The 230686-nt window shown below is 71.6% G+C and carries 197 protein-coding genes, 3 tRNA genes, 4 pseudogenes and 2 riboswitches (1 of these 206 cut by a window edge); of the genes and pseudogenes, 119 read left to right on the forward strand and 85 right to left on the reverse strand.

From position 1 onward, the window contains the following. On the reverse strand, nt 1-690 hold a 690-nt coding region (locus ACZ5GT_RS00005; RefSeq protein ID WP_469011764.1), incomplete at its 3' end, for a maltotransferase domain-containing protein. Nucleotides 691-981: 291 nt separating this feature from the next. On the opposite strand from ACZ5GT_RS00005, the gene ACZ5GT_RS00010 reads away from it, so the two are divergent. Beyond that, nucleotides 982-3600: a glycosyltransferase family 1 protein gene (locus ACZ5GT_RS00010; protein ID WP_469011766.1), complete on the forward strand. Its 2619-nt coding sequence runs from the start codon at nt 982-984 to the stop codon at nt 3598-3600. 283 nt (nt 3601-3883) lie between these two features. On the opposite strand, the gene ACZ5GT_RS00015 is transcribed toward ACZ5GT_RS00010, so the two are convergent. Beyond that, the gene (locus ACZ5GT_RS00015) at nt 3884-4411 is read right to left on the reverse strand and encodes a DUF1990 domain-containing protein (protein ID WP_469011767.1); all 528 of its coding nucleotides are present in this window, start codon (nt 4409-4411) and stop codon (nt 3884-3886) included. Between the two features lie 78 nt (nt 4412-4489). After that, on the reverse strand, nt 4490-6151 hold the full coding sequence (locus ACZ5GT_RS00020; RefSeq protein WP_469011769.1) for a M4 family metallopeptidase: 1662 nt from the start codon (nt 6149-6151) through the stop codon (nt 4490-4492). Between the two features lie 528 nt (nt 6152-6679). Between ACZ5GT_RS00020 and ACZ5GT_RS00025 the strand changes: the two genes are divergently transcribed. Continuing rightward, nucleotides 6680-9478, forward strand: coding sequence for an ATP-binding SpoIIE family protein phosphatase (locus ACZ5GT_RS00025; RefSeq protein ID WP_469012384.1), 2799 nt, complete (start codon nt 6680-6682; stop codon nt 9476-9478). Between the two features lie 54 nt (nt 9479-9532). On the opposite strand, the gene ACZ5GT_RS00030 is transcribed toward ACZ5GT_RS00025, so the two are convergent. The 3 genes from ACZ5GT_RS00030 to glgX all read right to left on the reverse strand — a co-directional run bounded on the left by ACZ5GT_RS00030 (nt 9533) and on the right by glgX (nt 15605). After that, nucleotides 9533-11395: an ABC transporter ATP-binding protein gene (locus ACZ5GT_RS00030; protein WP_469011771.1), complete on the reverse strand. Its 1863-nt coding sequence runs from the start codon at nt 11393-11395 to the stop codon at nt 9533-9535. Next, nucleotides 11392-13242, reverse strand: coding sequence for an ABC transporter ATP-binding protein (locus ACZ5GT_RS00035; RefSeq protein ID WP_469011774.1), 1851 nt, complete (start codon nt 13240-13242; stop codon nt 11392-11394). Before ACZ5GT_RS00035 ends, ACZ5GT_RS00030 begins: the two co-directional genes overlap by 4 nt. A 119-nt stretch (nt 13243-13361) precedes the next feature. Next, entirely contained in the window at nt 13362-15605 is a 2244-nt protein-coding gene (gene glgX, locus ACZ5GT_RS00040) for a glycogen debranching protein GlgX (RefSeq protein WP_469011778.1), read from the reverse strand. Between the two features lie 198 nt (nt 15606-15803). Here glgX and ACZ5GT_RS00045 point away from each other — a divergent pair, with 198 nt between their 5' ends. The 6 genes from ACZ5GT_RS00045 (at nt 15804) to ACZ5GT_RS00070 (ending at nt 22284) form a co-directional block, all read left to right on the forward strand. After that, on the forward strand, nt 15804-17021 hold the full coding sequence (locus ACZ5GT_RS00045) for a L,D-transpeptidase (RefSeq protein WP_469011780.1): 1218 nt from the start codon (nt 15804-15806) through the stop codon (nt 17019-17021). 165 nt (nt 17022-17186) lie between these two features. Further along, a complete protein-coding gene (locus tag ACZ5GT_RS00050) occupies nt 17187-18443 on the forward strand; it encodes a L,D-transpeptidase (protein WP_469011781.1) in 1257 nt (418 codons plus the stop codon). Between the two features lie 196 nt (nt 18444-18639). Further along, complete coding sequence (locus ACZ5GT_RS00055; RefSeq protein WP_469011784.1) at nt 18640-19407, forward strand: enoyl-CoA hydratase/isomerase family protein; 768 nt, start codon at nt 18640-18642, stop codon at nt 19405-19407. Nucleotides 19408-19680: 273 nt separating this feature from the next. Beyond that, nucleotides 19681-20184: an ATP-binding protein gene (locus ACZ5GT_RS00060; RefSeq protein ID WP_469011788.1), complete on the forward strand. Its 504-nt coding sequence runs from the start codon at nt 19681-19683 to the stop codon at nt 20182-20184. A 76-nt stretch (nt 20185-20260) separates the two neighbouring features. After that, nucleotides 20261-21037 carry a polysaccharide deacetylase family protein gene (locus ACZ5GT_RS00065; protein ID WP_469011789.1) on the forward strand — a complete coding sequence of 259 codons (777 nt, stop codon included), beginning with the start codon at nt 20261-20263 and terminating at the stop codon, nt 21035-21037. After that, a complete protein-coding gene (locus ACZ5GT_RS00070; protein ID WP_469011792.1) occupies nt 21037-22284 on the forward strand; it encodes a YVTN family beta-propeller repeat protein in 1248 nt (415 codons plus the stop codon). Before ACZ5GT_RS00065 ends, ACZ5GT_RS00070 begins: the two co-directional genes overlap by 1 nt. 63 nt (nt 22285-22347) lie before the next feature. Here the strand turns inward: ACZ5GT_RS00070 and ACZ5GT_RS00075 are convergent, their stop codons facing one another. Continuing rightward, a complete protein-coding gene (locus tag ACZ5GT_RS00075; RefSeq protein WP_469011794.1) occupies nt 22348-22980 on the reverse strand; it encodes a GNAT family N-acetyltransferase in 633 nt (210 codons plus the stop codon). Nucleotides 22981-23152: 172 nt separating this feature from the next. On the opposite strand from ACZ5GT_RS00075, the gene ACZ5GT_RS00080 reads away from it, so the two are divergent. Both ACZ5GT_RS00080 and ACZ5GT_RS00085 read left to right on the forward strand, forming a co-directional pair. Further along, the gene (locus ACZ5GT_RS00080; RefSeq protein WP_351892628.1) at nt 23153-23365 is read left to right on the forward strand and encodes an EF-hand domain-containing protein; all 213 of its coding nucleotides are present in this window, start codon (nt 23153-23155) and stop codon (nt 23363-23365) included. 95 nt (nt 23366-23460) lie between these two features. Beyond that, the gene (locus tag ACZ5GT_RS00085; protein ID WP_469011797.1) at nt 23461-24195 is read left to right on the forward strand and encodes an NADPH-dependent F420 reductase; all 735 of its coding nucleotides are present in this window, start codon (nt 23461-23463) and stop codon (nt 24193-24195) included. 39 nt (nt 24196-24234) lie between these two features. On the opposite strand, the gene ACZ5GT_RS00090 is transcribed toward ACZ5GT_RS00085, so the two are convergent. The 6 genes from ACZ5GT_RS00090 to gcvT form a co-directional block, all read right to left on the reverse strand. Further along, entirely contained in the window at nt 24235-24792 is a 558-nt protein-coding gene (locus ACZ5GT_RS00090; RefSeq protein ID WP_469011800.1) for a glycoside hydrolase family 25 protein, read from the reverse strand. Nucleotides 24793-24933: 141 nt separating this feature from the next. Beyond that, entirely contained in the window at nt 24934-26442 is a 1509-nt protein-coding gene (locus tag ACZ5GT_RS00095) for a hypothetical protein (protein ID WP_469011803.1), read from the reverse strand. Between the two features lie 208 nt (nt 26443-26650). Further along, complete coding sequence (locus ACZ5GT_RS00100) at nt 26651-28018, reverse strand: L-serine ammonia-lyase (RefSeq protein ID WP_469011806.1); 1368 nt, start codon at nt 28016-28018, stop codon at nt 26651-26653. A gap of 118 nt (nt 28019-28136) precedes the next feature. After that, the gene (gene glyA / locus ACZ5GT_RS00105) at nt 28137-29402 is read right to left on the reverse strand and encodes a serine hydroxymethyltransferase (protein WP_469011808.1); all 1266 of its coding nucleotides are present in this window, start codon (nt 29400-29402) and stop codon (nt 28137-28139) included. 15 nt (nt 29403-29417) lie between these two features. Next, nucleotides 29418-29795, reverse strand: coding sequence for a glycine cleavage system protein GcvH (gene gcvH, locus ACZ5GT_RS00110; protein ID WP_469011810.1), 378 nt, complete (start codon nt 29793-29795; stop codon nt 29418-29420). A 110-nt stretch (nt 29796-29905) separates the two neighbouring features. Next, complete coding sequence (gene gcvT, locus ACZ5GT_RS00115; protein WP_469011812.1) at nt 29906-31024, reverse strand: glycine cleavage system aminomethyltransferase GcvT; 1119 nt, start codon at nt 31022-31024, stop codon at nt 29906-29908. Between the two features lie 70 nt (nt 31025-31094). After that, nucleotides 31095-31206: riboswitch (glycine riboswitch) on the reverse strand. After that, nucleotides 31207-31339, reverse strand: a riboswitch (glycine riboswitch). 177 nt (nt 31340-31516) lie between these two features. Between gcvT and ACZ5GT_RS00120 the strand changes: the two genes are divergently transcribed. The 10 genes from ACZ5GT_RS00120 to ACZ5GT_RS00165 all read left to right on the forward strand — a co-directional run bounded on the left by ACZ5GT_RS00120 (nt 31517) and on the right by ACZ5GT_RS00165 (nt 42526). After that, a complete protein-coding gene (locus ACZ5GT_RS00120) occupies nt 31517-32185 on the forward strand; it encodes an AAA family ATPase (protein ID WP_469011814.1) in 669 nt (222 codons plus the stop codon). Between the two features lie 165 nt (nt 32186-32350). Further along, nucleotides 32351-33148 (forward strand): enhanced serine sensitivity protein SseB, encoded by a 798-nt coding sequence (locus tag ACZ5GT_RS00125; RefSeq protein WP_469011817.1) that lies wholly within the window; start codon nt 32351-32353, stop codon nt 33146-33148. 151 nt (nt 33149-33299) lie between these two features. Next, on the forward strand, nt 33300-34094 hold the full coding sequence (locus ACZ5GT_RS00130) for an enhanced serine sensitivity protein SseB C-terminal domain-containing protein (protein WP_469011820.1): 795 nt from the start codon (nt 33300-33302) through the stop codon (nt 34092-34094). A 307-nt stretch (nt 34095-34401) separates the two neighbouring features. Further along, a complete protein-coding gene (locus ACZ5GT_RS00135) occupies nt 34402-35409 on the forward strand; it encodes an ABC transporter permease (protein WP_469011822.1) in 1008 nt (335 codons plus the stop codon). Nucleotides 35410-35479: 70 nt separating this feature from the next. Continuing rightward, nucleotides 35480-37279 (forward strand): ABC transporter substrate-binding protein, encoded by a 1800-nt coding sequence (locus ACZ5GT_RS00140; protein WP_469011826.1) that lies wholly within the window; start codon nt 35480-35482, stop codon nt 37277-37279. A gap of 142 nt (nt 37280-37421) precedes the next feature. Further along, nucleotides 37422-38420: an ABC transporter permease gene (locus ACZ5GT_RS00145; RefSeq protein ID WP_469011827.1), complete on the forward strand. Its 999-nt coding sequence runs from the start codon at nt 37422-37424 to the stop codon at nt 38418-38420. Further along, nucleotides 38417-39514 carry an ABC transporter ATP-binding protein gene (locus ACZ5GT_RS00150; protein ID WP_469011830.1) on the forward strand — a complete coding sequence of 366 codons (1098 nt, stop codon included), beginning with the start codon at nt 38417-38419 and terminating at the stop codon, nt 39512-39514. The genes ACZ5GT_RS00145 and ACZ5GT_RS00150 overlap by 4 nt, the downstream gene beginning before the upstream one ends. A gap of 14 nt (nt 39515-39528) precedes the next feature. After that, the gene (locus tag ACZ5GT_RS00155; protein WP_469011833.1) at nt 39529-40848 is read left to right on the forward strand and encodes an ABC transporter ATP-binding protein; all 1320 of its coding nucleotides are present in this window, start codon (nt 39529-39531) and stop codon (nt 40846-40848) included. A gap of 92 nt (nt 40849-40940) precedes the next feature. Then, nucleotides 40941-41612, forward strand: coding sequence for a trimeric intracellular cation channel family protein (locus tag ACZ5GT_RS00160; RefSeq protein WP_469011836.1), 672 nt, complete (start codon nt 40941-40943; stop codon nt 41610-41612). A gap of 53 nt (nt 41613-41665) precedes the next feature. Then, entirely contained in the window at nt 41666-42526 is an 861-nt protein-coding gene (locus ACZ5GT_RS00165) for a thioesterase family protein (protein WP_469011838.1), read from the forward strand. Here ACZ5GT_RS00165 and ACZ5GT_RS00170 read toward each other — a convergent pair. Further along, entirely contained in the window at nt 42513-43097 is a 585-nt protein-coding gene (locus tag ACZ5GT_RS00170; RefSeq protein ID WP_469011840.1) for a TIGR03086 family metal-binding protein, read from the reverse strand. The genes ACZ5GT_RS00165 and ACZ5GT_RS00170 overlap by 14 nt on opposite strands. A 132-nt stretch (nt 43098-43229) precedes the next feature. Between ACZ5GT_RS00170 and ACZ5GT_RS00175 the strand changes: the two genes are divergently transcribed. The 9 genes and pseudogenes from ACZ5GT_RS00175 (at nt 43230) to trxA (ending at nt 52996) form a co-directional block, all read left to right on the forward strand. Continuing rightward, nucleotides 43230-44207 (forward strand): helix-turn-helix transcriptional regulator, encoded by a 978-nt coding sequence (locus ACZ5GT_RS00175; RefSeq protein ID WP_469011842.1) that lies wholly within the window; start codon nt 43230-43232, stop codon nt 44205-44207. Nucleotides 44208-44349: 142 nt separating this feature from the next. Beyond that, entirely contained in the window at nt 44350-44715 is a 366-nt protein-coding gene (locus tag ACZ5GT_RS00180) for a hypothetical protein (RefSeq protein WP_469011844.1), read from the forward strand. Between the two features lie 223 nt (nt 44716-44938). Then, a pseudogene (locus ACZ5GT_RS00185) lies at nt 44939-45613 on the forward strand (DUF6049 family protein); the annotation flags it as partial. 44 nt (nt 45614-45657) lie between these two features. Beyond that, nucleotides 45658-47922 (forward strand): murein biosynthesis integral membrane protein MurJ, encoded by a 2265-nt coding sequence (gene murJ / locus ACZ5GT_RS00190; protein WP_469011846.1) that lies wholly within the window; start codon nt 45658-45660, stop codon nt 47920-47922. A 138-nt stretch (nt 47923-48060) separates the two neighbouring features. Further along, the gene (locus ACZ5GT_RS00195) at nt 48061-49782 is read left to right on the forward strand and encodes a protein kinase family protein (RefSeq protein ID WP_469011847.1); all 1722 of its coding nucleotides are present in this window, start codon (nt 48061-48063) and stop codon (nt 49780-49782) included. A 27-nt stretch (nt 49783-49809) separates the two neighbouring features. Further along, nucleotides 49810-50556, forward strand: coding sequence for an RNA polymerase sigma factor SigM (gene sigM, locus ACZ5GT_RS00200; RefSeq protein WP_469011849.1), 747 nt, complete (start codon nt 49810-49812; stop codon nt 50554-50556). Continuing rightward, nucleotides 50553-51494 carry an anti-sigma factor family protein gene (locus ACZ5GT_RS00205; protein ID WP_469011851.1) on the forward strand — a complete coding sequence of 314 codons (942 nt, stop codon included), beginning with the start codon at nt 50553-50555 and terminating at the stop codon, nt 51492-51494. Before sigM ends, ACZ5GT_RS00205 begins: the two co-directional genes overlap by 4 nt. Nucleotides 51495-51653: 159 nt before the next feature. Then, nucleotides 51654-52622, forward strand: coding sequence for a thioredoxin-disulfide reductase (gene trxB / locus ACZ5GT_RS00210; protein ID WP_469011854.1), 969 nt, complete (start codon nt 51654-51656; stop codon nt 52620-52622). Between the two features lie 41 nt (nt 52623-52663). Next, nucleotides 52664-52996 (forward strand): thioredoxin, encoded by a 333-nt coding sequence (trxA, locus tag ACZ5GT_RS00215; RefSeq protein WP_360753887.1) that lies wholly within the window; start codon nt 52664-52666, stop codon nt 52994-52996. A 99-nt stretch (nt 52997-53095) separates the two neighbouring features. On the opposite strand, the gene ACZ5GT_RS00220 is transcribed toward trxA, so the two are convergent. The 9 genes from ACZ5GT_RS00220 to rpmH form a co-directional block, all read right to left on the reverse strand. Further along, on the reverse strand, nt 53096-53713 hold the full coding sequence (locus ACZ5GT_RS00220) for a GNAT family N-acetyltransferase (RefSeq protein ID WP_469011855.1): 618 nt from the start codon (nt 53711-53713) through the stop codon (nt 53096-53098). Between the two features lie 206 nt (nt 53714-53919). Beyond that, the gene (locus ACZ5GT_RS00225; RefSeq protein ID WP_469011856.1) at nt 53920-55017 is read right to left on the reverse strand and encodes a ParB/RepB/Spo0J family partition protein; all 1098 of its coding nucleotides are present in this window, start codon (nt 55015-55017) and stop codon (nt 53920-53922) included. Continuing rightward, nucleotides 55014-56087, reverse strand: a complete 1074-nt coding sequence (locus tag ACZ5GT_RS00230; RefSeq protein ID WP_324790245.1) for a ParA family protein — start codon at nt 56085-56087, stop codon at nt 55014-55016. The genes ACZ5GT_RS00225 and ACZ5GT_RS00230 overlap by 4 nt, the downstream gene beginning before the upstream one ends. Before the next feature lie 301 nt (nt 56088-56388). Next, nucleotides 56389-57105, reverse strand: a complete 717-nt coding sequence (gene rsmG / locus ACZ5GT_RS00235; RefSeq protein ID WP_351886043.1) for a 16S rRNA (guanine(527)-N(7))-methyltransferase RsmG — start codon at nt 57103-57105, stop codon at nt 56389-56391. Between the two features lie 117 nt (nt 57106-57222). Continuing rightward, nucleotides 57223-57735 (reverse strand): Jag family protein, encoded by a 513-nt coding sequence (locus ACZ5GT_RS00240; protein ID WP_360753896.1) that lies wholly within the window; start codon nt 57733-57735, stop codon nt 57223-57225. A gap of 15 nt (nt 57736-57750) precedes the next feature. After that, the gene (gene yidC, locus ACZ5GT_RS00245) at nt 57751-59037 is read right to left on the reverse strand and encodes a membrane protein insertase YidC (RefSeq protein WP_469011859.1); all 1287 of its coding nucleotides are present in this window, start codon (nt 59035-59037) and stop codon (nt 57751-57753) included. A 3-nt stretch (nt 59038-59040) separates the two neighbouring features. Next, a complete protein-coding gene (gene yidD / locus ACZ5GT_RS00250) occupies nt 59041-59418 on the reverse strand; it encodes a membrane protein insertion efficiency factor YidD (protein WP_360753901.1) in 378 nt (125 codons plus the stop codon). After that, the gene (gene rnpA, locus ACZ5GT_RS00255) at nt 59415-59786 is read right to left on the reverse strand and encodes a ribonuclease P protein component (RefSeq protein WP_469011862.1); all 372 of its coding nucleotides are present in this window, start codon (nt 59784-59786) and stop codon (nt 59415-59417) included. Before rnpA ends, yidD begins: the two co-directional genes overlap by 4 nt. 21 nt (nt 59787-59807) lie before the next feature. Further along, nucleotides 59808-59945 carry a 50S ribosomal protein L34 gene (rpmH, locus tag ACZ5GT_RS00260; RefSeq protein ID WP_003956500.1) on the reverse strand — a complete coding sequence of 46 codons (138 nt, stop codon included), beginning with the start codon at nt 59943-59945 and terminating at the stop codon, nt 59808-59810. Nucleotides 59946-60347: 402 nt separating this feature from the next. Here rpmH and dnaA point away from each other — a divergent pair, with 402 nt between their 5' ends. From dnaA to ACZ5GT_RS00305, 9 genes are all read left to right on the forward strand, one after another. Beyond that, nucleotides 60348-62255: a chromosomal replication initiator protein DnaA gene (gene dnaA, locus ACZ5GT_RS00265; RefSeq protein ID WP_469011864.1), complete on the forward strand. Its 1908-nt coding sequence runs from the start codon at nt 60348-60350 to the stop codon at nt 62253-62255. Between the two features lie 1060 nt (nt 62256-63315). Further along, the gene (gene dnaN / locus ACZ5GT_RS00270) at nt 63316-64446 is read left to right on the forward strand and encodes a DNA polymerase III subunit beta (protein WP_351886362.1); all 1131 of its coding nucleotides are present in this window, start codon (nt 63316-63318) and stop codon (nt 64444-64446) included. 147 nt (nt 64447-64593) lie between these two features. Then, nucleotides 64594-65469, forward strand: a complete 876-nt coding sequence (gene gnd, locus ACZ5GT_RS00275) for a phosphogluconate dehydrogenase (NAD(+)-dependent, decarboxylating) (protein ID WP_469011867.1) — start codon at nt 64594-64596, stop codon at nt 65467-65469. Nucleotides 65470-65613: 144 nt separating this feature from the next. After that, nucleotides 65614-66735 carry a DNA replication/repair protein RecF gene (recF, locus tag ACZ5GT_RS00280; RefSeq protein ID WP_469011869.1) on the forward strand — a complete coding sequence of 374 codons (1122 nt, stop codon included), beginning with the start codon at nt 65614-65616 and terminating at the stop codon, nt 66733-66735. Beyond that, nucleotides 66732-67280 carry a DciA family protein gene (locus ACZ5GT_RS00285; protein ID WP_469011872.1) on the forward strand — a complete coding sequence of 183 codons (549 nt, stop codon included), beginning with the start codon at nt 66732-66734 and terminating at the stop codon, nt 67278-67280. The genes recF and ACZ5GT_RS00285 overlap by 4 nt, the downstream gene beginning before the upstream one ends. 415 nt (nt 67281-67695) lie before the next feature. Then, complete coding sequence (gyrB, locus tag ACZ5GT_RS00290; RefSeq protein ID WP_469012394.1) at nt 67696-69756, forward strand: DNA topoisomerase (ATP-hydrolyzing) subunit B; 2061 nt, start codon at nt 67696-67698, stop codon at nt 69754-69756. A 42-nt stretch (nt 69757-69798) separates the two neighbouring features. Next, on the forward strand, nt 69799-72393 hold the full coding sequence (gene gyrA, locus ACZ5GT_RS00295) for a DNA gyrase subunit A (RefSeq protein WP_469011874.1): 2595 nt from the start codon (nt 69799-69801) through the stop codon (nt 72391-72393). Nucleotides 72394-72411: 18 nt separating this feature from the next. Continuing rightward, nucleotides 72412-73188 carry a DUF3566 domain-containing protein gene (locus ACZ5GT_RS00300; RefSeq protein WP_469011876.1) on the forward strand — a complete coding sequence of 259 codons (777 nt, stop codon included), beginning with the start codon at nt 72412-72414 and terminating at the stop codon, nt 73186-73188. Between the two features lie 89 nt (nt 73189-73277). Then, nucleotides 73278-73351: transfer RNA gene (locus ACZ5GT_RS00305), tRNA-Ile, on the forward strand. Nucleotides 73352-73413: 62 nt separating this feature from the next. Here ACZ5GT_RS00305 and ACZ5GT_RS00310 read toward each other — a convergent pair. Then, nucleotides 73414-73848, reverse strand: a complete 435-nt coding sequence (locus ACZ5GT_RS00310; protein WP_469011878.1) for a DUF6344 domain-containing protein — start codon at nt 73846-73848, stop codon at nt 73414-73416. A 328-nt stretch (nt 73849-74176) separates the two neighbouring features. Here ACZ5GT_RS00310 and ACZ5GT_RS00315 point away from each other — a divergent pair, with 328 nt between their 5' ends. Continuing rightward, nucleotides 74177-74305 (forward strand): DLW-39 family protein, encoded by a 129-nt coding sequence (locus ACZ5GT_RS00315; protein ID WP_003999697.1) that lies wholly within the window; start codon nt 74177-74179, stop codon nt 74303-74305. Nucleotides 74306-74546: 241 nt separating this feature from the next. After that, nucleotides 74547-75830, forward strand: coding sequence for a hypothetical protein (locus ACZ5GT_RS00320; protein WP_469011880.1), 1284 nt, complete (start codon nt 74547-74549; stop codon nt 75828-75830). A gap of 51 nt (nt 75831-75881) precedes the next feature. Here ACZ5GT_RS00320 and ACZ5GT_RS00325 read toward each other — a convergent pair whose 3' ends face one another. Continuing rightward, on the reverse strand, nt 75882-77477 hold the full coding sequence (locus ACZ5GT_RS00325) for a serine/threonine-protein kinase (RefSeq protein ID WP_469011882.1): 1596 nt from the start codon (nt 77475-77477) through the stop codon (nt 75882-75884). A gap of 193 nt (nt 77478-77670) precedes the next feature. Further along, nucleotides 77671-78219 carry a helix-turn-helix domain-containing protein gene (locus ACZ5GT_RS00330; protein ID WP_469011884.1) on the reverse strand — a complete coding sequence of 183 codons (549 nt, stop codon included), beginning with the start codon at nt 78217-78219 and terminating at the stop codon, nt 77671-77673. A gap of 183 nt (nt 78220-78402) precedes the next feature. On the opposite strand from ACZ5GT_RS00330, the gene ACZ5GT_RS00335 reads away from it, so the two are divergent. After that, nucleotides 78403-78475, forward strand: a tRNA-Ala gene (locus tag ACZ5GT_RS00335). A 56-nt stretch (nt 78476-78531) separates the two neighbouring features. Here the strand turns inward: ACZ5GT_RS00335 and ACZ5GT_RS00340 are convergent. Then, the gene (locus ACZ5GT_RS00340; RefSeq protein WP_469011887.1) at nt 78532-79263 is read right to left on the reverse strand and encodes a 4'-phosphopantetheinyl transferase family protein; all 732 of its coding nucleotides are present in this window, start codon (nt 79261-79263) and stop codon (nt 78532-78534) included. Between the two features lie 52 nt (nt 79264-79315). Beyond that, nucleotides 79316-80098, reverse strand: a complete 783-nt coding sequence (locus ACZ5GT_RS00345; RefSeq protein ID WP_469011891.1) for an SDR family oxidoreductase — start codon at nt 80096-80098, stop codon at nt 79316-79318. Nucleotides 80099-80461: 363 nt separating this feature from the next. On the opposite strand from ACZ5GT_RS00345, the gene ACZ5GT_RS00350 reads away from it, so the two are divergent. The 10 genes from ACZ5GT_RS00350 to ACZ5GT_RS00395 all read left to right on the forward strand — a co-directional run bounded on the left by ACZ5GT_RS00350 (nt 80462) and on the right by ACZ5GT_RS00395 (nt 92028). After that, the gene (locus tag ACZ5GT_RS00350) at nt 80462-81289 is read left to right on the forward strand and encodes an alpha/beta fold hydrolase (protein ID WP_469011895.1); all 828 of its coding nucleotides are present in this window, start codon (nt 80462-80464) and stop codon (nt 81287-81289) included. 150 nt (nt 81290-81439) lie between these two features. Beyond that, a complete protein-coding gene (locus ACZ5GT_RS00355) occupies nt 81440-82342 on the forward strand; it encodes an alpha/beta fold hydrolase (protein ID WP_469011897.1) in 903 nt (300 codons plus the stop codon). 27 nt (nt 82343-82369) lie between these two features. Continuing rightward, nucleotides 82370-83518 (forward strand): SDR family oxidoreductase, encoded by a 1149-nt coding sequence (locus ACZ5GT_RS00360; RefSeq protein ID WP_469011898.1) that lies wholly within the window; start codon nt 82370-82372, stop codon nt 83516-83518. A gap of 41 nt (nt 83519-83559) precedes the next feature. Continuing rightward, on the forward strand, nt 83560-83832 hold the full coding sequence (locus ACZ5GT_RS00365) for an acyl carrier protein (RefSeq protein ID WP_469011899.1): 273 nt from the start codon (nt 83560-83562) through the stop codon (nt 83830-83832). Next, entirely contained in the window at nt 83832-85400 is a 1569-nt protein-coding gene (locus ACZ5GT_RS00370; RefSeq protein ID WP_469011901.1) for an AMP-binding protein, read from the forward strand. Before ACZ5GT_RS00365 ends, ACZ5GT_RS00370 begins: the two co-directional genes overlap by 1 nt. Next, the gene (locus ACZ5GT_RS00375; RefSeq protein WP_469011904.1) at nt 85372-86322 is read left to right on the forward strand and encodes a transglutaminase-like domain-containing protein; all 951 of its coding nucleotides are present in this window, start codon (nt 85372-85374) and stop codon (nt 86320-86322) included. The genes ACZ5GT_RS00370 and ACZ5GT_RS00375 overlap by 29 nt, the downstream gene beginning before the upstream one ends. A 68-nt stretch (nt 86323-86390) precedes the next feature. Next, the gene (locus ACZ5GT_RS00380; RefSeq protein WP_469011907.1) at nt 86391-88637 is read left to right on the forward strand and encodes an MMPL family transporter; all 2247 of its coding nucleotides are present in this window, start codon (nt 86391-86393) and stop codon (nt 88635-88637) included. A 111-nt stretch (nt 88638-88748) separates the two neighbouring features. Further along, nucleotides 88749-88994, forward strand: a complete 246-nt coding sequence (locus ACZ5GT_RS00385; RefSeq protein ID WP_469011909.1) for an acyl carrier protein — start codon at nt 88749-88751, stop codon at nt 88992-88994. Then, entirely contained in the window at nt 88994-90484 is a 1491-nt protein-coding gene (locus tag ACZ5GT_RS00390) for a class I adenylate-forming enzyme family protein (RefSeq protein WP_469011911.1), read from the forward strand. Before ACZ5GT_RS00385 ends, ACZ5GT_RS00390 begins: the two co-directional genes overlap by 1 nt. Further along, nucleotides 90481-92028 (forward strand): FAD-dependent monooxygenase, encoded by a 1548-nt coding sequence (locus ACZ5GT_RS00395; protein WP_469011914.1) that lies wholly within the window; start codon nt 90481-90483, stop codon nt 92026-92028. The genes ACZ5GT_RS00390 and ACZ5GT_RS00395 overlap by 4 nt, the downstream gene beginning before the upstream one ends. Nucleotides 92029-92361: 333 nt before the next feature. Here ACZ5GT_RS00395 and ACZ5GT_RS00400 read toward each other — a convergent pair whose 3' ends face one another. Beyond that, nucleotides 92362-92979, reverse strand: coding sequence for a ScbR family autoregulator-binding transcription factor (locus ACZ5GT_RS00400; protein WP_469012398.1), 618 nt, complete (start codon nt 92977-92979; stop codon nt 92362-92364). Nucleotides 92980-93239: 260 nt separating this feature from the next. On the opposite strand from ACZ5GT_RS00400, the gene ACZ5GT_RS00405 reads away from it, so the two are divergent. Continuing rightward, nucleotides 93240-94406, forward strand: coding sequence for an IS701 family transposase (locus tag ACZ5GT_RS00405; protein ID WP_469011916.1), 1167 nt, complete (start codon nt 93240-93242; stop codon nt 94404-94406). Between the two features lie 89 nt (nt 94407-94495). Here ACZ5GT_RS00405 and ACZ5GT_RS00410 read toward each other — a convergent pair whose 3' ends face one another. After that, complete coding sequence (locus tag ACZ5GT_RS00410) at nt 94496-95215, reverse strand: ScbR family autoregulator-binding transcription factor (RefSeq protein WP_469011920.1); 720 nt, start codon at nt 95213-95215, stop codon at nt 94496-94498. 235 nt (nt 95216-95450) lie between these two features. On the opposite strand from ACZ5GT_RS00410, the gene ACZ5GT_RS00415 reads away from it, so the two are divergent. The 8 genes from ACZ5GT_RS00415 (at nt 95451) to ACZ5GT_RS00450 (ending at nt 104722) form a co-directional block, all read left to right on the forward strand. Then, nucleotides 95451-96446, forward strand: a complete 996-nt coding sequence (locus ACZ5GT_RS00415) for a ScbA/BarX family gamma-butyrolactone biosynthesis protein (protein WP_469012402.1) — start codon at nt 95451-95453, stop codon at nt 96444-96446. Beyond that, nucleotides 96443-97393, forward strand: a complete 951-nt coding sequence (locus ACZ5GT_RS00420; protein WP_469011922.1) for an NAD-dependent epimerase/dehydratase family protein — start codon at nt 96443-96445, stop codon at nt 97391-97393. Before ACZ5GT_RS00415 ends, ACZ5GT_RS00420 begins: the two co-directional genes overlap by 4 nt. 189 nt (nt 97394-97582) lie before the next feature. After that, entirely contained in the window at nt 97583-98560 is a 978-nt protein-coding gene (locus ACZ5GT_RS00425; RefSeq protein ID WP_469011924.1) for an NADPH:quinone reductase, read from the forward strand. Between the two features lie 56 nt (nt 98561-98616). After that, nucleotides 98617-99348, forward strand: a complete 732-nt coding sequence (locus ACZ5GT_RS00430) for an SRPBCC family protein (protein WP_469011925.1) — start codon at nt 98617-98619, stop codon at nt 99346-99348. A 73-nt stretch (nt 99349-99421) separates the two neighbouring features. Then, nucleotides 99422-101011 (forward strand): class I adenylate-forming enzyme family protein, encoded by a 1590-nt coding sequence (locus ACZ5GT_RS00435; protein WP_469011927.1) that lies wholly within the window; start codon nt 99422-99424, stop codon nt 101009-101011. Next, nucleotides 101008-103041, forward strand: a complete 2034-nt coding sequence (locus tag ACZ5GT_RS00440; protein ID WP_469011931.1) for an FAD/NAD(P)-binding protein — start codon at nt 101008-101010, stop codon at nt 103039-103041. The genes ACZ5GT_RS00435 and ACZ5GT_RS00440 overlap by 4 nt, the downstream gene beginning before the upstream one ends. Next, the gene (locus tag ACZ5GT_RS00445) at nt 103038-103313 is read left to right on the forward strand and encodes a hypothetical protein (RefSeq protein WP_469011933.1); all 276 of its coding nucleotides are present in this window, start codon (nt 103038-103040) and stop codon (nt 103311-103313) included. Before ACZ5GT_RS00440 ends, ACZ5GT_RS00445 begins: the two co-directional genes overlap by 4 nt. Then, nucleotides 103310-104722 (forward strand): nitrosuccinate lyase, encoded by a 1413-nt coding sequence (locus ACZ5GT_RS00450; RefSeq protein ID WP_469011936.1) that lies wholly within the window; start codon nt 103310-103312, stop codon nt 104720-104722. The genes ACZ5GT_RS00445 and ACZ5GT_RS00450 overlap by 4 nt, the downstream gene beginning before the upstream one ends. 448 nt (nt 104723-105170) lie before the next feature. Here the strand turns inward: ACZ5GT_RS00450 and ACZ5GT_RS00455 are convergent, their stop codons facing one another. The 4 genes from ACZ5GT_RS00455 to ACZ5GT_RS00470 form a co-directional block, all read right to left on the reverse strand. Then, nucleotides 105171-107093 carry an anthranilate synthase family protein gene (locus ACZ5GT_RS00455; RefSeq protein WP_469012407.1) on the reverse strand — a complete coding sequence of 641 codons (1923 nt, stop codon included), beginning with the start codon at nt 107091-107093 and terminating at the stop codon, nt 105171-105173. Nucleotides 107094-107098: 5 nt separating this feature from the next. Next, entirely contained in the window at nt 107099-107722 is a 624-nt protein-coding gene (locus ACZ5GT_RS00460; RefSeq protein ID WP_469011940.1) for an isochorismatase family protein, read from the reverse strand. An 88-nt stretch (nt 107723-107810) separates the two neighbouring features. Beyond that, nucleotides 107811-108581, reverse strand: coding sequence for a 2,3-dihydro-2,3-dihydroxybenzoate dehydrogenase (locus ACZ5GT_RS00465; RefSeq protein WP_469011944.1), 771 nt, complete (start codon nt 108579-108581; stop codon nt 107811-107813). Nucleotides 108582-108614: 33 nt separating this feature from the next. Beyond that, nucleotides 108615-109802 (reverse strand): 3-deoxy-7-phosphoheptulonate synthase, encoded by a 1188-nt coding sequence (locus ACZ5GT_RS00470; protein WP_469011946.1) that lies wholly within the window; start codon nt 109800-109802, stop codon nt 108615-108617. 441 nt (nt 109803-110243) lie between these two features. Here ACZ5GT_RS00470 and ACZ5GT_RS00475 point away from each other — a divergent pair, with 441 nt between their 5' ends. Next, nucleotides 110244-110915: a restriction endonuclease gene (locus ACZ5GT_RS00475; RefSeq protein ID WP_469011948.1), complete on the forward strand. Its 672-nt coding sequence runs from the start codon at nt 110244-110246 to the stop codon at nt 110913-110915. A gap of 115 nt (nt 110916-111030) precedes the next feature. Here ACZ5GT_RS00475 and ACZ5GT_RS00480 read toward each other — a convergent pair whose 3' ends face one another. Then, nucleotides 111031-111732 (reverse strand): DUF5324 family protein, encoded by a 702-nt coding sequence (locus tag ACZ5GT_RS00480; protein WP_469011950.1) that lies wholly within the window; start codon nt 111730-111732, stop codon nt 111031-111033. A 385-nt stretch (nt 111733-112117) separates the two neighbouring features. Between ACZ5GT_RS00480 and ACZ5GT_RS00485 the strand changes: the two genes are divergently transcribed. Next, nucleotides 112118-112651 carry a peptidylprolyl isomerase gene (locus ACZ5GT_RS00485; RefSeq protein ID WP_469011952.1) on the forward strand — a complete coding sequence of 178 codons (534 nt, stop codon included), beginning with the start codon at nt 112118-112120 and terminating at the stop codon, nt 112649-112651. 220 nt (nt 112652-112871) lie between these two features. Beyond that, complete coding sequence (locus ACZ5GT_RS00490) at nt 112872-113759, forward strand: rhomboid family intramembrane serine protease (protein WP_469011954.1); 888 nt, start codon at nt 112872-112874, stop codon at nt 113757-113759. 316 nt (nt 113760-114075) lie between these two features. Here the strand turns inward: ACZ5GT_RS00490 and crgA are convergent, their stop codons facing one another. Beyond that, nucleotides 114076-114330 carry a cell division protein CrgA gene (gene crgA / locus ACZ5GT_RS00495; protein WP_469011956.1) on the reverse strand — a complete coding sequence of 85 codons (255 nt, stop codon included), beginning with the start codon at nt 114328-114330 and terminating at the stop codon, nt 114076-114078. Nucleotides 114331-114470: 140 nt separating this feature from the next. Here crgA and ACZ5GT_RS00500 point away from each other — a divergent pair, with 140 nt between their 5' ends. The 6 genes from ACZ5GT_RS00500 to ACZ5GT_RS00525 are packed head-to-tail and all read left to right on the forward strand — an operon-like array spanning nt 114471 to nt 118650. Beyond that, nucleotides 114471-115250 (forward strand): DUF881 domain-containing protein, encoded by a 780-nt coding sequence (locus ACZ5GT_RS00500; RefSeq protein WP_469011958.1) that lies wholly within the window; start codon nt 114471-114473, stop codon nt 115248-115250. Nucleotides 115251-115273: 23 nt separating this feature from the next. Further along, on the forward strand, nt 115274-115969 hold the full coding sequence (locus tag ACZ5GT_RS00505; protein ID WP_469011961.1) for a class E sortase: 696 nt from the start codon (nt 115274-115276) through the stop codon (nt 115967-115969). Nucleotides 115970-115988: 19 nt separating this feature from the next. Then, a complete protein-coding gene (locus tag ACZ5GT_RS00510; RefSeq protein ID WP_469012409.1) occupies nt 115989-116186 on the forward strand; it encodes a hypothetical protein in 198 nt (65 codons plus the stop codon). After that, complete coding sequence (locus tag ACZ5GT_RS00515) at nt 116183-116821, forward strand: aminodeoxychorismate/anthranilate synthase component II (protein ID WP_469011964.1); 639 nt, start codon at nt 116183-116185, stop codon at nt 116819-116821. The genes ACZ5GT_RS00510 and ACZ5GT_RS00515 overlap by 4 nt, the downstream gene beginning before the upstream one ends. Beyond that, nucleotides 116818-117882 (forward strand): class E sortase, encoded by a 1065-nt coding sequence (locus ACZ5GT_RS00520; RefSeq protein WP_469011965.1) that lies wholly within the window; start codon nt 116818-116820, stop codon nt 117880-117882. Before ACZ5GT_RS00515 ends, ACZ5GT_RS00520 begins: the two co-directional genes overlap by 4 nt. A 15-nt stretch (nt 117883-117897) precedes the next feature. Further along, nucleotides 117898-118650 (forward strand): class E sortase, encoded by a 753-nt coding sequence (locus ACZ5GT_RS00525; RefSeq protein WP_469011967.1) that lies wholly within the window; start codon nt 117898-117900, stop codon nt 118648-118650. A 96-nt stretch (nt 118651-118746) separates the two neighbouring features. On the opposite strand, the gene pknB is transcribed toward ACZ5GT_RS00525, so the two are convergent. The 6 genes from pknB to ACZ5GT_RS00555 all read right to left on the reverse strand — a co-directional run bounded on the left by pknB (nt 118747) and on the right by ACZ5GT_RS00555 (nt 126919). Next, nucleotides 118747-120768: a Stk1 family PASTA domain-containing Ser/Thr kinase gene (gene pknB, locus ACZ5GT_RS00530; RefSeq protein WP_469011969.1), complete on the reverse strand. Its 2022-nt coding sequence runs from the start codon at nt 120766-120768 to the stop codon at nt 118747-118749. A gap of 170 nt (nt 120769-120938) precedes the next feature. Continuing rightward, nucleotides 120939-122423: a peptidoglycan D,D-transpeptidase FtsI family protein gene (locus tag ACZ5GT_RS00535; RefSeq protein ID WP_469011972.1), complete on the reverse strand. Its 1485-nt coding sequence runs from the start codon at nt 122421-122423 to the stop codon at nt 120939-120941. Beyond that, entirely contained in the window at nt 122420-123856 is a 1437-nt protein-coding gene (locus ACZ5GT_RS00540) for an FtsW/RodA/SpoVE family cell cycle protein (protein ID WP_469011974.1), read from the reverse strand. Before ACZ5GT_RS00540 ends, ACZ5GT_RS00535 begins: the two co-directional genes overlap by 4 nt. Before the next feature lie 27 nt (nt 123857-123883). After that, a complete protein-coding gene (locus tag ACZ5GT_RS00545; protein WP_469012412.1) occupies nt 123884-125443 on the reverse strand; it encodes a Stp1/IreP family PP2C-type Ser/Thr phosphatase in 1560 nt (519 codons plus the stop codon). 98 nt (nt 125444-125541) lie between these two features. Beyond that, on the reverse strand, nt 125542-126054 hold the full coding sequence (locus ACZ5GT_RS00550) for an FHA domain-containing protein FhaB/FipA (RefSeq protein WP_360755040.1): 513 nt from the start codon (nt 126052-126054) through the stop codon (nt 125542-125544). Nucleotides 126055-126064: 10 nt separating this feature from the next. Then, complete coding sequence (locus tag ACZ5GT_RS00555; RefSeq protein ID WP_469011976.1) at nt 126065-126919, reverse strand: FhaA domain-containing protein; 855 nt, start codon at nt 126917-126919, stop codon at nt 126065-126067. Nucleotides 126920-127407: 488 nt separating this feature from the next. Between ACZ5GT_RS00555 and ACZ5GT_RS00560 the strand changes: the two genes are divergently transcribed. The 5 genes from ACZ5GT_RS00560 (at nt 127408) to ACZ5GT_RS00580 (ending at nt 136893) form a co-directional block, all read left to right on the forward strand. Then, nucleotides 127408-127491 (forward strand) — tRNA-Leu (locus ACZ5GT_RS00560). Between the two features lie 276 nt (nt 127492-127767). Beyond that, nucleotides 127768-129066 carry an ArsB/NhaD family transporter gene (locus tag ACZ5GT_RS00565; protein WP_469012415.1) on the forward strand — a complete coding sequence of 433 codons (1299 nt, stop codon included), beginning with the start codon at nt 127768-127770 and terminating at the stop codon, nt 129064-129066. Nucleotides 129067-129221: 155 nt separating this feature from the next. Then, nucleotides 129222-129563 carry a hypothetical protein gene (locus ACZ5GT_RS00570; protein ID WP_469011978.1) on the forward strand — a complete coding sequence of 114 codons (342 nt, stop codon included), beginning with the start codon at nt 129222-129224 and terminating at the stop codon, nt 129561-129563. Nucleotides 129564-129700: 137 nt separating this feature from the next. Then, complete coding sequence (locus tag ACZ5GT_RS00575) at nt 129701-131734, forward strand: SPFH domain-containing protein (protein WP_469011980.1); 2034 nt, start codon at nt 129701-129703, stop codon at nt 131732-131734. A gap of 80 nt (nt 131735-131814) precedes the next feature. Continuing rightward, nucleotides 131815-136893, forward strand: coding sequence for a DNA repair ATPase (locus ACZ5GT_RS00580; RefSeq protein ID WP_469011982.1), 5079 nt, complete (start codon nt 131815-131817; stop codon nt 136891-136893). Between the two features lie 30 nt (nt 136894-136923). Here the strand turns inward: ACZ5GT_RS00580 and ACZ5GT_RS00585 are convergent, their stop codons facing one another. The 3 genes from ACZ5GT_RS00585 to ACZ5GT_RS00595 form a co-directional block, all read right to left on the reverse strand. Further along, complete coding sequence (locus ACZ5GT_RS00585; protein ID WP_469011985.1) at nt 136924-137418, reverse strand: CBS domain-containing protein; 495 nt, start codon at nt 137416-137418, stop codon at nt 136924-136926. A gap of 31 nt (nt 137419-137449) precedes the next feature. Then, nucleotides 137450-137983, reverse strand: coding sequence for a TerD family protein (locus ACZ5GT_RS00590; protein ID WP_469011986.1), 534 nt, complete (start codon nt 137981-137983; stop codon nt 137450-137452). Between the two features lie 82 nt (nt 137984-138065). Then, nucleotides 138066-139058, reverse strand: a complete 993-nt coding sequence (locus ACZ5GT_RS00595; RefSeq protein WP_469012420.1) for a PP2C family protein-serine/threonine phosphatase — start codon at nt 139056-139058, stop codon at nt 138066-138068. 343 nt (nt 139059-139401) lie between these two features. Here ACZ5GT_RS00595 and ACZ5GT_RS00600 point away from each other — a divergent pair, with 343 nt between their 5' ends. The 3 genes from ACZ5GT_RS00600 to ACZ5GT_RS00610 all read left to right on the forward strand — a co-directional run bounded on the left by ACZ5GT_RS00600 (nt 139402) and on the right by ACZ5GT_RS00610 (nt 142417). Then, nucleotides 139402-140958, forward strand: coding sequence for a DUF2252 domain-containing protein (locus tag ACZ5GT_RS00600; protein ID WP_469011989.1), 1557 nt, complete (start codon nt 139402-139404; stop codon nt 140956-140958). A gap of 147 nt (nt 140959-141105) precedes the next feature. Further along, nucleotides 141106-141945: a hypothetical protein gene (locus tag ACZ5GT_RS00605; protein ID WP_469011990.1), complete on the forward strand. Its 840-nt coding sequence runs from the start codon at nt 141106-141108 to the stop codon at nt 141943-141945. A gap of 142 nt (nt 141946-142087) precedes the next feature. Further along, nucleotides 142088-142417, forward strand: coding sequence for a rhodanese-like domain-containing protein (locus tag ACZ5GT_RS00610; protein WP_469012426.1), 330 nt, complete (start codon nt 142088-142090; stop codon nt 142415-142417). Between the two features lie 14 nt (nt 142418-142431). Here the strand turns inward: ACZ5GT_RS00610 and ACZ5GT_RS00615 are convergent, their stop codons facing one another. From ACZ5GT_RS00615 to paaA, 6 genes are all read right to left on the reverse strand, one after another. Further along, nucleotides 142432-143568, reverse strand: a complete 1137-nt coding sequence (locus ACZ5GT_RS00615) for an acyl-CoA dehydrogenase family protein (protein ID WP_469011992.1) — start codon at nt 143566-143568, stop codon at nt 142432-142434. A gap of 104 nt (nt 143569-143672) precedes the next feature. Then, entirely contained in the window at nt 143673-144728 is a 1056-nt protein-coding gene (locus tag ACZ5GT_RS00620; protein WP_469011994.1) for a 2Fe-2S iron-sulfur cluster-binding protein, read from the reverse strand. Beyond that, nucleotides 144728-145255: a 1,2-phenylacetyl-CoA epoxidase subunit PaaD gene (gene paaD / locus ACZ5GT_RS00625; protein WP_469011995.1), complete on the reverse strand. Its 528-nt coding sequence runs from the start codon at nt 145253-145255 to the stop codon at nt 144728-144730. Before paaD ends, ACZ5GT_RS00620 begins: the two co-directional genes overlap by 1 nt. Continuing rightward, nucleotides 145249-146004: a 1,2-phenylacetyl-CoA epoxidase subunit PaaC gene (gene paaC, locus ACZ5GT_RS00630; RefSeq protein WP_469011997.1), complete on the reverse strand. Its 756-nt coding sequence runs from the start codon at nt 146002-146004 to the stop codon at nt 145249-145251. Before paaC ends, paaD begins: the two co-directional genes overlap by 7 nt. Next, complete coding sequence (gene paaB, locus ACZ5GT_RS00635; protein ID WP_469011998.1) at nt 146001-146288, reverse strand: 1,2-phenylacetyl-CoA epoxidase subunit PaaB; 288 nt, start codon at nt 146286-146288, stop codon at nt 146001-146003. Before paaB ends, paaC begins: the two co-directional genes overlap by 4 nt. Further along, nucleotides 146285-147280: a 1,2-phenylacetyl-CoA epoxidase subunit PaaA gene (gene paaA / locus ACZ5GT_RS00640; RefSeq protein ID WP_469011999.1), complete on the reverse strand. Its 996-nt coding sequence runs from the start codon at nt 147278-147280 to the stop codon at nt 146285-146287. The genes paaB and paaA overlap by 4 nt, the downstream gene beginning before the upstream one ends. A gap of 750 nt (nt 147281-148030) precedes the next feature. Here paaA and ACZ5GT_RS00645 point away from each other — a divergent pair. From ACZ5GT_RS00645 to ACZ5GT_RS00655, 3 genes are all read left to right on the forward strand, one after another. Continuing rightward, nucleotides 148031-148825: a DUF5819 family protein gene (locus ACZ5GT_RS00645; protein ID WP_469012001.1), complete on the forward strand. Its 795-nt coding sequence runs from the start codon at nt 148031-148033 to the stop codon at nt 148823-148825. Beyond that, the gene (locus ACZ5GT_RS00650) at nt 148822-150126 is read left to right on the forward strand and encodes an HTTM domain-containing protein (RefSeq protein ID WP_469012002.1); all 1305 of its coding nucleotides are present in this window, start codon (nt 148822-148824) and stop codon (nt 150124-150126) included. Before ACZ5GT_RS00645 ends, ACZ5GT_RS00650 begins: the two co-directional genes overlap by 4 nt. A 172-nt stretch (nt 150127-150298) precedes the next feature. Then, nucleotides 150299-151063: a TrmH family RNA methyltransferase gene (locus tag ACZ5GT_RS00655; protein ID WP_469012003.1), complete on the forward strand. Its 765-nt coding sequence runs from the start codon at nt 150299-150301 to the stop codon at nt 151061-151063. A 218-nt stretch (nt 151064-151281) separates the two neighbouring features. Here the strand turns inward: ACZ5GT_RS00655 and paaN are convergent, their stop codons facing one another. Next, on the reverse strand, nt 151282-152973 hold the full coding sequence (paaN, locus tag ACZ5GT_RS00660) for a phenylacetic acid degradation protein PaaN (protein ID WP_469012004.1): 1692 nt from the start codon (nt 152971-152973) through the stop codon (nt 151282-151284). A gap of 160 nt (nt 152974-153133) precedes the next feature. Here paaN and ACZ5GT_RS00665 point away from each other — a divergent pair, with 160 nt between their 5' ends. Continuing rightward, a complete protein-coding gene (locus ACZ5GT_RS00665; protein WP_469012006.1) occupies nt 153134-154651 on the forward strand; it encodes a 3-hydroxyacyl-CoA dehydrogenase in 1518 nt (505 codons plus the stop codon). After that, nucleotides 154648-155238, forward strand: a complete 591-nt coding sequence (locus ACZ5GT_RS00670) for a TetR/AcrR family transcriptional regulator (RefSeq protein WP_360755075.1) — start codon at nt 154648-154650, stop codon at nt 155236-155238. Before ACZ5GT_RS00665 ends, ACZ5GT_RS00670 begins: the two co-directional genes overlap by 4 nt. 1 nt (nt 155239) lies before the next feature. Here ACZ5GT_RS00670 and ACZ5GT_RS00675 read toward each other — a convergent pair whose 3' ends face one another. Continuing rightward, a complete protein-coding gene (locus tag ACZ5GT_RS00675; RefSeq protein WP_469012430.1) occupies nt 155240-155758 on the reverse strand; it encodes an Lrp/AsnC family transcriptional regulator in 519 nt (172 codons plus the stop codon). Nucleotides 155759-155945: 187 nt separating this feature from the next. Here ACZ5GT_RS00675 and pdhA (ACZ5GT_RS00680) point away from each other — a divergent pair, with 187 nt between their 5' ends. The 7 genes from pdhA (ACZ5GT_RS00680) to ACZ5GT_RS00710 all read left to right on the forward strand — a co-directional run bounded on the left by pdhA (ACZ5GT_RS00680) (nt 155946) and on the right by ACZ5GT_RS00710 (nt 164291). Beyond that, nucleotides 155946-157082 (forward strand): pyruvate dehydrogenase (acetyl-transferring) E1 component subunit alpha, encoded by a 1137-nt coding sequence (gene pdhA, locus ACZ5GT_RS00680; RefSeq protein WP_469012011.1) that lies wholly within the window; start codon nt 155946-155948, stop codon nt 157080-157082. After that, nucleotides 157079-158083, forward strand: coding sequence for an alpha-ketoacid dehydrogenase subunit beta (locus tag ACZ5GT_RS00685; RefSeq protein ID WP_469012013.1), 1005 nt, complete (start codon nt 157079-157081; stop codon nt 158081-158083). The genes pdhA (ACZ5GT_RS00680) and ACZ5GT_RS00685 overlap by 4 nt, the downstream gene beginning before the upstream one ends. Further along, nucleotides 158083-159561: a dihydrolipoamide acetyltransferase family protein gene (locus ACZ5GT_RS00690; RefSeq protein WP_469012015.1), complete on the forward strand. Its 1479-nt coding sequence runs from the start codon at nt 158083-158085 to the stop codon at nt 159559-159561. The genes ACZ5GT_RS00685 and ACZ5GT_RS00690 overlap by 1 nt, the downstream gene beginning before the upstream one ends. Nucleotides 159562-159730: 169 nt before the next feature. After that, nucleotides 159731-160678 (forward strand): NTP transferase domain-containing protein, encoded by a 948-nt coding sequence (locus ACZ5GT_RS00695; RefSeq protein WP_469012432.1) that lies wholly within the window; start codon nt 159731-159733, stop codon nt 160676-160678. Then, nucleotides 160675-162132, forward strand: a complete 1458-nt coding sequence (locus ACZ5GT_RS00700) for a molybdopterin molybdotransferase MoeA (protein ID WP_469012017.1) — start codon at nt 160675-160677, stop codon at nt 162130-162132. The genes ACZ5GT_RS00695 and ACZ5GT_RS00700 overlap by 4 nt, the downstream gene beginning before the upstream one ends. Next, nucleotides 162120-163226 carry a potassium channel family protein gene (locus ACZ5GT_RS00705; protein ID WP_469012019.1) on the forward strand — a complete coding sequence of 369 codons (1107 nt, stop codon included), beginning with the start codon at nt 162120-162122 and terminating at the stop codon, nt 163224-163226. Before ACZ5GT_RS00700 ends, ACZ5GT_RS00705 begins: the two co-directional genes overlap by 13 nt. 84 nt (nt 163227-163310) lie before the next feature. Beyond that, entirely contained in the window at nt 163311-164291 is a 981-nt protein-coding gene (locus ACZ5GT_RS00710; protein ID WP_469012022.1) for an NAD(P)H-quinone oxidoreductase, read from the forward strand. Nucleotides 164292-164419: 128 nt separating this feature from the next. Here the strand turns inward: ACZ5GT_RS00710 and ACZ5GT_RS00715 are convergent, their stop codons facing one another. Beyond that, the gene (locus ACZ5GT_RS00715) at nt 164420-165136 is read right to left on the reverse strand and encodes a hypothetical protein (RefSeq protein WP_469012025.1); all 717 of its coding nucleotides are present in this window, start codon (nt 165134-165136) and stop codon (nt 164420-164422) included. A 205-nt stretch (nt 165137-165341) separates the two neighbouring features. On the opposite strand from ACZ5GT_RS00715, the gene ACZ5GT_RS00720 reads away from it, so the two are divergent. After that, nucleotides 165342-165884: a bacterial proteasome activator family protein gene (locus ACZ5GT_RS00720; protein WP_324790019.1), complete on the forward strand. Its 543-nt coding sequence runs from the start codon at nt 165342-165344 to the stop codon at nt 165882-165884. A gap of 127 nt (nt 165885-166011) precedes the next feature. Here ACZ5GT_RS00720 and ACZ5GT_RS00725 read toward each other — a convergent pair whose 3' ends face one another. Beyond that, nucleotides 166012-167634 (reverse strand): protein kinase domain-containing protein, encoded by a 1623-nt coding sequence (locus tag ACZ5GT_RS00725; protein WP_469012028.1) that lies wholly within the window; start codon nt 167632-167634, stop codon nt 166012-166014. 334 nt (nt 167635-167968) lie between these two features. Here ACZ5GT_RS00725 and ACZ5GT_RS00730 point away from each other — a divergent pair, with 334 nt between their 5' ends. Then, nucleotides 167969-169522 (forward strand): protein kinase domain-containing protein, encoded by a 1554-nt coding sequence (locus ACZ5GT_RS00730; protein WP_469012030.1) that lies wholly within the window; start codon nt 167969-167971, stop codon nt 169520-169522. A gap of 121 nt (nt 169523-169643) precedes the next feature. Here the strand turns inward: ACZ5GT_RS00730 and ACZ5GT_RS00735 are convergent, their stop codons facing one another. After that, nucleotides 169644-170648 carry a phosphotransferase gene (locus ACZ5GT_RS00735; protein WP_469012435.1) on the reverse strand — a complete coding sequence of 335 codons (1005 nt, stop codon included), beginning with the start codon at nt 170646-170648 and terminating at the stop codon, nt 169644-169646. Nucleotides 170649-171155: 507 nt separating this feature from the next. Here ACZ5GT_RS00735 and pdhA (ACZ5GT_RS00740) point away from each other — a divergent pair. The 3 genes from pdhA (ACZ5GT_RS00740) to ACZ5GT_RS00750 are packed head-to-tail and all read left to right on the forward strand — an operon-like array spanning nt 171156 to nt 174757. Then, complete coding sequence (gene pdhA / locus ACZ5GT_RS00740) at nt 171156-172358, forward strand: pyruvate dehydrogenase (acetyl-transferring) E1 component subunit alpha (protein ID WP_469012033.1); 1203 nt, start codon at nt 171156-171158, stop codon at nt 172356-172358. Nucleotide 172359: 1 nt separating this feature from the next. After that, nucleotides 172360-173340, forward strand: coding sequence for an alpha-ketoacid dehydrogenase subunit beta (locus ACZ5GT_RS00745; protein ID WP_469012035.1), 981 nt, complete (start codon nt 172360-172362; stop codon nt 173338-173340). A gap of 10 nt (nt 173341-173350) precedes the next feature. Further along, complete coding sequence (locus ACZ5GT_RS00750; RefSeq protein WP_469012037.1) at nt 173351-174757, forward strand: dihydrolipoamide acetyltransferase family protein; 1407 nt, start codon at nt 173351-173353, stop codon at nt 174755-174757. A 102-nt stretch (nt 174758-174859) separates the two neighbouring features. On the opposite strand, the gene ACZ5GT_RS00755 is transcribed toward ACZ5GT_RS00750, so the two are convergent. After that, the gene (locus tag ACZ5GT_RS00755; RefSeq protein ID WP_469012439.1) at nt 174860-175837 is read right to left on the reverse strand and encodes a BRO-N domain-containing protein; all 978 of its coding nucleotides are present in this window, start codon (nt 175835-175837) and stop codon (nt 174860-174862) included. A 160-nt stretch (nt 175838-175997) separates the two neighbouring features. Here ACZ5GT_RS00755 and ACZ5GT_RS00760 point away from each other — a divergent pair. Further along, a pseudogene (locus tag ACZ5GT_RS00760) lies at nt 175998-176204 on the forward strand (2-oxo acid dehydrogenase subunit E2); the annotation flags it as partial. Between the two features lie 126 nt (nt 176205-176330). Here ACZ5GT_RS00760 and ACZ5GT_RS00765 read toward each other — a convergent pair. The 3 genes from ACZ5GT_RS00765 to ACZ5GT_RS00775 all read right to left on the reverse strand — a co-directional run bounded on the left by ACZ5GT_RS00765 (nt 176331) and on the right by ACZ5GT_RS00775 (nt 177434). Next, nucleotides 176331-176585, reverse strand: coding sequence for a type II toxin-antitoxin system RelE family toxin (locus tag ACZ5GT_RS00765; RefSeq protein WP_469012040.1), 255 nt, complete (start codon nt 176583-176585; stop codon nt 176331-176333). Next, the gene (locus ACZ5GT_RS00770) at nt 176582-176929 is read right to left on the reverse strand and encodes a hypothetical protein (RefSeq protein WP_469012043.1); all 348 of its coding nucleotides are present in this window, start codon (nt 176927-176929) and stop codon (nt 176582-176584) included. Before ACZ5GT_RS00770 ends, ACZ5GT_RS00765 begins: the two co-directional genes overlap by 4 nt. Nucleotides 176930-176993: 64 nt before the next feature. Further along, entirely contained in the window at nt 176994-177434 is a 441-nt protein-coding gene (locus ACZ5GT_RS00775; protein WP_398283775.1) for an ATP-binding protein, read from the reverse strand. Nucleotides 177435-177662: 228 nt separating this feature from the next. Here ACZ5GT_RS00775 and ACZ5GT_RS00780 point away from each other — a divergent pair, with 228 nt between their 5' ends. Further along, nucleotides 177663-178544: a helix-turn-helix domain-containing protein gene (locus ACZ5GT_RS00780; protein WP_469012047.1), complete on the forward strand. Its 882-nt coding sequence runs from the start codon at nt 177663-177665 to the stop codon at nt 178542-178544. 4 nt (nt 178545-178548) lie between these two features. After that, nucleotides 178549-178740, forward strand: coding sequence for a DUF397 domain-containing protein (locus tag ACZ5GT_RS00785; protein WP_469012050.1), 192 nt, complete (start codon nt 178549-178551; stop codon nt 178738-178740). Nucleotides 178741-178789: 49 nt separating this feature from the next. On the opposite strand, the gene ACZ5GT_RS00790 is transcribed toward ACZ5GT_RS00785, so the two are convergent. Then, nucleotides 178790-179692 (reverse strand): D-alanyl-D-alanine carboxypeptidase family protein, encoded by a 903-nt coding sequence (locus tag ACZ5GT_RS00790; protein WP_469012051.1) that lies wholly within the window; start codon nt 179690-179692, stop codon nt 178790-178792. Nucleotides 179693-179934: 242 nt separating this feature from the next. On the opposite strand from ACZ5GT_RS00790, the gene ACZ5GT_RS00795 reads away from it, so the two are divergent. Beyond that, a complete protein-coding gene (locus ACZ5GT_RS00795) occupies nt 179935-180597 on the forward strand; it encodes a GntR family transcriptional regulator (RefSeq protein ID WP_469012053.1) in 663 nt (220 codons plus the stop codon). Then, nucleotides 180594-181889, forward strand: coding sequence for an MFS transporter (locus ACZ5GT_RS00800; protein ID WP_469012056.1), 1296 nt, complete (start codon nt 180594-180596; stop codon nt 181887-181889). Before ACZ5GT_RS00795 ends, ACZ5GT_RS00800 begins: the two co-directional genes overlap by 4 nt. Nucleotides 181890-182064: 175 nt before the next feature. Here the strand turns inward: ACZ5GT_RS00800 and ACZ5GT_RS00805 are convergent, their stop codons facing one another. Next, on the reverse strand, nt 182065-182889 hold the full coding sequence (locus ACZ5GT_RS00805; RefSeq protein ID WP_469012059.1) for a maleylpyruvate isomerase family mycothiol-dependent enzyme: 825 nt from the start codon (nt 182887-182889) through the stop codon (nt 182065-182067). Nucleotides 182890-183109: 220 nt separating this feature from the next. On the opposite strand from ACZ5GT_RS00805, the gene ACZ5GT_RS00810 reads away from it, so the two are divergent. Beyond that, nucleotides 183110-183916, forward strand: a complete 807-nt coding sequence (locus ACZ5GT_RS00810; RefSeq protein ID WP_469012062.1) for a carbon-nitrogen family hydrolase — start codon at nt 183110-183112, stop codon at nt 183914-183916. Nucleotides 183917-183962: 46 nt separating this feature from the next. Here ACZ5GT_RS00810 and ACZ5GT_RS00815 read toward each other — a convergent pair whose 3' ends face one another. The 4 genes from ACZ5GT_RS00815 to ACZ5GT_RS00830 all read right to left on the reverse strand — a co-directional run bounded on the left by ACZ5GT_RS00815 (nt 183963) and on the right by ACZ5GT_RS00830 (nt 188297). Beyond that, a complete protein-coding gene (locus tag ACZ5GT_RS00815; protein WP_469012064.1) occupies nt 183963-184469 on the reverse strand; it encodes an LURP-one-related/scramblase family protein in 507 nt (168 codons plus the stop codon). A 149-nt stretch (nt 184470-184618) separates the two neighbouring features. Beyond that, nucleotides 184619-184870 carry a DUF6458 family protein gene (locus ACZ5GT_RS00820; RefSeq protein ID WP_469012067.1) on the reverse strand — a complete coding sequence of 84 codons (252 nt, stop codon included), beginning with the start codon at nt 184868-184870 and terminating at the stop codon, nt 184619-184621. A 146-nt stretch (nt 184871-185016) separates the two neighbouring features. Further along, nucleotides 185017-186315 (reverse strand): M18 family aminopeptidase, encoded by a 1299-nt coding sequence (locus tag ACZ5GT_RS00825; protein WP_469012069.1) that lies wholly within the window; start codon nt 186313-186315, stop codon nt 185017-185019. A 155-nt stretch (nt 186316-186470) separates the two neighbouring features. Then, the gene (locus tag ACZ5GT_RS00830) at nt 186471-188297 is read right to left on the reverse strand and encodes an acyl-CoA dehydrogenase (protein WP_469012073.1); all 1827 of its coding nucleotides are present in this window, start codon (nt 188295-188297) and stop codon (nt 186471-186473) included. Nucleotides 188298-188439: 142 nt separating this feature from the next. Here ACZ5GT_RS00830 and ACZ5GT_RS00835 point away from each other — a divergent pair, with 142 nt between their 5' ends. Beyond that, the gene (locus ACZ5GT_RS00835) at nt 188440-188904 is read left to right on the forward strand and encodes an SseB family protein (protein WP_469012075.1); all 465 of its coding nucleotides are present in this window, start codon (nt 188440-188442) and stop codon (nt 188902-188904) included. A gap of 202 nt (nt 188905-189106) precedes the next feature. Further along, complete coding sequence (locus ACZ5GT_RS00840) at nt 189107-190078, forward strand: pirin family protein (protein WP_469012077.1); 972 nt, start codon at nt 189107-189109, stop codon at nt 190076-190078. 195 nt (nt 190079-190273) lie between these two features. Here ACZ5GT_RS00840 and ACZ5GT_RS00845 read toward each other — a convergent pair whose 3' ends face one another. The 3 genes from ACZ5GT_RS00845 to ACZ5GT_RS00855 form a co-directional block, all read right to left on the reverse strand. Next, nucleotides 190274-190429 (reverse strand): DUF6131 family protein, encoded by a 156-nt coding sequence (locus ACZ5GT_RS00845; RefSeq protein WP_360749560.1) that lies wholly within the window; start codon nt 190427-190429, stop codon nt 190274-190276. A 280-nt stretch (nt 190430-190709) separates the two neighbouring features. After that, on the reverse strand, nt 190710-190877 hold the full coding sequence (locus ACZ5GT_RS00850; RefSeq protein WP_469012080.1) for a hypothetical protein: 168 nt from the start codon (nt 190875-190877) through the stop codon (nt 190710-190712). Between the two features lie 76 nt (nt 190878-190953). Beyond that, nucleotides 190954-191439 carry an Asp23/Gls24 family envelope stress response protein gene (locus tag ACZ5GT_RS00855; protein WP_469012442.1) on the reverse strand — a complete coding sequence of 162 codons (486 nt, stop codon included), beginning with the start codon at nt 191437-191439 and terminating at the stop codon, nt 190954-190956. Nucleotides 191440-191592: 153 nt separating this feature from the next. Here ACZ5GT_RS00855 and ACZ5GT_RS00860 point away from each other — a divergent pair, with 153 nt between their 5' ends. Further along, nucleotides 191593-192183 (forward strand): RNA polymerase sigma factor, encoded by a 591-nt coding sequence (locus tag ACZ5GT_RS00860; protein ID WP_469012082.1) that lies wholly within the window; start codon nt 191593-191595, stop codon nt 192181-192183. A gap of 277 nt (nt 192184-192460) precedes the next feature. After that, nucleotides 192461-193516 (forward strand): AI-2E family transporter, encoded by a 1056-nt coding sequence (locus ACZ5GT_RS00865; protein ID WP_469012084.1) that lies wholly within the window; start codon nt 192461-192463, stop codon nt 193514-193516. Here ACZ5GT_RS00865 and ACZ5GT_RS00870 read toward each other — a convergent pair. Continuing rightward, complete coding sequence (locus ACZ5GT_RS00870) at nt 193477-195624, reverse strand: SpoIIE family protein phosphatase (RefSeq protein WP_469012086.1); 2148 nt, start codon at nt 195622-195624, stop codon at nt 193477-193479. The two genes, ACZ5GT_RS00865 and ACZ5GT_RS00870, sit on opposite strands and share 40 nt — an antisense overlap. A gap of 146 nt (nt 195625-195770) precedes the next feature. Here ACZ5GT_RS00870 and aspS point away from each other — a divergent pair, with 146 nt between their 5' ends. Next, nucleotides 195771-197534, forward strand: coding sequence for an aspartate--tRNA ligase (gene aspS / locus ACZ5GT_RS00875; protein WP_469012088.1), 1764 nt, complete (start codon nt 195771-195773; stop codon nt 197532-197534). A 132-nt stretch (nt 197535-197666) separates the two neighbouring features. On the opposite strand, the gene ACZ5GT_RS00880 is transcribed toward aspS, so the two are convergent. Continuing rightward, a complete protein-coding gene (locus ACZ5GT_RS00880; protein WP_469012090.1) occupies nt 197667-198086 on the reverse strand; it encodes an arsenate reductase ArsC in 420 nt (139 codons plus the stop codon). Between the two features lie 98 nt (nt 198087-198184). On the opposite strand from ACZ5GT_RS00880, the gene ACZ5GT_RS00885 reads away from it, so the two are divergent. After that, nucleotides 198185-198493 (forward strand): ArsR/SmtB family transcription factor, encoded by a 309-nt coding sequence (locus ACZ5GT_RS00885; RefSeq protein WP_469012092.1) that lies wholly within the window; start codon nt 198185-198187, stop codon nt 198491-198493. An 8-nt stretch (nt 198494-198501) separates the two neighbouring features. After that, the gene (gene arsB / locus ACZ5GT_RS00890) at nt 198502-199605 is read left to right on the forward strand and encodes an ACR3 family arsenite efflux transporter (protein ID WP_469012094.1); all 1104 of its coding nucleotides are present in this window, start codon (nt 198502-198504) and stop codon (nt 199603-199605) included. On the opposite strand, the gene ACZ5GT_RS00895 is transcribed toward arsB, so the two are convergent. After that, nucleotides 199565-199966, reverse strand: coding sequence for an ArsR/SmtB family transcription factor (locus tag ACZ5GT_RS00895; RefSeq protein WP_469012096.1), 402 nt, complete (start codon nt 199964-199966; stop codon nt 199565-199567). The genes arsB and ACZ5GT_RS00895 overlap by 41 nt on opposite strands. 157 nt (nt 199967-200123) lie before the next feature. Here ACZ5GT_RS00895 and ACZ5GT_RS00900 point away from each other — a divergent pair, with 157 nt between their 5' ends. Further along, on the forward strand, nt 200124-201515 hold the full coding sequence (locus tag ACZ5GT_RS00900; RefSeq protein WP_469012098.1) for an NAD(P)-binding domain-containing protein: 1392 nt from the start codon (nt 200124-200126) through the stop codon (nt 201513-201515). Between the two features lie 594 nt (nt 201516-202109). Here the strand turns inward: ACZ5GT_RS00900 and ACZ5GT_RS00905 are convergent. Continuing rightward, entirely contained in the window at nt 202110-202853 is a 744-nt protein-coding gene (locus ACZ5GT_RS00905; protein WP_469012445.1) for a hypothetical protein, read from the reverse strand. Between the two features lie 263 nt (nt 202854-203116). Here ACZ5GT_RS00905 and ACZ5GT_RS00910 point away from each other — a divergent pair, with 263 nt between their 5' ends. The 3 genes and pseudogenes from ACZ5GT_RS00910 to ACZ5GT_RS00920 all read left to right on the forward strand — a co-directional run bounded on the left by ACZ5GT_RS00910 (nt 203117) and on the right by ACZ5GT_RS00920 (nt 206059). Continuing rightward, nucleotides 203117-204472 (forward strand): pectate lyase family protein, encoded by a 1356-nt coding sequence (locus tag ACZ5GT_RS00910; RefSeq protein ID WP_469012102.1) that lies wholly within the window; start codon nt 203117-203119, stop codon nt 204470-204472. Between the two features lie 91 nt (nt 204473-204563). After that, nucleotides 204564-204704 (forward strand): annotated as a pseudogene (locus ACZ5GT_RS00915) (IS630 family transposase); the annotation flags it as partial. A gap of 716 nt (nt 204705-205420) precedes the next feature. Beyond that, nucleotides 205421-206059: a hypothetical protein gene (locus ACZ5GT_RS00920; RefSeq protein ID WP_469012104.1), complete on the forward strand. Its 639-nt coding sequence runs from the start codon at nt 205421-205423 to the stop codon at nt 206057-206059. A gap of 63 nt (nt 206060-206122) precedes the next feature. On the opposite strand, the gene ACZ5GT_RS00925 is transcribed toward ACZ5GT_RS00920, so the two are convergent. From ACZ5GT_RS00925 to ACZ5GT_RS00945, 5 genes are all read right to left on the reverse strand, one after another. Continuing rightward, nucleotides 206123-209809, reverse strand: a complete 3687-nt coding sequence (locus ACZ5GT_RS00925) for a BTAD domain-containing putative transcriptional regulator (RefSeq protein WP_469012109.1) — start codon at nt 209807-209809, stop codon at nt 206123-206125. A gap of 324 nt (nt 209810-210133) precedes the next feature. Further along, nucleotides 210134-210301 carry a hypothetical protein gene (locus tag ACZ5GT_RS00930; RefSeq protein WP_469012112.1) on the reverse strand — a complete coding sequence of 56 codons (168 nt, stop codon included), beginning with the start codon at nt 210299-210301 and terminating at the stop codon, nt 210134-210136. A gap of 65 nt (nt 210302-210366) precedes the next feature. After that, on the reverse strand, nt 210367-210657 hold the full coding sequence (locus ACZ5GT_RS00935) for a hypothetical protein (RefSeq protein ID WP_469012114.1): 291 nt from the start codon (nt 210655-210657) through the stop codon (nt 210367-210369). Nucleotides 210658-211247: 590 nt separating this feature from the next. Then, on the reverse strand, nt 211248-212099 hold the full coding sequence (locus tag ACZ5GT_RS00940; RefSeq protein ID WP_469012116.1) for a helix-turn-helix domain-containing protein: 852 nt from the start codon (nt 212097-212099) through the stop codon (nt 211248-211250). A gap of 12 nt (nt 212100-212111) precedes the next feature. Then, on the reverse strand, nt 212112-212864 hold the full coding sequence (locus ACZ5GT_RS00945) for a DUF6879 family protein (RefSeq protein ID WP_469012117.1): 753 nt from the start codon (nt 212862-212864) through the stop codon (nt 212112-212114). Nucleotides 212865-213418: 554 nt separating this feature from the next. Between ACZ5GT_RS00945 and ACZ5GT_RS00950 the strand changes: the two genes are divergently transcribed. The 4 genes from ACZ5GT_RS00950 to ACZ5GT_RS00965 all read left to right on the forward strand — a co-directional run bounded on the left by ACZ5GT_RS00950 (nt 213419) and on the right by ACZ5GT_RS00965 (nt 216257). Further along, nucleotides 213419-214543 (forward strand): radical SAM protein, encoded by a 1125-nt coding sequence (locus ACZ5GT_RS00950; RefSeq protein WP_469012120.1) that lies wholly within the window; start codon nt 213419-213421, stop codon nt 214541-214543. Then, on the forward strand, nt 214540-214704 hold the full coding sequence (locus ACZ5GT_RS00955) for a hypothetical protein (RefSeq protein ID WP_398278543.1): 165 nt from the start codon (nt 214540-214542) through the stop codon (nt 214702-214704). Before ACZ5GT_RS00950 ends, ACZ5GT_RS00955 begins: the two co-directional genes overlap by 4 nt. An 87-nt stretch (nt 214705-214791) precedes the next feature. After that, a complete protein-coding gene (locus tag ACZ5GT_RS00960) occupies nt 214792-215661 on the forward strand; it encodes a GNAT family N-acetyltransferase (RefSeq protein ID WP_469012125.1) in 870 nt (289 codons plus the stop codon). A gap of 119 nt (nt 215662-215780) precedes the next feature. Continuing rightward, nucleotides 215781-216257 carry a hypothetical protein gene (locus ACZ5GT_RS00965; RefSeq protein ID WP_398278548.1) on the forward strand — a complete coding sequence of 159 codons (477 nt, stop codon included), beginning with the start codon at nt 215781-215783 and terminating at the stop codon, nt 216255-216257. An 81-nt stretch (nt 216258-216338) separates the two neighbouring features. Here ACZ5GT_RS00965 and ACZ5GT_RS00970 read toward each other — a convergent pair whose 3' ends face one another. The 3 genes from ACZ5GT_RS00970 to ACZ5GT_RS00980 all read right to left on the reverse strand — a co-directional run bounded on the left by ACZ5GT_RS00970 (nt 216339) and on the right by ACZ5GT_RS00980 (nt 218376). Continuing rightward, complete coding sequence (locus tag ACZ5GT_RS00970; RefSeq protein ID WP_469012127.1) at nt 216339-216644, reverse strand: helix-turn-helix domain-containing protein; 306 nt, start codon at nt 216642-216644, stop codon at nt 216339-216341. After that, nucleotides 216641-216985, reverse strand: coding sequence for a hypothetical protein (locus tag ACZ5GT_RS00975; RefSeq protein WP_469012130.1), 345 nt, complete (start codon nt 216983-216985; stop codon nt 216641-216643). The genes ACZ5GT_RS00970 and ACZ5GT_RS00975 overlap by 4 nt, the downstream gene beginning before the upstream one ends. A 467-nt stretch (nt 216986-217452) precedes the next feature. Continuing rightward, nucleotides 217453-218376, reverse strand: coding sequence for a helix-turn-helix domain-containing protein (locus ACZ5GT_RS00980; RefSeq protein ID WP_469012133.1), 924 nt, complete (start codon nt 218374-218376; stop codon nt 217453-217455). A 423-nt stretch (nt 218377-218799) separates the two neighbouring features. On the opposite strand from ACZ5GT_RS00980, the gene ACZ5GT_RS00985 reads away from it, so the two are divergent. Together ACZ5GT_RS00985 and ACZ5GT_RS00990 are read left to right on the forward strand one after the other, a co-directional pair. Continuing rightward, entirely contained in the window at nt 218800-219675 is an 876-nt protein-coding gene (locus ACZ5GT_RS00985; RefSeq protein ID WP_469012135.1) for a helix-turn-helix domain-containing protein, read from the forward strand. Next, a pseudogene (locus ACZ5GT_RS00990) lies at nt 219672-219872 on the forward strand (DUF397 domain-containing protein); the annotation flags it as partial. The gene ACZ5GT_RS00985 and the pseudogene ACZ5GT_RS00990, both read left to right, overlap by 4 nt. Nucleotides 219873-219887: 15 nt before the next feature. Here ACZ5GT_RS00990 and ACZ5GT_RS00995 read toward each other — a convergent pair. The 4 genes from ACZ5GT_RS00995 to ACZ5GT_RS01010 form a co-directional block, all read right to left on the reverse strand. Then, on the reverse strand, nt 219888-220316 hold the full coding sequence (locus tag ACZ5GT_RS00995) for a hypothetical protein (protein ID WP_469012468.1): 429 nt from the start codon (nt 220314-220316) through the stop codon (nt 219888-219890). Beyond that, nucleotides 220313-221236, reverse strand: coding sequence for a hypothetical protein (locus tag ACZ5GT_RS01000; RefSeq protein WP_469012138.1), 924 nt, complete (start codon nt 221234-221236; stop codon nt 220313-220315). Before ACZ5GT_RS01000 ends, ACZ5GT_RS00995 begins: the two co-directional genes overlap by 4 nt. A 178-nt stretch (nt 221237-221414) precedes the next feature. Next, complete coding sequence (metG, locus tag ACZ5GT_RS01005; RefSeq protein WP_469012140.1) at nt 221415-223130, reverse strand: methionine--tRNA ligase; 1716 nt, start codon at nt 223128-223130, stop codon at nt 221415-221417. A gap of 120 nt (nt 223131-223250) precedes the next feature. Beyond that, entirely contained in the window at nt 223251-225251 is a 2001-nt protein-coding gene (locus tag ACZ5GT_RS01010; protein ID WP_469012143.1) for a VWA domain-containing protein, read from the reverse strand. Nucleotides 225252-225485: 234 nt separating this feature from the next. Here ACZ5GT_RS01010 and ACZ5GT_RS01015 point away from each other — a divergent pair, with 234 nt between their 5' ends. Together ACZ5GT_RS01015 and ACZ5GT_RS01020 are read left to right on the forward strand one after the other, a co-directional pair. Beyond that, on the forward strand, nt 225486-227582 hold the full coding sequence (locus ACZ5GT_RS01015; RefSeq protein WP_469012146.1) for a PhoX family protein: 2097 nt from the start codon (nt 225486-225488) through the stop codon (nt 227580-227582). 274 nt (nt 227583-227856) lie between these two features. Beyond that, nucleotides 227857-230686, forward strand: the 5' portion of a protein-coding gene (locus ACZ5GT_RS01020) for an FG-GAP-like repeat-containing protein (RefSeq protein ID WP_469012149.1). 449 nt of this gene lie beyond the right edge of the window; 2830 of the gene's 3279 nt are visible here — the first part of the coding sequence; it begins with the start codon at nt 227857-227859; its stop codon lies beyond the right edge, outside the window.

Here is a 230686-nt window from a genome sequence, read left to right on the forward strand (position 1 = left end):
CAGGGGCAGTGGTTCGGAGGCGGTGACCAGTTCCCGCAGCGGATGCCGGGCCAGCACCGCGTCCACCTCCGGCGTCAACGCCGCCGCCAGCCGGGACGCGGGCGGGCGGCCCTCGTCGCGCAGGGCGTCGACGGCGGCGAGGAGCACCTCGCGGCCGGCCTCGCCGCCGCCCTCGCCCTCTGGCACGCCGGCGGCCGCGCGCTCGTACAGTCGCGCGCCCTCCTCCAGGACCAGTTCGGTGTCCATCCCGGCCGGGATCTTGATCTGGGCGTGATGGCGCCAGGTGGTGACCGGGTCCCCCCAGGCCTCCACGTGGTAGCTCCAGTGGCCCGGGGCGCCGGGGGTGACGGTGGCGCCCCAGCGGTCGGTGCCGGGCGCCAGCTCCCGCATCGGCGTCCACGGGCCCGGACGGCCCTCCGGATCGGTCAGGACGACGTTCGCGGCGACCGCGTCGTGCCCCTCGCGGAACACGGTCGCCGAGATCTCGAACGACTCGCCGGTCACGGCCTTGGCGGGCCTGCGCCCGTGCTGGACGATCGGGCGGACGTCGAGGAGGGGGATGCGCCCGACACCGGAGGCGGCCCGGGCGGAGGGTGGCTCCACGGCCGGCTGCCCGGCGGCGGGCGGGCGTACAGGGGCTGTGTCGGCGCTGTGCTTCGGGGGTGGAGACGAGTGGTGCGTGGCGGGCATGACCGCTCCTGTCCGCGTCAACGTTGGTGGGCGGATGACTGTGGGGAGGTGGGTCCTGCGTGTTGTCCCTGTGGTGATCCAGGGGCGTACCGGAGGAGCCTTCCCACCCTATGCGAGTGGGCAATCCGGCACTTTGTTAACTACTCCCGCGTATGCCCGCGCACGGAGAGGGTTCACCTTGACGCCGGGTGTGCCGTGGTTACGAAGCCGCTCTCCCGGATACCGTCGGGATTGACGACGGGACGCACACCGGTGTGTGTCCCCCCTCCGCACGCCTGACCGAGGTGGCCAGTGAAGGCGATCCGTCGATTCACCGTCCGACCCGTCCTGCCCGAACCCCTTCTGCCGCTCAGCGATCTGGCGCGGAACCTGCGCTGGTCCTGGCACGCGGAGACACGTGAACTCTTCCAGTCGGTCGATCCCGAGAGCTGGGCCGCCTCGGGCGCCGATCCGGTGCGGCTGCTGGGGAGCGTGCCGCCCGCGCGGCTCGCGGAGCTGGCCCAGGACCGCCGCTTCCTGCGCCGGCTGACCGCCGTCACCGACGACCTCCACGACTACCTGACCGGCGACCGCTGGTACCAGTCCCAGCCCGGCGGACTTCCCGCCGCCGTGGCCTACTTCTCGCCCGAGTTCGGCGTCACCGCGGCCCTGCCCCAGTACTCCGGCGGCCTCGGCATCCTGGCCGGCGACCACCTGAAGGCGGCCAGCGACCTCGGTGCGCCGCTCATCGGCGTCGGCCTGCTCTACCGGCACGGCTACTTCCGCCAGAGCCTGTCCCGGGACGGCTGGCAGCAGGAGCAGTACCCGGTCCTCGACCCCAACGAGCTGCCCGTCGTCCAGCTCAGGGACACCGACGGCGCCCCGGCCCAGGTCGGCCTCGCGCTGCCCGGCGGCAAGCGGCTGCACGCTCGGATCTGGCTGGCCCAGGTGGGCCGGGTGCCGCTGCTGATGCTGGACTCGGACGTCGAGGAGAACGACCCCGGGGAGCGCGGCGTCACCGACCGGCTCTACGGCGGCGGCAGCGAGCACCGGCTGCTGCAGGAGATGCTGCTCGGCATAGGAGGGGTGCGGGCGGTGCGCGCGTACTGCCGGATCACCGGCCACCCCGAGCCGGAGGTCTTCCACACCAACGAGGGCCACGCCGGGTTCCTCGGCCTGGAGCGCATTGCGGAACTGTGTGCCGGGGGGCTGGACTTCGACTCGGCGCTGGAGGCGGTGCGGGCGGGCACCGTCTTCACCACGCACACCCCGGTCCCGGCCGGCATCGACCGCTTCGACCGGGAACTCGTCGCCCGCCACTTCGCGCCCGACGCCGAGCTGCCGCGCATCGACGTGGACCGCATCCTCGCCCTCGGCACGGAGACCTACCCCGGCGGCGAGCCCAACCTGTTCAACATGGCCGTGATGGGCCTGCGCCTGGGCCAGCGCGCCAACGGGGTGTCCCTGCTGCACGGCCAGGTCAGCCGGGAGATGTTCGCCGGCCTGTGGCCGGGGTTCGACCCCGAGGACGTGCCGATCACCTCGGTGACCAACGGCGTCCACGCCCCCACCTGGGTCGCCCCGGAGGTCTTCCGGCTCGGAGCCCGGCAGATCGGCGCCCAGCGCGCCGAGGACGCGCTGACCGTCGGCGGCTCGGACCGCTGGGACTCGGTCGCGGACATCCCCGACCAGGACGTGTGGGAGCTGCGCCGCAGCCTGCGCGAGCAACTGGTGGAGGAGGTGCGCGAGCGGCTGCGCGCCTCCTGGCGGCAGCGCGGCGCGGGCACGGCCGAGCTGGGCTGGATCGACGGGGTGCTCGACCCGGACGTCCTGACCATCGGTTTCGCGCGCCGGGTCCCCTCGTACAAGCGTCTGACGCTGATGCTCCGGGACCGCGACCGGCTGATGGGACTCCTGCTGCACCCCGAGCGGCCGATCCAGATCGTGGTCGCGGGCAAGGCGCACCCGGCGGACGACGGCGGCAAGCGGCTGGTGCAGGAACTGGTCCGGTTCGCCGACGACCCGCGGGTGCGCCACCGCATCGTCTTCCTGCCCGACTACGGCATGGCGATGGCGCAGAAGCTGTACCCCGGCTGCGACGTCTGGCTGAACAACCCGCTGCGCCCCCTGGAGGCCTGCGGCACCTCCGGCATGAAGGCCGCCCTCAACGGCTGCCTCAACCTCTCGGTCCTGGACGGCTGGTGGGACGAGTGGTACCAGCCCGACTTCGGCTGGGCGATCCCGACCGCCGACGGCGTCGCCATGGACGCCGACCGGCGCGACGGCATAGAGGCCGCCGCGCTGTACGACCTGCTGGAGCAGCGGGTCGCGCCGCGTTTCTACGAGCGCGGTCAGAACGGTCTGCCCGACCGCTGGATCGAGATGGTCCGCCAGACCCTCACGCTGCTCGGCCCGAAGGTGCTGGCCGGCCGGATGGTGCGGGAGTACGTCGAGCGCCTCTACACCCCGGCCGCCCACGCCCACCGCGCGATGACCCCGGACGCCGCGCGCGAGCTGGCCGCCTGGAAGGCGCGGGTGCGGGGCGCCTGGCACGGGGTGGCGGTGGACCACGTCGAGGCGTCGGCCGCCACGGCCACCGCGCAGCTCGGCACCACGCTCGGGCTGCGGGTCCGGGTGCGCCTCGGCGAGCTCTCCCCGGACGACGTCGAGGTCCAGGCCGTCTCCGGCCGGGTCGACTCCCAGGACCGCATCACCGACGCCGCCTCGGTGCCCCTGAAACCGGCGGGCAGCCAGGACCCGGAGGGCCGCTGGATCTACGAGGGCCCGCTCTCCCTGGACCGCACCGGCCCGTACGGCTACACCGTCCGCATCCTGCCCACCCACCGCCTGCTGGCCTCCGCCGCCGAACTGGGCCTGCTGGCGGTGCCGTCGGAGGATACGGTGACCGGGGCGGGGGTGCTGTTCCGCTGACCGCGCACGGGCGGGCGATCTTCGCCCGCCCCGTCGCCGTCGTCTGGTCGCTCCGCAAGAACGGCGAGCTGGGTCTCAGCGAGCGGGACGACATCTGGCGTCCGCGGCGGCTCGAGCTCATGACACAGCCCTACCGTCGGCAGACCCACGTCATGGACTCGGACTGAGCCGCCGGTGACATTCCGCTTGCATGCCGGCGGCCTGTCCGGCCGAAACCTCGGCGGCCCTTCGGGACCAGTACGCGCGGGCGATGCCCGGGTGACCGCCGGCCCCCGCGAGGCGGTCACTGCTCCGAGGTGCCCGCGCTCAGCTTCCGCAGGACCTTGCCGCAACGGTGGGCGTAGGCGTGCTGCAGGCCCCGGGTCGCCGGGCCGCCGGCCTTGGCGTACCACTTGGCCGGGCGGCTGAAGGCGGTGACCGTCAGCCAGACCGTGCCGTCGCCGGTGCGGTCCACCACGAAGGACTCCTCGCCGCACTCCGGATGCCCGGCCAGCGTGCCGTAGGCCCAGCCGGCGCGGCGGGGCTCCTCGACCGTCCACGCCACGCGGCAGGGCGCCCTGATGACGCCGGCGAGGGTGACGGTGACGTCCACGCCGGGCGCGGCCCGGTCGGCGGCGGCGTCGATGCCCACGCCCATCGAGCGGTGCAGCTCCCAGGTCAGCAGCGCCTGTGCCGCCCGGCGGAAGACCTCCTCGCCCTCACCGAGGCGGGTGCGCACCCGCAGGTGGTGGAAGCCCGGGGGGCAGAAGCCGTCGCGCCGGGTCGCGCCGACGTCGTCGTAGGTGAAGTCCTTGGGATCCGCTGCAGACACAGCACCCAAGAGTAGGGCGGTACCCGGGGGCGTCCGCCGCCCGGGTACCGCCCGTCGATCACCCTGGAACCGCTGGGACTAGCTGACGTTGACCGCGGACCAGGCCGCCGCCACCGCGTTGTACTCGGCGCTGCCGGAGCCGTACAGGGCGGACGCGGCGCTCAGCGTCGCCGTGCGGGCGCCGGAGTACTTCGTCGTCGACGTCATGTACGTCGTCAGCGCCTTGTACCAGATCTGCAGCGCCTTGGCGCGGCCGATGCCGGTGACCGTGGAGCCGCTGTACGTCGGCGAGTTGTAGGTCACGCCGTTGATGGTCTTCGAACCGCTGCCCTCCGACAGGAGGTAGAAGAAGTGGTTCGCGACGCCGGACGAGTAGTGGACGTCCTTGCTGCCGACGGTGGAGGACCAGTAGTCCGACGAGGCGCCGTCCTTGCTGGGCTTGTCCATGTAGCGCAGCGGGGAGCCGTCCCCGTTGATGTCGATCTCCTCGCCGATGAGGTAGTCGCCGACGTCGTTGGAGTTGGCGGCGTAGAACTCCACGCCGGTGCCGAAGATGTCGGAGGTGGCCTCGTTCAGACCGCCGGACTCGCCGCTGTAGTTGAGGCCCGCGGTGTTGGAGGTGACACCGTGGCTCATCTCGTGGCCGGCCACGTCCAGCGAGGTCAGCGGGTGGGTGTTGCCCGAGCCGTCGCCGTAGGTCATGCAGAAGCAGCTGTCGTCCCAGAACGCGTTGACGTACGCGTTGCCGTAGTGGACGCGGGAGTAGGCGGCCACGCCGTTGTTCTTGATGCCGCTGCGGCCGAAGGTGTTCTTGTAGAAGTCCCAGGTGACCTGGGCGCCGTAGGCGGCGTCGGCGGCGGCGGTCTGGTCGGTGGTGGAGCTGGAGGCGGCGCCGGTGCCCCAGACGTCGTCCGCGTCGGTGAACAGGGTGCCCGTGCTGGTGGTGCTGGAGTGGGCCTTGTTGTAGACCTTGTGGCCACCGCGCGTGGTGTCGTACAGCTGGTACGTCGAGCCCGACAGCGTGGTGTTGAGGGTGACGTTGCCCGAGTAGAGGGTCTTGCCGGTGCCGGTCTCGATGCCCTGGTACTCGTACAGCTTCTTGCCGGTGGCGGCGTCGGTGATGACGTGCAGCTCGTTCGGGGTGCCGTCGTCCTGCAGGCCACCGACGACCGTCTCGTACGCCAGGGTCGGCTTGCCGTCGGCGGCCCAGATGACCTTGCGCGCGGAGTCGGCGGCGGTCTTCGCGGAGCCGGCCGCCTTCGCGACGGTCAGCGCCTGCTTCTCGGCCTTGGCCACGGTGATCTGCGGCTTGACGGAGGCCACCTTGATGGCCGCCTTGACGGCCTTGGTGACGCTCTTCGTGGCGCCGGTGGCCGACTGGTGGACCACCAGGTCGCCGCCGAGGACCGGCAGGCCGGCGTAGGTGCGCTCGTAGCGGGTGTGGACCGCGCCGTCGGCGTCCTTCACGACGTCCTTGACGACCAGCTTCTCCTTGGCGCCGAGGCCTATGCGCTGCGCGGTGTCGGGCGCGGCCTTCTGCTGCTGCTTGATGAGGGAGGTGCGCGCGGCCGCGGAGAGCTGGACGGGGGCGGCGGCGAGCGGGGCCTTGGCCGTGGACCCCGCCGGGGTCTGGGCGGCGGCCGTACCGGTGGTCAGACCGGTGGTGAGCAGGGCTCCGGCGGCGACGGCGGTCGCGATGGCAAGGGTAGAACGCTTGTGACGCGCGTAGAGGGAGGTCACACAAGCTCCTTGGAGTGGGGGAGTCGGCACGGGGTGGGGCGCCCGGCCGAGTTGTCGTGAAGTTGTGCGGCGTTGTGAGAGAGGGTGACATCAAGGGCGCGTACATGTCAGGACCCCCAAGTGATGTTGGCCGAAAAGCTTCGGCGCGATGAATGTTGCGGGGACGTGAACGGGCTCCATGGCGCCCGGCCGCTGCCGCTGGAGACGGCTGTCGAGGGGTCGGCCGCGGGTTCGTCGCCCGGGATGGATGTGTCGCGATTTTCGTCAGGGACGCGTCAGGAACTTGGCCGGAAACCGTTCGTTGTCCGGATGTTCATGTTCGCTATACGGACTTTTGGGGTGGGTGTGCGAAGGTGCCGGACCCCCGCCGTGCGCGTCACGCCCGACCCGTCACCCCGGAGCCGGTCCCTCGCGGAGACGCCTGAGGGGGAGTGGAGACCTCTGAGGGGGATATGTCTTGCTTTTCCTTATTCATGGCAGAGACTGAGGTGTATGGAGGGGGCCGGCGAAGGATGTGCGCAAGTGTCGATGAAGTGGGACGACGCCGTCGCCCTCGGCAGGGCTTACGAGCAACTGCGGGCGGGCGAGCCCGTGGGGCCGTCCGTGCGCGATCCGGTCCTGGCCGCCTGGCGCAGGTGCCGCTCCCAGGGCCTTGCCGAGAGGCACCGGGGGGATCTTCCCTACCAGCGGGATCTGGGCGACGCGCAGAACCTCGCGGAGGCCGCCCGGCCCGTGCTCGAGGCTCTGGAGACTCGGCTGTCGGGCCTCCGGACGACCGTGTTCCTCGGTGACGAACGCGCCCGGTTGCTCGACCGGAGGGCAGGCCGGCACGCGCTGCTCGGGCGTCTCGACGCGATGCAGCTCGCGCCGGGCTTCAGCGTCCCCGAGGACGTGCTCGGGAACAACGGCATCGGCACCGTCCTGGTGACGCGGCGGCCCGTCTTCATCTGCGGTCGCGAGCACTACGGCGACGACCTGACGGGGCTGGTCTGCGCGGGCGCACCGGTGCGCGACCCGCTGAGCGGACACGTCGTCGGCGCACTCGACCTGACCAGCGCGCGGGCCGACACCCACCCCGCCATGCTCACCTCGGCACTCGAGGCGGCCCGTGCCATCGAACAGCGGCTGCTGGAGCAGGTCTCGTCCCGCGAGCGGGCCCTGCTCCAGGCGTTCCGGTCCGCCCATCCGCCCGGGAACGGTGGTCCGGGCGGCATGCCCACCGTCCCCGACGAGTTGCTCGACCGCCACGACCGGCTCCTCCTCCAGGCGGCCGCGACCGAGTTGATCTCCTCCGGCCGCACCGGCCTGGTGGAGGTGCGGCTGCCCCACGGACGCACGGCCGTCCTGCGCAGCCGGCCGGTGACGACTCCTTCCGGCGTCACGGGAATCGCCGTCGAGGCGGCTCTTCCCTCCGGTCTCCGGCAGGACCTCGCCGTGCTGACGGCCGAGGGCGGTACTCCCCCGGTTCTCACGCCCCCGCCCGTGCACCACGCCGCGACGCGCCCGGCGCCGCGGCGGCTCCTGCCCCGCCCGCTGTCTCCCGCCCCGGAGCCCCAGCCCCGGCCGGGCGCCGAGCAGGGCGACCGCCGGGGCGATGAATGGCTGGTCGCCGTCGGTGAGCCGTTGATGGGCCGGCTGGCCCTGCAGGCCCGGCAGCGCCTGGGGCTGCTGTACGACGCCTCCGCATGCGTCGGCACCACGCTCGACGTGGTTCGGACCGCCGAGGAGCTGACCGAGGTGGCCGTCCCCCGGTTCGCCGACTTCGCCGCCGTCGACGTGCCGGAAGCCGTGCCGGCCGGTGAGGAACCGGTCCGGGTGGACGGTGCGCTGCGCCGCGTCGCGCTCACCGGCGTGCGCGAGGACTCCCCGCTCCATGCGGCCGGTGACCTGATCGCCTATGCGCCGTCCACACCCCAGAACAGAGCCCTGGCGACCGAGCGGGCGGCCCTGGAACCGGAGCTCGCGACGGCCCATGGCTGGCACCTCCAGGATCCGGCGCGGGGCGAGCGGATCCTGGAGGCCGGCATCCACTCGCTCATCACCGTGCCGATGCGGGCCCGGGGCGTGCTGCTGGGAGTGGTCAGCTTCTACCGCTCCCGGCTCCAGGAGCCGTTCTCCGAGGACGACCTGCTGCTCGCCGAGGAACTGGTCGGCCGCGCCGCGCTGAGCATCGACAACGCCCGCCGTTTCACCCGCGAGCACAGGGTGGCGCTGGCGCTCCAGCGCAGTCTGCTGCCGCGCGGCCTCCCCGCGCAGCAAGCGGTCGACGTGTCCCACCGCTACCTGCCGGCGCGTTCGGGGGCCGGAGGCGACTGGTTCGACGTGATCCCGTTGTCCGGCGCACGGGTGGCGCTGGTGGTCGGGGACGTGGTCGGCCACGGACTGCACGCCGCCGCCACCATGGGCAGGCTGCGCACCGCGGTCCACAACTTCTCCGCCCTCGATCTCCCCGCCGAGGAGGTCCTCGCCCATCTCGACGACCTCGTCGCCCGGCTGGACGCCGACCGGGAGCAGGCGGAGACCGGCGACGCGGACATCACCGGCGCGAGCTGTCTCTACGCCGTCTACGACCCCGTCGCGGGCCGCTGCACCGTGGCCCGGGCCGGTCATCCGCCGCCCGCGCTGGTACGGCCCGACGGCACCGTCGAGTATCCGGACCTGCCCGGTGGGCCGCCGCTGGGCGTGAGCGGCCATCCCTTCGAGACCGCCGAGCTGGAGATCCCCGAGGGCAGCCTGCTCGTGCTCTACACCGACGGGCTGATCGAACACCTCGGCCACCGGGACGTCGGCCTCGGGATGGACAGACTGCGCGGCGTGCTCGCCCGGTCCGGGGGAACGCCCGAGCACGCCTGCCGGACGCTGGACTCCCTGTTGCCCCGGCTTCCGGATCAACCCGCCGACGACGTCGCGTTCCTCGTCGCCCGTACCCGGACGCTGGACGACGAGCACGTCGCCACCTGGGAGCTGGCCGCCGACCCGGCCGAGGTCCCGCGGGTCCGCGCGGAGGTCACCGAGCAGCTGGCCCGATGGGGCCTCGACGAGCTGCTCTTCTCCACCGAACTCACGGTCAGCGAGCTGTTGACCAACGCGCTCCGGCACGGCAGCGAACCCATCGCGCTGCGTCTGCTGCGCGACCGCACGCTGATCTGCGAGGTCTCCGACGGCAGCAGCACCTCTCCGCACCCGCGCCGGGCGGCGGCCACCGATGAGGGCGGCCGCGGGCTGTTCCTGGTCGCCCAGCTCGTCCAGCGGTGGGGCACCCGGTACACAGCGCGGGGAAAGGTCATCTGGACGGAGCAGCCGCTGGCGCCCGCCCGAGCGGTATGAGCACCCCTGGCGGCGGCAGCCCTGGTGGTCACCGGACACACCAGGTCCGGCCCGTCACGCCAGGCTGTCCCGCCAGGCCCGGTGCAGGTCCGCGAACCGGCCCGTGCCCGCGATGAGTTCGTCCGGGGTGCCGTCCTCGACGATGCGGCCGTGCTCCATCACCAGCACCCGGTCCGCGATCTCCACGGTCGACAGCCGGTGCGCGATGACCACCGCCGTACGGCCCTGGAGCACCGTCGACATCGCGCGCTGCACCGCCCGTTCGCCCGGGATGTCGAGCGAGCTGGTCGCCTCGTCGAGGATGAGCACGGCCGGGTCGGCGAGCAACGCCCGTGCGAAGGAGACGAGTTGACGCTGTCCGGCGGAGATGCGGCCGCCCCGCTTGCGGACGTCCGTGTCGTAGCCGTCGGGCAGCGCCTCGATGAAGTCGTGCGCGCCGATCGCCTTCGCGGCCCGCTCGATCTGCTCGCGGCTCGCGTCCGGACGCCCGATGGCGATGTTCTCGGCGACCGTGCCGGAGAACAGGAACGCCTCCTGCGTCACCATCACCACCCCGCGCCGCAGTTCCGGCACGGCCAGGTCGCGCAGGTCCACGCCGTCCAGCAGGACCCGCCCGCCGGACGGGTCGTAGAACCGGGCGAGCAGCTTGGCCAGCGTCGACTTGCCCGCGCCGGTCGAGCCGACCACCGCGACCGTCTGCCCGGCCGGGACGGTGAGGTCGAAGCGGGGCAGCACCTCCCCGCCGGTGCGGTAGCCGAAGCGCACGCCGTCGAACACCACCTCCCGGCCCGGGTGTTCGCCCGCGAGCGGCGGCAGCTGCACGGGAGCCGACGGCTCCGGCACGGTCGGCGTCTGCGCGAGCAGCCCGGCGATCTTCTCCAGGGAGGCCGCCGCCGACTGCCAGGAGTTGAGGAACATGCCCAGCCGGTCGATGGGGTCGTACAGCCGCCGCAGGTACAGCACCGCCGCCGCCAGCACACCGAGGTCCAGCGAGCCGCCCGCCACCCGGTAGGCGCCCCACAGCACGATCAGCGCGACGGCCGTGTTGGCGATCAGCCGGGAGCCGACGACATAGCGGGCCATCTCCAGCAGCGCGTCGCCGTTGGTGCGTTCGTGGCGCCGGTTGAGCACCCGGAAGGCGGCGTCGTTGGCGGCCTCCCGGCGGAAGGCCCGCACCGGCCGGATGCCGTTCATGGTCTCGACGAACTTCACGATGACGGACGCGATGGCGGTGGAGCGCACCCGGTACACCTCGCCCGCCCGCCGCCGGTAGGTCCGCACGAGCAGGTACAGCGGCAGGAACGACGCCACCGCCACGGCTCCCAGCCCCATGTCCAGCCACAGCAGCATCGCCGAGATGTAGACCGACGACAGCACGATCATGACCAGTTCCTGCAGGCCCTCGTCGAGCAGTTCGCGCAGCGACTCCACGTCCGTGGTGGACCGGGAGATCAGCCGGCCCGAGGTGTAGCGCTCGTGGAAGTCGACGCTGAGCGCCTGCGCGTGCCGGAAGATCCGCCCGCGCAGGTCGAGCAGCACGTCCTGGTTGACGCGGGCGGAGGCGTTGATGAACGCGTACTGCAGGACCCCGGAGGCGACCGCGCACAGCAGGTAGCCCACGCCCACCGCGACCAGCGGACCGCGGTCGTCGCCGCGCAGCGCCGGTACGGCCCGGTCGATGGCGTACGCCACCAGCAGCGGGCCCGCCTGGACGGCCGCCTGCTGGAGCAGCAGCAGAAGCGTGGTGACGGCGACACGGGCCCGCAGCGGGGCGAGCAGGGAGCGCAGGAGCGCGGCGGTGGCGCCCGGGGGAGTGGGCAGGGTGTCGCGGTCGAAGGGGTCGCCGGCGGCGGCGCCCGGCAGCGGGCCGTCCGGTTCGTCGTCCGCCGTCGCGACGGTCGTGGTGGGGGCCGTCATCGCTCGTCCTCCGCTTCCCCGGTGCCGGACATGAGGTGGGCGTACTCGGCGTTCGTGCGCAGCAGTTCCTGGTGGGTGCCGACGGCGGCGATCCGGCCGCCGGACAGCAGCGCGACCCGGTCGGCGAGCAGCACGGTGGACGGGCGGTGCGCCACGATCAGGGCGGTGGTGTCCGCCAGGACGTCCCGCAGCGCGGCCTCGACCAGCGCCTCGGTGTGCACGTCCAGGGCGGACAGCGGATCGTCCAGGACCAGGAACCGGGGCCTGCCGACGACCGCCCGGGCCAGCGCCAGCCGCTGCCGCTGCCCGCCGGACAGGCTCAGGCCCTGCTCGCCGACCTGGGTCCCGGTGCCCTGCGGGAGCGCGTGCGCGAAGTCGGCCTGGGCGACGGACAGCGCCCGCTCCAGCTCGGCCTCGCCGGCCGCGTCACCGGCCCCCATCAGCACGTTCTCCGCCACGCTCGCGGAGAACAGGGTGGGCTCCTCGAAGGCCACGGCGACCAGGGAGCGCAGCCGCTCACGGGGCATCGCGGCGATGTCCACGCCGTCGAGGGTGATCCGGCCCTCCGTCACCTCGTGCAGCCGGGGCACGAGCGCGGTGAGCGTGGTCTTCCCGCTGCCGGTGGCCCCGACCAGCGCCATCGACTCGCCGGGACGGATGTGCAGGTCGACCCGGTCCAGGACGGGCGGGGAGCCGTCGGGCGCGTCGGGGTAGCGGAACCGCACGCCGTCGAAGCGCAGTCCGCTGTCGTCCGGGCGGGCCGCGCCGCCGCCGTCGGGGCGGAGGGCCGCGGCGACGGCGTCCGACCGGGCCGCGCCGCCGCCACGGGGGCTGACGGCCGCGACGGCGTCCGACTCCGGTTCGGCGTCCCGCACCTCGAAGTACCGCTCCGTGGCGGTGGCCGCCTCCTGGCTCATCGCCAGCAGGAAGCCGATGGAGTCCACCGGCCACCGCAGGGCGAGCGCCGTGGACAGGAAGGCGACCAGCGTGCCCGCGGACAGGCCGCCGTCGGCCACCTGCACGCACCCCAGCACCAGGGCCGCCCCGATCGCCACCTCCGGCAGCGTCACGATGACGCCCCAGATGGTGGCGAGCAGCCGGGCCTTGCGCAGCTCCGTCCCGCGCAGCGTGCGCGACAGCTCCCGGAACGCCCGCGCCTGGCTGCGGTGGCGCCCGAACCCCTTGACGATCCGGATGCCGAGCACGCTCTCCTCGACGACCGTCGTCAGATCGCCGACCTGGTCCTGCGCGAGCCGCGCCGCGTCCGAGTACCGCTTCTCGAAGATCACGCAGGTGACGACGACGGGCACCGCCGGCCCCAGGATCACCAGGCCCAGCGTCCAGTCCTGCAGCAGCATGATGGTCACGCCGACGACGATCGTCACCCCGTTGACCAGCAGGAACGTCAGCGGAAAGGCGAGGAACATGCGCAGCAGCATCAGGTCGGTGGTGCCCCGCGACAGCAACTGCCCGGACGGCCACCGGTCGTGGAAGGCCACCGGCAGCCGTTGCAGGTGCCGGTACAGGTCCGCCCGCATCTCCGCCTCGACGTGCGACAGCGGCCGCGCCACCAGCCAGCGCCGCATCCCGAACAGCAGCGCCTCCGCCACCCCGAGCAGCAGCACGTACAGCGCGCCGAGCCACACCCCGGCCGGATCCCGGTCGGCGACCGGCCCGTCCACCAGCCATTTCAGCACCAGCGGGATCACCAGCCCGGTGCAGGAGGCGAGCACCGCGACGAACGCGGCGGTGAACAGCCTCACCCGCACGGGCCGTACGTACGGCCACAGGCGCAGCAGGCTTCGGACGGCGGACCGGTCCGCTGGGGTGGCAGGTGTAGTGGGCATCAGCAGTGAGCCTACGGATCGCCACTGACGACGCCCACCGAGTTTTGGCCGGACCGGGGTCGGCCGCAGGTCCTACGACCTGCGTGTTCGAGCGGTCGTACGCGCTGCCGGTGCGGCCGTCACGCCACCCGCAGCAGCAGCACCGACCGCTCCGGCACCGTGATCGTCGTGCCCGCCGAATGGGTCACGCCCGGCGTTCCCGCCTGCTCCTCCAGCGAGGTGTCGACGACCACCTGGTACCGCTCCGCCCACGGCGGGCCCGGCAGCACGAAGCTCACCGGGCTGCCCCCGGCGTGCAGCACGGCGAGGAAGCTGTCGTCGACGACCGGCGCGCCCCGCTCGTCGCGGCCCGGGATGTCCCGCCCGGAGAGGTACATGCCGAGCGTGGCGGCGGGCGCGTACCAGTCCCCTTCCGTCATCTCCGTGCCGCGCGACGTGAACCAGGCCAGGTCGCGCAGACCGTCCGCGGAGTGGGCGCGGCCGGAGAAGAACGCCCGGCGGCGCAGCACCGGATGCCGGTGGCGCAGCCCGATCAGCCGGGAGGTCAGCTCGCACAGCGCCCGCCAGCCCGGGTCCTCCAGCAGCCCCCAGTCGACCCAGCTGGTCTCGTCGTCCTGGCAGTAGGCGTTGTTGTTGCCGCGCTGGGTGCGCCCCAGCTCGTCGCCCGCGACCAGCATCGGCACACCCGTCGACAGCAGCAGCGTGGTCAGCAGGTTGCGCAGCTGCCGCCGCCGCAGCGCCCGTATCCCCTCGTCGTCGGTCTCGCCCTCCGCGCCGCAGTTCCACGACCGGTTGTCGTCGGTGCCGTCCCGGTTGCCCTCGCCGTTGGCCTCGTTGTGCTTGCGCTCGTACGACACCAGGTCGCGCAGGGTGAAACCGTCGTGCGCGGTGACGAAGTTGACCGACGCGTAGGGCCTGCGGCCGCCCCAGGCGTACAGGTCGCTGGAGCCCGACAGCCGGTAGCCCAGGTCCCGCACGTCCGGCAGGGCGCCGCGCCAGAAGTCCCGCACGGCGCCCCGGTACCGGTCGTTCCACTCCGTCCACAGCGGCGGGAACGCGCCCACCTGGTAGCCGCCGGAGCCGACGTCCCACGGCTCGGCGATCAGCTTCACCCGCCGCAGCACCGGGTCCTGCGCGATGACGGCGAGGAACGGCGACAGCATGTCGACGTCGTGCATGGAGCGGGCCAGCGCGGCCGCCAGGTCGAACCGGAAGCCGTCCACGCCCATCTCGGTCACCCAGTAGCGCAGCGAGTCGGTGATCAGGCGCAGCACGTGCGGCTGGACGACGTGCAGGGTGTTGCCGCAGCCGGTGTAGTCGGCGTAGCGCCGGGCGTCCGGCTGGAGGCGGTAGTAGCCGCGGTTGTCGATGCCCTTGAGCGACAGCGTGGGGCCGTACTCGTCCGCCTCGGCGGTGTGGTTGTAGACGACGTCGAGGATCACCTCGATGCCGGCCGCGTGCAGGGCGCGCACCATGCGCTTGAACTCGCCGACCTGCCGGCCGTTGGTGCCGGAGGCGGCGTACCCGGCGTGCGGGGCGAAGTAGCCGATGGAGTTGTAGCCCCAGTAGTTGCGCAGGCCGCGCCGCAGCAGGTGGTCCTCGTGCGCGAACTGGTGCACCGGCAGCAGTTCCACGGCCGTCACACCGAGCCTCACCAGGTGTTCGACGGCCGCCGGGTGCGCGAGGCCGGCGTAGGTGCCGCGCAGTTCCTCCGGGATGCCCGGGTGCAGCTTGGTGAAGCCGCGCACGTGCACCTCGTAGATCACCGAGTCCGCCCACGGCGTCCGCGGCCGCTGGTCGTCCGACCAGTCGTCGTCATCGTGCACGACGACGCCCTTGGGCACGTACGGCGCCGAGTCCCGGTCGTCCCGCACGGTGTCCGCGACGTGCTGCTCGGGCCAGTCCCGCACATGCCCGTACACCTCGGGCGGCAGACGGAAGTCGCCGTCCACCGCGCGGGCGTACGGGTCGAGGAGCAGCTTCGCCGGGTTCCAGCGGGCGCCGGTCCACGGGTCCCAGCGGCCGTGCACCCGGTAGCCGTACCGCTGCCCGGGCATCACGCCCGGCACGAAGCCGTGCCAGACCTCGTGCGTCAGCTCGGTCAGGCGGACCCGGCTCTCCTTGCCGCGGTCGTCGAACAGGCACAGCTCCACCGCCTCCGCCCCGCCCGCCCACAGCGCGAAGTTGGTGCCCGCCACCCCCTCCGGCCCGACCAGGAACCGGGCCCCCAGCGGCATCGGCGCACCCGGCCACACCGGCACGCCCGGCACCGGCCGCCGCCCGCCGTCGATCACGACGGCCGGACGCGCCTGCCCGCCGGCGCGTTCCCCGGCCACCGCCTCCTGCTCGGCTGCGCTGGACACCTTGTCAGCCTCCCACGGCTCGTGGAACGACACCCGGAAGGGCGTGCGGCGGCGGCATCGGCCCCGGCGGTCCCCGTGGCGCGCCGCTGCGGCTCAGCGGCGGCCGCCACACCCCCTCGCGTCGTTCTCCCCACTGTTCTGCCCAGACCGTGGCTCGCACTCACGTTTCCCCAGGGCGGGCCCGTCGTTGGGCAGCGCGTGAGGCACGTACACGGGCGCGCGCGGCGCGCGGGGGCCGCGCTGGCGGCCGCACTGACATGGGCAGGGCTGCTGGCGGGCTGCACCGTGAGCGGCGTGAACGGCGCGAACGGCGCCCCTGGCGCGCCCGGGGCGCGCGCGGAGGCCATCCGGATCTCGCCGGACGACGGCAGCAGGGGCGTGCGGCCCGGCGAACGGCTCCTGGTGCGGGTGGCGAGCGGGCGGCTGGAGTCGGTGCGGGTCGTCAAGTTCCAGGACGCGCGGGTGTCGGAGGTGGCCGGGCACATCTCCGGCGACGGCCTGCGCTGGGAGCCGGACGCCGGCCGCCTCGCGCCGGCCGCCCGCTACACGGTCGACGCGGTGGCCCTGGACGGCCACGGGCGCCGCTCGGCCCGCCACGCCACCTTCACCACGTCCGTCCCCGACGAGCGGCTCGTCGCCCACGTCACCCCGGAGAACCGCTCCACCGTCGGCACCGGGATGATCGTGTCGCTCGGCTTCAACCGCCAGGTCACCGACCGGGCCGCCGTCGAACGCGCCGTCAGGGTCACCGCCCGCCCGGCCGTCGAGGTCCGGCCGCACTGGTTCGGCAGGTCCCGTCTCGACTTCCGCCCCGAGCGGTACTGGAAGCCCGGCACCCGGGTCACCGTCACGCTGCGGCTGCGCGACGTCGAGCAGGCCCCCGGGGTCCACGGACCGCGGGACCGGACGGTCTCCTTCACCGTCGGCCGCAGCCAGGTCTCCCGGGTCGACGCGGCGGCCCACACCATGCAGGTGCGCCGGGACGGCGAGCTGCTGGCCACCGTGCCGGTGACGGCGGGCGCCCCCAAGTCCACCACCTACAACGGGAAGATGGTGGTGATGGAGATGTTCAAGGTCACCCGCATGAACAGCCGCACGGTCGGCTTCGGCGGCGAGTACGACATCCCGGACGTCCCGCACGCCATGCGCCTGACCGACTCCGGCACCTTCCTGCACGGCAACTACTGGGCGCCGGACGCCCCCGGACGGGCCAACATCAGCCACGGGTGCGTGGGGCTCAGGGACGTCAAGGGCGGCCGCCCGGACACCCCCGCGGGCTGGTTCTTCGACCGCAGCCTGGTCGGGGACGTCATCGAGGTCGTCCACAGCTCCGACAGGGTGGTCGCTCCCGACAACGGCCTCGGCGGATGGAACATGGGATGGAAACAGTGGAAAGCGGGCAGCTCCCTCCGGTGAGGCCGGCGCCGGGCCGGTCCGGGCCGCGCGGACGCGTGCCAGGTTGCTACGCAACGGTGACCTTCTGCCCGTTCGTACCCCGAAATTGGACGGTTAATATGCGCCAATGAGCGCGGGGGACGCGCAGGGGTGCGGGCCTGACCAGGCCCGGCGAGGGGAGAGAACGTGAACGTGCGGCCGATATCGGGGGCGTCGGTTGACGCACGCGGACGGGGCGGAAAAGGACTGACGGCGCTGATACTCGGGGCGCTGCTGGTGACCGTCACGGCGTGCGGAGGGGGGAACTCGGACGCCGGTTCCGGATCCGGGTCCGGCTCCGGCGGCGGGAAGGGCAAGGACGCCGGCCAGGCCGTGAGCAAGCAGTCCGAGGCCGTGGTGTCCATCGCTCCCAAGGACGGCGCGAAGTCCGTCGACACCAGCGGCGCCCTCAAGGTCAGCGCCGGCAAGGGCAAACTGACGCAGGTACAGGTCAAGGACTCCAAGGGCACCGAGATACCCGGGAAGGTGTCCGGCGGCGGCACGACCTGGACGCCGACGACGCACCTGGCCGCGTCCACCAAGTACACCGTGCACGCGGTCGCCAAGGACTCCGCGGGGCGCGAGGCCGCCGAGGACTCCAGCTTCACCACGCTGACGCCGCCGAACACCTTCGTCGGCTACTTCACCCCCGAGGACGGTTCCACCGTCGGCGTCGGGATGCCGTTCTCCGTCCGCTTCACCCGGGGCATCACGCACCCGGAGGACGTCGAGAAGGCCATCAGCATCAAGACCGAGCCGGCCGTGGACGTCCAGGGCCACTGGTTCGGCAACGACCGCCTCGACTTCCGTCCGGAGAAGTACTGGGCGGAGGGCACGAAGGTCACCGTCCGGCTCAACCTCGACGGCGTGGAGGGCCGGCCGGGCGTCTACGGCAGCCAGGCCAAGACGGTCTCCTTCACCATCGGCCGCAACCAGGTCTCCGTGGTCGACGCCAAGAAGCACACCATGAAGGTCACGCAGGACGGAAAGGTCGTCAAGACCATCCCCGTCACCACCGGCAAGCCCGGCTACGACACCTGGAACGGCCAGATGGTCATCAGCGAGAAGCTCCGGGTGACCCGCATGAACGGCGACACGGTCGGCTACGGCGGCGAGTACGACATCGCGGACGTGCCCGACGCGATGCGGCTGACCACCTCCGGCACCTTCGTGCACGGCAACTACTGGGCCTCCGGCGCCTTCGGCAACTACAACGCCAGCCACGGCTGCGTCGGTCTGCGGGACGTGCGCGGCGGCTACGACCGCAAGCTGCCGGCCGGGTGGTTCTTCGACCACTCGATCATCGGCGACGTCGTCGTCGTGAAGAACTCCGACGACGCCACGGTCGCCCCCGACAACGGCCTGAACGGCTGGAACATGTCCTGGGAGAAGTGGACGCAGTAGGCGTCACCCGCCCCACGGCCCCGGTGCGACACACGGCACCGGGGCCGTTGCCGTGTTTCCCGGTGTGACCGACCGCACCGAGGCGCGTGCCGTTGGTGCCCGTGCTGTGTCTGCCTGGGGGCGACCCCCAGACCCCCGGCCGGGTGTGACCGACCGCACCGAGGCGAGTGCCGTTAGTGCCCGTTAACCTGCCTGCATGACCGTGAATCTCGAAGTCGCCGAGGGCGTCGGCACCCTGCGCCTGGACCGCCCCCCGATGAACGCGCTGGACGTCGCCACGCAGGACCGGCTGAAGGAACTGGCCGAGGAGGCGTCCCGCAGGGACGACGTGCGTGCCGTGGTGATCTACGGCGGGGAGAAGGTGTTCGCCGCCGGCGCGGACATCAAGGAGATGCAGGCCATGGACCACACCGCGATGGTCGTGCGCTCCCGCGCCCTGCAGGAGTCGTTCACGGCGGTGGCCCGCATCCCCAAGCCGGTGGTGGCGGCCGTGACGGGATACGCGCTGGGCGGCGGCTGCGAACTCGCCCTGTGCGCCGACTACCGGATCGCCGCCGACAACGCCAAGCTGGGCCAGCCGGAGATCCTGCTCGGCCTGATCCCGGGCGCGGGCGGCACCCAGCGGCTGGCTCGCCTGATCGGCCCCTCCAAGGCCAAGGACCTCATCTTCACGGGCCGCATGGTCAAGGCGGACGAGGCGCTGACGCTGGGGCTGGTGGACCGGGTCGTACCGGCCGCCGACGTCTACACCGAGGCGCACGCGTGGGCCGCGAAGCTCGCGCAGGGGCCGGCGATCGCGCTGCGTGCCGCCAAGGAGTCGGTCGACACCGGACTGGAGACGGACATCGAGACCGGGCTCGCGGTGGAACGGAACTGGTTCGCGGGCCTGTTCGCCACGGAGGACCGCGAGCGCGGGATGCGGAGCTTCGTGGAGGAGGGGCCGGGCAAGGCCAAGTTCCTGTGAATCCGCCCACAGATACTTGCAATTGACGGGATGTCTCATCCGGGCCCCTCGGCGGGGCGGTTCATGGGAGCCTTGAAGCGCTCTTGAGCCTGCCTTGTCGAGGGGGACCGTCGATTGTCTCCAGGGGAGCAGTCACCGCAGGCCGGACAGGCTGCCGACGGCCTCGGACCGCCCGCGGCACGTGTCGGAGGACCTGCTGGGGGCGAGTCATTCCGGAGGGTGCATTCCTCCGGAACGGCCCCGGGGGCCGCGCCCGGCGGCCATGATGGGGCCATGGCGGGGCTGGAGGGCATCGAACAGCCGCGGGGGCGAGGCCGTGCGACCACAGGGCGGTGGTCGCCTGCGGTGGAGGACGAACAGGCGCTCAAGGCGCTGGAGCTGTACGGCGATCCGACCGACGCGGAGGTCCCGCTGCCGTCCCGCCCGGAGTCCGCGGCGACCGCCCGCCGCCTCGCCCAGGTCGTGGTCCTGCGCCAGTGGGGCCTCGGCCCCAGGATGGCGGAGGACGTCGTCCTGCTCGTCTCCGAACTCGTCGGCAACGCCGTGCGCCACACCGGCGCCCGCGTCTTCGGCCTGCGGATGCGCCGCCGCCGGGGCTGGATCCGCATCGAGGTCCGCGACCCGTCCCGCGGACTGCCCTGCCTCCTGCCCGTCCAGGAGATGGACATCAGCGGCCGGGGCCTGTTCCTCGTCGACAAGCTCTCCGACCGCTGGGGCGTCGACCTGCTGCCGCGGGGCAAGACGACCTGGTTCGAGATGCGGGTGACGGACCGTTGACTCCCGGTACGACCCGCACCGGACGCCAATCGGACTAATCAGCGGTTTTTGCTTCAGATCCGCCTTAAATGGTGCGGTGACCACGACCGATCGCCGCACCGCGCTGCGGACCGGCGCCGGGCTCGTCGCCGGTGGCGTGCTCGCCGCCGGATGCGACGCCACCGGCGCAGCCGCCCACCCCGAGCCCACCGCCGACCCCACCGTCCGCCGCTCCACCCGTCCCCCGGCCCCCGGCCCGCGTCACTACCCCGGCCGGCCCGCCCAGCTCACCCACGGACCCCGCACCCGCCCCCGCGTCGCCCTCACCTTCCACGGCCAGGGCGACCCCGCCCTGGCCCGTGCTCTGCTCACCGAGGCCGAGCGGCACGGCGCCCGCGTCACCGTCCTCGCCGTCGGCAGCTGGCTCGACGAACACCCCTCCCTCGCCCGCCGCGTCCTCGACGGCGGCCACGACCTCGGCAACCACACCCAGCGCCACCTGGCCGTCAACGCCATGGCGCAGACCGACGCCCGCGCCGAGATCACCGCCTGCGCCGACCGGCTGAGGCGCCTCACCGGCTCCATCGGCACCTGGTTCCGTCCCTCCCGCGCGCCCCGGGCCTCCCCGCTCGTTCTGCGCCTGGCCCGCGAGGCGGGCTACCCGCACGTGCTGTCGTACGACGTCGACTCCCTGGACTACACCCGGCCCGGACCCGACGCCGTCACCCGCAAGGTCCTCGGCGAGATCCGCAACGGATCCGTGGTGAGCCTGCACTTCGGCTACCCGGACACCGTCGCCGCGCTCCCCGCCGTACTGGACGAACTCGACCGCCGCGGCCTGGCCGCCGTGACCACCACGGAGCTGTTCAGCTGATGCACCGCACCCTCCCTCACCGCACCCTCCCTCACCGCACCCGCGCCCGCACCCACCGCACCCGCGCCCACCGCGCCTTCGCCCGGCGCGCCCTGCTCGCCGCCGCCGGGCTCGCCGCGCTCGCCGCCTGCGGCGGCACGGACCGCCCGCACGCCGAGGAGGCCGCCCGCAGCAGCGCCGCCGTCCGGCCCGCCCCGCCGAAGGCGGCGGCGGTCCAGGGCCTGCCCGGGATGCCGCCCGTCCTCGACCCGCACGACGTGTACGCGGCCGACCGCCCGAACCGGCTCTCCCCGGTGGTCCGGGACTTCCCGTCCCGCGTCTACGTCCCCAACACCAACTCCGACACCGTCTCCGTCATCGACCCGAAGACCTACCGGGTGATCGAGACGATCCCGGTCGGCGCCCAGCCCCAGCACGTCGTCCCGTCCTGGGACCTGAAGACCCTGTGGGTCAACAACGACAAGGGCAACACCCTCACCCCGATCGACCCGAGGACCGGGAAGGCCGGCCGCACCGTCGACGTGCACGACCCGTACAACCTCTACTTCACCCCCGACGGCCGCTACGCCGTGGTCATGGCCTCCCTCGACCGCGAACTGGTCTTCCGCGACGCGCACACCATGAAACGCGTCAAGACCGTCCCGGTCAGCTGCTACGGCGTCAACCACGCCGACTTCTCCCTCGACGGGCGCTACTTCATCGTCTCCTGCGAGTTCAGCGGCGAGCTGCTGAAGGTGGACACGGCGAAGATGGAGGTGGTCGGGCAGCAACGGCTCCCGCACCATGGCGCGATGCCGCAGGACGTCAAGGTCTCGCCCGACGGCAAGAAGTTCTACATCGCCGACATGACCACCGACGGCATGTGGATCCTCGACGGCGACAAGTTCACGACGCCGGGATTCCTGCCCACCGGCAAGGGCTGCCACGGCCTGTACGTCAGCCGCGACTCGCGCGAGATGTACGTCTCCAACCGCGGCGAGGGCTCCGTCTCCGTCTTCGACTTCCGGAAGCAGAAGGTGACCCGGAAGTGGCACCTGCCGGACGGCGGCAGCCCCGACATGGGCGGTGTCTCCGCCGACGGCAAGGTCCTGTGGCTGTCCGGCCGCTACCACTCCGAGGTGTACGCCATCGACACCCGCACCGGCGCCCAGCTGGCCCGCATCAAGGTCGGCAGCGGCCCGCACGGCCTCGCCGTGTACCCGCAGCCGGGCCGCTACTCGCTCGGCCACACCGGCATCTTCCGCTGACCCGGCGGCGGATCACGGCGGCGGATCGCGGCGGCTCGCGCGCCGCGGACCACGCGCCGCGGATCACCGCAGCAGCGCCTCCGAGCCCACGGGACGGTAGCCGGCCGCCTGGAACGCCCGCAGCGAGCGGGCGTTCCCCGCCGCGATCTGCGCCCACACCGGCTCACCCCCGCCCAGCTGCCGGGCCGCCGTCGCCAGGGCACGCCCCAGCCCGCGATGCCGTACGCCCTCGTCCACCTCCACCGCCGCCTCCAGCCGTCCCGCTACCCCCCGCCCCAGCACGAGCACGCCCCCGTCCGTCGCCCACACCCGGACGTCGTCGCGTCTGAGGCGGGAGCTCACCACCCGCGGATGGTCCGGGCCGGCGATCTCGGTGAGCGCGAGCGGCGGCCCGCCCGGCAGGGCGGAGCCCACCGTCAGCACGTCGACCGTGTCCGTCGTGCGGCCCGTGCGGTCCATGAACGCGGTCAGGAAGCGGGCGTTCATCGTCGCCGCGAGCGCGTCGCAGCCGGTCTCCCGCAGGGCCCGGCGCACCCACCGCGGATCCTCGTCCGTGAAGACCACGGAATGCGCGGTGAAGGCGATGACTCCGGCGTCGCGGGGCGAGGGCTGCGGCAGGACCGCCGTCCGGCCGTCCGGCGGCGGGAAGACACCTCGTGCCGCCGCGTCCAGAATGTCCCGCAAAGTCTCCGCCACCACCCGCTCCTCGAGTCACCGCCCGCCGGAAGGCCCAGACTCGCAGACGTGATCGACTACGGCACCGGATTTCGCGTGGGTGGTCGCTGCGCTGCGCACTCGCCGCGCCCGTTAGTCTGACCTGCGGCAGAACGCCGGAAGACACGAGAAACGTAACAAGAGGGGCGGATCGGTGGCGGACATCGAAGAGGCGCGCAAGGAGTTCCAGCGGATCGACAGCGACGGCGACGGGTTCATCACCGCCGCCGAGCTGAAGACCGCGCTCGCCCAGGGGGGCGACTGGAACGTCACCGAGTCGGTCGCCGAGGCGATCATCAAGACCCGTGACCTGAACGGCGACAAGGTCCTGTCGTTCGACGAGTTCTGGACGTACCTGAACAAGTGACGTGAACGCGGGACGCGAAAGGGGCCGGTCCACCGCCGCAACGACGGCCGGACCGGCCCCTTCGTCGCCCCGGCGGGGCACCCGTGCGGCCCGGCGTGCGGAATAGCCCGCGATCCGGAAGGGTTGGTGGTGCTCACGGGAACGACACCAACCCCGGAAGGGCGACCGGCATGAAGATCGGCATCATCGGCGCGGGCAACATCGGCGGCAACCTCACCCGGCGGCTCACCGCACTCGGCCACGACGTCTCCGTCGCGAACTCCCGCGGACCCCACACGCTCACCGAACTGGCCGAGGAGACCGGCGCGACGCCCGTGCGCGTCGAGGAGGCGGCCCGCGGGGCCGGGATCGTCGTCGTCACGATCCCCCTCAAGGCGATCCCGGACCTGCCGTCCGGCCTGTTCGACGAGGCGGCGGACGGCGTCGCCGTGATCGACACCGGCAACTACTACCCGCAGCGCGACGGCAGGATCGCCGAGATCGTGGACGACGGCGTCACCGAGAGCCGCTGGACGGAACGCCACCTCGGACACCCGGTGATCAAGGCGTTCAACGGCACGTACGCCCAGGACATCCTCGACCGCCCTCGCCCGGCCGGCGCCCCGGACCGCATGGCGCTCCCGGTCGCGGGCGACGACGAGGCGGCCAAGCGCAAGGTCAGGGAGCTGATCGACGAACTCGGCTTCGACACCGTCGACGCGGGCGGCCTGGACGACTCCTGGCGCCAGCAGCCCGGCACACCGGTGTACGGCCTGCGGGCCGGCGTCGAGGAGGTCACCAAGGGCCTGGCGGAGGCGTCCCCGGAACGCCCGGCCGACTTCCGCGCATAGGCGCAGGCCCGCGGGCGGGCCGCGGCGCCCGGCACGACGTCAGGCGCCGCCCGCCCACTTCCGCAGCGCGTCCTTCGTGGCGAAGGCGGCGACGTCCTTGTCGTGCGGTTCGCTGGCGTACTGGTGGAAGCGCCACTTGGCCTTGATGCGCGGCTCGCCCGCGGTGACGTAGTCGGCGATCCACAGGCCGTCGCCCGCGTACGACGTGGTGTCGATGTTCAGCCAGAAGTTCCGGTTGCAGTAGAGCACGACCCGGTGGTGCGGCCGCAGCGCCTTCACCTTGCGGATGAAGGAGTCCTTCTGCGCGTTGGAGGCGTGCCTGCCGTCGCCCGTGCTCTCCCAGTCGACGGCGAGGATGTCGCCCGCCTTCTCGGGGGCGTGCTCGACGAAGTACTCGGCCTGGGCCTGGAGGTTGCCGGGCCACAGGAAGTGGTAGAAGCCGACGACCAGACCGGCGTCCCGGGCCCGCTTCGTCTGGGCGGCGAGCCTGGGGTTGACGTAGGACCGGCCCTCCGTCGCCTTGACGAAGACGAAGGAGAGACCGTCCGTGTCGAAGGACGAGGACTGATACGCACTCACATCGATACCGCGCAGCATCGGGGAACTCCCACAATTTCCGTCGGCGGGACAGAAGTTGTACCCCGTACCTGAACGGTCAACCGCCCGCCCCCGCGTGTCGGACGCCCTGAGCAGTACCTGCCGGCGAGTGTGGCTCGACAGACCTTCACGATCGGTGGGTCACGCGCACGTCCCCTTGCCGCTCTCGGCCGGCTCCAGCCACGCCTTGTCGGCGGGCAGTTTCACCGGCTCGTCCGCGACCGGATCCCACAGGACGACCGTGCTGCCTACGACGTTGACGAGCAGGTAGGGGCGATCCGGGTTCAGCGCGGGGCCCTCGCCAGGGATGCGGCCGAGCGCGGTGGTCGTTCGTACGCACGTCCAGGAAGGCTCGACGCCGAAGTACGCCGGCGGTTCCGTGCCGCGCTCGGCAGCGGCCTTGGTGCGTTCGGCGGCCCGACTGGTCGAGTCCAGGGCGATTCCGGCCGTGATGGTCAGGAGGGCGACGAACACCAGGGCGTGCAGCAGGACGTTCGTGCGTTCGCCGGGTGTTGCGTAGAAGTGGTGGCGGTGCCGGGCGATGCCCCACCAGGCAGGGACGACCAGCACGTAGGCCAGCATCGATACGAGCTTCAGCGAGGCGATGAACTGCCACAGGGGCGGGACGTCGAGATCGCTGGTGCTCAGGTCCAGCCTGTCGGCGTACAGGGCATGGAGCACCGAGCCCGCTGCCACGAAACTCGAAATCAGCAGCGTGACGACGAGGGGGACGGCCCATCCGACCCATTCGCCCCACGTCCATTGCCGTACCAGGAGCCAGAGTCCCGTGACCACCCCGAGAATGAGAACGGTGTAGTACATGGTGGAAGGCGTCCAGCCCTCGCTGCCGAGAAGTCCGCGCCCGGCGGCCGCGAACAATCCGGACACCACGAGGATCATCACCGCGCCCATCGCCTTGCCGTCGGGGAAGAGGCGCCAACCGGCCCGTGCTGCCCGCACGGCGCCGGCAAGCGCCAGCAGGCTCCAGAACCACTGACTCGCCGGTACGGCGTGGGCTGCCAAGGCGAGGGCGGCAGCGGGCACGAGAGCCCATAGCACGGCGTGAAGGGCCCGGCGGGTGCCCTCCTCCTCCGGCCATCGGCGCACCGGGTCCTTCCATATGCCGTCCAAGGGCCGGACGGCGATCCTTGAGGCGGTCGCCGGATTCTCGGCGCGGGCCAGGCGCAGGGCTTGTCGTGCGGGACCGGTGATGAGCCCACCGATGTCGTAGCGGCCGCGAGCCATGGCCCAGTTGGCGAAGTACCGGCGCCACCGAGAGTCGAGGGCGCTTCGTCTTCGCCGAGCGTCGATGACGCGCCAGCGGGAGCGCGTCTCTCGGTCCCGGTGCACGCGTTCCGCACGCAAGACGTACGCTTCCAGCCGCGCGGCCTGCGCCACCTTGCGGATCCGATCGGCAGCGCCTCGGTCACATCCCTTGGCGATACCGAAGAGGCGCACCTCGATCTCGTAGACGCAGGAGTCGGGAGACGGGTCGACAGCGTTACCCAGGAGCCCTTGCCCCGCGGGGTGTTCGGCACGGACGGGCCAGCCCTGCTGAAGAAACCGCTCCTTGGCCTCCGCCCAGTCCTGCTGACCGCCGCGCACTTCGACGAAAACCCGCACCCGCTGGTCGTAGCGTGCCTGCGCCATCCGCCGCCCCCTCCCATGGCCACTGCATCGGGCTCCGCCGACGGATGGTCTCATCCAGAAGGTGTGGGCGGTGCTTTGGAGGTCACCACGCTGGAAGCCCAGGGCTGGAGCGAATGCCTGGCTTCGCGCACGGGTGGGTACGGCGAGCGTGCAGAGAAGGCCCTGACAGCGCTGAAAGACACGAACGCGCTGGGCAGGGCCCGTTTCCCTAGCACTCGATGATGTTCACCGCGAGACCGCCCCGGGCCGTCTCCTTGTACTTCACCGACATGTCGGCGCCGGTGTCCTTCATCGTCTTGATGACCTTGTCCAGGGACACCTTGTGCGAGCCGTCGCCGCGCATCGCCATCCGGGCGGCCGTGACCGCCTTGACCGCGGCCATGCCGTTGCGTTCGATGCACGGGATCTGGACCAGGCCGCCGACCGGGTCGCAGGTGAGGCCGAGGTTGTGCTCCATGCCGATCTCCGCGGCGTTCTCGACCTGTTCGGGCGATCCGCCGAGCACCTCCGCCAGCGCGCCCGCCGCCATCGAGCAGGCGGAGCCGACCTCGCCCTGGCAGCCGACCTCGGCGCCGGAGATGGAGGCGTTCTCCTTGAAGAGCATGCCGATCGCACCGGCCGCGAGCAGGAAGCGGACCACGCCGTCCTCGTCGGCGCCGGGCACGAAGTTCATGTAGTAGTGCAGGACCGCGGGGATGATGCCCGCCGCGCCGTTCGTGGGCGCGGTGACGACCCGGCCGCCGGCCGCGTTCTCCTCGTTCACCGCCATCGCGTAGAGCGTGATCCACTCCATCGCGTGCGCCAGTGGATCGCCCTCGGCGCGCAGCTGGCGGGCCGAGACGGCGGCGCGGCGGCGCACCTTCAGGCCGCCCGGCAGGATGCCCTCGCGGGACATGCCCCGCGACACGCACTCCCGCATCACCCGCCAGATCTCCAGCAGCCCGGCCCGGATCTCCTCCTCGGTGCGCCAGGCCCGCTCGTTCTCCAGCATCAGGGCGGAGATCGACAGGCCGGTCTCCCCGGTCAGGCGCAGCAGTTCGTCGCCCGTGCGGAAGGGGTACTTCAGGACCGTGTCGTCCAGCTTGATGCGGTCCGCGCCCACCGCGTCCTCGTCGACGACGAAGCCGCCGCCCACCGAGTAGTACGTCTTCGACAGCAGTTCGGCGCCCGAGGCGTCGCGGGCCCGCAGGATCATGCCGTTGGCGTGGTACGGCAGCGCCTTGCGGCGGTGCAGCACCAGGTCGTCGTCGAAGGAGAACGGGATCTCGTGCCCGCCGAGCAGGCGCAGCCGGCCCGACTCCCTGATGTCCGCCACCCGCTGGTCCGCCGTCTCCACGTCCACCGTGCGCGGGGATTCGCCCTCCAGGCCGAGCAGTACCGCCTTCGGGGTGCCGTGGCCGTGGCCGGTCGCGCCCAGGGAGCCGTACAGCTCGCCGCGCACGGACGCGACGGCCTCCAGCAGGCCCTCGTTGCGCAGCCGGCGGGCGAACATGCGGGCCGCGCGCATCGGGCCGACCGTGTGGGAGCTGGACGGGCCGATGCCGATCGAGAACAGGTCGAAGACCGAGATGGCCACGTTGACTCCTCGGGAAGGGGGCTGCGGGAGGTGCGGAGGTGCGGGAGGTGTCCGCGCGGTGCCCCACTCGCCTTCGAGTGTGCGGGGCACCGCGCGGAAGGGAACGGCGGTGCCGGTCCTACTTGTTCAGACCGGGGTACAGCGGGTGCTTGTCCGCCAGCGCCTTCACCCGGGCCTTCAGCGCATCCACGTCGTAGGACGGCTTCAGCGCCTGCGCGATGACGTCCGCGACCTCGGCGAAGTCCTCGGCACCGAAACCGCGGGTGGCCAGGGCGGGCGTGCCGATGCGCAGACCCGAGGTGACCATCGGCGGGCGCGGGTCGTTCGGGACGGCGTTGCGGTTGACCGTGATGCCGACCTCGTGGAGCCGGTCCTCGGCCTGCTGCCCGTCCAGCTCGGACTCGCGCAGGTCGACCAGGATCAGGTGCACGTCCGTACCGCCGGACAGCACGTTCACCCCGGCCTCGCGGGCGTCCGCCGCCGTCAGGCGCTCGGCGAGGATCCGCGCGCCCTCCACCGTACGGCGCTGGCGCTCCTTGAACTCCTCGCTCGCCGCGACCTTGAAGGACACCGCCTTGGCCGCGATCACGTGCTCCAGGGGGCCGCCCTGGAAGCCCGGGAAGACGGAGGAGTTGAGCTTCTTCGCGAAGTCCTTCTTCGCGAGGATGATGCCGCCGCGCGGTCCGCCCAGCGTCTTGTGCGTGGTGGAGGTGACGACGTCGGCGTGCTCCACCGGGTTCGGGTGCAGACCGGCTGCGACCAGACCGGCGAAGTGGGCCATGTCGACCCACAGGTACGCCCCGGCCTCGTCGGCGATCCGGCGGAACTCGGCGAAGTCCAGCTGCCGCGGGTACGCCGACCAGCCCGCGATGATCACCTTGGGCCGGTGCTCCTTGGCCAGCCGCTCGACCTCGGCCATGTCGACCAGTCCGGTCGCGGAGTCCACGTGGTAGGCCACCACGTTGAACTGCTTGCCGGAGAAGTTCAGCCGCATCCCGTGGGTCAGGTGGCCGCCGTGCGCGAGGTCCAGGCCGAGGATGGTGTCCCCGGGCTGGGCCAGCGCGAACAGGGCGGCCTGGTTGGCGGAGGCGCCCGAGTGCGGCTGGACGTTGGCGTACTCGGCGCCGAACAGGTCCTTGACCCGGTCGATGGCGATCTGCTCGGCGACGTCGACGTGCTCGCAGCCGCCGTAGTAGCGGCGGCCGGGGTAGCCCTCGGCGTACTTGTTGGTGAGGACCGAGCCCTGCGCCTCCATGACCGCGAGCGGAGCGAAGTTCTCCGAGGCGATCATCTCGAGCGTGGACTGCTGGCGGTGCAGCTCGGCGTCGACCGCCGCGGCGACCTCCGGGTCGAGCTCGTGCAGGGGCTTGTTCAGTACGGACATGACGGGGACGACTCCTCAGCCGGCGGTGTGGGCGGCGTACTCGTCGGCGGAGAGCAGGTCGGACGGCTCGTCGGTGACGCGCACCTTGAACAGCCAGCCGCCCTCGAAGGGGGCCGAGTTCACCAGCGACGGGTCGTTGACGACGTCCTCGTTGATCTCGGTGATCTCACCGGTGACGGGGGAGTACAGGTCGGACACGGACTTGGTCGACTCCAGCTCGCCGCAGGACTCGCCCGCGGTCACCGTGGAGCCGACCTCGGGGAGCTGGGCGTAGACGACGTCGCCGAGCGCGTTGGCCGCGAACTCGGTGATGCCGACCGTCGCGACGCCGTCCTCGGCGGCCGACAGCCACTCGTGCTCCTTGCTGTAACGCAGCTGCTGCGGGTTGCTCATGGCCTGAATTCTCCTGTACGCGGGGAAGTGCTGGTGAGTGGGGGACTGCGAAGAACGTGCGTGAGCAGGCGCGATGTGCGCTGTGTCACGCGCGCGCGGCTACGACGGTGTCACTTCTGCCGCTTGTAGAAGGGCAGCGCCACGACCTCGTACGGCTCGTGGGTGCCCCGGATGTCCACACCGACCCCGGGGGTGCCCGGCGCCGCGTGCGCGGCGTCCACGTACGCCATGGCGATCGGCTTGCCCAGCGTGGGGGAGGGGGCGCCGGAGGTGACCTCGCCGATCACCTCGCCGCCGGCGACGACCGGGTACCCGGCGCGCGGGACGCGGCGGCCCTCGGCGACCAGGCCGACGAGGACGCGGGGAGGCTCGGCGGCGGCCCGGTCGGCGGCCTCCAGCAGTGCCGTCCGCCCCACGAAGTCGCCCTCCTTGCCGAACTTCACGACCCGGCCGAGGCCGGCGTCGAACGGCGTCACCGACGTGCTCAGCTCGTGCCCGTACAGCGGCATGCCCGCCTCCAGGCGCAGCGTGTCGCGGCAGGACAGGCCGCAGGGGACCAGTCCGGCGGGCGCGCCCGCCTCGGTCAGCGCCTGCCACACCTTCTCCGCGTCGGACGGGGCGACGAACAGTTCGAAGCCGTCCTCGCCGGTGTAGCCGGTGCGCGCGATCAGGGCCGGCACGCCCGCGACCGTGCCGGGCAGGCCCGCGTAGTACTTCAGGCCGTCCAGGTCGGCGTCCGTGAGGGACTTCAGGATGCCGGGGGACTCGGGGCCCTGGACGGCGATCAGCGCGTAGGCGTCCCGGTCGTCGCGCACCTCGGCGTCGAAGCCGGCGGAGCGCTCGACGAGGGCGTCCAGGACGACCTGGGCGTTGGAGGCGTTGGCCACGACCAGGTAGTCGGTCTCGGCGAGCCGGTAGACGATCAGGTCGTCGAGGATGCCGCCGTCCGCACGGCAGATCATGGTGTAGCGGGCGCGGCCCGTCCGCACGCCGCCGATGTCGCCCACCAGGGCGTGGTCGAGCAGGGCGGCGGCCTGCGGGCCGGTCACGGCGATCTCGCCCATGTGGGAGAGGTCGAACAGGCCCGCGCTGGTGCGTACGGCGTTGTGCTCGTCGCGCTCGGAGCCGTAGCGCAGCGGCATGTCCCAGCCGGCGAAGTCGGTCATCGTCGCGCCGAGCGAGCGGTGCACGGCGTCGAGGGCGGTGTGACGGAGTTCGGTACTGCTCATCGGTCGGTCGTCTCCCAAGGCGATGGGGCCCCCGTGCGAGCGAAGCCGGGCATGGGGGAAGCGAGGTCGTTCCTCCCCATCTGTCATCGGAACCTGAGAGGTTCGCCATGACCAGGCAAGGGATCACGGCTTGCACCTTGGGTGGAGCCGCTGGTCGACAGCGGCCCGCTTTTCAGATGTGCCTCGCCCGCGCGGTAACGGGGCCTGAGAGATTCAAGGGAGGGACTTGCTCCTTCGGCGTCCCGGTGAGGCGCACGTGGCGACGCGAACGTGGCGACGCGTACGTGCTGCCGGGAACTCTCCCGCGCGGATTCAAACGGCCGGTATGCAGTTGGCGGGCTCATCATTGCACGCCTCGGCGGATGGTGGGCGGTCGGTACTTGTGACAGGCCTGTGGCCGTAAAGGCACCGAACCGGGAGACAGCTTGGATTACTTTCTCTTTACATTCGGTGGGGAGAAGTTCTCTGACCCCCGCAGGGAGGACGATCACGGTGACAAGGCCCACGGCGTATGCGACGACCTCGGCTATCGCGCTGCCCGACCAGCCCACGGCCCCGGCCCGCGAGCGGTGCGCGGCCCGGCCGGCGCCGGTCGTCCGCGACCTGCGCGAGCGGTCCGGCCGCAGCCCGCACGCCCTGCTGTTCGGTTCCCGCGACGTCGTCGTGGTCACCGGCCTGCCCGGCAGCGGCAAGTCCACCCTGATGAAGCGGGCGGTGACGGGCCTGCGCATCGACTCCCAGGACGCCCGTGACCGCTGGGAGAGCCGCATGCCGCGCTTCCTGCCCTACGCCGTCTACCGCCCCCTGGTCCGCCTCGCCCACTACGCGGGACTGCGCCGCGCCCTGCGCTCCGGCGAGGGCGTCGTCGTGCACGACTGCGGCACCCAGGCGTGGGTGCGCGGCTGGCTCGCCCGGGAGGCCCGCCGCCGCGGCGGCACGCTGCACCTGCTGCTGCTCGACGTCGCGCCCGAGGCCGCGCTGGAGGGGCAGCGCGAGCGGGGCCGCGGCGTCTCCCGGTACGCCTTCGCCCGGCACCGCGCGGCCGTGTCCCGGCTGCTGCGCGCGGTGGAACGCGGGGATCTGCCCGACGGCTGCGGCTCGGCGATCCTCCTGGACCGCCCGGCCTCCGGCGTCCTGCGCAGAATCGCCTTCCCGGACTGACCCCGGCCACCCACCGCGGCCCGCGCGCCCGCCGTCGGACGCCACCCGCCACGCCGCGGCGCGGTGCGCGGTGCGCGGTGCGCGAGAGGTCGCGGGCTGACCGGTCGGCGGGTGGTACCCGTTAGCCTTTTCAGCCACAGCAGGTTCCAAGCAGGCGGTAGGCAGATGGACTTCCCGGCGGCGGGCTTCCCCGCGGACATCCCGGCACAGGCGCACCCCCACCCGCACGGCGGATGGCCCGGCAACGAACTGGAGGAGGTGCTCTCCGCCTCCCTCGGCGTGCCCACCGCGGGCGGGCGGATCGTCGAGGTGCTCGGGCGCAGCTTCCTCTGGGTGCCGCTGCCCAACGGCGGCGGCCCGGACAGCGGCCCCCTCGACCTGCCCACCCTCGAGATCGACGGGCAGGCCTACGTGCCGGTCTTCAGCTCGGAGGAGCAGTTCCGTCAGGTCGTCGGCAACCACATGTCGTACACCATTGCGCCGGCCGTCGAGTTCGCCCGCGGCCTGCCGCCGCAGATCGGCATCGCCGTGAACCCGGACGGCGTGGTCGGCGTCCCGCTCCCGCCGGCCGCCGTGGCCGAGCTGTGCCGCGCCGGCCGCACCTCGCTGGACGGCCCCGGAGCCGGCGGCCGCGTCCGCCTCTTCGAGCCGGACTGGCAGGACGACCCGGTCGACTTCCTCGCCGCGGCCACCGCGGAGTTCGCCGACACCGGCGTCGTCACCACGGCCCGCCGGTGCCTGGCCGCGATCGAGACGGCGGACCCGGTGATGTTCGTGGGCGTGGAGCTGTCCCAGTGGGAGGGGGACTTCAGGGCGCTGCCCCTGGAGGCCCTCGGCCGGGCGCTGGCCAAGGCCCCCACCCGGTGGCCGGTCAACCTGGTCCTGCTGGACGTCACCGACGACCCGGTGGCGGTCTGGATGCGCGACCAGGTCAGGCCGTTCTACACGAGGGATCACCTGTAACCGCTGCCCGCCGGCAGCCGGCCCGCAGGGGTGAGGGCGCCGCGCGACCGGCCCCGGCGGACACGTACTCGCCGTCGGTCGCGGGGCCCCGGACCCCCGGGCGCTTAAGCTGGTTTCATATCCGCAGCAACTTTCAGAAGGGGCGGTACAGGTGAGCGCCAGCGGCACCACGACCGGCCAGGTCGAGCACATGCTGCGCCAGGTGACGCCCGGGCGCTACGACGCCTACGAGGCGCTGCTCAGGGCGCTCGCGACCCCGTCCTCCGGCCAGGTCTGGATGCTGCTCTGGCACGGCCAGGCCGGGTCCCCCGACGCGCAGTACGGGAACATGGAGGTCGACGGCTTCAGCTACGCCCCCTGCGTGACCTCCGCGCAGGAGCTGTCGGCCAGTGGCTGGAACCGTTCCTACGAGGTCGTCGACGGGCTCGACGTGGCCCGCACCCTGTACCCCGACCACTACGGCCTCTGGCTCAACCCGCACGCCCCCGGCGGCGGCGTCGGCATCCCCTGGCTGGACCTGCGCCGCATCGCCACCGGCCTCGACCGCCAGCCGGCCGGCCCGCTGCGTCTTTCGGAGCCCGGGATCGAGATCCCGCAGTTCTACGCGCTGCTCGCGCAGAACGCCCACCGTACCCCGGCCGTCCGCTCGCTGCGCCGCGCCTGGGTGCAGCCGGCGCTCGGAGCGCCGTACCTCGCCATCGGCCTGGACGTGTACGACACCTCGCCGCCCGCGGTGGACTCGGTGCGGGCGATGATGCAGCAGTCCATCGGGGCGGTGCCGGACGGCCTGCCGGTGTCGACCGTGGCGATGTCCGACGGCTACGACCCGGTCGCGATGTGGCTGCGGGCGAACGCCCGTCCGTTCTACGACCGCGAAGCGCACGCGGCCCCCGCACAGGCCCCGGCAGCCGGATACGGCTATCCGCCGGCCCACGGCGCATACTGAGACGACCTCACAGCCCGCCCGTAGGGGGTGCTGTTCTTCGCGCGTAGATGGCGGCGTAAGATCCTCCCGTGTCCCATATAGCCACACCCGTCCCTGTCCGACCCTCGCTACCCACTGTCCGGATAACGGAACCCTCCAGCCCGCATCACGTTTACGCATCCTTTCCCCGTCAAGTCTGGCAACAGATCGCCAAAGCGTTGAAGACTCCCGCTCCAGGGGCCTCTGCCCCTGTGTACGACGGACTGATGACGCCGCTACAGCGGCAAGTGCGGGCCGGCTACCGCCGGTTGAGAGGGGTCCCTGCCAGATGACGGCACCATTGCACGAGCCGACCGCGGAAGCGGCCCCGAGCGCGGCCGAGGAAGCGGCGGTTGCCAGCGCCGGAGTGAAGGCCGTACAGGGGCGTTCCCTGGGCCGGATCGCCTGGGAGCGCCTGAAGCGGGACAAGCTCGCCCTCACGGGCGGCATCGTCGTGCTCGTCCTCATCGTGCTCGCCCTGCTCGCGCCGGTGATCACCAGCCTGCTCGGTCAGGACCCGGACGCCTACCACGAGAGCCTGATCGACCCGCTGTTCGGCACCCCCAAGGGCTCCCTGGGCGGCATCAGCGGTGACCACCTGCTGGGCGTCGAGCCGGTCAACGGCCGTGACATCCTCGCCCGCATCCTCTACGGCGCCCGCGTCTCGCTCCTGGTCGGCTTCCTGTCCGCGATGGTCGCCGTCGTCCTCGGCACCGTGCTGGGCATCCTCGCCGGCTTCTTCGGCGGCTGGGTCGACTCCCTGATCAGCCGCGTGATGGACGGTCTGCTGGCCTTCCCGCAGCTGCTGTTCACCATCGCCCTGGTCTCCGTCATGCCGAGCACCATGCTCGGGCTGACCGGCTCCAGCGTGCGTGTCTTCGTGATGATCCTGGTCATCGGCTTCTTCGGCTGGCCCTACATCGGACGCGTGGTGCGCGGCCAGACGCTCTCGATGCGCGAGCGCGAGTACGTCGAGGCCGCCCGATCGCTGGGCGCCGGGCAGTTCTACATCCTGTTCAAGGAACTGCTGCCCAACCTCGTCGCGCCGATCATCGTGTACACGACGATGATGATCCCGACGAACATTCTGACCGAGGCGGCCCTCAGCTTCCTGGGCGTCGGCGTCAAGCCGCCCACGTCCTCGTGGGGGCAGATGCTCTCCAGCGCGATCGACTACTACGAGTCGGACCCCATGTACATGGTGGTCCCGGGCGTGGCGATCTTCATCACCGTCCTCGCCTTCAACCTCTTCGGCGACGGCGTGCGCGACGCGCTGGACCCCAAGGGCTCCCGCTGAATTGCCGTACCGCAAAGCGTCCCGTGGCACCTGCACGGGGTCTCTCATCAAATCCGGAGGATCCGAGATCGTGACTACCCAACGCACCTCAGGGCGGCGTAAGCAGGCTTTGGCCGCTGCTGCCGCGGTCGCCGCGCTGCTGACCACGGCAGCGTGCGGCGGCGGCGACGACGACAGCAACGGTGGTGGGTCGAAGACCGGTGCGGCCGGCTTCGACGCCGCCAACAACAAGGTCGCCCAGGCATCGCTCGCCAAGAAGGGTGGCACGCTGAAGTTCGGTGGTGCCCAGGACGCCGACTCGTGGGACACCACGCGCGGTTACTACGGCTTCATGTGGAACTTCGCCCGCTACTACAGCCGCCAACTGGTCACGGGCAAGACCGAGCCCGGCAAGGCCGGCGCCGAGCTGACCCCGGACCTCGCGGACGGCCTCGCCAAGGTCACCGACGACGGCAAGACCTACACGTACCACCTGCGTGACGGCGTCACGTGGGAGGACGGCAAGCCGATCACGTCCAAGGACGTCAAGTACGGCATAGAGCGCGTGTGGGCGCAGGACGTGCTGTCCGGCGGCCCGACCTACCTGAAGGACTTCCTGGACCCGAAGGGCGAGTACAAGGGCCCGTACAAGGACTCGTCCAAGGACAAGCTGGGTCTGAAGGCGATCGAGACGCCCGACGACAAGACGATCGTCTTCCACCTGCCGAAGGCCAACTCGGACTTCGAGGAGGTGCTCGGCCTGGTGTCGGCGTCCCCGGTCCGCCAGGACAAGGACACCAAGTCCAAGTACGGTCTGCACCCGTTCTCCTCCGGCCCGTACAAGTTCGCGTCCTACGCCCCGGGCAAGGACCTGACCCTGGTCCGCAACCCCGAGTGGAAGCAGGCCTCGGACCCGATCCGCAAGGCGTACCCGGACAAGATCACGGTCAAGTTCTTCTCGGACGCCAACCAGCTCGACCAGCGCCTGCTCAACGGTGACCTGGACCTGGACATCAACCAGACCGGCATGTCGCCGCAGGGCCGCACCACCGCCCTGAAGCAGCACAAGGCCAACCTGGACAACCCGGTCTCCGGCTACATCCGTTACGCGGTCTTCCCGCAGAGCGTGAAGCCGTTCGACAACATCCACTGCCGCAAGGCCGTGATCTACGGCGCCGACCACGTGTCGCTGCAGACCGCCCGTGGTGGCCCGGTCGCCGGTGGTGACATCGGCACCAACATGCTCCCGCCGTCCGTCCCGGGTGCCGAGGGCCAGAAGTACGACCCGTACCAGCTCGCCGGTGCCAACAAGAACGGCAGCGCGGCCAAGGCCAAGGAAGAGCTGAAGGCCTGCGGCAAGCCGAGCGGCTTCTCCACCACCATCGCGGTCCGCAACAACAAGCCGGTCGAGGTGGCCACGGCCCAGTCGCTGCAGGCGTCGCTGAAGAAGGTCGGCATCAACGCCCAGATCGACCAGTACGACGGCTCGCAGACCGCCGGCATCATCGGCAGCCCGTCGAACGTCAAGAAGAAGAACTACGGCATCATCATCATGGGTTGGGGCCCGGACTTCCCGACCGTCCAGGGCTTCGGTCTGCCGCTGTGGGACAGCAAGTACATCCTGGAGAGCGGTAACAACAACTACGCCCTCATCAAGGACAAGGCGATCGACGGCCTGTTCGACCAGTACGTCACCACGCTGGACGACGCCGGCAAGACCAAGATCTCCTCGGAGATCAACCACAAGGTCATGGAGGGCGGTTACTACCTGCCCTTCGTCTTCGAGAAGTTCATCAACTGGCGCTCGGACAACCTGGCGAACGTCTACACGTCGGACAACTACAGCGGCATGTACGACTTCGTCAACCTCGGTCTGAAGTCCGCGAAGTAAACCCGGCACACCCGCCGTACGGCACGAAAGGCAGGTGAAGGCCGGCGCGGCGTGACCGCGGGTCACCTGGGGGCACCTCCCACGCTCATGAGGCGGTGGGGGAGACCGCAGGTGGCCCGCGGTCCGCGGCGGGCCGTTAGCTGTGCTCGCTTACCTCATCAGGCGGCTGTTCGCCGCCGCAGTGATGCTCGTGGTCATCGTCATGGTGGTCTTCGGCATCTTTTTCCTCGTCCCCAAGTGGGCGGGCGTGGACATCGCCGCGAGCTTCGTGGGCAAGCAGGCCGACCCGGCCGCCGTCGAAGCGGTGCGGCAGAAGCTCGGACTCGGCGACCCGATCTACTCCCAGGTCTGGGAGTTCTTCAAGGGCATCTTCGTCGGCCGCACCTACTCGGGCGGTGGCGACGTCACCCAGTGCGCCGCGCCGTGCTTCGGCTACTCCTTCCGCAGCGAGCAGGCCGTCTGGCCGGTGCTCACCGACCGCTTCCCGGTGACCCTGGGTCTCGCGCTCGGTGCCGCCGTGCTGTGGCTGGTCTTCGGCGTCGCGGCGGGTGTGCTCTCCGCCCTGAAGCGGGGCACCGTCTGGGACCGCGGCGCGATGGTCGTCGCGCTGTCGGGTGTCTCCCTGCCCATCTACTTCACCGGCATGCTCTCGCTGGCGATCTTCGCCTACGGGCTGAAATGGATCGACGCGCAGTACGTGCCGCTCGACCAGAGCTTCGGCGGCTGGTTCGGCGGCATGATCCTTCCCTGGATCACCCTCGCGTTCCTGTACGCGGCCATGTACGCCCGGATCACCCGCGCCACCATGCTGGAGATCCTCGGCGAGGACTACATCCGCACCGCCCGCGCGAAGGGCCTCAAGGAGCAGGTCGTCATCGGCAAGCACGCCATGCGCTCGACGATGACGCCGATCCTGACGATGCTCGGCATGGACCTCGGAGCCCTCATCGGCGGCGCCATCCTGACGGAGTCGACGTTCAACCTGCCCGGTCTCGGCCGTGCGGTGCTCGACGCCATCAAGAACCAGGACCTGCCCATCATCCTGGGCGTCACCCTGATCACTTCCCTCGCGGTGCTGATCGCCAACCTCGTGGTGGACATCCTCTACGCCGTGATCGACCCCCGAGTGAGGCTCGCATGACCGAACTCAGCAAGACCGGAGCAGCCGTGGGCGAGCCCACCTCGGCCTCGCCGGCCCCGACGTCCTTCCTGGAGGTGCGCGACCTCAAGGTGCACTTCCCGACCGACGACGGTCTGGTCAAGTCCGTCGACGGGCTCACCTTCCACCTGGAGAAGGGCAAGACCCTCGGCATCGTGGGCGAGTCCGGCTCCGGCAAGTCGGTGACCTCGCTCGGCATCATGGGCCTGCACACCGCCGGCCAGTACGGCAAGCGCAAGGCGCAGATCTCCGGCGAGATCTGGCTGGACGGCACCGAGCTGCTGTCCGCCGATCCCGAGTACGTGCGCAAGCTGCGCGGCCGCGAGATGGCGATGATCTTCCAGGACCCGCTGTCGGCGCTGCACCCGTACTACACGATCGGGCAGCAGATCGTGGAGGCGTACCGCATCCACCACGACGTCGACAAGAAGACCGCCCGGCGCCGTGCGATCGAGATGCTCGACCGGGTCGGCATCCCGCAGCCGGACAAGCGGGTGGACAGCTACCCGCACGAGTTCTCCGGCGGTATGCGCCAGCGCGCGATGATCGCGATGTCGCTGGTCAACAACCCCGAGCTGCTGATCGCGGACGAGCCGACGACCGCCCTGGACGTGACCGTCCAGGCGCAGATCCTCGACCTCATCCGCGATCTGCAGAAGGAGTTCGGCTCCGCGGTCATCGTCATCACCCACGACCTGGGCGTCGTCGCCGAGCTGGCCGACGACATCCTGGTGATGTACGGCGGCCGCTGCGTCGAACGCGGCCCGGCGGACAAGGTGTTCTACGAGCCCCGCCACCCCTACACCTGGGGCCTGCTCGGCTCGATGCCGCGCCTGGACCGTGAGCAGCAGGACCGTCTGGTCCCGGTCAAGGGGGCGCCGCCCTCTCTGATCAACCTGCCGTCCGGCTGCGCCTTCCACCCGCGGTGCCCGTACGCGGACATCCCGAAGGACAACATCACCCGCACGGTCCGCCCCGAGCTGACCGAGGTCGGCAGCCAGCACTGGGCCGCCTGCCACATGACCAAGGAGCAGCGGGAGCGCATCTGGATCGAAGAGATTGCGCCGAAGCTGTGAGCGAGGACAAAGCAGTGAGCATCCCTGCGCAGGGCAAAGGCGCCGTGGCCACCAAGGAGAACGCCGCCTCCGGCGAGACCCTGCTGAAGGTGACCGGGCTGCAGAAGCACTTCCCGATCAAGAAGGGCCTGCTCCAGCGGCAGGTCGGCGCCGTGCACGCGGTCGACGGCCTCGACTTCGAGGTCAGGTCCGGCGAGACGCTCGGCGTCGTGGGCGAGTCCGGCTGCGGCAAGTCGACCATGGGCCGGCTGATCACCCGGCTGCTGGAGCCGACCGGCGGCCGGATCGAGTTCGAGGGCCGGGACATCACGCACCTCGGGGTGGGCGGCATGCGCCCGATGCGCCGCGACGTGCAGATGATCTTCCAGGACCCGTACTCGTCGCTGAACCCGCGCCACACCATCGGCACCATCATCGGCGCCCCCTTCAAGCTCCAGGGCGTCACGCCCGAGGGCGGCATCAAGAAGGAGGTCCAGCGGCTGCTGTCGGTGGTCGGTCTCAACCCCGAGCACTACAACCGCTACCCGCACGAGTTCTCCGGCGGCCAGCGCCAGCGCATCGGCATCGCCCGCGCGCTCGCGCTGAAGCCGAAGCTGGTCGTGGCCGACGAGCCGGTCTCCGCGCTTGACGTGTCGATCCAGGCCCAGGTCGTCAACCTGCTCGACGACCTCCAGGAAGAGCTGGGCCTGACGTACGTGATCATCGCGCACGACCTGTCGGTCGTCCGGCACGTCTCGGACCGGATCGCGGTGATGTACCTCGGCAAGATCGTCGAGCTGGCCGACCGGGACGCGCTGTACCGGGCGCCGATGCACCCGTACACCAAGGCGCTGATGTCGGCGGTGCCGATCCCGGACCCCCGGCGCAAGAACGCCAAGAGCGAGCGCATCCTGCTCAAGGGCGATGTGCCGTCGCCGATCTCCCCGCCGAGCGGCTGCCGGTTCCACACCCGGTGCTGGAAAGCGACGGAGATCTGCCGGACGACCGAGCCGCCGCTGCTGGAGCTGAAGCCCGGTCAGCAGGTGGCCTGCCACCACCCGGAGAACTTCGAGGACCAGGCCCCGCAGGACACCGTGCTGCTGACCGCCGCGAAGGAGGCGGCGGAGCTGGTGTCCGACGAGGTGCTGGCGGAGTCGGCGGCGACGTCGGCCGCGGTGGCCGCGGAGGTCGCGGAGACCGAGGCCGAGGCGGCGACCGAGGCCGAGGCCGGAGCGACGACGGAGGCCGGTGCGGACGCGGAGACCGCGCCCGAGACCGAGGCCGGTGCCGAGGCCGAGGCGGGCTCCGGCGCCGCCGCGGAGGGCACCGACGGCCAGGACCCGCTCAAGAAGTAACCTCCGAGGCAGCGTCCGAAGCGGCCATACCCTCAGCGAGCCCCCACCTTGCATTGCAAGGTGGGGGTTTGTTTCTGGGTGAGAATGGAAGGGTGCTTCAGCAACTGTTCAGCCCTTCCGTCCAGCACACGCTCGACGTCGTCGGCATCTTCGTGTTCGCCATCTCCGGCGCGCTGCTGGCCGTGCGCAAGAACTTCGACGTCTTCGGCATCGCCGTCCTCGCCGAGGTCACCGCGCTGGGCGGCGGGCTGTTCCGGGACCTGGTCATCGGGGCCGTGCCGCCGGCCGCCTTCACCGACCTCGGGTACTTCATCACCCCGCTGCTCGCGGCCCTCCTGGTCTTCTTCCTGCACCCCCAGGTGGAGCGCATCCAGTCCGCGGTCAACGTCTTCGACGCGGCCGGCCTCGGCCTGTTCTGCGTCGCCGGGACGACGAAGGCGTACGACTACGGGCTCAACCTCACGTCCTCGGCCGCCCTGGGCCTGGCCACCGCCGTCGGCGGCGGTGTGCTGCGGGACGTGCTCGCCAACGAGGTGCCCTCGCTGCTGCGCTGGGACCGCGACCTGTACGCGGTCCCGGCGATCGTCGGCGCCACCATGGTCGCCCTGTGCATCCGCTACGACGCCGTCACCCCGGTCACCACCGGGCTCGCGGTGGTGACCGCCTTCGTGCTGCGGCTGCTCGCGATGCGGTTCCACTGGCGGGCCCCGCGCGCCTGGAACCGGCGCTCGACGGTGCGGGAGGAGGAGCCGGTCGTGCAGTGACGCCGCCCGAAGAAAAGCTACCGCTTAGTATTCGCTTGTTGTAATGTTCACCCATGCCAGAAGCAGCCTCCGCACCTGCCGCGCCGGCCACCATCGGGGACAGCGAGTTCGACCGGGACACCGCGCTGACCCGTCGCGCCCCCGGCGTCTACGACATCGACCTCTCCGCCGGCTGGACGATCGTCAACGCCGTCAACGGCGGCTATCTGCTGGCGGTCCTGGGCCGCGCGCTCGCGGACGCCCTGCCGCACTCCGACCCGTTCACCGTCTCCGCGCACTACCTGACCGCCTCCCAGCCGGGCCCGGCGGTGGTGCGCACGGAGGTCGTCCGCACCGGCCGGACGCTGTCGACCGGCCAGGCGTCACTGTTCCAGTACGACGAGCAGGGCGGCGAGGTCGAGCGCATCCGCGTCCTGGCCTCCTACGGCGACCTGGGCGCCCTCCCCGACGACGTCCGCACCTCCGCCCGGCCGCCCGCGATACCGCCGATGGACCAGTGCTTCGGCCCGGAGGACGGCCCGGCGCCCCCCTCCGGCGCGTCGGCCATCGCCGACCGCCTGATGCTCAAGCTGGATCCGTCCACCCTGGGCTGGGCGCTGGGCGCCCCTTCCGGCAAGGGCGAGATGCGGGCCTGGTTCGGCCTCGCCGACGGCCGCGACGCCGACCCCCTCTCGCTGCTGCTCGCGGTGGACGCGCTGCCGCCCACCGCGTTCGAGCTCGGCCTGTCCGGCTGGGTGCCGACGGTCGAGCTGACGGTCCACGTCCGCTGCCGCCCCGCCCCCGGGCCGGTGCGGGTGGCGATCACCACCCGCAACCTGGCCGGCGGCTTCCTGGAGGAGGACGCCGAGGTCTGGGACAGCGCGGACCGGCTGGTCGCCCAGTCCCGCCAGCTTGCCCGGGTCAGACTCGGCTGAGCGGCGTCCGGCCCAGCCAGGCCGCCAGCTCGCCGTAGACGTCGGCCCCTTCGGGGGCCGGCCGCGCCGAGCCGAAGGGCGAGTCCGCGTCGCGCCGGGCGTCGGCCAGGACGCGCCGGGCGACGGAGAGCGCGAACGCGCCCACTTCCGGGTCGAGCGGGAGCGGGTGGCCGAGCGCCTCGGACAGGTCCCAGGTGTGGGTCACCAGCTCCATCGTGTACCCCGACAGGGCCGCGGCGCCCGGCACCTCGCCCCACGGCACCCGCACCGGCGCCTGCATCCGGGCGTCGTCCGCCCAGGCCCGCAGCGCGCGGGCGCGGACCTCCTCGAAAGCGTCCGCCCATCCGTCGTCGGCGACGTCGGCGGACGGGTGCACGGCGAGCCCGTCGCCGCCCTCGCCGGCCACCGCCATGCGCAGGGTGCCGCCGACGACGTGACCGAGCAGGGCACGCACGTCGTACTCGGCGCACGGCGTCGGAGCGGTCAGCTGCTCCGGCCGGACGGTCCTGATCAGCTCGGCGGCCTGTTCGGTGGCGCGGGCGTAGACGGGGCGGGGGTCGATGGCGTTCATGGCCGGCCTTTCTGTTTCTACGGTGGTTCCGGTGGTTCCGGTACTCGCGGTCGTTGCCTTCAGGTTCGCCGGATAACCTGACATCCACCGTCAACATTTGCCGCGGGTCTCGGGCGGAGGGATCCTGATCCTGTGAAGTCCGGCCGCCTGCTGTCGATCCTGCTGCTCCTGCAGACCCGCGGCCGCGTCCCCGCCCGCGAACTCGCCGGCCGGCTCGAGGTCTCGGTGCGGACCGTCTACCGCGACGTCGAGGCCCTGTCGGCGGCCGGCGTACCCGTCTACGCCGAACGCGGGCGGCACGGCGGCATCGAGCTGCTGGCCGGGTTCCGCACGGACGTCACGGGCCTGACCGCCGACGAGTCCCGCGCGCTGTTCATCCTGGCCGCGCAGGGCGCGCACGCGGCGCTCGGCCTGGACGAGGCCCTCGGCTCCGCGCTGCGCAAGGTGATGGCCGCCCTGCCCGCGCCGCACCGCCCGGCCGCGGAGGAGACCAGCCGCCGCATCCTGGTCGACGCCACCCGCTGGAAGGGCGGCCCGCGCCGGGCCGTCGACCTCCAGGTGCTGCAGGACGCGGTCTTCGCCGACCGCAGGCTCCGGCTGCGCTACCGGCACAGCGGCGAGCCGGAGTCGCGGACGTACACCGTCGACCCGTACGGCCTCGTCTCCAAGGCCGGCGTCTGGTACCTGGTCGCCGACCGGCGGGCGAGACCGCGGCTGTTCCGGGCCGATCGGGTGCGGTCGGCGGCCGTCCTCGACGATCCCGTCAGGCGACGGCCCGGCGTCGAACTGGCCGACGCCTGGGAGGTGTTGCGCCGCCAGGTCGAGGAGCGGACGGGTGGGCTCGACGTCACCGTCCGGGTCAGGCGCGAGCGCCTGGACATGTTCCTGCGCCTGAACGCCGCGCACCTGGCCGAACTCCCCGACGACGACGGCACCGGCGAGTGGGTCACCGTACGCCTGTCGTACGGCGTGGTCCGCGAGGCGCGCCAACTGCTGCCGTACGCCGACCAGGTGGAGGTTCTCTCGCCGCCCGAGGTGCGCGAGGAGCTGGCGGCCGCGGCCGCCTCCGTCACGAGGCTGTACCGGCCGGCGGCCGCGGGCGGTTCGTGAAAGGGCTGGTGGGCGGGGCGACTTGAGGACCGCTTTACCCGATCGACAGGCCGGGCACAGGGCGGCCCCAACCAGCGCCTAACTGACGTTGGTTGAGTGCCCGCCTCAGGACTTCCTCATCCTTCTCTTGGAGCTGTCCCTCATGAAGCGTGTGCGTCTCGTCCCCGCGGTCGCCCTGCTGGCGCTCTCGCCGCTGGCCCTGGTGGCCTGCGGATCGGACGGCTCGTCGTCCTCCTCCGGCAGCGGCACCTCCGCCCAGCAGTCGTGTCAGCCGCCGTCGGGCGCGCCGGGCGGCGGCCGGCCGTCGGGGATGCCGAGCGGTGTTCCGTCGGGCGCCCCGACCGGCAAGGCGACCGCCCGGCCCTCCGGGGCCCCGTCGGGAATGCCCAGCGGTGGCCCCGGTGGAGGCCAGGGCGGCCCCGGCGGGGGCCAGGGCGGCTGCGGCGGTCCCGGCGGGGGCGGCGCGATGCCCAGCGGCGCCCCGAGCCAGAGCGCGACCGAGAGCTGACCCGGCGCCGTACGGCGGGGGGGGGGGGGGGGGGGGGGGGGGGGGGGGGAACCCCCCCCCCCCCCCCCCTCCCCCCCCCTCCCCCCCCCCCCCCCCCCCCCCCCCCCCCCCCCCCCCCCCCCCCCCCCCCCCACCTCCCCCCCCCCCCCCCCCCCCCCCCCCCCCCCCCCCCCCCCCCCCCCCCCCCCCCCCCCCCCCCCCCCCCCCCCCCCCCCCCACGGAGAGCTTCCGCGGCAGTGTCGAGTCCCATCTCGACGACCTGACCGGCCAGGTCAAGCTGATCGACAAGTCCGACACCAAGCTCTCCGGACGCAGCGCCACGATCCCCGTGACCGTGCAGAACAACCTGGTGCAGGGCGTCGGGCACCTGGTGCTGCGTCTCAGCTCGACGAGCCCCACCCGCCTGCAGATCGGCGGCGACGCCTTCGACGAGCAGCCCGTCGCGGTGTCCGGCGGGCACAGCCAGACGGTGAAGTTCACCACCTCGGCCAGGGCCAACGGCCAGGCCACGGTGATCGCGCAGCTGTACACGGAGGACGGCCAGGCGTACGGCGACCCCGTCAGGTTCGAGGTCAAGGTCACCGAGTTCACGGCCACCGTGATGCTCGTCATCGGCGGCGGCTTCCTCCTGCTCGTCCTCGCCGGCTTCCGCATGTACACCCAGCGCAAGCGCGCCGCCGCCCACGAGGCCGAGGACGACGGTCCGGACGACGGTCCCGACCAGGCGGAACCGACGGCCGACGGCCCGGAGAACCCCGGAGCCCCGGAGGACCGTCTTGACAAGGAGACCGGCACCGACGCCCGGGCGGACGGCCCGGACCAGCCGAGTGACCGGACACCGGACACCGCGGCGGAAAGCACAGACCCGTCCGGCACGGGTGAGAGAGTGGACCGTTGAGGATGTCGTGGCCGGTGGGCCCGGGACGATGAGGTGGGGTAACCATGAACGCGCCGTACGACGGTGACCGCGGCCAGGCTGCGGGCAGCCCGGGTCACCCCGAGGGCCCGCCGCCCGAGCACGGCCAGGTACCGTCGCAGTCCCCCGGCGACATGTACCTCCAGGACGCCTACGACCAGGACCCCTACCGCGAGCAGGGGCTCTCCGCGCAGGACCCCGTCGCCGAGGCCCTGTACGACCGCGCCGCGCACCCTCCGCCGCCCCCGGGCACGTACGAGCCGCAGCAGCCGCTGTACTCGCAGCCGCCCAGGTCGGCGCACTCCCCCGACCCACGGGTGTGGGCGCAGACCCCGGCCCCCGAGCCGGACGGCCCCAGCCGGCACCTGCCCTTCGGCGACGATCCGCGAGCGACGCAGTACGTGGGCGTCGACGACCTGGTCACCGAGGCCGGCGAGGAGCGCCACCAGCCGGACGCCTTCGCCCATCTCTTCCGCGACCAGCAGCAGGACGGCGGGCCCCGGCTCCCGGTGGACGCCCGGGCGGTGCCGGGCCCGGCCGCGCCCCCGCGCGGGCCGGAGCCGGCCGCGGCGGTCTCGGTGCCGGCGGACGACCGGACCATGAACCTCGGCACCGCCACCGAGCCCCCCGCACCGGCTCCCGCGCCCGCCGCCAAGAAGGGCGGCCGCGCGTCGGGGCTGCTGAAGTCGAGCGCCGTGATGGCGGCGGGCACGATGGTCTCCCGCCTGACGGGCTTCATCCGCTCCGCGCTGATCGTCTCCGCCCTCGGCGTCGGCCTGCTCGGCGACACCTTCCAGGTCGCCTACCAGCTGCCCACGATGATCTACATCCTGACCGTCGGCGGCGGCCTCAACTCCGTGTTCGTGCCGCAGCTGGTGCGCGCCATGAAGGAGGACGAGGACGGCGGCGAGGCGTACGCCAACCGCCTGCTCACACTCGTGATGGTGGCGCTGGGCCTGCTCACCGCCGCGGCGGTCTTCGCCGCCCCGCTGCTGATCCGTCTGCTGTCCGACTCGGTCGCCAGCGACCCGGCGGCCAACGCCGTCGGCGTCACCTTCGTCCAGTACTTCCTGCCCTCGATCTTCTTCATGGGCATCCATGTGGTCATGGGGCAGATCCTCAACGCGCGCGGCAAGTTCGGCGCGATGATGTGGACCCCGGTCCTGAACAACATCGTCATCATCGTGACGCTCGGCGCGTTCATCTGGGTGTACGGCACCTCGGCGGACTCCGGCATGAAGGTCACGAACATCCCGCCGGAGGGCCAGCGCCTGCTCGGCATCGGCGTGCTGCTCGGCCTCGTGGTCCAGGCCCTGGCCATGATCCCGTACCTGCGCGAGACCGGCTTCCGGGTGCGTCTGCGCTTCGACTGGAAGGGCCACGGCCTCGGCAAGGCGGCCACGCTCGCCAAGTGGACGGTCCTGTTCGTCCTCGCCAACCAGGCGGGCGCCCTCGTCGTCTCCCAGCTGTCCACGGCGGCCGGCAAGGCGTCGCCGGTCGACGGCACCGGCTTCGCCGCCTACGCCAACGCCCAGCTGATCTGGGGCCTGCCGCAGGCCATCATCACCGTCTCCCTGATGGCCGCCCTGCTGCCGCGCATCTCCCGCTCGGCGGCCGAGGGCGACGCCGGCGCCGTCCGCGACGACATCTCCCAGGGCCTGCGGACGACGGCGGTCGCCATCGTGCCGGTCGCCTTCGGCTTCCTCGCGCTCGGCATCCCGATGTGCACGCTGATCTTCGGCTCCTCGGGCACCAGCGAGGCCACCAACATGGGATTCATGCTGATGGCCTTCGCCCTCGGCCTGATCCCGTACTCCGTGCAGTACGTCGTCCTGCGCGCCTTCTACGCCTACGAAGACACCCGGACGCCCTTCTACAACACGGTCATCGTCGCCGCGGTCAACGCGGGCGCCTCGGTGGCGTGCTACTTCGTGCTCCCGGCGCGCTGGGCCGTGGTCGGGATGTCGGCCTCGTACGGCCTGGCCTACGCCATCGGCGTCGGGGTCGCCTGGAACCGGCTGCGCAAGCGTCTCGGCGGCGACCTGGACGGCGCCCGCGTGCTGCGGACGTACGCGCGGCTGTGCATCGCCTCGGTGCCCGCGGCGCTGCTCAGCGGCGCGGCCTGCTACGCCATCGGCCACACGCTCGGCCAGGGCGTGGCCGGATCGTTCGCGGCGCTGCTGGCCGGCGGGGCGGTCCTGCTCGGCATCTTCTTCCTCGCGGCACGGCGGATGCGCATCGAGGAACTGAACTCACTGGTCGGCATGGTGCGCGGGCGTCTGGGCCGCTGAGGCGGGGGTACGCGCACAACCATCGTCCGCCGCTGTGTGTCGTGCATACAGGCGGACTGTGGGCACAATTGGTTTCGGCGTCGGACGGCGCGCACGGACGTCGGTCGGCGCGCATGGGATGGGGAGGCAGGAACGACGGTGGCGGAACGGAGCACGGCTGCCGTCGACGTGGCAGACAACAGCGGCGATGAGCCGCTGACCGCACAGGCGGACCAGTCCACGGCCGACGGGGTGGCCCAGAACCGGGAGTGGGACACGGACATCGACGAGGCACAGGGGAGCGGGGGGACCGACGGTCCCGGCAAGGTCTCACCGCCGGAACTGCACAGCGGTCACAAGCTGGCCAGACGGTACCGGCTGGAGGAGTGCGTCACCCGTCTGGACGGATTCAGCAGTTGGCGTGCGGTGGACGAGAAACTGCGCCGCGCCGTCGGCGTCCACATCCTGCCCGCGGACCACTCGCGGGCCCGCGCCGTCCTCGCCGCCGCCCGCTCCTCCGCGCTGCTCGGTGATCCCCGCTTCGTCCAGGTGCTGGACGCCGTCGAGGAGAACGACCTCGTCTACGTCGTGCACGAGTGGCTGCCCGACGCCGTCGAACTGACCACGCTGCTCGCCTCCGGCCCGCTGGAGCCGCACGACGCGTACCAGATGGTCAGCCAGATCGCCTCCGCCATGGCCGCCGCGCACCGCGAGGGCCTCGCCCATCTCCGCCTGAATCCCAACGCGGTCCTGCGCACCTCCAGCGGCCAGTGGCGCATCCGCGGCCTCGCCGTGAACGCCGCGCTGCGGGGTATCAGTTCGGAGAGCCCGCAGCGCGCCGACACCGAGGCCGTCGGCGCGCTTCTGTATGCGGCGCTCACCCAGCGCTGGCCGTACGAGAGCGACGCCTACGGCCTGTCGGGGCTGCCCAAGGACGTCGGACTGATCGCGCCCGACCAGGTGCGGGCCGGCGTCCACCGCGGCCTGTCCGAACTGGCCATGCGCGCGCTCGTCAACGACGGCGCGACCGCCTCCCGTCACGAGTCGCCGTGCACCACGCCGGAGGAACTGGTGAAGGCGATCGGCGAGATGCCGCGCATCCGCCCGCCGGAGCCGGCCTTCACCGCGCCGCCGGATTACCAGCGCACCACGTATCAGCAGGGTTCGTACGGCCGCACGGCGCCGCACCCCGGCGTCACCCAGCCGGTGCCGGCCCCGCCCGCCCCGCTGCAGAGCCGCACCGGCAAGGCGCTGAAGTGGGCCGTCTCGGCCCTCCTCATCGCCGCTCTGGGCCTGGGCAGCTGGCAGCTCGCGGACGCCCTGATGGACCACGGCGACAAGTCCGACGACACGAACAAGACCCAGACGACGGACGGCAACGACAAGAACAGCGGCAAGACGAAGCCGCTCAAGCCGATCGCCATCGGGAACGCACAGGAGTACGTGGCTGCGGGCGAGGCCCAGCACCCTGCCGACGTCACCAAGACCTACGACGGCGACACGTCCACCGGATGGCGTACCAACAGCTTCAAGGACGGCCCGAAGATAGTGATCAAGCCGGGCGTCGGCATCGTCTATGACCTCGGTTCCGACCACAAGGTGGCGACCGCGACGCTATCGCTCCGGTACGGCGGCGATCACACAACGGTGCAGCTGTACGCGACGAACTCCTTGACCTCGTCCACTCCGCTGAGCTCGATGACCAAGCTCGGCTCGGTCACGACGACCGGCACCTCGGCGAGCGTGACGGTCGCCAAGCCGGCGAAGAGCCGATACGTGCTGGTCTGGCTCACGGCCATGCCGTACTCCGGTGCCGATTCCGCCAACTTCAGCGACGCCGGCTACAAGCAGGCCATCACCGAAGTGAAGTTCACCGGCTGAGAAGTACGTGCAGGGGGAGGGGGGCCGATGGCAGATGGAACCGCGTACGGCGGCGCTGACGATCAGGACCTCCTCGCCCGGCACGTGGCGGGCGATCCCGACGCCTTCGGTGAGCTGGTGAGGCGTCACCGGGACCGTCTGTGGGCCGTGGCGCTGCGGACGCTCGGCGACCGTGAGGAAGCCGCCGACGCCGTTCAGGACGCCCTCGTCTCCGCCTATCGGGCCGCCCACACCTTCCGCGGGCAGTCGGCCGTCACGACCTGGCTGCACCGGATCACGGTGAACGCCTGCCTCGACCGCGCCCGCAAGGCCGCCTCACGCAAGACGTCTCCCGTCGACGACCCCGAGCGGCTGGAGCAGTTGCTGGAGCCTCATGAGGAGGCGTCCGCCCCGGCGGAACGCAACGATCTCCACCGCCAGCTGCTGGAAGCGCTCGGCACTCTGTCACCCGACCAGCGTGCCGCGCTCGTCCTCGTCGACATGCAGGGTTATCCGGTCGCCGAGGCCGCCCGCATGCTCGACGTCCCCACCGGCACGGTGAAGAGCCGCTGCGCGCGAGGCAGGGCGAGACTCCTGCCCCTGCTCACCCATCTGCGGCCGGGAAGCGCCGACGACGGCGACGGACACGGACACGAACACAGACAGGAGCGGAACCGGACGCCCGGGGCATCCGTCCCATCCGCAGCGGGACCGCCGACCGGTGTCCGCGACGCGGGGCCGGACGCCGAGCCGAGTGATTCAGCTGCTGTGAAGGGCGGAGGTGGGCGAGCGTGACATTCACGCAGGACAGTGCCGGGCACCCGGACATCGCCGAGATCTCCGACCTCGCCGAAGGACTCCTCCCGCCGGCCAGGACCACGGACGTGCGGCGGCATCTGGACGACTGTGAGCTGTGTGCCGACGTCTACGCGTCGCTGGAGGAGATCCGGGGGCTGCTCGGCTCCCTCCCCGGCCCGCCCTCCATGCCCGCGGACGTCGCCGGGCGTATCGACGCGGCCCTGGCGGCCGAGGCTCTGCTGAGCGCGACGACGCCCGGCATCTCAGCCCCCCAGCAGCAGGCGACCGGCTCCGGCTCACCGTCCGGCGCGGACGACGGCACGCATGTTTCACGTGAAACATCGCCCACGGCCGACCGCCCCACGCGCCGCGCCCGCCTCTCGACCACCGGCCCGGGCCGCAAGGACCGCATGGACCGCAAGCGGAGCGGTCGTCGCAGGGCCGCCGTCCTCGGCACGGTCTTCGCGGTCGCCGCTCTGGGACTCGGTTCGGTCCTCGTCGCGACGCTGGACAGCGACACGTCGCCCGGTACACAGGCCGACAGCCGGCAGACCACCGCAGCGGACACCTTCTCCCAGAGCAAGCTGGAGAAGCACGTCTCCGATCTCCTCGCGAAGAACCAGGGCTCGGACACCGGCTCCAGCGCCCCGCACAGCCGCGGAGTGCAGGGTGAGCCGAGTATCGCGTCGCCCAGGCTCCTCCGGACGCCCGCCGTCCCGGACTGCGTCCAGAAGGGCATCGGCCGCACCGACCCGGCGCTCGCCGCCGAGGAAGGCACCTACAAGGGCGGTGACGCCCTGCTCGTGGTGCTGCCCGACTCGTCCGACAGCACGAAGGTGACCGCGTACATCGTGGACTCGACGTGTGTGACCCACCGGTCGTCCGCCCCGGCCGACGTTCTGCTGGAGCGGTCCTACACACGGTCGTCCGGCTGACGCCTCGTCTCCCGCCCGCGTGGTACCCGCGGTGCATGGTTCCGTGTGCCCGGACACAGCGGGAATGCGCGCCCCTTAGGATCCGTTGGGTGGGGTGAGAGCGAGCCAGCGGCTCTCCCACCTGTCCGACGACGCAGTCCAGAGACGAGGAAACAAGCCGTGAGCGACGTCCGTAACGTGATCATCATCGGCTCCGGGCCCGCCGGCTACACGGCGGCGCTCTACACCGCGCGCGCGTCGCTGAAGCCGCTGGTGTTCGAGGGCGCCGTCACCGCCGGTGGCGCACTGATGAACACCACCGAGGTGGAGAACTTCCCCGGCTTCCGGGACGGCATCATGGGCCCCGAGCTCATGGACAACATGCGCGCCCAGGCCGAGCGCTTCGGCGCCGAACTCGTCCCCGACGACGTCGTCTCCGTCGACCTCACCGGTGAGATCAAGACCGTCACGGACACCTCCGGAACCGTGCACCGGGCGAAGGCCGTCATCGTCACCACCGGCTCGCAGCACCGCAAGCTCGGCCTGCCGAACGAGGACGCGCTCTCCGGACGCGGCGTCTCCTGGTGTGCCACCTGTGACGGGTTCTTCTTCAAGGAGCAGGACATCGCCGTGATCGGCGGTGGCGACACCGCGATGGAGGAGGCCACCTTCCTCTCGCGCTTCGCCAAGTCCGTGACGATCGTCCACCGCCGGGACACCCTGCGCGCCTCCAAGGCGATGCAGGAGCGCGCCTTCGCCGACCCGAAGATCAAGTTCGTGTGGGACAGCGAGGTCGCCGAGATCCACGGCGACCCGAAGCTCGCGAGCCTGAAGCTGCGCAACGTCAAGACGGGCGAGCTGTCCGACCTGGCGGTCACCGGCCTGTTCATCGCGATCGGCCACGACCCGCGCACCGAACTCTTCAAGGGCCAGCTCGACCTGGACGAGGAGGGCTACCTCAAGGTCGCCGCCCCCTCGACCCACACCAACCTGTCCGGTGTCTTCGGCGCCGGCGACGTGGTCGACCACACCTACCGGCAGGCGATCACCGCCGCCGGCACGGGTTGCTCCGCCGCCCTCGACGCCGAGCGTTACCTCGCCGCCCTCGCGGACGAGGAGAAGGCCGAGCCCGAGAAGACCTCTGTCTGACCCCTGTCCGCCCCACGCACCAACCGATTAAGGAGCCCGCCGTGGCCGGCACCCTGAAGAACGTGACCGACGACTCCTTCGACGAGGACGTCCTCAAGAGCGACAAGCCCGTCCTGGTGGACTTCTGGGCCGCCTGGTGCGGTCCGTGCCGCCAGATCGCGCCGTCCCTCGAGGCGATCGCCGCCGAATACGGCGACAAGATCGAGATCGTCAAGCTCAACATCGACGAGAACCCGGAGACGGCCGCCAAGTACGGCGTCATGTCCATCCCGACGCTGAACGTCTACGAGAACGGCGAGGTCGCCAAGACCATCGTCGGCGCCAAGCCGAAGGCCGCGATCGTCCGCGACCTCGAGGACTTCATCGCCGACTAGTCGGTAGCGCAGCCGAACGGTCGGCGGCGCATGTTTCACGTGAAACACGAATGGGCCAGCCCGTCCGGGCCGGCCCATTCGCATATCCGTGGCCGCGCGTCACAGGGGGCGGAGCGCCGGTTCCTTCTGTACGGCTCCCAGAAGCCGGTCCAGGGCCATCTCCACGTCTTCCTTCCAGGAGAGCGTCGTGCGGAGCTCCAGCCGCATCCGTGGATAGGCGGGATGTTGCCTGACCGTCTTGAAGCCCACCGCCAGAAGATGGTCGGCCGGCAGCACGCAGGCAGCTTCCTTCCAGCGGGCGTCGCCGAACGCCTCGATCGCCTTGAAGCCCCGTCGCAGAAGGTCCTTGGCGACCGTCTGCACCATCACGCGTCCCAGACCCTGCCCCTGATAGCCCGGCAGGATGAAGCCCGTCATCAACTGCACCGCATCCGGCGAGACGGGGCTCGTGGGAAACGCCGTGGAGCGGGGGACATAAGCGGGAGGGGCGTAGAGCACGAAGCCCACCGGTACGTCATCGACGTACACCACCCGGCCGCACGATCCCCAGTCCAGGAGTACGGCCGAGATCCACGACTCCTTCTCCAGCGCGGCCGTGCCTGCCCTTACCGCTGCTTCGCCGCTGACTGGGTCCAACTCCCAGAAGACACACGAGCGGCAGCGCTGGGGAAGGTCCTGAAGGTTGTCCAGCGTGAGCGGTACGAGCCGACGCCCCATGAAGGCTGTTCCTCGCTTCCTTCGCCCGCCGCGTCACGGGCGGCTGTCAAAGCACTCCGTGGATACGCCATACCCGAACGCATCGTATCCATGATGCGATTGTGCCGATACCGACCGAAAGCAAAGAACAGGCCGTGTTCCGGTACACACCGGACACGGCCCGCCCCTTTGGCCGGCCGGTCGGGCCCATCGGGCCGACCGCCGGCTCAGCCCTCGTTCTCCTCTTCGTCCTCCGCGAGGCTGGCCTGGAGGGCCAGCTTCTCTCCCGGAGCGAACGTGCCGAGGATCCGCTCCAGGTCCTCCGGGGAGGCGAACTCGACGGTGATCTTGCCCTTCTTCTGGCCCAGTTCGACCTTCACGCGCGTCTCGAACCGGTCCGAGAGCCGCGTCGCCAGGTCGGTCAGTGCCGGAGAGACGCGGGAGCCTGCCCGCGGGCCCTTGGGGCGCCGAGCCGCCTGCGGGCGCGATCCCATCAGGGTCACGATCTCCTCGACGGCCCGCACCGACAGCCCCTCGGCCACGACCCGGTAGGCCAGCCGCTCCTGCTCCTCCGGGTCCTCCACGGACAGCAGCGCCCGTGCGTGTCCGGCGGACAGCACACCGGCTGCCACCCGGTTCTGGACCTTGGGCGAGAGCTTCAACAGGCGGAGCGTGTTGGAGACCTGCGGACGGGACCGGCCGATGCGGTCCGCCAGCTGGTCGTGCGTGCAGTTGAAGTCCTTCAGCAACTGGTCGTAGGCGGCGGCCTCTTCCAGCGGGTTCAACTGCGCACGGTGCAGGTTCTCCAGGAGCGCGTCCAGCAGCAGCTTCTCGTCGTCCGTGGCCCGCACGATCGCCGGGATCGCCTCCAGGCCCGCCTCACGGCAGGCCCGCCAGCGCCGCTCGCCCATGATGAGCTCGTAGCGGCCGGGACCCAACTGACGGACTACGACCGGCTGGAGGAGGCCGACCTCCTTGATGGAGGTGACGAGTTCGTGCAGCGCGTCCTCGTCGAAGACCTCACGCGGCTGACGCGGGTTCGGGCTGATGGAGTCGAGAGGGATCTCCGCGAAGTGAGCGCCGACGGGCGGTGCGGGCCGCTCCGTGGTGCCGCCGGCCGACGGCTCCTCGGTTTCACGTGAAACAGGCGGCAGCGTGGCCACCTTCGCCGCGGCGATCCCGCGGTCGGTCGTCAGCACCGGAACAGCCGCCGGAGCAGGAGAACCGGCACCCCCCGCCGCCGTCGGAAGCGGCGTCTTCTCCGTCGGGGCAGCAGGGATCAGTGCGCCGAGACCACGGCCCAAACCCCTCCGTCGCTCACTCACTGAATCCCCTCCACCATGTTCGGATCACTCTGAGCACCGATATGGGCCTGCGTCGCGTCGTAGCTGACGCCGACACCCTTCAGCGCGATTTCTCGTGCCGCCTCAAGATAGGACAGGGCACCGCTGGACCCCGGATCGTAGGTCAGCACGGTCTGTCCATAACTCGGCGCCTCGGAGATGCGGACCGAGCGCGGGATGCTCGTCCGCAGCACCTCGTCGCCGAAGTGGCTGCGCACCTCCTCCGCGACCTGGGACGCGAGCCGCGTCCGGCCGTCGTACATGGTGAGCAGAATCGTCGATACGTGCAGTGTGGGGTTGAGGTGCCCCCGGACCAGGTCGACGTTGCGCAGCAGCTGCCCCAGACCCTCCAGCGCGTAGTACTCGCACTGGATAGGGATGAGGACTTCCTGCCCGGCGACCAGGGCGTTGACCGTCAGCAGGCCGAGCGACGGCGGGCAGTCGATCAGGATGTAGTCCAGCGGCTGCTCATACGCCTGGATCGCCCGCAGCAGCCGGCTCTCGCGGGCCACCAGCGACACCAGCTCGATCTCCGCACCGGCGAGATCGATCGTGGCTGGAGCACAGAAGAGACCCTCGACGTCCGGGACGGGCTGGACGACCTCCGCGAGCGGCTTGCTCTCGATAAGGACGTCGTAGATGGACGGGACGTCGGCGTGATGGTCGATCCCCAGCGCCGTGGAGGCGTTGCCCTGCGGGTCGAGGTCGATCACCAGCACACGGGCACCGTGCAGCGCCAGGGAAGCGGCAAGATTGACGGTCGTCGTGGTCTTGCCCACGCCGCCCTTCTGATTGGCGACCACCATGACTCGGGTCTGCTCAGGCCGCGGCAGGCCCTCGCCGGCGCGGCCCAGAGCCTCCACCGCCAGTTGGGCAGCACGACCGATCGGAGTGTCGTCCATCGGAGGCGGCGTTTCACGTGAAACATCCTCCCCCCTCGACTCGCTACGGGGACCGGGGACCGGATCGGTCATCGGTCCCGCGATGTTGGCGTCGGACCGCAAGGATTCACTCTCCTCGACTTCAGGCTCGCAATGAACAGAGCCTCCCATGCCTGCGGGGTCACGAACCAGTGAGGCCTTGTCTTCTGTGGAGAAATCCACCTCTGTGGACAACTCCGTGCCCCCCGAGGAGGACGCCGGGCCGTGGAAATCCGGTGCCTCGTCGAGTGAACCGAGAGGCTTTCGATCGCGGGGCTCGGCCGCGGCGCGACCGCGGCTGATGATGCCGTGGAGCAGTGAGCGACGTTTCACGTGAAACACGATGCACAGCGGCTCGGGCCCCATCCGGGCGACACTCCGACACGCACGGGTTGCGCAGCTTGTGTGGAGTACGGCGGAACGTCAGCAACGCTCAGCGACGCCGGCGCGCACGTCCGGTCCGCGCCGCCTTCGCACGCTTCGCCGCGAAGCGCACGCCGCCGGGGCTCTCCCCGACCTCCACCCGCACCACCGTGGACATCGGATCCACGATGCCCTCGCCGACATGCAGGATGGACGTCTCCACCGCACCCAGCTTGCTCAGCGCCGCCGCGGCCGCCTTCAGCTCCTCCTCAGCGGTGTCGCCCTTGAGCGCGAGCATCTCCCCGTAGGGACGCAGCAGCGGAATGCCCCAGGTGGCCAGACGGTCCAGCGGGGCGACCGCTCGTGCCGTCACCACATGGACCGGCGTCAGCTTCCCCATGACCTCCTCGGCGCGCCCCCGCATCACCGTCACATGGTCCAGCCCGAGCAGCTCCACCACCTCGGTGAGGAAGTTCGTCCGCCGCAGCAGAGGCTCCAGCAGGGTGATCTTCAGGTCCTCCCGGACCAGCGCCAGGGGGATGCCGGGCAGGCCGGCGCCCGAGCCGACGTCGCACACGGTGACACCCTCGGGAACCACCTCCGAGAGCACCGCGCAGTTCAGCAGGTGCCGCTCCCACAGCCGGGGCACCTCGCGGGGACCGATAAGGCCACGCTGCACACCCGTCTCAGCGAGCAGCTCCGCGTACCGGACCGCATCCGCGAACCGATCGCCGAACACTTCGCGCGCCTGCTCGGGCGCAGGGGGAAGCTCCGCTGCCTCCGTCACGGGGACCGTCCTTCCGTACCGCATCAGCGCACCGGGCGCCGACCACCAGAACTATCAGGCTGACAAAGACCGGCCCCGCCTGCGCTACAGACGGGGCCGGAGGAACGTGGGGACCGATCAGGCGGGAAGCACGACGACGAAGCGCTGCGGCTCCTCGCCTTCGGACTCGCTGCGCAGGCCCGCGGCCTTGACCGCGTCGTGCACGACCTTGCGCTCGAACGGCGTCATGGGCTTCAGCTTCACCGGCTCGCCGGTACTCCTGACCTCGGCGGCGGCCTTCGCGCCCAGCTCGGACAGCTCGGCGCGCTTCTTGGCCCGGTAGCCCGCGATGTCCAGCATCAGCCGGCTGCGGTCCCCGGTCTCCCGGTGCACCGCCAGGCGCGTGAGCTCCTGGAGCGCCTCCAGCACCTCACCGTCACGGCCGACCAGCTTCTGCAGATCGCGGCTGCCCGTGTCGCTGATGATCGAGACAGCGGCGCGGTCGGCCTCGACATCCATGTCGATGTCGCCGTCGAGATCGGCGATGTCCAGCAGACCCTCGAGGTAGTCCGCCGCGATCTCGCCCTCCTGCTCCAGGCGGGTCAGGGTGTCTGCACCCTCGGCAGCGGCGGAGGTGGTGCCTTCCGTCACGGGATGGACTCCTTCTTACTTCTTGGACGGGGACTTGGGCCGCTGCGGGCCCTTGCGCTGTCCGGACTGGGCCTTGCTGCGGGTACCGCTGCCGGGCTTTGCGGCGCCCTTCTCGGCAGCGGCGGGCTTGGCGTCCTCGGGCTCCTCGGACTTGCTCAGCGACGTCTTCGGCTCGGACTCGCCGACCGCCTTGACGCTGCCGGACTGGCGCTGGGCCTTCGTCTGACGCTTGGGCTGCTGGCGCTTCACGGCGGCGGCACCGCCGCCCGTCGTCGGCGTATCGCCGTCCTGCACCTCTACGGCGACGGCGCCCTCGCTCTTGACCACGGTGCCGTCGGCCTGCGCCGCCAGACCCGCCTTGCTCAGGCCGTTGATGAACTTGCGCTCGAACTCGTTGCGGTCCCGGCCCTTGGCCACGATCGCCTTGACGATGGTGCGCTCGCTGCGCCGGCGGACCTTGCCGTGGTGCGTGACGTGCTTGGTCAGGCGCTCCAGGTAGGCGGCCTGGGCCTTCGAACCCGGGGTCGGGTTGTTGTGGATCACGTACATCTGCTGGCCCATGGTCCACACGTTGGTGGTCAGCCAGTAGACGAGAACACCGACCGGGAAGTTGATACCGAAGACGGCGAACATGACCGGGAAGACGTACATCAGCATCTTCTGCTGCTGCATGAACGGCGTCTTCACCGTGGTGTCGACGTTCTTCGTCATCAGCTGGCGCTGCGTGTAGAACTGCGACGCCGACATCATCACGATCATGATCGCGGTTACCACGCGGACATCGGCCAGCGAGGCGCCGAGCTGGGCGACCTTCTCGGCGCTGTCCGTGAACTTCGCGGCCAGCGGGGCACCGAAGATGTGCGCCTTACGGGCGCTGGCGAGCAGCGGCTCGTTGATGACGCCGATCGTCTTGCCCGTCGCGATGCCGTTGAGCACGTGGTACAGGGCGAAGAAGAACGGGGACTGCGCGAGGATGGGAAGGCACGAGGAGAGCGGGTTGGTACCCGTCTCCTTGTACAGCTTCATCATCTCTTCGGACTGGCGCTGCTTGTCGTTCTTGTAGCGCTCCTGGATCTTCTTCATCTCGGGCTGGAGCGTCTGCATCGCCCGAGTCGCCTTGATCTGCTTCACGAAGAGCGGGATCAGGCAGATGCGGATCAGGATCACCAGAGACACGATCGACAGGCCCCAGGCCCACCCGGTGTCGGCGCCGAAGATCGCGCCGTACACCTTGTGGAACTGGACGATGACCCAGGAGACAGGTGTCGTGATGAAGCTGAAAAGGCTGGCAATCGTGTCCACTAATCATGCTCCTTGGGCATGGGACGAAGTCTCTGCGGCCGGGCTCGAAGAGGAACGCACTTCGCTGCTCGAAGACAGATTCTCCACGGTGGCCGTTTCGGCGGCGGAGGACCCGCCCCTGCGTGCACGCCAGGCGTCACGCAGCATCTCGTGCCATCGCGGGCGCTTACGCGGCGGAACATGGTCCACACCGCCCAGCGACCACGGATTGCACCGCAGGATGCGCCAGGCCGTGAGCGCCGTGCCCTTGATCGCGCCGTGCCGGTCGATGGCTGTGTACCCGTAGTGCGAACACGACGGGTAGTACTTGCACACCGGTCCGAGCAACGGACTGATGGTCCACTGGTACAGCTTGATCAGAGCCAGCAGCGGGTACTTCATCGCGCGCCCCCTCCCAGCAGCCGCTCCACGGCGGCATCCAGGTCTCGGGCCAGCTGTGCATGGTCGGCGTCGCCCGATCCGGGCAGCGCTCGTACGACTACCAGGCTACCGGGGGGAAACAGAGCGACTCGGTCACGCATCAGATGACGCAGTCTGCGCTTCACCTTGTTGCGCACGACCGCGCCGCCCACGGCCTTGCTCACGACGAAACCCGCACGTGTCGGGGGAGCGTTCTCCCCAGGCACGTGCGGGTCCGTGGCACCGCTACGAAGGTGGACGACGAGGGTCGGGCGGCCAGCCCGGCGACCTCGCCGCACCGCGGTCGCGAAGTCCTCGCGCCGCCTCAGCCGGTTCTCGGTGGGCAGCACGACGTCATGACCTGACCGGGATCAGGCGGACAGACGGGCGCGACCCTTGCTACGGCGGGACGCGAGAATCGCGCGGCCGGCACGGGTGCGCATACGCAGCCGGAAGCCGTGGGTCTTCGCGCGACGACGGTTGTTCGGCTGGAAGGTGCGCTTGCTCACTCGGGGGCTCCAGAGATAAATCGGTGGTTGCGGGGTGCCGTCCTGGCTGTCACCGTGCGCCCACGAGTAGCTCGCAGTGACGCCCGAGTGCACCGCTTACCGATCACCTGAAGCGATCTGTGCCCATCGGAGGCAGGCGGCAGCAGCCATCGACAACTCGACCTGGTTACGGTACGCGCGGCTGCGCCATCCGGTCAAACCAGAGCCCACCGAGGCACACTGTCCACAGGCTGGGGACAACAACTTGAACCGCACCCGCCGCCCTGACTACCGTGACTGGACTCCGATTCGTTCCCTTGTCCCCTCTGAGCCGGCTGATCCGGCTGATCCGGCTCCACCCCAGTTGAATCCCGACCCGTCCCACAACCACACGTTCGTGGGACTCGTGAGAGAGCGTGCCCTGTGGCTGACGTACCTGCCGATCTTGCCGCAGTGTGGCCACGAGTACTGGAGCAGCTCCTCGGGGAAGGCCGCGGGCAGGGGGTCGAAACGAAGGACGAGCACTGGATCCGCCGCTGCCAGCCCCTCGCGCTGGTCGCGGACACCGCCCTGCTCGCCGTACCGAACGAATTCGCGAAGGGCGTACTCGAAGGCCGCCTCGCCCCCGTCGTCAGCGAGACCCTGAGCCGCGAGTGCGGCCGCCCGATCCGCATCGCCATCACCGTCGACGACTCCGCGGGCGAGCCTCCCGCCCCGCCCGCGCGCCCTCAGCCGCGCTATGAGGAGCCCGAACTCCCCGCCACGCAGTACGAGGGCTACGGCCGCCACCGCGCCGACGACCACCGCACCGGCCGCCCCGAGCAGCACCACGGCGCCCCCGGCGACCGGCTGCCCACGCCCCGGCCCGCCTACCCGGGCGAGTACCAGCGCCCCGAACCCGGCAGCTGGCCCCGCCCCGCGCAGGACGAGTACGGCTGGCAGCAGCAGCGCCTCGGGTTCCCCGACCGCGATCCCTACGCCTCCCCCTCCCAGGACACGTACGCGTCGTCGCCGCAGGACGCCTACGGCCGCCCGTCCCAGGACTACCGCCCGCAGTCCATGGAGCGCCCCGCCTACGAAGGCCAGCGCCCGGACTACGACCAGGCGCGGCCCGACTACGACCAGCGCGACGCCCGCCGGGACCGGTCCGAGTCACCGTCCGCCGCTGGTCCGGCGCACCGCGGCGGGCCCGCGGGTCCCGCGGGTCCCGCGGGCTCCGGCGGACCGGCCACCCGCTCGCCCGGCTCTCCCGGCTCGCTCGCCGCGCAGTCCGCGCCGGCCGCCGGCACCGGCGAGCCGACCGCCCGTCTGAACCCCAAGTACCTCTTCGACACCTTCGTCATCGGTGCTTCCAACCGTTTCGCGCACGCGGCCGCAGTCGCCGTCGCCGAGGCACCCGCGAAGGCATACAACCCGCTCTTCATCTACGGCGAGTCCGGACTGGGCAAGACCCACCTGCTGCACGCCATCGGGCACTACGCGCGCAGCCTGTACCCCGGCACGCGCGTGCGGTACGTGAGCTCGGAGGAGTTCACCAACGAGTTCATCAACTCCATCCGCGACGGCAAGGGCGACAGCTTCCGCAAGCGTTACCGCGAGATGGACATCCTGCTCGTCGACGACATCCAGTTCCTCGCGGACAAGGAGTCGACGCAGGAGGAGTTCTTCCACACCTTCAACACCCTGCACAACGCCAACAAGCAGATCGTGCTCTCCAGCGACCGGCCGCCCAAGCAGCTGGTCACGCTGGAGGACCGCCTGCGGAACCGCTTCGAGTGGGGTCTGATCACCGACGTCCAGCCGCCCGAGCTGGAGACGCGCATCGCGATCCTGCGCAAGAAGGCGGTCCAGGAGCAGCTCAACGCCCCGCCGGAGGTGCTGGAGTTCATCGCCTCGCGGATCTCCCGGAACATCCGCGAGCTGGAGGGCGCGCTGATCCGGGTGACGGCGTTCGCGTCGCTCAACCGGCAGCCGGTCGACCTCGGCCTGACCGAGATCGTCCTCAAGGACCTCATCCCCGGCGGTGAGGACTCGGCGCCCGAGATCACCTCCACGGCCATCATGAGCGCGACCGCGGACTACTTCGGCCTCACCGTCGAGGACCTGTGCGGCACCTCGCGCGGGCGGGCGCTGGTGACGGCCCGCCAGATCGCCATGTACCTGTGCCGCGAGCTCACGGACCTGTCGCTGCCGAAGATCGGCGCGCTGTTCGGCGGCCGCGACCACACGACGGTGATGCACGCCGACCGCAAGATCCGCAATCTGATGGCGGAGCGGCGCTCCATCTACAACCAGGTCACCGAGCTGACCAACCGCATCAAGAACGGCTGACGCGGTCGGCCGTACCGCCGCCGAGGGCGCCCCGGGACGAGGTCCCGGGGCGCCCTTCGCCGTTCCGCCCGCCGGTCCAGGAGAGTGCCCCGCCGGGCTCGGAGGAGCGTCCAGCCGGGCTCGGAGGAGCGTCCAGCCGGGCTCGGAGGAGCGTCCCGCCGGGCTCAGAGGAGCGTCCAGCCGGCCCGCAAGCGAGTGTCAGGCCGGACCGGGAGCGGGCGTCCGGCCGGTCCGCGACGGAGTGGCCGGCCGGTCCGGGACCGCACGTGTGGCCAGCCGCTGTTCGATTACCTGCCTGGTTACGGCCTCCCTCCACAGATCGGCCGACTTTCTGCCGTCCACATCCTGGGGACCGCGAAGTTGTCCAGATCGTTTCCACAAGGGGCCCGGCCGGTGGATCATCGAAGCAGCTCAGGTGGCTGTGGATCCGTGGACGAAGGATCTCCACAGGCTGTGGACGGAGCGGCGATCCACAACCTGTGCACAGAGTTGTCCACCGGCAACCCACAGGCCCGGACCGGTTGTCCCCAGTGCAGAGCGGGTTCTCCACATGCCTGTCCACTGTTCGGCAACGCGGAGCGGCCCGTCACCGGGCGGAGTGAAAGGCGTCACATGAAGGTGCCGGATTCGGCTGTGGGCAACGGGGGTAAAACTGGGGACGGTCCTGGGGAGAACTCGCCCCGGCCTGTGCATGGGATGTGCAGAACTTTCCGTTCTCCACAGAGACGGTCCGTTGTCCACCGGTGTCGCCCACAGGGCCCGTGGACAAAATCTCCGGTCTGAGCTGGGCAGACGGGGTTATCCACCGTTTCCACAGGCCCTACTACTACTCCTGACCATAGAGAGCCGGGAATTCGTTTCGAAGCGGGTCCTGTGCACAACTCGCCGTCCGGCCTCCGGCTGCCCCTCGTCACGACTTGACCCCGAGCGGCACCTACTGTCAGTGCCGTGCGTCAGACTGTTCCCGGTGTCCTTGCCCTCACCGGGGCCCGGTCACACCGAGACAGACGACGAAGCCAGGCAGGCCGAGAAGCGCCGGCAACAGCAGGAGGCGGCAACAGTGAAGATCCGGGTGGAACGCGACGTACTCGCGGAGGCAGTGGCCTGGGCGGCCCGCAGCCTCCCGGCCCGTCCGCCGGCGCCTGTCCTCGCCGGCCTTCTGCTGAAGGCCGAGGACGGTCAGCTCAGCCTCTCCAGCTTCGACTACGAGGTCTCCGCACGCGTGAGCGTCGAGACGGAGGTCGAGGAGGAGGGCACGGTCCTCGTCTCCGGCCGCCTGCTCGCGGACATCTGCCGCGCCCTGCCGAACCGGCCGGTGGAGATCTCCACAGACGGTGTACGGGCGACGGTGGTCTGCGGGTCCTCGCGGTTCACCCTTCACACACTGCCTGTGGAGGAGTACCCGGCGCTGCCGCAGATGCCGAACGCGACGGGCACCGTCCCCGGTGAGGTCTTCGCCTCCGCGGCCGCGCAGGTCGCCATCGCCGCCGGCCGTGACGACACGCTGCCCGTGCTCACCGGTGTGCGCATCGAGATCGAGGGCGACACGGTCACCCTGGCCTCCACCGACCGCTACCGCTTCGCGGTCCGTGAGTTCCTGTGGAAGCCGGAGAACCCGGACGCGTCCGCGGTGGCCCTGGTGCCCGCCAAGACGCTCCTGGACACCGCCAAGGCGCTCACGAGCGGCGACAGCGTGACGCTGGCGCTGTCCGGCTCGGGCGCGGGCGAGGGCCTGATCGGTTTCGAGGGCGCCGGACGGCGGACGACGACGCGTCTGCTGGAGGGCGACCTGCCGAAGTACCGCACGCTGTTCCCGACGGAGTTCAACAGCATCGCCGTCATCGAGACCGCCCCGTTCGTCGAGGCCGTCAAGCGTGTGGCCCTGGTCGCCGAGCGGAACACCCCGGTGCGGCTCAGCTTCGAGCAGGGTGTGCTGATCCTGGAGGCGGGCTCCAGCGACGACGCACAGGCTGTGGAGCGCGTGGACGCGCACCTGGAGGGCGACGACATCTCCATCGCCTTCAACCCGACGTTCCTGCTGGACGGCCTGAGCGCCATCGACTCCCCGGTGGCCCAGCTGTCGTTCACCACCTCGACCAAGCCGGCGCTGCTCAGCGGCAAGCCGGCGGTGGACGCGGAGGCGGACGAGGCCTACAAGTACCTGATCATGCCGGTCCGCCTCAGCGGCTGATCGCGTCCGTCAGGGAATCCGCAGGTCGGGCGTACGTTTGAGCGCGTATGCCCACAAGTGTGCGTAAGCGTCCGGGTTTAGGCTGTTCGAGCTCGGACGCGGGTACGAACGTGCCCCACATGCCACACGCAACCTAAGGAACACCTGATGGAGCTCGGTCTCGTCGGCCTCGGCAAGATGGGCGGCAACATGCGCGAGCGGATACGCCGCGCGGGCCACACCGTCGTCGGATACGACCGCAACCCGGACCTCGCCGACGTCCACAGCCTGCGCGAACTTGTGGACAAGCTGGTGGGTCCGCGCGTGGTGTGGGTGATGGTCCCGGCCGGTGCGCCCACCCAGTCGACCATCGACGAGCTCGCCGAGCTGCTGGAGCCGGGTGACGTCGTGGTGGACGGCGGGAACTCGCGCTGGACGGACGACGAGCGGCACGCCGAGGAGCTGGCCGCCAAGGGCATCGGCTTCGTCGACTGCGGCGTCTCCGGCGGCGTCTGGGGTCTGCAGAACGGCTACGCGCTGATGTACGGCGGGGACGCCGAGCACGTCGCCAGGGTCCAGCCGGTCTTCGACGCGCTCAAGCCCGAGGGCGACCTCGGCGCCGTACACGCCGGCAAGGTCGGTGCGGGCCACTTCGCGAAGATGGTCCACAACGGCATCGAGTACGCGATGATGCAGGCCTACGCCGAGGGCTGGGAGCTGCTGGAGAAGGTCGACTCGGTCACGGACGTGCGCGAGGTGTTCCGCTCCTGGCAGGAGGGCACGGTGATCCGTTCCTGGCTGCTGGATCTCGCGGTGAACGCGCTCGACGAGGACGAGCACCTGGACCGGCTGAAGGGTGTCGCCCAGGACTCGGGTGAGGGACGCTGGACGGTGGAGGCCGCGATCGACCACGCGGTTCCGCTGCCGGCGATCACCGCGTCGCTGTTCGCGCGGTTCTCCTCCCGGCAGGAGGACTCGCCGCAGATGAAGATGGTCGCCGCGCTGCGGAATCAGTTCGGCGGGCACGCGGTCGAGAAGAAGTAGTCCACACAAGTCCACACCCTGGGGACGCGGGCCGCCCGGTGTCCTCCGGGGCGGGCCGGGCCGTCCACAGCCCGGGGAAAAGTCAGCACGGCGGCGGCTCCCGGACGGGGCCGCCCACCACGTTGGGGAGGTCGGCGAACGACCATGCACGTCACGCATCTGTCGCTGGCCGACTTCCGCTCGTACGCCCGGGCCGAGGTCCCGCTGGAGCCGGGCGTGACCGCGTTCGTCGGCCCGAACGGGCAGGGCAAGACCAACCTGGTCGAGGCGGTCGGCTACCTCGCCACCCTCGGCAGCCACCGGGTGTCGTCGGACGCCCCTCTGGTGCGCGTGGGCGCCGACCGGGCGGTGATCCGGGCGCAGGTCAGGCAGGGCGAGCGGCAGCAGCTGGTGGAGCTGGAGCTGAACCCGGGCCGGGCCAACCGCGCTCGCGTCAACCGGTCCTCGCAGGGCAGGCCGCGGGACGTGCTGGGCATCGTGCGGACCGTGCTGTTCGCGCCGGAGGACCTCGCGCTGGTCAAGGGCGACCCCTCCGAGCGGCGCCGCTTCCTCGACGAGCTGGTCACCTCGCGTTCCCCGCGGATGGCCGGGGTGCGCTCCGACTACGAGCGGGTTCTCAAGCAGCGCAACACCCTGCTGAAGTCGGCCGCGCTGGCCCGGCGGCACGGCGGGCGTTCCATGGATCTGTCCACCCTCGACATCTGGGACCAGCACCTGGCGCGCGCGGGCGCGGAGCTGCTGGCCCAGCGGCTCGACCTGATCGCGGCGCTGCAGCCGCTCGCGGACAAGGCGTACGAGCAGCTGGCGCCGGGCGGTGGCCCGGTCGTGCTGGAGTACCGGCCGTCGGCCCCCGGTGAGGCGCACACGCGGGAAGACCTGTTCGAGCAGCTGACCGCGGCGTTGGCCGAGGCGCGCAAGCAGGAGATCGAGCGCGGGGTGACCCTGGTGGGGCCGCACCGGGACGACGTGCAGCTCAAGCTCGGTCAGCTGCCGGCCAAGGGGTACGCCTCGCACGGTGAGTCGTGGTCGTTCGCGCTGGCGTTGCGGCTGGCGTCGTACGACCTGCTGCGGGCCGAGGGCAACGAGCCGGTGCTGGTGCTCGACGACGTGTTCGCCGAGCTGGACGCCCGTCGCCGGGAGCGGCTGGCGGAGCTGGTGGCGCCCGGTGAGCAGGTGCTGGTGACGGCTGCGGTGGACGACGACGTGCCGCACGTGCTGGCGGGGGCGCGGTTCGCGGTGTCGGGCGGGACGGTGGAGCGCGTATGAGCACCGGGCAGGAGTCCCAGCCGGAGAAACGGCCGGAGAAGCGGCCGGAGCCGTCCGGGGTGGATCTGGCGCGGGTGGCGTTGCGGGCGGCCCGGGAGCAGGCACGCGCGCGCGGGGACGCCACGCGGCAGCGGAAGCAGGCACGGCGGGGCGGTCTGCGGTCCGGCGCCCGTGCCGACGGCCGCGATCCGATGGCACTGGGCGCCGCCATCAACCGGCTGATCACCGAGCGCGGGTGGGAGGCGCCGGCCGCGGTGGGCGGGGTGATGGGGCGCTGGCCGCAGATCGTGGGCGAGGACGTCGCCAAGCACTGTGTGCCGGAGCGCTACGACGAGGACGAGCGGGTCCTGGTCGTGCGGTGCGACTCCACGGCATGGGCGACGAACCTGCGGCTGCTGGCCCCGACGCTGGTGGCGCGTCTGAACGAGGATCTCGGGCACGGCAGGGTGCGGGTGATCAAGGTGCTGGGGCCCGGCGGACCCGTCCGCCGCCATGGTCCGCTGCGCGCTCCGGGCAGTACCGGACCGGGTGACACCTACGGGTGACGGACTTCACAACGGACCTCACAGCACGGGCCGACGGCTGCCTGGTCGCGGGGCCGGACGCGGTCGCGAACCGATCCGCGCGCCGGGGCTGACTTCCACGTAGCCATGGGTTGACGGCCGGAAGCGCTGAGTGCCGTTGTGAGCGTCTTGGAGCCCCGCTCCGTATATGGGGACCCGGCCAAGACCGGTTGAGGGCGGCACATGCGGACTCAGGTACCGGCAAACCCCCATCACTGTCGGCGCTACCGGTAGACTGGAAGACAATCCCGCCCCAGCCGTGGGGACCGTCCGGGAAAAGCTGAGCAACGCTGATCTAGGGCTTACCAACGCAACATGCCGCAGCCGCTCCGGCGACCCTCCCCCAGCGGGGGAAACCCCAGGAGCCTGGCTCGTGCTGTGCCAGAAAGGGCGCTTCGTGGCCGATTCCGGCAACCCCAACGAGAACATCCCGTCCACCGACGCCGGCGAGCACGACGCGGTGACCTCGTCGAACGGCGAGGTCACCGCCTCGTACGACGCCAGCGCCATCACCGTCCTCGAGGGTCTGGACGCGGTCCGCAAGCGACCCGGTATGTACATCGGCTCCACCGGCGAGCGCGGACTGCACCACCTCGTGTACGAGGTCGTCGACAACTCGGTCGACGAGGCGCTGGCCGGTTACGCGGACACCATCGACGTGACGATCCTCCCCGACGGCGGCGTACGCGTCGTCGACAACGGCCGTGGCATCCCGGTGGGCATCGTCCCGTCGGAGGGCAAGCCGGCCGTAGAGGTCGTGCTCACCGTGCTGCACGCGGGCGGCAAGTTCGGCGGCGGCGGTTACGCGGTGTCCGGCGGTCTGCACGGCGTGGGCGTCTCCGTCGTGAACGCGCTCTCCTCGAAGGTCGCCGTCGAGGTGCGGACCGACGGGTACCGGTGGACGCAGGACTACAAGATGGGCGTCCCGACGGCGCCGCTCGCGCGCCAGGAGGCCACGGAGGAGACCGGCACGTCGGTCACCTTCTGGGCGGACGCGGACATCTTCGAGACGACCGAGTACTCCTTCGAGACGCTGTCGCGGCGCTTCCAGGAGATGGCGTTCCTCAACAAGGGCCTGACGATCAGGCTCACCGACGAGCGTGAGTCGGCGAAGGCGGTCACGGGCGCGGACGAGGCCGGCGCGGACGTCAAGGACGAGGTCAAGTCGGTCACGTACCACTACGAGGGCGGCATCTCGGACTTCGTGCGCTACCTCAACTCGCGCAAGGGCGAGGTGGTGCACCCGACCATCATCGACCTGGAGGCGGAGGACAAGGACAAGCACCTGTCCCTCGAGGTCGCGATGCAGTGGAACAGCGGCTACAGCGAGGGCGTGTACTCCTTCGCGAACATCATCCACACGCACGAGGGCGGCACGCACGAAGAGGGCTTCCGCGCCGCGCTGACCAACCTGATCAACAAGTACGCGCGCGACAAGAAGCTGCTGCGGGAGAAGGACGACAACCTCACGGGCGACGACATCCGCGAGGGTCTGACGGCGATCATCTCGGTCAAGCTGAGCGAGCCGCAGTTCGAGGGCCAGACGAAGACGAAGCTGGGCAACACGGAGGCGAAGACCTTCGTGCAGAAGGCGGTCTACGAGCACCTCAACGACTGGCTGGACCGCAACCCGAACGAGGCCGCGGACATCGTCCGCAAGGGCATCCAGGCGGCCACCGCGCGCGTGGCGGCCCGAAAGGCGCGTGACCTGACGCGCCGCAAGGGCCTGCTGGAGTCGGCGTCGCTGCCGGGCAAGCTGGCCGACTGCCAGTCGAACGACCCGGTCAAGTGCGAGATCTTCATCGTCGAGGGTGACTCCGCCGGCGGCTCGGCCAAGTCCGGCCGCAACCCGCAGTACCAGGCGATCCTCCCGATCCGCGGCAAGATCCTCAACGTCGAGAAGGCCAGGATCGACAAGATCCTGCAGAACCAGGAGATCCAGGCGCTGATCTCCGCCTTCGGCACGGGCGTGCACGAGGACTTCGACATCGAGAAGCTCCGCTATCACAAGATCATCCTGATGGCGGACGCCGACGTCGACGGCCAGCACATCAGCACCCTGCTGCTGACCTTCCTGTTCCGCTTCATGCGGCCGCTGGTCGAGGCCGGGCACGTGTACCTCTCCCGTCCCCCGCTCTACAAGATCAAGTGGGGCCGGGACGACATCGAGTACGCGTACTCCGACCGCGAGCGCGACGCGCTGATCGAGATGGGCCGGCAGCGCGGCAAGCGGGTCCGCGAGGACTCGATCCAGCGCTTCAAGGGCCTCGGCGAGATGAACGCCGAGGAACTGCGTGTGACCACGATGGACCAGGAGCACCGGGTCCTCGGCCAGGTCACCCTCGACGACGCCGCTCAGGCCGACGACCTGTTCTCGGTCCTGATGGGCGAGGACGTCGAGGCGCGCCGCCAGTTCATCCAGCGCAACGCCAAGGACGTCCGCTTCCTCGACATCTGAGTCGGTCTCAGCTGACCGCACCAGGAAGGATCTTCACCAGCAATGGCCGACGAGAACACTCCCGTGACGCCCGCGGAGGGCGGCGAAGTCGCGATGCGCGTCGAGCCCGTCGGGCTCGAGACGGAGATGCAGCGCTCGTACCTGGACTACGCGATGTCCGTCATCGTGTCCCGTGCGCTGCCCGACGTCCGTGACGGACTCAAGCCCGTCCACCGCCGCGTGCTGTACGCCATGTACGACGGCGGCTACCGCCCCGAGCGCGGCTTCTACAAGTGCGCCCGCGTCGTCGGCGACGTCATGGGCAACTACCACCCGCACGGTGACTCATCGATCTACGACGCGCTGGTGCGCCTGGCGCAGCCGTGGTCGATGCGGATGCCGCTGGTGGACTCCAACGGAAACTTCGGCTCTCCGGGCAACGACCCGGCGGCGGCGATGCGCTACACCGAGTGCAAGATGGCGCCGCTGTCGATGGAGATGGTCCGTGACATCGACGAGGACACCGTCGACTTCACGGACAACTACGACGGCCGCTCCCAGGAGCCGACCGTCCTGCCGTCCCGTTTCCCGAACCTGCTGATCAACGGTTCGGCCGGTATCGCGGTCGGCATGGCGACGAACATCCCGCCGCACAACCTGCGCGAGGTCGCGGCCGGGGCCCAGTGGTACCTGGAGAACCCGGAGGCGTCCCACGAGGAACTTCTGGACGCCCTGATCGAGCGGATCAAGGGCCCGGACTTCCCGACCGGCGCGCTGGTGGTGGGCCGCAAGGGCATCGAGGAGGCGTACCGCACCGGCCGCGGCTCGATCACCATGCGCGCGGTGGTCGCGGTGGAGGAGATCCAGAACCGCCAGTGCCTGGTGGTCACCGAGCTGCCGTACCAGGTGAACCCCGACAACCTGGCGCAGAAGATCGCCGACCTGGTGAAGGACGGCAAGGTCGGCGGCATCGCGGACGTCCGGGACGAGACGAGCTCCCGCACCGGCCAGCGTCTGGTGATCGTGCTGAAGCGGGACGCGGTCGCCAAGGTCGTCCTGAACAACCTGTACAAGCACACCGACCTGCAGACGAACTTCGGCGCCAACATGCTGGCGCTGGTCGACGGGGTGCCGCGCACGCTGTCGCTGGACGCGTTCATCCGGCACTGGGTGACGCACCAGATCGAGGTCGTCGTCCGCCGGACGCGTTTCCGGCTGCGCAAGGCCGAGGAGCGGGCGCACATCCTGCGCGGTCTGCTGAAGGCGCTGGACGCCATCGACGAGGTCATCGCGCTGATCCGGCGCAGTGAGACCGTCGAGATCGCGCGCGGCGGCCTGATGGAGCTGCTGGAGATCGACGAGATCCAGGCGAACGCGATCCTGGAGATGCAGCTTCGCCGGCTGGCCGCCCTGGAGCGCCAGAAGATCGTCCAGGAGCACGACGAGCTCCAGGCGAAGATCAACGAGTACAACCAGATCCTCGCCTCGCCGGTCCGTCAGCGCGGCATCGTCAGCGAGGAGCTGGCCGCGATCGTCGAGAAGTTCGGCGACGACCGCAAGACCATGCTGGTGCCCTACGACGGCGACATGTCCATCGAGGACCTGATCGCCGAAGAGGACATCGTGGTCACCGTCTCGCGCAGCGGGTACGTCAAGCGCACGAAGACGGACGACTACCGGGCGCAGAAGCGCGGCGGCAAGGGCGTGCGCGGCACGAAGCTGAAGGAAGACGACATCGTCGACCACTTCTTCGTCTCCACCACGCACCACTGGCTGCTGTTCTTCACCGACAAGGGCCGGGTGTACCGGGCGAAGGCGTACGAGCTTCCGGACGCCGGCCGTGACGCGCGCGGGCAGCACGTGGCGAACCTGCTGGCGTTCCAGCCGGACGAGACGATCGCGGAGATCCTCGCGATCCGCGACTACGAGGCGGCGCCGTACCTGGTGCTGGCCACGAAGGCGGGTCTGGTGAAGAAGACGCCGCTGAAGGATTACGATTCGCCTCGTTCCGGCGGCGTGATCGCGATCAACCTGCGGGAGCGGGAGGACGGTTCCGACGACCAGCTGATCGGAGCCGAACTCGTGTCGGCCGACGACGATCTGCTGCTGATCAGCAAGAAGGCCCAGTCGATCAGGTTCACCGCCTCTGATGACACACTGCGTCCGATGGGCCGTGCCACCTCGGGTGTCAAGGGCATGAGTTTCCGCGAGGGGGACGAGCTCCTCTCGATGAATGTTGTTCGACCCGGTACGTTCGTGTTCACTGCCACAGACGGTGGGTACGCGAAGCGGACCGCCGTCGACGAGTACCGCGTCCAGGGTCGCGGCGGCCTCGGTATCAAGGCTGCCAAGATCGTCGAGGACCGCGGCTCGCTCGTCGGCGCGCTGGTGGTCGAGGAGAGCGACGAGATCCTCGCCATCACACTGGGTGGGGGTGTGATTCGTACGCGAGTCAGTGAGGTCAGGGAGACGGGCCGTGACACCATGGGCGTCCAACTGATCAACCTGGGCAAGCGCGATGCCGTGGTCGGCATCGCACGTAACGCCGAGGCTGGGCGCGAGGCGGAAGAGGTCGACGGCGACATCGCCGTGGACGAGACCGCCGAGGACGCCGCTGCCGCCGGCACGGACGAGGGTGAGTCGCCCTCGGCCGAGTAGGACGAGGAGAGAGTCATCGTGAGCGGAGCCACGGGCGCCGGATCGACCGGTACCTCCACTGGTACAGGAGCCGACGGCGGCGGCCGTGGCTCCGCCGCGCGTGCGACCGATCCGCACACGACCCAACTGCGCAGGATCGACAGCGGCGCGACCGCGCCGTCTCCGTCGGACGCGCAGGGAACTCAGGGGGGAACTGTGCCGGAGACCCGCGGCCCGCGGGCCCAGCAGTACGCGGCCGGCGCGGGCGCGGCCGCCTCGGGCGGTCAGCAAGCGCGGCAGACGGCCTCCGCGCTGCCCGGTGAGCGGCAGCCGGAGCAGCCTGCCGGGCCCTATCACCCACCGCAGGCCTACCCGGCGCCGGAGGCGGCTTCGGCCGCGGCCGGTGCGGTGCGCCGGCCGCGCACCGGGGCGCGCACGACGCCGCGCGTACGCAAGGCGCGGCTGCGTGTGGCCAAGGCGGATCCGTGGTCGGTCATGAAGGTCAGCTTCCTGCTGTCCATCGCGCTGGGCATCTGCACCATCGTGGCGTCCGCCGTGCTGTGGATGGTCATGGACGCCATGGGAGTCTTCTCGACGGTCGGCGGCACGATCTCCGAGGCGACCGGCTCCAACGAGTCCAACGGCTTCGACCTGCAGTCGTTCCTGTCGCTGCCGCACGTCCTGATGTTCTCGTCGATCATCGCCGTCATCGACGTCGTCCTCGCGACGGCCCTGGGGACACTGGGGGCGTTCATCTACAACCTCTCGGCGGGCTTCGTCGGGGGCGTCGAGCTGACGCTGGCGGAGGACGAGTAGCGGCCTCCGGCTTATCGATTTTGGGACTGCGCACGTCGTGCGCTAATCTTCAGGAGTCAGCGCGCGGGACACACACCGCAGAGCGCGGCGGGGCTATAGCTCAGTTGGTTAGAGCGCATCCCTGATAAGGATGAGGCCACAGGTTCAAATCCTGTTAGCCCCACAGCTGAAGATCCGACAGGCGGGCGTTTCCCATACGGGGGGCGCCCGTTCTTCGTTGTCCGGTCAGCGCGGGGCGCCGGCGGCGGGGGCTTGCGCGGCGGGTACCGCGGCCGCCTGCGCGTGCGTACCGGGGTCCGTGCGGTCCGTACGGGTTTCGGTGCCGGTGTCCGTGCCGGTTTCCGGTTCGGCGCCCGGAGCCGTGTCCGTGCGGGCGTCCGTGAGCGGGCGGTGGCGGCAGCTGGGGGACGAGCCGTGGGCCTCGGCGTGGATGCGCTGCTTCATCGTGGGAGGCAGGGCCCTGACCAAGGACCGGCCCCAGCCGGACGGCATCGCCGCCGCCGACACGGGCGCGGGCACCGGGGCGGTCGTGTTGCGGCCCGCCTCGGACTGCGGTACGGCAGCGGCGGCGTTCGTGGTGACGAGTCCGAGCGCCGAGCACAGCGCGAGGAAGGCGGTGACGATGGCGGTCCACAGCGTCATGACCTTGTTCCGGGCCATGTCCCCTCACTTTCGGGTTGGGCGATTTGCGTACTTTCCTCATGATGTGTATGGGGCTCGCGAAGTGGCGGACCGACGCCCGTGGCGCCTCGATCTTCGGATGAACACCACCCGGATGGGTGCAAGGCGGGAGAAAAGCGGACGAGAAGGTTCTAAATGACCGTCCGTGCGGGTGTGATCACCCTCTGATCAGGGCGCTGTTGCTCCGCTCGTACTGCGTTGAGGGGGCCGGAAGTTGGGGGCCCACGCAGGTCACCGATCGGTCTCGGCCGGTGTGTATAGTCGGGCGCCAGAGGTCCCCTACGTCAAGGAAAGACGAGGTCGCGCGGTGAAGAAGCTTCTCCTGGTCGCACTGGCCGCCATCGGCGGGCTCCTCGTGTACCGCCAGATCCAGGCGGATCGCGCCGAGCAGGATCTGTGGACGGAGGCGACTGACTCCGTGCCCACGGGTTCGTGAGTACCGACATCCCAGTCTGAATGCAGACCCCGGCCGCGTCGCGGTCGGGGTTTTGTGTCGCACGGGCGTTTCGGACGGGGGTACGGAATGCACGGGTGACGCGCCGCCGCGCGGGGCAGGATGGGCCACGGTTCCGCGGTCCGGCGACGGCGAGGGGTGGCGCGTGATGGGGCGGCGTACGGCGTGGTGGCGCGCGAGGGGACGGCGCGGTCGTCCGTCGCCGCGCGCGTGCGGGGCGGCCGTGGGCGCGGTACTGTGCGCGGCGGCGCTGCCCGGCCCGGCCGCGGCGGCCGCCACCCCCAGCTCCGGAGCCCCCTCCTACGGCTCCGGAACCGCCTCCTACGCCTTCGCCGAGGACGCGCGGACCGTGACCGGCGCGTCCGGCACCACCGACGCCCCGCTGCTCGAACCCGGCCGGACGTACCGCAGCTCGCTGTCCAGCGGCGCCAAGGCCTACTACCGCATGGAACTCGACGCCGTTTCGAACGCGTACGTCTCCGCCACCGCCGTCCCCCGGCCCGGCAGCGTCCTGTCCACCTCCGACGGCATCCGGGTGTCGGTGCAGAGCGCCGACAGCCGCTCCTGCTCGCGGGAGAGCGTGACCTTCGGCGCCGCGCACAGCCCGCACCCGATCACCGCCTGGGGCGCGCGGACCACCTCGCCCGCCGACCCCGTGTGCGGGGGCGCCGGCCCGTACTACGTCGTCGTCGAGCGGGTCGACGCGGCGGACTCCTCGCCCGGCGCCTGGGACCTCGAACTCGCCGCCGCGACCGAGCCGGGCCTGACGCGGACCGGCACCACCAGCGCCCCCGAGGTCTGGGACTCCGCCTCGCCCGCACCGCTCACCGGCCGGGCGCAGCGGCGGCAGGGCGGCGCGGGCTTCAGCCGCGCGGTCCCGGTCGAGCAGGGCGTGTGGCACGCCTCCGTCAGTCCCGGGCAGACGCTGTTCTACAAGGTGCCCGTCGACTGGGGCCGGCAGCTGTCCGCCACCGCCGAACTGGGCAGTTCGACCGGCGGCAGGGGCTTCGCGGTCGGTGCCCTCTCCCTGGCGCTGCACAACCCTGTGCGCGCCCGCGTCGAGGACACGGGCGTCGGGTACGACGGACGTCAGCGGACGGCCACTCTCGCTCCCGTGCCGCCGGTCGAGTACGCCAACCGGTACGCGGTGACCGACCGGGTGAACGGGATGCGTTTCGCCGGCTCGTACTACCTCGTGGTGCACCTCGCCGAGTCGGTGGCCGAGGACTTCGGCGACGGGCCGTTCGGGCTGACCCTGCGGGTGCGGGTCGCGGGCACGGCGCACGACGGTCCCGGGTACGCCGGGCGCTCCGTACCGCGGGACGCCTTCCAGGTCACGGCGGCGGACCGGCAGGCCGCGGCGGACGGCGGGGCGGCGGGGGACGACACGGCGATGAAGGCCCTCGCCGCGGGGGGCATCGGCGCGGGGACGCTGGTGCTCGTGGTGCTGGGCGTGTGGACGGCTTCGGCCCGGCGCGGGGCCGGGGCGCGTATGCGGGTGCGGTAGGGCTGCCGCCCCGGGCAGTCGAGGGCGCGCAGGGGGTGGGCAGACCGCGGGTCAGAGGCGGGTCAGGGCCCAGAAGCCGACGGCGTAGCAGACCAGCGCCAACAGCAGGAGCGGGACGGCCACCCGGGCGGGCGGGCCGGGGCGGCGTGCCCTGCGGGCGGCGCGGTGGCTCGGGCGCGGGGCCTGCCGGGCCACGGGCGTCGCGTGCGGTTCCTGGGCGGTGTAGGCGGCGGTCACGGCGTCGACTCGCTGCGGCGGCGCGGGGGGCCGGGGGGAGCGCAGTACGTGCGTGGGGTCGTGGGGGGAGACGGGGGCGGGCTCGGGCCACGGGGCCGCCGCCGGGTGGGGCTGCGGTGGTGCGGGGAGCGGCCGGTGAGGTGTTCGGGGGGAGGGGGTGACGGTGTCCTGCGGCGGCGGCAGGCGGAAGCTGCCGGTGTCGGACATGGAGGATCCGGTGGATCCGGTGGATCCGGTGGATCCGGTGGAACCGGTGGAACCGGTGGAACCGGTCGATGCGGTGGGTGCGGCAAGCCCGGTCGGTCCGGTGGGCGCGCTCGGCGTGGTCGGCCCGGCCGGCGTGGCTGGTCCGGTGGGCCCGGTGGGCCCGCTCGGCCCGGTCGGGCGGCGGGGGTCGGCGGGCGGGGCCTCGGGAGGGGTGGGGGCGGCCGGTGTCGCCGACGGCTCGGCCGGGCCGGTTGCGGGGGCGGGGACGGGGGTCGCCGTCCCGGTCGCGGTGGTGTCGGTGGCCGCCACGCCGGACGCGGGCTTCAGGGGGCCTTCGGGGGCGAACCCGGTCGGCAGCGGGCCGAGTTGGTCGAAGATCTCGATCAGCTCGTCGTCCGGGCCGGGTTCCGGCAGGAGTTCGACGGCGGAGGCGAGGGCCTTGCGTGCCCCCGTGGCGGTGCGGAAGCGGGCCTGCGGGTCCGGCTGCAGCAGGGTGGCGATGACCTCCCACAGCGGCTCGGGGATGCCCTTGGGCGCGCCCGGCGTCCCGTGCTCCGCGAAGTACTGCACGAGCGCCTTGGCGTCCGGCTTGGCGCCCTCCAGGAGATAGAGGGCGACCAGGCCCACGGCGAACAGGTCGGCGGGGAAGTCCGGTTCGGCGCCCATCATCTGTTCGGGCGCCAGGTAACCGGGTGTGCCCACCACGAGGTTGGTCTCCGTCAGGCGGGGCTCGCCCAGCCGCATCGCGATGCCGAAGTCGGACAGCCGCAGGCGTGGACGGCCGGTGCCGGTGGCCTCCAGCAGCACGTTGGCGGGCTTGATGTCGCGGTGCACGACGCCTTCGGCGTGCACCGCGGCCAGACCGGACAGGAGCTGGTCGAGCAGGGTGCAGACGAAGGCCGGCGGCAGCGGGCCGTAGTCCCCGACGAGATGGACCAGCGAACCGCCGGCGACGAGATCCATGGTGAACAGGACCTTGTCGTCGTCGGCCGCCCAGCTGGCCGGGGCGAGCACGTGCGGGTGGTCGATGCGCAAGGCCTGCTCGCGCACGAACCGCAGCAGGGAGTGGGCGTCGCGCTGCTGCAGCACCTTGGCCGCCACGTAGCGGCGGCGGCGGTGGTCCCAGGCGCGCCAGACGGCGCCGACCCCGCCACGCCCGATCGGGTCGACCAGTTCGTACCGGCCGGCGAAGACCTCACCCATGGCGGTGCGTCGCTCCTCCCCCTGCGGTCATCCCCCCTTCACCCCCCTCACCCCTTGCCTCCCCCGCGGCGAGCGAGACGACTCCCCTTCGTCTCGCCCTCGTTCCCCCTGTGTCCCTCGTCTCCCCCGTCTCGTGCTTCTCCGCGGTCGTCGGCCCGGCTGCCGAACCCCCTTCGGTGACCGGGCCGCTGGGTCAGCTCTGGTGGGACTGGTAGTGCGCGACGGCGTCGGAGGTGCGCCCGGCGCCGTACACCCGCAGGAACTCGGCGAGTTCGGGGTGGGTCGGGGCGAGGCTGTCCGCGGCGTCGATTATGTCGCCGGCGGCGGCCACCGAGCGCAGCAGGGACTGGATCTCGCGGACCACCCGCTTGACCGTCGGCGCTCCCGAACCGGTCGTCGTGGTCGTGGTGTTGCTGAGCACCGAGCCCCCCTGGGACTTCTTGATCTCGTCCATGCGCTCGGTGGCTTCGGCGGCGCTGACGCTGCCGTCGGCGACCTGCCCGGCCAGGTCCTGCAGCAGCTGCACCCGCTGCACGACCGCCGGGTTGCCGATCTTCGCCCGCTGGCCGCTCATCAGCTGTGACAGCATCGGAGCGGACAGTCCCAGTACCCCCGCGAGACGAGCCTGGTTGAGGCCAAGATCGTCGATGAGCTTACGGAAGAGCGCCCCCAGCGGCTCCCCGTACCAGTTCCGCTGCAGTTCCCGCGCTCTCGCGGTCGCTTCCTGCTGTGCGGCGTCCATTGCGTCTCCCCATCGCTTCCCCAAGTACGGTGGTTCGCTGTAGCGAACCACGCCGAGCATCTTACGGAGAGTGGTCGCCCGCGGGGACCCCCAATCTTTTTGCGGGATCCCGGGGGTGACCCGGTACTCTGGTCTCCGGCGCCTGCCGGTGGGAGGTTCTTCCGGACGGTCGCCTGTTGTCGCGGGGCCTTAGCTCAGTTGGTAGAGCGCTGTCTTTGCATGGCAGATGTCAGGGGTTCGACTCCCCTAGGCTCCACACAGAAACCCCTCCACCTGCGTAAACGCGGGTGGAGGGGCTTTTCGTGCGCCCTGTCAGGGATGGTGGACGGCGGCCGAGACGACGTGGTCGGCGATGACCGCCGACATGACGGTCAGCGCGGACGGCAGGCCGTACGCCGGGCGCAGGCGGTGCGCGGCGGCGGCGTCCGGGCTCCAGGCCAGGGCCACCGCGCGGAAGGACAGACGGGGCTGCAGCGGGGGCGGGGCCGCCTTGTACGCCGCCTCCTTGGCGGAGAACAGCGTCAGCACCGCCCGCTGCGGGGGCGCCGGGGAGCGGGTGATGACGGTCAGTTCGCCGGGGCGGGCGATCAGGTGGCGGGCGCGGTACAGGGCGGGGGCGGAGGCGAGCGGCTCGATGTCGAGGCCGATGCGCGGGCCCGGTCCGGGCGCGGCCGTCACCACGCACACCGCCGTGGTCCCGCTGTGGCTCAGGGAGCCGTGCACGCCCGGTGGCCAGTCCGGCGCACCGGTCGCCGTCCGGGCCGGCCAGTGGCCGCGCCCGGTCGCCGCCGTCAGCGCGCGGTGCGCGGCGAGACGCCCCGCAGCGAACTCCGCGCGGCGGCGCGCGCCCGCGCCGGAAAGCCGCAGGCGGGCGGGGAGTTCGTCGTGGTCGTACTCGCCGACGCGCGCGATGCCGACGCTCACCGGCAGCGGCGCGAACAGCGCGGACACCGACTCGGGTGCGTGCGGCGCGGTGGCGAGGGCGTCCGCCGGGTCGGCCGTCCGCGCCTTCACGTCCTCGCGTCCCACGTCCTCGCGTCCCACGCCGTCGTGCCCCACGCCGTCGTGCCGCACGGCGTAGCGGGCGTCGGGGGCCTCATCGTGCGGTGGTCTTCGCCGTCTCGGCGAGGTGGTCCTCGAAGGTGCCCCGGCCGACCGCGTGGGAGGCGGTCAGGTGGCCGCCCTCGCGGAAGGCGCGGAACGTCCTGCCGGGCAGCCGCAGGCCGACGACCTTCCGGCTGCGGCCCTGGGCGCGGAGATAGACGCGGGCCAGCTCGGTCGCCTCCCGCACCTGCGGGCCGCCCATGTCCGCCACCCGCCCCGAGGGCGCGCCGAGGGCCAGCTCGGCCAGCCGGTCGGCGACCTCGGCGGCGGAGATGGTCTGGTAGGAGAACGCCGGGGCGAGCATCAGGGGGAGCTTGGAGGTGCCGTCGAAGATGGCGCGGACGAAGTCGTGGAACTGGGTGGCGCGCAGGATCGTGTACGGGATGCCGCTGTTCTCGACGAGCCGCTCGCACTCCTGCTTGCCCTTGAAGTAGCTGAACGGCACCCGGTCGCAGCCGACGATGGAGATGTACACCAGGTGCCGGGTGCCGGCCTCCCGGGCGGCCGCGAGCAGCTTGCCGGTGGCGGCGACGTCCTTCTTGCCGTTGCTGGACGTCGCGCAGTGCACGACCGTGCCGGCGCCGCGGACCGCCTCGGCGACGCCCGTGCCGGACAGCAGGTCGCCGACCGCCCACTCGCGGCCGGCCGGCGCCGGATCCGCGGGCGGCGTGTGGCGGCTGAGCACCCGCACCGTGTGCCCGGCCGCCAGCAGACGGGCGACCACGAGGCGTCCGAGCGTGCCGGTGCCCCCGGTCACGAGAATGGTTTCGTCCACGACATTCCCCTTTGCCGATGTCTGCCGATGTCTGCCGATGCCTGTCCGTGCCGGTGCCGGTGCCGGCGGCGTGGTCGCGGAGCGCGGCCACTCCGGGAGCATGCCCGCGCGGGCCGGCGCGGGCCAGGGCGGAAAAGGAATGTGTCAGGTCGGGCAGCCGGTTCCGGCCGGGCGCCGGGATTACCCGGACGCGGTATTTCCCGGAAGCGGTGAATAGGAGGCCGGAGGGACCTGACATATTTCCCGCCGAGAACCTGACGAACTCCCTTGCCCGCAGCCGCTGCACGGGGTCGTGTGGCGCACCATCGCTCCTGCCGGCTGCCGACCGAGGGCGGCTGCGGACGCGGGAGATTGATTGCCATCATGTCGCGCATCGAATTAATCCCCACCAAAGTCGGGGACCTTTTCGTCGAAGTGGTCGGAAGCGGGCCGCCGGTATTGCTGTGGCACAGCATGCTGGTGGACCGCACGCAGTGGAAGCGCATGGCCGACTCGCTGGCCGGCGAGCGGACCCTGGTCCTCGTCGACGGTCCCGGACACGGCCGCAGCGGCGCCCCGCCGGCCGGCTTCACGCTCGAGGACTGCGCCGACGCGGCCGGTGAGGTGCTCACCGCCCTCGGCGTCGACGCCGTCGACTGGCTGGGCAGCGCCTGGGGCGGCCACGTCGGCCTGGTGTTCGCCGCCCGGCACCCGCGGCGCTGCCTGAGCGTGGTCACCGTCGCCACGCCCGTCGCCCCGCTGGAGACCGCCGAGCGCGTCCAGACCCGCGTCCTGGCCGGCGTGTACGGCGCGCTCGGGCCGATCCGGCCGCTCGCGGACGGCGTCGCCGACGCGCTGCTGACCAGGCGGTCCAAGCGCACCGACCCGGAGGGCCGGCGGATCGTGCGGGACGCCTTCGTGCGGGCCGGACGCGTCGGCATGCACCGTTCCATGCACGCGATGATGCTGCGCCGGCCCGACATCGGCGGCCTGCTGCCCACCCTGACCGCGCCCGTGCTGGTCATCGCCGGCAGCGACGACCACATGTGGCCGCCCGAGGCCGCCGCGCGCTCCGCGGCCACCGTCCCGCGGGGCCGCTGCGCCGTCGTCGACGGCGCGCACCGGCTGCCCGCGCTGGAGCGGCCGGAGGCGGTCCTCACCCACGTGCGCGCGTTCTGGGCGCGCATCGGCAGCATCTCCGCCGCGAACTGAGCGGCGCGCGCAACGGCCGCGCGCAACGGCCGCGCGGAACGGCCGCGCGGAACGGCCGCGCGTAAAGAGAAGCCAGGAAAGAGAAGTCCCGGAAAGACGGAAAGGGAAGTCCCGGAAAGCCCCGGCACCCCGACAGCAGGGAGAAAAGAAATGTCCAACCCCGAGTTCGGTGTTCTCGACGTCCGATACAAGAACCACGAGGCCATCGCCCTCCCGGACGGCGGCGAGCTCTACTACGAGGAAAGCGGCGTCGGCGGCGACGGAACTCCGCTGACCTTCGTCAACAACTTCTACATCGTCAGCCCGATCTGGGGGAACTTCACCCAGGAGCTCGCCAAGGAATTCCGGCTGCTCAACTACGACCTGCGCAACCAGGGCGCCTCCACGCCCGGCCCGTCCCCGGCCTCCTTCGACGACCACGTCGAGGACCTGCGCCGGCTGCTCGACCACCGGGGCATCGAGCAGACGTACCTGGTCGCCACGTCGATCTCCACGCTGATCGCGCGCGAGTTCACCTACCGGTACCCGGAGCGGGTGGCCGGGCTGGTGCTGATCGGGCCGGCGTTCTCCCCCAACGGCAGCCTGCGCCGGATCCTGCTCAGCAAGCACTGGCTGGCGACGCTGGAGAGCGGCGGCACCACCGGCCTGTTCAACCTGCTCTACCCGCTGGTCTTCCCCGACCAGCTGGTGCACGCCGGCGGCACCGCGGCCTACCTGGCGCTGCGCGACAACTTCCTCGCGCTGCTGTCCAAGAGCTCCATCGCGGAGAACCTCAAGGCCTCCCTGGAGGTGGAGGACGACCCGGACAAGCTCGCGACCATCACCCAGCCCACGCTGATCATCAACGGCGACGGCGACTTCGCCTGGAGCCGCTCCGTCATCGAGGACGCCCTGGCGCGCATCCCGAACAGCCGCGAGGTCACCCTGCCCCGCGCCGGTCACGTGCCGTTCTTCGACGACCCGGCCGGCTTCCAGAAGGCCACCGCGGAGTTCGTCCGCGACTGCGAGGCCGCGCGGGCCGCCGAACGGCAGGGCGCCGCGGCCGCCGCGTGATCCGTCCCCGTCCTTGAAGGGAACCCCATGACCACACGCCTGATCACCGGAGCCACCGGGTTCGTCGGCGGAGCCGTCGTCCTGGAGCTGCTGGACCGCACCGACGACCACATCCACGCCCTGGTCCGGGGCGAGGACGCCGCCGACGCCCAGCGGCGCCTGCACGAGGCCCTGGTCTCCATGGCCCGCGGCTACGGCCGGGCCGACCTGGAGGACGCGATCGCCCGCCGGACGACGGCGATACGCGGCGACATCTCCCTGCCCGGCTGCGGTGTCGACCCGGCCGGGCTGCCCCGGGTCGACGAGCTGTGGCACTCCGCCGCCTCGCTGCGCTACGAGGAGGAGTACCGCGCCGAGATCGAGCGGCTCAACGTCGGCGGCACCCGCAACGTGCTGGACCTGGCCCGGACTTCGGGCGCCCGCACCTTCAACTACGTCAGCACCGCCTACGTGGCCGGCGCGCGCCGCGGCGTCGTGCCGGAGGGCCCGGTGACGGACGCGTCCCTCGCCAACAACTGCTACGAGGAGACGAAGATCCGTGCCGAGGCGCTGGTGCGGGAGGCGGCGGGCGACTTCGACCGGATCCGCGTCCTGCGGCCCACCGTCGTCATCGGCCACAGCCTGACCCGGCACGGCCTCAACTGGTCGGGGATGTACGGCTTCGCGCGCCAGGTGATGGTGTTCGAGAAGCTGGCCCGCCGCAAGGTCGGCACGCTCCTGGACCACGCCCGGATGCGCCTGATCGCCGAGCCGGACTGCCCGGTCAACCTGGTCCCGGTCGACATCGTGGCCCGCAACGCGGTGAGCATCGCCCTGTCGGACTCCCCGGAGACGTACTTCCACCTCGGCAACTCCGCCACCGCGCCGGCCGGCGAGGTGCTGGCGACCATCATGCGGCTGGTCGGGCTGCGCGAGCCGGAGTGGGTCACCGACCCGGACACCTTCACGGCCCTGGACGAACAGCTCGACAAGGGCATGGCGTTCTACGGCTCGTACGTCAAGAACGCCAAGAGGTTCGGCCTCTCCCACACGGAGGACGTCTGCGGCGCCGGCTCCTGCCACGCCCCGCTCGGCCCGGACGAGATCCAGGAGTACGTCCTCTACTACCTCCGCCGGCAGCCGACGTACGTCGAGAAGTCGGGCCCCACGCGCACTCTGCACCCGGTGGTGGCCTGACCGGGCCACCGCCGTCCCACCCCGGCGACTTCGGAGGAATCATGCACGACAACGACGCGGTGACCGCCGCCCTGCACGAGGTCTGGGCGCAGGTCATGGGGGACCCGCCGGCCCTGGACGACCCGGCGGCCCGCTCCGGCTCCCTGTGGAACCTCGGACTGACGTCGGCAGGCTTCATCCAGCTGCTGGCCGCCGTGGAGGACGAGTTCGGCTTCGAGTGGGACCTCGACGACGACATCTCGTCCTTCGACGCCCTGGCCGCCCACGTCGCCGCGAAGGCACGGCGGCTGCCCGCCGTGCCGGGGGGCCGGTGATGGCCCGCCGCACGCCGGGCCACCTGGCGCTGCCCACGGCCCCGGCGCTCGCCGCCCGGCGGCACGGCCGCGTCCCGCTCCGGCTGGACCGGCCGCTGGACCTGTTCCCGGACGCCGGCACCGAACTGGACTACGTCACCTTCGCCGACCTGGTGGACCGCGCGGCCCGGCTGCTGGCCGCCGCGGGCGTCGCCCCGGGCGACCGGGTGATGGTGGTCAAGCGGCCCGGGTTCGACGTGCCGCTGCTGGCGTTCGCCTGCGCCCGGCTGGGCGCCGTACCGGTCCTGATCCACCCCACCGTGGGCCGGCACGAGCTGCCGGTGCTGGTGGAGCGGGCGCGGCCGGCGGTGATCGTCACCGACGCCCACGCCGACGGGCTCGGCGTCCTCGGCGAGCTGCCGGCCGACGGCCCGCGGCGCTGGTACGTCGGCCCCGGCGGCCGGCCGCTGACCGGCCTGACGCCCGGGGAGCTGCCCGAGGTGCCGGCGCCCGGGCCGGACACCGAGCAGCTGGTCACCCACACCTCGGGGACGACGGGCGTGCCGAAGCTGGTGCGGCAGACCGCGCGGACCTTCGCCGGGCAGGCCCGCCCGCAGACGGTCATCGGCCGGCTGCTGCGGGTGAAGGACCCCTACCTGGTGTGCATCTCGCCGGTGCACGTGCGGACCATGGCCGCGATCGTCTCGACGCTCGCGCTGGGGCTGCCGTTCGGCTTCATGACCGAACCGGACCCGCAGAACGCGGCCCGGATGCTGGAGCGGGTGCGGCCGGGGATCGTCGAGACGGTGCCCAACGCGTTCATCCGCTGGGAGGAGATCGCCGACGAGCAGCCCGAACTGCTGGCATCCGTGCGGATGTTCCTCAGCACCTTCGACGCCGCGCATCCGCGGACCATCCGGACGCTGCTCGGCGCGGGACGCCGGCACGCCCGCTACGTCCAGGTGTACGGGCAGTCGGAGACCGGGCCGGTGGCGATGAAGTTCTACCGGCGCCGGCGCGGCGGGCGGTGCGCCGACGGGCGGTGCGTGGGGCGGCCGCTGCCCGGCCAGTCCCAGGTCCGCGTGGCCGGCCTCGGCGGCGGCGCCGGCCCGGTCAGCCGGGGGACGCCGGGCGCCATCCTGGCGCGGACCTCCGCGGTCACCCCGTCCTACCTCGGCACCCCGGACCAGCGGATCGACGGCTGGTGGGCGATGGGCGACTTCGGGGCCGTCACGCGCCGGGGATGCCTGCACCTGTACGACCGGATCGTCGACCGGGAGCCCGGCGTGGACAGCCTGCTGGCGCTGGAGGACACGATCCTGGAGCGCGTGCCGGAGCTGACCGAGGCGGTGCTGATCCCCGTCCGGGAGGGCCCGCCGGTGCCGGTGGTGTGCACCCGCGGCGACCGCCCGCTGGACGCGCGGGCCTGGCGGGCGGCCGTCGCCGGGCTGCCGCCGGTCGCCGAGCCGGTCCGGCTGGCCTGGGACGACATCCCGCACACCGCGACCTGGAAGGTCAAGCGGGCCGAGGCGGCACGAGTGGTGGAAGGAGTGAGCGCCCATGACGTCGCACACCTCGGTCGCGGCTGACACCTGGCTCGGCGCCCTGGACCGGCTGCGCCGCGTCCCCGGGCCGTACTTCCGGGCGACCCTGGACGTCACCGAGGCCGCCAAGCAGCTCGGCGCGAGCGTCGAGACCGTCCACGCGCTGATCGACGCGGGGCTGCCCACCGAGGAACGGTGCGGCGGACCCCGGCTCGACTACCACGACGTCGCCAACCTCGGCCTCGCCGCCGGACTCGGCAGGTCCCTGGGCGAGCTGGCGGAGGGCCGGATGCTGCGGATGGCGGCCGGTGAGCCGGAAGGGTGGGTCAAGGAGCGCACCTGGCGGCTGCGGCTCACCGCGCCCTGCGACGCCGACGGCTGCCCGGGCGAACGCCCCACGGCCCCCGAACCGGAGCTGCTGGACGGCACCCTGCTCGACTTCGCCGACGCCGGTGACCACACCGTCGCCACCGTGGTCACCCGGGGCCTGCCCGACGCGCCCCGCACCGCCGCCGTGCGCGCGGTGTACGACGATCTGCTCGCCGAACTCGACGACGGCACGTACCAGTTCGGCTGGCTGCCGCACCGCCTGCGGGCGCTGCCGGCGACCGCGGCCGCGCACGGCATGGTCGACTGCCGGGTCGCCGCGTGGATCATGGAGCGGCGCGCCCGCGAGGCGGGCCTGACCGCCCGGGTCCGGGTCGGCTTCGTCCTCGGCCTGGTGGGCGTCGAGCACGCCTGGACCGAGGTGCTGGAAGGCGACCGCTGGCTGCCACTCGACCCGGTGCTCGCCTTCCTGGCCCGCCGGCACCGTACGAGCAACCCGGCGTTCACCGACTTCTGCCGGGGCTCCGTCCACAACCGGCTGCTCGCCTGGCCGGCCGCGGCCGACCGGCCCCTCGTCGCGCACGACTGCGCCTTCGGCGGCCGCGTGACGCTCGCCTGCAACCAACTCATGGGCCGCTAGGGCCTGTCGTCCGGCCGCAACGGTCCGGACGGCAGGGCCCGGCGCCCACCGACCCCTGAGAGGGTGCCATGCTCCACAAGCTCGCCGCCTTGGCAGTGGGCCGCCGCAAACTCGTCCTGGTGCTGACGCTGCTGTTCGTGGTCCTGGGCGGGGCGCTGGGCGGCGGCGTCGCCGGCAGACTGTCCGCGGGCGGCTACGAGGTCCCGGCCTCCGAGTCCACCCGGGCCGCCGACGCGGTCGCCGACCAGTTCGGCAGCGGTTCGCCGAACCTGGTGATACTCGTCCGCACCCCGGCCGGCATCGACGACCCGGCGACCACCCGCAAGGGCCTGGCGCTGACCGCGGCCCTGGCGAAGGAGCCGGGCGTGCGGCAGGCGGTGTCGTACTGGTCGCAGGACCGCGCCCCGCTGCTGCACAGCGAGAAGGGCGACTCGGCGCTGGTCCTGGCGCACCTGTCCGGCGACGAGGACCGGGTCGCCGACAGCCTGGAGGCGCTGCTGCCGCACTACGACAAGGGCTTCCAGGGCCTCGACCTGACCTTCGGCGGGCAGGCCGAGGCATACCGGGAGCTGACCGAGCAGACCCAGAAGGACCTCGCGCTCGCCGAGGCGCTGGTGCTGCCGCTGACGCTGCTGCTGCTCGTCCTGGTCTTCCGCGGAGTGATCGCCGCGCTGCTGCCGCTGGCCCTCGGCGTCGTCGCGGTCATGGGCACCCTCGCGGTGCTGCGCGTGCTGGTCGCCTTCACCGATGTGTCGGTGTTCGCGATGAACCTCACCACCGCGCTGGGTCTCGGACTCGGCATCGACTACGCCCTGTTCGTGGTCTCCCGCTTCCGGGAGGAGCTGCGCCGCGGCGCGCCGGTCCCGGACGCGCTGTCCACGACGCTGCGCACGGCCGGCCGTACCGTGCTGTTCTCGGCGCTGACGGTCGGGCTGTCGCTGTCGGCGCTGCTGATCTTCCCGATGTACTTCCTGCGGTCGTTCGCCTACGCGGGCATCGCGGTGGTCGCGTTCGCCGCGCTGGGCGCCCTGGTGGTGCTGCCCGCGCTGCTCGCGGTCATCGGGCACCGGGTGGACAAGTGGTCGTTCGGCCGGCGCCGCGCGTCCACGGCCGTGGACAGGGGGGACAGCGGGTTCTGGCACCGGCTCGCGACCCTGGTGATGCGCCGGCCGCTGCCGCTGGCCACGGCCGTCGTCGCCCTGATGGTGTTCCTGCTCACCCCGTTCTCCGGCATCAGCTTCGGCCTCGCCGACGAGCGCGGTCTGCCCGCCGACGCGCAGGCCCACCGGGTCGGCGACGTCATCACGCGGGACTACGCGGCCCAGGCGATGTCACCGATGCTGATCAAGGCCGACGGCGCCGCGAGCAGGGCGCGGGTCGCCGACTACACCGAGCGGCTGTCGAAGCTGCCCGACGTGGCCCGCGTCGACGGGCTGGCCGGCTCCTGGACCGACGGCCGTAAGGTCGCCGACGGGTCGGGCCCGCTGTACCGGCAGTTCGCCGGCGAGCACGGCACCTGGCTGCTGCTGGTGCCCGACGTCGACCCCTACAGCGACGCCGGGCAGCGCCTGGTGAGCGAGGTGCGGAAGACGCCGGCGCCGTTCGCGGTGCGGGTGGGCGGCACGGCGGCCTCGTTCAAGGACACCATGTCCGCGCTCGGCGACCGGCTGCCGTACGGCCTGCTGATCGTCGCGGTCAGCATGTTCGTGCTGCTGTTCCTGCTCAGCGGCAGTGTGCTGATGCCGCTGAAGGCGCTGGTGCTCAACCTGTTCAGCCTCACCGCGACGTTCGGCTCCATCGTGTGGGTCTTCCAGGACGGCCATCTGAAGTGGCTGGTCGGCGACTTCACCACCACCGGCACCACCGTCGCGACCAACCCGATCATGATGTTCTGCGTCGCGTTCGGGCTGTCCATGGACTACGAGGTCTTCCTGCTGTCGCGGATCAAGGAGGAGTACGAACTCACCGGCGACAACACCCGCGCCGTGGCCCGCGGCCTGGAGCGCACCGGCGGCCTGGTCACCGCGGCGGCCCTGCTGATGGCGCTGGTGTTCCTGTCCTTCCTGGTCTCCGGCATCACGTACATGAAGATGCTCGGCTTCGGTCTCGCCGTCGCCGTCCTGATGGACGCCACCCTCGTGCGCGGCGTGCTCGTCCCGGCGTTCATGCGGCTGGCCGGCCGCTTCAACTGGTGGGCCCCGGCCCCGCTGGCCCGCCTGCACCGGCGGATCGGACTGCGGGAGGGCGGCGAGGCGCCCGTACGCCGCCTCCAGGCGGTCCCGCGGCAGCCCGAGCCCGAGCCCGTGCGCCGCTGACCCCGCCCCCACTCCAACTCCGCCCCCGTCCCCAACCCGCCCTCGCCCCCCCGCCCTCACTCCACCCCCGTCCCCGCCCCGCCCCGTCCCGCCCCGCGAAAGGACCCCGCGATGAACGACGTCGCCTCCCCGGGCCGCCGGCTGCTGCTGGAACTCGTCGACGTGCCCGGCCTGTTCGACGAGCTGGCCGACGACGCCGACCTGCTGTCGGCCGGCATCAACTCCGGTGAGCTGATCCGGCTCGCGCTCGCCATCGAGGAGCGCACCGGCGTCGCCCTCGACGACGACGAGATCGCCGGCCTCTACACCATCGACGGCATCGACCGGGTGCTCAGGGCCGCGGGGGTGAGCGGCTGATGTGGCTGGCCCACGCGGTGCGCCGGCGCCGGCAGCTCGCCCCCGGCGCGCCCGCCCTCGCCGACGAGAACCGCACGCTGACCTGGCAGGAGCTGGACGACCGCACCGACGCCCTGGCCTGCGGGCTGCTGGACCTGGGCCTCACGCCCGGCGACCGGTTCGCGGTGGTCTCCCGCAACCGCCTGGAGGTCGTCGAGCTGTACGTCGCCGCCGCCAAGGCCGGTGTCGTGGTGTGCCCGGTCAACCCGACGTTCCCCGCCCCCGAGGTCGCGCACATCGTGGGCAACGCGGAGCCGGCCTGCGTGATCGCCGACCCGGCGGCCGCCGGCCGGCTCGGCGACGCCCTCGGCACGGGCACCCGGGTGCTGCTCGACTCCCCGCGGTTCGCCGCGCTGTACGACACTCCGCGGCGGGCGCTGCCGCTGCCGGACGCGGACGACGTCTTCGCCGTGGTGCACACCTCCGCGACCTCCGGACGCGCCAAGGGCGTCGCCCTCACCCACCGCGCGATCGCCGCGGGCTACACGGCGACGGTCGCCGACTTCGGCTTCAGCGCCGACGACGTCCTGCTGTACCCGTGCCCGCTGTTCCACGGCAGCATGGTGGTGGGCCTGGCGCTGCTCGCGGCGGGCGGAACCCTGGTGGTGCAGGGCGAGTTCACCCCGCAGCGGTTCCTCGCCAATGTCGAGCGGTTCGCGGTGACGACCGCCTTTCTCGTGCCGTCGATGATCCGCTTCGCCCTGCGGGCCAAGGCGTTCGCGGACACGGACCTCTCCAGCCTGCGCGAGGTGATCTTCGGCGGCGCGCCGATGCCGGAGCCGCTGCTGCGGGAGGCGCTGGAGCGGTTCGGCGTCCCGGTGCGCAACTCCTACGGCCTGTCCGAGGGCGGCCCGATCGCCACCGCCCAATACACCCTCGACGGGGACGCGCCGCTGACCTCGGCCGGCCGCATGCTGCCCGGCTGCCACATCGAGATCCTCGACGAGGACGGCTGCCCGGTGCCGTACGGGGAGACCGGGGAGGTCTGCGTCACGGGCGACGGCGTGATGCGCGGCTACTGGAACGACCCCGGGGCCACCGCGCGCAGCATCCGCGACGGCAGGCTGCGCACCGGCGACCTCGGATACATGGACCCCGAGGGCCTGATCCACCTGGTCGACCGGCGCGGCGACGTCATCGTCCGCGGCGGGCAGAACGTCTACCCGGCCGAGATCGAACGGGTCCTCGGCGAGGTGGCGGGCGTACGCGACGTGGCCGTGGTCGCCGCGCCGTCCGAGGAGTGGGGGCAGGTGCCGGTCGCGTTCGTGGTGGCGGACGGAGGACGGCGGCCGACGGTGCCCGAGCTGTTCGGCGCGTGCGCCGCCCAGCTCGGCAGCTACAAGCGGCCGGCCGCCGTGCACTTCGCCGAGGAGATCCCGCGCAACGCGGCCGGCAAGGTGCTGCGCCGGGTCCTCAAGGAGCGGCTGGCGGCGGCGGGAGCGGCGCGATGAGGGTCGCGTGCGTCGGCGGCGGACCCGCCGGGCTGTTCTTCGCGCTGCTGATGCGCCGGGCCGGCGACCACCAGGTGGACGTCTTCGAGCGGAGCGCGCCGGATGCCACGTTCGGCTTCGGGGTGGTCTTCTCCCGGCTGAGCCTGATGCGGCTGCGCCGTCTCGCGCCGGAGGTGGTGGCCGGCATCCTCGACGCCGGGGCCCGCTGGGACAACGTGGAGGTGCGGCGCGGCGGCGAGCGGGTCAGCGCCTCCGGGCACGGCTTCGCCGCCGTGGAACGCCGGGCGGTGCTCCGCCTGCTCCAGCGGCAGGCCGCCGCGGCCGGTGCCGGGCTGCACTTCCGGGCCGAGACCGATCCGGCGTCCCTGCTCGACCGGTACGACGTGGTCGTCGCGGCCGACGGGGCGGGCAGCCGCAGCCGCGGCGCCTTCGCCGAGGACCTGGGCGCGCGGGTGGGCGCGGGGGAGAGCCGGTACGCCTGGTTCGCCTCCGACCGGGTCTTCGAGGACATGACGTTCCTGTTCGCCGACAGCCCCTACGGCCCGGTCGCCGCCCACGCCTACCCGTACGCGCCGGACCGCTGCACCTTCCTGGTGGAGATGGACGCCTGGAGCTGGCGGCGGGCCGGCTTCACCGACGGGCACACCAAGCCCGCCGACTTCACCGACAAGCGGGCCATGGCCTTCGCCCGCGAGGTGTTCGCCGACCAGCTCGGCGGCGGACGGCTGTACGGCAACGGCTCGCGCTGGCTGCGCTTCCCGCAGGTGTCGGCCGCGCGCTGGCACCACAAGAACCTCGTCGGCATCGGCGACGCGGTGCACACCGCCCACTTCTCGATGGGCTCCGGCACGACGATGGCCCTGGAGGACGCGGCCGAACTGGTCGCCGCCCTCACCGCGGCCGGCCCGCTCGACGTGCCGGCCGCGCTCGCCGCGTACGAGGCGGTCCGGCGGCCGGTGGTGACCGGCGTCCAGGACGCGGCCTGGGCCAGCCGCCGCCTGTGGGAGGCGCCCGAGGCCCACCGGGGCGCCCCGCTGGACGCGCTGACGCTGCGCCTGCTCACCCGCGCGGGCCAGCTCTCGGTACGTCAGATCCAACGGCTCGACCGGGACTTCGCCTCGGGCGCGGGCGCCTCCTTCAGCGCGCTGCCCGGGGCGCCGGTGCGGCGGGTGGCCGAGCTGGCGGGGGCGCTGGTGGAGGTGGGTGCCGGGGACGGTGCCGAGGAACTGACGGCGCGGGTGAAGCGGCTGCGGCGCGCGGAAGTGGGGCTGCTGGTGCCGGCGCCGGGCGTGGACACCGCCGCCGTACGGCGACTGGCCGACGTCGTCCGCCGGGTCGCCCGCTCGGCCCCGGTGGACGTCGTCCTCGCGGCCCCGGGGCCGCACGGACCGGCGGAGAACCGCGTCGCGCAGATGGTCCTCGCCGAGGAACTGCACGCCACCGCGGGTATCCGCACCGGGTACGCCTGCCCGGACCGGGAACTGGAGTACGGCTGGACGCACGTGCAGGCGGGGCGCGCGGACGAGGTCTGGACGACCGACTGACCCACCGTCCGGCACGCCGGCCCCGGCACGGCGTACATCGCGTGCCGGCCATCTACCCGCCCCCGGCATCCCCGTACCACGATGTGGTGCGGGGCGCGGGCGTTTCACGTACTGGCGTACTGGCGTACTGGCGTACTGGCGTACCGGCACGGGGCCCGGGGTGTTCGCCGCGCGGTCGGCGGTCGGCGCCTCCCGGGGGGAGCCGGAAGATCGTCCACTGTTCTGTGTGTGAGGCGGGTTTCGCGGTCCGGTCGGCCGGGGGATCCGCCTCTCGGCGTGCCCGCTCCTGCGTGCCGGTTGCTGCTGCCCGTTCGAGGGTGTTCCCGCGGGCGTTCACGTCTCCGACAGCGCCGGCCGTACCACCTCCAGCATCCGCACCAGCCACTCCTGGGTCGACCGGCGGGAGGCGAACGGGCCGTCGCCGAAGGCGATCTCGGCGGGTGAGCGGCTCATCGACGTGGCGCCGACCACCAGGGACATCAGCAGACCGGTGGCCGGGCGGACGTCGACGCCGGACAGCAGGGAACCGTCCGCGCGGGCCCGCCGCAGGGCCCGGAACAGGGCGCCGAGCCAGTTGAGATGGCAGTGCAGCGAAGGGTCGTCGGGCGTCTCCAGCTCGTGCGCCAGGCGCGCCCCCGCGCGCACGACGGTGTCGCTCTGCAGCATCCGTACCAGGGCGTCGGCCATGTCGACCGCGATCTCGAAGCCCGGCCCCCGCTGATCCGCCAGGTCCGCCAGCACCGCGCCCGACACCCGGCACGCCTCGGCCTGGACGGCCCGCGCGAGGTCGGACTTGGCCGCGAAGTGGAAGGTCAGCGCCCCCTTGGTGACCTGGGCCCGTTCACTGATCGCCGACAGGGCGGCCCGCTCGTAGCCGACGTCGTCGAACACCGTCGAGGCGGCTCGGACCAGCCTGGCCCGGGTGCGCTCGGCCCGCTCCTGCTGCTTCATCACGACCAGCTCCTCGTTTGATCGTCAATACGACGACAGTAGAAACCGGGCGTGCGGTCTGTCAAAGGTCAGAGGCTGAATGGCTTGATCCATGACATTCTCCCCGTCGAATGACGCGAACCTGCGGGTTTTCCAGGCCGGTCGCGGGTCGCGGGGCCCTGACCTGGGGTCGTTGACAGACCGCGCGCCCGGTTTTTAATCTATGGCTTGTTCTTGAGCATTCAGGTGGCTGCACGACACGAAAACCGAAGGAGGACACCGTGAGCACTGCCGTCCTGAGGCCTGAAACATCTCCCGTGGAGGCCGGCCTGGCCGAGCTGACCGACCTGCTCTTCGCCTCGCTGCGGCGGCGGGACCAGCGGGACAAGGGAGCGAAGTACCTGCGCGGACTGCTGACGGCCAAGGGGCGCAAGTCGATCCGCAACATCGCCAGCGTCACCGGCGGTTCGGCCGCCGAGCAGAGCCTGCACCACTTCGTGTCCTGCTCCCCGTGGGAGTGGGCGCCGATGCGCCGGGCGCTGGCGGAGTACGTGCACAAGGCCGTGGAGCCGCAGGCCTGGGTGGTGCAGTCGGTGCAGATACCCAAGGTCGGCGAACACTCGGTCGGCGTGGGCCGGCATTTCGTCCCGCACCTCGGCCAGACCGTCAACGGCCAGCAGGCCTTCGGCCTGTGGCTGGCGGGCCAGCGGGTGAGTGCCCCGGTCAACTGGCGGATGTACCTGCCGGGTTCGTGGCTCGACGACTCCGACCGGCGGCGCCGGGCGGAGATCCCCGAGGAACTGCCCGAGGAGACGCTGGCGGCCTGCGCCGCGGCCGTCGTCCTGGAGGTCGCCGGATGGGGGCTGCCGGTGCGGCCGGTGGTGCTGGACGCCCGCTCCCCCCAGGTGCGGGGCGCGCTCGACACCTTCGCCGCGCTGGGCGTTCCCTTCCTGGCGCGGATCGACCCGGGCGACCGGCTGACCGTCGCGGACCCGGCCCTGCCGGGGCACGGCGCCGGGGCGCTGCCGGCGCAGCACATCATGCGGTCCGTCAGCGGGTTACGCCGTCCGGTCCGGTGGCTGGACCCGAGCGTGCCGACGCCGGCCGAGCGCACCTCGCTGGCGGCGGTGATGCGGGTGGGGCCGGCGCGCGAGCCGTACCGGGCCGCCGGCGCCGAGGCCGGGCGGGGGCCCATGCTGCTGCTCGGGGAGTGGCGCGATCCGCGGCGCCCGCCGGCCGAGCTGTGGCTGACCGGCATGGGAGCGGCGCCACCGGGCGCGCTGCTGCGCCTGGGCAAGCTGGTGCGCCGGGTCGCCCGCGACTACCGCGAGGTCGGTGAGCCCAGCGGGCTCAGCGAGTTCGCGGGACGTTCCTTCCACGGCTGGCACCGGCACGTCACGCTGGCCTCCGCGGCGCACGCCGCGGCCCTGCTGGGAGAGCGGCGGTGAGCCCGCTTCGGGCCGTGCCCGCGGTGCTGGTGCCCCGGGGGCTCGCCCTCCTGGCGGCGGGCCTGCCGACGGAGCCGCGGCCGGGTGCCTCAGCCGGTGCCGGCCGTGACCCCGGCGTCGGAGTCGGAGTCCTGGCCGGCGGTCCCGGCCTCGGTGTCCTGGCCGGCTGCCGCGGCGTCGGCGTCCCGGCGGGCGATCTGCTCGGCCGGGTCGGTGGCGCCCTCCGGGCGCAGCCGGGCGATGGTGGCCGGGTGGGCGATGGACGGCAGGATGTGACGCCACATGACGCCGACCCGTACCCGCAGGTCGGCCCGCCTGCTGACGGCCTCGGAGACCAGCTGCACCCCGGTGAAGGTGGCCACGACGAACTCGGCGGTCTCCCGTGGCTCCACCTGCGCCAGCACCTCGCCCTGTTCCTGTCCCTCGGCCAGCAGCCGCGTGGTGAGGTCGAACCAGTCGTCCCACGGATGGGTGCCGTGGAAGAACACGCCCTCGATGGACAGCCGGGTGCCCGCCCTGGCCAGGGAGTCGTGGCGCAGCACGTGCGCGAACTGGTGGGTGATGTCGATGACCGACTGCAGGGGCGACAGCTGCGGGGGGACGGTGACCAGGGAGGTCTGCCCGTCCATGATCGCCTGGGCGAGTGACTCCTTGGACGGGAAGTGGAAGTACATCGCGCCCTTGGTCACGTTCGCCCGCCGCAGGATCTCCGAGGTGGCCGCGCGTTCGTAGCCGTACTCGGCGAACACGCTCGCTGCGGCTTCCACGATCGAGCGCCGGGTCTGCACCGCGCGCGCCTGCTTGGCCATGTCTTCCCTCCGAGGCGATTGCGCCACCACTCTAGCCGACCATGCGGTCTGTTTCCGTAGGTCTGATGTACCGACCATGGGTAGAACGATGCCGTCCAGGGTGACCTGTCCCATTATGAGTGAGCCGAGTCACCTGGCAAAGCGCCCTGATTTTTCCGGAGAAAGAAACCGCACATCCCGTTTTTTGTCACACTGGCACCGGGCCACTCGCTGAAGGGGGTCACCACTCGTGACCATGCTCCTAGCCCCACCGGACCGCTCCACCCGCCTGCCGATCCCACGGGAGTTCCTGCACCGGAGTGCCGACGACGACGTCCTGGTCACCCATTTCCAGACCGGTGCCGACGGAACCCACCGGATGGCCGCCCGCTGGCCCCGCGCCCACGCGCTGTTCGGCCCGGTCGCGGGCGGTGGCGACAACCCGATGCTGATGGCGGAGACGATCCGCCAGGCGGGCGCGGCCGTCGCGCACATGGCCTACGGCGCCCCGACCGACCTGCACTTCCTGCTCTGGGACCTGCGGTACGAGGTGCCCGGCGACGTCCTCGCGGCCGGCGTCCCGCTCTCCCCGGCGACCGTGGTCGTGCGGTGCGACGACGTGCGGCGGCGCGGCGGACGGCTGGCCTCCTTCCACCTGGAGGTGGACCTCTGGCGCGGCGGCCTCCGGGTCGGCCGCGGCGGCGCCTCGGCGACCTGCGTCACCGGGGCCGCCTACCGCAGACTGCGCCCGTCCCGCCCCGCGACGCCCACCGCCGTCGTGACGCCCGCCGCCGTTACGGGGCCCGCGGCCGTCGTGGCGCCCGCTGCCGTCACGGCGCCCGCCGCTGTCGACGCCCCCGAGCCGGTGACGCCCGCGCTGGCCGGGCGGACCCGGGCACGGGACGTGCTGCTCGCGGCCACCGGGACGCCCGGGGTGTGGCGGCTGCGGGCCGAGCGCGGTCACCCGGTCGTCTTCGACAGCCAGAGCGACCACCTGCCCGGCCGCGCGATCGTCGAGGCGATGCGGCAGGCCGCCCAACTGGCCACCGGTTGCCCGCACATGGTGGTCCCCGCCCTGGACGCAGGGTTCCGCCGGTACGTGGAACTCGACCGTCCGTGCCATGTCACCGCATCCCTCGGGCAGCCGCTCCCGGGCGGCGGCCTTCCGGTCCGGGTGACCCTCGTACAGGACGACGAGGTCGCCGCCGCAGGCGTGCTGACGGTGCGTCCGGTCGCGGACGGTGCGTCGTGACCGGGCGGATCCTGGTCACCGGCGGCACCGGGTTCATCGGCTCGGCGGCGCTGCGGGCGCTGGCCCACGACGACGCGTCCACGGTGACGGCGCTGGTGCGCCGGCAGCCGTTCCCGTCCGACGCGGTGCCCGGCGTCGAGTACACCAGCGGCGACCTCACCGATCCCGGCTCCCTGCGCGGGGCGTGCGGCGGCGTGGACACCGTGCTGCACTGCGCCTCCTACATCGGCGGCGACGAGGACAGGTGCCGGGCGGTCAACGTCGACGGCACCCGCGCCCTGCTCGCCGAGGCCGCGCGCGCCGGTGTGCGCCGCACCGTCCTGCTCTCCACCACCGCCGTCCACGGCGCCGGACCGCACCGGGGCCTGACCGAGCACGAACACGAGCCCGCGCCCGCCTCCGCGACCAGCCGCACCCGGCTGCTGGCCGAGCGCGCCGTGCGCGCCGCGGGCGGCACGGTGGTCCGGGCGCCGCTGGTGTACGGCGCCGGGGACGTGTGGGTGGTCCCCTCCCTCGCCGAACTCCTCCAGCGCGTACCGGCGTTGCCGGAGGACGGCAGGGCCCGGCTGTCGCTGGTGGCGGTCGGCGACCTGGCCCGGCTGCTGGCCGCCCTGGCCCGCACTCCCGACCTCGTCGCACCGGGCACCGTCCATCACGCCGCCCACCCGGACACCCTCACCCTGCGCGAGTTCACCGGCCTGCTCGGCGACACCCTCGGCCTGCCGGTCCCGTCGGCCGGCCTGCCCCTGGACGCCTACCTGGCCCGGCTGGCCGAGGCGCCCGGCACCGTCAGCGCGCACCAGGCAAGGCTGATCGCCGAGGACCGCTGGTACCGCGGCGCGCTGTGGTCCCTGACCGGCTGCCCGCCCGGACCGGGCCACGCGGCGCGGCTGGCGGAGGCGGCCCCCTGGTACCGGCGGCACCTCGCGACACGGACCCGCACCTGACGGCGCCGCCGCCCGGCCCGCCTGCCCCATGCCGCACTCCACGCGCCCGCTCCCCGCCGCCCGCCTCCCCCGCGGCCGCCGTCCCCCCGCCGCCCTCCCACCAACGTCCTCGTACCGCCGTCGTCGTACCGCTGCGGCCGCGTGCTGCCGCGGGCCCGCCCCGCCCGGATTCCGGAGAGAGACCCGCCCATGTTCGCTGCGTACATCGACCGGTTCGGCCCGCCCGAGGTCATCCGGCACGGAGAGCTGCCCGACCCGGTGCCCGGACCCACGGACGTCCTGGTGGCGGTCGACGCGGTCGCCGTGAACCACGTCGACACCTACGTCCGCTCCGGCGCCTGGCGTACCCCCGTCCCGCTGCCGTTCGTCGTCGGCCGTGATCTCGTGGGCACGGTCGCCGCGGCCGGGCCCGGCGCGCCCGGCTTCGCGCCCGGCGACCGGGTGTGGTGCAACAGCCTGGGGCACGAGGGGCGGCAGGGCGCCGCCGCCGAACTGGCGGTGGTGCCCGTCGACCGGCTGTACCACCTGCCGCCCGGCGCCGACCCGCTGGACACGGTGGCGGTGGCGCACGGCGCGGCGACCGCCCACCTCGGCCTGTTCACCCACGGCCGGCTGCGGGCCGGGGAGAGCGTGGTCGTCGTCGGCGCGGCCGGGAATGTGGGCGGGGCGGCGGTGGTGCTGGCCGCCCGCGCCGGGGCCCGCGTCGTCGCGGTGGCCTCGGCGCGCGACGAGGGCCGCTGCCGCCTCCTGGGCGCCGCCGAGTTCGTCGACCACCGTGGGCCCGACCTGGCCGCCCGGATCCGGGCGGCCTGCCCGTCCGGCGCCGGGGTGTGGCTGGACACGGCCGGCGTCAACGACCTCCCGCTCGCCGTGGGCGCGCTGGCGCGGCGCGGCCGGATCGTGCTGCTGGCCGGCCTGCGCGCGCGCCCCGCGCTGCCCGCGGGCCCCCTGTACCTGAAGGAGTGCTCGGTGCACGGCTTCGCCATCTCGCACGCCACCGTCCCGGAACTGGCCGAGGCCGCCGCCGCCGTCGGCCGGCTCACCGCGGAAGGGGCCCTCGCTCCCCGCGCGACACAGGTGCTGCCGCTGAACGCGGCGGCCGAGGCGCACCGCCGCCTGGAAAACGGCGAAGTACCCGGCAAAATGATTCTCCGCGTCGGGACTTGACGCACCCTCAAAGGACGCGTTGACCGTACCCGGAGGCGGTCGCGAGGATTTCCGGCATGACGACCGAAAGCATTGCCCACGCGTTTGCGTCCGGCGCCGGCATCGGCGCCGCATCCGTCATCGACATCGTGCCGCTGTTCGAGTTCCGGGCGGAAATCCAGGTCGCCGCGGATCCGCACGGAATCTATTCCGTCGTCAGCGATCTGCCGCGCAGTCGCGAATGGAGCCAGGAATGCCGCGGCGGCACCTGGCAGGGCGGCCCGCCCGCCGCCGTCGGCACCGTCTTCCGTGGCGAGAACGAGCGCTCGCCCGAGGTGGTCGGCTGGGCCCCCGTGGTCCGTGGCACCTGGTACACGGAGGCCGAGGTCGTCGCGGCCGAACCCGGCCGCACCTTCCGCTGGGCCATGCTCACCGCCGCCGGCGAGAGGCAGGAGAGCGTCTGGGGCTTCGACATCGGACCCGGCACCGGTCCGGGCACCAGCACGCTCGTCCACCACTTCCGGATGGGCCGCGCCACCGAGGGAATCCGCTCGATCACCGCGGAACTCGACGAAGTCGCACGCCGGGATTTCGTCGCCGAATGGGGCGTGAAGCTCGAAAAGGATCTCGCCGCCACGGTACGGCGCATCAAGCAGGTCATCGAAAAGTCCACGGACAAGGCCACGGACAAGGCCACGGACAAGGCTGCGGACAAGGCTGCGGAGAACGCCGCGGAGACGGCCGCAGCGGAGTCCGCGAAGAAGGCCATGGAAAAGGCCCCGGAAAAGGTCAACGAACAGCAGGGCTGAGCACAGCGGCCTCACATCGTGTCCCGTCGGTCACCGGCGGCCCGGCCTCTGCGGCACTGCGGGAGGAACGCACATGTTTCTGCAGCGGATAGCGAACAACGGAATCCGGCTGGGCACCCTCTTCGACAGGGCGGCCGCCAGGTTTCCGGCGAACTTCGTGGTGCTCGACCACGACCTCGACTGCGCGCCCGGCTTCGGCCGCCGCGCCACCGTCACCGAACTCGCCACGCTCGTCGACGACTTCGCCGCCCGGCTGTGGGCCGCCCGGGTCCGCCCGGGCGACCGGGTGGTGCTGCACAAGTCCGACGGGTTCGACATCACCCTGCTCGCGGTCGCCGTGGCCCGCGTCGGCGCCACCGCCGTGCTGCTCTCGCCCAAGCTGGACGGGGCCACGGTCGCCGAACTCGTGCGCCGGGTGAACAAGCCGTACCTGATCACCGACCGGGACAAGCTGGACCACCACCTGCCCGACGACATCGCCGGCCTCACCCAGGGGGTGCTGCTGGCGGCCGGCCGCCACGAACGGGCCACCGCCCTCGCGGACCTGGCCGACGCCCCCCGCGTCGACCCGGTGACGATGTCCCCGGACCACCCGGTGCTCATCACCCACACCTCCGGCACCACCGGCATCCCGAAACTCGCCGTCCACACCAACCGCACCTTCCAGGCGCGCTACCGCCCCCAGGCGAGCGTCGTCCGCCTCATCGACAAGCGGGAACCGGTCGCGATGCACATGTCGTTCGTGCACTCCCGGCTGTTCACCGCGATGCCCATCTCCCTCCTCCAGGGCCACCCGCTGATCATGCTGCGCGACGACGAACCGGCCGCCGTGGCCGAACTGTTCACCCGGGTCCGCCCCGGCATCGTCGAGACCCACCCCAACACCCTGCTGCGCTGGGAGGTCCTGGCCGACGACCCGCGCCGCCCGCTGGCGCACGTCAAGTACTTCTCCAGCACCTTCGACGCCATCCACCCCCGCACCGTCGCCACGATGCTGCGCGCCTCCGAGCGCCGCAATCCCCGCTACGCCCAGATCTACGGCCAGAGCGAGGTGGGCCCCGTCGCCGCCCGCACCTACACCGACCGCCACCCCTTCGACGGGCGCTGCGTCGGCATGCCGTTCCCCGGCATGACCGGGGTGCGCGTCGTCAGCCGCGACGGCAACCCGGTCAGCAAGGCCAACCCGGGCTTCATCGAGGTGCGCACCGACGGGCGCGTCCTCACCTACCTCGGCGAGCACCCGCGCTGGCAGAAGCAGGTCAACGACGGCTGGTGGCGCATGGGCGACCTCGGCTACCGCACCAGATGGGGCTGCCTGCACCTGCTGGACCGCGAGGTCGACCGCATCCCCGGCATCGACAGCACCCTGGAGATCGAGGACAAGCTGCTCGGCCGGCTGCCCGAACTGACCGAGGTCATCATCGTGCCCGGCTCCGACGGCGCCCCCTCACCCGTCGTGTGCACCCGCGACGACCTGCCGCTGGACCGCGCCCGGTGGCAGGCCGCCCTGGACGGCCTGCCCGCCCTGGGCGAGCCCGTGCAGTGGCGGCAGCGCGACCTGCCGCAGACCGCCACCACCAAGATCAAACGGCTGGAGCTGGCCCGGCTGCTGACCGCCCGGACCGACCAGACCGACCGGACCGCGCGGGAGGTACCGGCGTGAGCGGCACCCGCACCGACCACACCCGCACCGAGATCTGCGTGATCGGGGCGGGCCCGCGCGGCCTGTCCGTGCTGGAGCGGCTGCTCGCCAACGAGCGCCGCACGCCCGCGCACGACGAGGTCGTCGTGCACGTCGTCGACCCCGCCGCCCCCGGCGCCGGCACGGTCTGGCGCCCGGAGCAGTCCCGCCACCTGCTGATGAACACCGTGGCCTCGCAGATCACGGTCTTCACCGACGACTCCGTCCACATCGAGGGCCCCGTGGAACCCGGCCCCAGCCTCCACGAGTGGGCCCGCAGCCTGTCCGTCCTCGGCCAGTTCGGCGACTACGACGAACACACCCTGGAGGAGGCCGCCGCCCTCGGCCCCGACACCTACCCCACCCGCGCGTTCTACGGCCGCTACCTGCGCGACTGCTTCCAGCAGATCGTCGCCGGCGCGCCCGCCCACGTCCGGGTGCGGGTCCACCGCAGCCGGGCCCTGGCGATGGCCGACACCCACGGCGTGCCCGGCGGCCCGCAGGGCGTCCGTCTGGAGGACGGCACCCGCCTCAACACCCTCGACGCGATCGTCCTCGCCCAGGGCCACGTACCGGCCCGCCTCAGCCCGCGCGAGGCCCGCACCGCCAGCCTCGCCCGCATCCACTACCTGACCTATCTCCCCCCGGCCAACCCCGCCGACCTCGACCTCAGCGGCGTACAGCCGGGCCAGGCCGTGCTGCTGCGCGGTCTCGGCCTCAACTTCTTCGACCACATGGCCCTGTTCACGGCCGGCCGCGGCGGTTCCTTCGTACGCCGCGACGACGGCGGCCTGACGTACCTGCCCTCCGGCCACGAACCGCGGCTGTACGCGTTCTCCCGGCGCGGCGTGCCCTACCACGCGCGCGGCGAGAACGAGAAGGGCGCCCACGGCCGCCACCACCCGCGCCTGCTCACCCCCGGCTTCGTCGCGCGCCTGCGCGGCCGCACCGGAGCGCGGCACGCGGGCCCCGGCATCGACTTCACCGGCGACCTGTGGCCGCTGATCCGCAAGGAGGTCGAGAGCGTCTACTACGGCACCCTGCTGCGCGCCCGCGGCCGCGGCGCCGAGGAGGAACGCTTCGTCGAGCGGTACCTGGCGCTGCCCGAGGACGAGGAGACGGCGCTGCTGGACGCCTTCGGCATCCCCGCCGCCGAACGCTGGGACTGGGAGAAGCTCTCCCGCCCCTACGGCGACCGGATCTTCGCCGACCGCGACGACTTCCGCGACTGGCTGCTGGAGCACCTGCGCGACGACGTGCGCGAGGCGCGCGCCGGAAACGTCCGCGGCCCGCTGAAGGCCGCCCTCGACGTGCTGCGCGACCTGCGCAACGAGATCCGGCTCGCGGTGGACCACGGCGGCCTGGACGGCGCCTCGCACCGCGACGACCTGGAGGGCTGGTACACCCCGCTCAACGCGTTCCTGTCGATCGGCCCGCCCGCCTCCCGCATCGAGGAGATGACCGCGCTGATCGAGGCCGGGGTGCTGACCGTCACCGGGCCGGGCACCCGGGTGCGCATCGACACCCGCTCGCCCGCCTTCGTCGCCGACTCCGAGACGGTGCCGGGACCGCCCGTCCGCGCCACCGTCCTCATCGAGGCACGGCTGCCGGAACCCGACCTGCGCCGCACCGACGACCCGCTCCTGCAGCATCTGCTGAGCACCGAGCAGGCGGCGCCGTACCGCATCGACAGCGCCCACGGCCCGAGCTACGAGACCGGCGGCCTCGCCGTCACCGAGCGCCCCTACCGCCTCCTCGACGCCCGCGGCCGCGCCCACCCGCGCCGCTTCGCCTACGGCGTCCCCACCGAGTCCGTGCACTGGGTCACCGCCGCCGGCATCCGCCCCGGCGTCGACTCCGTCACCCTCGGCGACTCGGACGCCATCGCCCGCGCGGTCCTCGCCCTCCCGCCCCACGCCCGGCCGCCGTCGGGCATCCACCCGGTGGGGACGGACGCGGACGCCGGCACGGGCATGGGCACGGGCACGGACGTGACGGAGGTGATCGTGTGAGCACGGCGGCCGCACACGCGGGTCGCCCCGCCGGAGTCCAGGCCGGCTTCGACATCGGAGCCGAGGCCGAAGCCGGGGCCGGCGTCGGGTTCGTGGCCGAGGTGGTGGCGCGGCGCGGCTTCACCGGTGCCAGGGCGGGGGCGGTCCTCATGTTCTTGGCGGTGCGGGCGACGGACGGGGAGCCGCCGTCGGGGGCCGCGGCGCGGGGCGGTCTCCGGGGCGCCGGATCGGGGCCGGTCGTGCGGGGCGTCACGCGGGGGGTGGCCGCGTGAGCGCCGCCGCCCCCGCCGACGCCGGGCCCGGCGATCTCGTGGACGCCGGTCTGCTCTCGCCGGTCCGTGCCGGAACGCCCGTCGAGGCCGCCGTCGGCGACCGGGCCTGGCTGCAGGCCATGCTCGACGCCGAGGCGGCGCTCGCGCGGGCGCAGGCCCGGCTGGGCACGCTGCCGCAGCGGGCCGCCGACGTCATCGGCGAGGTCGCCCGGGCCGGCCGGCTCGACCCGCGCGCCCTCGCGCTCGCCGCGCGGGAGACCGCCAACCCCGTCGTCGGCCTGGTGCGGGCGCTCACCCGCGCGGTCGCCGACGTGGACCCGGACGCCGCCGAGTACGTGCACCGCGGCTCCACCAGCCAGGACATCCTCGACACCGGCAGCATGCTGGTCGCCGCCCGGGCCCGCGCCCTGACGGTCGCCGACCTGGGCCGGGCCGCCGCCGCGTGCGGCGTCCTCGCCGCCGCCCACCGCGACACCCCGATGGCCGGCCGCACCCTCGCCCTGCACGCCGTTCCCACCACCTTCGGCCTGAAGGCCGCCGGCTGGCAGCGGCTCCTGCTGGACGCCCGGCAGCGCCTGGCCGCCGTGGCGCTGCCGGTCTCGCTCGGCGGCGCCGCCGGCACCCTGGCCGGCTATCTCGAGTACGCGGCGATCGACACCGCCGGCCCCTTCGACCGCGCCACCTACCTGGACCGCCTGGTCGACGCCTACGCCGCCGAGACCGGCCTGGACCGGCCGGTGCTGCCCTGGCACGCCCTGCGCACCCCGGTGGCCGACCTCGCCGCCGCCCTGGCGTTCACCGCGGGCGCGCTCGGCAAGATCGCCCTGGACGTGCAGTCGCTGGTGCGCACCGAGGTGGGTGAGGTCGCCGAGCCCGGCGGGGCCGCTCGCGGCGGCTCCTCCGCGATGCCGCACAAGCGCAACCCCGTCCTGGCGACGCTGCTGCGCAGCGCGGCCCTCCAGGTCCCCGCGCTGGCCGCCGGCCTGACCCAGTGCCTGATGAGCGAGGACGAGCGGTCCGCGGGCGCCTGGCACGCCGAGTGGCTGCCGCTGCGTGAGTGCCTGCGGCTCGCGGGCGGCGCCGCCCACACGGCCGTCGAACTCACCGAGGGCCTGCACGTCCACGCCGACCGCATGCGCGCCAACCTCGCCCTGACCGGCAGCGGGATCGCCTCCGAACGCGTCGCAGCCGTTCTCGCCCCCCGCCTGGGCAAGGCGGCCGCCCGACAACTCCTGGCCCGCCTCTCCGCCGACGCCGCCCGCACCGGCCGCCCGCTCGCCGACCTCCTGGCCGAGGTCCCCGGCCTCGCACTGGACCCGGCGGACCTGGCCGCCCTGTGCGACCCGGCGACGTACACCGGAGCCGCCGCGGAACTGGTCGACCGCGCCCTGCACACGGCAACCACCTGACCGGCCCCCGACCCACCCCCCGAATCCGTCCCGCGCACCGGCCGCCGCCTCAACGGCCGGTGCGCGGGCCTGCGGCCGCTGGCTGATCCTGGGGCGGGTGCCTGCTTCTGGGCCGGTACTTGGTTCTCGGGCCGGTGGGTGGGCTTGCAACCGCACCCGACCCCACGACCGGCGCCCGATTCTGCGGCTGGCATTCGGCTCTGCGGCCGGTACCTGAGCCTGCGGCCGGTACCTGAGCCTGCGGCCGGTGGCGCCAGGCTCCGACGGCCAATACCCGGCGCACGACCGACGCCCAGCTCTACGACCAGCACCCGGTGGCCGGAGCACCAGCCGCAGGCCTGCGGTCGGCACGCGACCGCACGACCAGAACCCGGTCCCGCGACGCGAAAGGGGCCGGTCTCCCGATGGAGGGAGGCCGGCCCCTTTCCCGTTGCCGTACCGGGGGAGGTCACCCGACCGCCACCGCCGGCCGCAGGCCGGCCAGCAGTCGGCCCAGCAGACGTGGCCCGTCCTGGGTGAGCACCGATTCCGGATGGAACTGCACCGACGCGAAGTGCGGCCCGCGCAGCGCGTGCACCTCGCCCGTGTCCGCGTCGCGGCAGACGTCGACGGGGCCGACGCCCGCGCAGTTGACCCGGTCGCCGTGCGATCGGGCCGCGAAGGTGTTGTAGAAGCCCACCCGTGCGCGCGTGCCGAAGAGGTCGACCTCGCGCTGCACCCCCTGGTTCGGCACGTCCCGGCGGGCCAGCTCGAAACCCAGCCGCGTCGCGAGCACCTGGTGGCTCAGGCACACCGCGAGGAACGGGCGGCGCCCGGCGATCAACGCGTCCACCGCGCCGCGCAGATGCGCGATCTTCGGATGCGCGCGCCGGCGCGGATCCCCCGGTCCGGGGCCGAGGACGACGAGATCGTGGTCGGCGAAGGAGTAGGCGTCGTCGAAACGGCGTACCGTCACCGCCAGCCCGAGTGAACCCAGCTGCTGCCCGAGCATCGAGGTGAACGTGTCCTCGGCGTCGACGATCAGCACCCGGCCGCCGTCCAGTTGCGGCACCGTCCGTGTCTCGGATGCCCCGTCCGCCAGCCAGAAACCGGCCAGCGAGGCGTTGCGCAGCTCCAGCGCCGCCCGCACGTTCGGATGGTCCGCGAACCGCACCGGCCCCTCCGCCTCCAGCGCGGCCAGCATCCCCGCCGCCTTGGCGCGGGTCTCGGCGACCTCGGAGGCGGCGTCGGAGTGCCGTACCAGCGTGGCGCCCACCGACAGCCGCAGCCGCCCGCCCGCGTCGATGTCGGCGGTGCGGATCAGGATGGCCGAGTCGAGCGTCCGCCCGCCCCGCGCGTCCCGCCCGATCAGCGCGGCGACCCCGCTGTAGTAGCCGCGCCCGTCGGGCTCGTACCGCTCGACGACCCGGGCCGCGCTCTCCAGCGGGGAGCCGGTGACGGTCGGCGCGAACAGCGTCTCGCGCAGGATCTCCCGCGGGTCGCGGCCGGTGCGGCCCTCGACGAAGTACTCGGTGTGCGCGAGCCGCGCCATCTCCTTCAGGTACGGGCCCACCACGCGTGGCCCGTCGTCGCAGATCCGGGCCATCATCTTCAGCTCCTCGTCGACGACCATGTACAGCTCGTCGGCCTCCTTGCGGTCGGCGAGGAAGTCGAGGACGCCGGAGAGGGTGGGACCGGTGGACGGGTAGCGGTAGGTGCCGCTGATCGGGTTCATCACCGCCGCGCCCTCGCGCACGCTGATGTGCCGTTCCGGGGTCGCTCCGACGAGCGTGCGGTCGCCGGTGTGCACCAGGAACGTCCAGTACGCGCCCGACTCCAGCGTCAGCAGCAGCCGGAACAGTGCCGGCGCGGTGGCGGGGCCGTAGTCGGTGAGGTCGGCGACGAAGGTGCGTTTCAGGACGAAGTTGGCGCCCTCGCCGGTGCCGATCTCGTCCCGCACGATCCGCCGGACCAGCTCCGCGTACGCGTCGTCGCCGATGTCGAAGTGCCCGCCGGCCAGCCGCACGGGCGTGCGCGGGGCCCGCGCGAGGAAGTCGTGCACGCGGACCGTCTCCTGCCCGGTGACGGTCATCGCCAGCAGGGGCGTGCCGTCGTCCGGGGCGGCGAAACCCCGCTCGGCGATCTGCCGGTACGGCACCAGCGCCAGCACCTCGTGCCGCCCGGCGCCCGGCTCCCGCCCCACGGGCAGGTCGGCGAGGCGGGCGACCTCCGCCACCTCGCCGGTGAGCACGTCGAGCAGGCCCGGACCGGTCGACTCCGGCCGGTGGAGCAGCGCGTACGGCACTCCCGGACCGCCGGGAGCCAGCACCCGGTCCAGCAGACCACCACCGCCGTCGCCGCAGCCGCCGCTCGTGCTGCTCATGCCGCTCATGCCGCTCATGCGAAGACCTCCTTCGCGGTGGTGACCACGGCGCAGCGCCGGGCCGCGTAGTCGAGGGTCGTACGGTGCTCCGCCGCGCCGAAGTCGGCGACGCCGTCGGCCACCAGGAACGGCTGGATGTCGTGGGTGAAGGCGTCCACGGCCGTCATCAGCACGCCCACATGCCCGTACACCCCGCACACCACCAGCTGGTCACGGCCGTGCGCCCGCATGCGTTCCAGCAGGTCGGAGCGGAAGAAGGCGCTGTAACGCCACTTGGTGAACAGCCAGTCCCCGTCCCGGGGCGCCAGCTCGTCGACGATCTCCCGGTCGGCCGGCGCGGTACGCATGCCGGGACCCCAGAAGTCCTTCAGCAGACCGCGCTGTTCGGGGCTCATGCCGCCGGGCTGGGCGGTGTAGGCCACGGGGACGCCGAGGGCCCGGGCCCGGTCGGCCAGCGTCCCGACGTTGGCGACGAGCTCCGCGCGCAGGGTCTCGGGAAGCGGGGCGAGGAAATACCGCTGCATGTCGTGCAGCAGCAGCACCGCCCGCCCGGCATCGGCCGTCCACGCGGCGGTGTTCGCGGGCAGCTCGCCCGCGCCGGGCAGGGGATAGGGGGCGATCGTGGGTATGCCTGCCATGGCCGACGGGATCCTTTCGACGAAACCAGCGAAACCAGCGAAACCAGCGAAACGGGAGTGAGATCGGCAAGGGGCGTAGGACAGGGGCCTAGCCGCCCAGGGACGCCCCGCCGTCGACGGTCAGGACGTGCAGGGTGATGTGGCGGGCCCGGTCGGACAGCAGGAAGACGACGGCGTCGGCGACGTTCGACGGCTGGGCGATGCGGCCCAGCGGTATGCCGGTGCGGAACGCGCCGGGATCGCCCTCGAGGGTGCCGGTCCGCCCGCTCTCGTCCCGCCACATGGAGCGCAGCATCGGGGTGTCGGTGGACCCCGGCGCCACCACGTTGCAGCGGATGCCGTGCCGGGCGACCTCCAGCCCCAGCGACTTGGTGAACATCGTCGCCGCTGCCTTGGAGGCCCCGTACGCCGCCATCGCCGTACGGGGAGTGCCCGCCGCGTTGGACGCCACGGTGACCACCGAGCCGGCGGCCCGCGGCACCATGCGCCGTACGACGGCCCGGCACATGTGGAAGACACCGTCGGTGTTCACCCCGAAGGTGGCCCGCCAGTCCTCGTCGCTGTAGTCCAGCACCCCGCCCAGACGCAGCACACCGGCCGCGTTGACCAGGTGGCCGACGGGCCCGAGGGTGCTCTCCACGCCGTCCACGACCCGTTCCACGTCCGCGCCGTCGGTCACGTCGACCGGAAAGGCGTGCGCGTCGTACCCGTCGCCGCGCAGTTTCTCCACCGTCTCCGCCAGCCGGTCGGCGTCACGGTCCAACGCGGCGACCACCGCTCCCTGTTCGCACAGCGCCCGGGCGACCGCCGCGCCGATACCGCCGGCGGCGCCGGTGACCACGGCGACCTGGTTCTCCATCGTTACCTCCCGCAACTGGGACAGCCGGAACCGCTAGGACCGCCAGGCCGACACCACGGTGACGGCCTGGCCGAGATTGAGCCGGGGATCGCACAGCGTCGTGTACGACAGCCGTCCGCGGTCCCCGGTGAGGCCGAGGTCGCACTCGACGACGTCCTGCGGCGTGGTCTCCAGATGGAGGCCGCCCGCGACACCGCCGGAGGACCGCACGGCCCGCTGGAACGCCTCCACCTCCGCGATCACGGCCTCGACACGGCGGGTCTTCAGCCCGTACTCCGTGCTCACCGTGTTGCCGTGCATCGGATCGGTCAGCCACACGACCGGATGCCGGGCCGCCCGCACCGCCCACACCAGCGCGGGCAGGCGCTCGCCCACCAGGTCCGCGCCCATCCGGGCCACCAGCGTCAGCCGCCCGGGCTCGCGGTGCGGGTCGAGCCGCGCGCACAGGCGCAGCACGTCGCCCACGCTCGTGTCGGGGCCCACCTTGCAGGCCACCGGGTTCACCACGTCGGACAGCAGGGCGACATGAGGGCCGTCGGGCTGCCGGGTGCGCTCGCCGATCCACGGCCAGTGGGTGGAGGTCAGCAACGGCCGGCCGTGCTCATCGCAGCGGATCAGCGGCATCTCGTAGTCGAGCAGCAGGGCCTCGTGACTGGTCCACACCGACGGTTCCCCGCCGCCCGGCCCGCCCCGCTCCCCGAGCCACCCGAGATGCTCCATGGCCTGCCGGGCCGCGGTGTAGCCGTGCAGCAGACGTAACGGGTCGGGACGGCGCGCGGCCCGTTCGGGAACCGGCGAGTTGACCATGTGCCCGCGGTAGACGGGCAGTTCGACGCCCTCGACGCGCTCGGTCGGCCGGGAGCGCGGCTTCGCGAACTGGCCGGCCATCCGTCCGACCCGCACCACCGGCAGCCGCGTCCGCGCGGTCAGCACACCGGCGAGCGCCTCCAGCAGTCCCGCCTTGCGTGCCACGTGATCGCCGGTGCACTCGGCGAAGTCCTCCGCGCAGTCGCCGGCCTGCACCACCAGCGCACGCCCCGCCGCGACCTCGGCGAGCAGCGCCCGCAGTCTCCGTACGTCCGAGGAGGCCACCAGCGGATCGCTCAGCACCAGTTCCTCCCGCACCGCCGGCAGTCGGGGGTCCTCGCCCCAGTCCGGCTGTTGCAGGGGCGGGTGTGCCCGCGGGTCGAGCAGAGTTCCGTCCCCTGTCGTCACTGTCACTGGTCGTCTCCCGTTGCGATGGTGAGCTGAGACGGCGGGAATTCGGTGACAGGCTCACGGAACGAATACGCACTGCCGCCAGATCCTGCCGACACGTGACCCCGAAACACCGGAACCACAGCGGTCCCGCCATGGTGGTCAGTGCGCATCCCGGCGGCAAAGGGTGAGGTGAGAGTAGGTCAGGTGCGGGGTAAAGATGACAGACAATGCCTCGAAAACCCCCTGACGCACAGGCGGGCGCTTATGCTCCGCAGGGCGGTATATCGCTTCACCGGCCGGGCAATGCGGCCAATGCGGCATACGGCGTGAGGTATTTCCGGCCGGGCGCCCGTGAATAGAGATCGTGTCTTCTCATCTGACGAATCGTTGATCGAACGGGGCGGGCGCCACAGCTCTGCCCCGGCCGCCACGCGGCCGCACCGCTCACGGAACGGGCAGAACATGATCGACGAATCGGTGCTTCTGGAATCCAGCACCCTGCGGAAGAGCGTCCTCGACCGCACGGACGTCCTCGACCGGGTCAAGGCACTGTCACTGCTGCCGGACGGCATGCACGTGACGACGGCGATGGTCGCGGCGTACTTCGACGTCGGCCTCGAAGCCGTCAAGTCACTGATCAAGGACCACCGAAGCGAACTGGAGGCCAGCGGCTACCGACTGCTGATCGGGGAGGAACTGAGGTCCTTCAAGAACCTCAGTGGCATCCAGTCCCGCACCCGCTCCCTCGCCATCTTCTCCCGCCGGGCCGTCCTCAACGTCGCCATGCTCCTGCGGGACAGCGATGTCGCAGGTCAGGTGCGTGCGTATCTGCTCGACATGGAGCACCTGGCCCGTGCACAGCCTGTGGACAACTCTGTCCACAGGCCCGCCGACTCCCTCGACGCACGCATCGACCAGCGCATCGACGAGCGCATCACGCACATCCTCGGCAGGACCGTGGTGCCGCTGTTCAACGCCCTGATCGAAACCTCCGGAGAACACCGCAGGGAACTGATCGCCCTGCGAGCCGGCGTCCAGCGCGTCGAACGACGGCTCCACTGGCATCACGCCCGGCTGCAAAGGCTGGAACGGAGCCCGGGAAATCCCCTGAAAGCCCTCAACGCCCCGGAATAACGGATCCCCGGAAGGTCGACGGCACGCGCGCATGCGAAAGGCCCGAAACCGCGAAGAACGGTCGCGGTTTCGGGCCTCGCGGCTAATACGGGATTTCTCCCGCGAGGGCCGGCTCTCACTGACCCTCGTCGCGCCGGGCTGCCTCCTCCTCGGCCTGCTTGGCCTGCACCTCCGGGTCGAGCACCGAAGGCCCGGTGCCGTCCACGGACGTGAGCCGGCTCGACTCGGGGACCTCGGTCGCGGCGGGCGGCTCGACCAGCCAGTCCGGGTTGGCCTGCTTGTCCCACCACTTCCAGGCGGCGAAGGCACCGCCCGCGACGGCGCCGAAGACCACCAGCGCCTTGGCCAGACGGCCCACCCTCGCCCGCCGCTGCTGCCTGCGGACCAGCTTCTGGATCTGCTGCGCCGTGACCTGGCTGCGCAGCGCGGCCAGCGCGGCCGCACCACGCGCCGCGGCCTCGGCGCCGGCGGGACCGGCCACGGCCACGACCTGATCGATCTTCGGCCGGGAGTAGTCGGCGGCCTGCCGGGCAGCCGAACGCGTACGTTCGGCGGCCTCATGGGCCGCGTGGTCGAATTTCGGCGGCACGTGCGCGCGTGCCTGCTCCAAGCGCGGTGCGACATGGACGCCGTACTGGGCGCGGGCCTGCTCTGCGGCCAGCGTCACCTTGGGCGCGAGCCGTACGCGTGCCTCGTGTGCGTAGTGTGCGGCCCTGTCCTTGGCCGTGTCGGCGTAGGGCGCCACCACTTCCGCGGCGTGCAGCACGCTGTCCTTCGCCGAACCGGTCGCGGCGCGCACGCTGTCGATGCGGGTCACGGGTTCCTCCTCCTCGGTGGCGTACGGTATTTCGACTTTCCACCCTTTTACGGATCATGCCTGCCGACGGACCCCGGGGCATGTGAGAGCGGGCATCCGGGTCATGCGGCGCGACTCGGGGCCGTCCGGCGGTGCGGAGCCGATCGCGAGCCGCTCATGAGCCGATCAAGAGTCGACAGTCGGATATGAGGATGAATACGGTGCAAGGGGTGCTTGTCGTCGACAATGCCACGGATGGTTGTCGAGCGCCCCCGAACCGGACGCACTCGCCCTGTTCTCCCCACCGACTTCCCCTCTGACCGCGCCCGGAACCGGCCGACGGGCGACGCGCGGCCCGGACCGTGCGAGGATCAGGGAGTCACAGGAAGACAACGGAAGGCAGATCGTGGCTGAGCAGCTTTACGCCACCCTGAAGACCAACCACGGCGACATCGAAGTCCGGCTCCTGCCGAACCACGCCCCCAAGACGGTCAAGAACTTCGTCGAGCTCGCCAAGGGCGAGCGCGAGTGGACCAACCCGGCCACCGGCCAGAAGTCCACGGACAAGCTCTACGACGGCACGGTCTTCCACCGGGTGATCAGTGGCTTCATGATCCAGGGCGGTGACCCGCTGGGCAACGGCACCGGCGGTCCCGGCTACCAGTTCGAGGACGAGTTCCACCCGGACCTCTCCTTCAACAAGCCCTACCTGCTGGCCATGGCCAACGCCGGTCCGGGCACCAACGGCTCGCAGTTCTTCATCACCGTCTCCCCGACGACCTGGCTGAACCGCAAGCACACCATCTTCGGCGAGGTCACCGACGCGGCCAGCCAGAAGGTCGTGGACTCCATCGCCACCACCCAGACCAACCCGCGCACCGACCGCCCGGTCAACGACGTCGTCATCGAGTCGGTCGTCGTCGAGACCCGCGAGGGCTGATCCGGCACCCGCCGGGCACTGCCCTGGCACCCGCCGGTCACCACTGATCCGGCATCCGCCGGACACTGACCCGGCGTCCGCCGGGCGCGCTCCGGCAGAGCGGGAATCAGTCGGCAGGGCAGGAACCAAACGCCCCGCTCATCCGTAAAGATGGGCGGGGCGGTGCGTATGCGCACAACCGGTACGCGCTCACCGCCCGCCGGACGACCGAGGGGAAGCCATGGAACACGCGGCAAGCAGCTCGCAGGACGCCACGAGCCTGCCCGGCTGCTACCGCCACCCCGACCGCGAGACGGGCATCCGCTGCACCCGCTGCGAGCGCCCGATCTGCCCCGAGTGCATGGTGAACGCCTCGGTCGGCTTCCAGTGCCCCGAGTGCGCCCGAGGCGGCTCCGGCACCGGCCACGCACCTGCCGCCAACAGGCCCCGCACCCTCGCCGGCGGCACGGTCGCCGCCGACCCGCGGCTGGTCACCAAGGTGCTGATCGCCGTCAACCTCGCCGTCTTCCTCGCCCAGCTCGCCGTCGGCGACCGCTTCACCGAGCGCTTCGAGATGCTGGGACAGGCCTACGTCCCCGTCCTCGGCTCCGTGCAGGGGATCGCCCAGGGCCAGTGGTACCGGCTGCTGACCCCGATGTTCCTGCACGGCAGCTACATCCACATCCTGTTCAACATGCTCAGCCTCTGGTGGCTCGGCGCCCCGCTGGAGGCCGCCCTCGGCCGCGCCCGCTACCTCGCCCTCTACTTCACCTCGGGGCTGGCCGGCAGCGCCCTCACCTACCTGATCGCCGCCCCGAACCAGCCCTCGCTGGGCGCGTCCGGTGCGATCTTCGGCCTCTTCGGCGCCACCGCCGTGCTGATGCGGCGGCTCAACTACGACATGCGGCCGATCATCGCCCTGCTGGTGATCAACCTGATCTTCACCTTCGGCTGGAGCAACATCGCCTGGCAGGCGCACATCGGCGGTCTCGTGGCCGGCGTGATCACCGGCTACGCGATGGTCCACGCCCCCCGCAGGCACCGCGCCCTCGTGCAGTACGGCACCTGCGCCGTGGTACTCGTCGCCGTGGTCGTCATCACCCTGCTCAGGACGGCTCAGCTCACCTGAGGTGCCCGGTTGTCCACAGCGTGTGGCCACTCCTGTGCATGGAGTGCGGGAAGCAGTACGCCCCCTGACCCGACCCGCGTTTACGCAGGTCAGGCAGGGGGCGAACAGGCATCCGAGTGGCGGTGTGACAGTCGTACCGGTGTCAATGGGCGGGGAGTTATCCACAGATCGTCGTTTCTTTTCCCCAGGTGGCCTGTGGATACTTCCGCGATCTGTGGATAACCCGCCGATCCCGTCGGCCCCGCGGTGCGTCCGCGGGCCCTGCGATGCGTCCGGTCTCAGCGGTGCGTCCGGCGGTGGACGGCCCGGTGCGGCGCTACTTCCACTGGGTGGAGACGGCGAAGCCGGCCGCGATGAACCCGAAGCCGACCACGATGTTCCAGTTGTCCAGCTTGTCGATCGGCAGCGAGCCGTCGGTCACGTAGAACACCACGATCCAGGCCAGCCCGATGAGGAACATGGCCAGCATCACGGGCGCGACCCAGGCGCGGCTGTTCAGCTTGATGGCGGTCGCCTGCTTCGCGGGCGGCGGCGTGTAGTCGGCCTTCTTGCGGATACGTGACTTCGGCACGAGGGTCTCTCCTGTCGATGCGCTGCGTGGCCGCGCAGGTAACTGGGTCGGGCTCCGGGGCGGTACAAGGGGACTCTTAGCGCTCCCCCGGGCGTCCGTTAGCGTAGTGCTTCCGCGGCGCCGAAGGAGATAAGGGTACGTTGAGCAATTCTGCCGACTCTCCCCAGTCCGGATCCACCCCTGCCCGCGAGCGCCGTTTCCGGCCCGTGCGGGTGCTCACGGTGGCCGTCTTCGCGCTCGCCGGGCTCATCTTCTTCACCAGCTTCGACACCGCCAAGGGCACCAACATCCGCACGGACACCTCCCTGCTGAAGCTCTCCGACCTCATCCAGGAGCGCAGCCGCAAGAACGGCGAGCTGGACGAGTCCAACGGCTCGCTGCGCGGCGAGGTGGAGTCACTGGCGGCGCGCGACGACGGCAGGACCAAGGCGGAGGACGAGAAGCTCAAGGCCCTGGAGCACCGGGCGGGCACACAGAAACTGACCGGCGAGGCGATCACGGTCACGCTCAACGACGCTCCGCCGGACGCGACCGCCAAGCTGCCCGGTTATCCCGAGCCGCAGCCGGACTACCTGGTCATCCACCAGCAGGACCTCCAGGCGGTGGTGAACGCGCTGTGGCAGGGCGGCGCCAAGGGCATCAAGGTCATGGACCAGCGGCTGATCTCCACCAGTGCCGTGCGCTGCGTCGGCAACACGCTGATCCTGCAGGGCCGGGTGTACTCGCCGCCGTACAGGATCACGGCGGTCGGTGATCCGGAGAAGCTGAACAAGGCGCTGTCCGACTCCCCGGCGATCCAGAACTACATGGTGTACGTGAACGTCTACGGCCTGGGCTGGAAAGTCACCGACGACGGGACGGTGACTCTGCCGGGTTACTCGGGCACAGTGGATCTGCACTACGCCGAGCCCGTGGGGTGAGCTGAGCCGTTCAGGAGCTGCCGGTGCGCGTCGTCGTCAGGACCGTCAGCGAGCTGTGCATCACCGTGGGCGCCCTGATCGTGCTGTTCGTCGCCTATGTGCTGTTCTGGACGGGTGTGCGGGCGGACGGCGCGATGGCTCACCAGATCGACGTCCTCCAGGACCGGTGGGCACGACAGAGCGTCCCGTCGGTGGCGGCCGGCACCTCCCCGGCCCCGGCCCCGGCTGCGAAGGGACCGGCGCCGTATGTCGCGGGCAGGGCCTTCGCGATCATGTACATCCCGCGTCTTGGTTTCACGTGGAACAAGCCGGTCCTGGAGGGCACGGCGGTGGACACGCTGAAGAAGGGGCTCGGGCACTACGCGGGCACCGCCCGGCTCGGCCAGCGGGGAAACTTCGCGGTGGCCGGTCACCGGCGGACGTACGGCGACCCGTTCAAGGACTTCCCCAGGCTGCGCCGGGGGGACGCCGTGGTGCTCACGGACGGGACCACCTGGTTCACGTATCGGATCGACAAAGGGCCCTACAAAACAGTTCCGACGGACGTTGAGGTGATCGACCCTGTGCCACGTAAGTCGGGGTATACGCGCGAGGGCCGTTATCTGACGCTGACCACCTGCGATCCGGAGTGGGGGCACAGTCACCGGCTGATCGTGTGGGCACATCTGGACTCCACGCGGCCCGTGGAGGCAGGCAGGCCGGGGGCGCTGCGCCGCTAGTCTGGTGCCGGTACGGCGAATGGGTCCGGTGCCGTGGTGGAACGGAAGGGACGGCATGTACGGCTGGATCTGGCGGCATCTGCCGGGGAACGTGTGGGTGAAGGCGCTGATCTCACTCGCGCTGGTTCTGGCGGTGGTCTACATCCTGTTCCAGTACGTGTTTCCGTGGGCCGAGCCGCTGCTTCCCTTCAACGATGTGACGGTGGACAACCAGTGAGCGCGCGGATTCTCGTCGTCGACAACTACGACAGCTTCGTCTTCAACCTGGTCCAGTACCTGTATCAGCTCGGTGCCGAGTGCGAGGTGCTGCGCAACGACGAGGTGTCGACGGCGCACGCCCAGGACGGCTTCGACGGCGTCCTCCTCTCGCCGGGGCCGGGGACGCCGGAGGAGGCGGGCGTCTGCATCGAGATGGTCCGCCACTGCGCGGCGACCGGCGTACCCGTCTTCGGGGTGTGCCTGGGAATGCAGTCGATGCAGGTGGCGTACGGCGGTGTGGTGGACCGCGCCCCCGAACTGCTGCACGGCAAGACGTCGTTGGTGGAGCACCAGGGCAAGGGCGTCTTCGCGGGCCTGCCGTCGCCGTTCACGGCGACCCGCTACCACTCGCTGGCCGCCGAGCCGGCGACGGTTCCGGCGGAGCTCGAGGTGACCGCCCGTACCCACGACGGCATCATCATGGGTCTGCGCCACCGCGAACTGAAGGTGGAGGGCGTGCAGTTCCACCCGGAGTCGGTGCTGACGGAGCATGGGCACCGGATGCTGGCCAACTGGCTGGTGGAGTGCGGTGACGAGGAGGCGGTGGCACGGTCCGCGGGGCTCGCCCCGGTGGTGGGCAGGGCCACGGCGTGACCGCATTGCGTCCCGAGCGCGAGTCCGGCGCCTCGTACGGGCAGGAGCCGTACGAGGCGTCCGGGGCGTTCGCGGACTGGTCGGCGGGGCAGCAGGCGCCCGAGTCGCCGACGCTGCCGCCGATCGACGAGGAGACGGTGGCGCTGCGGATCCCCGATCCGCCGCCCGAGCCCTCCCCGTCGTCCTCTGCGGCCCTGTACGCCACTCCGGCCACAGGAACCCCCGCAGGCGGCCGCGCGGCCCGGAGGAAGGCGGCCAAGGGCCGCCGCGGGCGTCACGGGGGCGGCCGCCCGGCGTCCGCTGCCGCCGCTGAGGCGCCGGAGACTTCGCAGGCTTTGGACGCGCCGCTGTCCCGGGTGGAGGCGCGCCGGCGGGCCCGCGCGAGCAAGGCGAGTCCGGCGGTCGTGGCGAGCCGGGTGATCGGTGAGGTGTTCATCACCACGGGCGTGCTCATGCTGCTGTTCGTCTCGTACCAGTTGTGGTGGACGAACGTCCGGGCGCACGCGCAGGCCGACAAGGAGACCAGCACACTCCAGCAGGACTGGGCGGACGGCAAGCGCGCCCCGGGCACCTTCGAGCCGGGGCAGGGCTTCGCGATACTCCACATCCCGAAGCTGGACGTGGTGGTGCCGATCGCGGAGGGCGTCAGCAACAAGAAGGTGCTCGACAAGGGCATGGTGGGGCACTACAGCGAGGGCGAGCTGAAGACGGCGATGCCGTCGGCGAAGACCGGCAACTTCGCGCTGGCCGGGCACCGCAACACGCACGGTGAGCCGTTCCGGTACATCAACCGGCTGCGGGAGGGCGACCCGATCGTCGTCGAGACGCAGAACGAGTACTACGTCTACACGATGACGTCGACGCTGCCGGTGACGCCGCCGAGCAACACCGGCGTGATCGGCCCGGTGCCGCCCGGCTCGGGGTTCACCAAGCCCGGTCGCTACATCACCCTGACGACCTGCACGCCGGAGTTCACCAGCAAGTACCGGCTGATCGTCTGGGGCAAGATGGTCGAGGAACGGCCGCGCAGCAAGGGAAAGCCGGATGCGCTCGTCGAATAGGGGCGGTTGGACAACGTGGCAGCGACCACCGGCGGCACGCAGCACGAAGAGCACACGGGGGATTCCCCGCCGGACGGGCCGGCCCGCCGCCGCCCGGGCCGCATCGCGCTGGCGGTGGGCGTCTTCGGCGAACTGCTGATCACCTCGGGCCTGGTGCTGGGCCTGTTCGTCGTCTACTCGCTGTGGTGGACGAACGTGGTCGCGGACCGCACGGCCGACCGGCAGGGCGACAAGGTGCGGGACGGCTGGTCCCAGGGACCGACCGGTCCGGGCGCGCTCGACACCAAGGACGGCATCGGCTTCCTGCACGTGCCCGCCATGAAGAACGGCGAGGTGCTGGTGGAGAAGGGCACCTCGGCGAAGATCCTCAACGACGGCGTCGCCGGCTACTACACGGACCCGGTGAAGGCGACCCTCCCCACCACCGGCAAGAAGGGCAACTTCGCCCTGGCCGCCCACCGGGACGGGCACGGCGCCAAGTTCCACAACATCGACAAGGTGAAGAAGGGCGACCCGGTCGTCTTCGAGACGAAGGACAAGTGGTACGTCTACAAGGTGTACGCGGTCCTCGCCGAGACCTCCAAGTACAACGTGAAGGTCCTCTCGGCGGTGCCGAAGGAGTCCGGCCGGAAGAAGCCCGGCCACTACATCACCCTCACGACCTGCACCCCCGTCTACACCAGCCGCTACCGCTACGTCGTCTGGGGCGAACTGGTCCGGGTCCAGAAGGTGGACAGTGAACGGACCCCGCCGAAGGAACTGCGGTGACCGGCGGGCCGCGCTGACGGTCGGGCGGCTTCCGACGACGAGAGCCCCGGGCCCTTGCGGGCGCCGGGGCTCTCGTGCGTGCCGGGTGCGGGAGGGTCAGTTCTCCTGGCGGTACGCGACTCCGTCGACACCGCCGAAGAAGTTGGTGCCGCCGTTGTCGTTCCCGCCGTTGTTGTTGCCGCCCTGGGCGACGGTGACGAGGTTCACCGAGGTGCCCTTGTCGACGGTGCTTCCCTGGCTCGGGTTCGAGCCCAGGACGATGGCGTTGTCGTCCGTCGCGCCGGTGACGTTGCCGACCTGGAGGCCTGCCTGCTGGAGGGCCTTCCTGGCGTCCTTGAGGCTCTGGCCCTGAATGTTGGGGACCTGGACCTGCTGGTTCTGCTTGGCCTTGCCGATCTGGATGGTCACCGCGGAGTTCTTCTTCACCTGGGAGCCGGCCGCCGGATTGGTGCCGATGACCTTGTCCACCAGGTCGTTGTTGTCGGTCTCCACGTCGGTGCAGTTGCCGACGAGGTTGTTGACCGTCATCAGCGCCTTGGCCTCGTCGCAGCTCTTGCCGGCGACGTCCGGCACCGTGGCCTGCTCGGCGGCCTTGGCGATGGTGAGGGTGATCGTCGATCCCTTCTCCACCTCCTTGCCGAGCTTCGGGTCCTGATCCAGAACCGTGTTCGGGGTCTCCGAGGACTCCTGCGCCTTCGTCTCGACCTGGAACTGGTAGTCGTCGCCCTCCAGCTTCGCCTTGGCGTCGTCGAGGCTCATGCCGATCACGCTGGGGACGCTGACCTTCGGGGCGCCGGTGGACACCACGAAGTCGACGGTGGAGCCCTTCTTGACGTCGGTGTTCTTGCCCGGGTCCTGGGAGCAGACCTTGCCCTTGCTCTGCGCCTCGCAGGGCTTGCGGGTGATCTCGCCCACTTCGAGGTCGCTGTTGGCCAGCAGCTTCTTGGCGTCGCCTTCGGTCTGGCTGACCAGGTTGGGCACCGGCACCGTGTCGTTGCCCGCGCCCCCGTTGCCGCTGAAGGCCCACTTCCCGATCAATATGGCGCCGATCAGCACCAGGACGCCGGCGACGACGAGCAGGATCGTGGAGGTGTTGTTCTTCTTCTGGCGGCGGCGGTCGGGACGGTCGTCGTAGCCGTAGCCGCCGTCGTCCGGGTTCATGGGCGGCAGCATCGACGTGGCGCCGGCGCCCGCGTCGGCGCGCAGGGCCGTGGTCGGCCGGTCGTCGGGGTAGCCGCCGTAGCCCACCGAGCTCATGGCCGCCGTGGCGGCGACGGGCTGGCCGTCGAGGCAGGCCTCGATGTCGGCGCGCATCTCGTCGGCCGACTGGTAGCGGTAGTCGGGGTCCTTGGTGAGGGCCTTCAGCACGATCGCGTCCATCTCGGGCGTGATCTCGGGGTCGAAGACCGACGGCGGCTGGGGCTCCTCCCGCACGTGCTGGTAGGCGACCGCGACCGGGGAGTCGCCCACGAACGGCGGGCGGACCGTCAGCAGCTCGTACAGCAGGCAGCCGGTGGAGTACAGGTCGGAACGGGCGTCGACCTGCTCGCCCTTGGCCTGCTCCGGCGACAGGTACTGCGCCGTGCCGATGACCGCCGCCGTCTGCGTCATCGTCATGCCGGCGTCGCCCATGGCGCGGGCGATGCCGAAGTCCATCACCTTGACCTGGCCGTTGCGCGTCAGCATGACGTTGGCCGGCTTGATGTCGCGGTGGACGATGCCGCTGCGGTGGGCGTACTCCAGGCCCTGCAGGATGCCGATGGTCATCTCCATGGCCCGCTCCGGCAGCAGCTTGCGGCCGGAGTGCAGCAGCTCACGGAGCGTGGAGCCGTCGACGTACTCCATCACGATGTACGGGATCGAGACCCCGTCGATGTAGTCCTCGCCCGTGTCGTAGACCGCGACGATCGCGGGATGGTTGAGCGAGGCGGCCGACTGGGCCTCCCGGCGGAACCGGGCCTGGAAGGACGGGTCGCGCGCGAGGTCGGCGCGCAGCGTCTTCACCGCCACGGTGCGGCCGAGGCGGGTGTCGTGCGCGAGGTAGACCTCCGCCATGCCACCACGGCCGAGCACATGGCCCAGCTCGTACCGGCCGCCGAGGCGACGCGGCTCTTCCATAGCTTCCTACCAGCCCTCTCCGTCGGTCCCGACCGGCACTGCTGTGCGGTCGGAGGCTGCCGTCCGCGCCCTACCGTACCCGGACAGCTGTGTGCGACTTGGCCGAGCCCGTCACCCGATACAGGACCGGTATCGCAACGTGCACCGATGCGTTGGGGACGTGACCGGGGTCACTTCTTGGAGTCGATGACCGCCTCCATCACGTTCTTGGCGATCGGCGCCGCGAGGCCGCCACCGGAGATGTCGCCGCGGTTGGCCTTGTCGTCCTCGATCACGACGGCGACCGCCACCGGCGAACTGCCGTCGCTGAGCTTGGCGTACGAGATGAACCAGGCGTACGGGTTGTTGCTGTTGTTGATGCCGTTCTGGGCGGTACCGGTCTTGCCGCCGACGGTGACACCGTTGATCTGCGCGTTCTTGCCGGTGCCGTCCTTGACGACCGTCTCCATCATCGACTGCAGGATCTGGGCGTTCTCCGAGGACAGCGGCTGGCTCAGCTCCTGGGGGTCGGTCTGCTCGATGGTGTCGACGGTCGATGACTCGAGCTTGTCGACCATGTACGGCTTCATCAGCTTGCCGTTGTTGGCGACCGCGGAGGCCACCATGGCCATCTGCAGCGGCGTCGCGGCGGTGTTGAACTGGCCGATGGAGGACAGCGCGGTCTGTGACGGGTTCATGTTGTCGGAGAAGACGGAGGCGCTGGAGCGCGTCGGCGTGAACTGCTCCGAGGTGAAGCCGAACTTCTTCGCCTCGGCGAGCATCTTGTCGTTGCCGAGGTCGGAGCCGATCTTGCCGAAGACGGTGTTGCAGGAGTACTGAAGCGCGACCCGCATGGTCGCGTTCTCGCAGGGGATGTTGCCCTCGTTCTTCAGGGGGGTCGTGGTGCCGGGCATGATCCACGGCAGCGGCGTCTTGGTCTTCTGCTCGGCGGAGGTGTACAGCCCGTTCTCCAGCGCGGCCGCGGCGGTGACCACCTTGAAGGTGGAGCCCGGCGGGTAGGTCTCGCGCAGCGCCCGGTTCAGCATCGGGTCGTCGGGGTTGTACTTCTTCTGCAGCTTCTTCCAGGCGGCGGCGTCGTCGTTGGAGTTGCCGGCGAAGGACGAGGGGTCGTACGACGGGAACGAGGCCAGCGCCAGGATCTTGCCGGTGGACGGCTCCAGGGCCACGACGGCGCCCTTGCCGCCCTGCGTCTTCAGCCCGTTGTACGCGGCCTTCTGCGCGGCGGCGTTGAGGGTGGTGACGACGTTTCCGCCCTGCCGCTCCTTGCCCGTGACCATGTCGAGGGTGTTGCGGAAGAAGAGCCGGTCGTCGTTGCCGGTGAGGATGCCGTCCTCGATGGACTCCAACTGGTTGGCGCCGAAGGCCTGGGAGGCGTACCCGGTGACCGGCGCCCACATGGGGCCGTTCTTGTAGGTGCGCTTGTATTTCAGGTCGTTCAGGCCGTTGCGCTTGGTCTCGCTCGACCCGGTGACCGGACTGCCGCCGACGATGATGTCACCGCGCGGGGTTGAGTAGCGCGCGATGGTGACGCGGCGGTTCTTGGGGTCGTCCTTCAGGCTGTCGGCCTTGACGTACTGGAGCCAGTTGTCGCGGATGAGCAGCGTGAGGACCAGGAGGCCGCAGAAGATCGCGATCCGGCGCAGGGGCTTGTTCACGGGCGGACCACCTGGGTCATCTCGGCGTCGGGGTTGGAGGCGGGGGCGGGCGCCGGGCGGCGTGCGGTGTCACTGATCCGGATGAGGATGCCGACGAGAGCCCAGTTTGCGATGACGGAGGAACCGCCGTACGCCACGAAGGGCATCGTCATACCGGTCAGCGGGATGAGGCCCATGACACCGCCGGAAACGACGAAGACCTGCAGGGCGAAGGCCCCGGAGAGGCCGATGGCGAGCAGTTTGCCGAACGGGTCGCGGGCGGCCAGCGCGGTGCGCATGCCGCGCTCGGCGATCAGACCGTAGATGAGCAGGATCGCCATGATGCCCGCGAGGCCGAGCTCTTCGCCGAAGGTGGCGAGGATGAAGTCGGAGTTGGCGGCGAAACGGATGAGTTCGGAGTGGCCCTGGCCGAGGCCGGAGCCCAAGGTGCCGCCGGAGCCGAACGCCCACAGCGCCTGCATCGACTGCTCGGAGTGGCCGGCCACGCCCGCCTGGCTGAGCGTGTACTCCCGCATCGGGTCCAGCCAGGCCTGGACACGCATCTTGACGTGCGGTTCGAAGCTCGCCACGCCGACGGCGCCGGCCGCGGACATCAGCAGACCGAAGACGATCCAGCTGGTCCGCTCGGTGGCGACGTACAGCATGATGACGAACATTCCGAAGAACAGCAGCGAGGTGCCGAGGTCTGTCTCGAAGACCAGGATGAGGATCGAGATGAACCAGACGACCAGGATCGGGCCCAGGTCACGGCCGCGCGGCAGGTACAGACCCATGAAGCGGCGGCTGGCCAGGGCCAGTGCGTCCCGCTTCACCATCAGGTAGCCGGCGAAGAAGATCGCGAGCACGATCTTGGCGAACTCACCGGGCTGGATGGAGAACCCGGCGACCGAGATCCAGATCTTGGCGCCGTAGATGTTCGCGCCGAGGCCCGGCACCAGCGGCAGCAGCAGCAGGAACAGCGCGCCGACCATGGAGATGTAGGTGTAGCGCTGCAGGACTCTGTGGTCCTTGAGGAAGATCAGCACCACGATGAACAGAGCGATACCCATCGCCGTGTACAGCAACTGCCGGGGCGCCGCCGTGCCCGCCTGATTGATGGACTGCAGCAGCTTGGACTGGTCCAGACGCCAGATGACGACCAGTCCGAGCCCGTTCAGCAGCGTCGCCAGTGGCAGCAGCAGCGGGTCCGCGTACGGCGCGAACTTGCGCACCGCGAGGTGGGCGATGCCGGCCAGCAGGCCGAGCCCGAGGCCGTAGCTCAGCAGGCCGGCGGGCACCTGGTCGTCGATGGCCAGCCCCACGTTCGCGTAGGCGAAGATCGGGATGACGACGGCGAACACCAGCAGCGCGAGCTCGGTGTTGCGCCGGCTCGGTGCGCCGATGGCGCCGATCGTGGACGTGTGGTGCGTCGACGGGTTGGTAGTACTGCTCATGGTGTGACGGGGCCTCTCACGGCTTGCCTACTGCTTACCGCACAGCGAGACGACCTTCTGCTCTTCCTCCGAGAGGGTCGGGCCGGGGCTGGGAGTGGCGGTCGGGGACGCGGACGGGGACGGGGACTTGGAGGCCGACGGGCTCGGCGACGCCTTGGACGCGAGGGAGGTGGTGGTGGTTCCCGTGGTGCCGCCGGCCTGGCCCTCACCGGTCTTGGCGTTCTGATCGCTCTCGGCCGCCTCCCGCTGGGCCTGCTTCTTGCACGCGGAGGCCTGCAGGGCGAGTTCGTCGACCTTCGAGGTGGCGTCCTTCAGGCCGCCCTCGGCGATCGTGGCCTTGACCTGCTTCTGCTGGTACACCGGCAGGTACTTGAGTTCGATCTCGGGGTGGTCCTTCTCCACCTTCGACAGCGACACCCAGGCCAGGTCCTGGCTGATGCCGCGGTACAGCGCGACGTGCTCGCCGTTGGCGCCGACGTAGTACTGCGTCTGCGTCCAGCGGTAACCGCCGTACAGGCCACCGCCGATGACGGCGAGTGTGATTACGCTGTAGAAGGACCTCTTCAGCCACCTGCGGTTCTTGCGCGGTTTGACGAAGTCGTCGTCGGTGTAGTCGCCGAAGCCGCCCGTCGGGACGAACCCGGTGGTGTCACCGGAGCCGGGCGGGCCGAACTCGCCGCCGCCGTGCTGCCCGTGGCCCTGCCGGCCGAGACCGGAGGCGCGGCCGGCCGGGGTCTGCATGATGTTGTTGTCGTGCAGCTGGTTCTGGTTCTCGGCGACGGCGCCCACCACGACAGGCGTGTCGGACAGCTGCCCGGCGAGGGTGTCCCCGGTGTCGAGGTCGAGGACGTCGGCGATGATGACGGTGATGTTGTCGGGGCCGCCGCCGCGCAGCGCGAGCTGGATGAGCTCCTGGACGGTCTCCTGGGGGCCCTGGTAGCTGGCCAGGGTGTCCTCGAGGGTCTGGTGCGAGACGACGCCGGAGAGGCCGTCGGAGCAGATCAGGTAGCGGTCGCCGGCCCGCACCTCACGGATGGACAGGTCCGGCTCGACGTGCTCGCCGCTGCCCAGCGCCCGCATCAGCAGGGAGCGCTGGGGGTGGGTGGTGGCCTCTTCCTCGGTGATCCGGCCCTCGTCGACCAGGCGCTGCACCCAGGTGTGGTCCTGGGTGATCTGGGTGAGGACGCCGTCGCGCAGCAGGTAGGCGCGGGAGTCGCCGACGTGCACCAGACCGAGGCGCTGGCCGGTCCACAGCAGGGCGGTCAGCGTGGTGCCCATGCCCTCGAGCTGGGGGTCCTCCTCGACCATGGCGCGCAGCTGGTCGTTGGCGCGCTGCACGGCGGCGCCGAGGGAGGTGAGGATGTCGGATCCGGGCACGTCGTCGTCGAGGGCGACGATGGTGGAGATGGCTTCCGAGGAGGCGACCTCGCCCGCGGCGGCGCCGCCCATGCCGTCGGCGATCGCGAGCAGTCGCGGGCCGGCGTATCCGGAGTCCTCGTTGCCCTCCCGGATCATGCCTTTGTGCGATCCGGCGGCGAAGCGCAGTGACAGACTCATGCGCACCTCGCCCGTCGGCTCCGGGTACATCCGCACGGTGCCCACCCTCCGGTCGGGAGCGCGCCGGGGCCCTGGGTGACGGCCGCCGCTGCGTGCTCGCTCCGCTCGCGCTCATTCATGACGTAGCACTACTTCCGCAGCTCGATGACGGTCTTGCCGATGCGGATCGGCGCGCCCAGGGGGATCGGCGTGGGGGTCGTCAGCCGGCTCCGGTCGAGGTACGTGCCGTTGGTGGAGCCCAGGTCCTCGACGATCCACTGGCCGTCGCGGTCCGGGTAGATCCTGGCATGGCGGCTGGAGGCGTAGTCGTCGTCCAGCACGATCGTGCTGTCGTGCGCCCGGCCCAGCGTGATGGTCTGGCCCTGCAGCGCGACGGTCGTGCCGGTGAGTGTGCCTTCGGTCACCACCAGCTTGGTGGGGGCGTTACGGCGCTGGCGCCCGCCCGACTGCTGGCGCTGCGGTGGAGGCGCGGCCTGCTGGCGGGCTGCCTGCTGCGGCCGCGCGGCCTCCCGCCTGGAGCCGCGCTGGGTGACGCGCGTACCGAACAGGTCGCTGCGGATGACCTGCACGGCCACGATCACGAACAGCCACAGTACGGCCAGGAAACCCAGCCGCATGACCGTGAGGGTCAGCTCTGACATTGCCCCCGCTTCACCCTTCGGCTTGCCTATAGATAACGGTGGTGCTGCCCACGACGATCCGCGAGCCGTCGCGGAGCGTAGCGCGGGTGGTGTGCTGTCCGTCCACCACGATGCCGTTGGTGGACCCGAGATCCTGGATCGTCGAGGGCATTCCGGTCCGGATCTCACAGTGCCGGCGCGAGACGCCGGGGTCGTCGATCCGCACGTCGGCGTCGGTGCTGCGGCCCAGCACCAGCGTCGCGCGGGAGATCTGATGGCGCACGCCGTTGATCTCGATCCAGTAGCGGGTGCGTCCGCCGGCCGTCGGCGCGGCGGCCGGGGGGTGCTGGACGCCCGCGGGCTGCGGGTAGCCGTAGCCGCCGGGGCGTCCGCCGGGCGGCGGCGCGGCCGGCATGGGCGGGGCGCCCGCGGGGGCTCCGGGCGGCGGGTAGCCGTAGCCGCCGTGCCGGGGCGCGGCCGGCGCGCCGGGGGCGGCGGACTGCTGGTTGGTGGAGGAGGCGAGCGTACGGCTGCGCACCCGGTACAGGCCGGTGTCGAGGTCGTCCGCCTTCTCCAGGTGGACCTTGATGGGCCCCATGAAGGTGTAGCGCTGCTGCTTGGCGTAGTCGCGCACCATGCCGGCGAGTTCGTCGCCGAGCTGGCCGGAGTAGGGGCTGAGCCGCTCGAAGTCCGGCGTGCTCAGTTCCACGATGAAGTCGTTGGGCACGACCGTGCGGTCGCGGTTCCAGATGGTCGCGTTGTTGTCGCACTCGCGCTGGAGCGCGCCCGCGATCTCCACGGGCTGGACCTCGGACTTGAACACCTTTGCGAAGGTGCCGTTGACCAGACCTTCGAGACGCTGCTCGAACTTCTTCAGGACTCCCATGGGGCACCTCCTCCGTAGCTGCTGCCGTCCGTCGTCCCGCCCTGCGGGCACTGCACTGCCTGGTACTGCTTACTGATCGTATCCACGCGCCGGTGAATCGGCCGGTTCCCCCTGTCGACCCCGTCGACGGGTGTCGACGCCTGACGAAGTTCCCTGCGGAGCAGTCGTTCGAACTCCTCCCGCGAACTCCTTCTGCCCAGGATCGTAGAGGCGGCTGCAGACCAGTGTCCCGCACCCGGCTGTGCACCTGTCCCGGCGCCCGGGGAGACGGGCCGGACCGGTACGAGGTTGATACGCGATCCGGCACGCCCCGAGACACCTCGGAGTGGAGCGGGACAGCGGGAAACGGCCCGGCGCGCGCACGACTTCGCTGGTCGGGGGCCGCCCCGGAACAAGTGATGTGAACCCACCCCGCCCAGCGTGCTAATGTTCTGCGTGTCGGAAGGCGCCGGAGCGAAAGGCCCCGGAGCCCGAGGGCAACACCCAATGCGCGGGTGGCGGAATAGGCAGACGCGCTGGATTCAGGTTCCAGTGCCCGCAAGGGCGTGGGGGTTCAACTCCCCCCTCGCGCACAGAGACGAAGCGGCCCCACCGATCACGGTGGGGCCGCTTCGCTGTGTCTGTGTGTCAGTGGTTCCGCTGCGTTTCCCCCAGTGCTTCCGCTGCGGTGTGATGATGCTTACACATCACGGATCGGCTGTTGCCGTCCGGCGGTCTTCGTGCCGTCGCGGGACGGCTCGGCGGTCTGCCGGGGCCGGGAGAAGGACATGTAGGGTTCCCCACGGTGTGCCGGGAAGCCTGGTCGGCGAGCAGGAGAGCAATCTCTCTTCCGATCGGGGGTGGCCGTCCTGAACGACTGGCAGAGCTGGGCCGCGGTCGTCGTCTTCGTCGGCGCGTACGCCCTGATCATCAGCGAGAAGATCCACCGCGTCGCCGTCGCCCTCGGCGGGGCCGGCCTCATGCTGGCCGTCCGCGCGACCGACGACAAGTCCGCCTTCTTCTCCGAGCACAGCGGCGTCGACTGGAACGTCGTTTTCCTGCTCATGGGCATGATGATGATCGTCGGGGTGCTGAAGAAGACCGGGGTCTTCGAGTACCTGGCGATCTGGTCGGTGAAGCGGGCCCGGGCGAAGCCCTTCCGGGTGATGGCCATGCTGGTCGTGATGACGGCGCTGGCGTCGGCCCTGCTGGACAACGTCACCACGGTGCTGCTGATCGCGCCGGTGACGCTGCTGGTGTGCGAGCGCCTCGCGCTGCCGGCGGCGCCGTTCCTGATCGCCGAGGTCATGGCGGCGAACATCGGGGGTACCGCGACCCTGGTCGGTGACCCGCCCAACATCATCATCGCCAGCAGGGCCGGACTGGCCTTCAACGACTTCCTCGTCCACCTGGCCCCGATCGTGGCCGTCCTGCTGGTCGCCCTGCTCCTGGTGTGCCGGGTGATGTTCCGCGAGGTGTTCCGCTACGACGGGGACCGCGCCGCCGAGATCATGGAGCTGGAGGAGCGCGAGGCCATCGAGGATCCGCGGCTGCTCGTGCAGGGCCTGGCGGTGCTGGCGCTGGTGGTGGCCGGCTTCGTCCTGCAGCCGGTGTTGCACTACGCGCCCAGCGTCGTCGCCCTGCTCGGCGCCGGACTGCTCATCGCCGTCTCCACCGCGGAGACCCGCGAGGTCCTCGAGGAGGTGGAGTGGCCCACCCTGGCCTTCTTCGCCGGTCTCTTCATCATGATCGGCGGTCTGATCGAGACCGGTGTGATCGGTGAGATCTCCAAGGCCCTGGCCGACACGATCGGCGACAACGAGCTCGGCGGCTCGATGACCCTGCTCGGCGCCTCCGCGGTGCTGTCCGGCTTCGTCGACAACATCCCCTACGTCGCCACCATGGCACCCATCACCGGCGATCTCGTCCAGAACATGGGCGGCGGCGCGGACCACGTCATGTGGTGGGCCCTGGCCCTCGGCGCCGACCTGGGAGGCAACGCGACGGCCATCGGCGCCTCCGCCAACGTCGTCGTGCTCGGCATCGCCGAACGCAACCGACAGCCCATCTCCTTCTGGCAGTTCACCAAGTACGGCCTGGTCGTCACCGGCGTGACCGTGGCGCTCGCGCTCGCGTACGTGTGGCTGCGCTACTTCGCGCTCGGCTGACCGTCCTTCGTCCGATCCGCGCAGTGAAGTGCCGTCCACCGGCATCGAGGAGGCGTCAAGGCTGCCGGGTGACGGCAATGCGCGAGAGGGCATGTCCGGTTCAAGATGAGGGCGGCAGCAACGGGGGAGCCGGGAACTCGGACGGGGGCGAGCGCGTGGGGCAGGTCGTCGACGCATGCGTGCACCACCCCGCCGTCACCCCCACCGGAACGACCGTGACGGGTCCGGCGCGCCTGACCCGGCCCGGTGTCACCGCCGCCCCGGCCGTCCGGGCCGCGCTGCCCGCGCTGCCCGCTCTGTTCGCCCTGCCCGCTCTGTTCGCCCTGCCCGCTCTGTCCGCGCCGCCCGCTCTGTCCGCGCCGCCCGGCCCGTCCGCGTCCGCCGCCGGGACGGCGACGCGACGGTGTGCGTCTTTTCCCGGCGGGCTGTTGCCGCACCGGCGGACCGCGGCCGGTGGCGCTCCGTACGACCCCGGCAGTCCCCGTTCCCGTGGCTGACCCCGCCTGACGCCCGTCGACCCGGCCGGACGCCCGCGTGATCGCACCGGGGGCCGCGCCTCCGCACGCCTGCCCGTGGCCGAGCGGGCCCCGCCTCCGTCGAGGCACCGACTTCTCGCAGACCCAAAGGACCTGGCATGAACACCATCGCCGTGGGCATCGGCGTGCTCGTCGTCGTCTGCCTGCTCGCCGCACTCGTCGTCTCCCGGCTCTTCCGCAAGGTGGAGCAGGGCAAGGCCCTGATCGTCTCCAAACTGCGCAGGGTCGACGTGACCTTCACCGGGCAGATCGTGCTGCCGGTGCTGCACAAGGCCGAGGTGATGGACATCTCGGTGAAGACGATCGAGATCACCAGGGCCGGCAAGGAAGGGCTGATCTGCCGCGACAACATCCGCGCGGACATCCGGATCTCGTTCTTCGTGAAGGTCAACAAGTCCGTCGGGGACGTCATCAAGGTCGCCCAGGCGGTCGGTACGGCGCGGGCCAGCGACCAGAGGACGCTTCAGGAGCTGTTCCACGCGAAGTTCTCCGAGGCACTGAAGACCGTCGGCAAGCAGATGGACTTCACCGACCTGTACACCAAGCGCGAGGAACTCCGTTACAAGATCATCGAGTTGATCGGTGTCGACCTCAACGGCTACCACCTGGAGGACGCGGCGATCGACTACCTGGAGCAGACGCCGGTCACCCAGCTCGACCCGGCCAACGTCCTCGACGCCCAGGGCATCCGGAAGATCACCGAGCTGACCGCCCTGGAGCACGTGCGCACCAACGAGGCGCAGCGCACCGAGGAGAAGGAGATCACCCGGCAGAACGTGGACGCCCGCGAGGCGATCCTGGAGCTGGAGCGCCGGCAGACGGACGCCGAGATCAAGCAGCGCCGGGAGATCGACACCGTACGGGCGCGGGAGGAGGCGGAGACGGCGCGGGTCGTCGAGGAGGAGCGGCTGCGGGCGCAGAGCGCCTTCCTGCGGACCGAGGAACAGCTCGGCATCCAGCGGGAGAACCAGGCCCGCGAGGTCGCCGTCGCCGCGAAGAACCGTGAGCGGGTCATCGCTGTGGAGAGCGAGCGGATCGAGAAGGACCGGCTGCTGGAGGTCATCGCCCGGGAGCGGGAGACGCAGCTGACGCGGATCGCCGCCGACAAGGAGGTCGAGGCGGAGAAGCGGGACATCGCCGAGGTCATCCGCGAACGCGTCGCGGTGGACCGCACGGTCGCCGAGCAGGAGGAGGCCATCAAGCGGCTGCGCGCGGTGGAGCAGGCGGACCGTGACCGCCAGGCCGTCGTCATCGCCGCCGAGGCCGAGGCGCAGGAGAAGCTCGTCAAGGACATCAAGGCCGCCGAGGCCGCCGAGCAGGCCGCCGTGCACCGTGCCGCCGAGGAACTCACCCTCGCCGAAGCGCGGTTGAAGTCGGCGGACCTCGACGCCCGGGCCAAGCTGCGGCTGGCGGAGGGCGTCCAGGCCGAGGCCGCCGCGGCGGGCCTGGCCGCCGTCCAGGTCCGCGACAAGGAGGCCGAGGTCATCGAGAAGGCCGGCCGCGCGGAGGCGGAGGCCGCCCAGGCACGGATGCGGGCCGAGGCGGAGGGCTCCCGGGCGAAGGCGCTCGCCGAGGCGGAGGGCATCGGGGAGAAGCTGAAGGCGGAGGCGGCCGGTCTCACCGAGAAGGCAGCGGCGATGGCCGCGCTCGACGAGGCGTCCCGCGGCCACGAGGAGTACCGGCTGCGGCTGCAGGCGGAGAAGGACATCCGGCTGGCCGGACTCGACGTGCAGAAGCAGGTCGCCGAGGCCCAGGCCACCGTCCTCGCCACCGGCCTGGAGAACGCCGACATCACCGTCGTCGGGGGCGAGTCGGTCTTCTTCGACCGCCTGGTGTCCTCCGTCGCGCTCGGCAGGAGCGTGGACGGGTTCGTGCAGCACTCCGAGACGGCGCAGGCGCTCGCCGGGCCCTGGCTGGACGGCTCGTCGAGCTTCACCGACGACCTCGGCCGCGTCCTCGGCTCGGTCTCCACGGCGGACGTGCGGAACCTGACCGTGTCCGCGCTGCTGATGAAGCTGATGAAGAACGGCGGGGCGGACGCCGGACACCTCCAGCAACTCCTGGACAAGGCAGGCGAGCTGGGCCTCTCCGACACCTCCCTCGCGGCCGTCGACGGCCGCGCCAGGGGCTGACCGGCCCGTGGTCCGCGGCTGCCGCACAGGGGACGGCAGCCGCGGGCCACGTCTCTCCTCCGACCTCCTGAGAGGGCTCCATGACCACCGGCCTGGACACCGGCACGTACGAGGTGCTGCGCGACCGTCTCACCGCCGAGGCCGCCGACCTCGCCCGCCGCGCCGAGGCGCTCGACGCCCGCCGCGTCGCGGAGTTCGGCACCACGCGGCTGGAACTCGCGGGCACCGGGCGGCTGCGCACGCCGCACAACCGAGTGCCCCGCGACATCGTCTCGGTCGGCGACGTCCTGCTCTTCGGCCACAACGTCGTCTCCGGCCGCGAGCCGGAGACGACGGTGGACGACGTCCTCACGCTGCACGACCGCGACCTGGACCGGCTCCCCGACGACGCCGTCCCCGGGCTGCTGGACGACCCGGCCTTCCGCCGCGAGTTCGCGGCCCTCCACCGCTACTACCGCCAGGCCCGCCTGCTCCGGCTCCGCCGGGTCGACGGCAGGCTGCTGGCCGTCTTCCAGACCGGGGAGAAGGCCGGGGACATCCGCGTCCTGCGCTGGGCGGTGAGCGACGACGGCCGGGTGTCCTTCCTGGACGCGCGCGGCGACCGCGACCACGTCCTCCCGCCCTCCCACGACGTCGAGTGGACGCGGACGACCCGCGAGGACCACGTTCCGGGCCGCCACCCGCACGTCTCCGTCGGGGGCGAGGTCTTCGTGGGGACCGTCGGCGGCACCCTCACCGTCAAGGCCGAGAACGACACCGAGACCGGTGAGGGCATCCACAGCGAGCCCGTCGACGAGCCGCTGCAGTCCCTCGCCGACGCGGACATCGCGTACGCGCGCGTGGGCGCCCTGATCCTGCTGCGGATCCGCCCCTACAACGAGGACACCGACCGCTACCTGGTGTTCAACACGCTCGCCAGGTCGGTGGTCCGGCTGGACGGCATCGGCCGGGCGTGCCGACGGCTGCCCGAGGACCAGGGCATCGTGTTCCCGGGCGGCTACTGCCTGGCCACGGGCGCGTACCGGACGTTCGACGGCGTCGCCGCCCCGCTGGACGCGGCGGCTTTGGAGTTCGAGCGGCTGGTCCGCTCGCCCAACGGCGAGGACGTGCTGTTCGCCTTCCACGCGAGCGTGGAGGGACGCAGCCTGCTGCTGTCCTACAACGTGATCCGCAAGGAGGTCGCCACCCCGCTGTCCTGCCACGGCTGGGCCCTGTTCGACGACGGCGCCCTCGTCGTCCTGCGCGCCGACGGCGACGAGCCGCAGCGGGTGCACCCCGTCCAGCTGTGGAACTCCCCGTACTTCTCCGACACCCACGCCGCCGGCCGGCCGGCCGGCTCCGGCCCGCTGGCCCGCGTCGGCAACGCCGACCTGGTGCGCGGCATCTCCGACTGCCTGTCCCTCGCGCGGGCCGTCACCGACATGACACCGACGAGCGAGGTGTACGAGGCGCTCGCCGCGGCCTGCGTCCGCGCCGCCGACTCCCACCACTGGCTGGCCGACCCGGAACTCGGCGACCTGCGCGAGCCGCTCACCCGGATGCGGACCACCGCCGAACAGGTGCTGTCCGAGTTCGAGACCGTCCGGGCCCTCACCCGCCGGGCCGCGGAGGCGCTCGACGAGACCGCGGCGCGGGTGGCCGCCGTGGTACGGCGGCTGCGCGGCGAGGCCCCGCGCGGCGCGACCGCCTGGGTCACCGGCCTGACCGAACTCCGGCAGGCCCAGGGCCACTTGCTCACCTTGAAGGACATGCGGTACGCCGACACCGGCCGCATCGACGAACTCGCGGCCGAGACCGAGGCCGACCTGGCCTCCTTCGGGCAGCGGGCGGTCACCCACCTCGCCCGCGAGGACGCCTTCGACGGCCAGCAGGCCGACCTCGACCGCCTCGTCGCCGACGCCGAGTCGATCGCCACGGTGGCCGAGGCGGCGCCCGTCTCCGCCCGCCTCGACGAACTCGCCGACGGGCTGCGCACGGTGACGGAGGTCGTGGCCGGCCTCGACATCGGCGACGCCACCGTCCGCACGGCCGTACTGGAGCGGATCGCCGGCGTTCTGGGCGGGGTCAACCGCGCCCGCGCCACCCTCGACGGCCGCCGCCGGGCACTCCTCGACCGGGAGGGGCGGGCGGAGTTCGCCGCGGAGTTCACCCTGCTGGCTCAGTCGGTCACCGGAGCTCTCGCGGCCGCCGACAGCCCCGAGACGTGCGACGAGCAGCTCACCCTGATGCTGATGCGGGTGGAGAACCTGGAGGCGCGGTTCTCGGAGCACGCCGGGTCCGGCGACTTCCTCGGGGCGCTCGCCGACAAGCGGGACGAGGTCCACGAGGCGTTCTCGGCGCGCAAGCAGACCCTCGCCGACGCCCGCGCCCGCCGCGCCGAACGTCTCGCCGACTCGGCGGCCCGCATCCTGCGGACCGTCGCCCGCCGTGCCGCCCGCCTCGCCGACGCGGACGCCGTCGCCACCTACTTCACCTCCGACCCGATGCCCGCCAAGGTCCGCCGGCTGGCCGGCGAACTGCGCGAACTCGGCGACCAGGTCAGGGCGGAGGAACTGGACGGCCGTCTGGCGTCCGCCCGCCAGGACACCCTCACGTCCCTGCGCGACCGCACCGACCTGTACACCGACGACGGCCGTACCCTCCGCCTCGGCACGCACCGTTTCGCCGTCAACACCCAGCCCCTCGACCTCACCCTGGTCCCGCACGGCGACGGCCTCGCCTTCGCCGTCACCGGCACCGACTACCGCTCACCGGTGACGGACCCCGGCTTCGAGGCCACCCGCCCGTACTGGGAGCGGCCCCTGCCGTCGGAGTCGGCGGAGGTCTACCGCGCGGAGTACCTCGCCGCCCGGCTCCTCGCGGAGCACGGGCCGGAAGCCCTCGCGGACGCCGACCTGCCCGCCCTCGTGCGGCAGGCGGCGGAGGCCGCCTACGACGAGGGCTACGAGCGCGGCGTCCACGACCACGACGCGGTCCTGGTCATCGGGGCGCTGCTGCGGCTGCACGAGGACGCGGGCCCGCTGCGGCACGAGCCCGCGGCGCGCGCCGCGGCCCAGCTGTACTGGACGCACGGCACCACGGCCGGGGAGCGCCGGCTCTGGACGAGGCGTGCGACGTCGCTGGCCCGGGCCCGGGACACGTTCGGCTCGGCGCCCGCGATCGCCGACCTGAAGCAGGAGATGACGCGGGCGATCGGCACGGAGGGCGCCGGCGCGTACCTCTTCGAGGAGCTGACGACCGGACCCGACGGCTTCGTCATCAGCGCCGGCACCCGCACGCTGCTCGACACGTTCCGCCGCACGCCCGGCGCTGCGGCTTACGAGGACGATCTGGCCGGCTTGGACGGCTCTGACGATCACGGCGTGGGCGGCGTGGGCGGCGTGGACGGTTTGGCCGCGCGGCGGCAGCTCGTCGAGGCGTGGCTCACCTCGTACACCGCCTCGGCCGGCGTCGACGTCCTCCCCGGCGACCTGGCCGAGGCGGTGGCCGCCGAACTCTGCCCCGGCCTGCCCCGGTACGACTCCGGCGCGGCCCTGAGCACGACGGTCGAAGGGCTGCTGGGCACCCACCCCCGCATCACCGGCCGCACACTGCACCTCCGCATCGACGAGTTCCTCGCCCGCACCGACGCGTTCCGCACGCACGACGTCCCCGGGCACCGTGCCCACCAGCACCGCCGCAGGGAGCTGGCGGCCGCCGAGCACGCCCGGCTGCGCCTGGACCAGTACCGGCCCCGGCCCATGTCCGCCTTCGTCCGCAGCAGGCTGATCGACGAGGTGTACCTCCCCCTGATCGGCGACAGTCTCGCCAAGCAGCTCGGCACCACCGGCGCCGCGAAGCGCACCGGCGACGGCGGCCTGCTCCTGCTCGTCTCCCCGCCCGGCTACGGCAAGACGACGCTGATGGAGTACGTCGCCGACCGCCTCGGCCTGCTCCTGGTCAAGGTCGACGGCCCGGCCCTCGGACACGGCGTCACCTCACTCGATCCGGCCGAGGCCCCGAACGCCACCGCGCGCCAGGAGGTGGAGAAGATCAACTTCGCGCTGGAGGCGGGCAACAACACCCTCCTGTACCTCGACGACATCCAGCACACCTCCCCCGAACTGCTGCAGAAGTTCATCCCGCTGTGCGACGCCACCCGCCGTGTCGAGGGCGTCCGGGACGGTGCGCCGAGGACGTACGACCTGCGCGGCAAGCGCTTCGCCGTGTGCATGGCCGGCAACCCCTACACCGAGTCCGGCGCCCGCTTCCGCATCCCCGACATGCTCGCCAACCGCGCCGACGTGTGGAACCTCGGTGACGTCCTGACCGGCAAGGAGGACGTCTTCGCGCTCAGCTTCGTCGAGAACGCGCTCACCGCGAACCCGGTGCTCGCGCCGCTCGCCGGCCGCGACCGCGCCGACCTCGACCTGCTCCTGCGGCTCGCCCAGGGCGACCCGGCCGCCCGCGCGGACCGCCTGACGCATCCCTACGCCCCCGCCGAGCTGGAGCGGATCCTGGCCGTGCTGCGCCACCTGCTGGCCACCCGCGAGACGATCCTGGCGGTCAACAGCGCTTACATCGCCTCCGCCGCCCGGTCCGACACCGCCCGCACCGAGCCGCCCTTCCTGCTCCAGGGCTCGTACCGGAACATGAACAAGATCGCCCAGCGTATTCAGCCGGTCATGAACGACGCCGAACTGTCCGCGCTGATCGACGACCACTACGCGGCCGAGGCGCAGACCCTCACCGCCGGCGCCGAGGCCAACCTGCTGAAACTGGCCGAACTGCGCGGCACGCTCACCCGGGAGCAGGCCGCCCGATGGGCCGACGTCAAGAGCGCCCACGTCCGCGCGCAGGCGCTCGGCGGCCCGGAGGACGGGCTCACGCGCGCGGTGGCGGCCCTGGGCCTGCTCGCGGACCGGATCGCCGCCGTCGAGGCCGCCATCACCCGTGCCACGGACCCGAGCCGCTGCACCGCCGTCCCGGGCGGTCTCACGGCCGGGGCGAGCGGCTTCACGGCCGGGGCGAGCGGACTTACGGCCGGGGCGAGCGGCTTCACGGCCGGGGCGAGCGGACTTACGGCCGGGGCGAGCGGACTTACGGCCGGGGCGAGTGGTCTCACCGCCGAGGCGGCGTCTCGGCACGCGGCCCCGCCGCACGAGGGGCAGCTCTCGTGAGGCCGGGAGCGGGCGGGCTCGCGATCACCGTCAGGAGGAGTCCGCCGACGTGCCGGCGGCACCGAGCAGCTCGTGCAGCAGGTGCGAGGCGGTGATCACGCCCAGCAGGCGCATCCGCCCCCGCCCTCGACCGTCCTCGGTCCTTTCGGCGACCGCCACCAGCGGGCTGTGGACCCGCGCCATCAGCGCGGCCACCTCCAGCGCGGTGTCGTCCGGGGCGGCGATCGGCGGCGGGTCCGCCTCCCGGGGCAGGCAGTCCCTGACGCTCCGGCCCGTCAGGGCCTGGCAGAGCCTGTCGGCGTGCTTCTCGTCGACCACGGCGGCGAGCGCCGGGTCCTCGACGACGTAGGCGGGCACCAGCGCCTTGACCATCTGGGAGGCGGGGAGGATCGCCTTCGGTTCGCCCAGCTCGTCCAGCACGAGCAGCCCCGGCAGCCTGTGCTCGGCCATCAGCCGGGCCGCGTCCACGGCCGCGCTGTCCACGCTCACCGTTTTGTACTCGACCGCCAGGTCACGAGCGCGCATGGCGGGTTCTCCTCGTCCGCTGAAGGTTCGGTCAGGGCTGTGGAGCAGCGCCCATTTCCTGGGTGAAGGTCACCGGATCGCTGTCGAATCCCCGGATCGCGTCGTGGAACTGCCACGTCCCCGAGGCGTCCTTGACGAACTCGGCGACGGTGCCGGCGGTGGCTCCGGCGATCTGCCCGAAGTCGTCCTTCAGCAGCTCCGTGTACCCCTCGACGACCAGGACTCCGGTGTCCGATATGTCGCCGAAGGTCTTGGCGCCGCCGTCCTGGTGGATCACCACCCCCACCACGACCCGTGCGAAGGACGGTGCCAGGCGGTCGAGTTCGAGGGTCATCGCCTCGACGTAACCGAAGCCCTGGCCGGTCTGGCTGTGCCGGCTCATGTTGATGGTGCCGTCCGGTGAGCGGCTGTCGTAGTGCACGACGTATACCGGCCGCCCGTAGGGGGCGTCCGCCGAGTAGGTCGTGGCGATGATGTCGAGGTGATGAGGCGGCCGGCCCAGGGGACTCGGGTCCCACTTGAGCCGCACCTCGACCTTCTTCAGCCCCTTGCTGCCACTGCTCACCTGAAACCGCCCCTCCTGCCGTCCTGGGCCGTCACGGGACGTCCCCCGGAGGTCAAGTATGGCTCCGGACATTCCTGTTGGTTCACCGGTAGCGCAGCAGCAGCATGGCGGCGTCGTCCTGGATCGGGCCGTTGACGTGCTGGAGCACGTCTTGGCGGAGGGTCTCCAGGGCCGTCTCGGGATCGTGCTCCTTGAGCAGATGGGCGCGTTCGGCGAGCGGGTAGAAACGGCCGCCGGGATCGCGGGCCTCGACGATGCCGTCGGTGTAGAGCAGCAGTTGGTCGCCCGGGAGGAAGTGCGTTCGGTACGGCTCCGGTTCCGCGGCGCCGTGCGCGCTCAGGCCGAGCGGCAGCGCGTAGGAGTCCGGTTCGGGCAGCTCGACCCTGCCGTCGCCGCGGACCAGCATCGGGGCGGGATGGCCGAAGTTGAGGAAGGTCACCTGCTGGGCGTTCACCTCGGCGAGGATGGCGGTGACGAACCGCTCGCCCTCCAGCCGCCGGTCGACCGAACGGGCCAGTCTGCTGCCGACCCCCACCAGATCCGCCTCGTCGAGAGCCGCCTCGCGGAACGCTCCGAGGACCAGCGCCGCCGTCTCCACCGCCTCCAGCCCCTTGCCCTGGACGTCCCCGACGATCACCCGCACGCCCTGCGGCGCGGCGACGACCTCGTACAGATCTCCGCCGATACGGGCCTCGGCCACCGCGGACGTGTAGGAGACGGCCGCCCGCAGCCGGCCGGCCAGCTTCGGCACGGGTTTGAGCAGCACCCGCTGAGCGGCCTCGGCGATCGAGCGGACGCTTTCGAGTTCCGCCTCCCGCTTGCGGCGCATGGACACGGCCACCAGTCCGGCGACGGTCACCCCCAGGACCGATGCCAGGGCCATGATTCCGCGCGGCATGTTGGTCAGGTCGTCGTACCAGGCCAGCGCGAGGCAGAGCAGCAGGGACAGTGCGCCGACGCAGGCGGTGCGCTTCCAGCCGCCGACGAGCGGAGCGAAGGCGGGCCCCACCGCCACCAGCGGCAGGAAACCCAGCGAAGGACCGGCCACGACGTCCGCCACCGCGACCGCGCCCATGACCGCGAAGGGCAGCACGGACAGCACCTTGGACTGGCGGCTCTGTGCGGACACGTCCTCGAAAGCCTCCCTCACGCCCGGACCGGCACGACGCATCATCGCAGACGTACCCGCTGCTGCCGGTAAATAGACGACAGGGCGGTCCCCATAGCGGCAAAGCGGATAAATCATGATGAATAGCGTCAGTGTCGGCGTGTTTTCTGCCGCACGGCCCGGTCGGCCATGGTTTTCCACAGTCGCTCGGTCATCCACAGGGTCTGACGTGTCCGGGCCGCCGGCTGTACGGTCTGCACGAGTTGATGTTCGTGCGAGCGCGGGTGCGGGTTCGGGGGAGGCGGTCGACATGACCGGTATTGGTGCTGGGGAGACGGCGGGGACGGCCACGGGGGCGGCGGCGGAGCCGGCGGTCACGGAGTCGGCGGCTGCTGTCGGGTCGGCTGCGGAGCCGTCGGGTGTGGTGGCGTCGGGTGTGGTGGCGTCCGCGGGAGCGGGCGAGGCGGGCGGGCAGCCGGTGACGCGGCGGCTGCCGCCGGTGCCCGGGTTCGCCCGGTGGCCCGTCGGAGGTTCGGCGAAGGAAGAGGGCAAGGAGCTGCGCCGGCGGGTGCCGCGCAGCGCCCACGCCACCCTCGACGTGGACGCCTCCCGGCCCGGCGCGGTCGCGGCGGTGGAGGAGTCCAACCGCGGCCGGCTCCCCGAGCTGACCCCGATACGGGTGGGGCGGATGGTGGCCACGCCGTTCGCCTTCCTGCGCGGTTCCGCCGGTCTCATGGCCCACGACCTGGCCCGCACGCCCATGACCGGGATCCGCGCGCAGATCTGCGGCGACGCGCACGCGGCGAACTTCGGCCTGTACGGCGACGCGCGCGGCGGCCTGGTCATCGACCTGAACGACTTCGACGAGACGGTGGACGGCCCCTGGGAGTGGGACCTCAAGCGGCTCGCCGCATCCCTGGTGCTCGCGGGCCGGGAGGCCGGTGCGGACGAGGACACCTGCCGTCAGGCGGCGCACGACGCGGTCGGCGCCTACCGGCGCACCATGCGGCTGCTGGCCAAGCTCTCCGTCCTGGACGCGTGGAACGCCATCGCCGACGAGGAGCTCGTCTCCCACACCGACGCCCACGACCTGCTCGGCACGCTGGAGCGGGTCTCGGAGAAGGCACGGGCCAACACCAGCGGGCGGTTCGCGGCGAAGTCGACCGAGCCGGCCGCGGACGGCGGCCGCCGCTTCGTCGACGCCCCGCCGGTGCTGCGCCGCATCCCCGACGCGGAAGCCGCGATGGTGGCGTCGTCCCTGGAGCACTACCTGACCACGCTCTCCGAGGACCGCCTCCCGCTGCTGGCCCGGCACACGGTCCACGACGTGGCGTTCCGCGTCGTCGGCACGGGCAGCGTCGGCACCCGTTCGTACGTCGTGCTGCTCCTGGACCACCGCGGCGAACCGCTCGTCCTTCAGGTGAAGGAGGCCCGCCCCTCCGCGCTGGTGCCGCACCTGGCTACCGCCGGCTTCGACGTACCGGCCGTCGAGCACGAGGGCCGCCGGGTCGTCCTCGGGCAGAAGCGCATGCAGGTCGTCAGCGACATCCTGCTGGGCTGGACGTCGGTGGACGGCCGTCCCTTCCAGGTGCGGCAGTTCCGCAACCGCAAGGGCAGCGTCGACCCGGCCGCGCTCGCCGCCGACCAGGTGGACGACTACGGCCGCATGACCGGTGCCCTGCTGGCCCGCGCCCACTCCCACAGCGCCGACCCGCGCCTGATCGCCGGGTACTGCGGCAAGAACGAGGAACTGGACGAGGCGGTCGCCGCGTTCGCCGTCGCCTACGCCGACCTCACCGAGGCCGACCACGCCGACCTGCTCGCCGCGGTGCGCAACGGCCGGGTGGCGGCCGAGACGGGGGTGTGAGACGGGGGTGTGAGACGGCGGTGTGAGACGGGCGGGTGGCGGCCGAGACGGGGCGAGGCAGTGGCCTGGGACGGCACGAGGCGGGGGCGTGAGGCGGCGGCAGCGGGCCGCACGGGGGCGTCCTCCCGCGTGGCCTAGGCTGGTCGGGTGACGAGCTCGGAAGCTGATGGTGGTGGCCCCGGTGAGGCCGAGGTGACCGGTGAGAGCGGTGCGGCGCGCCCCGAGGAACGGCTGGAGCGTGCCGTACGGGCCGCCGAGCAGGCGTTGATCGAGTACGAGATCGCGGTGGAGACCTTCCGTATCGAGGTCGAGAACTTCTCCCGGCTGCATCACCAGAAGCTGGGCCCGATGTACGCCCGTCTCGACGAACTGGACGCCCAGATCCTCGAGGCCAAGGCCGCCCGCACCGGCGACCCAGAGGACCGGCGCAAGGCGGACGAGGCGCGTGCCCGGGTGATGCCGATGCCCGGCGTCGAGGAGCTGTTCCACGGCTGGATGGATGGGGAGGGACTGTTCCCGGAGGCCGCGGCGATGCTCACCGACCAGCCGGTGCGGCCGCCGCAGCGGGTACGGCCCAGCGACGAGGCCCGCAAGCTCTACCGCGAACTGGCCCGCAAGGCCCACCCGGACCTGGCGCAGGAGGACGGCGAGCGGCAGCGCCGCGAGGAGTTCATCACCCGCGTCAACGCCGCCTACGCCCTCGGCGACGAGGCCTTGCTGCGGGAACTGGCCGAGGAGTGGGCCAAGGGCCCGGCACCTGCCGAGCGCGGCCCGAGCCACAGCGAGGAGCTCTACGCCCGCCTGGAGTGGCTCGCCCAGCGCAAGGAACTGCTCACCCTGATCGCCCGTGACCTGGAGGAGGGGGCGATCGGCTCGATGCTCCGGCTGGCCCCGGACGACCCGGACCGCCTGCTGGACGAGATCGCCGAGCAACTCCTGGGCGAGGTCGCCGAGCGGGAGCGGGAGCTGGCGGCACTGCTGGGGTAGCGGCGCTGGTGGGCCGCCAGTGGCTCTGTTGAGCCGGGGCGTGGTGCGTTCGGACCGGGGCGCGGTCGGGCCGGCTCCGTTCCCGGCGGGGCGGCTGGCGCCGGCGGTCGGGTAGCGTCGGGGCATGCATTTCGGAGCTGGTGTGCCCACGATCGAGGTCGGCGACCTCAAGGACGACGACTTCCTGCTGGACGTCCGCGAGGACGACGAGTGGAAGGCGGGACACGCGCAAGGGGCGCTGCACATCCCCATCAGCGAGTTCGTGGCCCGTTACGGCGAACTGACCGAGGCCGCGCCGCAGGACGGCCGCGTCCACGTCATCTGCCGCTCCGGCGGTCGTTCGGCCCAGGTCGCGATGTACCTGGTCCAGCAGGGCGTCGACGCCGTGAACGTCGAGGGCGGCATGCAGGTGTGGGCGGCCGCGGGCCGGCCCGTCGTGACCGACGAGGGCACGCCGGGCTTCGTCCTGTAGGGCGGCGCGGGCGGTCAGCCGAGCGGGTGGGCTGCCAGCAGGTCGCCCAGGGCCTCCTCGTGTGCGGGCGCCGGGCCGAGCGACAGTTCCAGGTGCTTGGCCCAGGCGTGGTAGCGGTGCAGCGGGTAGTCGACGTCGGCCCCGAACCCGCCGTGCAGGTGCTGCGCGGTCTGCACGATCCGTCGTACGCCGTCCGACGCCCAGATCTTCGCCACGGCGACGTCGCCGGAGGCGGGCAGGGCGCCGGGCGCCCCCGAGGCGATCCGCCAGGCCGCCTGCCACAACGTGGCCTCCATCGCGCGCAGGTCGATGAAACGGTCGGCGGCCTGCACGGCCACGGCCTGAAAGGTCGCGACCGGGTGCCCGAACTGCTCCCGCGCGCCGGTGTATTCGGCGGTCATCGCGAGGACCCGCTCGCCCAGGCCGAGGGCCAGCGCGCACGTCCCGGTGGTCAGCAGTTCGCGCAGCCACTCCCACGCGCCGTCGGCCTCGACGACGTCCCGGGCCGCGATCCGCGCGGATTCCAGGCGCAGTTCGCCGAGCCGCTCGCCGGTGGTGGAGACCTGCTCGCCGATCGTGATCCCCGCCGTGTGTGCGCGGGACAGTACGGCGAGGAGGGTCCGGTCGTCGGGCGTGCGCGCGGGCACGACGATGTGGTCGGCGGTGTGGGCCCACGGCACCGCGGTCTGCGTACCGTCCAGGATCCAGGCGTCGCCGTCCCGTCGTGCGGTGACGGCGAGTTCGGCCGGGTCGTGGCCGGTGCGGCCGTTCGCGGCGACGGTCAGCACGACCTCGCCGCGGGCCGCCCGGGCGAGCAGACCGGACCTTAACTCGTCGCCCCCGTAGGCCTGGACGGCGGCCGCGGCCGCGCTGCTCTCCAGCAACGGGACCCGCGCCAGTACCTTCGCCGACTCCCGCAGCACCAGGCACATTGCGACGGCGTCCAGGCCGGCGCCGCCGTACTCCGCGTCGAGCAGCAGGCTCAGCAGATCGGCCTCGGCGAGCCTGGCCCACAGAGCGCGGTCGAAGTCGTCTGCGACGGCGCCCGCGACGAGTGACGGGCTGGGCACCGCGTCGGGCGCGACGCCGGCGAACACCCCGCGTGCCGCCTCGGCCGCCGCCTGCTGCTCCTCGGTGAAGGTGAAGTCCACGGTCCTGTCCTTCCGGCCGGATCCGCTCAGCCGAAGCTGATCTGACGGGCCGTCAAGATAGAACAGGTTCTAGGAGAAGGGAACGGCGACGCCCCCGCTCCGTCTCATCGGTCGAAGTCCAGCTCCACCTTCTCCGTCACCGGATGCGACTGGCAGGCCAGCACGTATCCCGCCTCGGTCTCCTCCTTCTCCAGCGCGAAGTTGCGGTTCATGCGGACTTCGCCCGAGACCAGGAAGGCCCGGCAGGTGCCGCACACACCGCCCTTGCAGGCGTAGGGCGCGTCGGGCCGGTTGCGCAGCACGGTCTCCAGCAGCGACTCGCCGTCCTCGACGGGCCAGGTCCCGCCACGGCCGTCGAGCCGGGCGGTCACCATGCTGTGCGCGGGGGCGGGAACGGGCCTGGCGGGGGCGACCGAGTCCACGTGGAAGATCTCCTCGTGGATCCGGCCCCGGGGGACGCCGAGGTCCCGCAGCGCCTGCTCGGCGCCCTGCACCAGTCCGAACGGCCCGCACAGGAACCACCCGGCGACGTCCTCCACCGGCAGCAGCGCCGGCAGCAGGGAGGTCAGCCGCTCCCGGTCGAGCCGCCCGGACGGCAGCCCGGCCTGCTGCTCCTCCCGGGACAGCACCGTCACCAGCTGCAGCCGCTCGGGGTACCGGTCCTTCAGGTCGGCGACCTCGTCCAGGAACATCGTGGAGGCCGTCGTACGGTCGCCGCGTATCAGGCAGAACCGGGCCGCCGGCTCGCGCTCGAGCAGCGTCGAGACGATCGACAGCACCGGGGTGATGCCGCTGCCGCCGACGATCGCCGCGTACCGGCCGGGAGCGGGCCGGAGGGTGAAGCGCCCCGCCGGTGTCATCACCTCCACCTCGTCGCCGACGCCGAGCTCCTTCAGGGCGTACGTCGAGAACGCGCCGCCCTCCACCAGACGCACCCCGACCCGCAGTTCCCGCGGCCCCTCGGCGTCCGGTGCCGGGGAGCAGATCGAGTACGTGCGCCGTATCTCCCGGCCGTCGACGGTGCGCCGCAGGGCGAGGTGCTGACCGGGGGCGTGCCGGTAGTCCTGCCTCAGCTCGGGGGGCACGGCGAGGGTGAGGGCCACGGAGTCGTCGGTGAGCCGGTCGACCGCCGCCACCCGGAGCGCGTGGAAGCGGGCCATCACAACTCCTTGAAGTGGTCGAACGGTTCACGGCAGGCGAGGCAGCGCCGCAGTGCCTTGCACGCGGTGGAGGAGAACCGGCTCAGCAGCTCGGTGTCGGCGCTGCCGCAGTGCGGGCAGCGGACGGGCTCCTCGCCCGCGTCGCGGGCCCGGACCGGCCCGAGGGAGACGGCCACCGGGCCGGACTCCCGCCGCGTACGGGGCGGGGCGATGCCGAACTCCCGCAGCTTGCGCCGCCCTTCGGCGCTGATGTCGTCGGTCGACCAGGCGGGCCGCAGCACCTTGCGGACGGTGACCTCGCGCACGCCGTGCGCGTGCAGCGCCCGCTCTATGTCCAGGCACATCGCCTCGACGGCAGGGCAGCCGGTGTACGTGGGGGTCAGCTCGACGTCGACCGAGTCCGCGCCGCGCACGTGCACCGCGCGCACCACGCCCAGCTCCCCGAGGGTGAGCACGGGCAGCTCGGGGTCGGGCACCGACCCGGCGATCTCCAGCAGCTCCGCCTCCAGCGGGGTGGCCGTCACCATGACGCCCCCGGGTGGCTGCGGTGCAGGTGCTGCATCTCGGCCAGCATCCGGCCGAAGGACTCGGTGTGCAGGCCCTGGCGGCCCGCCCCAGCAGTCCACGCCCCGGACCTCGGCCCCTCGGGCACCGTCAGGGTCGCCCGGCGCAGCACGTCCCCGACGGACTCCAGCCAGGCCGACTCCATGCCCGCCAGGTCGACGTCCAGCCCGTCCACCGGCTGGAACATCTCGCCGGTGAACCGCCACAGGGCCGCGCACGCCCGCCGCATCCGCTCGTGGCTGACCTCGGTGCCGTCGCCCAGCCGCAGCGTCCACTGCTCGGCGTGGTCGCGGTGGTAGGCGACCTCCTTGACGGCCTTCGCGGCCAGGCCGGCGAAGGGGCCGTCCCCGTCGGCCAGTTCGGCGTACAGCAGGTGCTGGTAGGTGGAGAAGTACAGCTGGCGGGCGATGGTGTGGGCGAAGTCGCCGTTCGGCTGCTCGACGAGCTGGAGGTTGGTGAAGGCGCGCTCCTCGCGCAGGTAGGCCAGCTCGTCCTCGTCGCCTGCCATCGACAGCAGCAGGCGGGCCTGGCCGAGCAGATCGAGGGCGATGTTGGCGAGGGCGACCTCCTCCTCCAGGACGGGGGCGTGGCCCGCCCACTCGCCCAGGCGGTGGGAGAGCACCAGCGCGTCGTCGCCCAGGGCGAGCGCGGCCGCCGAGGGGACCGGGGTCTGTGCGGGCGCCGGGGCCGGGGTCGTCTGCGGAGCGGTCACAGGTGCTTCACCCCCTCCGGGATGTCGTAGAAGGTCGGATGCCGGTACGGCTTGTCGGCGGCCGGTTCGAAGAACGGGTCCTTCTCGTCGGGGGAGGACGCCGTGATCGCGGACGAGGGCACGACCCAGATCGACACGCCCTCGCCGCGGCGGGTGTACAGGTCGCGGGCGTTTCGCAGGGCGAGCTCCGCGTCGGGGGCGTGCAGGCTGCCCGCGTGGGTGTGCGCGAGGCCTCGGCGCGAGCGCACGAAGACCTCCCACAGGGGCCAGTCGGTGTTCGTCATGCTCGCTCCGCTCCGTCGCCGCCGGTGTGCTTGGCCGCGTACGCCGCGGCCGCCTCCCTGACCCAGGCGCCCTCCTCGTGGGCCCGCCTGCGCTGGGTCATCCGCTGTTCATTGCACGGGCCGTTGCCCTTGAGGACCTCCCGGAACTCCGTCCAGTCGATCGGACCGAAGTCGTGGTGCCCCCGCTCCTCGTTCCACTTCAGGTCCGGGTCGGGGAGCGTGAGGCCGAGGGACTCGGCCTGGGGGACGCAGATGTCGACGAAGCGCTGGCGCAGCTCGTCGTTCGAGTGCCGCTTGATCTTCCACGCCATCGACTGCGCCGAGTGCGCCGACTCGTCGTCGGGCGGGCCGAACATCATCAGCGACGGCCACCACCAGCGGTTCACCGCGTCCTGCGCCATCGCGTGCTGCGCCGGGGTGCCGCGGCTGAGGGCGAGCAGCAGCTCGTAGCCCTGGCGCTGGTGGAAGGACTCCTCCTTGCAGACGCGGACCATCGCGCGGGCGTACGGGCCGTAGGAGCAGCGGCACAGCGGCACCTGGTTGGTGATCGCGGCACCGTCCACCAGCCAGCCGATCGCGCCCACGTCCGCCCAGGTCAGCGTGGGGTAGTTGAAGATAGAGGAGTACTTCTGGCGGCCGGAGTGGAGCTTGTCGAGCAGCTCATCGCGGCTGGTGCCCAGCGTCTCCGCCGCGCTGTAGAGGTACAGCCCGTGTCCCGCCTCGTCCTGGACCTTGGCCATCAGGATGGCCTTGCGGCGCAGCGAGGGCGCGCGGGTGATCCAGTTCGCCTCCGGCTGCATGCCGATGATCTCGGAGTGGGCGTGCTGGGCGATCTGGCGGACGAGCGTCGTGCGATAGGCGTCGGGCATCCAGTCGCGCGGCTCGATGCGCTCGTCGGCAGCCACGGCGGCGTCGAAGGCGCGCTCGTACGCATCGGTGCCGGCGGTCTTCTCCTCGGTGCCGTACGTCTGGTGCGCGGCTGCTGTCGCCATTTGAGGTCCCCCTCGACCTGGACTCTGCCGGAACTGGCTCCCGACCGATCGTTCGGTCCGTGCGATTCCATGGTGGGTCGGCCGCCGTGAGGTGTCAACCACTGTGGAAAACGTGCGGCGCACCCTGTGGATCCTGTGGACAACCGCGACGGTCCGCCCCCGGCCCGTCGTCCGGGGCGCCGGTGGGCGGGTGTGGCCACGGCCACGTGGAGATCTCCCGACAAGGCTGTGCCGGGTGCCCGGGCCTGAGTACCGTTCCGTGCGAGTGCCGCGGAGCCGGTGCCGCAGGCGGCGGAACGCCGCGCGGCCGGAGGCCGGACGGCTACCGCGATCGGAAGACGGGGCGCAATGGACGCGTACGACGCAGGCTCCCAGGCCCGGCACGGGCCCGGCGAGCCCGGCGAGCCTGGAGGGCCCGGCGAGCCTGGAGGGCCCGGCGAGCCCGAGGCGCTGGACGGGTCCGCTGGGTTCGACGGGTCCGCTGGGTCTGGCGAGCCCACTGGGGCTGGACGGTCCGGCGGGCTCGATGAGTCCGGTGCGTCGGAGACCGATGGGCGCGGTGCCTCGGAGGCCGATGGGCCGATCGGCGCCTCGGAGTCCGGTGCGCCCGGCCGTGTCTCCGAGGCCGGCCGACCGGGCGGTTCGTCCGAGCCGAGCCGGCCCCCCGGCACCGACGGCTCCGGCGCGGCTGACGAGCCGGAGGATGCGGTCTCGGCCGCGTCTGGCCGGGCTGCCGAGCCCGAGGCCCCGGTGTCGGCCCCGGTCGACCGGGCTGCCGAGCCGCAGGGGCCGCAGGAGCCGCAGGAACCTCACCAACCGTACGAACCGCAAGAACCGCAAGAACCTCAGCAGCCGCAGGATTCCCGGTCCAGCGTCCTGCCGGGCCCCGTGGCTCCCCGTACCGGCGTCGCCGCTCTCGGGCTGCGTTGTCAGATAGCCGCGGCCGTGGCCCTCGCGGTCGTCGCGGTCGCCGTCTGCGTGCATCTCGGCATGGTCTTCCTGCACGTCGCTCCCTCGAACACGCTCACCAAGCAGCACGGGAAGGCGATAGACGACTGGATCTACCCGGAGTTCGAGCAGAACTGGAAGCTCTTCGCGCCGAACCCGCTCCAGCAGAACATCGCCGTGCAGGTCCGCGCGGACGTCAGCACCGGCGACGGGAGCGTGCGGACCACCGGCTGGTACGACCTGTCCGCGCAGGACGGCCGCGCCATCGACGGCAACCCGCTGCCCAGCCACACCCAGCAGAACGAGCTGCGCAGGGCCTGGGACTTCTTCGTCGCCACCCATGACGGCCAGAACCGCTCGACCGGCCTGCGCGGGGCCCTGTCCGAGACGTATCTGAGGCGCATCGTGGCGCTGCGCCTGGAGCGGGAGGACGCGGCCGGCCAGGGCGGCGTCGTCGAGCGTGTCCAGGTCCGTTCCCGGACCATGGACGTCCCGCCGCCGAAGTGGAGCGGGGAGAAGGTGGCCGTCCGGCCGGTGTATCGCGTGCTGCCGTGGTGGTCCCTCAAGTCCTCCGAGACCGGGGGAGGCGCAGAGTGAACCGCTTCGCGCTGTCGGTGTCCGCAGGCATCGCCCGTGTCACCGAGTCCGCGCTCGGCCCGTACCAGAGCGCCGTGATCCGCATCGGCTTCAGCACGACCTGGCTGCTCTTCCTGCTGCGCGAGTTCCCCCACCGCCGGGAGCTGTACGGTCCCGACGGGCCGTGGAGCTGGGACCTGGCCCAGCAGCTGATCTCGGTCAACCACGCCTTCACGGCGCTGATGTGGTCCGACAGTGCCGTCTGGTTCGAGATCGTCTACGCCGTCGCCGTGCTGTCGAGCGTCCTGCTGCTGCTCGGCTGGCGCACGCGTGCGATGTCCGTGGTGTTCATGGTCGGCGTGCTGTCGCTGCAGAACCGCAGCGTGTTCATGGGCGACGGCGGCGACAACGTCCTGCACCTGATGTCGGTCTACCTCGTCTTCACGCGCTGCGGCCGGGTGTGGTCGCTGGACGCCCGACGGGCACGGCGCGCCGGCGAGGCACACGCGCGTGGGGAGCGGGTCGCCGATCCGGCGGGCCCCGTCCTGTGGGGCGTGCTCGGGTTCGTGCTGGTCGCGGTGACCGCCGGCGGCCGGTTCCACGGCGTCGATCCGACGGTGCCGGTGATCCTGTGGACGGTGTGGCCGGCGTCGGCCCTGTACTGGGCCGTAGTCCGCCGTGCGAGGAGCGACCAGCCGCGGATCCTGCTGGACGTCGTCGGCAACATCGTGCACAACGGCGCGCTGCTCGTGATCATGGCCGAGGCCTGTCTGATCTACGCCACGGCGGGCTGGTACAAGATCCAGGGGTCGCGCTGGCAGGACGGCACCGCGGTCTACTACCCGCTCCACCTCGACTACTTCTCGCCCTGGCCCGCCCTCGCCGACGCGCTGTCGGCCGGCGGCACGATGGTGATGCTGGTGACGTACGGGACGGTCGTCGCGCAGGTCGCCTTCCCGTTCACGCTGTTCAACCGGCGGGTCAAGAACGTTCTGCTGGTGGGCATGATGACCGAGCACGCGGTGATCGCCGTGGTGCTGGGGCTGCCGTTCTTCTCGCTGGCGATGATCGCGGCGGACTCCGTCTTCCTGCCGACCTCGTTCCTGCGCAGGCTGGGCGGATGGGCGGCACGCGCGCGTGGACGCGTGCTTCGGCGCGACGCCCGTACGGCGCCGACCGAGTCGGGCGCCGTGGACGGCTCCGGGCGCCCGCACGCGGGGCCGGCGGGGTCGGCGGTGCCGGCAGACGGGGAAGCGGCCAAGGGCATTCCCCGGCCACGCGCAGGCGGGGTGGACGACGACGTGGCCACACACCGGCCCTGACGGCCGGCCCCCGCACCGGCCCTGACGCTCGGCCCCCGCACCGGCCCTGACCGTCGGCCCCCGCCGCGTCCGCACGTGGGCCCGCGTAGCCACGGCCCGTGTCGGCCCCCCCGCCCGCGCCCGCACACGGGCCCGCGTCGCCCCCGCCGCGCCCGCGCGTAGGCTTCACGCCATGACCGATCCGGCCGCCCCCGACCCCCTGCGCACCTGGCACCGGCTCGCCGACGCCTGCGTTCTGCTCGACGGCTTCCACGCCCTCAAGCACGCCGTGCGTTTCGGTGCCGAGGTGCCGGTGGCGGTCGCCGTCGACCGGCGGGCGGTGCTGGCGCTGGCCGACGAACTCGCCCCCGACGTGCGGCCCACGCTGGCCGCGCTGGTGGCCGAGGTACCCGAGCCGGCGTACCGCGGCCTTGTGCCCCGGCCGCATCCGACCGGGGTCGCCGCCCTGGCGGTACGTCCGTCCCGTGAGGCCAACCTGGCGAGGTTGACGCGGACGCCGCGCACCGCCCCGGTCGTCGTCCTGGACAATCCGCGCAACCTCGGCAACGCGGGGGCCGTGATCAGGCTGGCCGCCGGGTTCGGGGCGACCGGTGTCGTCACCACCGGCACGCTCGACCCCTGGCATCCCACGGTGGTGCGCGGCGGGGCCGGCCTGCACTTCGCGACCGCCGTGGAACGGCTGACCGTCGGCGAACTGCCCGCCGGACCGGTGTTCGCGCTGGACCCGGAGGGCGAGGACGTCCGGGGTGTGAAGCTCCCGGACGACGCCGTCCTCGCCTTCGGCTCGGAGCGCAGCGGGCTGTCCCGGGAGCTGCGCTCGCGTGCCGATCACCTGCTCGCCCTGCCGATGCGCCCGCAGGTCTCCAGCTACAACCTCGCCACCAGCGTGGCCATGACGCTGTACCACTGGAGCGCGGGCGCCGGCCAGCCTGCCTGACCCGCCGAGCCGGAATGTCCCACCGGGCCGACCTGCCCCACCGGGCCGACCTGCCCCACCGGGCCGACCTGCCCCACCGGGCCGACCTGCCCCACCGGGCCGACCTGCCCCACCGGGCCGACCTGACCCGCCGAGCCGGAGTGCCCCACCGAGCCGGGCCGGGCCGGCCTGCCCCACCGGGCCGAGCCGGCCAGCTTTCCCCGCCGGGTCCGCCGGGCCTACGCCTCCCGGCGCACCTCCACCACCCGGAAGCGGTTGGCGACGAACGCCCCGTCGGTGAGCGCCGCGTTCGCCGCCGGGTTGCCGCCCGAGCCGTGGAAGTCGGAGAAGGCGGCCGTCTGGTTGACGTACACCCCGCCGGTGAGGTTGAGGGAGAGCTGGGCCGCCTCCTCCAGGCACACCTCCTGGATCGCCTGCTCGGCCTCGGCGTCGGTGGTGTAGGCGCCGACCGTCATCGCGCCCTTCTCGCGGATCGTGCGCCGCAGCAGCTCCACCGCGTCGGCCGTGGAGTCGACCGCGACGGCGAAGGAGACGGGGCCGAAGCACTCGCTCATGCAGACGGCCTGGGCGTCCGGCTTGGCGCCGTCCAGGCGGACGATCACCGGCGTCCGCACCACCGCGTCCGGGAACTCCGGGTTGCTCACCTCACGGGAGGCCAGGGCGACCTCGCCCAGGCCCGCGGCCGCCTCCAGGCGCGCCTTGACGTCGGGGTTGACGATGGCGCCGAGCAGGGCGTTCGCGCGCGCATCGTCGCCGAGCAGGCCGTCGACCGAGCGGGCGAGGTCGGCGACCACCTCGTCGAAGGTCTTCGGGCCCTCGTCGGTGCGGATGCCGTCCCGCGGGATCAGCAGGTTCTGCGGGGTGGTGCACATCTGGCCGCTGTAGAGGGAGAGCGAGAAGGCCAGGTTGGAGAGCATCCCCTTGTAGTCACCAGTGGAGTCCACGACGACCGTGTTGACGCCGGCCTTCTCGGTGTAGACCTGCGCCTGGCGGGCGTTGGCCTCCAGCCAGTCGCCGAAGGACGTCGAACCGGTGTAGTCGATGATCTTGATCTCGGGTCGGGTGGCGAGCGTCCTGGCGATGCCCTCGCCGGGCCGTTCCGCGGCCAGCGCCACCAGATTGGGGTCGAATCCGGTCTCGGCGAGCACCTGGCGGGCGACCTGCACGGTGAGCGCGAGCGGCAGCACCGCGCGCGGGTGGGGCTTGACCAGGACCGCGTTGCCGGTGGCCAGCGAGGCGAACAGGCCCGGGTACCCGTTCCACGTCGGGAAGGTGTTGCAGCCGATGACCAGGGCGGTGCCCCGGGGCACCGGGACGAACTGCTTGGTGAGCGCGAGCGGGTCGCGCTTGCCCTGGGGCTTGGTCCACTCCGCCGCGTCCGGGGTGCGGACCTGCTCCACGTAGGCGTACGCCACCGCCTCCAGGCCGCGGTCCTGGGCGTGCGGGCCGCCCGCCTGGAAGGCCATCATGAAGGCCTGGCCGGAGGTGTGCATGACGGCGTGCGCGAACTCGTGCGTCCGGTCGCTGATCCGCTTGAGGATCTCCATGCAGACCACCGCGCGCATCTCCGCGCCCGCGTTCCGCCAGGCCCGCTGACCGGCCCGCATCGCGGGCAGCAGCACGTCGAGGTCGGCGTGCGGGTACTCGACCCCCAGCTCGATGCCGTACGGCGAGACCTCGCCGCCGACCCAGTCGTCCGTGCCGGGCTGGCCGAGGTCGAGACGGGTGCCGAGCAGCGCGTCGAAGGCGGCCTTGCCCGCCGCCATGTCCAGGCTGCCGTTCTCGCCGTAGGCCTTGGGGTGCTCGGGGTGCGGGGACCAGTACGCGCGCGTGCGGATCGCGTCCAGCGCCCGGTCGAGGGTGGGCCGGTGCTGGGCGATCAGCTCGTGCGCGGTCAGTTCGGCGGCCATGCGGGACCAACTCCTCGTCTTGTGAACTCTCCGTTGAGCTCATGACCTGGGCAGAAACATGGGCGGGACGGTGCCGCGAGAGTTAGAGTAACCGAACGATCGGTCGGGACAAGGGGGCCTGCCGCATCTGTGGAAAACCCCGTGCGGGAGGATCGCGCACATGACAGCACTCGACCTCAGCAGCCCCGTGGCCGTCGTCGGCACCGGCACCATGGGCCAGGGCATCGCCCAGGTCGCGCTGCTCGCCGGCCACCCCGTGCGGCTGTACGACGCCGTGCCCGGGCGGGCCCGGGAAGCGGCCGACACGATCGGCGCCCGCCTCGACCGGCTCGTCGAGAAGGACCGGCTCACCGGCACCGACCGGGACGCGGCCCGGGCCCGGCTCAGCCCCGTCGAGAGCCTCGACGGACTCGCCGACTGCGCGCTCGTCGTGGAGGCCGTGCTGGAGCGGCTCGACGTCAAGCAGGAGCTGTTCCGGGACCTGGAGGGCGTCGTCGGCGAGGACTGCCTGCTCGCCACCAACACCTCCTCCCTGTCGGTGACGGCCATCGCCGGCGCCCTGCGCAACCCCGGCCGCTTCGTCGGCCTGCACTTCTTCAACCCGGCCCCGCTGCTGCCGCTGGTCGAGGTCGTCTCCGGGTTCGCCACCGACGTCACCTCGGCCACGCGCGCGTACGAGACGGCGCGCGCCTGGGGCAAGACGCCGGTGGCCTGCGCCGACACCCCCGGTTTCATCGTCAACCGGATCGCCCGGCCCTTCTACGCCGAGGCGTTCGCGGTGTACGAGGACCAGGGCGCCGACCCGGCCACCATCGACGCGGTGCTGCGCGAGTGCGGCGGTTTCCGGATGGGCGCCTTCGAACTGACCGACCTCATCGGCCAGGACGTCAACGAGTCCGTCACGCACTCGGTGTGGCAGTCGTTCTTCCAGGACGTGCGCTTCGCGCCCTCCCTCGCGCAGCGGCGCCTGGTCGAGTCCGGCCGGCTCGGCCGCAAGAGCGGCCGCGGCTGGTACGACTACGCTGACGGCGCCGACCGTCCCGAGCCGCACACCGCGGAGCAGCACCGGCCGCCCGCGTACGTCGTCGCCGAGGGCGGCCTGGGCCCGGCCGGGGAACTGCTCGCGCTGATCCGGGAGGCGGGCATCCAGGTCCGTGAGGAGGACGACGACCACGGCACCCGCCTGGTGCTGCCGAGCGGCGGCCAGCTGGCGCTCGCCGACGGGCAGACCTCCGTGGAGTTCCGCGACGTCGTCTACTTCGACCTCGCCCTCGACTACCGCCGGGCCACCCGCATCGCCGTCTCCGCCTCCCAGGACACCGCCCCGCGGACCCTCTCCGAGGCCATCGGCCTGTTCCAGGCGCTGGGCAAGGACGTCAGCGTCATCGGCGACGTCCCCGGCATGATCGTCGCCCGCACGGTCGCCCGCATCGTCGACCTCGCGCACGACGCCGTCGCCAAGGGCGTGGCCACCGAGGAGGACGTCGACACCGCGATGCGCCTGGGCGTCAACTACCCGCTCGGCCCCTTCGAGTGGAGCCGCAGACTCGGCCGGATGTGGGCCTTCTCCCTCCTGGACGACCTGCACGAGCGTGACCCACGCGGCCGCTACGCGCCCTCGCTCGCGCTGTACCGGTACGCCTTCGCCACCGACAAGCGGGAGGGCGGCACCTCATGACCACCGCCAAGCGCGACACGTACACCCCCGAGACGCTGCTGTCCGTCGCCGTCCAGGTCTTCAACGAACGCGGCTACGACGGCACCTCTATGGAGCACCTGTCCCGCGCGGCCGGCATCTCCAAGTCGTCGATCTACCACCACGTCACCGGCAAGGAGGAGCTGCTGCGGCGGGCCGTGCGCCGGGCGCTGGACGGCCTGTTCGCCATCCTCGACGAGGAGCACGCGTGCGAGGGGCGCGCTGCCGACCGCCTGGAGTACGTCGTACGGCGCATGGTCGAGGTGCTGATCGCCGAGCTGCCGTACGTGACGCTGCTGCTGCGCGTACGGGGCAACACCGAGACCGAGCGGTGGGCCCTGATGCGGCGCCGCGAGTTCGACCGCCGGGTCGCCGAGCTGCTGAAGGCGGCGGCCGCCGACGGGGACGTACGGGGCGACGTCGAGGTGCGGCTTGCCACGCGGCTGGTATTCGGGATGATCAACTCGATCGTCGAGTGGTACCGGCCGGACGGCCGGGGCATGAACGAGCGGGACGTGGCCGACGCGGTCGTGCGGCTCGTCTTCGGAGGGCTGCGCCGGGCCGGCTGAGTCAGCTCTGCGGTTCGAGGTCCTCCTCCTCGAACACCAGCAGCGTGCGCGTGCTGAGCACCTCCGGCATGGCCTGCAGCCGGGTGAGCACCAGCTCGCGCAGCGCCTTGTTGTCGGAGGTGTGCACCAGCAGCAGCACGTCGAAATCACCGCCGACCAGGGCGATGTGCGAGGCCCCCGGCAGCTGCCTGAGCTGTTCGCGCACCGTGCGCCAGGAGTTCTGGACGATCTTCAGGGTGATGTAGGCCGACGTGCCCTGACCTGCGCGTTCGTGGTTGACCCGGGCGCCGAAGCCGCGGATGACGCCGTCCTCGAGGAGGCGGTTGATGCGGGCGTAGGCGTTGGCGCGCGAGACGTGGACCCGTTCGGCGACCGACCGTATCGAGGCGCGGCCGTCGGCCTGGAGTATCTGCAGGATGTCCAGATCGATGGCGTCGAGGGGTCTCGCGGGCGGCGGGGTGCCGCCATCGGCGGGCCGCGCGGGCGGCAGAGCGTCGTCCGCCTCCGGTGCTTCGGCCATTTGTTCAGGTGTCATGTCCCCCCGCCTTCCCGCCATGGACGTCCTGCGTTCATTGCAGGGTGTGGAGAACCGTTTGTCCACAGCCTGGAGGGCCCTGTAGCCAAACTGTGCCGACGACCGAACAATCGGTAGGTGAGGCGCGTCACACACGTGCCGTGCCGCAAACCGCCCACGAGGAGGTTCCGTCATGACGGTCATGGAGCAGCGGGGTGCCTACCGGCCGTCCCCGCCGCCCGCCTGGCAGCCCCGCACGGACCCCGCGCCGCTGCTGCCCGACGCGGAGCCGTACCGCGTCCTCGGCACGAAGGCGGCCGCCGAGGCCGACCCGGCCCTGCTGCGCCGCCTGTACGCCGAGCTGGTGCGCGGCCGCAGGTACAACGCGCAGGCCACCGCCCTCACCAAGCAGGGCCGCCTCGCCGTCTACCCCTCCACCACCGGCCAGGAGGCGTGCGAGGTCGCCGCCGCGCTCGCCCTCCAGGACCGCGACTGGCTCTTCCCCAGCTACCGGGACACGCTCGCCGCCGTCGTCCGCGGCGTCGACCCGGTCGAGGCCCTGACCCTCCTGCGCGGCGACTGGCACACCGGATACGACCCGCGCGAGCACCGCGTGGCCCCCCTGTGCACCCCGCTCGCCACCCAGCTCCCGCACGCCGTCGGCCTCGCGCACGCCGCCCGCCTCAAGGGCGACGACGTGGTCGCGCTCGCCATGGTCGGCGACGGCGGCACCAGCGAGGGCGACTTCCACGAGGCGCTGAACTTCGCCGCCGTCTGGCAGGCGCCGGTCGTCTTCCTGGTGCAGAACAACGGCTTCGCCATCTCCGTGCCGCTCGCCAAGCAGACCGCGGCCCCCTCGCTGGCCCACAAGGCCGTCGGCTACGGCATGCCCGGTCGCCTGGTCGACGGCAACGACGTCCTCGCCGTGCACCAGGTGCTCGGCGACGCGGTGCGCCGCGCGCGCGAGGGCGGCGGCCCCACGCTCGTCGAGGCGATCACCTACCGGGTCGACGCCCACACCAACGCCGACGACGCCACCCGCTACCGCAGCGACGCCGAGGTCGACACCTGGCGCGAGCACGACCCGATCGCCCTGCTGGAGCACGAACTGACCGGGCGCGGCCTCCTCGACGACGACGGCGTCCGCGCCGCCAAGCAGGACGCGGACGCCATGGCGGCCGCCCTGCGCGAGCGCATGAACCAGGACCCGGTGCTCGACCCCATGGACCTGTTCGACCACGTGTACGCCGAGCCCACCCCGCAGCTGCGCGAACAGCGCGCGCAGCTGCGGGCGGAGCTCGAGGCGGAGCGGGAGGGAACCCAGCGATGACCACCGTCGCCCTCAAGCCGGCCACCATGGCGCAGGCCCTCACGCGCGCGCTGCGCGACGCCATGGCCGCCGACCCGAGCGTGCACGTGATGGGCGAGGACGTCGGCACCCTCGGCGGCGTCTTCCGGGTCACCGACGGGCTCGCCAAGGAGTTCGGCGAGCACCGCTGCACGGACACCCCGCTCGCCGAGGCCGGCATCCTCGGCACGGCCGTCGGCATGGCCATGTACGGGCTGCGCCCGGTCGTGGAGATGCAGTTCGACGCGTTCGCCTACCCGTCGTTCGAGCAGCTGGTCTCGCACGTGGCCCGCATGCGCAACCGCACCCGCGGCACGATGCCGCTGCCGATCACGATCCGCGTCCCCTACGGCGGCGGCATCGGCGGCGTGGAACACCACAGCGACTCCTCCGAGGCGTACTACATGGCGACTCCGGGGCTCCATGTCGTCACGCCCGCCACCGTCGCCGACGCCTACGGCCTGCTGCGCGCCGCGATCGCCTCCGACGACCCGGTGGTCTTCCTCGAACCCAAGCGCCTGTACTGGTCGAAGGACTCCTGGAACCCCGAGGAGCCGGCAGCCGTTGAACCGATCGGCCGCGCGGTGGTGCGGCGCTCCGGCCGGAGCGCCACGCTCATCACGTACGGGCCGTCGGTGCCCGTCTGCCTCGAAGCCGCCGAGGCGGCCCGGGCCGAGGGCTGGGACCTGGAAGTCGTCGACCTGCGCTCCCTGGTGCCGTTCGACGACGAGACGGTCTCCGCCTCGGTACGACGGACCGGGCGAGCGGTCGTCGTGCACGAGTCGGGCGGGTTCGGCGGACCGGGCGGGGAGATCGCGGCCCGGGTCACGGAGCGCTGCTTCCACCACCTGGAGGCGCCGGTGCTGCGCGTGGCCGGGTTCGACATCCCCTACCCGCCGCCGATGCTGGAGCGTCACCACCTGCCCGGCGTGGACCGCATCCTGGACGCCGTGGCGCGTCTGCAATGGGAGGCCGAGGGCTGATGGCACAGGTGCTGGAGTTCAAGCTCCCCGACCTCGGGGAGGGGCTCACCGAGGCGCAGATCGTGCGCTGGCTGGTCCAGGTCGGCGACGTCGTCGCCATCGACCAGCCGGTCGTCGAGGTCGAGACGGCCAAGGCGATGGTCGAGGTGCCCTGCCCCTACGGCGGCGTGGTCACCGCCCGCTTCGGCGAGGAGGGCACGGAGCTTCCCGTCGGGGCGCCCCTGCTGACCGTCGCGGTGGGCGCGCCGGCCGCCGACTCCCCCGGCGGGGGCGAGCAGCACGCCGAGGGCTCGGGCAACGTGCTGGTCGGGTACGGCACCTCGCAGGCGCCCGCCCGCCGGCGCCGGGTCCGGCCGCAGACGCCCGCGGCCTCCCACACGGCCGTGGCGCCCGCGCGGCAGCCGGTGCCCGGCCCCGCGTCCGACGGGCCAGCCGACCGGATCGCGTCCTCGGCCGGGCACGGCCCGGCCCGCACCGGCGGCGTCGGCACGGCCCCGCCCCCCGGCGCAGGCCGGCCGGCCACCGGCCACCACGGCGGCAACGGCGCCCCGGCCGACGGCCCCGTGCCGGTGATCTCGCCGCTCGTGCGCCGTCTCGCCCGGGAGAACGGCCTGGACCTGCGGGAGCTGAACGGATCGGGCCCGGACGGGCTGATCCTGCGCGCGGACGTCGAGTACGCCCTGCGCGCCGCCGCTGCCGCGCCCAGCCCCACCCCGGTCCAGACGCCGGCTCCCGCAGCGGCCCTCACCCCGGAGGCCCCGGCCTCCGCACCGGCCGCCGCCGCTTCCGCCGGGACCCGGATCCCCCTCAAGGGCATCCGCGGTGCGGTCGCCGACAAGCTCTCCCGCAGCCGGCGCGAGATACCGGACGCCACCTGCTGGGTGGACGCCGACGCGACGGAGCTGATGCGTGCGCGGGGCGCGATGAACGCCGCCGGCGGACCGAAGATCTCCCTGATCGCCCTACTGGCCCGCATCTGCACCGCCGCCCTCGCCCGCCACCCCGAGCTGAACTCCACCGTGGACACGGAGGCCAGGGAGATCGTCCTGCTCGATCGCGTGCACATCGGCTTCGCCGCCCAGACCGAGCGGGGCCTGGTCGTGCCGGTGGTGCGGGACGCGCACGAGCGGGACGCCGAGTCGCTGACCGCGGAGTTCGCGCGGCTCACCGAGGCGGCCCGGGCCGGCACCCTCACGCCCGCCGAACTCACCGGCGGCACCTTCACCCTGAACAACTACGGAGTGTTCGGCGTCGACGGCTCCACCCCGATCGTCAACCACCCCGAGGCCGCCATGCTGGGCGTCGGCCGCATCGTCCCCAAGCCATGGGTGCACGAGGGCGAGCTGGCGGTGCGCCAGGTCGTGCAGCTCTCGCTCACCTTCGACCACCGCGTCTGCGACGGCGGCACCGCGGGCGGTTTCCTGCGGTATGTGGCCGACTGCGTCGAACAGCCGGCGGTCCTGCTGCGCACCCTGTGACCGCGGAAGCCCCCCACGCGTTCCGCGTGATCGCCGGGGCCCGCATACTCGGGGGGTGACGTCTCACGAGCCGCACGACGCCGCCGCCCCCGCCGGGCAGACCCCTGCCGGGCGGGACGCCGCCGGGTACGGCGTTCCCGGGTACGGCGTTCCCGGGTACGACGCCGTCGTGCTCGCGGGCGGCGCGGCCCGGCGGCTCGGCGGGGCGGACAAGCCCGGCCTGCCCGTCGGCGGGCGCGCGCTGCTCGACCGCGTGCTCGCCGCCTGCGCCACGGCACGCACCACCGTGGTCGTCGCCGAAGCCCGCCCCACCGCCCGGCCCGTGTGGTGGACGCGCGAGGATCCGCCCGGCGCGGGCCCGCTCGCCGCACTCGGCGCCGGGCTGCGCCACATCACGGCCGAGGACGTCGTCGTCCTCTCCGCCGACCTGCCGTTCCTGCGGGCGGCGACGGTGGAACGCTTGCTGGCCGCCCTGCGCGCGGACCACGCCGACGGCGTGCTGCTCACCGACGCGGACGGCCGCGACCAGCCCCTGGTGGCCGCGTACCGCAGGAAGGCGCTGGACCGCGAGCTGGCCGCACTCACCCGCGCGCACGGCGGCCTCGACGGGCTGCCGCTGCGCCGGCTGACCGCCGCCCTCGACCTCACCCGCATCACCGACCCCGTCGCGTCGTTCGACTGCGACACCTGGGAAGACATCGCCACCGCCCGGGCACGCATCAGGGAGCATGAGCACGTGTTGGACGAATGGATCTCCGCAGTCAAGACCGAGCTCGGCATCGACCTCGACGTCGACACCGGCGTCCTGCTCGACCTCGCCCGCGACGCCGCCCACGGCGTCGCCAGGCCGGCGGCGCCGCTGACCACCTTCCTCGTCGGCTACGCGGCGGCGCGGGCCGTCTACGAGCAGGGACCAGAAGGGGCTCCGGACGAGGGCGCGGGTGACGGCGGGCGACGGACGGGCGGCCCCGAGGCGGTCGCGGAGGCCGCCCGGAAGGCCGCCGCCCTCGCCCTGCGCTGGGCCGAAGAGGCCGAGGAGACCGAGAAGAACGCCGCCGCCGGCGAACCCGACGTGGCCCCGGACGCCACCCCCGAAACCCGCCCGGACGCCGGATGACCGCCCGGCCCGCCAAGTCCGCCCGGTCCGTCGAGTCGTCCCGGTCCGCCGGCTCCTCCCGGTCCGCAGAGTCCGCCGGGTCCGCAGAGTCCGGCCGGTCCGAGCGAGCCGGTGAGGAAGCAGACGACCTGGGCGTAGAGGAGGTGCTGGCGCTCGTGAAGAACCCCGACGGCGGCACTCCCGGCCACCGGGTGACCCCGCCCGTCGCCCAGGGCGGCCGGCACGGCGCCCCGGCCCCGGCCGACGCCCGGCACCGGGCCACCCCCTGGCCGCAGGCCCGTGCGACCGCCGCCCGCGCCGGCTCCCGGGCGGCCCGCCGCGCCCTCGTCTCCGTCCCCCTCGACGCGGCCCTCGGCCTCACCCTGGCCGCTCCCCTGGACGCCCTCACCGACCTGCCGTCCTTCGACACCTCGGCGATGGACGGCTGGGCGGTCGCGGGACCCGGACCCTGGAACGTACGGGACGAGGGCGTGCTCGCCGGGCACGCGCGGCCGGAGCCCCTCACCGACGGCGAGGCCGTGCGCATCGCCACCGGCGCCCGCATCCCCCTGGAGACCACCGCCGTCCTGCGCAGCGAGCACGGCCGCAGCGACGACAAGGGGCGCCTGCACGCGACCCGCGACGTCCAGCACGGCCAGGACATCCGCCCCCGCGGCCAGGAGTGCCGCAGCGGCGACCGGCTCCTGCCCGCCGGCGCCCTGGTGACCCCGCCCGTCCTCGGCCTCGCCGCGGCCGCCGGATACGACACCCTCACCGTGGTCCCCCGCCCCCGCGCCGAGGTCCTGGTCCTCGGCGACGAACTGCTCACCGAGGGACGGCCGCACGACGGTCTCATCCGGGACGCGCTCGGCCCGATGCTCCCGCCCTGGCTGCGGGCGCTCGGCGCCGAGGTCACCGCCGTCCGCCGCCTCGGCGACGACGCGAAGGCCCTGCACCGGGCGATCACGGCCTCCGACGCCGACCTGATCGTCACCACCGGCGGCACCGCCTCCGGCCCCGTCGACCACGTCCACCCCACCCTGCACCGCATCGGCGCCGAACTCCTGGTGGACGGCGTCAAAGTCCGCCCCGGCCACCCCATGCTGCTGGCCCGCGTCGCGGACGGCCGACACCTCGTCGGCCTGCCCGGCAACCCCCTGGCGGCCGTCTCCGGCCTCCTCACGCTCGCCGAGCCGCTGCTGCGCGCCCTCGCCGCACGCCCCGCCCCGGAGCCGTACACGCTGCCGCTGCGGGACGCGACGCACGGGCACCCGTACGACACCCGACTGGTCCCCGTCGTGCTGCGCGGCGATCGTGCGGTGCCGCTGCACTACAACGGACCGGCCATGCTGCGCGGCGTCGCGGCGGCCGACGCCCTGGCCGTCGTCCCGCCCGGCGGGGCACGTCCCGGTCAGGAGCTGGAACTGCTGGACCTGCCGTGGGCGTCCGCAGGAATCGGGGTGTGTTTCACGTGAAACTTCCGGGCCATGACGCGATCGCCCGCCAGGCGGACGAACATCTCGTGACCCATCGGGTGAATCTGCCGAGACGAGTGGTGGAGCGCCCGCTGCGGCAGGTGACCAAGCGGCTGGTGATGGCGCTGCTGGTGCTGGTCGTGACGGCGCTGATCGTCTACGCCGACCACGACGGCTACCGCGACAGCGCCGACGAATCCGTCGGCCTGCTCGACTCCTTCTACTACGCCACCGTCACCCTCTCCACCACCGGATACGGCGACATCACCCCGGTCAGTGACGGCGCCCGGCTCATGAACATCTTCGTCGTCACGCCGCTGCGTGTGCTGTTCCTGATCATCCTGGTCGGCACCACGCTCGAGGTCCTCACCGAACGCACCCGTGAGGAATGGCGTCTGAACCGCTGGAGGTCCACCTTGCGCGACCACACCGTCGTCGTCGGCTTCGGCACCAAGGGCCGCTCGGCGATCCGGACCGTCTGTGCGACGGGCCTGAGGAAGGAACAGGTCGTCGTGGTCGACCCGAGCAACAAGGTGATCGACGCCGCGACGGCCGAGGGCTACGCGGGCGTGACCGGCGACGGGACGCGCAGCGAGGTGCTGAAGCGCGCCGAGGTGCACCGGGCGCGGCAGGTCATCGTCGCCACCCAGCGCGACGACACGGCCGTGCTGGTGACGCTGACGGCACGGCAGCTCAACCGCGGAGCGAAGATCGTCGCCGCGGTACGCGAGGAGGAGAACGCGCCGCTGCTGAAGCAGTCCGGCGCCGACGCGGTCATCACCAGCGCCAGCGCGGCCGGCCGGCTGCTCGGCCTGTCCGTGCTCAGCCCCTCGGCCGGCATGGTGATGGAGGACCTGATCCACCAGGGCAGCGGGCTCGACATCGTCGAACGCCCGGTCACCAAGGCGGAGGTGGGCAAGGGCCCGCGCGAGCTGGACGACCTGGTGGTGAGTGTCGTCCGTGGCCACCGCGTCCTCGGCTACGACGACTCCGCCATCGGGGGACTGGAGCTGACGGACCGGCTGATCACCATCGTGCGGGCCACACCGGGCACCCACATCGCGCCGGACGTCCGCCGCCTGCCGTCGCAGTGACCATCGCCATTGCCTGCCGCCGCAGTCACCACCGGCGGTCGTACGGCCGCGTCGTGACCGGGGTGAGGGAGTAGCGTCCTGCTCATGCATGCGATCACGATTCCCGAACCTGGTGGGCCCGAGGCGCTGGTGTGGGACGAGGTCCCCGATCCGGTGCCCGGCGAGGGCGAGGTGCTGGTCGAGGTGGTGGCCGGCGCCGTCAACCGGGCTGACATCCTGCAGCGGCAGGGCTTCTACGACCCGCCGCCCGGCTCCTCCCCCTACCCCGGCCTGGAGTGCTCCGGACGGATCACCGCCGTGGGGCCCGGCGTCTCCGGCTGGGCCGAGGGTGACGAGGTGTGCGCGCTGCTCTCCGGCGGCGGCTATGCGGAGAAGGTCGTGGTGCCGGCCGGCCAGCTGTTGCCGGTGCCGGAGGGCCTGGACCTGAAGCAGGCCGCGGCGCTGCCCGAGGTGGTCTGCACGGTCTGGTCCAACGTCTTCATGATCGCCCACCTGCGGCCCGGCGAGACGCTGCTCGTGCACGGCGGCTCCAGCGGCATCGGCACGATGGCGATCCAGCTCGCCAAGGCCGTCGGCGCCAAGGTCGCCGTCACGGCGGGCACCCAGGAGAAGCTGGAGCGCTGCGCCGGGCTCGGCGCGGACATCCTGATCAACTACCGGGAGCAGGACTTCGTCGCCGAGGTGAAGAAGGCCACCGACGGCGCGGGCGCCGACGTCATCCTCGACAACATGGGCGCCAAGTACCTGCAGCGCAACGTGCAGGCCCTCGCCGTCAACGGCCGACTGGCGATCATCGGCATGCAGGGCGGCGTCAAGGGCGAGCTGAACATCGGCACGCTCCTGAACAAGCGGGCCGCGATCAGCGCCACCTCGCTGCGCGCCCGTCCGCTCAGTGAGAAGGCGGCCATCGTCGCGGCCGTGCGCGAGCACGTCTGGCCATTGATCGCCGGCGGTCACGTCCGCCCGGTCGTCGACCGCGAGCTGCCGATGAACGACGCGGCCGCCGCCCACCGGGTGGTGGAGGAGAGCGGCCACGTGGGCAAGGTCCTGCTGGTCGTGCCGTAGACGCCCTGGCCGGGCCCGCGTCGGTCTTGCGTCGGTCCTGCGCCGGGCCCGCGTCGGCCCTCTGTCGGGCCTGTCCGGACGACGGACCGCCTCGGCCCGGCGTCGGCCCGGCCTCGCACGCCCCCGGATCAGCCGCGCCGTAGCCGCAGGCCGACGAAGGCGAGTCCCAGGCCCAGCCCGATCATGACCAGCCCGCTGCCCAGGGGCAGGATCCGCAGCACGGGCTCGGTGGGAGCCTCGGCGTGCGAGGCGGCCCGCTGCGTGGAACGCGACGCGGGCACGGAGGCGCCCGGAGTGGCGTCCTGGGGCGACGCGGAGGCGTCCGGCTCCTCGGCGGTGTCCTGCTCGTCCGGGTACGCCTTCCCGGGGTAGTTGCCCCGCTGGTCGGCGTCCTGGTCCGCCTCGTCGCCCTCGTCCTCCTCGTGCCACCACCGCCGCCCGGGCCGCTCGCGCCCCTCACCCGCCCGGCTCCCGGCCCGCGACCGCTCGGGCCGGGCGGACGCGGAGGCACGGGCGGCAGGCGTGCGCCGGTGACCGTGCGACGAGGCGCTGTCGTACGACGGCGACGTCTCCGAGGGAGACTCACCCACCGCCGTGGCCGCGGCCTCCTCCCGGTCGGCCCGGTCCCGCCGCCCCGGCCCCTTCCCGGCCAAGGCACCGGCCAAGGCGCCCGCCGAGGCACCGACGGCAGGAGCGCGCCCGCCGCCGCCCGACGAGACGCTGCCGCCCGGCGGAACGCTTCCGTACGACGAGACGCTGCCGCCCGGCAGCGCGCTCCCGCACAGGAGGAGCACGCCGGCGCCCGCCAGTCCCGTCGTCCGCACCACACGCAGCCATGGAGTCACCCCACCACCCTCACCCTGGTGCCGGATCACGGCATTTCCGGTTCCGCCGAAGAGCTGAGGCCCGACCGCCGCGAGGCCGGGGTGCCGCGGCTGACCAGGCCCGCGGAGGCGGGAGAGTGACGCACACCTCCGCGCCGTGAACGGGGATCACCCCACGGTGGGGGCGGCACGGTGATGAGATGCGGGGGTGCGAGACAATGACGGCATGGAGATGCCGAGGAACGAAAGGTCGCCCGAGAATCCCCAGATCCTGGTCGTGGGCCAGGACGGCATGGCGATCGGCGGCGGAGGAGACGAGGACTCCCGCGAGACTCCGGTGACGGAGCAGGTCGAGCAGCCGGCCAAGGTGATGCGGATCGGCAGCATGATCAAGCAGCTGCTGGAGGAGGTGCGCGCGGCACCGCTGGACGAGGCGAGCCGGGTCCGGCTGAAGGAGATCCACGCCAGCTCGGTGAAGGAGCTGGAGGACGGGCTGGCGCCGGAACTCGTGGAGGAGCTGGAGCGGCTCTCCCTGCCGTTCACGGACGAGAAGACCCCCAGCGACGCGGAACTGCGGATCGCGCAGGCCCAGTTGGTCGGCTGGCTGGAGGGCCTCTTCCACGGCATCCAGACCACCCTGTTCGCGCAGCAGATGGCGGCGCGGGCCCAGCTGGAGCAGATGCGGCGGGCGCTGCCGCCGGGCGTGGCCCACGAGATGGGCGGCGACGACCCGCGGGCCGGTGGCCGCTCGGGAGGACCGTACCTGTAGATCACCGGCCGACAGACGACACAAGGGCCCGGCGGCCGTGCGGCTGCCGGGCCCTTCGCACGTCCGCCCCGGATGCTCCGGATGCTCCGGACGGCCCGGACGCCCCGGACGGGACGCGGGAGGTGGCTCAGGACGACGGGGGGTTGCCCGTGGAGACGTCGAGCTGGATCTGCTGCATGTCCTTGGGGTCGACGTCCGTGCCCGCGGCGGGGAACTGCTTCATGACCGTGCCCTCGCCGTAGGTGTTCTCGTCCACGTCGTTGACCTTGAGCTCCCAGCCGGCGGCCTGCAGGCACTCCTTGACCGACTTGATGTACTTGAACCGGAAGTCGGGCAGCTCGATCTTGTCGGGGTCGTTGTACGACTCCTGCGGTTCGGTGCACTCGGTGGAGTCGATCGTCCGCGAGGTGTCCGGCCCGGTGTAGCCGGCCGCCTTCGTCACCGTCGGGCTCGCGCTGCTGCCACCGTTCTTGCTCTTGCCGCTGCCGTCGCCCTGGTTCGCCAGGGCGAGGAGCAGGCCGCCGACGGCCACCACGGAGACCACGATCGAGCCGATGACCACCGGCTTGTTGCTCCTGCCCCCGGCCGTGGGCGCCGGGGTGTGGTGCTGCGGCACCGGCTGGTACTGCGGCTGGGTCTGCGGCGCGTACCCGGCCGGCGTCGGCGTCTGGTAGCCGCCCTGCTGCGGATAGCCGTAGGCGGGCGAGGGGGTGGGCGTGCTGTACGGGTTCGGCGCCGGCTGGTACGGCGTCTGCACGGGCCCGGTCGGCGCCGGGGTCGTCTGGTCGACCGGCGGGAACACCGCGGAGCCGACGCCGGCGCCGCTCGGGGTGGGCGCGCCGGGGACGATGCTCGGCGGGGCGCCCTGGACGGAGGCGGCCACCCGGAGGCACTCGTCGCGCATGGACTCGGCACTCGGGAAGCGCTCGTTCGGGTTCTTCTTCAGCGCGCGGGCGACCAGCGCGTCCACCGCGGGCGGCAGCGAGCGGTTGACCGACGAAGGAGCCACCGGCTCCTCCTGCACGTGCGCGTACGCGATCGCCAGCGGCGAGTCGGCGTCGAACGGCAGCCGCCCGGTGACCAGCTGGAACAGCATGATGCCGACCGAGTACAGGTCGGAGCGGGCGTCCACGCCACGGCCGAGGGCCTGTTCGGGCGAGAGGTACTGCGGGGTGCCGACGACCATGCCGGTCTGCGTCATCGAGGTGACGCCGGACTGCATGGCGCGGGCGATGCCGAAGTCCATCACCTTGACGACGCCGCGCTTGGTCATCATCACGTTGCCCGGCTTGATGTCCCGGTGGACCAGCCCCATCTCGTGGCTGATCTCCAGCGCCGCGAGCACGTCCGCGGTGATCTTCAGCGCCTTGTCGGCGGGCATCGCGCCGAACTGCCGTACGTCCTCGTCGAGGACCGAGCCGAGCGGGCGGCCCTCGATGTACTCCATGACGATGTACGGCGTCGTCATGCCGTCGAGTTCGTCCTCGCCGGTGTCGAAGACGGAGACGATGTTGGTGTGCGTGAGCTTCGCCACGGCCTGGGCCTCGCGGCGGAAACGCTCACGGAAGGCCGGTTCCCGGCCCAGTTCGGTGTGGAGGGTCTTGATCGCGACCTGCCGGTCCAGCACCGCGTCGTACGCCAGGTGCACCGAGGCCATGCCGCCCTCGCCGAGCAAGTCACGCAGCTGATACCGGCCACCGGCGAGCGCCCGCCCCGTATACCGCCCGTGTGCGCCGTCCTGCTGGCTCATGTCTCCGTGTCCCCCACTAGACCTCAGGCGCAGTGACCATCGTTGATCGAAAGTGCCATTCCCGGCCAAGTCTGCCCCAGGGCAGTGACACGTCAAGCTCGGTGCCCGTTCCGTGACCGTACGCGAATGAAGCGTCGCGCGAGCGTTACCGAGGCTGTACGGCCGGTACACGGGATTTGCACGACCGAGGACGATGACGGTTTCATGGCCGGTCCGTCCCGTGCCGGTTCCGCAACCCTTCCCGGATCGGCGGGTTGCGCGGAGGCTGTAGCGTGGCCGACGGAGACCGTGACAACACCGCGCGCACCGCGGGCAGAAACGACGGCGAGGACTGATGGCACAGCAGCAGCGCGCCCAGGGCCCGTCCGACCCCGAGGCGACTGGCGGCGGAATGTCGGACGCACCGGAGCTGTGGGGCAACGGCGGGCTTGTCGGGGACGGCCGGTACCGGCTGACCCACAGACTCGGCCGGGGCGGCATGGCAGAGGTGTTCGCCGCCGAGGACGTGCGCCTCGGGCGGACCGTCGCGGTGAAGCTGCTGCGCGCCGACCTCGCCGAGGACCCGGTCTCCAAGGCCCGCTTCACGCGCGAGGCCCAGTCGGTGGCCGGGCTCAACCACCACGCGATCGTCGCCGTGTACGACTCCGGCGAGGACGTCGTCGGCGGCCAGAGCGTGCCGTACATCGTGATGGAGCTGGTCGAGGGCCGCACCATCCGCGACCTGCTGCTCAACGCCGAGGCACCCGGACCCGAGCAGGCCCTGATCATCGTCTCCGGCGTGCTGGAGGCACTGGCCTACTCGCACCAGCACGGCATCGTGCACCGCGACATCAAGCCGGCCAACGTCATCATCACCAACAACGGCGCCGTGAAGGTGATGGACTTCGGCATCGCCCGCGCCCTGCACGGCGCGTCGACGACGATGACGCAGACCGGCATGGTCATGGGCACCCCGCAGTACCTCTCCCCGGAGCAGGCGCTCGGCAAGGCCGTCGACCACCGCTCCGACCTGTACGCGACCGGCTGCCTGCTCTACGAACTCCTCGCGCTGCGGCCCCCCTTCACCGGCGAGACGCCGCTGTCGGTGGTCTACCAGCACGTCCAGGACATCCCGACGCCGCCGTCCGAGGTCTCCGACGCCTCGCCTCCGGAGCTCGACGGCCTGGTCATGCGCTCGCTGGCCAAGGAACCGGACGACCGCTTCCAGACGGCCGAGGAGATGCGCGGGCTCGTCCAGTACGGGCTGCAGATGCTCTACGACCAGGGCAGCCACACCGGCACCTGGAACACCGGCCCGGTCGCCATGCACGAGGGCCGGCACACCCCGGCCACCGGTTTCGCCGGCACCCAGGTGCTGCCGCACCCCGGCGACGCCTCCGGCACGACCCAGATCCCGCAGCCGATCCTGCCCACCGGGTACGGCGGCGGGGACGACGGCGGCTTCGAGGGGCACGGCAACCGGGGCAGCGGCCGCGGCAAGCTGTGGATCCTCGCCGTCCTCGCGGTGATCGCCATCGCGGCGGGCGTCGCGCTGGCGATGCAGAACACCGGCTCGGGCGGCGGCGGCTCGGGCACGACCCAGTCGCCGACCGCGACGAAGTCCACCAAGGACGACACGGCCAGCGAGACGCCGAGCGACCAGGCGAGCGACCAGGCGACGGACACGGCCACGGACAACGGCTCGGGCGACAACTCCGGCTCGAACTGGACGCCGTCGTACTCGCCCTCGTACACGCCGTCGCCGAGCTACAGCCAGCAGCCGACGAACGAGCCCAGCAGCGACCCGACGTCCCAGGCGCCGACGCAGCAGCCGAGCGACACGGCGTCCGAGCAGCCGCAGCCGACGGAGCCCACGGCCGGCATCACCGACGGCCTGGGCGGGAACTGACCCGTCCCGGCGGACCGCCTTTCACACACGCGGGGAGCCGTCCCACGGCTCCCCGCACCCGTGCCCGCCCGGCCGGTCACTTCAGTCCGCCGGTTTCGGTCCGCCGGTTCGGTCCGCCGCTTCAGTCCGCGAACGCCCCGCACACCGCGTCGTACTCGCGCGTCCACCACACCGCCAGCGCCGAGGCCGCCGGGAACTGGGGGTCGGCGCGGGTGTCGCCGCGCTCGTAGTGCCAGCGCAGCATCCAGAAGTCGTTGAGGCGCTCCCACCACACGCGGTGCACGGCCGCGGCGAGCTGGGACGGCGTGGCGCCGGCCGCCCGCCGGTACGCGCGCGCGTAGGCCCGCACCTTCGGCAGGTCGAGCGTCCCGGCGGGCTGCACGAAGAAGATCGCGGCGGCGCGTACGGCCTCCTCCGCGCGGGGCCGCAGACCCAGCCGGTCCCAGTCCACGATCGCGGCCGGCGCGTCACCCCGGTAGAGCAGGTTGAACGGGTGGAAGTCGCCGTGCACCCAGCCCACCGATCCACCGCGCGGCGGACGCCGGTCCGCGTGCCGCTCCAGCAGGGCGCGCCGCTCCAGCAGGCGGTGGCGGGCCAGTTCGTCGAAGGCGTCGGCGGGATGGTGGCGGCGCACCCGGGCGAGCAGGTCGTCGATGAGGGTGAAGGTGTCGGCCGGGTCCGCGCTCTCGGCCGGTTCGGCGCGCGCCCGCCGGTGCGCCGGCATCACGTGCTCCAGCCCGGCGTGCACCCGCCCCAGCAGCGCGCCCAGCCGCCCGCACTGCCCGGTGCCGAGCTGCCCGCCGTGCCGGTGGCGCCCCTCGATCCACGGGTGCAGGGCGTACGCGTGCCCGCCGACGACGGCGACCGTGCGCCCGTCCCGGCCGGCCAGCGCGGGCGCCACCGGGACGCCCAGGTCGGCCAGGCGCTGGGTGGCGCGGTGACGGCGGGCGATGGCGGCCGGGTCGGCCGTCTCGGGGTCGAAGTGGTGCTTGAGGAAGTACCGGCCGAGGGTGGTGCGCAGGCGGTAACCGCGGTTGAGCAGGCCCTGGTCGACGGGCTCGCAGGCGAGGGCCGAACCGGCCGCGAACTGGCGCAGCAACGCGCCCAACGGGGGCGCGTGAGGCACCTGGGGTGGTACGGAGGAGCGCGGCACGCCCCGATGCTAGGGCACCGGCCTGACCCATGAGCTGCGCGTTGTCACACACAGTCGCTTTCGATCACAATGAGTGCTCGAAAGGGTGTCGCGCACCTGACGAACCGTGGCGCTTCCGCGTGACGAACCGCCCCGCTCGCGGTGGACTCTTCCCGTGACCTGGGTCACCGGGATAACGTGCCGTTGTTCCGGCCCCCTGCAAGGCTGTGACCAGGGACTGTTCCCGGCTGACGCGATTTACTTGGAAATCCAAGCAAAATCGCAGGTCAGGGGGTGTTTCACAGAAGTGTGGAGCACTGGGTAACGTGCCTCTTGCAGGGCGCTCGCCGGGGCACCTGTCACACCTGTCCCCAACGAGCCGCACCCACCCTGTGCGCCCGTGGGACGGCAGGTGAGCCGCTTCCCCGGGCTCCTGAACGGAGCTGGGGGGACACCCAGGCACCCGGCGAACCCGGGAGCCGGACCGACGGAGGAGCACACGTGACCGTGGAGAGCACTGCCGCGCGCAAGCCGCGACGCAGCGCCGGTACCAAGAGCACGGCCGGCAAGCGAACGACCGGCCGGAAGTCGCCGGGCACCGAGCCCGGCCTCGTACAGCTGCTGACGCCCGAGGGCGAGCGCGTCGAGAACGCCGAGTACGACTCCTACGTCGCCGGCGTCACCCCCGAGCAGCTGCGCGGCCTGTACCGCGACATGGTGCTCACCCGCCGCTTCGACGCCGAGGCCACCGCGCTCCAGCGGCAGGGCGAGCTGGGCCTGTGGGCCTCGCTGCTCGGCCAGGAGGCCGCCCAGATCGGCTCCGGCCGGGCGCTGCGCGACGACGACTACGTCTTCCCGACCTACCGCGAGCACGGCGTCGCCTGGTGCCGCGGGGTCGACCCGACCAACCTGCTCGGCATGTTCCGCGGCGTGAACAACGGCGGCTGGGACCCGAACAGCAACAACTTCCACCTGTACACGATCGTCATCGGCTCCCAGACGCTGCACGCGACCGGGTACGCGATGGGCGTCGCCAAGGACGGCGCGGACTCGGCCGTCATCGCGTACTTCGGCGACGGCGCCTCCAGCCAGGGCGACGTCGCGGAGTCCTTCACCTTCTCCGCGGTCTACAACGCCCCCGTGGTGTTCTTCTGCCAGAACAACCAGTGGGCGATCTCCGAGCCGACCGAGAAGCAGACCCGCGTGCCGCTGTACCAGCGCGCGCAGGGCTACGGCTTCCCCGGCGTCCGCGTCGACGGCAACGACGTCCTCGCGTGCCTGGCGGTCACCCGGTGGGCGCTGGAGCGCGCCCGGGCCGGCGAGGGCCCGACGCTGGTCGAGGCGTACACGTACCGCATGGGCGCGCACACCACCTCCGACGACCCCACCCGCTACCGGGGCGACGAGGAGCGGCAGTCCTGGGAGGCAAAGGACCCGATCCTGCGGCTCCGCCGCTACCTGGAGGCCGCAAACCACGCGGACGAGGGATTCTTCGCGGAACTGGAGACCGAGAGCGAGACGTTGGGCAGGCGAGTGCGCGAAGCGGTCCGCGCCATGCCGGACCCGGACCGGTTCGCCATCTTCGAGAACGTGTACGCGGACGGGCACGCGCTCGTCGACGAGGAGCGAGCGCAGTTCGCCGCCTACCAGGCGTCGTTCGCGGACGAGTCCGAAAGCGGCTTCGCCGCGGGAGAGGGGGTCTGACATGGCTGCGGAGAAGATGGCCCTGGCCAAGGCGATCAACGAGTCGCTGCGCCGCGCCCTGGAGTCCGACCCCAAGGTTCTGGTCATGGGCGAGGACGTCGGCAAGCTCGGCGGCGTGTTCCGGGTGACGGACGGCCTGCAGAAGGACTTCGGCGAGAGCCGCGTCATCGACACCCCCCTCGCCGAGTCCGGCATCGTCGGCACGGCGATCGGTCTCGCGCTGCGCGGCTACCGCCCGGTGGTGGAGATCCAGTTCGACGGCTTCGTCTTCCCGGCCTACGACCAGATCGTCACGCAGCTCGCGAAGATGCACGCACGCTCGCTGGGCAAGGTCAAGATGCCGGTCGTCATCCGCATCCCCTACGGCGGCGGCATCGGCGCGGTCGAGCACCACTCGGAGTCCCCGGAGTCGCTGTTCGCGCACGTGGCGGGCCTGAAGGTGGTCTCCCCCTCCAACGCCTCCGACGCGTACTGGATGATGCAGCAGGCCATCCAGAGCGACGACCCGGTGATCTTCTTCGAGCCCAAGCGGCGCTACTGGGACAAGGCCGAGGTCAACACCGAGGCGATCCCCGGCCCGCTGCACCGGGCCCAGGTCGTCCGCGAGGGCACCGACCTCACCCTGGTCGCCTACGGCCCGATGGTGAAGCTGTGCCAGGAGGTCGCCGACGCGGCCGCCGAAGAAGGCAAGTCCCTGGAGGTCCTGGACCTGCGCTCGGTCTCCCCGCTGGACTTCGACTCGATCCAGACCTCGGTGGAGAAGACGCGCCGCCTGGTGGTGGTCCACGAGGCCCCGGTGTTCTTCGGCTCGGGCGCGGAGATCGCCGCCCGCATCACGGAGCGCTGCTTCTACCACCTGGAGGCGCCGGTCCTGCGGGTCGGCGGCTACCACGCCCCGTACCCGCCGGCCCGCCTGGAGGAGGAGTACCTGCCGGGCCTGGACCGGGTGCTCGACGCCGTCGACCGCGCCCTGGCGTACTGAGGAGAAGGTCGTGACGACGATGACGGAAGCGTCCGTACGCGAGTTCAAGATGCCGGACGTGGGCGAGGGGCTCACCGAGGCCGAGATCCTCAAGTGGTACGTCCAGCCCGGCGACACGGTCACCGACGGCCAGGTGGTGTGCGAGGTCGAGACCGCCAAAGCGGCCGTCGAACTGCCCATCCCCTACGACGGTGTGGTCCGCGAGCTGCACTTCCCCGAGGGCACCACGGTGGACGTGGGCACGTCGATCATCGCGGTGGACGTGTCGGGCGGCACCGCCGTCGCCGCCCCGGCCGCCGCCGCGCCCGAGCGGCCGGAGGAGCCGAAGCCGCAGGGCCGCCAGCCGGTCCTGGTGGGCTACGGGGTGGCGACGTCCTCCACCCGGCGCCGTCCGCGCAAGGGCCCGGAGACCACGACGCCCGCACCCGTGCCCGCCCCCGCAGCGCCCGCACCCGCGGCTCCGGCGGGGCTGAACGGCCACGGGCAGGCCCCCGCCGCGGCCCCCGCGGCGCCGCAGGAGCGCCCGCTGGCCAAGCCGCCGGTGCGCAAGCTGGCCAAGGACCTGGGCGTCGACCTGACGACGGTCACGCCGTCCGGCCCGGACGGGATCATCACGCGCGAGGACGTGCACGCGGCGGTCGCGGCGCGGACCGTGACGCCCGAGCCGGCCGTGGAGGCGCCCGCCGCCCCCACGCCTGCCCCGGTGTACGACACGGCTCGCGAGACCCGCGTCCCGGTCAAGGGGGTCCGCAAGGCCACGGCGGCGGCGATGGTCGGCTCGGCGTTCACCGCCCCGCACGTCACCGAGTTCGTGACGGTGGACGTGACCCGCACCATGAGGCTGGTCGAGGAGCTCAAGCAGGACAAGGAGTTCGCCGGCCTGCGCGTGAACCCCCTGCTGCTGATCGCCAAGGCCCTGCTGGTCGCCATCCGGCGCAACCCGGACATCAACGCGTCCTGGGACGAGGCGAACCAGGAGATCGTGCTCAAGCACTACGTCAACCTGGGCATCGCGGCGGCGACCCCGCGCGGCCTGATCGTCCCGAACATCAAGGACGCCCACGCCAAGACGCTGCCGCAACTGGCCGAGGCCCTGGGCGACCTGGTGGCCACGGCCCGCGAGGGCAAGACGTCCCCGGCGGCCATGCAGGGCGGCACGGTGACCATCACCAACGTCGGCGTCTTCGGCGTCGACACCGGCACGCCGCTGCTCAACCCCGGCGAGTCCGCGATCCTCGCAGTCGGCGCGATCAAGCTCCAGCCGTGGGTCCACAAGGGCAAGGTGAAGCCCCGCCAGGTCACCACCCTCGCCCTGAGCTTCGACCACCGCCTGGTGGACGGGGAACTCGGCTCCAAGGTCCTCGCGGACGTCGCCGCGATCCTGGAACAGCCCAAACGGCTGATCACTTGGGCGTGACGGGCGTCACCCGATAGTCTCGGAGGCCCGGAGGGGACGGCCGCAACTTCAGCTTGCGACCGCCCCCTCCGTCTTTCTCCCTGAGGGCTCCGTCAGGGATTGTCAGCCCTGGTCGAGCACATACACCGGCGCCCCGTCCTCCGCACCGCCCTGCGAGCGGATGCACGCGTGCTTCTGCAGCAGGCGGAGGCATTCGTTGACGCGGCGCACCGGGAGTCCCGTACGAGCCGCGATCGCTTCCAGCGGCTCGCGGAGTTCACCCTGTTCGACCAGGACCGGGGCGATGACCACGGCCACCGTCCACACGTCCTCCGTCACCGACAGCCGGTGCCGCCAGTCGGCCAGCACGGACTCCGTGGTGGGCAGCACCGCGAGGCGCCCGTCAGGAGCCCGGCGTCCGAGGACGAGACCGTCGAGCCGGTCCGCGATCCGCTCCATCGCCCGCACCATGGCCTGCTGCACGGCAAGCGTGGCCTTCTGCGTCGCCAGCACCTCCCGCTGCAGGGTGACTGCCTCCTTCTGCAGCGTGAGCGATTCGTGCTGTGCGTTCGCAAGCTCCTCGTCCAGCTGAAGGTTGTGCGCCTCGAGCCGCACGATGGCCTCCGCGACCTGGTCCGGCATGGCATACACGACCGGGGCACTCGGATCGGCGGGCTGCACCTCCGCCTCTTCGAGGGCGTAAGAGCCCTCTCGCTGCACTGTCTCGATCACCTCCGCGGCCCACTGCTTGAAGGGCTCGCAGGACGGTTTCGTACAGGCCTGGACGAGGCGGATCAGACCTTGCAGATCGATGAGTTGCAAGTCTCGGCGCCACTCCCTACCTGCGGGAATGCTGAGAGAGTGACTTCCAGTCACTGTCTCGAGACTCTCTCGATGGCCCTCCGGGACGTGGTCCGTCAGTGCCTTTCGGGTCGTGGTGTACCCGAGTTCCTTGCACACATCCACCGCCGGGAACCAGTGGGTCCCGTCCGGCATGGTCAGCCGGCGCACCCGGGCGCCGGTCGCCGCGTACACGAAGTCGCTGACGTCGATCGCCTCGTGCCGTTCGGCAGAGTCGTGTCGCTTACTGGGTTCGATCACGTGAACCACCTCCGCCGCGGAACGTAAAGCGGAGCAAATCGAATATGCCAGCTGATGCCGGAATGTTCACGATTGCGAGCGAAGATCACGTATTCCGCTTGCAGGTGGAGCAGTTGAGTGCGCGTGACCTCAACTGCCTTATCTTGGCGCATCGCTGTCCAGCCCCGGCGAGTCCGCGGTTCTCGCGGCCGACGTGATCAAGCTCCAGCCGTGGGTCCACAAGGGCAAGGCAACGCTCCTCCGTCAGGTCATCACGCCGGCGCTGAGCTTCGACCACTGCCTTGTGGCCGGGGAACTGGACTACAAGGTCCTGGCGGACGGGGCAGCGGTACTGGAACAGCCAAAGCCGTTGATCACCTGGGCGTGAGGCCTGCCAAGAACTGAAAGAGGGGCGAGAGAGTAACTTCCAGTTACTCTCTCGCCCCTCTCTGACCTGCGGGGACGCTGAGACCACAACTTCTGCTTGCGATCTCGCGAAACCTCGGAGCTGTGATCAGGCGGCAGTGCTGCCGACCATCAGAACCTTGACGGCGACAGTGGTTCCGTCGATCTCGTAGGTGGCCGGATAGATTCCCACGCGCAACCGCCGGAGGCTGGTCCCGCCAAGCTTGCTGCTGGCGGAGGGCTCCGGGTCGTTGGCAAGAGAATTGATCGCCTTCACGAGCGGCTTCACGGCGTCGCCGTCTCGCGCTCGGAGCCGCTTGAGGCCTTCGGAAGCCGTCCGTTCCCAGACGATGGTGTAGTTCAAGAGGCTTCCGCTCCGGCGATGAGGGCTTCGATCTCGGCCTGGGTGGCGGTAGAGCCGTCCGCAGACCGGGCGTACAGCGATACGGTCACGTCGGCAAAGTCGATCGCGCGCTCGCGGGTGTCCTCGTCCGGTGCCGAGTCGGCGAGCGCCTGGGTCCACCAGTGGTTGAGGAACGCGTCGAAGGCGCCGGAGTCGGACAGAGTGCCGAGTTCTGTGTAGAAGCCGGCTCGATGGTCGAGGCGCAGCGCCGCCCCGATGCCGTCGACCGTGCGCTGTACGACGTCCCCCGTGAACCCGGTGGCTTGCCTGGCCTCCGTCACCGCGTTGTGCCATTCGGCTGCCATCTGTGTCTCCTTTCGCCGCGGGGCCACGGTACCGGCAGGGCACCTTCGGAGACGGCTGAGCAGGCTACGCATCGGGGATCCTCGCGATGTCGAGTTCCGCCCAGACGCTCTTGCCGACCGTCAGTTTCTCCACGGACCAGCGGGAGGCGAGCGTACGGACGATGAGCAGTCCCCGGCCGAACTGGTCGTCGGGGTCGGAGACTCGGGCGTGGTCGGGGAGCCGCTCGCCCCTCGGATCGGTGACGGCGACCCGCAGCGCGCCCGCGCCGAGGGACGTCTCCACTCGGAACAGCCGGTCCCGCAGGCACCCGTGCAGCACCGCGTTGGTGCACAGCTCGCTCGCCACCAAGGCCGCGTCGCCGGCCACCTCCGGGTGCCCCCAGGCGACGGCGAGCCGGGCGACATGCCTGCGGGCGAGGGGGACGCTGCGCGGGTACGGCGTGAAGCTGACGGCGTCGTAGCGGCCGTGGACCTTGGGCGGCCCGGGAGGGCAGGAGTCGGTCACGGGAGCGCACCTCCTTGTGCGATGTGAGGCCCAGCGGGGTGGCTCCGCCGTGCGGACAGCACGGTGCGCTTCCGCCTACTGGTGTCGCTCTGTGGGCGATTGAGCACTGACGGTAGCGGCATCCGGCTGGGGGCAGCAACTTACTTGGGCAGAAATATTGCTGCCGTTGGTTTGCGGGGCCTCGCTCGGGAGTCCCACACTGGGCCGGTCGATCGGGAGGGACGTGTCATGGCGGGCAGGAACCCGGAACGGGGGAAGACGGTCACGACCGTCTTGGGGCGGCGACTCGGCGGGGAGTTGCTGCGCATGCGCGAGGTGTGCGGGATGCGCCAGCCGCAGGCCGCCGAGGCGTTGACGGCGTCGGTCACCAAGGTCGCGAAGATCGAACGCGGTCAGGTGCCACTGCGTGATCCCGACGTCAGGGCGCTGTGCCATCTGTACGGTCAGACGGACGAGGCGGTGATCGGGAAGCTGCTGGCCCTGGCCAAGGCGGACCGGGACCGGCGCAAGGCCAGGGGCTGGTGGAATCAGTACCCGCAGCTCGCCGCCATGGTCGAGTACGTCGCCCTGGAAGACATCGCCACCAGTATCCGCACCTGGGAAATCGCCTTCGTTCCAGGGCTGTTGCAGACGCCGGACTACGCGCGTGCCGTGGCGGTGGGCGCCGGCTCGTGGGAGGACCCGAGCGAGATCGAGCCGTTCGTGGATGCCAGACTGACCCGCCAGGCGCGGCTTCGGTCGGAACGCCCACTGGAACTGTGGGCTGTCATCCACGAGGGCGCGTTGCGTCAACTCGTCGGTGGACGGGCTGTGATGAGGGAGCAACTCGGCCATGTGCTCGACGTGGCGGCCCTGGACACGGTGAGAATCCAGGTGGTGCCCTTCCTCGCAGGCGCCAATCCCGGCATGACCGGGGCGTTCAGCATTGTCTCGTTCAGCGAGCCCGGAGCGCTGGACGTCGTACATATGGACGTACCGTCTTCTACGCTCTGGTTGGAGAGCGAGGAGGACGCTGCCAGGCATGGCCGTGTCTTCGAGCGGATCGCGCGGGTCGGTCTGGCGGAGCGCAACGCTCTCGAACTGATCGAGACCATTCGCAAGGAGATGTAGGCCGGTGACCGACTTCGAGTTCGTCAAATCCAGTTACAGCGGCGGAGACGCGGGACAGCAGTGCGTGGAGGTCGCCCGTAACGTCCCCCGGACCGTTGCCGTGCGGGACAGCAAGCGGGCCGGCGGGCCCATAGTCCGAGTCAACCCCGCCGCGTGGGCGTCCTTCGCGGCGTACGTGGGGCGTTCCGGGCGCTGAAAAGGCCCGTCGCCGGCTGCGACGGGCCCTTGGAGCGTGAAGCGGAACGTCAGCTGATCTTGGCGTAGCCGTAGTTGATGAGCTTCTTGACGTCGTTCGTGCGGTCGGTGGCGGTCGGGGCCGTCATGACCGTGCCCATCACCGACTCGCCGTTCAGCGTGGCGGCGAAGACGAGGCAGTAGTGGGCGTCGGGGCCCGAGCCGGTCTTGATGCCGAGCGTGCCGTTCCAGCCGAGCAGGGTGTTGGTGTTGCTCCAGGTGGCCATCGTGCGGGTGGCGCCGCTGCTCGTGATGGTCTTCGCCGTGTACGACTTGGTCTTCACGACGGTCTTGAACGTGGAGCTCTTCATCACGCTGCGGGCGAGCTTCGTCAGGTCGCGCGGCGTCGAGTAGTTCGAGCCGTTGCTGAGGCCGTCGAACGAGTCGAAGTGCGTGTTGGTCATGCCGAGGTTCTTGGCCGTGGTGTTCATCTTGGAGATGAACGACTTCACGCGCGCGCTGACCGACGTGCCCGTGCCGAACTTGTCGGCGAGGGCCATCGCGGCGTCGCAGCCGGAGGGCAGCATCATCCCGTACAGCAGCTGACGGACGGTGACCTTGTCACCGACGATCAGGTGGGCCGATGAGGGGTAGCCCTTGGAGACCATGTAGTCACTGACGGCCTTCTTGATCGTGACCTTGGTGTCCAGGTTCAGGTTCGACTGCGACAGCACGACCTTCGCGGTCATGACCTTCGTGGTCGAGGCGGTCAGCCGCTTGGTGTCGGCGGACTTGCTGTAGAGGGTGGTGCCAGTGGCGCTGTTCATCAGGTATCCGCCCTTGGCGGTGATGGTGGGCGCCGTCAAGGCCTGCGCCGGAGCCGCGGTGAGCGCTCCGGTGGCGAACACCGCGCCGGTCGTGACGGCGACGGCCGCGGCTTTGCGAAGACGGAAGCCCTTGATGCCGGTAATCAAGTGAGGTACCCCGATTGAGTCGAATGCCCCTGGAATGCGGCCGGTTGAGCGTGCATGGATTCTGGGGCCGCAGGTGTGTGACACGTAAGTAGCACAGAAGGTTGTGCGGTTGATGGGGTGAATTCAGGATCCGGCTGTGGCGTGGGCCACGTGCGTGCCGCGCGTGACTCAGGGGCGGCCGCCCGCGGTCCGCATGGTGGACCGGACCGGACATGCGTACGTGTTGTATCTATGCTGTGTTCATGCCTTCAGCGCCACTCGCCCCCGTCAAGCGGCCCCCCGCCGCCGACCGCGTGTACGCCCACGTCAAGCAGGCCGTCCTGGAACGCCGTTACGAGGGCGGGACTCTGCTCACCGAAGGGGAACTCGCCGAAGCCGTCGGAGTCTCGCGCACCCCCGTGCGGGAGGCGCTGCTGCGGCTGGAGGTCGAGGGGCTGATCCGGCTGTACCCGAAGAAGGGCGCGCTGGTCCTGCCGGTGTCCGCGCAGGAGATCGCCGACGTCATCGAGACCCGAATGCTGGTCGAGGAGCACGCGGCCCGCAAGGCCGTACCCGCTTCCGCGGGGCTCGTCGAGAGGCTGGAGGAGCTGTTGACCCGGCAGAAGGCGCAGGCCGCCGCCGGGGACTTCGCCGCGGCCGCCGTCACCGACCGCTGCTTCCATGCCGAGATCGTGCGAAGTGGCGGCAACGAGATCCTCTCCCGCCTCTACGACCAGCTGCGCGACCGCCAGCTGCGGATGGGCGTCGCCGTCATGCACTCGCACCCCGACCGGATCGCCAAGACGCTCGCCGAGCACGCGGAGATCCTCGACGCCCTGCGCTCCGGGGACGCGGACGCGGCGGTCGGCGTCGTCCACCGGCACGTCGGCTGGTTCTCGCACCTGGCGCGGGGTGAGATCCGATGAGCGTCTCCACTCTGCCGAGCGATCCTCCGGGCGGACGGCGCGCGATCGCCGTCTGGGGCATCGGCGTCTCCGTCTACTTCGTCGCCGTGATCTTCCGGACGTCCCTCGGCGTCGCCGGACTCGACGCGGCCGACCGCTTCCACGTCAACGCCTCGGCGCTGTCGACCTTCTCCATCCTCCAGCTGCTGGTCTACGCCGGCATGCAGATACCCGTGGGGCTCCTGGTCGACCGGCTCGGCACCAAGAAGGTGCTGGGCATCGGGACCGTGCTGTTCACGGCCGGCCAGCTGGGCTTCGCCCTCTCGCCGTCGTACGGCACGGCGCTCGCCTCGCGGGCGCTGCTCGGCTGCGGCGACGCGATGACGTTCATCAGCGTGCTGCGGCTGGGCACCCGCTGGTTCCCCGCCCGGCGCGGCCCGCTCGTCGCGCAGCTCGCGGGGCTCGTGGGCATGGCCGGCAATCTGGTCTCCACGCTGCTGCTGGCCCGGCTGCTGCACGGCGTCGGCTGGACGGCGGCGTTCGCGGGCAGCTCGGTCGCCGGGGCCGTCGTCCTGGTCCTGCTGCTGGTCTTCCTGAAGGACCACCCGGAGGGCCACGAGCCGGCGCCGCTGCCGCACCGGGGAGCCGCCTACGTGCGCCGGCAGATCGCCGCGTCCTGGCGGGAGCCGGGGACCCGGCTCGGGCTGTGGGTGCACTTCACGACCCAGTTCCCGGCGATGGTGTTCCTGCTCCTGTGGGGGCTGCCGTTCCTGGTCGAGGCCCAGGGGCTCAGCCGTGCCACGGCCGGGGAACTGCTCACCCTGGTCGTCCTGTCGAACATGGCCGTCGGCCTCGTCTACGGCCAGGTCGTCGCCCGGCACCACGCGGCCCGGCTGCCGCTGGCGCTGGGCACCGTGGGCGCCACCGCGGTCATGTGGGCGCTGACCCTGGCCTGGCCGGGCGCTCACGCGCCGATGGGGCTGCTGATCGCGCTGTGCGTGGTGCTGGGCGCCTGCGGGCCCGCGTCCATGCTCGGCTTCGACTTCGCGCGGCCGGCCAACCCGCCGGAGCGGCAGGGAACGGCCTCCGGAATCACCAACATGGGCGGTTTCGTCGCCTCGATGACGACGCTGTTCGCGATCGGCGTGCTGCTCGACGCCACCGGCGACAACTACACCGTCGCCTTCTCCGCGGTGTTCGTGCTCCAGGCGCTCGGCGTCAGCCAGATCCTCCGGCTCGGCGGGCGGGCGGCGCGCCGGGAGCGGGAGCGGCTGGTGGCCAGCCGGGTGGAGACGGTGCACGTACCCGCGTGATCCGCCGCACGGCCCCGCTCACCTGCGTGACCAGCCGGGCGGCCCCGCTCACCGGCGTGCCCGGGCCGCCGGGCGGGGCACCGCGTCGCCGTCGGCACGCGGTGCGGCCCCGTTCCACAGCCCCTCCGGAACGCCGTCCCGCAGCACCCCGGACCAGCGTCCCGCAGCGCCCCGGCTACGGCGTCACCGTGAAGTTCCGCAGGATCGCCGACGTCAGCTCCGGGTCGCCCTCCGCCTTGACCCGGTCCGCCACCGCGTCCGGCGTCACCCGGCCGCAGGCCAGGCGGACGTAGGTCTCCCAGTCGAGGGTGAAGGTCGCGGCGGGGCCGAGGGCGGGGGCGGTCTCGAGGGTGCCGCGGCCCTGGATGTCGATGCGGATCGTGCGCAGGAACTCGACGGGACCGTGGACGTCGAAAACGAACGCCGAACTGCGCGGCGCCTCGGCACGGTTCGCCACCACCTCCGGCAGCGCGGCCAGCAGCACGTCACGGGCCACCTGCGCGCCGGGGGAGTCGAGGTTGCCGGGACGGCCGAGCGCGGCGCGCAGGTCCTGCTCGTGCACCCACACGTTGAAGGCGTGGCTGCGCATGGACTCCTCCAGCGTCAGCTCGGTGCCCAGCGGGCCGCGCACCTTGGCGCCCGGCTGCCGGTTCTCGTTGCGCAGCTGGCGGTTGCGGCGGATGATCACGTACTCCAGCTCGGACGTCATCTCCGGCGCCGTGTGGTGGCGGCGGACGTCGACCTGCATCTCCATGTAGCGCTGGTGCTCGTTGGTGACGTGGAACAGGTCGCGCGGGAGGGCGTGGATGGGCCGCGGATCGCCGAGCATCTCGCAGTCCAGGCCGATGACGTGGGAGACGACGTCACGGACCGACCACCCCGGGCACGGTGTGCGCCAATTCCACTCGCCTTCGACAAGGGGCCGGACCAGTTCCGATATCGCTTCGATGGAGTGGGTCCAGGCGTCGGCGTAGGGCTGGAGGGTGGGATGCAGACTCACGGAACGGGACCCCTCGGCGGTCGGTACACGGGCAGATTGTGGCGGCTTTGCCAGTGGGAGGTGGCTGCACTCGGCGGGTGTCTAGGAACTCCCCCCAGCTCTCGGCTGCGCTCGAGCCGGGGGTGCCCCCAAGTTACGCTGCTGTGAGGCACCCCGGCAGTGCTTTCGTGTGACGATCGTAGGCCCGAGTGGACGGCTTCCATGCCAGGACGGTGGTAGTGTGCGCGCCTCTTTGCTTCAAATTGCCGTAGACGAGGGCGAATCGGTCGAATCGCGTCGGCGGCGGGTGTCGTCGCTCGTGCGGGACCAGGCCGGAGCCGATCTGGTCGTGCTCCCGGAGCTGTGGACCACCGGCGCGTTCGCGTACGAGGACTTCGGCGGCGAGGCCGAGCCGCTCCAGGGGCCGACGTACGAGGCCATGGCGAAGGCGGCGAGCGACGCGGGCGTGTGGCTGCACGCGGGCTCGATCCCCGAGCGCGACCCCGACGGCACCCTCTACAACACCTCACTCGTCTTCACCCCCTCCGGCGACCTGGCCGCCGCCTACCGCAAGATCCACCGCTTCGGCTTCGACAAGGGCGAGGCCGTGCTGATGGGAGCGGGCCGCGAGCCGGTGACCGTCCGGCTGCCGCAGACCACCGCCGGCCTGGCCACCTGCTACGACCTCCGCTTTCCCGAACTGTTCCGCGCGCTCGTCGACGCCGGCGCCGAGATGCTGGTGATCCCGGCGGGCTGGCCGGAGCGCCGCCGGGCGCACTGGACGCTGCTGGCCCGGGCGCGGGCGGTGGAGAACCAGGCGTTCGTGCTCGCCTGTGGAACGGCCGGGACGCACGCGGGGGTTCCCCAGGCCGGTCACTCGATCGTGGTGGATCCCTGGGGCGAGGTGCTCGCCGAGGCGGGCGCCGGCGAGGAGATCCTCACCGTCGACCTCGACCCGGCGAAGGTGGCGGCGACCCGGCAGCAGTTCCCGGCCCTGAAGGACCGCGTCCTGGGCCTGGCACCGCCGCCCGCGCCCCGCTCCTCCTGAGGCCCGTGCCCCCTGTCCCGTGACCCTGTCCCGGCGGGGAGGGGGTTCAGTCCTCCCCGCGGTCGTGCTCCCGCTCCTTCTCCGCCAGGTGGATCACGCACACCGTCACCGCGATCAGCAGCGCCGGGTCCGCGTCCTCGCGGACCACGTCGACGCCGTACGTCTCGCGCACGTGCAGCCAGCGGCGGGAGATCACGGCCAGCACCTCGCCGTCGTACTCGACGACGAACTCCCGGTCGAGGATCCGGCCGCTGACGTCGAGTTCGGTGCCGTCCACCAGGGTGACCCGGAAGTGGTTGCGCAGCAGCGACAGCCGCTTGCGCCGGACGGTCGCCAGTGCCTCGCCGCCGCGTTCGATCACCATCGTGTCGCGCAGCGCGAACATCTTCTGGTGGATGTCGACGAGCACGTGCCCGTCCCGGTCCTTCAGCTCGAAGGTGTCCCGCAGCCGCATGGCCTTGCCGTCGACGAGGAACACCTTGTCGCCGTGCTCGTCCTCGATCCAGTAGTCCTCGCCGATGCCGAGGAGCCGGTCGCGTACCAGGAATCTCATACCGTCAGCGCTTCCCCGCCGGCCGGCCCGCGACGCCGCCGCTGGGCCGATGGGCCGATCCCGGCGCGGGAGCGGGGCGGCCCGGCCGGCTCACCGCGGCGCGGAGGGGACGGGCCGCCGTTCGCTCGTGCTCGGGCGGGAAAGGATCGTCAGACGCCGTAGCCGTCGCCGTAGCCGTCGCGCCGATGGGGGTGCGCTTCCTCGGTGACGACCGGCGTGGTGGGGGGTACCACCACGCGCCTGCGGCGGGCGATGCTGCTGAAGGTGCTGACACCGATCAGCCCGACGATCATCAGGATGATGCCGACCAGATCGAGGTTGACCCCCTGCATGTGCCAGTCGGTCGCAAAAGTGAGGATGGCTCCCGCGGCGATGAGGATGATGCATCCGCCGAGGCCCATGAGTGTCGCCTCCTGTCCGGTCCGGACGTTCCGGTGAACTCCGGGTACCCGCGCTGTGGGCACCCATGCGGAGCCGGCGGCTCACGTCACATCAGGACGGCCGCCTCCGGGCGGAGTTCGGGCCGTTCAGGCCGTTCGGGCCGGTGCTACCCCTCCAGGAACGCCACCAGCGCGTTCGCCAGCAGGTGCGGGTCGTCGACGCCGCACAGTTCGCGCGCGCTGTGCATGGACAGGATCGCGACGCCGATGTCGACGGTCTTGATGCCGTGCCGGGCCGCGGTGATCGGGCCGATAGTGGTGCCGCACGGCATGGAGTTGTTGGAGACGAAGGACTGGAAGGGGACGCCGGCCTTCTCGCAGGCGGCGGCGAACACCGCGCGGCCCGAACCGTCGGTGGCGTAGCGGTTGTTGACGTTGACCTTGAGGATCGGTCCGCCGTTGACCCGCGGGTGGTGCGTGGGGTCGTGCCGCTCCGCGTAGTTGGGGTGGACGGCGTGACCGGTGTCGGAGGACAGACAGACGCTCCCGGCGAAGGCTCTGGCCCGGTCCTCGTACGAGCCTCCGCGCGCGAAGACAGAACGTTCCAGCACGCTGCCGAGCAGCGGCCCGTCCGCGCCGGTGTCCGACTGGGAGCCGTTCTCCTCGTGGTCGAAGGCCGCCAGGACGGGGACGTACGGCAGGTCCGCGCCGCCGGACGCGACGGCGGCCAGCGCGGCCGTGGCGGCGTGCACGGACAGCAGGTTGTCCATCCGGGGCCCGGCGACGAGGTCCTTGTCACGGCCGAGGTAGGCCGGGGGTTCCACCGAGTGCACCATCAGGTCCCAGCCGGTGACCTCGCCCGCGCCGAGCCGGGCCGTCTCCTCCAGGAACGCGATCAGGTCGCCGTCGCGCACGTCGTTGCCGAGGCCCCACACCGGCTGGAGATGACGCTGCTTGTCGAGCTTGAGCCCCTCCGACGCCACCGAACGGTCCAGGTGGATGGCGAGCTGGGGCACGCGCAGCAGCGGCCGGTCGACGTTCACCAGCCGGGTCGAGCCGTCCCGCAGGGTCAGCCGGCCCGCCAGGCCCAGGTCGCGGTCCAGCCAGGAGTTCAGCAGCGGCCCGCCGTAGATCTCGACGGCCACCTGCCGCCAGCCGTGCGCCCCGGTGTCGGGCAGCGGCTTGACCCGCAGGTTGGGGGAGTCGGTGTGGGCGCCGATGATCCGGAACGGGGCGTGCGCGGGGGCGCCCTCGGGGACGTACCAGGCGATGATCGCCCCGCCGCGCAGCACGTACCGGCCGCCGCTGGTGCCGTCCCAGGCGTCCGTCTCGGCGACCTGGCGGAAACCGGCCTTCTCCAGCCGTTCGGCGGCAGCGGCCACCGCGTGGTAGGGCGACGGGCTGGCCGTCAGGAAGGACATCAGGTCGTCGGTGTGGCCGCGGTCGAAGCGGGAGGGTGCGCTCATGGGGTTCACCTTAACGACGCCGAGGGGCCCGTTCCCGGGCTGGGAACGGGCCCCTTGTGAAGGAAATGGGGACGCGGGCCCCCTCCCGGGGAAGGGAGGGGCGGGGGCGGCCCGGGGCCCTCGCCGAGGCGGCGAGGGGCGGGCCGCGGCGGTGGCTAGAACGCCGCCTCGTCCAGCTCCATCAGCTCCAGGTCCACGCCCTCGGCGAGCTTGCGCGCGCCGGTGACGCCGGGCAGGACGTTGGCCGCGAAGAACTTCGCCGCAGCGATCTTGCCCGTGTAGAACGCCTGGTCCTTGGAGGAGGCCGTCTGCAGCTTCTCGGCGGCGATCGCGGCGCCCTTGAGCAGCAGGTAGCCGACGACGACGTCACCGGAGGCCAGCAGCAGGCGGGTGGTGTTCAGGCCCACCTTGTAGATGTTCTTGACGTCCTGCTCGGTGGCCGCGAGGTCGGTCAGCATCAGGCCGACGATGGCCTCCAGCTCGACGGCCGCCTTCGCCAGGTGCTCGCGGGCGCCCGCCAGCTCCTCGCCGCCGGTGCCGAGGGCGAGGAACTTCTTGATGTCCTCGGCGAGGGAGTTCAGCGCGGCGCCCTGATTGCGGACGATCTTCCGGAAGAAGAAGTCCTGGCCCTGGATCGCGGTCGTGCCCTCGTACAGGGTGTCGATCTTGGCGTCGCGGATGTACTGCTCGATCGGGTACTCCTGCAGGAAGCCGGAGCCGCCGAAGGTCTGCAGCGACTGCGCGAGCTGCTCGTAGCCCTTCTCGGAGCCGTAGCCCTTGACGATCGGCAGGAGCAGGTCGTTGAGCGCGTGCTCGGCCTTGGCGTCCTCGCCGGCCGCCTCCTTGACGGCGATCGCGTCCTGGATGGAGGCCGTGTAGAGGACGAGGGCGCGCATGCCCTCGGCGTACGCCTTCTGCGTCATCAGCGAGCGGCGCACGTCGGGGTGGTGGGTGATGGTGACCTTGGGCGCGGCCTTGTCCATGAAGTTCGCCAGGTCCGGACCCTGGACGCGCTCCTTGGCGTACTCCAGCGCGTTGAGGTAGCCGGTCGACAGGGTGGAGATGGCCTTCGTGCCGACCATCATCCGGGCGAACTCGATGATGCGGAACATCTGGCGGATGCCGTCGTGCTTGTCGCCGATCAGCCAGCCCTTGGCGGGGTGCTGGTCGCCGAACGTCATCTCGCAGGTGTTGGACGCCTTCAGGCCCATCTTGTGCTCGACGTTGGTGGCGTAGACGCCGTTGCGCTCGCCCAGCTCGCCGGTCTCGAAGTCGAAGAGGTACTTCGGGACGAGGAAGAGGGACAGGCCCTTGGTGCCGGGGCCGGCGCCCTCGGGACGGGCGAGGACGTAGTGGAGGATGTTCTCCGCCATGTCGTGCTCACCGGAGGTGATGAACCGCTTCACGCCCTCGATGTGCCAGGAGCCGTCCTCCTGCTGCACGGCCTTGGTGCGGCCGGCGCCGACGTCCGAGCCGGCGTCCGGCTCGGTGAGCACCATCGTCGAGCCCCACTGCTTCTCGACGGCGATCTTCGCGATGCCCTTCTGGACGTCGTTGCCCTCGTCGTGGAGGATCCCGGCGAAGGCCGGGCCGGAGGAGTACATCCACACGGCCGGGTTCGCGCCCAGGATGAGCTCGGCGTACGCCCAGATCAGGGACGGGGGAGCCGTGGTGCCGCCGATCGGCTCGGGCAGGCCCAGGCGCCAGTACTCGGAGTCCATGAAGGCCTGGTAGCTCTTCTTGAAGGACGCGGGGACCGGCGCGGTGTTGGTCTCCGGGTCGAAGACCGGCGGGTTGCGGTCGGCGTCCGCGAAGGACTCGGCCAGCTCGTTCTCCGCGAGGCGGGTCAGCTCCTCGAGGACGCTCTTGGCGGTCTCGGTGTCCATCTCCTCGAACGGGCCGGTGCCGTACAGCTTGTCGCGCCCGAGTACTTCGAAGAGGTTGAACTCGATGTCGCGGAGATTCGACTTGTAGTGCCCCATGGCGACGGCTCCGTAGAGAGATCGGCGAGGCACTGGATCCTCGCGCTAGTTCACGTACCAACAAGTAGCTCCGATGATGCTACCCGTCGGTAATAAGAAGCAACCCCGATTCGGTCATCTGTGACTCGTTACTCTTTGGGGCATGTACGGCTACGACCAGGGTGTGGGCGCTCAGCAGCAGTACGCCCAAGCGCAGCAGCAGATGCCGGGCGGGTACGGCCAGCAGCCGCCGCTGTACCCCGAGCCGTCCCCGCCGTCCCTGGCGGACGCGGTCCGGGCCTTCACCACCGGCCAGATGTCGGCGGAGGACTTCCAGCAGGTCTTCGCCACGTCCAAGGTGTACTGCCCGCGCGGCGACAACCCGGGCTTCCTCGCGCTGCACAACACCCAGCAGCCGGTGATCCCGATGTTCACCTCGCTCAAGGAGTTGCGCCGGTACGCGGGCAAGGAGTCCAAGTACTTCGTGATCACCGGCGCGGAGGTGATCGACCTCCTGCCCACCGGCTACGGCTTCGTCCTGGACATGGAGGGCGAGCACCGGATGGTGTTCGACGCGAAGGCGGTCGAGCAGATGGTCGACTTCGCGATGCGCCGCATGTACGGCTAGGCGCCGCCGCTTCGCGGACGGCTGAGGAGCCGTCGACCCGCGTGGAGCCCGCGAGCGTCCGCGAGAGTCCGCGAAGGCGAGAGCCCGTGAGAGCCCGTGAGAGCCCGTGAGAGCCCGGAGGGAATTCCCTCCGGGCTTTCTCTGTTCAGGGTGGCAGAAAGTTCAACGCTCAACTAAAGTAGTCGCACAAGGAGGTACCGACATGCCTGCAGTGACCGTCGAGAACCCGCTGACGCTCCCGCGCGTGACCGCGCCGGCCGACGCCGTGGCACGCCCCGTGCTCGCTGTCACGACCGCGCCGAGCGGTTTCGAGGGCGAGGGCTTCCCGGTGCGCCGGGCGTTCGCCGGGATCAACTACCGCCACCTGGACCCGTTCATCATGATGGACCAGATGGGTGAGGTGGAGTACGCGCCGGGAGAGCCCAAGGGAACCCCCTGGCACCCGCACCGCGGCTTCGAGACCGTCACCTACATCATCGACGGGATCTTCGACCACCAGGACAGCCAGGGTGGCGGCGGCACCATCACCAACGGCGACACCCAGTGGATGACGGCGGGCGCGGGCCTGCTGCACATCGAGGCCCCGCCGGAGCACCTGGTCGTCTCGGGCGGCCTCTTCCACGGCCTGCAGCTGTGGGTGAACCTGCCGGCCAAGGACAAGATGATGGCGCCGCGCTACCAGGACATCCGCGGCGGCAACGTCCAGCTGCTCACCTCTCCCGACGGCGGCGCGCTGCTCCGCGTCATCGCCGGTGAGCTGGACGGCCACGCCGGTCCCGGCATCACGCACACGCCGATCACCATGATCCACGCGACGCTGGCGCCGGGTGCGGAGATCACGCTGCCGTGGCGGGAGGACTTCAACGGCCTCGCGTACGTGCTGGCGGGCAAGGGCTCGGTCGGTGCCGATCGCCGTCCGATCCACCTCGGCCAGACGGCGGTCTTCGGAGCCGGCGGCTCGCTGACCGTCCGCGCGGACGAGAAGCAGGACTCCCACACCCCGGACCTGGAGGTCGTCCTGCTCGGCGGGCAGCCGATCCGTGAGCCGATGGCCCACTACGGTCCGTTCGTGATGAACACCAGGGAAGAGCTTCAGCAGGCGTTCGAGGACTTCCAGAAGGGCCGGCTGGGCACGATCCCCGCTGTGCACGGGATGTCTGAGGGCGGAATGTAGGGCTTGCAGGCGGACGGCGGCACGCGGCAGATGCCGCCGCGTGCCGCCGTCCCGTCGCCGCGGTTCACGGAGTGACGCGGAGGGCCGGAAGACGCCGGGCTCGACAGCCTCGACAGCTCCCGGAGTGCGGTGCCTCCTCGATGCCCGGCATCGGTCCGTCCTCGGCAGCGAGTGCCCCGAAGGGCCCGACCCGGATCACCAGTAGTGGCGGTGGCCGGCGACGGCGTGTCCCATCGAGCCGAGGATCCACAGCACGGCTCCGATGACCACCAGGACGATCCCGATGGTCCACAGGATGGACATGCCGGTGACGAGGCCGATGATGAGCAGGATTGCACCCAGGATGATCATGATGTCTCCTTCGGGAAGCCGGCGGTGACGCCGGTACGGTGACCGTGGATGGTGGGGGCTGTGGGAGGGGCGGGAGACGGGGATCCGGGGTGACGGCCGTTTCCCTGCGGGCTCACTCCACGCGATGGGGGGTGTGGCGGGCCACCCGGAGGACCCCTGGGCGGCGCCACGGGCGACCGCCCTGTCCGGGATGACGGTGTCGCCCCGCTCGCCCGGGGGCGGCAGCCCGGCGGCCGGCGCCGGCGGGACCGACCCCTCGCCTGGGGGGCGGGCGGGGTCTTCACCGCTGCCTCCGTGTCCGGAGGTCGAGGTCGCCCTGTACGACGAGGCCGACGACCAGCCCCGCCGCGCCCAGAGCCAGCACCAGCAGAAGTGCCCAGAAGCCGCCGAAGTAGCCCGCGAAGCCGAGGGCCATGCCGGCCGCGAGGCCCGTCATCGCTGCGTTCATCTCGCACTCACTCGTCTCGCGAAAGCATCTCTGGGTTCGCGTGATCACCCGCGCCCGTACGGGGCGCGGCGGTGGATCACCTCACGCGGCCCTCGTCCGCTCCGGTCTCTTCCTCCTCGTCGGGCAGGTGGACGTCGTCGACGGCGACGTTCACCTCGACGACCTCCAGGCCCGTCATCCGCTCGACGGCGCTGATCACGTTGGTGCGCACGCCGGCGGCGACATCGACGATGGAGACGCCGTACTCGACGACGACGTCCAGGTCCACGGCGGTCTGCCGCTCACCCACCTCGACCTTCACGCCACGCGTGACGGCCCCGCCTCCGCCTCCGGGGACCCGTCCCCGCATGGCGCCGAAGGCGCGGGCCATCCCTGCGCCCAGGTTGTAGATGCCCGGTACCTCGCGGGCCGCCATACCCGCGATCTTGGCCACCACACCGTCCGCGATGGTGGTCTTCCCCCGTGTCTCGGCCGGAGCGCCGGCCCCGGGGCGGCCCTTGAGCGCGCTCACGCCCGTCTCGGGCCGGCTGCCCCCACCGACGCTGGTGATGTCGTCCGTCATGGCGGTCGCCTCGATCGGTCCCGCGGACACCGGTACGGCGCCCCTCAAGAACTTGGACATGTCGGGCGCTGCATTCCTCACGCACATCGCATGTGATGTGCATCACGTCTGGCCTGTCGGGTACACGGACGGTCCGAGCCGTGTGGGGGCAACGTGACCGAAAGTGCTGTTTCCTCATCGCCGGGCCGCGGCCTGTGGGGACGCGACCTGCCGGACGGTCTCCTGGCCGTACAGGCGGCCGAGGGGGACGAGGACTCCTTCGCCGTTCTCGTCCAGCGGCACGGCCGCCCCCTCCTCGCCCTGGCCCGCTGCATGCTCGGCAACCCGCAGGACGCCGAGGACGCTGTTCAGGAGGCCTTCGTCAGCGCCTGGCGGCGGCTGCCGGAGTACCACCACAGCGCGGAGTTCGGTACCTGGATGTACCGGATCACCGTCAACCGCTGCCTGACCATGCGCCGTCACCGGCCGCCGGCCCTCTCGCTGGACGCCGTCGCCGAGCCCGCGGCGGGAGACGCCTGGAGTCAGCCCGCCCGGTCCGCCGAGCAGGACGCGGCCACTGCCGACCTGTCCCGCGCGCTCGGCGATCTGGACGCCGGGCAGCGGCTCTGCTGGATCCTGCGGGAGGTGCAGGGCCTGTCCTACAAGGAGATCTCCGATGTGACGCGGACCAGCGAACAGACGGTGCGCGGCAGACTGTTCAGGGCGCGCCGGACCTTGCAGGAGGCGATGGCCCCATGGCGCTAGCGGGCCCGCACGCGCGGCCTTCCGTCGTCACGTCGTCACGTCGTCACGGACGTCCGCCGTGCGACGCCGGGTGCCGGCGCCGAGGTCTGCCGCCACCGGCAGTCCGACGCCGACGCCCGCTGGTCGGCGAAGGCGGACGACGGCGCGACGCCGCAGCGCCTGAAGGCGTACGACTGACCCGGGGCCCGCGCCGGGACGTTCCCCCGTTGGTGGGCAGAAGCGTCGGTTCCGTCGATGTCGTGCGGGCGGCGGGGGCGGCCTGTGGTGGCCTGGGGGCGTGTCGTTGCTTCCCGAACCCGTGCGCCGGCTCGCCGCCTGGTGCGTCGTCGCGCTGCTCGTGTCCGGGGTCGTGTTCGTTGCGATCCGGCTGTGCGTGGAGCTGCGGACCGCCGTCGTGCCCGTGCTGCTCGCGCTGCTGGGGACCGCGCTGCTCGGGCCCCTGCACCGGCGGCTCGTCAAGACCGGGGTCCACCGGTCCGCCGCCGCCGGGCTCACCTGCGTCGCCGTCGTCGCCGTGGTCGGCGGCGCGGTGTACATCGTCGTCGCCGCGCTCCTCGACACCGGGGACCAGATCGTCGCGTCGCTGAAGGAGGCGGCCCGGGGGGTCGCCGAACACTTCGGCGCGGCCGGCACGTCGGTGGACGACCTGGCCTCCAACTCGCGGCAGCTGCTGGCGAAGTTCGGGGGGACGGCGGCCTCGGGCGTCATCAGCGGGGTGAGCGTCGTGGGCGAGAGCATCGCCATGGCCGTGCTCGCCCTGCTGCTCGTCTTCTTCTTCCTGCGTGACGCGCACCGGGCCGCCGGCACCCTGCGGGCGCTCGTCCCGCGCGATTCCGGCGACACCGTGGAGGCCATGGCACGGCGGGCCTACGGCGCCGTCGAGGGGTTCATGCGCGGGACCACGTTCATCGCGCTCATCGACGCCCTGTGCATCGCTGTCGGCCTGCTCATCCTCGGCGTGCCCGGTGCCGTCGGCCTCGGCGCGCTGGTCTTCGTCGGGGCGTACATCCCCTACCTCGGGGCGTTCATCTCGGGGACCGTGGCCGTGCTGGTCGCGCTCGCCGACCGCGGGTTCGCCATCGCGCTGTGGGCGCTCGGCGTCGTGCTCGCCGTGCAGGTGCTGGAGGGGCACGTGCTGCAGCCGATGATCCAGAGCAGGACCGTGCAGATGCATCCGGCGGCGGTGCTGCTCGCCATCACGGCGGGCGCGTCGGTGGCCGGGATCCTCGGCATGCTGCTCGCCGTGCCGCTGACGGCGGCCGCCTTCGGGGTCCTGCACGAGATGCGGGACCTCTACGGGGCCACGGGGATGTCGGAATCGTCGGATTCGTAGAGCTCGAACCAGATGGTCTTGCCCTCGCCCTGCGGATCCACCCCCCAGGCGTGCGCCAGCAGTTCGATCAGGAGCAGCCCGCGGCCGGAGGAGGCCAGCTCGCCGGGGCGGCGCCGGTGCGGCAGGTCGTCGCTGGGGTCGGTGACCTCCACCCGCATCCGCCGGTCGCCCTCCTCGCCCCGCACCTCGGCGCGCAGCAGCGCGTCGGAGTCGGTGTGCACGAGCACGTTGGTGAGCATCTCCGACAGCAGCAGGACCGCCGAGTCGACCTGGTCCGGGAAGGCCCAGTCGTGCAGCAGCTCGCGCAGTTGCTGACGGGCCGCGGCCACCCGTTCCGGCTCGGCCTGCGCCACCGACAGCACCGTGCGGCGGACGGAGGGCTGGACGGTGACCGCGTCGGGGCTGCCCTCCGACGGCCGGCACAGCAGTACGACCGCTATGTCGTCCTCGCGCCGGTCGGCGAGCGGGCCGGTGGTGTGGTGGGAGGAGGGCCCGTGCACCCCCTGCATCAGCGCGTCGGCGAGTTCCTCGAGGTCGCCCTTGTGCTCCTCGAGGATCGTGCGGATGCGGTGCCAGCCGGTCTCCAGGTCGTGGCCGCCGGTCTCGATCAGGCCGTCGGTGCAGAGCATCATGGTCTCGCCGGGTTCGAGGAGGATGCGGCTGGTGGGGTAGTCGGCGTCCGGGTCGATGCCCAGCGGCAGGCCGCCCTCCGTCGGCCGGGTCAGCACCGTGCCGTCCGCCATCCGGATCGCCGGGTCGGGGTGGCCGGCGCGGGCGATCTCGAGGATTCCGGTGGCGGGGTCCACCTCGACGTACAGGCAGGTCGCGAAGCGCAGGTCGGCGGCCTCGCCGCCCATGCCGTGCAGGAAACGCGACGCGCGGGAGAGCACCGCGTCGGGGCGGTGGCCCTCGCTGGCGTAGGCGCGCAGCGCTATGCGCAGCTGGGCCATCAGCCCGGCCGCCCGTACGTCGTGGCCCTGGACGTCGCCGATGACGAGGGCGAAGCGGCCGTCGCCGGTCCTGGTCCGGGAGGTTCCGCCGGGCAGCGGGATCATGTCGTACCAGTCGCCGCCGACCTGGAGGCCGCCGCCGGTGGGCACGTAGCGGGCGGCGACGCGCATGCCCGGTATCTGCGGGCCGAGGGTCGGCAGCATGGAGCGCTGGAGGTCGTCGGTCAGGGCTCGCTCGGTCTCGGCGGCCCCGGCGCGGCTGAGCGCCTGGGCGAGCATGCGGGCCACCGTCGCCAGCACGGCCCGTTCGTCGGGTGTGAAGGCGACCGGGTAGTTGAAGACCGCCAGCCAGGTGCCCATGGTGCGGCCGCCCGCGGTCAGCGGCAGGTAGGCCCAGGAGCGGCGGTGGTAGTGCGCGGCGAGCGGCCAGGAGACCGGGTAGCGGGACTTGTACTGCTCGGGCGTGGACAGGTAGACGGCACGCCCGGTGCGGACCACCTCGGCGGCCGGGTAGTCGGTGTCCAGCGGCATCTGCGTGAAGGGGGGTTCCTCGCTGAGTTCCGGCCCGTGGTGGCCGATGACCGTGAGCTGGTCGCCCTGCACGCCGAACACCGCGAGCTCGGCCGGCGAGAAACCCGGCATCGACAGGCCCGCCGCGACCCGCAGCACCTCCTCGGTCGACCGTGCCTCGGCCAGCGCCCGGCCCGCGTCCAGCAGGAAGGCCTCACGGGAGCGCCGCCAGTCGCCGGTGACGGCGCTGCGCCCGGCGGGCGTGCCCGGCGTGGGTTCGGTGACCTCCTGCAGGGTGCCGATCAGCTGGAAGGAGCGGGTCCGCCGGTCGTAGGTCGGCTTGGAGCGGGAGCGGACGACGCGGATGATCCGGCCGTGCTCGTCCATGATCCGGATGCGTACCTCGGCGAGGGTCTGCTCGGAGACGGCGAGGGCGACCACGCCGGTGATCTCGTTCCAGTCGACCGGGTGCAGCCGGGACCTTGCCTGGGCCTCGGTGAGCGTGGTCGACTCGGCGGGCAGCCCGAGCAGCCGAGCGGCCTCGGCATCGACGGTGACCAGCTCGGTGGCGGTGTCCCAGTGCCACAGGCCGGTCGCGAGGGCGGTCAGGACCTCCCCCACGGCGGGCAGGGGCTCGCCAGTGCGCATTGCCCCACTTTATGAAGAAGCGATCCGAAAGTGCCACCGATCGTCTCGTTTTCGATCGTGGGGAGGCGATCTCGGGGTCACCGGTAGGCTTGGGAGCAGTTTCACGTGAAACATGCCCCCGATCCGCGAAGGCTGGATGAACGACGATGCATCGGTACAGGTCCCACACCTGCGGCGAGCTCCGCGCCTCTGACGTCGGCACCGACGTCCGGCTGAGTGGCTGGCTGCACAATCGGCGCGACCTGGGCGGCATCCTCTTCATCGATCTGCGGGACCACTACGGCATCACGCAGCTCGTGGCCCGCCCCGGCACGACCGCGTACGAGGCCCTCGACAAGCTCTCCAAGGAGACCGTCGTCCGCGTCGACGGCAAGGTCGTCTCCCGCGGCACCGAGAACGTCAACGCCGACCTGCCGACCGGTGAGGTCGAGGTCGAGGTCGGCGAGGTGGAGGTGCTGGGCGCGGCCGCCCCGCTCCCCTTCACGATCAACACCGAGGACGGGGTCAACGAGGAGCGGCGCCTGGAGTACCGCTTCCTGGACCTGCGCCGCGAGCGCATGCACCGCAACATCATGCTGCGCACGGCGGTCATCTCGGCCATGCGGCACAAGATGACGGCGATGGGCTTCAACGAGATGGCGACGCCGATCCTGTCCGCCACCTCCCCCGAGGGCGCCCGCGACTTCGTGGTCCCCTCCCGCCTCAACCCGGGCAAGTTCTACGCGCTGCCGCAGGCCCCGCAGCAGTTCAAGCAGCTGCTGATGATCTCCGGCTTCGACCGCTACTTCCAGATCGCGCCGTGCTTCCGCGACGAGGACGCCCGCGCCGACCGTTCGCCGGGCGAGTTCTACCAGCTCGACATCGAGATGTCCTTCGTCGAGCAGGAGGACATCTTCCAGCCGGTCGAGAAGCTGATGACCGAGCTGTTCGAGGAGTTCGGCGACGGCCGGCACGTGACGTCCCCGTTCCCGCGGGTGCCGTTCCGCGAGGCGATGCTGAAGTACGGCTCGGACAAGCCGGACCTGCGTGCCAAGCTGGAGCTCGTCGACATCACCGACATCTTCGAGGGCTCGGAGTTCAAGGCGTTCGCGGGCAAGCACGTGCGCGCGCTGCCGGTGCCGGACGTGTCGTCGCAGCCCCGTAAGTTCTTCGACCAGCTCGGCGAGTTCGCCGTCTCGCTGGGCGCCAAGGGCCTGGCCTGGGTGCGGGTGGCCGAGGACGGCTCGCTGACCGGCCCGATCGCGAAGTTCCTCACCGAGGAGAACGTCGCCGAGCTGACCAAGCGCCTGTCGCTGGCGGCCGGGCACGCGGTGTTCTTCGGCGCGGGCGAGTTCGACGAGGTCTCCAAGGTCATGGGCGCGGTGCGGGTCGAGGCCGCCCGGCGCGCCGGACACTTCGAGGAGGGCGTCTTCCGGTTCTGCTGGATCGTCGACTTCCCGATGTACGAGAAGGACGAGGAGACCGGGAAGATCGACTTCTCGCACAACCCCTTCTCGATGCCGCAGGGCGGCCTGGAGGCGCTGGAGACCCAGGACCCGCTGGACATCCTGGGCTGGCAGTACGACATCGTCTGCAACGGCGTGGAGCTGTCCTCCGGCGCGATCCGGAACCACGAGCCGGAGATCATGCTGAAGGCGTTCGAGATCGCCGGTTACGACCGGGAGACCGTCGAGGAGAAGTTCGCCGGCATGCTGCGCGCCTTCCGCTTCGGCGCCCCGCCGCACGGTGGCATCGCGCCGGGTGTCGACCGCATCGTCATGCTGCTGGCCGACGAGCCGAACATCCGCGAGACCATCGCCTTCCCGCTCAACGGCAACGCCCAGGACCTGATGATGGGCGCGCCGACGGAGCTGGAGGAGGCGCGGCTGAGGGAGCTGCACCTCCAGGTGCGCAAGCCGCAGCCGAAGTAGCCGAAGCAGGCTGAGCGGCGGAAGTAGCCGCAGCAGGCACAGGCGGCAGGAAGGGCTCGGAACCGGCGTCGGTTCCGAGCCCTTTCGCGTGCGGCCTGGTGGGGGAGAGAGAAGCTCGCCCCCGGTCGCGGTTCAGGCGTCCCGGTTCGCGTCGATCTCGGCGATCAGGGTCTCGACGCGGGTCCTGATCTCGTCGCGGATGGGACGGACGGCCTCGACGCCCTTGCCCGCCGGGTCCTCCAGCGCCCAGTCGAGGTACGTCCGGCCGGGGAAGACGGGGCAGGCGTCGCCGCAGCCCATGGTGATGACGTAGTCGGACGCCTGGACGGCGTCGGCGGTCAGGATCTTCGGCCTGGCCGCGGAGATGTCGACGCCGACCTCCTTCATGGCCTCCACCGCGGCCGGGTTGACCCGGTCGCCGGGGGCGGAGCCGGCGGACCGCACCTCGATCCGGTCGCCCGCGAGGTGGTGGAGGAATCCGGCGGCCATCTGGGAGCGCCCGGCGTTGTGGACGCAGACGAACAGCACGGAGGCGAGCGGGCTGGAGGACATCGGCTGTTTCCTTCGTCGGTGGGGCGGTGGATCTCCATGGATCCTGATTGATCAGCCCTGACTGGTATCAGTCTGGAGTGATGTGACAGTATCAGTCCATGATGACGTCAGCCGACGCTGATCTGATCCGGGTTCTGGCCGACCCGCTCAGGCTGCGGATCGTGACCCTGCTGGCCCGCGAGACGCTCTGCACCACCCACCTGGTGGAGGAGACCGGTGCGCGGCAGACCAACCTCTCCAACCATCTGAAGGTGCTGCGCGAGGCGGGGTTCGTGGAGACGGAGCCGTGCGGCCGGTACACGTACTACCGGCTGCGTCCGGACGTCATCGACCGGCTGGCCGGACAGTTCGCCGGCCTGGCCGCGTCCGCCCGCAACGCCGCAGAGATCAAGAGGGCCTGCCCGTGAAAAGCCCCGTGAACAGCACCGGTACCACGCCACCCGGCGAGTCCTCGGTCGTGGCGAAGCTGTCGACGCTCGACCGCTTCCTCGCCGTGTGGATCCTGGCCGCCATGGCCGCCGGCCTGGGCCTGGGACGGCTGATCCCCGGTCTCGGGGACGCCCTCGCGGCGGTCGAGATCGGCGGCATCTCGCTGCCGATCGCCCTCGGCCTGCTGGTCATGATGTACCCGGTGCTGGCCAAGGTCCGCTACGACAAGCTCGACGCGGTCACCGGCGACCGCCGGCTCATGGTGTCGTCGCTGGTCATCAACTGGCTCGTCGGCCCGGCGGTGATGTTCGCGCTGGCGTGGATCTTCCTGCCGGACCTGCCCGAGTACCGCACCGGCCTGATCATCGTCGGGCTCGCCCGCTGCATCGCCATGGTCATCATCTGGAACGACCTCGCGTGCGGGGACCGCGAGGCCGCCGCCGTGCTCGTCGCCCTCAACTCGGTCTTCCAGGTCCTCGCGTTCGGGCTGCTCGGCTGGTTCTACCTCGACCTGCTGCCCGGCTGGCTGGGGCTGGGCGACGGCGAGCGCCTGGACATCTCCATGGGGAAGATCGCGCTGAACGTCGTCATCTTCCTCGGCATCCCCCTGGTGGCCGGCTTCCTCACCCGCCGCATCGGCGAACGCAGGCTGGGCCGCGAGGCGTACGAGACCAGGTTCCTGCCGAAGATCGGCCCGTGGGCGCTGTACGGCCTGCTGTTCACGATCGTGATCCTGTTCGCCCTCCAGGGGAAGACGATCACCTCCCGGCCCCTGGACGTGGCCCGCATCGCGCTGCCGCTGCTGGCCTACTTCGCGATCATGTGGTTCGGCACCTTCGCCCTGGGCAAGGCCCTCGGCCTCCCCTACGACCGCACCGCCACCCTCGCCTTCACCGCCGCCGGCAACAACTTCGAGCTGGCCATCGCGGTCGCCATCGCCACCTTCGGCGTCACCTCGGGGCAGGCCCTGTCCGGCGTGGTCGGGCCGCTGATCGAGGTCCCGGTGCTGGTGGCGCTGGTGTACGTCTCCCTGGCCTGGCGGCGCAGGTTCAGCGCGTCGGCGTCTGCGTCTGAGCCGCGGGAGAGCTGACGCCGGTCAGCAGCCGGCCCATGGTGGCCAGCACGGACGGCTCGACGCGGTAGTACACCCAGGTGCCGCGCCGCTGCGAGCTGAGCAGCCCGGCCTCCTTCAGCTTCTTCAGGTGGTGGGACACCGTCGGCTGGGAGACGCCGACGTCGGAGATGTCGCAGACGCACGCCTCGCCGCCGTCGTGCGAGGCCACCGCGGAGAACAGCCGCAGCCGCACCGGGTCGCCGAGCGCCTTGAACATCCGGGCGGCCGTCTCCGCCTCCTCCGCGGTGAACGGGCGCTCGGTGAGCGGCGGGCAACAGGGTTCCGTGGCCTCGCCGGGGGCGGGTTTCAGCAGCGGCAGCACCTCGGTGTTCGACATGCGTCTATGTTGACACATGTCGAACCAGGGGAGGGGTAGAGCCCTCGCGGTGCCCCATCTGCCAGCTTCGATAAATGTCTATGTTGAAGTTCGTCGAATCAGGTGCCATGCTGACCGCGCAAGCCATCGACGTATGTCGAAGCAAAGGGGAAATCTCATGGCCGTGCCCATCAACAGCGTCTCCGGCACCGATCGGCTGCCCGTCGTGGTCGTCGGAGCCGGCCCGGTCGGACTGGCCGCCGCCGCCCGTCTCCTCGAGCGCGGCATCGAGCCGCTGGTCCTGGAAGCCGGACCGTCCGCCGGTACCGCCGTGCGCGGCTGGGCGCACGTACGGCTCTTCTCCCCCTGGGCCGAGGTGATCGACCCCGCGGCCGAGAAGCTCCTCGCCCCCACCGGCTGGACCCGCCCCGACGGCACCGCGTACCCGACCGGCGGTGACTGGGCGCGGCAGTACCTGCAGCCGCTCGCCGACGTGCTGGGCGACCGGGTCCGCTACGGCGCCACGGTCACCGGCGTCGCCCGCGCCGGCCGGGACCGCGTCGTCGACTCCGGCCGCGACGAGCAGCCGTTCACCGTGCATCTCCGCACCGCGGACGGCGGCGAGGAGCGGATCGCCGCCCGCGCCGTCGTGGACGCCTCCGGCACCTGGTCCACGCCCGGTCCGATGGGCGGCGACGGCCTGCCCGCGCTCGGCGAGGCGGCCGCCGCCGACCGTGTCTCCCACCGCATCCCCGACCTCGCCGACCCGGCCGTCCGCGCCCGGTACGCGGGCCGCCGCACCGCCGTCGTCGGCTCGGGCGCCTCCGCCTTCACCGCGCTGGCCCAGCTCGCCGACCTGGCCGAGCAGGCGGAGGGCACGCACGCGGTGTGGATCCTGCGCCGGGGCATCGGCACGGACACCTACGGCGGCGGCGACGCCGACCAGCTCCCCGCACGCGGCGCGCTGGGCCTGCGGGCCAAGGCAGCCGTCGACAGCGGGCACGCGAGCGCGGTCACCGGCTTCCGTACCGCGGCCGTCGAGCGCGCCGACGACGGCGGCCTGGTCCTGGTGTCCGAGGACGGCCGCCGTCTCGACCCCGTCGACGAGGTGATCGTCCTGACCGGCTTCCGCCCGGACCTGTCCTTCCTCACCGAGATCCGCCTGCACCTCGACGAGCGCCTCCAGGCCCCGGCCGCGCTGGCCCCGCTCATCGACCCGAACGTGCACTCCTGCGGCACGGTCTACCCGCACGGCGTGAACGAGCTCTCCCACCCCGAGCGCGACGTCTACCTGGTCGGCATGAAGTCCTACGGCCGCGCCCCGACGTTCCTCGCCCTCACCGGCTACGAGCAGGTCCGCTCCGTCGCCGCGGCGATCGCCGGGGACCGGGAGGCCGCCGAGCGCGTCGAACTGGTCCTCCCGGAGACGGGGGTGTGCGGCGGCGCCGGCCTGTTCGACGAGCCGGACAGCGCCGGGCAGTCCGGCGGCTGCTGCGCCGCCCCCGCCACCCTCCAGATCGGCACCGGCGCCCCGGCCACCCCGTCCGGCACCGCTTCCGGCGGCTGCTGAAACCGTCCGCCCGCCTGCCTGGCCACCCGATTGCCTCACCGCGCTCGCACAGCAAGCGCGAGGCTGCCGCACAGCAGCCCGGCGTGTCATGGGGAGTGACATAACAGGCGAGGAGGACACCATGGGCTACGCGTACACGATCGCGCTCTCGGCACTGCTGGTCGTCGGGGCGGCAGGCGTCGTCGTCGCACGGCGCCGCCCGTTCCGGCCGGGGGGCGCCTGCGACCCGTCCGGGCACTCCGGCTGCTCCGGGCGCCCCGGGTGCCCCGGGTCCTCCGGGCTGTCCGGCCTGGACGCCGAAGCGGAGGCCAACCGCTGGTTGATCCGGCTCGGCGGCAGCCTGGTCCCGCCGGACGCGCGGACCTGGGCGGGCGCGGACGAGACGGCGGGCCAGGCGCTGATCAGGGCCGCGCAGTGCCACCGCACGGCCCGCGACCGGCTCGCCGCCGCCCACACGACGGCGGAGTACGAAGAGGTGACGCGGACGGCGCGCGAGGGGCTCCGGCATCTGAGCGCGGCCCGCACGGCACTGGGACTGACGCCGGACCCCGACCGGCCCCCTGGTGCTCAGCCCCCTGTTCAGTCCCCCGGGGTTCAGTCCTCCGGCGTTCCGTCTTCCGGCTCGTCCGGCGAGGCGCCTTCCTCCAGCAGTCGTTCGGCGATGTCCGTGGACCAGGCCAGTGCCCAGCCGCGCAGCTCGGCGATCTCCTCCTCGGTCAGGCCGTACGCGGTGAACGCCGAGTCCGGGTAGTAGTCCCCGCCCTCCAGGCGGGCCCGCAGGGTGGGCAGGTCGAAGTCGTCCCGGGCGTGGCGGCGGCCCAGTTCCTCCAGGTCGGGGTGAGTGAAGCGGGCGGCGGCCGCCCTGGCGTCGATCAGGTCGACGGCCAGCCCCCGGTCGTACAGCGCCCGGATCTTGGTGCCGACCGCGTCCTCCAGGCAGAGCGCCGGGCCGTACGTCGTCAGGACGGGCGGGCTCCAGAAGGTCTCCTTGTGCAGGGTGAGCGCCAGCGGGGAGGCGGGGCCGCCGGTCCGCGGGCCCGTCACCGACAGGCGGGCGGAGAGGGGATCGGTGTCCTGGACGGTGACCTCGCGGCCCCGGGCGGACAGCGCCTCGGCGAGCGCGCCCGCGATGCGGTCCATGGGCTCGGTGGTCTCGGTCGCCAGGTCGACGTTCGCGTGCGGGCGCTGGAGCAGTCCGTGCGCCTGGAGGGAGTAGCCGCCGGCCAGGGCCAGCGGGGCGGACACGTGCGGCACGTCCGGCAGGTGCGGCACGTCAGGCACGTTGACGGCGAAGACGTCGGCGAGGAGACGCAGGTGAGGTTCGGTCAGGTTCGGCAGGTTCACTCGGCGGCCTGAGGGGGCGGGGACTGGGGCGGGGACGACACGGAAGGTGGAGCCTAGCGGGCGGCGCGGGGCGGCAGGGGACGACATTCCCGAAGGGCCGCCGGGGACGTCACCCACCCCGCCCGGCGGGCGTCCGGAAAAACTTCCCGGCCCACGGCAACCTTCCTTCCGCCGACGACCACTGACGGGTCGTAAGCCCCTTCACCGGAGCTTCACCACCCCAGCACGTGAAGTACGAGCACGTAAGGAATCCCTCCGTGGCAAAGCCCTCGCAGCGTCCCTCGCACCGCCGGTCCCTCCGCAGGCGGCGCGCCCTGGTGGTCACCGCCGCCGCCGTGGTCGCCGGTGCCGGGGCCGGCTTCGTCGTGATGAACGCGAACGCCGGCACCGTCGACCTGTACCACCAGACGCTGCCCGCCAAGGACGGCTGGGCCGCCTCCGGCGCGGGGACGACCGGCGGCGCGAAGGCCGACGCGGCGCACACCTTCACCGTCTCCACCCGCGCGGAGCTGGTGAAGGCGCTGGGTTCCGTCTCCGACACCACGCCCCGGATCATCAAGGTCACGGGGACCATCGACGCCAACACCGACGACTCCGGCAAGAAGCTGACCTGCGCCGACTACTCCGCGGGCACCGGCTACTCGCTCTCGGCCTACCTGAAGGCCTACGACCCCGCCACTTACGGCACCTCCAAGCTGCCCTCCGGAACGCAGGAGTCCGCGCGGGCCGCCGCCCAGGTCAAGCAGGCCAAGAACATCACCTTCAAGGTGCCGGCCAACACCACCATCGTCGGGGTGCCCGGCACCAAGGCCGGGATCACCGGCGGCATGCTGCAGATCCAGAACGTGGACAACGTCATCGTCCGCAACCTCACCTTCGCCGCGACCGAGGACTGCTTCCCGCAGTGGGACCCGACCGACGGCTCCAGCGGCAACTGGAACTCGAACTACGACGCGGTCACCCTGCGCGGGGCGAGCCACGTCTGGGCGGACCACAACACCTTCACCGACGCGCCCCACTTCGACAGCGCGAACCCGAAGTACTTCGGGCGTGAGTACCAGATCCACGACGGTCTGCTCGACATCACCAAGGGCTCGGACCTGGTGACCGTGGAGCGCAACCAGTTCACCAGCCACGACAAGACGATGCTCATCGGCAGCAGCGACACCGACAGCGTCGGCAAGCTGCGGGTCTCCATCCATCACAACGTGTGGCAGGGCATCGTGCAGCGCGCCCCGCTGACCCGGATCGGCCAGGTGCACATCTACAACAACCTGTACGACACCGCGACCGTCAACGGCTACGCGCTCCAGTACAGCATCAACTCCCGCGCCAAGGCACAGGTCGTGGCCGAGGGCAACTTCTGGAAGATCCCGTCCTCCCAGAAGGTCTCCAAGCTCCTCAGCGGCGACGGCACCGGCTCCGTCGCCGGCAGCGGCAACCTCGTCAACGGCACGGAGACCGACCTCGTGGCGGCCTACAACGCCGCGAACTCGAAGAAGATCAAGACGACGGTGAACTGGACGCCGACGCTCACGGCGGGCCTGGAGACGTCGGCGAAGAACCTCGCGACGGAACTGCCGACGACGACGGGCGCCGGGATCCTGAACTAGTTCGATATCAGACAACGTTTGCCCTGTCGTGATGTGACGCGCCTCCCCGGTGCTACGCCGGGCGGCGCGTGTCCGTCACCCTGTCCGGGTGGCGGACCGAGTCCGCGGCGTGATCCACAACTTCGACACCGACGGCTTCGACTCCCTGGATCCGAAGTACAAGGGCGGTCGGCCGAAGACCTTCACCCTGCCCGAGCAGCGTGAGATCAAGAAGACCGCGAAATCCAAGCCGGGGTGGCGGATGCTGTCGGTGCCGGGCCCAGGGCCTTCCCCGGGCGGCCCGGCGGCGTCCACCGCCTCTTCGCGCTTGGCGGCCACTTGGAGCGGACTTACACACCGACCTGGCGGAAGCGGTGCCGGGACGGACCGGTGCATGGCGGTTCGGCCGTACGCGGCAGCCGCCGCTTCCACCCGCCGCGGGGAAAGAAGTCGGCTCAAAGTCGTTGTCAAGTGGCCGGGCCCATCCTGTATGCCGTCGACGCGGTATCGACCCGTGCAGCCCGCACGGGTCCGGCAACCAGGTGAACCATACGCAAGTGAATGCTCGGTGCGGTGCGGTGACCGCTCTGCGGCCGACGGGGACCGCTCCCGGTGGTCCCGGTCCGGCGCCCTCTCTCAACGAAGCTGATGCCGAGGGGAGCCGATACCGCCAGGGGTGGCCAGACGGGTCGTCAGCGCTCAGGCGCGGTGCTGCCGACGGGTGCCCGCGTCCCCTGGCGCGCGGCAGCGCGAAGGCGACGAAGGTGTCCAGCGCGGCGGCGTCGCGGCGGCTCGCTCGCCGTCTGCTTCGTCCCCCGTGGCAGTTCGGCACCACACCACGCTTGAAGCCCACGCGCGCTCAGGGCCGGCCTCCACGCCGCCCACTGGCGCTCGCAAGGCCGGTGCACCGGCCAGGGCCGATGACATCCGTACACACGCACAGCCCGACATCCAAGAAGGACGGGAAACATGAGATTCCGAAGAACGGCCACCCTCGCGGCGGCCGCGACGGTCGCCGCCACCGGTCTGATCGCCACCGCGCCCGCCGCGTCGGCCGCCGACCGGCGCCTCGACCATCCGACCGTCACGGTGGCCCCCGGCGACACCAGCACGATCACCGCGAACTGCCCGTCCGATGCCCCCTACATCGTGAGGACCGGATTCGCCTATTCGCTCAGCGGATGGCTGGACGACGACCTGAAGGTCTATCGGGGTAAGGACGGGGTCAGCGATCGCTGGGCCATAACGGTGATGAACATGAGCGCCGACGATCCGGGGACGATCTCGATCTCGTACACCTGTTCGACGACGCCGACGACTTACCCCAAGTGGAACAATGCCAATGTGAGGTCGGGTGAGCCGCCGCTCAGGACCCCGATGAACTGCCCTTCGGGCTATCCCCTTTTCGACACGGGGACAAGCAAGCAGGGGACCGCCGAGGCGAAGTCCTACGCGGTGGCCGCGCTCCAGACCGACTCGAACTCCACCCTGGTGACGCCGACGGGCTATCCGAACACCGTGTACCTGACGTTCACCAGCAGCTACCCGGCGACCACCAACCCGCAGAAGTACGAGTGGATCACCCTGTCGTGGGTATGCGCACGGTAGGACGGCCCGTCCCCGGGTAGCCGGGTGGCCGGTCTCCGGGGCAGCGTGGTGACTCCCGCGTCCCTATGAGCGCGCGGTGGCCAGGGCCGCCCGGAGGTCGTCACGCGAGGTGGCGGCGAGCCGGTCTCGGACGGACCGCAGCGTCACCTGCACCGTCTGCGGGGTGAGGAACAGCGCCTGGGCGATGTCGCGTTCGTCGGCCCCGTCCGCGAACATGGCCGCGAGCCGCCGTTCCGTCGAGGTCAGGGTCACCACGCCCGCCGGCTCCGCCGGGGCGGCGACACCGGCGCGAGCCAGATCGGCGGCGATCGACCGGCACAGCCCGGCGGCGTCACAGCGACGGGCCGTGTCGTAGGCCTGGCTCAGCAGGGGCACGGCCTCGGGAGCCGGGGCGATCCGGGCGAGCGCGTACAGAGCGCGGGCGTGTTCCAGCCGCGCCGGTGTCCCGGCGAGCACGGCCACCGCCTCCCGCAGTTCGCCGGAGCCTTCGGCACCGCGCAGCTCGCCGAGCAGACGCAGTGTCCGTCCGACTAAGGTCGGCGCGCCCCACCTTCGGGCGAAGACGAGTTCGTCCTCGACCAGCGCGATCGCCTCGGTATGCCGGCCGAGGCCGGCCAGCGCCCGGCCCTTCAGACCGCGCCAGGGCCACCAGGCCGGGTTGTCGGATCGCGGCTCCATGGACCGGCTCTGCTCGACACTGGCCAGGGCCTCCTCGTACCGCTTCTCGGCGATGAGCAGCGCGGCGCGTGCGTCGGCCAGCAGACGGGAGCCGTCGCCGACCCCGCGGATACCGGCATGCTGGTCGAGGCAGGACCGGGCACGGTCGGTCTCGCCGAGGTCGAGCAGGACACCGACCATGAACGAGAGGATGTACGCCGAGGCGACGTCGCCACCCCATCTGCTCTGTTGTTCCAGCGCGGTGGTGAGCGACTGGTGGGCCTCGCGAAGGGCTCCGTGGATCCACTCCCCACGACCGCGCCAGAGGTTGACCGCGAGTGCCGCGAAGAGCGATCCCCGCCGGTGCGCGTGAGCGAGCGCGTCCGACCAGAAGACGCTGGGGTCGTCGTCGGACAGGAACAGCACGTTCCCGGCGTTGATGCCCATCAGGTCGATGTCGGCCTCCAGCAGCACACCGTCGGCCAGGGCGAACCGCGCCAGACCGATCGCGCGGTCCCGGTCGACGCCGTCCATCAGGGTCTCCCAGGCCAGTGCGGCGGCCAGCATCCGTGCCCCCGCTCCGTCGCCGACCACCCTCGGCTCGTCCCCGCGCCGCCACATCGTGGCATCGAGGCCGTGCATATGGCCGCTGAGGTGTTCCATGGCGAGCAGAGCCTGCCGTGGCTCGGTCAGGTCCGCGGGCAGTTCCGCGGCGGCCCGGCGGGCGAATCCGGTCGCTTCCCCTCTTCTTCCGGCGAAGACCAGCGCGCGAGCGAGCGTCTGTGCCGCGTTCGCACGCCGTGCCGGCTCCGGCAAGGTGTCGTAGGCCTCACGCAGGTGCTCGATCGCTGCGGGGCCGATCGTCAGTGCCTCCATCCGCCCGAGTTCCAGGAGGACTTCTGGTCTCTCGGCCGGATCGGCCGGCTCCGCCAGTGCTCTGGCCAGGTAGGTCACGGCGGCGTCGGCCGCTCCACGGGCGGCCACCGTGGCCGCGGCGGTCCGCAGGATCCGCACCGCCCACGGGTCGGCGCGGTGCGGCACCTGAAGCAGGTGTGCCGCGACCTGCTCGGCCGGGGCTCCGGCCTCGTGCAGTACCCGGGCGGCGCGCTCGTGGTGCAACTGCCGCTCCCCGGGCGGGAGATCCCGGTATACGGCGTCGGCCACCAGCGGGTGGACAAAACCCAGCGGGTATTCGTCACGGAGTACCTCGGCGCGCGCCAGCGCGGCGATCGCGGCCACCGCCTCGCTCTCCGGCAGGCCCGCCAGCGCGGTGACGGTCGTCAGCGCGGCCCCGCCGCCCAGCACCGCGACCGCCCGCGCGATCGACGTGCTCGCCCGCGGCAGCCGGGCCAGCCGCATGAGGACCATGCTCGACACGGCCCGCGAGCCGATCGCGGTCACCCTCTCGGCGTACGACGCGTCGGGAGGCACCCCCTCGGACTGCAGCGCACGCAGCAGTTGGCGCAGCAGCAGGGGGTTCCCGGAGGTGGTGCGGTGACAGGCGGCCACGAAGACGTCCTGGGCGAGGTCGCCGAGGCGGTGGCGCACCAGTTCGCCCGTTCCCTCGGCGGTCAACGGCGGCGGGCTGATCACCACCGTCACCGGGTCGTGCGCGAGTTCCGCCTGCAGCTCCGCGTCGTCGTGCGGCTCACCGGTGCGCAGGGTCGCGACGACGAGAACCGGCAGTCCCTGCACCCGGCCCACCAGGTAGGCCAGGAAACGCAGCGAACCGCGGTCACACCACTGCAGGTCGTCGACGGCCAGCATGATCGGGTGCTCGGCCGACAGGTTGACCGTGAGCCAGTAGAGCCCGTGCAGCGCCGCCAGCGAACTGTCGGCCTGCGTCTGCACCTTGGCCACGTCGAAGACGGAACTCGCCGACACCGCTGCTCCGGACAGCGCCCGCTCGCGACGGGCCGGGTCGGCCACGATCGGTTCGAAGAGCTGCCGCACTACACCGAATCCGTATGCCTTCTCCAACTGGCTGCCCCGTGCGGTCATGGTCAGAGCGCCCCGCTCCGCGGCCATCCGGCGTGCTTCGGCCAGCAGCCGGGTCTTGCCGATCCCGGCGGGGCCCTCCACCAGCACCAGGCGGGCCTGCCCGTCCATCGCCTCGTCGAGGCATCTCTGCAGCTCGGCGATCTCGCTGGCCCGCTCCACCAGGATGCCGTCGGCCTGTGGCGCCCACCGGGGCACCGGTGTCGGGGCGGGTTCGGGGTCGGTGTGCTCGGCAGGGCGCGCAGCCCGCGGTGAGGAAGCGGCGTCGGCACGCGACGGCCCCTGCAAAGCGGGGGACTGCGCCAGCACGTCGGCCTCCAGACGACGCAGGGCCGGGCCGGGATCCACTCCCAACTCCTCGGCCAGCACAGCCCTGGCGCGCCGCAGCGCGGCCAGCGCCTCGCCCTGCCGGTGCGCGCGGTACAGGGCCAGCGCGAGCAGCCGCCAGCGCTCCTCGCGTAGCGGCTCCTCACCGACGAGTGTCTCGATCTCCGGAATGAGTACGGCGCTTTCACCGCGGTCCAGCCTGGCTTCGAGCAGACGTTCCCGGGCGACCGCCCGCAACGCGGTGAGGCGGCCGGCCTCCGCCTCGACCCACCGTTCCCCGGCGTATTCGGCGAAGGCGGGGCCCCGCCACAGCGCCAGCGCCTCCGACAGGACGCGCACCCTGCCGACCGGCTCTTCCACGGTGGCGGCCTGCTGGACCAGCTCCTCGAAACGCCAGGCGTCGACCGCGTCCCGGTCGACCCGCAGCGCGTAGCCTGGCTCCTCCCTGACGAGGACGGTGCCGCGGGCTCGGGCTATCCGGCCGGGCTCCAGCTGCCGCCGCAGATGCGAGACATAGGTGTGGAGCACGCCGACGGGATTCCGGATTGCCTGCGAACCCCACAGGGCGTCGACCAGGCGGTCGGCGGGGACCACCTCCCCGTGCGCCACCAGCAGCAGGGCGAGCACCGCACGCTGCCGTCGCCCGCCCAGGCCAAGAGCGTTCGCACCAATTCTGGCGGTCAGCTCACCCAGTACGGCGATCGACAGTCCATCGCCGGTCCGGCCGTCCGCTCCGCTGACGCCGTCGGCCTCATCCACATGGCGCACGAGACCGCACCTTCCTGCATAACCTTGCCGCGGCACCGTATGGCGTGAACGTACCGCAGACGGCCTGTGCCGCCGCTCGCCCGTGATTGTGCCGTTTGGATCGGCTAGCGTCTAGCTAGTGCCGTATCGGAAACGGTTGCCCTGTCGCGATGTGACGCGCCTTCTCGGTGCTACGCCGGGCGGCGGAACGGGAACTTGTACGCAAGATCGACAGCGATGAGGGCAGACGGCTGCTCCGCCGCTATGTCATCTGTTGAAACCGTCACGCTGACGATCAGCGGTTACGAGCCGTGGTCGACAGGGCGGACGTTGCCTGATGCGGCACTACTGCGACGAAACGGGAGGAACCTGGCGGCCGGTGTCCGGGTGCCCGGCGCGCAGGTGGGCGGTGAGGAAGCGGGCGGCGCGGTCGAGTGCGGCGTCCGCCTCGTCGAGGCGGCCGTAGTGGAGCTGGAAGACGTGCGGGAGGCCGGGCCCGACTTCCAGCGTCACGGCCCAGGGGGAGAAGCACCAAGTGCGGGTCTTCCGGTCCCGAACGGAAGCCGGCCCGCCTCAGGTCACGCTTCGGCCTGGTCCGCGGCGGTCTCCGCGCCCTCGGCGAAGAGGTTGTCGATGCTCTCCACGTAGGGTGTCCGGTCCAACCAGCGGTTGAGCAGGTCGAGGTCGGTGCAGCCGACGATGCGGTCCCGGGCTTTCTCGGGGACGGAGACACCCCGGGCTTCGAGGAAGCGAAGGACGGCCTTGGCCGTGCCTTTGACCTCACCTTTGGCTTCGCCCTTGGCCCGGCCTTCCAGGTAGGTCTCCTCGAAGAGGGTGCCCCGGCCGGGGAAGAAGTTGATGAAACCCATCAGCTTTCTCCATGTCTGTCGGGTCGGAATGTCTCCCGGCCAATCTCGAGTAGGCCGCTGAAGTACCCGGCGGTCTGCGGGCCTGCCTCATGCAAGACGGCGAACAGGGCGTCCAGCTTGGCGGCGAGCAGGAAGGCAGCTCATACGGTCAACGTAGGCGGCTCAAGAGGCGCGGTGTTCTGTGGAGGGAGTGGTTCACTCGTTCGGGGACGGGGGCAACACAGGCCGGGAAACGCAGACTTCCCCGGCCTGCGCCTGGGCCTACGCAGAAGCCCGGGAATGGGTGGCTTCCGAGCCCAGGTAGAGCCCGTCGGCTCACGCGCGCCGCATGACGTTGTTCTCGGGTGCCAGCAGCCACCGAAAGTGGTCGACGAGCGGCTCCACAAGGTGAGGATCCCGGAGGGCCACCCCGAGCTCGATGTTGTCGGACAGGGCTGTTGGCGCTCCCCAGAAGGACCATGTGCCGGACGGATGCGGGATGTGAGGGCGTTCGTCATCCGGCCGGAGTGAACGGGTGATGCTCGGAGGCGCTGGGGCGTGGACGGCCATCTGATGAGCCGGTAAGCGTGCTTCTGATACCCGACGTCCAGTCAGTGTGAGCGCAGCGTCCGTCGTACTGAGGTGATGAGGTGCTGCGCGTCAGCGCCGTACACGGCGGACTCCCGGAGTGTGTTCCAGACCCGCAGGTAGGTAGCCACGCTGTCGGCGTCGTCCAGCCACAGCTCCGCATGCCAGTCCTCGGTGATCACGAGCCTGTCGTCCAGGATCCAGAAGCCGTTGGCGGCCGGGATCTTGAGCGGGGCGCCGAGCGGAATGATCCCCAGCTCCACGGTGTCCATGCCGACGATGCCCGCGAGCCGGTCGAGCTGGCCGGCGAGGACGGACGGCGGACAGACCAGGGCGTGTAGGGCCGCCTCCCACACCAGGGCGTGGAACGCCCGGCCCGCTTCGTACAGCCACTCCTGGCGCCGCATGCGGGCACGGACCGCGGCATCTGTATCGCGGACCGAACCCTGTAGGTCTGCGTACCGCAGGAAGATGTGCCGCGCGTAGTCGGCTGTCTGCAGCATGCCGGGAACGACAGACTCCTCCCAGGCGTAGATTGCCTGGGACCGCCCGACCTCCAGGTTCCAACTGTCCTGCACGGGCCGGTGCCCGGCGGCCAGTTGCCGGCGCCAGGAGCGAATGTGGGACTCGAAGCCTTTGAGTCGGGCGTCCAGTTCATCGAAGACGTCCGGCCGGTCGACACCTCCGGCCCACGCCCGCAGGTATTCGCTGGTGGCGGTCTGCCGGCCGTTCTCCAGCTTGTAGATCTTGGAGTGTGGCCAGCCGAGTCGCTGAGCCAGTTGCGTACCGGTGAGCCGTCCTTCCGGGGCCGACAGCCGGAGTTCCCTCAAGCGCAGCCCGAGGGCCTGCCTGGCCTGCTGGAAGTCTGTGCTCACTGGTTCCGCTCGCTAGGAGTCGGCGCCGAGTCGCGCCGCGAACTCGTCGTACCGCACGGACCCGTGCACCGCTGCGTCGCGGACCTGGCAGTAGCGCAGGACCTCGGCAGGCTCCGTGATGACCTCGACGTCGTGGAAGGTGTCCTCGTCATCGAAGCGCAGCACGGCCACCAGCCGACTGTCGAAGATCCAGAAGTCTTCGGCGGGCAGCCGGAGCCGCTCCGCGTCCTCGCGCCACAGGTTCCGCACGTCCTCGCCCGTGGCCGCGTTGCACTTCGCATAGTCGAGCAGGAAAAACTGTCCCTCGGTCGGCGGGTTGTCGACGACACGTACCCGCCCCACGTACTTGCCGTCGGCCGTCTGCCGTCGGATGTTCACGCACCACTCGCTGTCGAGGTCGCACGGGGCCGTGCCGGTCGAGAGGAACTCGGCGTACCCAGGGTCCTCCCGGTCCGATGCATAGCCCCGCCGTGTCTCCAGGTGCCAAGCCGAGTGCTCGAAAGTCTCGAAGAGCCGCCCGAACTCCGCCAGGCCGATCAGCTTGGGCACGTGGGTGACCTCCTTGGGCCCGTGATTGACGAGGAGTTCACGCGGCACGACCACTGCCGCGTCTCCGGGGCCGAAGTGCTGGAGCCGGGCGATGTCCCCGGGGTCGGTGAGCGGTGTTCCCTGGACGATGATCTCACCGGAGTCGAGATCCTCGTGAACGGCGGGGCAGCCACCGTTCTTGCTGTCGGTGCCGTTGAAGCGCAGTCGTCGTGCCACGGTCGCCTCCCATGGTGTGGGGCCCTGTCGCCATCAGCATCACCGGCGCCGAAGTGCCCACGCCACAGCGTGCACCCCATCGTGTGAGATCACGTAAGAACATTCATCCAGGGGCGGAGAACATACGAGAACATCGCATCGCGTCCAGTGACTCAGCGTCCTTACCGTCTCGTCCATGGTCACAGCGCGCGGTGAATTCGATCCCTTTGCAGCCGTGGAGTCCCTGCGGGCGGCTCTCGATCAGGCATGCGTCGCGCTCTCTTGACCCCGGCCACTGACCCACGGATCTCAACCTCGGGCTTCCCGTCGGCCGGCCCTGCCTACCCGAACCTTCCGTCTGTGAGGAGTCCCTGGGTGAAAAGCGCACCACTTGTCCTCTCCCAGCCCCCTTTCCCTCCTCGCAACGAGAGCTGCGGGGACTGCGGCGGCAGCGGCGCCGACTCGTCCGGCAAGAGCTGCGGCACCTGCAACGGCCTCGGCGAGATCTACTGCCGTGCCGGCCGTCAGGGCTTACGCATGCCATCCCATTCAAGGATCTTGAAGAAAGGCCGCTGATGGCCCACGCACTGATTGCATCTCCGTTTCTCGACGGACACCTGCTTCTCAAGCCCGGGGCGAGGGCCGGAGCCCGTATCCCCCTCGACCACTACGAGGGCCTGCGGCAGGCCATCACCAACAGCAAGGATCTGCCCACCTGGGTGGTGCAGACCGCCGCCGATGTGTGGGGTATCGATCTGGCAGGTCGGCCCGCGCAGGGCACGGTGCTGGTGCGCGAGCCGTCCCCGTACGGATACTGTCGCGCGTCCTGGGAGATCAACCTCGGCTGCAACTTCGGCTGCAAGCACTGCTACCTCGGTGAGCGCCCCTTCTCCGGCCTCGGCTGGGTGGAGAAGACGCGGCTCCTGGAAATCATGCGCAAGGCCGGTGTCCTCTGGCTCCAGATCACCGGCGGCGAGCCGACCATGGACCCGGACTTCCAAGGCGCCTACCGATACGCCTGGCAGGCCGGGATGATGCTCACCGTCTCCACGAACGGCTCGCTGCTCTGGCGGCCGGACCTCCTTGAGCTGTTCCGGGACTGCCCGCCCTACCGGCTGGTCGTCAGCATGTACGGGGCGAGCGAGGAGTCCTTCGACACGCTCGCCCAGCGCCGCGGGGCGTGGAAGGCGTTCCGGCGCGGCATGGACGCCGCACGCGAAGCGGGCCTGCCGTTGCGCATCAACGTCGTGGTGACCGAGGACAACGCCTCCGAGGCCGACGAGATGGCCGCCCTCGCCGATAAGTGGAACGTCGAGAACCACGCGTACACAAACATGACTCCCACGATCTACGGCGGCGGAGAACCGCTGCTCGCCCAGTCCGCCGCCCATCTGCGGCAGCGCAAGCCGTTCGCCGGCTGCAACGCGGGACACACCTTCTTCCATGCCGACCCGCACGCCAAGGTCTCGATCTGCAAGGTCGGCCGCGACGACCAGATCGACCTCATGGCCGAAGGCATCGACGGCCTCACCCGGCTCGGCGCCATCGCCGACCGCCTCATGCTTCGCACTGGAGGGTGCGAGGGCTGCGCCCTGTCCGGCACCTGCCGGGTCTGCCGCCCCCTGGCCAAGCACTACCAGGAAGCCAAGGCGCCGCTGCACAGCTACTGCCAACACGGAGACAAGGAGAACGCCTCATGACCCCGCCCGTACTGGTGGACCTTCTGCCGGGCCCCCCGACCTCGGCGCGCCGCGCGGCGCCGCCCGTCGCCGCCCTCTCGGTGACTGCCGTCCTGGACCTGGACGACATCGTGGAGAGCGCGGAGTGCTCCTGCGACGCCGGCGACGACAACCCCCACTGACTGACAAGACCGGTCGGTTCCGCTCAGGTCCCGGCGCGTCCGCGTCGGGACCTGAGCCCTGCCCGGCCGACCGCTAGGGTGCCGCTCATGTTCTTCCGCTGGGACTGGCTGAGGCCGGTACTGACCGCGCCGATCGTGCCGACTCTTGGCCCGGTCCACCCCCACGCGCTCACCGTCGACCTCTTCGAGGACACCCTGCGAGCGGCCGTCACTGACCGGTCTTTCCTCCACTATGACAAGGACCGGCGGTGGAGTAGCGAGAAGGACGAGACGGTGCTCGGCGGCGATGTGGTCCACGAGCCCGACCACACCCTCATCCCCACCCTGGCCCGGCGTGGACGCGGCACCGTCAAGGTTTTCTCCTACGGGCACCGTGGCGACGTCGTGGATCAAGCCAGCGAGCTGGCGGTGAAGCTCGCCGCCGTGCACGATGCGATGAAGGCCCGGGTTGTGCGCCCGCTCGGTCCCGAGACCGGCTTCCCGCGCGGCACCCGCATTCAGCTGAAGGACTTCACCACCTGCCCGTGCCCCGACCCCGGCGGCCCGGTCCGCCCCGTGACCGACTGGCCGGCGGCCGTGCAGGAGACCTTCGGGCCGTTCGCCACGGCCATGGCTGCTGATGGCCTGGCCTTCCTCCACACCCAGATGCAGGCCGGCCGGTGCGGCCCGGTCCTCGCCGCGGCCATCGAGGACCGCATCGTGGGCGCGATCGGTCCCATGGAAGTACGCCCCGACGCGATCGGATGCCCCCAGCTCATGCCCCAGTACTTCGCCGTCCTGCCCGAGGTACGAGGGCAGGGCCTGGGCCGCGTCCTGTGGCGGGCCGCGATGCACTGGGGCCGGTCCCACGGCGCCGTCTACCAACTCCTCCAGACCGAGGTCGGCGGTCCATCCGACAGGCTGTGCCAGGCCGAAGGACTGACTTCCCTCGGCTTCGTCCACACCACACCGGCGTAGCCGCTTCAGCACCTCTGTTGGCCATGCATCCCGAATTCTGAGTGAGCCTGCGCCTGGCAGACTCTGCCAGGCGCAGGCGAGAGTGAGGCACTCATCCCCGACATGATCAAGGTGGAACCGTGGGCGGGCTGATCGTTACCTTCCGTAAGTGGGAGACACGCTACTTCCCCGCCAAGGAGCCGGTCTCGGCCGACGAGCCGATCCGCGGTTTCGACGAGTCGGAGGACCGCCTGCTCGTCGGCCATCCGCGAATGCGCCGCATCCTGGTACGCGTACGCCCCGGTTGGCCGTTGCACCGCTACTACCTGCACTGGAGCGATGGAACCGACCTGGTCGCACTCGACAGACGAGTGGCTTCCGGGGTGGCGACCGAAGCCGATTTTACCGGGGCCGTCGTCGGAGAGCCTCTGAACATCACGCACCCGGCCTGCGGCGCCGAGCTCCGGGTGGTCGCCCTCGACGTGGTTCTCCCTCTCTTTACCGACAGTGTCGAGCGCTTCCGCGTCCACGCGTATCGAACAGGCTGTCCTGTCTGTGGTGACCGGCTCGGCGGCAAGGTGCTGGAGTTCATTGCGCCCGCGCCACCACCGGCCTGACGGCTGATGCCTGAATTCCGATAGCCGGACGGGCGGGTGGCCGGGTCCACGGGCCCGGTTTCCGCATCAATCTCCCGGTGATCAGGCCGCCTGGGACGTGAAGCTCACCGAGAGATCGCTGTTGGGGGCGATGTCCAGATGCAGGGTGGAGCCGAGAGCCATGGCCAGACGTTCGAGGATAGGGATCGTGGGGGTGGAACCCCCATGTTCTAGGCACGAGATGGCGGCCTGGCTCATGTCGGCTCGCGCGGCGAGCTGGGTTCGGGTAATGCCCAGGGCGGTACGGCGATCGCGGAGGGCCTTGCCGAACAGATAGGCACGGCGGGCCTCCTGGTACCCCTCCTGCGCCCGGTCGACATCGGTGATGTCCCAACGGGTGTGACTCATGGTGTGGCCTCCGGGAAACGGTCGTGGACGGTGTGGGCGGGGGAGGGTGTCGGGCTTCGCGCTTCCGTGGCGAGCATCTCGTACAGGCGCTCCGGGGCGACGACGGCGACAGCGGCACGCAAGGCATCAGCGGCCTCTTCGGGACGGCAGATCAGCTCATGTCCCCGACCGGTGTACTCGCGTGTCGCGGCGAGGAATGCCGCCGTGTGCTCGGCTTCGATCTCCGCGTCGTCGCGTTCCTCTGTGCCCATCTCGATGAGGAGACGTGCCGCCCTCTCGGCAGCCGCCGGATTGTCCCTCAGGAGCGCGCGTCTGCGCTCCCGCCAGCTCTCGCCGTTCATCGCGCTACCTCCGGAAGTCGGCCCGCGTATCGGGCCGGCCTCGCTGCCATCGCCTGGGCCTACTTGTCCGCGAAGACGTCTTCGGCCGTCGGGGCCGTGACGGCACGCCGTAGTCAGTCGCGCAGGATTTCGGGGTCGCCACAGTCGGTGATGCGTTCCCGGGCCGCTTCAGGGACGTCGATGCCGCGAACTTCCAGGATGTCCTCGGCGTCGCGTCGCGTTTCGCCCTCAGCTCGGTCCTCGTCGCGGATTCCTCGGAGAGGGGTGACTTGTAAAAGGAGAGGTCCACGGCCACCGGTTTCCTCCACAGTCGTGCGGCTGGGTGCTTGCCCAGGCTTTGTGCGATGAGTTCGATGATCGGGTTGGCGATGCTCTGCGGTGTGTCCCGTAGAGCGGTCGTCATGGACTTGAGCGTGAGGGCGGCTGGCGAGCCGATTCACGGCGGGCCGCCGGGTCTGGGCGACTCGTCAGGTGGTCGCGGGCACCGGTTCCCGGCGTTCGAGGCAGTCGCGGCAGTGGTGTAGGTCGGGGCCTCGGTAGCCGCGGTCGCAGGAGTCGCAGTTGCGGAGCGGGTACCGGACGGGCGGGGTCGGTTCGGGGATGCGGAGCGGCGGCAGCGGTGGGAGTTGGGCGGTCAGGCGGTGGGCCAGGAAGGCGGCCGGGCGGCGCAGGGGTTCCGCTGGCAGGTCGTCGGTCAGGGCGTGGCGTACGGCGGTGGGGGTGAGGTCCCGCTCCAGCCAGGCGACGACGCCGGGCGCGAGGTGTTCGGCGTCGGTGGCGGAGAGCAGCAGGCGGGGGTCCTTGCGGCGCAGGCCGGCGAGGATCTCGGTGGCCGTCTGGAGAAGGGCGGGGGAGCTGTACGCGGGCTTCGGCACGGCGGGGAGGGCGCGGCGGCGTGGGGGTTCCTGCTGCGGGGCGGTGGCCGCGCGGCGGGCCGGGGGTTTCGGCGGTGCCGCCTCGGACGCGTCATGGTCGGGGTCGTGGTGGCGGCCGGGCTGGTTGCAGGAGACGGTGCGGGTGACGATCCGGCCGGTCGGGGTGCGTTCGCGGGTACGGCTCAGGTAGCCGTGGTTCTCCAGCTCGCTCAGGGCGTCGGCGATCCGGGTCCGGCCCTCGGGGAAGCGGTCGGCGAGGGTCTTGATGTCGACGGGGGTGCCGGCGGGGACCGACTGGATGTACACCGCCAGCCCGATGGCGAGCGCCGACAGCTCGGGGTGCTGGGCGAGATGGTTGCCGATGACCGTGAAGCGGGTGGCGTGGCGGGTGTTGTCGTGGATGACGCCGCCGGGGTGCGCGTTCGCATGCGTGCGCCGAGTCCGCCGGAGCGGGTGGTTTTCGCCGCCGTTACGGGACTGGGCGCGCGGGGGCGCGCTAGTGTTTTGGGTGTCCATCGGGAAGGTGCTGCTTCCTTGGTGGTCAGGCCCTCGCACTGGGATGCCAGTCCCGGCGAGGGCCGTTGCATGTCTGGGGGTTGTTTCGTGCCGCTTGGTGGAGCGTAAGGCAGACAACCGGGGACGAATCCAGCTCAGTTGGTGATGTTCACTCGGGGGAGTGAGCGTGCGCCGTGGGCGGGAGGGGTGGGGCTTGGTGGGGTTCTTTCCCTCTCGTGGTCCTTGGGAAAGACCGCCTGCGGCACCGGAGCACATGCGGTCGGGTTCCGGTGCGGGTGCCGTCATCGCGGGTGGATTTTCCCTGTTCACGCGGCCGGGTACGGTCGTGCGTGCTTACCGTGAGCAGTGATGGCGCCGATACGTGGAGTGACTTGGTCTGCGGGTAGCGGCGTCGCGGCACGGCGGTACGACGGAGGGTGCGGGATGCCGGTCGACGGAGAGGTGCGGCAGCTCACGGACGAGGCGGAGGAGCCGGGGTGGGAGGTCGATCCGGACGACGAGTGGGGAGTGGCCGTATTAACCACTGTGGGGCGGCAGTTGAGGCTGCGGCGGGAGGCCGTGGGCATGCGTGCCGCCGACTTCGCGGTGGCGATCGGGTACGGAGAGGACCTGGTCTACAAGGTCGAGAGCGGGAAGCGGATTCCCCGGCAGGAGTACTTGCGCGAAGCCGACGAGGTGCTGGGCGCGGGCGGGCTCATCGCGGCGGCCTGGGAGGACGTGAAGAAGGTCCGGTATCCGAAACGGGTTCGGGAGCTGGGGAAGCTGGAGGCCCAGGCGGTTGAGCTGGCGCTGTACAGCAACCACAACATTCACGGTCTGTTGCAGACCGAGGAGCATATGCGGGCGCTCTTCGACGCGTGGCTTCCCAGCTACTCGGACGAGGAGACGGAACGTATGGTGGCCGCTCGGATGGCCCGCCGTTCGATCTTCGAACGGTCACCGGCACCGGCTCTCAGCTTTGTCCAGGAAGAGGTGACTCTGCGCCGCCCGGTCGGGGGGAGAATGGTCTGGCGGCGGCAACTCGAACGTCTCCTGGAACTCGGGCAGTTGCGGAACGTCTCGATCCAGGTGATGCCGACCGACTGCGAGGATCACTTCGGCACGGGCGGGTTGATCGAGGTGCTCAAGTTTCCGGACGGCACGGCGGTCGGGCGCTCTGACGGCGCGTTCAGCGGCCGCCCGGTGTCCGAGCTGAAGCAGCTCAGGATCCTCGAACTGCGCTATGGCATGATCCGGGCGCAGGCTCTCACGCCCCGAGAGTCACGGGCCTTCATCGAGCAGATGCTTGGAGAGACATGATGGGCACCTCCACTCGGCGCGACGCTTCCGGACTGATCTGGTTCAAGAGCAGCTACAGCAGCAGTGGGGACGGCAACGACTGCGTCGAGCTTGCCGTCACCCCCGGCACCGTGCACGTCCGCGACTCGAAGAACATAGGCGGCGCGCAACTCGCGCTCGGCCGCGACGCGTGGGCGGAGTTCGTGGCCTACGCCTCGGCGCACGCGACAGCCCTACTCGTTGCTCGCCAGGTCGGGGGTCACCAGTTCCTCCGACGTGCTCGCTGTGACGGCGCGGTCCAGGTAGCGGGTGAGAGCATCCGGGTCCGGACACAGGGAGAGGTAGCGGTAGATCTCCTTGCGTACGTTGATGTCACGCACTTCCAGAACCCGCAGGACCGCCCCGCCCCACGCCGCGGTGTATCCGGCGGCGTAGCCCCGGACCCAGTCCTCGTCCTCGTGATCCTCGTTGGTCCGCTTGTCCAGACCCGCCCGGATGCGGGCCATGTCCTGGAGGGAGACGGAGCCTTTTTGTCTCAGGTCCTCCAACCCGACACGGAAGTCGGCGAGTACGAGTTCGGGCGGTACGCCCAGGCCCAGGGCCAGGGAGTTCATCCGGAGCAGGTCGAACAGCTCCGGTGATGCGTCCAGATCGTCGATCACGTTCGCGCCTCGGGTCCCGTTTCGGCCCGGTCCGCAGTGGTCTCCGCGCCCTCGGCGAAGAGTTCGTCGATGCTGCGCACGTGGGGCGTCCGGTCCAGCCAACGGTTGAGGAGGTCGAGGTCGGTGCAGTCGGCGATGCGGTCCCGGGCAGCCTTGGGGACGGAGATGCCCCGTGCTTCGAGGAAGCGGAGGATGGCCTTGGCTTCGCCCTCGGCCTGGCCTTCCAGGTAGGTCTCCTCCAGAAGGGTGCCCCGGCCGGGGAAGAAGTTGGTGAAACTCATCAGCTTTCTCCATGTCTCTCGGGCCGGAGTGTCTCCCAGGCCGATCTCCAGTAGGCCGCTGAAGTACAGGGCGGTCTGCGGGTCTGCCTCCTGCAGGGCGCCGAGCAGGGCCTCCAGTATGGCTCTGGACTCCGGATTCTTGCTATGCGTGATGGCGGAGAACGTCGCCATCGCCAGGTTCCGCGCGGCTGTCCGCCGGTCGGTGATCACCGGTACGTTGGCCGGGCTCAGGACCAGGGGATGGGTGCAGTGGGTGGTCCACCCTCCCACCTCGCAGGTGAACGGTCCGGTCGCCCACCGCGCCGTACGCAGGTCGGTGCAGGTGATGAGCAGCAGCACCGGAAGGCTGAACTTCTCGTGCAGATACGCCACGTAGTACGACCAGCTCGTCGCCTTGCGGTTGTCGCGCTTGCGCTGTGTCTCGATGGCGAGCAGGAAGGCGTTCCCGTCGGACGGTTCGACGCGCAGGACCGTGTCCACGCGTCTCTCCAGAGGCTGGATCTCCGTTACGTCGGCACTGAGGACCGACACCGAGGCCTTCGCGGACATCGGGACCCCGAGGAGGTCGAAGACGGGGGTGAGGAGTTCCGGTCTGTCCTGGAAGATCCGGTGGGACGCCTCGTGGGTGGATGTGACCATGCGGTCACCGTAGGTGGATCAAGAGGCGGGGCGGGCCTGCGGTGGGAATGGTTCACTCGTTCGGGGAAGGCGGAAACGTTCACCCTTCCTCGGCCGGTTCCTGGGAACGCGCAGCGGCCCGGAAACGGGTGGTTTCCGGGCCGCTGTTGCTGTGCGGGGAGGTCGTGCCTGGCTGCTGTTACTGGTCCGCGCCGCCGAAGCGCTCCTTGTACGTCTCCAGGTCCTCGTCCGTCAGCTTGGCGAACAGGACCGGCGGGACGGTGAAGGCGGTGCCGGCCGGGACGGAGGTGAGGGCCTTCGCCTCCTCACGGGTGACCCAGCTCGCGGTGTCGTCCGCCAGGGAGAAGACCTCGCGCATCGCGTTCGACGTCGTCGGGATGATGGGCTCGGAGACCACCGAGTAGAGGTGGATGAGGTTCATCGCCGTGCGGAGGGTGAGGGCGGCGCCCTCCTTGTTCGTCTTGATCTCCAGCCAGGGGGCCTTCTCCTCGAGGTAGGAGTTGCCCGCGGACCACAGGGCGCGCAGCGCGGCAGCTGCCTTGCGGAACTGGAGTGCCTCCATCTGCTCCTCGTACTCGGCGAGGAGACGGGTGATCTCCGTGCCGAGCTTCGCCTCGGCCTCGCCGGGCTCGCCGCCCGCCGGGACCTCCTCGCCGAAGCGCTTCTTGGAGAAGGACAGCACGCGGTTGACGAAGTTGCCGAGCGTGTCGGCCAGGTCCTTGTTCACCGTGGCGGTGAAGTGCTCCCAGGTGAAGGAGGAGTCGTCGGACTCGGGGGCATTGGCGATCAGGAAGTAGCGCCAGTAGTCGGCGGGCAGGATGTCCAGCGCCTGGTCGGTGAAGACGCCCCGCTTCTGCGACGTGGAGAACTTGCCGCCGTAGTACGTCAGCCAGTTGAACGCCTTGACGTAGTCGACCTTCTTCCACGGCTCGCGGACCCCGAGCTCCGTGGCCGGGAACATCACGGTGTGGAAGGGGACGTTGTCCTTCGCCATGAACTCGGTGTAGCGGACCTCGGTGTCGACGTCGTACCACCAGGACCGGTAGTCGCGGTTCTCCGGGTCCTGGTCGGCCCACTCCTTCGTCGCGCCGATGTACTCGATCGGGGCGTCGAACCAGACGTAGAAGACCTTGCCCTCGGCCGCCAGCTCCGGCCAGGTGTCGGCCGGCACCGGCACGCCCCAGTCCAGGTCGCGGGTGATCGCGCGGTCGTGCAGGCCCTCGTTCAGCCACTTGCGGGCGATGGAGGCGGCGAGCTGCGGCCACTCCTCCTCGTGCGCGGCCACCCACTCCTCGACCTCGTGCTGGAGCTTGGACTGCAGCAGGAAGAGGTGCTTGGTCTCGCGGACCTCCAGGTCCGTGGAGCCGGAGATCGCGGAACGCGGGTTGATCAGGTCCGTCGGGTCCAGGACGCGCGTGCAGTTCTCGCACTGGTCGCCGCGGGCCTTGTCGTAGCCGCAGTGCGGGCAGGTGCCCTCCACGTAGCGGTCGGGGAGGAAACGGCCGTCGGCGGGCGAGTAGACCTGGCGGATCGCCCGCTCCTCGATGAAGCCGTTCTCGTTCAGGCGGCGGGCGAAGTGCTGGGTGATCTCGACGTTCTCGGGACTGGAGCTGCGGCCGAAGTAGTCGAACGCCAGCGCGAAGCCGTCGTAGACCGCCTTCTGCGCGTCGTGCGCCTGCGCGCAGAACTCGTCGACCGGCAGGCCCTGCTCCTTCGCGGCCAGCTCCGCCGGGGTGCCGTGTTCGTCCGTCGCGCAGATGTACAGCACGTCGTGGCCGCGCTGGCGCAGGTAACGGGAGTAAACGTCCGCCGGGAGCATGGACCCCACCATGTTGCCCAGGTGCTTGATCCCGTTGATGTACGGAAGGGCGCTGGTGATGAGGTGTCGAGCCATCGGGGGCTGCTCCCAGGTCGGGGGTTTCACGAACCTTGAAATCGTAGCCGACATGGGTAGGCCGCCCGCTTCCCGTTTTGCAGGGTGGGAAGGGGCGGCCTTGGTGGTGCTGCGCGCTGGCTACGGGCGCCAGACCGCGAGGACTCCCTCGTAGAGCTCGGCGTCCGTGAGCTCGCGCGGGGTCGGGCCCGCGTGGAAGAAGGACGTGTTGTCGGTCTTCAGCTTGCGGAGGTAGTCGAACGCCTTGTTGTCGTGCTCACCGAAGGCGACGAAGGAGAAGAACACGGTGGGGTGGTTCTTCGCCGCGTCCGTGAGGGACTGGGTGGCGGGGGTCTTCGCGTCGGGAGCGCCGTCCGTCTGGAAGACGACCAGGGCCGGGGCCTTCGGTTCGGCGGCGTTCTTCTCGTGATGGGCGACGACCGCCTCGACGGCCGCGTGGTAGCTGGTACGGCCCATGCGGCCGAGGCCCGCGTGCAGCTCGTCGATCTTGTTCTCGTGGTCGGCGAGCGTGACGTCGGCGGTGCCGTCCAGCTCCGTGGAGAAGAAGACGACGTGGACCTTGGTGCCGGGGCCGGCCGGGTCGAGGTGGGCAGCGAGGGCGAGGGTCTGTTCGGCGAGGGCCTGCGCGGAGCCGTCCTTGTAGTACGGGCGCATCGAGGCCGAGCGGTCGAGCACCAGGTACACGGAGGCGCGGGCACCGGCGAGACCCTGCGCGGCGAGCACGTCGGCGGCGGCCCGGTAGGCGGAACCGAGCCCGACGGCCTCGGCGGCCTTGACCTCGGCGTCGGCCTCGGCCTCGGGGGCAGCGACTTCGGCTGCGGGGGCCTCCGGGGTGGCGGCCACGACCTCGGGCTCGGGGGCGGGCTGCGGCTCCGCCTCGGGCTCGGCTTCGGCTTCGGGAGTGGTTTCCGGCTCGGGAGCGGGCTCCGGAGCGGACTCCGCCTGGGGCTCGGCCTCGACCTCGGGCTCCGGTTCGTCGGAGGTCGCCTCTGCCTCGGGCTCCGCGGCGGGCTCGGGCTCGGTCGCGGGTTCCTCGGCTGTCGGCTTGGGCTCGGTGGCGGCCTCGGCGGCCGGTTCGGGAGTCGCCTCGGGCTCCTCCTGTGCCACCTCTGCGTCTGCCTCTGCCTCTGCCTCTGCCTCCGTCACCGTTTCCGGTTCCGGGGTCGGCTCCTCGGCGGTCACCTGCGGCTCTGTCTCGGCCGCGGCCTCGGGCTCGGCCGTCTCCTCGGCGGCAGGCGTGACCTCGGGCTCGGTGTCCGACTCGGTCTTCGCCTCGGGCTCTGCGACGGGCTCGGGCTCCGTCACGGGTTCCTCGGCTGCCGGCTCGGGCTCGTCGGCCTCGGCGGTGGCCTCGGTGGCCGGTTCGGGAGTGGCCTCGGGCTCCTCCTGTGCCACCTCTGCGTCTGCCTCTGCCTCCGTCACCGTTTCCGGTTCCGGGGTCGGCTCCTCGGCGGTCACCTGCGGCTCGGCCTCGACAACGGGCTCGGCCTCGACAACGGGCTCGGTCTCGACAACGGGCTCGGTCTCCGACTCGGGCTCGGCCGTCTCCTCGGCGGCAGGCGTGACCTCCGGCTCGGCGACCGGCTCGGCCTCTGCCTCCGCCTCGGGCTTGTCCTCCGCCCGGGGCTCGGCCTCCGTAACCGAGTCCTCGGCTGCGACCGTAACCGGCTCCTCGGCCTCCTCGGCGGTGGCCGGCTCCTCGGCGGTGGCCGGCTCCTCCGCCGTGGCCGGCTCCTCCGCCGTGGCCGGCTCCTCCGCCGTGGCCGGCTCCTCCGCCGTGGCCGGCTCCTCCGCCGTCGGCTCGCCCGCCGGTTCGTCCGTGTCCGTCGGCTTGGGGACCGTCACGTTGTCGAAAGCCGCCGCCACCAGGTCGTGTTCGTCCTGGCTGTCGTCCGGCGTCGACGAGCGGGGCTCCGGGACGCGGGCGGAAGCCGCGGGCTGCGGCTCGGGGGACGGGGAGGGGACCGTCGGCTGTTCCGCCTGAGTCGTCTGTCCCGCCTCCACCTGCGTCGATGCCGCCTCCGGCGGCTGCGAAGAGGTACGGTCCGCACCCTCCGCCTCGGCCGCACGTTCCTTGCGTGATCGGCCGAAAGCGTTCCGCAGGAGAGTGAGAATGCCCATGTGCGCACCCCTTCGCGTAAGTTGTTGCCCGTCAATCCCTGGCCAGGACGGACACGTAAGGTTAGCCGCCCCGGAGGGCGATCTTGGGGAGGGGCGGGGGCCTGCGCCGGGCCCCGTGTCAAGTGCGCCTCAGGTGCCGGGGACTTCACTCTTCGTTCATTTCGCGGCAGCCCTCCCGCACATACGCACCCCTACCGTCACGCTCACACCAAGGGCATGCAAGGGGAGAGCAAAGTGCGCAAGCTGCTGCCGATCGTCGGGACGCCGTCCGGCTCGCATCCGGGTGGGCGATCCGCCCTGACCTGTCGTTTCCGGTGTGGTGACGCCTGTTTCCACGAGGTGCCCAACACCAGCTCCAACGAGTACGTCGGCGACGTCATCGCCGGTGCCATCGGCCGCCGCTCGATGATGCGGGCCGCCGCCGTCGTCACCGTGGCCGCCGCGGCCGGTACGGCCGGCCTCGCGACCGCCCGCCCGGCGCAGGCGCAGGCCGCCGAGGCGGCGGGCACGCGGGCCGCGGGCGCGGCCTCGCACGCCAAGCCGGTGTCGAAGGCGGCGCGCGGGCTGCGGTTCGACCCCGTCGCCCCCAACACCGTCGACGCCGTCGTCACCCCGGACGGGTACGGCCAGAACGTCGTGATCCGCTGGGGCGAGCCCATCCTGCGCGGTGCCCCGGCCTTCGACCCCGACAACCAGACCGCCGCCGCGCAGGCCGGGCAGTTCGGGTACAACAACGACTTCCTGGCCCTGCTGCCGCTGCCCGGCGAGCACGGCCGGCAGCTGCTGGTCGCCAACCACGAGTACACCGACGAGATCCTGATGTTCCGCGGCTACGACCCGGCCAACCCGACCCGGCAGCAGGTCGAGGTCGCCTGGGCCGCGCACGGTCTGGCGGCCGTGGTCGTGGAGGAGGACCGGAGGACCGGCAGGCTCACCGCGGTGACCCGGCACGCCCTGAACCGGCGCGTCACCGCCACCACCGAGTTCCGGCTGACCGGGCCCGCCGCCGGCAGCGACCTGCTGAAGACCTCCGCCGACCCGACGGGCACGAAGGTGCTCGGCACCCTCAACAACTGCTCCGGCGGCACCACCCCGTGGGGCACCACCCTGCACGGCGAGGAGAACTTCAACCAGTACTTCGCCAACGGCAGCCGCGCCACCGACAAGCGCTACGGCATCGGCACCGGCGCGACCGAGCGCAAGTGGGAGCGGTTCGACAAGCGGTTCGACGTCGCGCAGGAGCCGAACGAGGTGCACCGGTTCGGCTACGTCGTCGAGTTCGACCCGTACGACCCGACGTCCACGCCCCGCAAGCACACCGCGCTCGGACGGTTCAAGCACGAGGCGGCGACCGTGCGGCTGACGGCGGACGGCCGTCCGGTCGTCTACTCCGGCGACGACGAGCGGTTCGACTACTTCTACAAGTTCGTCGGCAGCAAGCGGATGAAGCACGGCTCCTCGCGCGCGGTGCGGGAGCACAACCTGTCGCTGCTCGACGAGGGCACCCTCTACGTCGCCCGGCTCACCGGCGACTCGCCCGCCGCCGAGATCGACGGCAGCGGCGCGCTGCCCTCGGACGGCGAGTTCGACGGCAGCGGTCAGTGGATCCCGCTGGCCACCGCCACCGCCGAGGGCGCCGTCTCGCACGTCGAGGGCATGACCGCCGAGGAGGTCTTCGTCTTCACGCGGCTGGCCGGTGACAAGGTCGGCGCGACGAAGATGGACCGGCCGGAGGACATCCAGCCGTCCCCGCAGACCGGCAAGGTCTACGTCGTCCTCACCAACAACACCAAGCGCGGTGTCGGCAGCGAGGCCAAGGCCGACGAGGCCAATCCGCGCAACGCCAACAAGCACGGGCACATCCTGGAGCTGACCGAGCGCCGGAACCGTCCCGAGAGCACCGAGTTCGGCTGGTCGCTGTTCCTGGTCGCGGGCGACCCGGACGACCCGGCGACCTACTTCGCCGGGTTCCCGAAGGACGACGTCAGCCCCATCTCCTGCCCGGACAACGTGGCCTTCGACCCGCACGGCAACCTGTGGATCTCCACCGACGGCAACCAACTCGGCTCGCACGACGGGCTGTTCGGCGTCGCCACGCGTGGTGAGCGGCGCGGTGAGCTCAAGCAGTTCCTGACCGTGCCGACGGGCGCGGAGACCTGCGGTCCCATCGTGCAGGACCGGCGCGTGCTGGTCGCCGTGCAGCACCCGGGCGAGATCGACGGGGCGTCCGTGGAGAAGCCCGCCAGCACCTGGCCCGACGGTGCCGGCCGGATCGTCCGCCCGGCGGTCGTGGCGGTGTGGCGCAAGGACGGCCGCGACATCGGCGTCTGAGGCCTGCCCGAGCGAGGGGCCCGGTATAGGGGGTGCGCCCACCCCTGCCGGGTCCCTTCTTCCGAGCGTCAGGCATGCCCGTGCAGCGCGATGTCCACGAGCAGCGCGCGGTGGTCGGTGCCGGCCAGGTCGAGGTCCGCGCCGTGCGCGGCAGCCGGTCATGGACATGCTGTTACGCTCCCCTCACGCGCGTGGGGGGATTTGGCCGGGGGGCCGGGAAAGCCAGGGCGTCGCCGCACGTCCCGCCATGCCTTCTTCTTGCCTTTCAGGAGGAATGGTGGTCCGACCCGGCCGACCCGGCCGCAGACCCGTTCTTGGTCCCCGTTCAGCACGCCTCGGCCCGTCGGCGGCACGTACCGCGGCCGTCCTGGCGACGGCGCTGACTCTCGGCCTCCCGCTGGCCGCGGTACCGCACTCGGCGGCAGCCGCGTCGCAGTCGGCCGCCGAGGTCGTGCTGCCCGCCGCACCGCGTGCCGTCCCCAGGTACACACAGATCCTCAACGCGGGGACCAGCGGTTTCCTGTGGGCCCAGGAGGGCGACGACCGGTTCCTGTGGACCGATTACGCCACCGGGACCACCACCGCGCTGGAGCAGCTGCTGGACGTCCCGGTCCAGTACGACATCGACGGCGGTTACCTGGAGGGCAATCCCTCCTTCCAGCCCGGCTACTACGGGGACGGGTCCGACACCGTCGCCCTCTACTCGGAGGAGGACTCCCAGGTCACCCTCCTCCAGGGCGCGGGCGACTCCGGCGGCAGCGTCGTGGTGCCGGTGCCCGAGTACCAAACCTACGAGGGCACCTTCGGTTCCACCGTCCTCACCAGCAACAGCATCGGCGTCAGCGGAAACGCGACCGCCTATCAGTTGTGGCGGGTCCAGGACGGGGGCGGGGTCGTGCAGACGCCCGTGACCGGGCTGCCGGCCGCGTCCCGCATCGTCGTCGAGGACGGCGACCCCAGGTCCGTCATCCTCCGCTACGAGACCGGCGACGAGGGATTCGCCCACTGGGGCATCGTCGACCTCACCACCGGTGCGTACAGCCCGCTGCCCGACCGGGTCTCCCCCGACGACCCCTGGGAGGTGACCGGCTTCAAGCTGGGCGCCGACTCGGTGCTGCGGCTCCGCGGCGGGCGCTCCAAGGCCGATCTGTACGACCGTGACGACCTGGCCAAGGCGCCCCGCACCTTCGACACGGGCTCCCTGACCTACCGGGCCGGCTACGGGATCGTCGGCGACGCCCTGCTCGGCGTCGAGCCGATGTCGCCCGGCGACAACAAGTACCGGGGCCAGCCGCTGTGGGCGCTCACGACCGACGGCACGGACACCGACCTGACCAAGGTCATGGACCCGGCCGCCCAGCAACTCGTCCAGGCGCCGGACGGCTCCGTCCTCGTGGCCGGGGCGGAACGGTACGTCGGACAGGGCGACCTCGACTGGGGCGTGTACCGCGTGGCCCGGGGCGCCGACGGTTCCGTCACCCGTGACCGCGTGACCGCCGTACAGCCGATGCCCGCGCAGGTCCACGGGCTGTCACTCGGCAGCGGCATCCTCACCACGGCCGACAACAGCACGCTCTACGAGCCGGACACCATCCGCGGCGCCTACCGCAGCACCTGGTTCACCACGGGCGGCACTCCGAGCGTGGCCCGGACCACGGTGGACGGGCTGGTCAGCGGACAGGACGGCGACTGCACCGACGGCACCGGCCACTGCATCCGGATGTTCGCCGACGGCACCGGCCGCCACGGGCGCCGCCATTCCACCGAGTCGGGCCTGACCATGCTGCGCACCAACGGCGCCAAGGACTGGGGCCCGACCCTCGACACGGGCGACTCCGACCCGCAGCTCAAGGACCTCTCCGGACGGTACGCGGTCGTCGACGGCGCATCCTCCGGCCGGCAGTACATCGGCGAGTTCGCCGACGGCTCGCCCGGCAAGGTCCTGCAGAAACGGGACCGGGTCGCCGCGGCGGTCTGGGGCAACACGCTGTGGAGCGGCGCGGCCACCGGAGGGAAGGTCACGGCGACCCGGCTCCCGTCCGGCACCGCCGTGGAGTCCTTCACCACCCGCAACGGCTGCACCCCGTCCGATCTCCAGGCCGTGGGCCGCTGGGTCTACTGGACCTGTGAGGACGCGTGGGGCACCGCGCAGGGGTCGGGCGTCTACGACCGTGCGACCAAGCGCACCGCCACCGCCCCGTCGGACAGGGTTCTCCTCGGCGACGGTTACCTCGTCGAGCGCGTCGGCGGCATCGGGGCGAGCAGTGGGCTGAACCTCGTCGACCTGCACGGCGGACTGCCGTCCAGCGGCGATCACACGGAACTGCCGAGCCGCAAGCTGGCCGACTGGACCGACATCGGCCGGGACAACCTCTGGGCCGGTCTGAACTGGACGGTGGACCGCTTCGGCGGCGGCGTCGCCTACGTCGACCGCGAGCAGCGCGTCCACCTCGTACCGACCGGCGTTCCGGCGTCCGCGCTGTCGGCCGTCGACTCCACGGTCACGTCCGGGGCCGCTAGCTGGTCCGGCACCTGGTGGCTGTCGAAGCCGGCCGCCTCCTGGACGGTGACCGTCCGCCACAAGGCGTCCGGCGCCACCGTGCGCACCCTGTCCGGCTCCGAGGCCCGAGGCCTGCTCAAGGCCGCCTGGGACGGCAAGGACTCCGCGGGCCGCCTGGTCGCCAACGGCGCCTACACCTGGAAGCTCATCGCCCAGCCCGCCGACGGCCAGGGCGCCGCCCTCAGTCTCTCCGGCAGCGTCGCGGTGACGGCCGGAGCGGCGGCACCGCGCGACTACGCGGGCCAGGACGGGATCGGTGACGTCCTGACCCTCGACTCCTCCGGCACCCTCGCCGTCCGGCGCGGCACCGGCACGGGCACGCTGGGCGCCAAGGTCTCCGGCGCCGGCTGGCCCACCACCGCGAAGTTCGTGCCGTTCGGCGACCTCGACGGCGACCGCTGCAACGACGTGCTGGTCCGGCTGAGCAGCGGTGCCCTGCGCGCGTACCGCCCGGCCTGCGGCAAGGCGGCGACGCCTGCCACGCCGTACACCTCGCTCGGCACCTCCGGCTGGAACCAGTACGACGTGCTGACCGCGCCGGGTG

The organism is Streptomyces sp. NPDC031340 (genome assembly GCF_055569945.1).

Bases quoted from the DNA above. Each gene is read 5' to 3' on its own strand.
- ACZ5GT_RS00665 (WP_469012006.1), top strand. From the start codon at position 153,134: ATGACAGCACTCGACCTCAGCAGCCCCGTGGCCGTCGTCGGCACCGGC.
- ACZ5GT_RS00855 (WP_469012442.1), bottom strand. From the start codon at position 191,439: ATGACGGACGACATCACCAGCGTCGGTGGGGGCAGCCGGCCCGAGACG.
- metG (WP_469012140.1), bottom strand. From the start codon at position 223,130: ATGGCTCGACACCTCATCACCAGCGCCCTTCCGTACATCAACGGGATC.
- ACZ5GT_RS00725 (WP_469012028.1), bottom strand. From the start codon at position 167,634: ATGAGCCAGCAGGACGGCGCACACGGGCGGTATACGGGGCGGGCGCTC.
- ACZ5GT_RS00090 (WP_469011800.1), bottom strand. From the start codon at position 24,792: ATGCTGCGCGGTATCGATGTGAGTGCGTATCAGTCCTCGTCCTTCGAC.
- ACZ5GT_RS00550 (WP_360755040.1), bottom strand. From the start codon at position 126,054: ATGTCAGAGCTGACCCTCACGGTCATGCGGCTGGGTTTCCTGGCCGTA.
- ACZ5GT_RS00555 (WP_469011976.1), bottom strand. From the start codon at position 126,919: ATGGGAGTCCTGAAGAAGTTCGAGCAGCGTCTCGAAGGTCTGGTCAAC.
- ACZ5GT_RS00955 (WP_398278543.1), top strand. From the start codon at position 214,540: ATGACCCCGCCCGTACTGGTGGACCTTCTGCCGGGCCCCCCGACCTCG.
- ACZ5GT_RS00745 (WP_469012035.1), top strand. From the start codon at position 172,360: ATGGCTGCGGAGAAGATGGCCCTGGCCAAGGCGATCAACGAGTCGCTG.
- ACZ5GT_RS00385 (WP_469011909.1), top strand. From the start codon at position 88,749: ATGAACGACGTCGCCTCCCCGGGCCGCCGGCTGCTGCTGGAACTCGTC.
- ACZ5GT_RS00935 (WP_469012114.1), bottom strand. From the start codon at position 210,657: ATGGGTTTCATCAACTTCTTCCCCGGCCGGGGCACCCTCTTCGAGGAG.
- ACZ5GT_RS00845 (WP_360749560.1), bottom strand. From the start codon at position 190,429: ATGATCATCCTGGGTGCAATCCTGCTCATCATCGGCCTCGTCACCGGC.
- ACZ5GT_RS00975 (WP_469012130.1), bottom strand. From the start codon at position 216,985: ATGAACGGCGAGAGCTGGCGGGAGCGCAGACGCGCGCTCCTGAGGGAC.
- ACZ5GT_RS00540 (WP_469011974.1), bottom strand. From the start codon at position 123,856: ATGAGCAGTACTACCAACCCGTCGACGCACCACACGTCCACGATCGGC.
- paaA (WP_469011999.1), bottom strand. From the start codon at position 147,280: ATGGCGACAGCAGCCGCGCACCAGACGTACGGCACCGAGGAGAAGACC.
- ACZ5GT_RS00960 (WP_469012125.1), top strand. From the start codon at position 214,792: ATGTTCTTCCGCTGGGACTGGCTGAGGCCGGTACTGACCGCGCCGATC.
- ACZ5GT_RS00455 (WP_469012407.1), bottom strand. From the start codon at position 107,093: ATGAGCGGCATGAGCAGCACGAGCGGCGGCTGCGGCGACGGCGGTGGT.
- ACZ5GT_RS00030 (WP_469011771.1), bottom strand. From the start codon at position 11,395: ATGACGGCCCCCACCACGACCGTCGCGACGGCGGACGACGAACCGGAC.
- ACZ5GT_RS00770 (WP_469012043.1), bottom strand. From the start codon at position 176,929: ATGGCAGCCGAATGGCACAACGCGGTGACGGAGGCCAGGCAAGCCACC.
- ACZ5GT_RS00795 (WP_469012053.1), top strand. From the start codon at position 179,935: ATGCCTTCAGCGCCACTCGCCCCCGTCAAGCGGCCCCCCGCCGCCGAC.
- ACZ5GT_RS01010 (WP_469012143.1), bottom strand. From the start codon at position 225,251: ATGGGCATTCTCACTCTCCTGCGGAACGCTTTCGGCCGATCACGCAAG.
- ACZ5GT_RS00465 (WP_469011944.1), bottom strand. From the start codon at position 108,581: ATGGAGAACCAGGTCGCCGTGGTCACCGGCGCCGCCGGCGGTATCGGC.
- ACZ5GT_RS00425 (WP_469011924.1), top strand. From the start codon at position 97,583: ATGTTCGCTGCGTACATCGACCGGTTCGGCCCGCCCGAGGTCATCCGG.
- ACZ5GT_RS00720 (WP_324790019.1), top strand. From the start codon at position 165,342: ATGGAGATGCCGAGGAACGAAAGGTCGCCCGAGAATCCCCAGATCCTG.
- recF (WP_469011869.1), top strand. From the start codon at position 65,614: ATGCACGTCACGCATCTGTCGCTGGCCGACTTCCGCTCGTACGCCCGG.
- ACZ5GT_RS00025 (WP_469012384.1), top strand. From the start codon at position 6,680: ATGAAGTGGGACGACGCCGTCGCCCTCGGCAGGGCTTACGAGCAACTG.
- ACZ5GT_RS00475 (WP_469011948.1), top strand. From the start codon at position 110,244: ATGATCGACGAATCGGTGCTTCTGGAATCCAGCACCCTGCGGAAGAGC.
- ACZ5GT_RS00460 (WP_469011940.1), bottom strand. From the start codon at position 107,722: ATGGCAGGCATACCCACGATCGCCCCCTATCCCCTGCCCGGCGCGGGC.
- ACZ5GT_RS00380 (WP_469011907.1), top strand. From the start codon at position 86,391: ATGCTCCACAAGCTCGCCGCCTTGGCAGTGGGCCGCCGCAAACTCGTC.
- ACZ5GT_RS00655 (WP_469012003.1), top strand. From the start codon at position 150,299: ATGACCGATCCGGCCGCCCCCGACCCCCTGCGCACCTGGCACCGGCTC.
- ACZ5GT_RS00430 (WP_469011925.1), top strand. From the start codon at position 98,617: ATGACGACCGAAAGCATTGCCCACGCGTTTGCGTCCGGCGCCGGCATC.
- yidD (WP_360753901.1), bottom strand. From the start codon at position 59,418: ATGAAGTACCCGCTGCTGGCTCTGATCAAGCTGTACCAGTGGACCATC.
- ACZ5GT_RS00410 (WP_469011920.1), bottom strand. From the start codon at position 95,215: ATGGCCAAGCAGGCGCGCGCGGTGCAGACCCGGCGCTCGATCGTGGAA.
- ACZ5GT_RS00165 (WP_469011838.1), top strand. From the start codon at position 41,666: ATGCCAGAAGCAGCCTCCGCACCTGCCGCGCCGGCCACCATCGGGGAC.
- ACZ5GT_RS00055 (WP_469011784.1), top strand. From the start codon at position 18,640: ATGACCGTGAATCTCGAAGTCGCCGAGGGCGTCGGCACCCTGCGCCTG.
- ACZ5GT_RS00870 (WP_469012086.1), bottom strand. From the start codon at position 195,624: ATGCGCACTGGCGAGCCCCTGCCCGCCGTGGGGGAGGTCCTGACCGCC.
- ACZ5GT_RS00575 (WP_469011980.1), top strand. From the start codon at position 129,701: ATGAACACCATCGCCGTGGGCATCGGCGTGCTCGTCGTCGTCTGCCTG.
- ACZ5GT_RS00980 (WP_469012133.1), bottom strand. From the start codon at position 218,376: ATGGACACCCAAAACACTAGCGCGCCCCCGCGCGCCCAGTCCCGTAAC.
- ACZ5GT_RS00510 (WP_469012409.1), top strand. From the start codon at position 115,989: ATGGGTCCGGTGCCGTGGTGGAACGGAAGGGACGGCATGTACGGCTGG.
- ACZ5GT_RS00690 (WP_469012015.1), top strand. From the start codon at position 158,083: ATGGCACAGGTGCTGGAGTTCAAGCTCCCCGACCTCGGGGAGGGGCTC.
- gcvT (WP_469011812.1), bottom strand. From the start codon at position 31,024: ATGAGCAGTACCGAACTCCGTCACACCGCCCTCGACGCCGTGCACCGC.
- pknB (WP_469011969.1), bottom strand. From the start codon at position 120,768: ATGGAAGAGCCGCGTCGCCTCGGCGGCCGGTACGAGCTGGGCCATGTG.
- ACZ5GT_RS00840 (WP_469012077.1), top strand. From the start codon at position 189,107: ATGCCTGCAGTGACCGTCGAGAACCCGCTGACGCTCCCGCGCGTGACC.
- ACZ5GT_RS00685 (WP_469012013.1), top strand. From the start codon at position 157,079: ATGACCACCGTCGCCCTCAAGCCGGCCACCATGGCGCAGGCCCTCACG.
- ACZ5GT_RS00355 (WP_469011897.1), top strand. From the start codon at position 81,440: ATGTCCAACCCCGAGTTCGGTGTTCTCGACGTCCGATACAAGAACCAC.
- ACZ5GT_RS00730 (WP_469012030.1), top strand. From the start codon at position 167,969: ATGGCACAGCAGCAGCGCGCCCAGGGCCCGTCCGACCCCGAGGCGACT.
- ACZ5GT_RS00180 (WP_469011844.1), top strand. From the start codon at position 44,350: ATGAAGCGTGTGCGTCTCGTCCCCGCGGTCGCCCTGCTGGCGCTCTCG.
- ACZ5GT_RS00330 (WP_469011884.1), bottom strand. From the start codon at position 78,219: ATGGACGCCGCACAGCAGGAAGCGACCGCGAGAGCGCGGGAACTGCAG.
- ACZ5GT_RS00095 (WP_469011803.1), bottom strand. From the start codon at position 26,442: ATGGCGCAGGCACGCTACGACCAGCGGGTGCGGGTTTTCGTCGAAGTG.
- ACZ5GT_RS00835 (WP_469012075.1), top strand. From the start codon at position 188,440: ATGTACGGCTACGACCAGGGTGTGGGCGCTCAGCAGCAGTACGCCCAA.
- ACZ5GT_RS00900 (WP_469012098.1), top strand. From the start codon at position 200,124: ATGGCCGTGCCCATCAACAGCGTCTCCGGCACCGATCGGCTGCCCGTC.
- ACZ5GT_RS00135 (WP_469011822.1), top strand. From the start codon at position 34,402: ATGACGGCACCATTGCACGAGCCGACCGCGGAAGCGGCCCCGAGCGCG.
- ACZ5GT_RS00365 (WP_469011899.1), top strand. From the start codon at position 83,560: ATGCACGACAACGACGCGGTGACCGCCGCCCTGCACGAGGTCTGGGCG.
- ACZ5GT_RS00370 (WP_469011901.1), top strand. From the start codon at position 83,832: ATGGCCCGCCGCACGCCGGGCCACCTGGCGCTGCCCACGGCCCCGGCG.
- ACZ5GT_RS00150 (WP_469011830.1), top strand. From the start codon at position 38,417: ATGACCGAACTCAGCAAGACCGGAGCAGCCGTGGGCGAGCCCACCTCG.
- ACZ5GT_RS00985 (WP_469012135.1), top strand. From the start codon at position 218,800: ATGCCGGTCGACGGAGAGGTGCGGCAGCTCACGGACGAGGCGGAGGAG.
- ACZ5GT_RS00170 (WP_469011840.1), bottom strand. From the start codon at position 43,097: ATGAACGCCATCGACCCCCGCCCCGTCTACGCCCGCGCCACCGAACAG.
- ACZ5GT_RS00620 (WP_469011994.1), bottom strand. From the start codon at position 144,728: ATGGCCCGCTTCCACGCGCTCCGGGTGGCGGCGGTCGACCGGCTCACC.
- ACZ5GT_RS00435 (WP_469011927.1), top strand. From the start codon at position 99,422: ATGTTTCTGCAGCGGATAGCGAACAACGGAATCCGGCTGGGCACCCTC.
- ACZ5GT_RS00375 (WP_469011904.1), top strand. From the start codon at position 85,372: ATGACGTCGCACACCTCGGTCGCGGCTGACACCTGGCTCGGCGCCCTG.
- ACZ5GT_RS00285 (WP_469011872.1), top strand. From the start codon at position 66,732: ATGAGCACCGGGCAGGAGTCCCAGCCGGAGAAACGGCCGGAGAAGCGG.
- paaB (WP_469011998.1), bottom strand. From the start codon at position 146,288: ATGACGAACACCGACTGGCCCCTGTGGGAGGTCTTCGTGCGCTCGCGC.
- ACZ5GT_RS00600 (WP_469011989.1), top strand. From the start codon at position 139,402: ATGACCGGTATTGGTGCTGGGGAGACGGCGGGGACGGCCACGGGGGCG.
- sigM (WP_469011849.1), top strand. From the start codon at position 49,810: ATGGCAGATGGAACCGCGTACGGCGGCGCTGACGATCAGGACCTCCTC.
- ACZ5GT_RS00780 (WP_469012047.1), top strand. From the start codon at position 177,663: ATGGCGGGCAGGAACCCGGAACGGGGGAAGACGGTCACGACCGTCTTG.
- ACZ5GT_RS00585 (WP_469011985.1), bottom strand. From the start codon at position 137,418: ATGCGCGCTCGTGACCTGGCGGTCGAGTACAAAACGGTGAGCGTGGAC.
- aspS (WP_469012088.1), top strand. From the start codon at position 195,771: ATGCATCGGTACAGGTCCCACACCTGCGGCGAGCTCCGCGCCTCTGAC.
- ACZ5GT_RS00400 (WP_469012398.1), bottom strand. From the start codon at position 92,979: ATGAAGCAGCAGGAGCGGGCCGAGCGCACCCGGGCCAGGCTGGTCCGA.
- gnd (WP_469011867.1), top strand. From the start codon at position 64,594: ATGGAGCTCGGTCTCGTCGGCCTCGGCAAGATGGGCGGCAACATGCGC.
- murJ (WP_469011846.1), top strand. From the start codon at position 45,658: ATGAACGCGCCGTACGACGGTGACCGCGGCCAGGCTGCGGGCAGCCCG.
- ACZ5GT_RS00670 (WP_360755075.1), top strand. From the start codon at position 154,648: ATGACCACCGCCAAGCGCGACACGTACACCCCCGAGACGCTGCTGTCC.
- ACZ5GT_RS00970 (WP_469012127.1), bottom strand. From the start codon at position 216,644: ATGAGTCACACCCGTTGGGACATCACCGATGTCGACCGGGCGCAGGAG.
- ACZ5GT_RS00675 (WP_469012430.1), bottom strand. From the start codon at position 155,758: ATGGCCGAAGCACCGGAGGCGGACGACGCTCTGCCGCCCGCGCGGCCC.
- paaN (WP_469012004.1), bottom strand. From the start codon at position 152,973: ATGGCCGCCGAACTGACCGCGCACGAGCTGATCGCCCAGCACCGGCCC.
- ACZ5GT_RS00310 (WP_469011878.1), bottom strand. From the start codon at position 73,848: ATGGCCCGGAACAAGGTCATGACGCTGTGGACCGCCATCGTCACCGCC.
- gcvH (WP_469011810.1), bottom strand. From the start codon at position 29,795: ATGAGCAACCCGCAGCAGCTGCGTTACAGCAAGGAGCACGAGTGGCTG.
- ACZ5GT_RS00880 (WP_469012090.1), bottom strand. From the start codon at position 198,086: ATGTCCTCCAGCCCGCTCGCCTCCGTGCTGTTCGTCTGCGTCCACAAC.
- ACZ5GT_RS00035 (WP_469011774.1), bottom strand. From the start codon at position 13,242: ATGCCCACTACACCTGCCACCCCAGCGGACCGGTCCGCCGTCCGAAGC.
- ACZ5GT_RS01000 (WP_469012138.1), bottom strand. From the start codon at position 221,236: ATGGTCACATCCACCCACGAGGCGTCCCACCGGATCTTCCAGGACAGA.
- ACZ5GT_RS00325 (WP_469011882.1), bottom strand. From the start codon at position 77,477: ATGGGTGAGGTCTTCGCCGGCCGGTACGAACTGGTCGACCCGATCGGG.
- ACZ5GT_RS00895 (WP_469012096.1), bottom strand. From the start codon at position 199,966: ATGTCGAACACCGAGGTGCTGCCGCTGCTGAAACCCGCCCCCGGCGAG.
- ACZ5GT_RS00070 (WP_469011792.1), top strand. From the start codon at position 21,037: ATGCACCGCACCCTCCCTCACCGCACCCTCCCTCACCGCACCCGCGCC.
- ACZ5GT_RS00815 (WP_469012064.1), bottom strand. From the start codon at position 184,469: ATGAGATTCCTGGTACGCGACCGGCTCCTCGGCATCGGCGAGGACTAC.
- ACZ5GT_RS00360 (WP_469011898.1), top strand. From the start codon at position 82,370: ATGACCACACGCCTGATCACCGGAGCCACCGGGTTCGTCGGCGGAGCC.
- ACZ5GT_RS00580 (WP_469011982.1), top strand. From the start codon at position 131,815: ATGACCACCGGCCTGGACACCGGCACGTACGAGGTGCTGCGCGACCGT.
- ACZ5GT_RS00800 (WP_469012056.1), top strand. From the start codon at position 180,594: ATGAGCGTCTCCACTCTGCCGAGCGATCCTCCGGGCGGACGGCGCGCG.
- ACZ5GT_RS00825 (WP_469012069.1), bottom strand. From the start codon at position 186,315: ATGAGCGCACCCTCCCGCTTCGACCGCGGCCACACCGACGACCTGATG.
- ACZ5GT_RS00220 (WP_469011855.1), bottom strand. From the start codon at position 53,713: ATGGGGCGTCGGCTCGTACCGCTCACGCTGGACAACCTTCAGGACCTT.
- ACZ5GT_RS00710 (WP_469012022.1), top strand. From the start codon at position 163,311: ATGCATGCGATCACGATTCCCGAACCTGGTGGGCCCGAGGCGCTGGTG.
- ACZ5GT_RS00830 (WP_469012073.1), bottom strand. From the start codon at position 188,297: ATGGGGCACTACAAGTCGAATCTCCGCGACATCGAGTTCAACCTCTTC.
- ACZ5GT_RS00700 (WP_469012017.1), top strand. From the start codon at position 160,675: ATGACCGCCCGGCCCGCCAAGTCCGCCCGGTCCGTCGAGTCGTCCCGG.
- ACZ5GT_RS00395 (WP_469011914.1), top strand. From the start codon at position 90,481: ATGAGGGTCGCGTGCGTCGGCGGCGGACCCGCCGGGCTGTTCTTCGCG.
- ACZ5GT_RS00885 (WP_469012092.1), top strand. From the start codon at position 198,185: ATGATGACGTCAGCCGACGCTGATCTGATCCGGGTTCTGGCCGACCCG.
- ACZ5GT_RS00230 (WP_324790245.1), bottom strand. From the start codon at position 56,087: ATGGGAGGCTCTGTTCATTGCGAGCCTGAAGTCGAGGAGAGTGAATCC.
- ACZ5GT_RS00950 (WP_469012120.1), top strand. From the start codon at position 213,419: ATGGCCCACGCACTGATTGCATCTCCGTTTCTCGACGGACACCTGCTT.
- ACZ5GT_RS00820 (WP_469012067.1), bottom strand. From the start codon at position 184,870: ATGGGCCTCGGCGGATGCATCATCCTCATCGCCGCGGGAGCCATCCTC.
- paaD (WP_469011995.1), bottom strand. From the start codon at position 145,255: ATGGTGACGGCCACCCCGCTGGAGGCGGAGCTGCTGGAGATCGCCGGG.
- ACZ5GT_RS00490 (WP_469011954.1), top strand. From the start codon at position 112,872: ATGGAACACGCGGCAAGCAGCTCGCAGGACGCCACGAGCCTGCCCGGC.
- ACZ5GT_RS00850 (WP_469012080.1), bottom strand. From the start codon at position 190,877: ATGAACGCAGCGATGACGGGCCTCGCGGCCGGCATGGCCCTCGGCTTC.
- glyA (WP_469011808.1), bottom strand. From the start codon at position 29,402: ATGTCCGTACTGAACAAGCCCCTGCACGAGCTCGACCCGGAGGTCGCC.
- ACZ5GT_RS00920 (WP_469012104.1), top strand. From the start codon at position 205,421: ATGAGATTCCGAAGAACGGCCACCCTCGCGGCGGCCGCGACGGTCGCC.
- ACZ5GT_RS00125 (WP_469011817.1), top strand. From the start codon at position 32,351: ATGGACTTCCCGGCGGCGGGCTTCCCCGCGGACATCCCGGCACAGGCG.
- ACZ5GT_RS00415 (WP_469012402.1), top strand. From the start codon at position 95,451: ATGCTCCTAGCCCCACCGGACCGCTCCACCCGCCTGCCGATCCCACGG.
- pdhA (WP_469012011.1), top strand. From the start codon at position 155,946: ATGACGGTCATGGAGCAGCGGGGTGCCTACCGGCCGTCCCCGCCGCCC.
- ACZ5GT_RS00595 (WP_469012420.1), bottom strand. From the start codon at position 139,058: ATGGGCGCGGTCGCGGTGGCGGACGTCGTGGCCGGTCCTTCGCTGGGT.
- ACZ5GT_RS00350 (WP_469011895.1), top strand. From the start codon at position 80,462: ATGTCGCGCATCGAATTAATCCCCACCAAAGTCGGGGACCTTTTCGTC.
- ACZ5GT_RS00545 (WP_469012412.1), bottom strand. From the start codon at position 125,443: ATGTACCCGGAGCCGACGGGCGAGGTGCGCATGAGTCTGTCACTGCGC.
- ACZ5GT_RS00060 (WP_469011788.1), top strand. From the start codon at position 19,681: ATGGCGGGGCTGGAGGGCATCGAACAGCCGCGGGGGCGAGGCCGTGCG.
- ACZ5GT_RS00390 (WP_469011911.1), top strand. From the start codon at position 88,994: ATGTGGCTGGCCCACGCGGTGCGCCGGCGCCGGCAGCTCGCCCCCGGC.
- gyrA (WP_469011874.1), top strand. From the start codon at position 69,799: ATGGCCGACGAGAACACTCCCGTGACGCCCGCGGAGGGCGGCGAAGTC.